We start from the raw sequence: 226,972 nt of genomic DNA on the forward strand, positions 1-226,972 counted from the left end.
CTCCATGAGAGCATCACCGAGGTCACTGGCTCAAGTGAGACTCGAATCACTGGGCCATTGGACCAGCATGGCGCAGCTGGTCCAGCCGGGCGGAGTGCCAACGGCCCAGGTCGGACGGCATGGGCGAAGGGCGGCCCGCTGAGCCATTGGTACAGTCGTCCATCATGGCCGTGGACGAACTCGACACCCGCATCCTGCGACTGCTCCTGGAACAGCCGCGCACCAGCGTGCGCGAGTACGCCCGTATCCTCGGTGTCGCCCGCGGCACGCTCCAGGCCCGGCTGGACCGACTGGAGCGGGATGGTGTGATCACCGGCACCGGGCCCTCCCTGTCCCCCGCCGCCCTGGGCCATCCGGTGCTGGCGTTCGTGCACATCGAGGTCACCCAGGGCCACCTGGACGACGTCGGGGACGCGCTGGCCGCCGTACCGGAGATCGTGGAGGCGTTCTCGATCACGGGCGGCGGCGATCTGCTCGCCCGGGTGGTGGGCCGGGACAACGCCCATCTGGAGGACGTCATCCAGAAGCTGATCAGCCTGCCGGGCGTGGTGCGCACGCGGACCGAGGTGGCGCTGCGCGAGCGCGTCCCGCACCGGCTGCTGCCCCTGGTGGAGTCGATCGGGCGGGCGGCACGCACCTGACGCCGGGCATGCTGGAGCGCATGAGCGATCTCGGCGCCCTCTCGGTCATCTTCGATCTCGACGGAACGCTGGTGGACAGCGAGCCGAACTACTACGAGGCGAGCCGGCAGACCCTGGCCGGGCACGGCGTCCCGGACTACACCTGGGCGGACAACGAGGCCTACGTCGGCATCGGCAACCACGACGCGACACGGCTCTGGAAGGAGCGCTACGGCCTCAGCGCGCCGGCCGAGGACCTGCTCGCCGAGCTGAACCGGCGCTACCTGGAGATCGCCCGTACCCGTACGCCGGTGTACCCGGAGATGCGCAAGTTCGTGGAGCTCCTGGCCGCCGACGGCGTACCGATGGCCGTCGCGTCGGGGTCCTCCCCGGAGGCGATCGAGGCGATCCTCACGGGCACGGGCCTGGGCGCCTACCTGCGCACGGTGGTGTCCGCCGAGGAGGTGCCGCGCGGCAAGCCCGCCCCCGACGTGTTGCTGGAGGCGGCCCGGCGGCTCGGCGCGGACCCCGGTGACTGCGTGGTCCTGGAGGACGCGGCACCGGGCGCGGCCGCCGCCCACGCGGCCGGCATGCGCTGCATCGCCGTCCCGTACGTGGCCGCCCAGGCCGGCATGCCCGAATTCGCCACGGCGGCCCTTCTGCTGCGCGGCGGGCAGACGGAGTTCACGGCCCAGTCGGCGTACGCATGGCTGCGGACCACGGCCCGGTCCCACTGAGCGGCACCGGCACCCGTCGGTCCGTCCTTCTTTGAGCGTTCCCGCCGTGCGCGGGAGCCGGTGGCTGCCTAGCGTGATCCCATGACCACAGACCGGGGCGTACCGGCCCCGCACGACCGACGGTGGAAGGCGCTCGCCGTCTGTCTGACCGCCGCCTTCATGACCTTGCTGGACACCTCGATCGTGAACGTGGCACTGCCCTCGGTGGAACGCGGACTGGGCGCCAGCACGGCCGAGCTGTCGTGGGTGATGTCCGGCTACGCCCTCACCCTCGGTCTGGCCCTGGTCCCGGCAGGGCGGCTCGGTGACATGCGCGGGCGACGCCAGACCTTCCTGACCGGGCTCGCGCTGTTCACGCTCGCCTCGGCGGCCTGCGGGCTGTCCACCGGTGCCGCCTGGCTGGTGCTGTTCCGGCTGGTCCAGGGTGCGTCGGCGGGCCTGATCGCGCCGCAGACCTCCGCGCTGATCCAGCAGATGTTCCAGGGCGCGGAGCGGGCCCGTGCGTTCGGCATGATGGGCAGCACCATCGGCATTTCCACGGCGGTCGGCCCGCTCGCGGGCGGCGTGCTGATCCAGGCGGCCGGCGGACCCGACGGCTGGCGCTGGGTGTTCTACGTCAACCTGCCCATCGGCGTGGCCGTCTTCTGTGCTGCGCTGCGGCTGCTGCCCCACTCCCCCGGCGCACCGGGCAAGCGCGAGTGCTTCGACGTGCCGGGCGTCCTTCTCCTCGGCTCCGGTGTGCTCGCCCTGATGCTGCCCCTGGTGCAGGAACAGCAGTGGCAGGGACGGCTGAAGTGGACTCTGCTCCCGGTGGGCGCCGGGCTGCTGGCCGCGTTCTGGGCGTGGGAGCGGCGTCAGGCGCGGCGGGACCGGGCACCCCTGGTCGACCTGCGGCTCTTCTCGCTGCGCTCGTTCACGCTGGGCGCGCTGCTGAGTCTGGTGTACTTCGCCGGCTTCACGACGTTGTTCTTCGTCTACACGCTGTTCCTGCAGAACGGCATGGGCTACGGCGCGCTGGCGGCGGGCCTGTCGTCCATGCCGTTCGCGGCGGGGTCGGCGGCCGGTGCCGCCGCGGGAGGCCGCCTGGTGGTGCGCTTCGGACGCAAGCTGGTCATCGCCGGGCTGTGCACGGTGACGGCGGGAATGCTCGGGGTCGTCGCGGCCGTGCACTGGGTACCGGGGCGGGGCGTGGCCTGGGCCGCCGCGCTCCCGCTGCTCGTCGCCGGCTTCGGCTCCGGCCTGACCATCTCGCCCAACACCACGCTCACCCTGTCCCTCGTGCCCGTCCGGCGGGGCGGGGCAGCGGGCGGCGTACTCCAGACCGCGCAGCGCATCGGCGCGGCGGCCGGTGTGGCCGTGGTGGGCTCGGTGTACTTCGCCCACCTGGCCAACCACGCCAACCCCGCCACCGCGCTCCAGTACGGCCTGCTCACCTCGGTCGCCATCATCCTGCTGGCCCTCTGCCTCGCTTACGCCGACCTGCGGGAACGCCGGGTCCATGCCCAGCCGGAGCAGAGGAGGGAAGCGGCGCGGCAGGAGGCGTAGCGGCGGCCGGGACCCGGCCCTCACGACCTCCGGCGTGGCTTGCCCCGCTTGGGGGCCGGCTTGCCCCCCGCCGTGCGAGCGCGCGGGGTGCGGCCCGTCGGCTTCGGCGCGGGCTCCTGTCGGGTGCCGGCCGGCTCGGGCCGCACGGCACAGGCGGTGTGGCCAGGTTGCAGCGCAGCGCCGGACGTGAGGCATGAGGCAGATCTCCGGCGCGTTCGCGGCCGCCGCCCGGGACCCGGCCCTTAGACGTCATCTCATTTGGCCGCCTGGGTAGGCTGTCGGTCGTGGTGGGGATCGTTGAGCGGCTGGTGCCGGACGAGTTGTGGGAGCTGTTCCAGCGGGTGGTGCCGGAGGCGCCGGTGCGGCCTCAGGGTGGTGGCCGGCGTCGGCATGGTGACAGGGAGGTGCTGGCCGCGATCGTGTTCGTGGCCACGTCGGGTTGCACGTGGCAGCAGTTGCCGTCGGCGTCGTTCGGGCCGTCGGGCGCGACAGCCCATCGACGCTTCGCCGAGTGGACGAAGGCCAGGGTGTGGGCCAAGCTCCATCGCCTGGTCCTGGACGAACTCGGCTCCCGCGGCGAGCTCGACTGGTCCCGCTGTGCGATCGACTCGGTGAACATGCGGGCCCTGAAAAGGGGGACCTGACAGGCCCGAATCCTGTAGACCGGGGCAAGTACGGCTCGAAGATCCACTTGATCACCGAGCGGACCGGTCTGCCCTTGTCCGTCGGGATCTCGGGAGCGAACCTGCACGACAGCCAGGCCCTGATTCCTCTGGTGAAAGGCATACCGCCGATCCGCTCCCGCCGCGGCCGACGACGGCGCAAGCCGGGCAAGCTCCACGCCGACAAGGGATACGACTATGACCACCTGCGGCGATGGTTACGGCAGCGCGGGATCACTCACCGCATCGCCCGTAAGGGGATCGAGTCCTCGCAGCGTCTGGGCCGCCACCGGTGGACCATCGAACGCACCATGTCCTGGCTCGCCGGCTCCCGCCGCCTACACCGCCGCTACGAGCGCAAAGCCGAGCACTTCCTGGCCTTCGCCAGCATCGCCTGCACCCTCATCTGCTATCGCAGACTGACCAAATGAGATGACGTCTTACGACCTCCGGCGTGGCTTGCCCCGCTTGGGGGCCGGCTTGCCCCCCGCCGTGCGAGCGCGCGGGGTGCGGCCCGTCGGCTTCGGCGCGGGCTTCTGTCGGGTGCCGGCCGGCTCGGAGCGCTTGCGTTGCTGCTCGGCCGGAGGCTTCGTACGGCCCCGGGTGCTGTTGACGGTACGGCCGCGGACGATGCCGATGAAGTCCTCCACCAGGTCGGTGGTGGCCTCCTCCGGCCAGGACAGGGCGACGCTCGACTGGGGGGCGTCGGTGACCGGGCGGTAGGTGAGGTCCTTGCGGTGGTGGAGGCGGGCCAGGGACTGCGGGACGATCAGAAGGCCGATGTTCGCGGCCACCAGCTCGATCGCGTCCTCCGTCGTCGCGGGGCGCTCGAAGGCGGGTTCGCCGGGCGGAGCGTCCCAGTCGAAGACGTCGTCCAGGGGGTGGAGGAGCACCTCGTCGGCGAGGTCCGCCAGGGTCACCTCGTCCGCGGCCGTGATCAGGTGGTCCTTGGGGACGACGACCACGGTGGTCTCGGTGTAGAGGGGGATCGCGCTGAAGAACGCACGGTCCACGGGGAGCCGTACGAAGCCCGCGTCGGCCTCGCCCGCGCGCAGCACCTCGGGCGCCTCGGCGGCGGGGACCTGGACGAGGGTGAGCGGGATGTCCGGCAGGCGCTCGTTCCAGATCCTCACCCATTTGGCGGGCGTCACTCCGGGTACGTACGCGAGCCGGAACGACGGTGATTCCTCCGAGCCTGTCACCAGGCCAGGCTACCGGCCCTGGCCCGCGCTCCGTCACCGGCCGTGGTCGGCCCACCGTCACCGGGCGTGGTCGGCGGCCCGGCAGGCGGCCGATACCCTTGACCTCATGAGTTCGCAGCAGAGCACCCAGACGATGAAGCCCGCGACCGCGGCGAAGAAGCTGGGTGTGTACCTCCCCGCCACCCCCGCCTCGTTCCAGGAGGGCGTCGTCACGCGCGCCGAGCTGAACGAGCTGCAGGCGAACCCGCCGGAGTGGCTGAGCGAACTGCGGCGCACCGGTCCCCACCCGCGTCCGGTGGTCGCGGCGAAGCTCGGCGTGTCCATCGCCGGCCTCGCGCGCGGCGGCGTCACCGAGCCGCTGACCACCGAGCAGATCGAGGCGCTCAAGCAGGAGCGGCCCGAGTGGCTGGAGAAGGAGCGCGCCACCCAGGCCGAGGTCCGCAAGGAGGCCGCGCGGATCAAGCAGTTGAAGAAGGAGAAGCAGGAGCGCGGCGCCGGGCGCTGAGCCTTCTCCGCCTCTCCGGAGCGGCTTTTCCGGAGTCGCTTTCACGGCACCGTTTGACGGCACCGTGCTTCCAGAACCGTTTCTCCACAACGCCCTCCGACTCCCGGAGGGCGTTGTCAGTGGCCTGCCCTACAGTTCCCGACACTTGATCAACACGGGTGCGGGAGGCACGTATGGGGTGGGTGTCGGCAGGTGACTACGAAGTCGCCCTCGACGGCGGGAAGGTGGTGTGCCGCAACGCGTCCGGGCGGCGGCTGAAGTCGGTGCCGCCGAAGATCGCCGACGATCCCGCGGTCGTGGGCCTCAGGCAGCTCGTCGAGTGGCTGGAGCGGCACGAACGGCAGTGCCTGGCCACGGCCGAGCGGTGGATGGTCCGCTCGCTGCCGGTGCCGCTCGCCGTCGTCTCGCGTGTGTGGCCCGACCCGGCGTGGCGGGCGGCGCTGCGCGATCTCGTGGTCACCGGTGCCGACGGACAGGTCGCCGGATTCCTGCGGGACGCGGATCCCGAGCGCGGCCTCGGCCTGGTCGACCTCGACGGCGACACCGTCCGCATCGCGCCCGACCTCGTCCGCATCCCGCACCCGGTCCTCCTCGAAGACCTGGAGGAGCTGCGGGAGTTCGCCGTCGAGCTGGGTGTCGAGCAGGGCGCGCAGCAGCTCTTCCGGGAGGTCTGGCACCGCCCGGCGGCGCTGGACGCGGAGGGGACCCAGGTCGAGGAGTACGCCGGCGGCTCGTTCAAGGAGTTGCGCTTCCTGCACGGCCGGGCCGCCCAGCTCGGCTACCGGGTGCGCGGCGGGTACGCAGTCTGTCCCGTCCTGGAGGACGGCCGGGCCGTCGAGGCCCGGGTGTGGGTCGGCGACTACGACGGCTACCTGGAGACCGAGACCGGCCCGCTGGTCTGGTCCGACCCCGCCGGGCGGGTGCTGAGGCTCGGTCAGGTGGGGCCGGTCGCCTGGTCGGAGGGCATGCGCATGGCGGCCGCGCTGTATGCGGGGCGGGACATCGAGGACGAGGAGCGGGCGGCATGACGTACGACGAGACCACGGTGGCCGCGCTGCTGGACGCCGGCGCCGTCCTGCCCCCGGGCAGCACCGTGCGCGAGGACGCCGACAGCCTCACCGTCCGCACCTACACGCACCCCGCCCTCGACGGCCGGCAGGTGGTCCGGCTGGTGCCGGGCACGCTGGGCGAGGCGGAGGATCTGGCGCTGGAGTTCCTGGGCCTCGCCCGTGAGCCCGAGGCGCCCGAGGTGGGGCAGGTGCGCCGGGAGACGCTGGGCTTCCCGGCCTGGGCACTGGTCAACGACCCGGCCAACGGGCACCACGCGCTCGCACTGGTCAAGGACGTCGAGCGGCTGGCGAGGCAGGCCAAGTCCCGCCCGGGCGCGGCCAAGGAGGGTTTCGAGGCGCTCGGCGAGCGGCTGGGCCGGGCCGTGCCGCACTTCCTGCCGACGTTCTACGAGCAGGCCGCGCGGGTCTTCCTGGAGCATGAGAACACCACGTATGCCGCCGCGTTCTTCGGCAAGGCCCGCGAGGCCGAGCGGGTGCACGCGCTCGCGGTGGACGAGGAGCGGCAGCGCGCGGTCTTCCTGGAGTTCGCCTTCGCCGGGGCGCTGACCGTGAAGGCCCTCAAGGAGCATGTGCGGGACCTCGCCGGGCGGCTCGAACCGGCCGCGGCCTGGGCGCAGTTCCGCCAGCTGATCGTGGAGCGCTGTGCGGCCGGGATGCCGCCGTACGCCTCGCTGCCGCAGGACGCGCGGGGGCTGATCAAGGCGGCAGGCCTGAGCCGGGTCACCGAGGAGTGCGCGCTGGTCGCCGACCTGATCGCCTCCCCCGCCGCGGTCCGCGCGCCGCGCTCCTTCTGGACCGCCTACCGCGCCGTGCTGCCGGTCCTCGCGGAGGAACGGCCGGAGATCCGGCTGCGGTTGCTGGAGATCATGCCCGAAGGTCTGGGCCGGGACGCCGAGGACGAGGAGTTCTGGCTGACCCTGCTCGCGGAGACCGGGGCCGACCGGCTGCTGACGGACGAGTCGGCGGCGGCCGGGCACGGCGCCGATCCGGCGGACTGGCTGACCCGCTGGGCCTCTTTCCGTAAGCACGGCGGCTCGTACTCCCGCCGCTGCCCGGCCACGCTCGCGCTGGTGGAGCGCATGGCTCCGCTGCTGCGGGCCGCCGGCCGTCCGGTGGACCTGTGCACCGGACGCTGGCACGCGGGCGCCGACCTCGACCTGCTGGACCTGTGCGCGGCCGAACGCGTCCCGATGACGCTGCCGGGCGCCGACGTCCCCGTGTATCTGCCGCTGCCCGAGTGGCTGCTGGACACCCGCGCCGGCCGGCGTGACCTGGCCGCCGTCGCGGCCGACCCGCGGCTGCGGCGGCTGCTGCACCAGGCCGTGGACAAGGTCGGCGGCCATCAGCGCAGCGAGGGGATGCTGAAGACGATCGCCGCCCATGCGGTCCTGTCCGAGGTGCTGCGGGAGTGGCTGGAGGAGGCCGTCGGCGACTTCACGCGCGCGGCGGGCCTGCCGGGCGCCCGTGCGGCGCTGGACCGGCTGCGCCCCTTCCGGGTGATCGCCTCCGAGGCCGCACCGGACGCGGTGGCCCGGGTGGCCGGCCGCGAGGTGGCCCCGCTGCTCGGCCGTACCGTGCGGGCGGGCATCCTCGACGAGCTGGGCTGGCCCGCCCTCGACGAGGCGCTGACGCTGCTCGACGGCGAGAGCAGGAAGGGCGAGGACAACTCGCTCACCGTGCACGAGGCCTGGCCCGCGCTGATCCTCTGCCTCGGTCGGAAGGCGGTCGTCGTCGGCCCGGAGCGGATCCTGCTCGACCACGACCTGCGGCTGCCCCATGACCTGGACCGCTGGCAGCGCCCCCGCTTCCGGTACGTGGACGGGGAGCTGCTCGTGATGTGGCGGCACGGAGGCAGGCAGTACGGCTACTGGTCGGCCCGGCCCGCCGACGTGTTCCAGCTCGGCGGCGAGCAGCTGCCCACCTGGTGGTCCGGCCAGGAGGCCGTCGTGCCGTCGGTCCCGCTGGCCGGCGGCGGACGTGCCACCGGTGGCCGCACCCTGCACGCGGGGGACACGGAGCTGCCGCCGTGCCGCGCGATCATCGGCGACGGCACCACCCTGTGGCGCCAGGGCCGGCAGGGCAGGCGGACGGTGTGGCTGGAGTACGACCCGGTGACCGGCACACACGGCCGCGCGTCACTTCCCGCATTGCTGCGCTCGGCCGTCCGCGAGGACGCCGAACTGCTGCCCGGCGTGTGCGAGGTCCTTCCGCTGCAACCAGGGCTGGAGCACAGCCCGTTCGGTACGGACGGCATGGTGCTGGGGCGCTGGGTGCGCAAGGAGGGCGAGGGCGCCGAGGGGCGCCGTACGGCCGGGACGCCGGACGGGCGGACCGTGTCGGTCGCGGTGGACCACGAGGGCCGGGTGGGTGTTCCCCTCGGTGCGCTGCGGCTGCCCGGGGGGGCCGAGCCGGTCGTCGCCCAACTGGGCGGCTACCGGGCCCAGTTGACCGGCATGATCGGGCTGTATGCGGGCGACGACACCGCGCACACCGGTCTGCTGGGCCGGCTGACGCCGAACGACCGCGGCGGTGAGTACGCCGCCGGCACCCGGTTCGTGCCCCCACTGCCCTTCTGGCACGCACTGCGTCCGCGCGACGAACAGGGCTCGGCGGTGCTGCGCGCCCTGTCCGACGAGCAGGCCGCGGAGCTGCTGCGGCTCACGGCAGAGGCGCTGAAGCTCCGCCAGGAGGCGCTGAAGGCGGCCGGTTCGGACGAGACGGCCAAGGCCGCCGTGCCGACCGCGGACGCCGTGGCCCTGAAGGCCGTCGAGCACGTCCTGCCGGCCCTGACGGACGAACGGCTGCGCATCGGCGTCGCCACGCTCGTCAGGTCGGCGCTGCGCATCGCCGACTCGGCCATCACCTTCGCGACTCCGCCGAAGGAACGGCCGGTGCAGGCGCGCAACCGGACCGAGGGCATGTTCGCCGACTACAGCCCCGTGCACGGTGATGACCGCTCCTTGTACTCCGCCGTGTCCGGAGTCGTCGGGCTGCGCGGCGGATGGTACGGCGAGCGGTGGAGCATCCTCCGCCAGATCCGCGCGGTGAACCACGTGCTCTCCGGCAGGCCCGCCGACGGCAAGCCGCTGCCCGGCCTGGCCCGCATCGGCGCCCTCACGGACGGCTGGACCAGCGAGGAGCACACCGTCCCGGCGGTCGGCATGGTGTGGCCGCCGGTCCTGGGCGCCCTGCGGGCGCTGCTGTACCGTGCCGCCTCGCCCGTACTGACCGACGCGCAGCGGGAACCGCTGCTGTTGCTGGCCGAGGCCCTGGCCGAGGGTCCGCTCGTCGAGGCGGGCGCCACACTGCGGGAGGTCGTGCTCAGCGAACCGCAGGAGGAGCAGCAGCAGCGCTCCGGGCAGGTGCTGCGCCGGGCCGGCCGCACGGTGGTGATCCTCGGCTCCCACGGTGTCGACATGCAGCGGGAACGGGTCAAGTGGCTGGCGCTGGACCACGATCCGTCCGGGGCGTTCGGCGCGGTCGCGCACTTCACGCTGGAGCAGGAGACGCGATACGCGCCGACGATCTCGGCGGAGGACCTGACCGCCGTCACCCGCCTGATCCGCGACAAGGGCGCCGCGCCCTGGCAGCCCGCGGCGCCCGAGACGCTGGAGGCGGCTACCGGCGGCGCGCTGGGCCCGCTGCAGTCCAGCGTGCTGCTCGCCGGGCTGCCGCAGCAGCCCTCTGCCGAGGGCCTCGCCACCATGGGGCTGAAGCCCCGGCAGCGGGAGTTCGGCGCCGCGCTGCTGCACGGGCTGGGCATGGAACGGCGCTCGGCGCTGATGGGCGCGCTGCTGCCGGACGACCCCGCCGCCCTGTGGACGACCGGCCCGGACACCCAGGCCGCGGGAGGGATGTGGGCCGACCGGTTCGGTTCGCTGGTCCGGTTGCCGGAGGACCTCAGCGCCGAGCTGGCCGGCATGGGCGCCGGAGGCGCCGGGGACGTGCTCAACCCGTCCCTCACACCGTGGCTGAGCCGCAGCACGGTCCTGCGTCCCGACAAGGACGGCACGCTCGTCCCGGAGGACCCAGAGGCGATGCCGAACGCCTACGCCCTGACGGGTGCCGTCGGCGCGCTGTCCGCGCTGGCGTACGTCCTGCCGTACGGCCATCCGTTGCGTGCCGCCCTGCCGGAAGGCCTTGCCGCGGTGCGGCGCCGGATGTCCGACCCGGAGCTGATGCTCGGCCTGGACGTGGAGTTCACGGAGAAGGGCGGCTCCACCGCCGTGGAGCTGCGCAAGGTGTACGGACTGCCCGCGACCGGCGGGGCGGACGCCCACGGCACCACCCGGATCGGCGAGGCGCTCGCCCTGCGCCCCTCGTACCGCGACACCGAGACCGTCCTTATCCGCCCGGCCGGACTGACCGGACCCGACGACGCGGTGTTCGGGCTGCTGGAAGGCCTGGTGGGTGCACAGCGCGGCCACGGCCTGCGCACGCTCCGCACGCTTCTCGGCGAGGAACTGGGTCGCGCCGTCGCGGCGGGCACCGAGGGCTCCACGGGTTACGCCCAGGACCCGACGGTCAGCGTGCCCGCGCTCGTCACCGAGGTGGCCGCCACGCACGGGCTGGGCGAGGACGCGGCCGCTCTCTACCTCCAGTTGCTGGCCCTGCCCGATCCGACGGACCGCAACTGCGCCCGCTGGACCGGCTGGAAGCCCGCGCGTCTGAAGAAGGCCCGTGCCGAACTGGCCGCGACGGACCTGGTGGTGGAGGCCAAGCGGCCGCGCGCCGGGCGGACCCTGTTCCTGCCGGGCGGCTGGCGCGATCTGAAGTCGCCCGCGCTGCCGGTGGAGACCTGGAAGGAGGGGCTCTACCCGATTCCGGGCCACCAGCGCGCGATACCGCTGGTCCCGGTGCCGGAGCTGTTCACACGCGCCTGGACCCGCGTCCGCGCGGGCGACGCCCCGGCGTACGAACAGCTGACCACCCGTGCGAACGGACGGGGGCGGCGGCGATGACATCCAGCGCGATGGGCTCCGCCGTGGCGGGCTCGGCCGTGTCGGGCTCCGCCTTGATGGGCTCGGGCTTGATGGGCTCGGGCTTGTTGGGCTCGGCCCCGCTGGGCCACACCACACCCGGCTCGACCGCGCCGGTCCCCACCGGATCGGGGTCCGCCGCGCCGGCGTCCACCCGCCCGCTTGCTCCGGCCGCCGGGTGCCGCGTTCTCGCCGCGCCGTCCGGCCGCGTCCTCACACCCACCTCCTCCCGCAGCACCTCGAAGGAATCCCGCCGATGACCACCGCGCTCGTGCCCGACGCGACCCGTCAGATCGTCCCGCCCGAGGACCGCTACGCCGTCGAACTGGCCTTTCTCGCCGCACACGACTCCGGGCCGCGGCCGCCCGCCTGGCGGCTCACGCCCCGGGCCGTCGTCACCTTCGTCATGGGCAGCGGCGGCCGGGCGCTGCGGCTGCCCGAGGACGCGGAGGCGCCGGAGGGCGTCCCGCGCCGACTGGAGATCACCGGCAAGTTCGTCGGCGACCGCGCGCTGGTCGAGCGGTGTGTCGTCACGCTGGCCGGCGAGCGGGGCCTGCTGCTCGTCGGCGAGCCCGGCACCGCCAAGTCCATGCTGTCGGAGCTGCTGTCGGCCGCCGTGTGCGGCACCAGTGGGCTGGTGGTGCAGGGAACGGCCGGTACCACCGAGGACCAGCTCAAGTACGGCTGGAACTACGCCCTGTTGCTCGCGCAGGGGCCCAGCCGGCAGGCGCTCGTCCCGTCGCCGGTGCTCACCGCGATGACCCGGGGTGCGATCGCCCGGGTCGAGGAGGTCACCCGCTGTCTGCCGGAAGTACAGGACTCCCTGGTGTCGCTGCTGTCGGAGCGCCGGATCGCCATACCCGAACTGGCGGGCGGCCAGGACGCGTTGGCGCACGCGGCCCCGGGCTTCAACCTCATCGCCACCGCCAACCTGCGGGACAAGGGCGTCTCGGAGATGTCGGCCGCGCTCAAGCGCCGCTTCAACTTCGAGACCGTCGGCCCCATTGCGGACCTCGACGCCGAGACGGCACTGGTGCGCGGCCAGGCCCGGGCGTCGGTGGAACGGGCGGGTGCCCCGTTCCAGGTGGACGACGCCGTCCTGGAGGCCCTGGTCACCGTCTTCCGTGATCTGCGGGAGGGGCGGTCGGCGGAGGGCTGGGAGGTGGAGCGGCCGTCCACGGTGATGAGCACCGCGGAGGCGGTGTCCGTGGCGGGTGCGTTGGGGCTGGCCGCGGCGTACTTCCCGGGCGATCGGGACGTGCTCGGGCTGCTGCCCGGCCATCTCCTCGGTGTCGTGCGCAAGGACGACCCGGCGGACGCGGCGCGACTGCGCGGCTACTGGGACGGCCCGGTACGGCGCCGTGCCGAACAGGGTTCGGCCACCTGGCGCACGCTGTGGGACCTGCGCACGGTCCTGGAGGGCTGACGGCTGTGTCCCCAGTCTCTCCGATCGACGCGTCGGCCGTGGCCGACCCTGCTCCCGGCACAGGTTCCGGGGCTTTCGCCGACCCCGGCGCCGGCGCGGCGGCTTTCGCCGATCCGGAGGCCGCCGTAGCCGCCCTGACCGACCCGGCGGTGCCCTACCTGATCGGGGTACGGCACCACGCGCCCTCGCTCGCCGCGGCCGTGCCAGCGCTGCTGGACGCGGCCAGACCTGAGGTGCTGCTGGTCGAGCTCCCCGCCGAGATGCAGGACTGGCTGCCCTGGCTCGCCCACGAGGAGACCAGGGCTCCGGTCGCCCTCGCCGCCGTACCCGGGAACGGGGGCGGGGGCCCGGCGTTCTACCCCTTCGCCGACTTCTCACCGGAGCTGGCGGCCGTGCGTTGGGCGGCACGGCACGGGGTAGCGGTGATCGCGTGCGATCTGCCGCTGGCGGACCGGGCCTGGGCGGGGGCGCCAGGGCAGGGCCGGGTGGCGGAAGCGCGGGAGCTGGACGCGGAGGCAGGGTCGACGGGATCGCCTCAGGTCCCGGCACCCGAGGCCGACGGAGAGGCCACGGCACCCGGCGCCCTGAAGCCGGAGGCCGACGGGAATGCTGGGGCGCCCGGTGCCCCGGCCCCGGGCCCAGCCGAGGTGCCGGGAGCCCCCGGTGCCCCGGCGGCGAAGGTCCTCGGGACCGCCGCCGGTTCGGCCGCAGCCGGGCTCACCGCGGCCCTGCGTTCCCAGCTCACCGGCCGCCCCGGTGACGACCTGTGGGACCGGCTCGTCGAGGCCGCCGCTCCCGGTTCTGCGCCGGAGGCGCTGCGGCGGGCCGCGCTGCTGACGGGGTGGGCGCTGCGGCAGGAGGCGATGGCCTCGGGCGGGGTGCCGGAGCTGGACCTGCGGCGCGAGCGGTGGATGCGATCGTGTCTCGCCGCGGCCACGGCGAACGGCGAGCGCGCCGCCGTGCTCGTCGGCGCCTTCCACGCCCCGGCGCTGCTGGCCCCGCCCGGCGGCGCGGACGCCGTGGCGGCGGCACCGGCTCCCGCTGCCGAGAAGGCACAAGGCCCTGCCATGGCGTGGACGACCTCCCTCATCCCCTACAGCTACGCCCTGCTCGACGAACGTTCGGGCTATCCGGCCGGCATCCGTGACCCGGAGTGGCAGCACCTGGTGCTGGACGCGGCCGGCGATCCCGTCGCGCTGGAGGACGCGTTGACGCGGGCCGCCGTGCGGGTGTGCGCCGAGTTGCGGGCGCTGGGTCATCCGTCCGGGCCCGCCGACGCACGGGAGATCGCGCGGCTGGCCGGTGATCTCGCCCGGCTGCGGGGGCTGCCCTCGGCGGGCCGGGGCGAACTGGTCGAGGCGGTGCAGACGGTGCTGGCGCAGGGCGAGCCGTACGGGCGGGGGCGGGCCGTGGCCCGGGCCATGGAGAGGGTGCTCGTCGGGACGCGCACCGGCCGCCCGGCCCCGGACGCGCCGCGCTGCGGACTGGCACCGGCGGTCGAGGCGGAACTCGCCGAGCTGGGGCTGCCCGGCCCGGCGGACTCGGGCCGGGGTGCACGGGACCTGCGTCTGGACCCGCTGCGTTCGGAGCTGGACCGCCGCCGTGAGCTCCTGCTGCGGCGCCTGGCGGTGTGCGCGGTGCCGTACGGCGAGCCGAGGGCGGTCGTCGGTGCGGGCGGCGCCGACGCGCTGACCTCACGCTGGGAGGTGCGCTGGACACCGGCCACCGCGGCCATGCTGACGGCGGCCGGGCTGCGCGGAGTGACTCCGGCGCAGGCCGCCGAGGGTGTGCTGAGGGAAGACCGACGCCTTGAGCGGGACGAGGGCGGACCCACGGCGGCGCAGACCCTGCGGGGGCTGGAGCAGGCGGCGGAGTGCGGCCTGCCCGAGCTCGCGGACGAGCGGCTGGCCGACACCGCCGAAGTGCTGCCGGCCTCCGGGACGCTTCCCGAACTCCTGGCGGGGCTCGCGCTGTTGGACCGGTTGCGGGCGGGGCACATCGCCGGACTCGGCGGCGACGAGGACCGTACGGCGCGGGCGGCGGCCGTCGCCGACCTGCTGACCGCCGCCGCGGTGCGCCAGGTCGACGGGCTCACCGGCTCCGAGGACCCGGCCGACGCCCACGCTCTGCTGGAACTCGCGCACCGAGCCGACCCGTTGGGCGGCATCCGGCTCACGGACGCGCTGGCCCGGCTGGCGGCCGACGGTTCCCCGCTGATGCGGGGCGCCGCCGGAGCCGTACGCGTGCTGCTGGGACAGCAGGAGGCCCAGGTGTTCGGCGACCGGGTCGCCTCCTGGGTGGACGGTGCCTGCGACGCCGGGTCCCGTACGGCGCTCACCGCCCGCCTGACCGGTCTGCTGACCGCGGCGGGGCCGCTGCTGGAGTCGGCGGCGCCCGCGCTGGAACCGCTGCTGCGCCGGATCGTGGAGCTGCCCGACGGGGACTTCCTCGACCGGCTGCCGGCGCTGCGCGGCGGCTTCGACACACTCAGCCCGGCCGCCCGCGACCGACTGCTGGCCACCGTCGAGCAGCGTCTGGACGGAGAGCGTCCGGACGACACCGGCGGCGTCGATCCCGCGACCCTCGCCGTGTGGACCGGCGCCGACCTCGCGGCCCGCGAGACCCTGGCCGCCTTGGGACTCCTTCCGTCCCAGCGGCCCACCGCGGCCACCGCCACGACGAAGGCCGAGGATGCGGCGACGTCCGTCCCCCTGGGCGCCGCCGACGACGGCCACCGGCTCGCACCGGCCGACCGATGGCGCCTGGTACTGGGCCGCGGGAGCAGCCGGCTGTCCGGCCCGGCGCAGCGCCTGGCGACCGCTCTGGACGAGTTGTACGGCAGTGGACACGGCGAGGGCAGCCGTGGAGATCTCTCGGGCCGGGGCGGCGCCGGGCACGGTGGCGGGCGCGGGGCGCCGTACCCGGGGGTGCGGGAGTGGTCCGAGGAGCTGGCGGCGCTGTTCGGCCCGGGGATCCGGGAGGAGGTGCTGGCGGCGGCTGCCGCGGCCGGCCGCCAGGATGTGTTCGCGGAGCTGGATCCGGACAGCGTACGGCCCTCGGTCGACCTGCTGCGCTCGGTGCTGCGGCACGCCGGCGGCCTGCCGGAGGCCCGGCTGGCGGCGCTGCGTCCGCTGGTGCGGCGCCTGGTGGACGCCCTGACCCGGCAGTTGACGACCCGGCTGCGCCCCGCGCTGCACGGCACCGCCCTGCCCCGCCCCAGCCGGCGCCCCGGCGGCGGACTCGATCTGCCCCTCACGCTGCGGGCGAACCTGGCCACGGCCCGCCGAATGCCCGACGGCACGGTCCGGGTCGTTCCCGAGCGGCCCGTCTTTCGCAGTCGTGCCCGTAGGTCGGCCGACTGGCGGCTGATCCTGGTCACCGACGTGTCGGGGTCCATGGAGCCGTCCACGATCTGGGCGGCGCTCACCGCCTCGGTACTGGCCGGGGTGCCCACCCTGTCCACGCACTTCCTGGCCTTCTCCACCGAGGTGATCGATCTGACCGACCACGTCGAGGACCCGCTCTCCCTGCTCCTGGAGGTCAGGGTCGGCGGCGGCACCCATATCGCCGCGGGACTGCGGCACGCGCGGGAACTGGTCACCGTGCCCTCGCGCACGCTCGTCGTGGTCGTCAGCGACTTCGAGGAGGGCTACCCGGTCGGCGGGCTGCTCGCCGAGGTCCGCGCCCTGGTCGGCGCCGGCTGCCATGTGCTGGGCTGCGCGAGCCTCGACGACGCGGGCCGCCCCCGCTACTCCACCGGGGTGGCCGGGCAGTTGGTGTCCGCGGGCATGCCCGTGGCCGCTCTGAGTCCGCTCGAACTCGCCCGCTGGGTAGGGGAGAAGATCGCATGAGCCAGGGCATGAGGCAGGAACTGCCTCCGGTCGCCCCGTCCGTGACCGCCGAACTCGTCGCGGCGCTGTCGCCCCGGCTGCGCAAGCGCCTCGACGCGGGCATCGCCAAGCTGGCCGACCGGCCCGCGGTCCGGGACGGCGACACGGTCCGCATCGCTCTGGACGACGACACCGACCTCGAACTGCACGCCCCGGACGGCACGGTGACCGCAGCGGACGCCATCCGCTGCGGCTGTCTGCTGGCCCCGGACTGCCTGCACCGCGCGGCGGCCGCCTCGGCGGCTCCCGCCGCCGAGGAGACCAAGCCCGAAGCGGATGAGGGTGGTTCGGAGGAATCGACGGCCGCCGCCGATGAGGTGCCGGCCGAATCGGAGACGGCCGATGCCGGGCAGGTCGCCGCGGCCCGCGCGCTCCACGCCGCCGCGGCCGCCGTACTCGAAGCCGGTGCGGACGGTGCGGGCGCCGTGCTCCAGGCGGAGCTGCTGCGGGCCGCCCACACGGCGCGGCTCGCGGGCCTGCACCGGGCCGCCGCGTCGGCCGTCTCGGTGGTCACCGCGCTGCGCGCGGCCCGCGCGGCCGACCCCGCGTACCGGCTCGCGGACCTGGTCGGCGGCCTGCGTGACGTCCTTTCCGTGGCCCACCGCGTCCCGCACGCCGCCGGCGCCGAACTGGCCGCGCTGCGCGGCACCGCACGGCAGCCGTACCGCCCGGACGGCTCGCTGCGGCTGTACGGCCTGTTCTCCGAGCCGGTGCTCACCGCGAGCGGCTATGCCGGCGCGGTCACCTGGACCGCGGACGCCCAGGGCCGGCTGTACCAGGTGTCCGATGTCGCTCCGGGCGGTGCCGGGCGTGCGGTGGGCGCGGCCGACCGGGCGGTCCGGCTCGGTGACACGGCCCTGACCCACCGGGAGCTGTCCCGTGCGGGTCTCGCGGTGTCGGGGGCCACGGTCTCCCCCACCGGCCGGCTCGGGGCGGGCGCCGGCGTACGGGCGGTCGGGGCGTCCGGGGCCGGCTGGCGCGAGGAGCCGCTGGACCGGCTCTGGGCGGTCCCCGTGGCCGAGCAGCTCGCCCGCGCGCTGAACGGCGGCCATGACCTGCTGTTCCTGGAGGTCACCCTGCACGGCACGGCGGCGGAGGCGGCCGGTGACTGTCTGCTCGCCGGTAGCGGGGGCGTCGTACTGCGGCTGACCGCCGCCCACGACGACCCCGCGCTTCCGCACCGGGACAACCTGCGTCTGCTGGCCGCCGCCCGCGGCGCCACACTCCGGGTCGTCGCGCGGCTCACCCCGGCCCCGCACCCCCGGGCCCAGCTCCTCGCCACCGAGCATCCGGCGCGGTCCGGTACCCGGGTCGACGTGGGCCTGGACCGGCTGCAACGCGCGGACCTCCCCACCGCCCCCGCATCCCCGGTGCAGGCGGCGCCGAGCGGCGAGGAGGCTCCGGTCCATCTGCTGCGCCGCCGCGTCCAGCAGGCGGTCTCGGGCGGTCGGCGGGTGCTGTCCTTCCCGGGTGACACGGCCGCCGACGCCCGGCGGCTGAGCCGTTCCGGGCTGGCCACCGCGGGCGGTCTGCTGGAGGAGCTCCACGCGTCGGCCGCGGAGCGCTCCCGCGATGTGTTCGGCCGCCTCCTGCCGGCGGACCCGGGCCGCTTCGCCCGCGCCTGGCTGGCGGCGGCCCGCTACACCGAGGAGGTGGACCGCGCGCTCTGCGTCGCGGCCTGGGCGGGATAGCGCGAGAGAGTCCCGGTGGGAGTGCGGGGACTCGGAGTGAGGGGGCGAAGAGATACGGCACCGGACGGGCCGCCGTTCCCCCGTTCCGGCGGCCCGCCGGGCGTCCGCCCGCACAGGCCGGTGCCGCCGGGTTGCAGTGTGCGACAGCCGGGGGCCGCGGGGGTATGCGTACAAGTACGTACGCGGGGGTAGGACGCGCCGCGAGGCAGCGGGAGAGGATCAGGTGGGGCTGGACAAGGCCTACGAACGCATGACGGCGGTCGCCGTGGCGGCGCTGCACGAACGGGAGCCCGCGCGCCTGTGGCCGATGCTCGCCGGTGCCCTGGCGGACCTGTGCGGCGGCGAGGCGGTCGTCCACAAGCCCGACGACTGGAGCGCGCACGCGGGCACGATCGGTGCGGCACCCGACGACGCCGCCGCCGAGCTGCAGCGGCTCGGGCCTGCGGACCTGGCCCTGCTCCGGGCGGGCTATCCCTTCGCCCGCCACTACGCGAACAGGGCCGACCGGCTGCCCGTCACCGCCCGTCGGGCGGCGGGGCGGCGCTGGCCGGGCAGTCCCACGGCGCGTCTGCTCGGCGAGGCGCTCGACGTCGACCACGTGCTCGGCGTACCGCTGGCCGACAGCACCACCCCGGTCACCGGGTGCCTGGTCTATCGCGCCGGTACGGACTTCACCGACGACCATCTCGCCATGGCGGAGCGCGCGCAGCCGCTGCTGGCGGCCGTGGAGCGGCAGCGGCGGCTGCTGGAGGAGTGGCGGCGCGGGCTCGGCCCGGGCGGGGCACCGGACGAACGGGCGGCGGACTGCGCGCTGACGCCGCGCGAGACGACCGTCCTGCTGCTGCTCACCGACGCGCTCACCGCCGATGCCATCGGCCGTCGCCTCGGCATCTCCGTCCGCACGGTGCACAAGCACGTCGAGAACATCTACCGCAAGCTGGGCACCCGCGACCGTCTGGGCACCGTGCTGCGGGCCCAGCGACTCGGTCTGGTGCCATCGCCCGGCCCACTCTGAGCCTGGGCTCGGCCCGGCCTGTGCGATTCGTCACCGTGGAACGATCCGCCGAAGCAGGGCTCTCCTGAAGGGTTGTCAGCCGAGCCGGAAGCCGGCTGAGGGCTTCGTGCGTGTGCCCGCAGGCCCCTACGCCCATCGCCGGCGCACCTTCCCCACCGGGCGGACGCTCGTCGTCTCTCTGCCTGCCCTGCCCTGCCGTCGACTGACAGCAAGTCAGGTCGGACCTGAAGAGCCGCTCGTGGGGCCCCTGTTTCAGCGGTGTGTGCCGTGTCACGCACCCCAAGGCCGTCTAAGTTGTCTGCATCACAGCGGAAATGTCCCTTTAGCGTCCATGCTCGAAACGGACACCGACTCCCGAAGTGGAGCCTGTCGGCACCGTCTTGGGCACGAAGTTACAAAGTGACCCACGACACAGCATTCGCGACATTCCTGCTTGTTCCCCCCGGAAAGGTGCACCATCATGGCCGCTTACCTCTGCCCTCCTGCCGTGATACACGGCGAGCACACCGTGAAGACCAGCGAGATCGTGGCGGAGGTGCGTGACCGGCATCCGCATGCGGCGTGGGCGCCGCGGATCGACGGCATCGCGGCCAGCACGGGCATCGAGACCCGCGGCTGGATGCTGCCGCTGGAGACCGCCGTCGCGCCCGGCAACGGCGGCGCCCTGCAGGGTGTCGGCATCGGGTCGGCCCAAGAGGCGCTGGCGCGCGACGGGTTCAGCCAGCAGGACGTGGACCGCGTGATCGCCACACTTGAGTCGATACCCGGGCCGCAGACCGTCCAGGAGCGCACCGCGCCGGCCTGGGAGGCCGTGCAGTCCTACGGGGAGCGTGCGGCGCGCGGGGCTTTGCAGATCGCCGGACTGGACGTCGCAGACGTCGACTGCCTGATCACCAGTCACTCCACGACCCCGGCGCTGCCGGGTCTGGACGTCGCCCTGGCCAACAAGCTTGCGCTCCGCAACGACGTGATGATGCTGCCGGCCACGCAGTGGGCCTGTATCGCGGGGACCCGCTCCCTGGCGCTGGCGGCGGATCTCGTGGCCGCGGACCCCGACCGGGTGGTCCTGGTCGTGATCGCGGAGGCGCTGAGCACGACCTACCAGCCCGCGGACGACACGCTCGAGTCCCTGATCGTCCGGCTGCTGTTCGCGGACACGGCGGTCGCCACGGTGGTCACGGGCCGCCCGCGGCGCGAGTCGATGCTGCGGCTGGACTCCGCCTGGCACCACACCCTGCCCGGCACCCAGGACCTGCACCGCCTGGAGACCAGGGCGGACGGCACCCACTTCGTGATGGACCGGCGGGGGCCGCGCGCCGTCCAGGAGACGGTCAGCGCGATGTGGGAGTGGCTGCGCGTCCGCTACCAGGACGACCCCGACTCCTGGCACCCCGACGTGCTGCTGGCGCACCCCGGCGGGACCCGGGTGCTGGAGTACATGGAGCAGACGATGCCCGAGGCGTGGCCGTCGGGGCTGCTGGACTACAGCCGGGACAGCTACACCACCGGCAACCGCGGCGGCGCCGCCGTGTTCGACATCATGCGACGGGCGCACGACGCCGGGCAGAAGTCGGGCAGTCGCGCCGTCCTGTACGCGGCGGCACCGGGCCTCACCGCCACCGCCCTGGAAGGCGAGTGGCTGTAGGGCGAGCCCGCGCCACCCGTACCGGCAAACGGGTCGTCGGCATCACCGGTCACGCCACCGGTGCCGCCGAGTGCACCATGCATACAGTCGGTGACAGCGGGTGACGGGTAGGCCGCCCGCACCCTCGGCGCGCTCCCACTCCACGGCCGCGCCCCCGCCCCGCACCCGCGTCACCTCGCGACTTTCGCCCAGACGACCTTGCCGGTGTCCGTCCACCGCACCCCCCACCGGGTGGTGAGCCGGTGCACGATGTGCAGGCCGCGACCGCCGTCGTCCAGGAGGCCGCCCCGGCTCAGGAGCGGCCTGCCCTTGCCGGTGTCGCCCACCTCGCACAGCAGGCCGTGACCGGACCTGATCAGCCGTACCGTGATGGGACCGGTGGCGAAGCGCACCGCATTCGTGACCAGCTCGCTGACCAGCAACAGGACGTTGTCCCGGGTGTCGTCCCTGGTGCGCCACCGCCGCAGCAGCGCGGAGACCTGCGCGCGGGCACGGGCGGGGGCGTCGTCGCGGGCGGGCAGCCGCCAGGTCGCCGTGTCCCCTTTCCGGTAGCCGATCATCCGCGCGAGCAGCAGGGTCACGTCGTCGCGCTGGCGCGCGGGTGCCAGCGCGGAGACGACGTGCCGTGCGGCCTGCTGCAGGGAGTCCCAGGGGTGCACCGTGGACACGGCGTCCGCCAGCCTGCCGATGCCCTCGTCGATCGACACGGCCGGATCCTCCACCAGGCCGTCGGTGTAGAGGGCGAGCAGGGAGCCCGGGGGCGCACCGAACGTGTGCACGTCAAACGGCTCACGCAGTGCGAACTCGGCGCCCAGGCCGGGGTGAGGGCGGACCTCGAGCGTGCCCGCCTGCCCGTCCGGGGAGACCAGGACCGGGGGGAGATGGCCGGCGCTGGACAGCGCCACATGGTGGCTGACCGGGTCGTAGAGGGCGATGCAGCAGGTCGACCCAAGGGCGCTGTATCCGGCCGCCAGCCCGGCCTCCGAGTCGTCCAGCAGCGACACGGTCTCGTCCAGGTGCTCCAGTACCTCGTCGGGCGCGAGCCCCGCGGACAGCAGTGCGCGGGCCTCCATGCTCAGCTGGCCCATGGTCGCCGCGGCTCCCAGGCCGTGTCCGACGACGTCACCGACCACGAGCGCGGTACGGCCGTCCGGCAGCGGAAAGCTGTTCACCCAGTCGCCGCCGACGCCCGCGCTGTCGGGCGTGGCGGGCTGGTAGATGCTGGCGATCTCGATGGTGTCGCCGCCGCTCCGGGGCAGCAGCCGGCGCTGCAACGCCAGCACCTGCGTGTGCTCGCGCTGGTGCTGACGGGCCAGGTCGATGTGGTGGGCGGTCCTGGCCACCAGCTCCTGCAGGTCGAACAGCTCGCTGTCGCGGAAGGGGGCGTCCGCCCGCCGCCAGACCTCCGCCACGCCCAGCACGACGGGCGGCGTGCCGTCCAGGACCAGCGGTATGCACGCCACACCGGCCGACCGGTCGCCGGGTACCAGGGCGCGCATCACTTGCGGGCTGCCGAGGACGCGCTCCACGGCCTCCCGGTCGGGTATGACGATGGCCTGCGGGGAGTCGTTCCGCCGCACCGCCTGCGCCAGCAGTCGACTCGCGTCGCTGGGAAGATCGTCGCCCGGAGTCACGTAGCCGTCGGGCCACGCCCGGTCCGGCACCAGGGCCGCCCGCCGCAGCCGGATGCGCCCCTGTGCCTGCCCGGTCACTCCCTCGCCCGTCCACACGGCGAAGTCGAGGTCGACGGCGGCCACGTCTCCCCAGGCCAGCAGGGACTTCGCGAGCGACTGCGCGGTCTCGCCAATGTCCAGCGAGGTGCCGATCGCGGTCTCGGCGGCGTACAGGTGCAGCCTCCTGGCCATGGCGATCAGGGAGACGGTCAGCCCCTCCTGGGGCATGGCGGCGGGCAGGATGCTCATCGAGACCACCAGCTCCGACCCGTCGCCGCGCCGCAGGCGCTGGATCCGGGCGACGTGCGCCTCACCGGTCTCCAGGACCTGCCGCAACCGCCGTGTGACCGTCGGTACGTCCCCGGGGGGCAGGAGATCGACGAAGGGACTCCCGGCCGCGGCGTCCAGACCCTCGAACACGGGGGCTGTCAGATTGCAGCGGGTAATTCTCAGATCCCTGTCCAGGTTGACCACGCCGAGAATCTGCTCCTGACCGCCGTCTGCCGGGTCGGGAACAGCCTGGCGGGCGGCGGGCTCGCCCTGCGCGTCGGCAGGACCGGCGGCCGCCGCCGCTGCACCGCGCGGGATGTAACGCCCCAGGGCGCTGCTGACCAGGTCGAACGGCGAAGAGGACGAGGGGGAAGGGGTAGAGTCCATGCGGCTCTCTCAGCAATCCCCGGCGCAGCGCCGAGGCCGTACTCGGACCCGTGCGGCGGGCCCCGAGATCCCTGACCGCACACCTCATTGAATAACACCGGGGGTCGCTTCGCCCACATCAGCGGATCGCCCGGTGAACACGGACAGTGAGGGAATGCCGAGGCCGGTGGGGCGCTGCTCACCGTGCCGGGGAGCGTCGCCCCGCCAGGATGCGCCGACCGCCGCGGGGACCACTGGGCGCCCGCGGCACCGGCTCCGGTGAGGTACAGGCACGTGCCGCTGCGCGGGGTGATCGATGCCGTGACGCGCTGATCCACACCGGCGCATCCCCGGCCCCGCCTCCGACACGTCGGCCCGACGCCTTGAGCGGGACCGAGGGCAGAGCGAGACGACTGGAAGATCGTCGAGGGCGGCCGCCAAGCCCACGACGGCTTCACCGGCGGACGGCTCGCCGAAGCAGCGCTGCGACCGCACACCTGGTGCTCGACTCCGAAAATGGACCCTCGCTCTTGCGGCGACTCGCGGAAGGGAAAGCCGGCCGCCAGGACGCGGCCTTCGGCACCATGGCTGTCGCGGACGGCGACCTCCCACCGCAGGCAAGCGGCCAGATACTCGTCGTGGCACCAGCCCTCGACGCGGGCCCACTCGGCCGGCCACACGGCCCCGTCACGCGTAGGACACCTTCAGCTTCCTCGACCATCGGCAGCCCTTCGTTCGGGACGAAGGGGTCGCGCGTTGAAGCGTCACCACCCGACCGCGCAGAGTCCTGGTCCGCCACTCGCGTTTGAGTACACGACGACGGCCGCTTCAAGAAGGCGGGCACTTCTCAACGCTCCACGGGTCGTTTGGAGCGGCCGGGCCTGCCCATACAGTCCCACCGAAGCGAATCACTAGCCGAGAAAGCTCAGCCGAACCTCACGGTTGGCATTATCCCGATTCGTGTCCGCCAGCCTCCGGTAAAGACAACCTGCAGCATAGCCAGGAGTCTCCACGCTCAGTCCCGGTGGACGGCTCAGTACTGCGGTACGTGGGAACCGGTGGTGAGTTGTCGTGTGCGGGCTGCTGTGCCGGCCTGGAAAGCTGCTGGAGGTGGGCGACCTTCACTCGCAATTATGTAGATCGGAGGTGCTCAGTAGAAGCGCCATGGTGAGGATCTGCGGTGGCTTCGCTGAAATCAGCTGCTGCTGGTCGAGCAGCGCGAGACGCCTTTGGAGCCGTACATCGAGCTCGACAGCCTTGCGGCGGAGGCTCTCGGCCGACTCCTTGGGCTTCTCGCCTCTCCTTTCCTTCTCGGAGGCCGCCGCGGCGTCGAGAAGCAGCCGTTCACTCTCCGATGTCAGGCGCTTGGTCACCAATTCCCTGGTCCTGGCCAACTCGGCCAGACGACCTGACTGAACCTCGGCCAGGTACGCGGGAAGCCGGTTGGCGGTGATCCAGCTGGTCGCCTCGGACTCGGCGTCCGCGAGCCAGGACAGTCCGCGAGCTATATCGGTGGCCACGCCGTCGGGAGCAGCGGTGCATTCGAGGTAGGGCGCGGGGCCGGCCTGATGCACGGTGCCGCGGCTGTCGACGTACGCATACGAGAACCTTCGGGCCACCGACTCGCCGGTGCCGTCCGAGATCTCCTCAACGACCCCGACGAGGAGGTGCGGTTCGTCGAGGGCCGAGGAGACGAGAACGGTGCCCCGGTTGAGGGCGTCGCTGAAGTTCCGGATGGTTTCCGCCATAACGGCATCGTGCAGCGGATGGCCAGGGGCGAGCAGGTCGACGTGGGCGCGGTCGTCGGGCTGGACCTGGCCGAGGTCGAAGGTGACGTTGTCGTACTTGGTGGCGATGGGACCGTTGCCCGCCGATCGGATGTGCTGCGGCACGTACGTGATCTCATGACGGCCTTGTGCCCGCTTGACGATCCGGCCACCGAGCCTGGTGAAGGCGTCCTTGAAGGTCGATTCGATGTCGTGCGGCTCAAGACGCCGTGCGCGGGCATCGTCCATGGTGGAGTGCAGAACACGGAGATCGGCATCCGAAAGGTGCTCCGAAGCGAGCGCGCGTTCGTCCAGGAGACTCTTGAGGCCGTCTCCAACGCTGCTGTCGATGACCTCGTGCATCCTGCCCTTGACAGCCGGCTGCTCACCGTACTGGATCGCGTCGAGAAGCAGGTCTCGCAGCGGTGTCTCGGCGAATGCCTCTCCCAGAACGTCGAAGACCTTGCCGCCGTACGTCTCGCGCATCTGGTCGAGTTTCTCCAGCAGGCGTATGAAGACCTCGCCCTCGCGGGTGTTGGAAGCGACGAGGTTCCAGAGCCGACAGACCTCCTCCTGGCCGATGCGATGGATGCGGCCGAAGCGCTGCTCGATGCGGTTGGGGTTCCAGGGCAGGTCGTAGTTGATCACCAGGTGTGCGGCTTGCAGGTTGAGGCCCTCGCCAGCGGCGTCGGTCGCCAGCAGGAACTGAACATCGCGGTTCTTGGTGAACTCCTCGGTGATCTGCCGGCGTTCTGCCCGGCGTACACCGCCGTGAATGGCCTTGACGGCATCGGCCCTTCCCAGCAGCGAGCTAATCTTGGCCTGCAGATAGCGAAGGGTGTCGCGGTGCTCGGTGAAGACGATCAGTTTCCGCGGGTGCCCATCGGCGTTCGTCACCAGCCCTTGGTCGCGGAGAAGGGCGGACAGTTCCGTCCACTTGCGGTCCGTGCCTGCCTCGCGGACCTGCTGCGCCGTCCGCACCAATGTCCTCAGCTCGACGAGCTCGGCATCGAGCTCGTCGACCGTCCGTGCCGCCGTCGCGGCGTCGAGCAGTTCCTCCTCGATCTCCTCGATCTCCTGGGCGCCGAAGTCGTCGTGGTCGAAGGTAGCAAGGTCAACGGTGGGCATGCTCTCGCGAAAGGCGCCGGCGAGGATCTCCTGTTTCCTGCGCTCCAGGCGCTCGGTACGCCGCACAAGGCTCTTGTAGATCGCTTCGGGGCTGGAGGCCAGCCGTCGCTGCAGCACGGTGAGTGCAAAACCCACGGTGTTCTTGCGTGTGCCGCCGATGCGGTCGGCGCGGTTCATCCCCTCTCGAACGTAGTGGGTGACGTCCTCGTAGAGGTCGTACTCGAGCGCCGTGAGCTCGTAGGGGACGGTCTCCGCCAGTCGCTCGGGAAAGAGTTTCCTGCCCTCGAAGGTGAGCAGGTCTTCCTTGATCATGCGCCGCATGATCCCGCCGACGTCGGCACTGCTCTTCTGCCTGCCCTCGAACCGGTCACGGTCCAGCAGGGTGAGGAAGAGCTGGAAGTCCTCCTCCTTTCCCGAGTGCGGCGTCGCGGTCATGAGGAGCAGGTGGCGCGTGATCTCCCCGAGCATCTCGCCGAGCTGGAAACGCTTGGTCTTCTCCACTTTGCCACCGAAGTAGTGAGCACCCATGCGGTGGGCCTCGTCTACGACGATCAGGTCCCAGTCCGTCTCCCGGAGCTGTGCCTTCAGCTGCTCGTTGCGGGAGAGCTGGTCCATGCGGGCTATGAGAAGCGGGTGGGCCTCAAAGACATTGAGGTGAAGCTGCGAGTCGGCGAGCTGGTTCGTGAGCAGGTCGAAGCGGAGGCCGAATTTGAAGAAGAGCTCGTCCTGCCACTGGTCGACCAGGCCTCCTGGGGCCACCACGAGGCACCGTCTGACATCGTCGCGCAGCAGAAGCTCCTTGATGTAGAGCCCGGCCATGATCGTCTTTCCCGCACCCGGGTCGTCGGCGAGAAGGAAGCGCAGCGGCGTACGGGGCACGAGCTCGCCGTACACGGCGCGAATCTGGTGCGGAAGCGGCTGCACGTCGCTGGTCGCCACGGCCAGCATCGGGTCGAACAGGCCGGCCAGCGAGATCCGCTGAGCCTCAGCGACCAGCTTGAAGTCACGTACGTTCGCGTCGAAGGCGCGGCTGCCGCTGCGGGCGATGCTCAGCCTGCCCTCGTCCCTCCGGAAGACGATCTGCTGATCGAGAGCACCCCCGGCTGTCTTGAAGGTCAGCTCGACCGCGTCCCGACCGTGCGGCTGGGCGGCGATGAGCGTGACGACCTCCGCCGGTACCAGTCCGTCGATCCGCAGACCCGGCCTGAGCTCCTCGAGCAACACGTGCACAACCTCCGTTTGGCAGCCTGCGAACGCTACTCGGACGTCCCGGCGATGTCGTGATCCCGTCGACTTGATCGACCGGGGTCGCTAATGTTCCCAGAGGTCATGCGAGTCGGCGGGGGCAATGGAACGAGAAGCACGTCATCACCTGCGTGGTGTGGTGGACGAGGTCAGCGGTTGGCACCGGCTCGCGGCGGGGATCGCCGAGCGACGTGGGGCTGTCGAGTCAACAGCGGACGCCGCCGCCAGGCAGCTCCTCGACCGCGTGGTCCCCCTCGGGACCAAGACCACCACGTCATGGCGCGTCCTGTAGGTCTCGCCCTCTGATGCCGGCCTGGTGACCGCCCTGGCCCGGCGCCAAGCCCTTCCAGCGATCACCGCGGATACCCAGGCAAGCATCCGTCGACTGACCGACGACGCCGAGCGGGCGTTGACTGGTGTCCGTGCACTGTTCGGTGCCCGCCGGATCTTCTCGGGCAAGAGCCGCAAGGAAGATGCGGAGCAGGCTGCCGCCTACCTTCTGTCCCTCCATCAGGAGATCACGAGCACCCGACTCGTACCCACGATGGAAGGCCTGGCGGCGTGGGACGGGAAGGCGGTCCCGGCAGTCGGTCCCTCGGATATCCTCGACGAGAAGGTCGGCTTCGGCCGGCGCCTCGGCACCCGGGCCGAACTTGTCGGTCGGCATGAGCTGGATGCCGCCAAGACGGCGATCGCCGCGATCGACCGGGCTCTGCACCGCGAGAGCGAGTTCAGAAAGGCCGTCGACGCCGCAGGCAACACTGTCCGGCAAGCCGAGGTGCGCAAACTGGTCGCCGAGATGCCCGTCGAACGGCTCAAGGATGCGACCAGCGGCCAACTGCGTATCACGGCGCTGATCGATGCCGGAATCAGGAACGTGCAGCAGGTTCTCGACCAGCAATCACGTATCCGGTCGCTCCCGGGGGTCGGTGACACGACGGGCAACCGAATGGTCGGTGCCGCGCAGACCATCTGGCAGACCACGATGGACGAGATGCCGATCCGCATCGACATCAAGAACCGCTCACAGGCCACCACGAATCTCCTCGCGGCGATGCGGGCCTGGGACGCGGCGCGCTCGATCCGCAGTGCGACGGCGGACCTCGCCGCTGCCGACACGGTACGACCGCTCCTCGAGAACCTTGGTGCCCGGACCTCCCACGTGGTGCTCGTCCCCCAGACCCGGTCCGTCGCCGAGTTGCGTATCGCGCTGACCGCCGTCGAGCGACGCGGGGTGGTGCTCGACGGCGGGAAGGGCACCCCGGGCGGCGACCCCTGGGAGGACTTCGTCTCCCGGCCGGCCGACTACTACGCGATGCTCGCGGAGCTCGGATTCCTGGCCGACGACGCCGAGAAGAGCCAAGGCGACCTGCCGGCCGAGATCGTCGAGGCGGTCAGGGAACTCACCCTCGACACCACCCATCTGAAGGCATCCCTACGCGGATACCAGTCCTTCGGCGCGCGCTTCGCGATCGTGCAGCGGAAGGTCGTCATCGGCGACGAGATGGGCCTGGGGAAGACCGTCGAATCCCTCGCCGTGCTCGCCCACCTGCGGGCCAAAGGCTCCTCCCACTTCCTGGTCGTGTGCCCGGCCGCCGTCGTGACCAACTGGGTGCGCGAAGTCCAGGCCAAGTCCGCTCTCCGGGCATATCGCCTCCACGGACCTGCGCGCGACGACGCGCTGAAGTCCTGGATCCGAAGCGGCGGAGTCGCGGTTACCACCTACGACATCCTCGGATGGCTGGAAGGCCGGATTCCCGAACGCGCCCAACCGTCGTGCCTCGTGTTCGACGAAGCGCACTACATCAAGAATCCGCACGCCAAGCGAACTCAGCGCTCCACGGCCCTGATACAGCGCTCCGAGCGAGCGGTCTTCCTCACCGGCACTCCTCTGGAGAACCGCATTGAGGAATTCCGCAATCTCATCGGCTACCTCCGGCCGGACCTTCCGATCGATGCCTCGGAAATCTCTCCTCGTCAGTTCCGGAAGCAGGTGGCACCCGCCTACCTCCGCCGCAATCAGGAAGATGTCCTCACCGAGCTCCCGGAGCGGCTTGACATCGATGAGTGGCTGCCGATGTCCAGCGCCGATGAGCAGCATTATCGAGCGGCCGTCGTCGAGAGCAACTTCATGGCCATGCGCCAGGCCGCCCTGCGCGCTGGCGCCAAGTCCGAGAAGATGCAACGCCTCATCAACATAGTCGAGGAGGCAGAGGAGAACCAACGCAAGGTCTTGGTCTTCTCGTTCTTCCGTGACGTCCTCGACGAAGTGGCGTCGAATCTCCCTGGGAAGGTGTTCGGGCCACTGACCGGCTCCGTACCCGCCGCGATGCGACAGAGTATGGTCGATGAGTTCTCCCGGGCCGCCGATGGGGCCGTCCTCGTCGCACAGATCGTGGCGGGCGGCGTCGGCCTGAACATTCAGTCGGCATCGGTCGTCGTGATCTGTGAGCCTCAGCTGAAGCCGACGACGGAATGGCAAGCCATCGGCCGCGCTCACCGGATGGGGCAGTTGGAGTCAGTGCAAGTACACCGCCTGCTCTCCGAAGAGGGCGTGGACCAGCGCATCGTCGAGATCCTGGCACGCAAGAACCAACTGTTCGCAGATTTCGCCCGCGTCTCCGCGACGGCGGACAGCGCCCCGGAAGCGTTCGACATCACGGACGCCGAACTGGCACGGGAGATCGTGGCAGCGGAACGTGAGCGCCTCCTCTCGGCCGGCTGAGGGGGCGGCGAGACTCGGAGCCGACTGCAGTCGGCCCGATCCACGTTCCCTGTGTCACCCCGTAGCGGCCGCGTGGCAGAGGTGGCGATGCTACTCGTCCCCCCTGCCCGTCTCTCCATCGGCGCCGATTGATGTGTGGTCATCCCCTTCCAGGATGACCACAGCGACTGGAGTGCCGGCGAGGCGTGCGGAAGTCGGCCATGGCTGCTCCGCCTCGCTGACTTCACGACGCCGTTGCCAGACCCGATCAGGAGTCGTAGCGCTTGGTCACCGCCATCTTCGTACCTACGAGAACCATTCCCACTGGCGCCTCGGCCCACTCACCAAGCAGTAGTGGCTTCTCGTCCACGGACTTCAGCAAGTGGGCGATTTCGTCGGCGCTCGGCGCAACCGGAAGAGCACAGCCGACCATGGGGACGCCCGTCGCACTGGTGTGGTCGCCGTACTCTTCGTTGGGATCGTCCGGCTCCCGACGCCCGACCTCGATCTCCCAGAAAGCCTTGTCATCGCCGGGTTCTGACGCTTGGACCGTCATGTAGTAACCGTCAGAGTCATACGGCTCCGCGAAGATCACACTGCCGGCGTCATCCAGTGAAGCCCACATGCCGCCGGCCCTGGAGTGTGCGGTGAGCAGCACCCGGAGGGCAGCGACAGCCTTCTCCCGCTCCTCCGGCGTAAACCCTGCTTCGCGGCGATCGAGTTGCCCGCGCGTCTCGTCGCTCAGCGTCTCCATTCCGTCGTCGTACCGCACGAAAGGATGGCCGAACTCCCAGTGGCGTTCGATCGCCGGCTCATCCTCCGAGCAAGCTGCTCTCGTTCGCCGCCCGCTCCTATCGACGGTCCCTCGCCTTCGACGACGTACTGGCCGGCCACTCCGCCTCGCGACAGACACTGCTCGACCTCACGCGGCACCTGCGCAGGCGTTTGGGTGGCGGGCCCGAACTGCGGGGAAGGTCGACCGCGGGTCATGCTGGCCCGGCCCGAGTGCCCACCAGAGCTGCTCCGGCTGCTGCCTGCCCGGCCTGTGTCGAAGGCCCGTGGCCCACGCTACGACACCACTCATCCGGCAGTCGCCGCCTACGTCACCGAGGCGCTCGGAGACTGTGCCGCGGCGTGGCAGCGGTTCGCGGCAAGCCGCATGTCGCACCGGCCCGGGCACCTGGCATCGGCTCGGCGGCCTTCTCGACGCGCCAGTCGACGGGACAGCGTGGCCGACCCCGCCAGGATGGTGACAGCGCCCATATCGGTCCCTGCCTCGTGGGCATGACTCCCGGCACTAGGTGTGCCGGCCCACCTCGCGAGGTCCTTGAGACGGGCGGCAGCGCGGCCGACGATCCGCTGGCGGAAAGGGGCAAGCTCGATCTGGGGCTCGCAGAGTCGCGTCAGCGACGTTTGGCGTGGCCGGATTCCCGCCTACTGTCGGCACTGCTCGTCACCCGAGGAACGACAGCCGCACCTTGCGCTCGGAATTGTCCTTGTTGGTGTCGACCAGGCAGACCGACTGCCAGGTGCCCAGCTCCAGGCGGCCGCCGATCACCGGGAGCGTCGCGTGGGGCGGGACGATGGCGGGGAGGACGTGGTCGCGGCCGTGGCCGGGGCTGCCGTGGCGGTGCTGCCAGCGGTCGTCGGCCGGGAGCAGGGTGTGCAGGGCGGCGAGGAGGTCGTCGTCGCTGCCGGCGCCCGTCTCGATGATGGCGATTCCGGCCGTCGCGTGCGGGACGAAGATGCTGAGCAGGCCGTCGCGGCCGGCGGCCGCCTCGCGCAGGAACTCCTCGCAGTCGGCGGTGAGATCGACGACGCGTTCCCGGGAGCCGGTGAAGACGTGCAGCATGCGGGTGGTGAAGGCATCGGGCATGCCCCCATCCTGGCCCATGCGCGGGGCTTCGCGCCCTGTGGCACGGGCACAGACCGAGACGGCCGGTCCACAGGACGAGACACCGTTGACCGTGGCGCGGTCATCTGACTACGTTCTGCCGCATGTTGCGTTCAGCCCTGCTCACCACGCGCGGTCATATCGACCTGCTGCGGGTGGCCTCCGCCGCGTGTCGCCGCGGCCGCTGACGCTCTTTCCCGCTTCCCCTCTCCTCTCGGGCTCCACTGACGCCTGCACTGCCGAGTCCTGCCCGACCTGCGCTGCTGCGGTCTGCGCTTGAGGCAGGCATGACACGTCGGCGCAAGAGCCGAGTCCCCGTACCTCCATCCCCCGCCATTCCCCACCCCTGCCCTCCCCCTCCGAGGAGCAACCATGAGCGTCAGCCACGCCCCACCCAGCTCTCCCGGGCCGGATATTTCCGGCATATCCAAGTCCCATGGGCCCGGCACGTCGCATTCGGAACGCCGAACCGCCCCGGATCTCCAGCCCGTCGTCCCCGCCTCCTCCCGCCACCTCCGCGTCCCCCGCTGGCTGCGCCGTACGGCGGGCCCGCTCCTGCTGCTCGCCCTGTGGCAACTCCTCAGCGCCACCGGCGCGTTGACGGCCGATGTGCTCGCCTCGCCGGGCCGGATCGCCCAGGTCGGCTGGGACCTGGTCAGTGACGGCTCGCTGCCGTCGGCCATGGGGACCTCCCTCCGGCGTGTCGCGTTCGGGTTGCTGTCCGGGGCCGTGATCGGCACCGGACTCGCCCTGGTCTCGGGGCTGTTCCGGATCGGTGAGGACCTGGTGGACGCGCCGGTGCAGATGCTGCGCACGGTGCCGTTCGTCGGTCTCATCCCACTGTTCATCATCTGGTTCGGGATCGGCGAGACCCCGAAGATCGCGATCATCACGCTCGGAGTGACCTTCCCGCTCTATCTCAATGTGTACGCCGGGATCCGCGGCGTCGACTCCGCACTCATCGAGGCCGGTGAGTCATTGGGGCTCTCCCGGTGGGGACTGGTGCGCCATGTCGTGCTGCCGGGCGCGCTGCCCGGCGCACTCACCGGGCTGCGCTACTCGCTCGGCATCGCCTGGCTCGCGCTGGTCTTCGCCGAGCAGGTCAACGCCGACGCCGGCATCGGCTTCCTCATGGTGCAGGCGCGGGACTTCCTGCGGACCGACGTGATCGTGGTCTGCCTGATCGTCTACGCCTTCCTCGGCCTCCTCGCCGACTTCGTCGTCCGCTTTCTCGAAAGGCTGCTGCTGCAATGGCGACCGACGTTCACCGGCCGGTGACCGCCGAGCCGGCCCCGGCCGTGCACGTCGAGGGGCTGATCCGCTCCTTCGACGGACGGGCCGTCATCGACGACCTCCGACTCGACATCGCTCCCGGCGAGTTCGTCGCCCTGCTCGGCCGCAGCGGCTGCGGCAAGTCGACGCTGCTGCGCATCCTCGCGGGCCTCGACCGCGACATCCAGGGCACCGCGCTGGTCCCGCGCCGCAGAGCCGTCGCCTTCCAGGCGCCCCGGCTCATGCCCTGGAAGAGGGTCTGGCGCAACGTCCTGCTCGGCCTGCCCGGCAAGCCCGAACGCGCCGTGGCCGAGCGGGTGTTGGACGAGGTCGGCCTCGGCCACCGGATCGGCGCCTGGCCGAAGACGCTCTCCGGTGGAGAGGCGCAGCGCGCCGCCCTCGCCCGCGCCCTCGTACGCGAACCCGATCTGCTGCTGCTCGACGAGCCGTTCGGCGCGCTGGACGCGCTGACCCGGATCAAGGCGCAGCGTCTGGTCGGAGAGGTGTGGCAGCGCCGTGGCTGCGCCGTGCTGCTGGTCACGCACGACGTCGAGGAGGCGGTGCTGCTTGCCGACCGCGTGCTGGTGATGGACGGCGGCCAAATCGCCCACGAGCAGCGTATCGACCTCGACCGGCCGCGCGAGATCACCGATCCCCGTTTCGCCGAGCTCCGCGCCAGCCTGCTGCAGCGGCTCGGCGTCAGCACCGCCACCGAAGCCGCTTGAACACCCCTGAACGCCCGTGAACGTCCCTGAAAACCCCGCACATGAACGGAAGCGCCATGCGACAACGCCTCGTCCCCGCAGCACTGCTCCTCCCCTTCACCCTCCTGCTCACCGCTTGCGGCGGGAACTCGTCCGCGAGCACGGACGGCGACCTCGACGGCAAGGGCTCCTTCACGCTGAACGTCGGCGATCAGAAGGGCGGTTCGGAAGCCGTTCTGCGTGCTGCCGGGGAGCTGAAGAGCCTGAGCTACAAGATCAAGTGGTCGACGTTCAGCTCCGGCCCACCGCTGTTGGAGGCCGTCAACGCGGGTGCCGTCGACATCGGCGGCGTCGGCAACACCCCACCCGTCTTCGCGGCCGGCGCCGGCTCGAAGATCTCCGTCGTGGCCGCCTGGCACGGCACCTCCAGAGGCGACACCATCCTGGTGCCGGGCGACTCCGAGCTGACCAGGCCGGACCAGCTCAAGGGCAGGTCCGTGGCCGTGGCCCAGGGTTCGTCGGCGCACTACCAGCTGGTCGCCTCGCTGAAGGCGGCCGGGCTGAGCCTGTCCGACGTCCACGTCAAGTACCTCCAGCCGGCCGACGCGCTCGCCGCGTTCACCTCCGGCAAGGTCGACGCGTGGGCGGTCTGGGACCCGTACACCTCCCAGATCCTCCAGGCCCGGCAGGGCCGGGTGCTGACCACGGGTGAGGGCATCAGCAACGGGCTCAGCTTCCAGGTGGCCGCGCCGGCCGCTCTCAAGGACCCGGAGAAGGCCCGTGCCGTCAAGGACTACCTGACCCGGCTGCGGCGGGCGACGGCCTGGGTCCACGACCATCAGCAGGAGTGGGCCAAGGTGTGGGCCAAGGACACCGGGCTGCCGTACGACGTGGCGCTGGCCTCCGTGAAACGGACCAACTCCACGCGGGTCGCGGTCGCCGTCGACAAGCCGCTCGTCGCCTCCGAGCAGCAGATCGCCGACACCTTCGCCGAGTTGAAACTGATCCCGAAGAAGGTGGACTTCGGCGGCTTCGTGGACTCGCGGTTCAACGGCGACCTGCCGCCCTCGACCACCCCGGCCAAGGGCTGAGAACGGAGGACAGCGGACATGACCGTACGACTGCACTGGTTCCTTCCGACCGGCGGCGACGGCCGCACCCTGGTGGACCGGCACGCCTACGGCCCGAAGGACGCCCGTAAGGGGGCGGGGGTGCGGGCCCCGGACATCGCTTACCTGGCGCAGATCGCCAAGGCCGCCGAGCAGCTGGGCTTCGAGGCGGTGCTGACCCCGACCGGCACCTGGTGCGAGGACGCCTGGCTCACGACGGCCGCGCTCGCGCAGCACACCGAACGTCTGAAGTTCCTGGTGGCGTTCCGGCCGGGGCTGCTCTCACCGACGCTGGCCGCGCAGATGGCGGCCACCTATCAGCGGGTGACCCGTGGACGGCTGCTGCTCAACGTGGTCACCGGCGGCGACTCCGCCGAGCAGCGGCGCTTCGGCGACCATCTGGACCATGACCAGCGCTACGAGCGCACGGACGAGTTCCTGTCCGTCGTACGCGGGGTGTGGCGCGGGGAGCCGTACGACTTCGACGGAGCCCATTACCGGGTCGAGGGCGGGCTGACCGCACTGCCGCCGGACCCGGTGCCGCAGCTGTTCTTCGGCGGTTCCTCGGCGGCGGCCGGTCCGGTGGCTGCTCGGCACGCGGATGTGTATCTGACCTGGGGTGAACCACCGGCCCAGGTGCAGCGGAAGATCGACTGGATCCGTTCGCTGGCCGAGCGCGAGGGCCGTACGGTCCGCTTCGGGATCCGGCTGCACACGATCTCCCGGGACACCTCGGCCGAGGCCTGGGCGACGGCGGACCGGCTGCTCGACGACCTCGACGCCGGCACGATCGCCGCCGCGCAGGCCGCGCTCGGGCGCAGCGAGTCGGTGGGGCAGCGGCGGATGCTGGAGCTGCACGGTGGTTCCCGGGACCGGCTGGAGATCCATCCCAACCTGTGGGCGGGCGTCGGTCTGGTCCGGGGTGGCGCGGGCACCGCGCTGGTCGGCAGTCACGCCGAGGTCGCCGACCGCATCGAGGAGTACCACGCGCTCGGCGTCGAGCATTTCGTGCTCTCCGGATACCCGCATCTGGAGGAGGCGTACTGGTTCGGCGAGGGCGTCATCCCGGAGTTGTCGGCACGCGGTCTGCTGGACCGTACGGTGGCTCCGGTCGCCGGGGGCGGGGCGCCACTGCTGGTGTCCGGCGGGCGCTGAGCCGGGGGCGGGCGCCCTCGCCGGTGTCCGGCGGGTGGAGGGCCGAGGGCGGGCCGGGGGCGGGCCCGGCCCTGCCCGGCTTCGGGGAGCCCGCCGCCCGCTCTCGGGAAGATCTGCAGGCCCTCAATCGGAATGCCCCATTCCGGCGTGACGACCTGTGCTTCTCTGGGCTGTCTCATGCAGGGGACACGAGTTCTGTCTCACGATCTTGTCCCTTACAGCCGTCGCCGTTTCCCGCTTCCAGGCCACCCATGAAACACGCAAGGTAAGGAGATCCTCGACCAAGCCCGGGTAGCCGAGGTCGGGTACGCGGGTGCCGTTACCCCTAGGCAGCGAGTCTCAGCAGTCGGGCGTTCTTCGTCACCCGCTGCTCAGCTGGGAAGCCGGAAGATGTCGCGACTCAGTCCAGCCCCGCGGCTTGTACCGGACACCACCGCCGCCGCGGTCATCGGAGACGTCCAAGGCCACAACGTCAACGCCGCCGCGCTCATGGGCCGGGTGCACCCCGCCATCCGCTCCCACGCCGCCTCGGGGGCCACGCCGTCACAGGCCCTCGCGCAGGCCAACCGCCAGCTGGTCGCCATGGACCCGGGCCGCTTCGTCAGCTGCCTCTACGCCCATCTCGACCTCGCACACCGCCGAGCCGTCCTCGCCACCGCCGGCCATCCCCCGCCCGTGCTGCGTCACCCGGACGGGCACGCCGAGGTCCTTCCGCTCCGACCCGGCCTGCTGCTCGGCATCGACCCCGACGCGGACTATCCCCCCACCGAGATCCCGCTGACCCCCGGCACCGTCCTCGCCCTCTACACCGACGGCCTCGTCGAGACTCCCGGGGTCGACATGGACGACGCCATGTCCGGGCTCGCCACCCAGGTCGCCCGGGCCTCGACCCAGCCCATGGACCGGCTCGCCACGACCCTGATCGACCATGCACGGCAGACCGCGCCCCGGACGGACGACATCGCCCTGCTGCTCATCGGGCTCGCGACCGCCGGGTAGCGCGCGCCCCCGGCTGGGCTTCCACGGCAGGCACCGCGGCCGCACGGCATGCCTTGAAAGCGCAGGGACCGAGGGCAACGATGGGAACCATGGAAACTAATTGAGTTTCTTCAGTTTCCCCCAGTGACGAGCGGCGTGCGGACATGATCGTGGAGGCGGCCGACCGGCTGTTCCTCGGGTCGGGTTTCGCGCGGGTGAGCATGGACGATCTCGCTCGTGAGCTCGGGATGAGCAAGAAGACGATCTACCGTCATTTCCCGGACAGGCGCAGCCTGCCGGCCGCGGTGCTGGACCGCCAGTTCGCCACGGTGGAGCGCACGTTGGAGGCGGCCACCGAGGAGGCAGAAGGGCGGCCGTTCGGTGTGCGGGTGCAGCGGTTCCTGATCGCGGCGGGCAGTGAGCTCGGGCGGATCGGCGCGCCTCAGCTCGCGACGGGGCGGGGCGACGCGATGCTGCGCCAGTACGTGGAGCAGCGTGTGGACGCGGTGGTCTACCGGCGGCTCGACGAGCTGTTCCGGGAGGGACACCGGCAGGGCTTGCTGCCGGCGCCGCCCGAGCTGCTGAGTGAGATCACCCGCGGCGCGTTGGAGCGGCTGCTCATGTCGGAGTTGCCGCGCGATGTGGACTGGACCGCGGCCGATCTGCTGCGGGCGACCGTCGACACCGTGCTGTACGGCGCGATCCGCCCGACAGGCCGGGGCATCGACGACGAACAACCCCGGGCGGTCATCCCGACGGCCCGCGAGACGATCAGGAGGTGGGCCCATGACCGGGACGACCGGCAGGGTGGCATTGGTGACGGGGGCCAGCAGCGGAATCGGCGCGGCCACGGCGCGACTTCTGGCCGCGCGAGGAATGCGCGTGGTGGTCAACTACCTCCGCAACACCAAGGCGGCCGAGGAGGTCGTGGCCGACATCGAGGCCGCGGGCGGCCAGGCCATGGCCGTGCAGGCCGATGTGCGCGAGGAGGCGGCGGTCGAGAGCATGGTCGGACAGGTCCAGGCGGCTTGGGGCGGCATCGACGTGCTCGTGCACAACGCGCTCATCCCGTATGCGGTCAAGCCGTTCCGGGACATGACGTGGGAAGAACTGGGCGGCAAGATCGACGCCGAGATGCACGCGGCGTTCGCGGTCACCAAAGCCGTACTGCCCACGATGACCGAACGAGGGTGGGGACGCCTCATCTACATCGGCACCGGACTCAGCCGCCTGCCTCGGGCGGGCATGATCGCGCTGGGCGTTTCCAAGGCCGCACTCGAGCAGTTCGCCCGGTATCTCGCCCAGGAACTCGGCCCGCAGGGCATCACGGTCAACGTCGTCTCGCCCGGCCCGGTGGAGTCCCGCACCGCCGACGCCGTGCTCGACGACGCGACGAGGCAGCGGCAGGTGGCCGCCACCCCCTTGGGCCGCCTGGCCTACCCGGCCGATGTCGCCCAGGCGGTCGCCTTCTACGCCGCCGAGGACAACTCCTTCATGACCGGTACCACGGCCGCGGTCAACGGCGGCATGGCCATGTACTGACGCCCCGCTGACCTCCGCACACGCGGCCGAACCCTTAAACGATCAAGGAAAGACGTTCATGCACACGATCGACCTGGCCTACGTCGGACGAGGCCTGCACGAGGAGCTGGCCGCCTACATCGCCGACCAGCAGGACTACTACGCCGAGGAGGGTGTCCACGTCGCGCTGCGCGACGGCTGCACCTGGGACGTGGAACGGCTCCGCCATTGCGCCACCATCGGGCTCGGTCGCGCCCTGCTGTCACGACTGACCGACGGCATCCCGTGGGTCGCACTCAGTGTCAACACCCACCGCCCGCTGTTCTGGTTCCTCGCCCGCCCCGGCCTGACCTCCCTGGCCGACCTGGCCGGGCGACGGCTGGCGGTCCACGCCCCGCACACCCCGCCCGGCGCATTCGCCCGGATCGTGCTGCGAAAGGCCGGCCTCGACCCGGACCGTGACGTGAAGACCATCGTCCGCTCGCCCGGCGACTACGGCATGGATCTGCGCCGGCTCAGCGACGGCAGCATCGACGCCGCCTATGTCGGCAGCACCATGGCACCGGAGGCGGTGGCCGCCGAGCACGGCTGGCAGGTGCCGGCCTGGGTCGGCGACCACTTCCAGATCCCCACCGTGGGCGTGGCCGTCGACCCCACCTACATCGCACCGGACGACCCCGCGGTCCAGGCCGTCGTACGAGCCCACCGGCGCGCCCTTCAGGTGATCCACGACGACCCCGACACCACGGTGCGACACATGCAGACGTTCCTCGGCGGACAGACCGCGGAAGAGGCCCGAGCCCACTACGACACGTTCATCGCGCCGTACTTCACCACGGACGGCCAGGCCGACCTCGCTGTCGGCGACATGGCGATCACCGCGGTCGCCGCCGAACTCGGCGTCCCTCCCACCGTCACCGCGACCGAGTTCTACCGCACTGCGGCCACAGCCTAGGTATCAGGGGCGAGTGACCCACCTCACGACCGAACGGGACCTGAGGCAGGCACTTCGGGCCGGGAGCCTCCGCAGCGCCTGCACGTGCAAATCGGCTCGGTAGCTTCGACGTCAGCAGTCCCACCCGCACGGTCGGGGTGGAGCGTTCGCGTGGCCGCGACTCCGGCTCGGCCGACCGCAGTCGAGGCCCGTGTGGTGTGCGACAAGAACCTCGCAGCCCGCCGCCGTCATCCTTGAAGGAGTTCCGTCGATGAAGACCATCACCCACTGGATCGGGGGCAAGCCGTTCGGAGCCGCTTCAGGCGTCTACGGCACCTGGGGCCCCGTCACCGACCCCGCGACCGGGGAGGTCACCGCGCGGGTCGCCATGGCCGGCGCCGACGAGGTCGACGCCGCGGTCGCCGCGGCGAAGGAGGCGTACGCCACCTGGCGCACGTCCTCGCTCGCGCAGCGGACCGCGATCCTCTTCCGCTACCGCGAGCTGCTGAACGCGCGCCGCGACGACCTCGCCGCGCTGATCACCTCTGAGCAGGGCAAGGTCCATGCCGACGCACTGGCCGAGGTGGCCCGGGGCTTGGAGATCGTCGAACTGGCCTGCGGGCTCGGCACGGGGCTCAAGGGCGAGACGTCCACGGGGGTGTCGAGCCAGATCGACGTGGTGTCGGTCCGCCAGCCGCTCGGTGTGATCGTCGGCATCTCGCCGTTCAACTTCCCCGCAATGATCAGCATGTGGATGTTCCCTATGGCGATCGCCTGCGGGAACACCTTCGTACACAAGCCGAGCAGCAAGGCTCCGTCCGCGTCCATGCTCCTCGCGGAACTCGCGGCCGAAGCCGGCGTGCCCGACGGTGTGCTCAACATCGTGCACGGTGACGAGGTCTCGGTGAACGCTCTGCTCGACCACCCGGACGTGGCGGCTGTATCGTTCGTGGGCTCCACGCCTGTCGCCCGCCACGTGTACACCAGGGCGTCCGCCAGCGGCAAGCGTGTCCAGGCCCTCGGCGAAGCGAAGAACCACATGCTGGTACTGCCCGACGCCGACTTCGACGCGGCGGCCGACGCCGCCGTCACCGCCGCCTACGGCTCCGCGGGTCAGCGCTGCATGGCAGTCTCCGTGGTGGTCGCGGTCGGCTCGGCGGGCGACGCGGTGGTGTCCCGGATCGCCGAGCGGGCCAGGAAGATCAAGATCGGCCCGGGCAACGACCCCACGTCCGACATGGGCCCGCTCATCACCAAGGCGCACCGCGACGAGGTGGCGGACTACGTCGCGGGCGCGGCCGCCCAGGGAGCCGACGTGGTGCTCGACGGCAGGGGCTTCACCGTCGCGGGCCTGGAGAACGGGCACTGGATGGGCGTCTCGCTCCTCGACAAGGTCAGCACGGACTCGGACGCCTACCGCAACGAGATCTTCGGTCCCGTCCTGTGCGTGCTTCGTGCAGAGACCTACGAGGAGGCCATGGCCATCATCAACGGCTCCCCCTACGGCAACGCCAGCGCGATATTCACCCGCGACGGCGGCGCGGCCCGCCGGTTCCAGCTGGAGGTCGAAACCGGCATGGTCGGCGTGAACGTGCCGATGCCTGTGCCGGTGGGCTACCACTCCTTCGGCGGCTGGAAGGACTCCGCCTTCGGCGACCACCGCATGTACGGCAGCGAAGCCATGCACTTCTACACGCGCGGCAAGGTCATCACGAGCCGCTGGCCGGACCCGGCCGAGACGCCGGCCGGCCCGGACCTGGGCTTCCCCGCGTACCACTGACCGCCACAAGCCCGCACGCGCTGGTCGCGCCGATGACAGTGCCGAACCGCTCCATCACCAGCGATCCCCACGTCCTGGTCGTCCTTCGGGACGACCGAGGATCGCGTGGTCTTGCTCGTGCGGCGCCAACTACCGGCGCTGCAGCGTGACGGACGCCCTTCGAGGCGACCGAGAATCGAAACGGAATCGCGTTGCACCGGTTGGCTCTTGGTCAGGCCGCGGTAGCGGGATCCGCGCACGCCGCACCGCCCGACGGCTTGGGAGACGGTGCCTTCGACACTGCGCGGATCTTGTAACGCTCTTTCCACTCATCGATCTGCTGTTCAGCGCGGATACTGCGGACGGCGTCGTGCTCGGCCGATTGAGCTCTTGGGGGTTGGCCGAGCTGTCGTACGGGACGCGGACAGCAACCTGCCGGTTCGTCGCCCCTCGCGCTCTCCGGGGAGGGGAACGCCATGCCGAGCACGGCCGTGGCCTCCTCTACGTGGAGGCTCTTGCGGACATGTGAAACAGCTCCCCGAACGGCTGGACAAGACCATTTCGGTGGACGTGCCGCTCCCCGGCACCTGAGCCGCAGCGTGCCCGCTCCGAAGATGATGAGGAGCGAAGGCGGTGACGGAGCGGGCAGAACCAGGCGACGTCGAGGACACCCGGGCGAAAGCCTTCGGGGCTTGCCGGGACAGGGGGCGGCCGATTCCTTTGAGGGTCCGGTGGGCGTACTCGCCCGTGAGCTTCGTCCGTAGACCGCGCCGTCGCCGGTGGGCGTGTTGCGGAACGTCTTGTCAGGCGCAGGCGGCGCACGGCGGCAGCGGTGTTCAGTGTCCGGCGCTCTGACCGCCGTCGACATGCAGGATCTCGCCGGTGACGAAAGGGGCCTGCTCGAGATAGACGATCGCTTGGACGACGTCGTCGATCTCGCCCATGCGCCCGAGCGGGTGCATGCCGGCCAGGGCTTCGTGGGTTTCGACCGGGTGCATCGGGGTGCGGATGACACCGAGCGCCACGGTGTTGACGCGGATGCCCTGGGAGGCGTACTCGACGGCCAGGGACTTGGTCACCGCGTTGAGGCCGCCCTTGGTGAGGGAGGCGAGTGCCGAGGGCACCCGGGAGTCGGCGTGGTCGACCAGGGAGGTGGACACGTTCACGACGTGGCCGCCATGGCCGGCGGTGAGCATGACGGCGACGGCGCTGCGCGAGATGTCGAAGAACCCGCGTAGGTTGACTCCGGTCACGGCGTCGTAGTCGGCGTCGGTGTAGTCGGTGAACGGCTTGCCGATGAAGATCCCGGCATTGTTGACCAGCGTGTCGACGCGGCCGAACCGGGCCAGTGCCTGATCCACGACCTGGGCGCCGGTGCCGGGCCGAGCGAGGTCGCCGGGCACGGTGAGCATCTCGGGATCCTCGGAGGGACGGATGGAGCGAGCGGTGGCGACAACGCCGTAGCCGAGCTTGCGGTACGCGGCGACCGCGGCTGCTCCGATGCCCTGGGAAGCGCCGGTGACGATGGCGATCTTCTTCGCGGAAGCCATGCCTGGTCCTCGCTCTCGATGATGTTTCGCATTACGGACCGCGGCGGGTGGCGCATGATTTCCACTGTCGGGGCGCTGGGGCGGCCGATCATCGGGCAAAATCACTGGCCGCCCCTCGGCCGGAGACTTCTCCGGGCGCAAGTCCGGCCGTCGAGCGGGACAGTGGTGCCAGCGGACTGCGAGACGTCGAGCGCCACACGAGGAGGACCCGTCCACGTCCATCCACTTAAGCACGGTCTGCATGAAGTTTCCCGAGGACAACGCGCGTCTTGATCTCACAGACCTCGACGTCGACCCGGCTCCCGGGGAACCGGGCAGGACGCTGCCGATCACCGAGAACCCGTTCACGACGGAATGAGCGCCACACCGCCGTTCCCGAGGACATCCGACCTCCGTCCCAACGTAGTCGACCGGATCACCATCGAGACCGGTGACGATGCCCATCGGTCGGAAGTGGCGGCGACGCTCTCTTCCAGGACACCTGGGTCGGCCGTGGCGGCGCCGCGCGGCGGGCCAGGCAGGAGAGGCCGATGCACGGATTCCACAGGAGGACCAGAACGCTGGCAGGAACAGCCAGCGCTTGGCCCCGGACGTGCCAGACAGCATGCTCGGCCGCGATCCGGTGATCGGCATGTGTGTGAGACTCGGACCGCGGAGAAGGAGCCGCTGGCACGCTTCCGCAGTGGGAGAGGGCGTCGCTGACAGCGCAGGTGCGCCACACCGGTCACCCCGCTCAGGGGTAAGGTGCGGCGCAACTCGGGTGCGAAGCGCCCGTTGAGCGGGCGTCAACATGCGCCAGAGACGAGGTCGGTTGATCTGGCCGAACAGGCTAATCCAGGCGGGATACCTGATAGTGGCCGATGGACCAGTCGTCCCCTGTGCGGACAACGAGGACGGAGAGTTTCACGTCCAGCGGGGGCCGGTCCGTGAACGAGAACTCGACGGCGAGGTAGCCGAGGACGAGGTCGTCGGCGTGCCGCCTGGTCTCGAGGATCCGGTATGCCGCCTTCATGCCGAGGGGCTGGGAGTCGTAGTAGTCGGCGACGCCCTGGCGTCCGACGCTGTAGGGGTGCAGCCCCTGGAAGACGGCGTCCTCGGTGAAGAGGGCGGCGACGCGGTCGGGCTGGTGGGCGTCGACCGCGGCTTTCCACTGGTCGAGCACTCCGCTCAGGATCTCCGCGTCGTCGGTCGTGGCGGTCATGTCCACTCCTTGGTCCAAGACTCGGCGTACGGTCAGTGTCCGGCGCTCATACCGCCGTCGACGTGCAGGATCTCGCCGGTGACGAAGGGTGCCGTCTCCAGGAAGAGCACTCCGTCGACGATGTCGCTCACTTCACCCATCCGGCCGACCGGGTGCAGGGCGGCGAGGAACTCGTGGGTCTCCTCGGGGTGCATGGGGGTCTTGATGGTGCCGGGCGACACGGCGTTGACGCGGATGCCTCGGGTGGCGTACTCGATCGCCAAGGACTTGGTCGCGGACTGCAGGCCACCCTTGGTCAGCGAGGCGAGGACGGAGGGGACCCGGGCGTCCGGACTGTCCACCAGGCTGGTGGTGACGCTCACGATGTGCCCGCCGCCCTGGGCGAGCAGGTGCGGGAGGGCCTGCTGGGTGAGGTGGAAGAAGCCGGCGACGTTGATGCCGGTCACGCTGGCGTAGTCCTCGGCCGTGTAGTCGGTGAAGGACTTCGCGACGAAGATGCCCGCGTTGTTGACCACGGTGTCGATACGGCCGAACCGCTCGAGTGCTGCGGTGACGACCCGCTCGGCGGTCGCCGGCTCGGCGATGTCGCCCTGAACGGTCAGGACGTCGGCGTCGTCGGCGGGGACGATGGTGCGGGAGGTGGCGACGATGCCGTAGCCGAGCTTGCGGTAGCCCTGGACGAGGGCGGCGCCGATGCCCTGCGAGGCGCCGGTGATGATCGCTACCTTCTGGTGGTGTGTGCTCATGCTGACCTTTTCCAAAGAGGATGACCGGTCACTAGCCGACCGGTCGACTATTTGACCATAGGCCGGGCGGTTCGGCAGTGGAAGGACCGGCTTCCTACCACCTGGGAGGCACAGCCTCCCAGCGCACGTCAGGCCGGGATCGCGTACGGATCGTCGGCGGGCAACCAGGCATCCGGGGCATGGATCCCGAGGTCACTTACGCCGTCGCTCAGGGCGTCGACGGCGGCGAGGATTCCGGGGCGGTCCTCGCTCTCGCGCCAGACCAGGGGCCATGTCCAGTAGACCTTCGGCGCGACGATCTCGCGGCGGACCAGGTCGGGCGGGAGCGGAGCGGTCTGCCCCTTGGGCGAGTTGAGGACTGGGCGGGTGCAGCGGCGGACGTGGTCGAAGAAGGCGGGGCCGGTGATGGCACCATCGGAGATGCGCACCGGGCGGGCCCCGGCGACCTGCGTCAGTTCCTCGGCGTACACGTTCCAGGACGCCCAGGAGGTGATGTCATCGTCAATCAGTACATCGGTGTCGCGGGGCGCCATATCCGGTGGGTCGCTGGTGTCGCCGCCCTTCGCGACGGCGTAGAGGCGGTCGGCGCCGATCAGCCGGGCCCGCAGCCCGAGCCGCTCGAGGTCCTCGGCGCGCACCCAGCAGACGGCGAGGTCGAGGCTGCCGTCGAAATAACCGACCGGTCGGCTACTTTCAGCGAGCGAACCTCGGGCGGCCGTAGGACGCCGATGCAGGGAGAGGCTCTCGGCCCGGTCGGCGCGCGAACCGAAGCACAACGGTCTCGGTTCGTCCCCCCAATCACCCTCCTCCTGTCTGCCGACCTGGGCACTGGTCGCGTTCCGCACGAGGAACCGTTACGCGGATACGCCGTCTCGCGCGCGGAGGTCGATCGCATCCGCTGGCGGCCACGGTCCTGGGGCGAGTGCCGCACCGCAGACCTCTCAGCCGACGTGGCGCGGTCGACTCAGCGGCTTTCTGCCGGTTTGTCGCGCAGCAGCGCGGCCGCCTCGGCGGCCTCGGCCGTGACACGGGTGGCGGCGCGTGCGGCTCTCCCGGTCATGCGCCAGGCGATCATGCGGAGTGCCGTGGGCGGGGCCGGCGGAAAGACACCGAGCTGGCCGAGCATGGTGATGTCGTCGCGTACCGCCTCATGGCTCACCACCTTGCCGTCACGGAGGCCGAGTACATGGATCTGCTCGAAATCGATGTCATGACCGGTGGGGGGTATGGCTTGATCGGGTGCGCCGTCGCGGTAGCGGACGAAGGGCCCCGTGTGGCGGCCCCGCATGCGCAGCCGCACCCAGACCTGGTCGTCATTGCGTGCGATGCCGAGGACCGGGAAACGCAGATCACTGAAGGCGGAGCGCATCCACGCACCCGAGGCGAGGACCCCGGCCGGGCCGGGCAGAGCGCAGGCCGGGGGTGCCACGGCCGCCTCGCGGTTACAGAAGTCCCCATGCACCACGTCGGCGGCCAGCGTCGGGGCACCCGTCTCGAGGACGCGGAAGAGTCCGTGGGCCAGTTCTGTGGGGTCCATTCCCATGATGCGGCTGCCTCTCGTGGGCTGTGCGGTCGCGATGATCACGCGGGTCGGCCCGCGGGACCGGCGGCGTGGCCGCGCATTCGGTCCGAGTTCGACCGGCGCATTTGAGGTTATAGCACACCTAATGAATTCACGGCGATAGAATTGCGATCATGCCGTCCAAGCGCTCCTACGTCTCCCCGCTGCGCGAACAGGCGGCCGCGCAGACACGCGAGCTGATCCTGCGTCAGGCCACAGAACTGTTCGCCGAGCGCGGCTACGGGCGGGTGACCGTCGCCGACATCGCCGCGGCGGCGGGCGTGGCCTCGAAGACCGTCTTCGCGAGCGTCGGGAGCAAGAGTGACATCCTGAACCGGATCGTCGACGAAGGCGTGAACGCATCAGGTTACGAACGCGCGATGCAGACGCTGCTTGAGGAACGGACACCAGAGTCGGTGCTGCGAGCGTTGGCTCATGGCACGCGGATGGGCAACGAGAGTCAGTTCACCGTGCACGAGGCGATCCGCAAGGCGCTGCCCGTCCACGAGGACGGCGAGGCCCTGTGGGAGCGCGCCACCGCGGACTACCGTGACGCGCTGCACACGACCGCCCGCCATATGCACACCCTGACTCCACCGCCCTCCTACCCGGTGGAGGAGACAGCCGACCTGCTCTGGCACTGGTTCGGCCCCACCGGCTGGCGCACCCTGGTGGTCGAGAGCGGCTGGTCCTGGGACCGTGCCGAGGACGTCCTCTATCGCACGGCGGTCGCCGCACTGCGCTGACACCGCCTGCGGAGCGGCGGCAAGTCGGGGGCGACAGGTCGTCTGTCCGGCACCAGGTCGACATCCTCTGACATTGGCCGGGTGTCGGTTCCGCGCCGCCCGCGCTTCAACGGCGGAACTCATCAGAGAGGTGCGGCCGAGGCTCATGCAGTCCTGGACGCCGGCCCTGCGCGGTTTCGGTGCTCCGCGGGCCGACGGCCGCCATGGGTATCGAGGGTCTGCGTCCGGCGTGCGATCCACCACGGCTACGTGGCTGGTCAGCCGGCTCCTCACTCGCCTTGTCGGCCGATCACAGATCGAGGACGACCTCGGTGGTCGGCTTGCTGCAACAGACCAGGACGGTCCCGGGCTCGGGGAGTTCGAGGGGTGGGGTGGTGTAGGTGATGTCGCCTGCGACGAGGTGGGTGATGCAGGTGTGGCACACGCCGGTGCGGCAGGACCAGTGGGTGGGGACGTCGCAGGCTTCGGCAAGATCGAGGAGGGTCGCCTGAGCGGGTGACCATGGGGTGGAGATGCCGCTACGGGCGAAGGTGATGAGGGGCTCGGTTGCGGTGGGACCGGGTGGCTGGTGCGGCCGGATCACGGCGGTGACGGTCACGCCTGGATTGATGGCGGGGAGAGCGGTGAACTGTTCCGTATGGATCTGCTGGGGGCGCAGACCCAGATCGCGCAGGAAGCCGGCGAGGTCGTCCATGAAGGCGGATGGGCCGCACAGGTAGGCGTTGGCCTCGGCGGGGATGCCCATGGCCATGAGGGATGCAGCGGTCGGGCGGCCGTGAGTGATGTGGGGCTCGTCGGAACGTGGGGTTTCGCCGGTGTAGTAGATGTACTCGCGGGCGCCTGAGAGTTGGGCCAGAAATCGACGTTCAGCCGCCGGACCATGCGGGAGCCCTGGACAGGACCCTTCCAGGCTCCGGTGTGCACGGTCCTTCCCTGCCAGGGCACATCCTTGGGCAGTCATACGTTGACGGACAACAGCGTCGTCATGGTGGACCTCCTGCGCGATGGTAGCCGGGACAGCGCCCTCATGACGCTGTGCCTCGCAGAGAAGCGCGCTCAGCCGCACATCGGTTCGCTGCGGCCAACGAGTTCGGCGGTCAGTGTCAGGTGCGGATCGCGTCCGAGGGGTACGGACGTGATCACCTCCGCCGGGACCCGCCTCGGCGCCGATGTGCGGGTCGATGATGTACGGGAGCCATGCGACGTCCTGCTGATCCCGGGGTCCGGAAGGGGAAACGCGGATCAAGGACGTCGCAGTCGATCTCGCCCGCTGTAGGCCACGCGCTGGATTCGCCGCAGAAGCCGCGCCCAGGTGCCGTCCGCCGTCCACAGCCGGTGGCGTGGAAAACGAGCAGATCAAGTGACGTCACACGATCGGCCGGACGGCTCCTGGGTGTCCAGCCCCGGACCGAGGTGCCGGCGCATCAGCGCCTGCGCGGTCGTCTCGGCGGCGGCGAACCTGGAGCGTCCTGCCTCGGTCAGGGTGGCCTCGACCGTCCTGCGGTCTCCGGCACGACGATGGCGATCAATCAGTCCGGCAGCCTGCAGACCCCTGAGGAGGTAGGACATCCGGTCCCCGGATTCCTGGAGGAACGCCGCCAGCTTGGCAACGGGCACAGATCCGCTCGCGGCCTCGGCGAGCGCGCCGAGAATGAGGTAGTCATGGAGTGACAGTCCGTGCCGCACCCGCAACTCACCGTGCACGAGACCCAAGGTCCGCAGGACCCCTGGAAACCGCCACCGCGTGGTGTCCGACCAATCGCAGTCGATCATATTCCTTCCCAGGGGTCGGTTCTCCGGCCGCAAGCCCGCGGCCGCAGCATCACAACCAGATTCCATACGACGTCGATCCCGGGACCGACGGACACGAAGCCCTCGGATCAGGACGGCGTCACCGCCCGCACTCCGAATATGCGACGACGGCAGGCAGCAGGCCGTCACCCGTCCGATGTCCTGATGTGAGGCCGTCGTGGCGCGCCCGGCCATCCGTCTCCGCACTCCCGGCGTCCTAGCGTCGTAAGTGCGACGCGGTCGAACGGGTCGGTCTCCGCAAAGGTTGCGAAGTCCTCGAACACCTGACACGCAGGCGGACGACCGCCGTAGCCGCGTCCGCCATCCCAAGGCTTCGCAGAGGAAAGAAGGCGTTCGCGCCATGGCGTCGCAATCAGACACCGCTCGAGCAGCGTCTCACGGGCTGGACTTCGGGCTCAACGAATGGGTCGTGGACGAGCAGCGGCGGCGTTACCTCCAGGACCCCGGCTCGGTCGACCAGACGTGGAGGGACTTCTTCGCCACTCTGATGTCCCCGGCTGCCGCGGCCTCCCTGACCGCCTCAGCCCAACACCACAAGGGCACCGACGAGGCGGCGCTCAAGGCGGTACGGGTCGCGGCGCTCATCCACGCGTATCGCGTGCGCGGGCATCTGATGGCCGGAACGGACCCGCTCATGGCCCGGCCCGCCGCAGCGCATCCGGAGCTCGACATCGCCGCGTTCGGACTTGACGACGCGGACCGGGCGGAGGACTTCGCCGTGGACGGGTTCGCCGGGCGCGCCACGATGACACTCGACGAAGTGCTGGGTGCATTGCGGGAGTTCTACTGCCGCACCGCCGGGTTCGAGTACATGCACATCCAGGACGCCGGGGAACGCCGCTGGATCCAGCAGCGCGTCGAGGGCCCGCAGCGCCGCCCGGACCGTGCCGGACAGCTGCGGATCCTGTACCGGTTGGGGGCCGCGGAGGCCTTCGAGACGTTCCTGCAGACCAAGTACGTGGGCCAGAAGCGGTACTCGCTCGAAGGCGGCGAGTCGGCCATCGTGCTGCTCGACGCCCTGTTGCTCCGCGCCATCGAAGACGGTGTCCGAGAAGCCGTCATCGGGATGGCGCACCGCGGCCGGCTCAACGTCCTGGCCAACATCATCGGCAAGTCCTACGGCCAGATCTTCGACGAGTTCGAGGACGCGGTGGACATCCGGTCGGTCCAGGGCTCGGGGGACGTGAAGTACCACCTCGGCGCGGAGGGCACGTACCGTGCCCTGGACGGCGGCACCATCGCCGTCTCGGTCGTGGCGAACCCCTCGCACCTGGAGATCGTGGGGCCGGTGGCCCAGGGCGTGGTGCGCGCCAAGCAGGACCTGGCCGGGGACCAGGGCGAGCCCTTCCCCGTACTGCCGGTCGTCCTCCACGGCGACGCGGCCTTCGCCGGCCAGGGCGTGGTCGCCGAGACCCTGAACATGTCGCAACTGCCGGGCTACCGCACGGGCGGGACGGTCCACGTGGTCGTCAACAACCAGGTCGGCTTCACCACCCTCCCCGCCAACGGCCGTTCGAGCACGTATGCCACCCATGTGGCACGGATGGTGGAGGCCCCGATCTTCCACGTCAACGGCGACGACCCGGAAGCCGTCGACCGCGTCGCACGGATGGCCTTCGACTACCGCCAGACGTTCCACAAGGACGTCGTGGTCGATCTGGTCTGCTACCGGCGCCACGGGCACAGCGAGGTCGACGACCCGTCCATCACGCAGCCGATGATGTACGAACGCATCGACGCCAAGGCTTCGGTGCGCACGCTGTACGCCGCGGCCCTCATACGCCGCGGGGACATCGGCGAGCGGCAGGTGGACAGTGCCCGCCGCAACTACCAGGATCACCTCGAACGGGCCTTCGCCGAGACCCGGGCGCTGCCCGCTCCCGCACCGGCCGAAGACCTTCCTTGCGCCGACGCCGGACAGGCGGCCACCCAGCGCACGGCGACCGCGATCGACGAGGCGACGGCCCGTCAGGTCATCGCATCGCAGACCGACCTGCCGCAGGGCTTCACCGTGCACCCGCGTGTCCTGCCGCAGCTCCACCGGCGCACGGCGACGCTCGACACGGGCACCGTCGACTGGGCCACCGCGGAGACACTGGCGATCGGTGCGCTGCTGCTGGAGGGCGTCCCGGTACGGTTGGCCGGACAGGACTCCCGGCGCGGCACCTTCGGCCAGCGCCACGCCGTACTGACCGACCGGCGCACCGGCGCGGAGCACACGCCGCTGAACTCCCTCAGCCCGCAGGCCGCCAGCTTCGCACCGTACGACTCGATGCTGTCCGAACTGGCGGCGCTGGCCTTCGAGTACGGCTATGCGCAGGCCCGTCCGGAAGCCCTGGTGCTGTGGGAGGCCCAGTTCGGTGACTTCGCCAACGGCGCGCAGACGGTCGTCGACGAGTACATCGCCTCGTCCGAGCAGAAGTGGGGCCAGCGCTCCGCAGTGACCATGCTGCTGCCCCACGGCCTGGAGGGCCAGGGCCCCGACCACTCCTCCGCCCGGATCGAACGCTTCCTGCAACTGTGCGCGCAGGACAACATGACCGTGGCCATGCCCTCCCTGCCGGGCAACTACTTCCATCTGCTCAGGCAGCAGGCGCTGGACGGCCGCAGGCCACTGGTGGTGTTCACCCCGAAGTCGATGCTGCGGTCGAAGGCGGCCGTCTCCGCCCTGGCCGAGTTCACCCAGGGCGGCTTCCGCCCGGTCCTGCCGGACGACACGACGGACCCGGCCCGTGTCGCGCGCGTGCTGCTGTGCTCGGGCAAGGTCTTCTACGACCTCGACGCCCACCGGCACGCCGCGGGCTCGACCGACACGGCGATCGTCCGCGTGGAGCGCCTCTACCCGTTCCCCGACGAGGAACTCGCGGCGGAACTCGCCCGCTTCCCCGCGGCCGCGGACGTGCGGTGGGTGCAGGAGGAGCCGGAGAACCAGGGTGCGTGGTCGTTCGTCGCGCCGCGTCTGTACCGGCTGACCCGGCGCGCTGTGGAGTGCGTGAGCCGGCCCGAGGCGCCCGCGCCCGCGGTCGGCTCGGCCCGCCGGCACGGCGTGGAGCAGAAGGCTCTCGTGACATCGGCCTTCCAGTGATCAGCGGCTCGCGCGGTGCGCATCGGCTGCCCACCGCGCGTATCCGTCGACACCACGGCAGCATCGAGGAGGAGCAGCGGCATGAGCCTGCTGGCGCGCATCAACCAGCCCGCGGACTTGAGGGGTCTGAGCCATCCAGAGCTGGTCCGGCTGGCCGGGGAGATCCGCGACTTCCTGGTTCGCCACGTCGCGGCCACGGGAGGCCATCTGGGGCCCAACCTCGGCGTCGTGGAACTGACCCTGGCACTGCACCGGGTCTTCGACTCCCCGCGCGACCGGCTGCTGTGGGACGTCGGGCACCAGGCGTACGTCCACAAGATCGTGACGGGGCGGGCCGGTGAGTTCTCCGGCCTGCGGCAGCGTGGCGGGCTTTCCGGATACCCGAGCCGGGAGGAGTCCACGCACGACCACATCGAGCACTCCCACGCATCGGTCGCCCTGTCGTACGCCGATGGCATGGCCAAGGCCGCACAGCTCGCAGGAGAGTCGGACCGGCACATCGTCGCCGTCGTCGGCGACGGAGCACTCACCGGAGGGCTGGCCTGGGAGGCCCTCAACAACATCGCGGCGGCACCGGACCGGCCGGTGGTGATCGTCGTCAACGACAACGGACGCTCGTACGCACCGACTGTGGGCGGACTCGCCCGGCACCTGGCGGCCCTGCGCACCCACGCCGGCTACGAGCGTCTGGCCGGCTGGGGCAGACAGGCGCTCGACGGTGCCGGAGCGCCGGGCCGGGCGCTGCACCGCACCCTGCACGCGGCCAAGGAAGGCATCAAGGAGGGCCTGAAAGCGGGCCTGGCAGGGGGCAGCGCGGAGGCCGTGATGCCGCACTCGCTCTTCTGCGAGCTGGGACTGCACTACCTCGGGCCCGTCGACGGCCACGACATCACCGCCCTGGAAGCAGCTCTGGAACGGGCCAAGGCCCATGGCGCGCCGGTCGTCGTCCACTGCATCACGCGCAAGGGGCTCGGATACGCGCCGGCCGAGCAGAACGAGGAGGACCACCTGCACGGCATCGGCATCATCGACCCGCAGACCGGGCACCCTGTGCGGCCCGCTGGTCTGACCTGGACGGCAGTGTTCGGCCGGGAACTGGTCGAACTGGCCGACGCGCACCCGGACGTCGTCGCGATCACCGCGGCCATGCCCGGCTCCGTCGGTCTCAACGACTTCGCCGCACGCTACCCGGCACGGTTCTTCGACGTCGGGATCGCCGAGCAGCATGCGGTCGCCTCGGCCGCCGGCATGGCCATGGCGGGCCTGCATCCGGTGATCGCCCTGTACGGCACGTTCCTGAACCGCGCCCTCGACCAGGTGCTGATGGACCTCGCGCTGCACCGGCTCGGTGCGACCCTGGTCCTCGACCGGTCCGGAGTCACCGGTGACGACGGCCCCAGCCACAACGGGCTGTGGGATCTTGCGATGCTCCAAGCTGTCCCCGGTCTGCGTATCGGGGCTCCCCGCGATGCGCGCACGCTGCGGCGGCAGTTGCGGGAGGCCGTGTCGATCGCCGACGCGCCGACGGTCCTGCGCTACCCGAGAGGCACGGTCGGCCCTGCGATCCCGGCGGTCGGCCGCGCCGGTGCGGTCGACGTCCTGCGCGAGGCCCCCGGCGGCGGCGTCCTGCTGGTCGCTGTCGGAACGACGGCCTCGGTCGCTCTGGAAGCGGCGGAGCTCTGCGCCGAGCAGGGGGTGGAGGTCACCGTAGTGGACCCACTGTGGGTCAAGCCGCTCCCCGGCGATCTGCCCGCGCTCGCCGCCGAGCACGCCCTGGTCGTCACGGTCGAGGACGGCCTGCGCGCCGGAGGAGTGGGCGCAGCGGTGGCCCAGGGCCTGCAGGAGGCCGGCATCCGCACCCCGGTACGTGCCGTGGGCGTGGCGGACGGGTTTCCCCGGCAGGCCACCCGGGCCGAGATCCTCGCGGAAGCAGGCCTGACCGCTCAGGCGATCGCGCACACCGTCACCCAGACCCTGGCCCGCGCGGCCGTCACCGCGGTACCCACCGGTCCCCGCACCATCCCCGCACCCAAAAGGCAATGAATTCGCATACGAGTGAAATGCTTCTACTGCGAAAGCGGCCGGAGGATGCGTCATGTCCGAGATCATCTGCCGCAGAATCGACGAGCAGACGCCAAGCGAGGACGGCGAGGTCGGCGAGCGCGCGCTGATGGGGTCTGGCCGGAAGGTCTGCGCCGGCAAGGCGCACCGCTCGACGAGTGGCCGCGGGGTCGCACCATCCATCGAGCTGCAGCGCTGGTACGGCCACCACCCCCAGCGGTTCGGTGCGTTCCGCCGCCGTTATCTCACCGAATTGGGCGATCAACGGCACAAATACGCGGCTGCCCGGCTTCGGGACCTGGCCCAACACCGCAGCCTCACCCTGCTGACCTGAACCCAGGACATGGACCACAGCCGTACCGCGGTCCTGGCCGAATGGCGCACCGAACCCGGCTCTCACGATGAGCGGCGCCCGGATGCCGCCCTTCCCGAGCACGGACGTACCGCTCCCGGGTCCCCGCCGCCTGGACACCGCGCGGCCGTCTCCGCCGCGGTGGCCAATCTCAACGCGGGCGCACTCGCGTTCGTGATGGGCACCGGCATCGTCTCCACGGCCCTGTACGTCAACCGCGCCGACACCGCGTCCGCCGTACTGCTGTGGGTGGCCCTGGCCGGTTACGCCGTACTGGTGCCCGCCTACGGCTGGCGGCTGCTGCGCCGGCGCGAGCGGTTCGCCGCGGATCTCCTCGGGCCGCGTGCCTTCGCGTTCCTCACCCTCGCGATCTCCTCGAACGTGCTGGCTGCTCGCTTTGTGCCGGCCGGACACACCGCGGTCGCCGGGGCGTTCCTGGCGTTCGGGACGCTGGGGTGGGTGGTGCTGGACTACGGCGTCCCGCTCACGCTCATCACCACGCTGAAGCGGGGCTCCTCGCTCGACCAGGTGAACGGCACCTGGTTCCTGTGGTCGGTGGGATCGGAGTCGGTGGCGGTCGCGGCGGCATCGCTGGCCCGGGTGACCCGGGGACACGCACTGGCCGTCCTGGCAGTGGTGTGCTGGGCCGTCGGCCTGATGCAGTACCTGCCGACCGCCGCGCTGGTCCTGGCCCGGCTGCTGGCCCGGCCGGTGCAGCCGGAAGGCCTCATGACGTCCGTATGGATCTTCATGGGGGCGGCGGCGATCGCCGCACTCGCCGGAGTCCGGCTGATCGCACTCCATCCAGGCACCACGATGTTGTCGCGCCCGCTCGTCATCGGGACGTCCGTCGTCCTGTGGGCGTTCTCGAGCTGGCTGATTCCGCTCCTGCTGGCTCTGGGCGTTTGGCGGCACGCGCTGCGCCGTGGCCCGCTGCGCTACGAGCTCGGCTGGTGGAACCTCGTCTTCCCGGTCGGCATGTATGCGGTCACCACGCATGAGCTGGGACGCGCGACCGCAACCTCGTGGAGGACGAGCCTGGGCCGCCGGGAGGTCCGGATCGCCGTGGTGTTCTGGGCTGTCGTGTCCGCCGCCATGGTGGCAGCCAGACTCCGGGCCCGCCCCACGACCGCGCACGGATCCGCCGGTGCGGGGCGGACGACCCGCCCGCAGAGCAAGGCCTCGACGGCAACCGGGGCGCTGCCATAGGCACGCGTTGCGGTGCGGCGCGAACCCGGCTGCCCGTCGGCAGACAGCCGGGTTCGCGCGACGCGTCCGTGTCATGCGGAGCGTTACACGGGCCTGTCAGCGGCGGGCGCGTTCACGCTGCCGGACAGCATGGCGCAGGGAGTGCCAGGCGACCACCGCCCAGGCGGCGACGAGCAGGGCGTACAGGACGACGGCGATCCAGACGAACAGCTGCGAGCCGGTACGAGCAGCGAGCGCGCTCGTGCCGGTGACGCACGCACCGAGGGGGAAGATGAAGGACCACCAGGTGGCTGCGAAGGGCAGCCCTCTGCGGATTTCCCGTACGGTCAGCGCCGTGGCCAGTACCAGCCACAGCAGGGCGAAGCCCCAGATCCCGAGCCCACCCAGGAGCGCTGCGACACCGCTCCCGCGCGCGTACGGGGCGGGCAGCGCGCTCGGCGACGCGGTGGCCAGCGTCCCCAGCGCCGTCACCGCCTGATCCAGCGCCCCCACGCCGATCCACATCGTGGGCACCACCGCACCGCCGGGCGCGTCATGATGCACCAGGCGGCTGTAGACCATGGCCAGCACCAGCAGGACCGCGACCAACCCGAGCCCGAGCATCGAGTAGCAGCACAGCAGCAGGGCCAGCCGCACCTGCCCGGCCGGCGCCCGCGGGATGAGCAGCGCGCCCGTCGCGGCGGAGACCAGCGGCGGCACCACCGGTAGCAGCCAGCCGCCGAACGCCGCGTCCGGCGTGAAACGGTGCCGCGTGACCATCAGATACGGCACCGTGCAAGCGGTGGCAAGACCCAGCACCGTACCGGCCGACCACAGCACCCAGTCCGCAGCCACCGCCGCACGCTCCCCGATCAGCCGCCGGCCGAGCAGCAGCGTCCCGGCCCCGACGGTGAGCAGAGCCATCGGCGGCGCCCCGAAGAACTGGGCCAGTACCGGATCACCGGCATGCACCCGCAGCGCCCGCTGCCCGGTATAGGTGACGGCAAGCACGATCAGCAGCAGCGCGGTCCCCGCCCAGACCACCGTGGCGGCGTCGCCGAGTCCGGGGAAACCGCGCGGCAGGGTGGCGGCCGCGACGGTGACGATCCCGCTGCCCATGACGGCGGCGAACCAACCGGGACCGAGCCGGCCACGCTCCCTGCCGTTCGCCTCGTCCGGCTGGTCACGTACAAGCACGGATGATCTCGGGGCCGGGCCGACCTGGGACGGGACCGCTCGGGTGGTACTGGGGTGGGGTGTCACGGCGCGGAGTGCCTTCTCTTGGGGTGTCGGATTCGTCACCGTCCACGACCAGCCACGGTGACGGGCCCGGCCGACTGGCCGGGCCACACCCAGCAGCTCAGGGACGCGGCCGAGACCGTCGGCCGCGTCCGCCCTCGACGCTATGGCGAAGCGCGGCTCCCGCCACAGAACAGCACGCGCCATGACGCCCTCACACCAGGACATCGAGCACCGTGCGGGCCGGTTGCCGGGTGCCGGCCCGATGCCCCGATGTCCTTGTCCGAGCGTGTTGTGGCCACACCTGTGGCCATGACGAGACGGTAAGCGACCGCTGAACACGGGCGAGGCGCCGAAGCCCGATGCCTCGTTCCACACCACGGAAGGCAGCAGCATGCCGCAGGGACGCGGACGACAATCGGCACGGGAGCGGCACAGCATCGCCGGGCGGATGATGGTGTCCTCCGATGTGGGCCCCAGTCCGTCCGGGAGGCGCACGATGAAGGACAGGCCGTCAGGCAGGAAGCCGCTCCTGGTGACCGTGCTGGTCTTCCCCGGCGTACGGCTGCTCGACGTCACCGGCCCGATCGAGGTGTTCACGACAGCCAACGAATTCGGCGGCCGCTACCGCGTACGCACGGTCTCCCCTGACGGCGCCGACGTGGTCACCGCAGCCGGCACCGGACTGCGCGTCGACCTCGCTGCCGCGCAGGTACAGGCGGCCAGCGACGTGGTCGTCATCCCCGGCGGCCCGGAGTGGCCCTCCCTCATCAAGGACGACGCGCTGCTGGACGCCATGAGAGGGCTCGACGCACGCGGCTGCCGCACGGCGTCCATCTGCACCGGCGCCTTCCTCCTCGCCGCGGCCGGACTGCTCGACGGACGCAAGGCGACAACGCACTGGCGCTTCGCCGACCAGCTCGCCCTGCGCTACCCGAAGGTGACCGTGGAAGCGGACGCCCTGTTCGTCCGCGACGGCCACATCATGACCTCCGCAGGCGTCACCTCGGGCATCGATCTCTCGCTCGCCCTGGTCGAGGAGCACCTCGGCGCCGACGTCGCCCGCGCCGTGGCCAAGGACATGGTCGTGTTCATGCAGCGGCCGGGCGGCCAGTCCCAGTTCAGTGTCCGCACCCACACCCCGCGCGCGAGACAGGAGATGCTGCGCCGGGTCCTGGACGCGGTCGCCGAGGACCCGTCCGCCCCGCACACCCTTGCCGCCATGGCGCGCCGGGCAGGTGTGAGCACCCGCCACATGACACGCCTGTTCCACGACGAGATGCACACGACCCCGGCCCGCTACGTCGAGCAGGTCCGCATGGAGGCCGCCCAGGCGATGCTGGAAGACAGCGACGACCCCATGGCCACCGTGGCCCGGCGCACCGGCTTCGGGTCACCGGAGTCCCTGCGTCGGGCCTTCACGCGCAACCTGGGCATCACGCCGGGAGCCTACCGGGCACGCTTCCGCACCACGCACACCGGAGTCGACGGCAAGGGCGCCTGAGCCCTGGAGGTATCCGGCGAGCACGGACAATCGCCGAAATCCGACAGGCCGGCCGTGCCGGACGAGGCCGGTCAGGCCTCCTCGACAGTCTGTCCCAAGCACCGGCTCGGCGAGCGCGCCCGCCACGCGGGCGCGCCGAAAGGACCGGCGAAGTACTGCGTCTCGTGCACGACCTGCTGGTCGGCGAATTCCATGACGCTCGCCGAGTACGAAGGCGCACCGTCGTAGATGGTGACGCATTCGCTCACCCGTACATGCGCGTGGCCGGTGACGCGCAGGAGGGTGAATCGCCGGTCGGCCGGATGCCCGCCGCGTTTGTCTCGCGGCCCCGGAAACGTTCGCCCGACTGCTGATGGTCCGGCATCGCGTCCGCAGCCTGGATCGCGTGCTCCGCCTCGATGTCACCTCGTCCTGAAGCGTGTTCCTTCCTCCAACGGCCTGGTGGGCGTTCGGCTCGAAGGTCCGTATCCGGGTGCCTCACGGCAGTTTCTCGGGCCATGGGGCGACGCAAGGAGAGCGCTGGGACGGTGGGGGCGTCGGATCCGGCGTCCCGGAATCTCGACAGGAGGCAGCGGCTTGGCAGAGAACCGGACGGTCCCGGGCGTGGCCGGGACCGATCACGAGCAGTTGCGGGCGTTCGATGAGCCAGGGGCTGCGTCGGCAGGGCGGTCCGCCTTGCGCGAGCACTTCTTCGACCGGCCCGCCCTCGAGGTGGCTCCCGAACTCCTGGGGGCTCTCGTGGTCTCGCGCTCGCAGCGCGGCGTGACGGCGGTGCGTATCACCGAGGTGGAGGCGTACGAGGGGCCCGATGACCCGGCCTCGCACGCGTTCCGGGGCCCGAACCGGACCAATCGAGCGGAGTTCGGGGCCCCGGGGACCTTCTATGTGTACCGGACACACGCGGTGCATCGGTGCCTGAACGCCGTCTGCGGGCCCGGGCGGCGTCCCGCTTCGGTGCTGCTCCGCGCCGGCACCGTCGTGGAGGGAGCAGACGTCGCGCGAGAACGCCGGGGGCCTGGGGTACGGGCGCGCGATCTCGCGCGCGGCCCGGCCAACCTCGCGCGAGCGTTGGGCATCGCCGATCTGCATCATGACGGGCGGTCAGCATGCGACGCGGCGGCGGAGTTGTTCCTCGCGGAACCCGGGGGCGTCTCGTCCGCGCGGGTCGGTCGAGGGCCGCGGACGGGGGTGGGCGGTCCTGCTGCTTTGTACCCCTGGCGCTTCTGGATGCTGGGCGAGTCGAGCGTCAGCGCCTATCGGGCGCACCCGGGGTCCCGCCAACGGAGGCGGGCGAAGGGCTGACCCTCCCGCCGGCCTGGGACATCACGAGTGCCGGCGCCGCTCCCCGGAGGCGGCGGCACCCGGAGGTGCTTCAGCCTCGCTCCGGTACCGGCGCCGGGGTCTGCGACGAACCCGCAGCGAAGACCGAATGTGCGCCTTCGCTGTCCTTATCCGCGGCCACGCACACCTGGCGCCTGCGAGTTGAAAACCTCAGGAAACGTCCGTTGGGCCGGGCCCGCTTGCTGCCTCTCCTCCTGAGACGGCGTCCGCGGGGACGGCGGCGGCCCGACCGTATAGAAGGCGATCAGTGATGACTCCGATCAGTCCCACTCCCGAGCCGGATCCGCGCAGGTGGCGCGCGCTCGGGATCATCTGCCTCGTGCAGGTGATGCTGCTCCTCGATGTGACCGTGGTCAATGTCGCGCTTCCCCCCATCCAGCACGATCTCGGCTTCACGACCACGGGCCTGGCATGGGTCGTCAACGGCTACACCGTCACCTACGGTGGGCTGCTGATGCTTGGCGGACGCCTGGGTGATCTGCTCGGCCGCAGACGCCTCTTCCTGACCGGCTTGGCGATCTTCGCGCTGGCGTCGGCGAGCGCGGGAGTGGCCCAGCAAGCCGGTGTACTGATCGCCGGCCGCTTCGTACAGGGCGTCGGTGCGGCACTCGTCAGCCCGGCAGCCCTGTCCCTGGTGACGCTGCTGTTCACCCAGCGGCGGGAAAGGGCACGGGCCATGGCCATCTGGAGCGGCCTGGCCGGAGTTGGGGTAGCCCTGGGAGTCGTGCTCTCGGGCATCCTGACCACCATCGCCTCCTGGCGTTGGATATTCTTCATCAATCTGCCCATCGCCGCGTTCGCGTTTTTCGCCACTTTCAGGCTCGTCTCCGAAAGCCGGGCCACCAAGCGCGGTCGGCCCGACGTCCTCGGCGCCGTCACGGTCACCCTCGGTCTGCTCCTGGTCGTGTTCGGCCTCCTGGAGAAGGACAGTCACGTATGGTTCTCGTTCCCCGTCCTGGGTTGCGTCGGGATCGGTGTGCTCTGCCTGATCGGCTTCGTGCTGGTGGAGGCTCACGTGGCCCAGCCCCTGGTGCCCCTCGCATTCTTGCGCTCACGTAACCGGAGCATCGCCAACATCGTGCGCATCTGCTACTATGTCGGGTTCGCTACCCTCTTCTTCTCACTGAGCCTGTATGTCCAGCGCATACTGCACTTTTCCGCGCTGGCGACCGGATTCGCCTTTGTACCGTTCGGGTTGGTCATTCTCTTCAGCGCCACCGTGATGGCACCACGCCTCCTTCCCCGGTTCGGTCTGCGGGCCCTGAACGGAGGAGGGCTTGCGGTCACCACGGTCGGCTACGTTCTCCTTGCCGGCCTCAGCAGCCACGGCACCTATGTGGCCGACGTACTGCCCGGACTGATCCTCGTGCCGCTGGGAGGCGGCCTCGTCCTCGTCGGATCCACTGTCGCCGGAGTGGACGGCGCCACCGGTGAGGACGCGGGCATCGCCACCAGCATGAACAATGCGTCCATGCAGATCGGCAGCGCCATCGGCCTGGCTGCCCTGGTCTCACTGGGCACCGGCCACGCCGCCGTGCTGCGGCGTGCGGGCGCCGACCAGGTGACCGCCGCCGCGCACGGTTACGCCTTCAGCTTCACCATCGCCGCCGGCATGACGGCCTTCGGTGCGTTCCTCGGCTTCGCCGGAATCCACCCGACACCGGCCGAGACTCCGACGGTGAGGACCAACGCCAAGGAGCGCGTGGTCTGACGTGCCGCCGGCGGCGAAAGCGAGGGTCCGCGGCCGCGGCGGGCCTGGCGGAACGGTGCTGCCGCTGCGCGTCAGGGGACATAGTGGGCCTGCTCGAAGAGGCCGAGTGTGCACCAGCTGTTCGTGCGACGGCGGCATTGCCGGGTCTGAGCTTCCATCGGCCGCCTCCCCTGCCCCTCCCGTGGACGCCTCAGGACGGTCATCCGGCATGACCCCGTTCTTCTCGAACTCCGCTCCGCCATGGCCATCCCCCGGCTCCACCGCCCGGCAGGCGGGTCTCCACCAGAACACGCCGGGCGCGCACACGACCAGTACTGCTCACATCACAGCACAGGCAGGACCACAGACATGACCACAAACGACCATCTCGACTACTTCAAGCCGCAACTCGTCGTCATCCCGTGCGGCAGCCGCAAACTGGGCTCGCCCGCGCGCTCCGCAGACATGTACGTAGGCTCCTACCACCGGGCATGCCGCAAGGCGGCCGACGCACTGCAACCTGACCTGCTGCTCATTCTCTCCGCACGCCACGGGCTCCTCGACCTCGACGACGTCATCGAGCCGTACGACACACCTCATGGCGCAGCCGACGCGGTAACGAGCCAGGTCCTTCTGGAACAGGCAACCGTGCGTGACATCGTGGGCCTTGACCCGGTGGTGGCCCTCGGCGGTGCACGACACATCAGCCTCGTGCGCTCCGTCTGGCCGCACGTCCACACGCCGTTGGCCGGAGCACGCGGTATGGGTGAGCAAATGGCCCGGCTTGCAGCATTGCGCGAGGGACGGGGAATGCCTCTGACATGACGCTTCGTGCGGCGACCGCGAGGCCTCGCCGCCATGTGCCGAGGCGCATGGCACTACGGGGACTGGGAAGCGTTCCCGAAGTGACGGTCGTACATGGTGTGGTGGTACCACATCGCGACGTCGTGAAGCTGATGGTGGAGGCGGTGCCGACCTCTTGCTCCTCAGGGCATCCTAGGGTGTAAGCGGATCCCGGGGCCGGCGACCGTCGGCCCCGGGAAGGCGTGAAGCGGTGATGCAGGAGCGAGCGGTCATGCAGGCCGTCCGTCGACTACTACCAGGTCTGCTCGCTGGCTCGTACGAGGACCTCGTTGACGGCGACCCGGCGGTCCCGGGTGACGATGTAGGACACGGTGTCGGTGATGTCCTCGGGCGCAGCAGTTCCATGCCCTGAATCTGACGCTCGATGGCCTGCCGCACGGCATCGCGGAGATGGGTGCTCAGCTCGGTGTCCAGGGTGCCGGGCTCGACCACGCTCACTCGCAGGTGCTTCTCCATGACCTCCTGCCGCAGGGCCTCGGTGAATCCGTTGACGCCGAACTTCCTCAGGTTGTAAACAGCCGTGCCGGGCCGTGCGACCCGGCCGGCCGTGGAGCTGATGTTGACCAGATCCGCCACGCCTCGCGGCGAGTCCTCCGCAGCGCGCAGGAGATGCGGCCACGCGGCATGAGCAATGTAGAGCAGGCCCTGGACGTTGACCTCGAGCATCTGCTCCCACTCTCCGAGCGGCGAGTCCCCTATCTGCCCGACACCCATGAAGCCGGCGTTGTTGACGACGGTGTCCAGGCGGCCGAGTTGGGCCACCACAGTGCCCACCGCGGCGGCGGCCTGCCGCTGATCGGTGATGTCTGCCTCCACCACGAGAGCCGTGCCTCCATCGATCCGGATCTTGTCGGCGAGCTGCTCAAGCCGCTCACGCCGCCGTCCGAGGACGGCGGCCGCACCCTCGGCGGCGAGGCTGCGGGCGGTCGCCTCTCCGATCCCACTGCTCGCGCCGGTCACGAGCGCCACGGTGTTGCTGGGTCGTGTGGTGGCTTGACCTCGACGACCAGCGGCACGTACCCGTCACGCCGAACAAGGAAGGCCGGGTCGTGATCCCGCACTGTGGAGGACCAATACGTGCCCGAGTAGTGCTTCTGCTCGCGCCGCCAGCGAAACGTCCGCCAAGGCCTCGACGGCCCGAGGTCATCGACGCCCGTCGAAGGCCAAGGCCGGTCCTCCTCGATCGTCCCGTCCGTACGACGCAGACTCACGGAGACTTCGTCGACGACGCGCGACACGCCCCACCCCCGAGCAACAAGGGCGCGATATCAGAGCCGGCCTCAATCAGCTGAGCTGCCCCAGGGTCACACCGGAGCACACCGCCTTCACAGCCGAAAGTACGATCCGCACTACTGCGAGTGAACCATCAAACGCGCATTCGTCTTACCGTGCTGTCCTTTGGGTCGGACATGGGCCAAGCCTCATGAGAAAAGGACAAGCGAAATGAGAACCTACAAGATCCACGCCCGGGAAGATCCACGCCCCCATCCCGGTTGGTAGAAGCGTGAACGAATCGCGTGAGGTCGAGGTCGTCGTCATCGGCGCTGGTCAGGCCGGGCTGTCCAGCGCCTACCATCTGCGGCGCACCGGTTTCGAGCCCGACCGCGACTTCGTGGTCCTCGACCACTCCCCCGCGCCGGGCGGCGCCTGGCAGTTCCGGTGGCCCTCACTGACGTACGGCAAGGTGCACGGGATGCACGCGCTGCCCGGCATGGAGCTGACGGACGCCGATCCCGCGCGGCCCTCGGCGGAGGTGATCGGTGAGTACTTCGACCGGTACGAGCGCACCTTCGACCTGCGCGTCCGACGGCCCGTCGACGTGCGGGCGGTACGGGAAGGCGACGGGGGGCGGCTGCTCGTCGAGACCTCGGACGGCACTTGGTCGACGCGTGCCCTGATCAATGCGACCGGCACATGGGACCGGCCGTTCTTGCCGCGCTATCCCGGTCAGGAGACTTTCCGCGGGCGGCAGTTGCACACCGCGCAGTACGCCGGACCCGAGGAGTTCGCCGGACAGCGCGTCGTGGTCGTGGGCGGCGGCGCCTCGGGCACCCAGCACCTGCTGGAGCTGGCCCCGTACGCGGCCGCGACCACCTGGGTCACCCGGCGCCCTCCGGTGTTCCGCGAGGGGCCGTTCAACGAGGAGGCGGGCCGCTCGGCCGTCGCGCTGGTGGAGGAGCGGGTACGTCAGGGGCTGCCCCCGCGCAGTGTGGTCTCGGTCACCGGGCTTCCCCTCAACGACGCCGTCCGGCAGGGGCTCGCGGACGGAGTCCTGGACCGGCAGCCGATGTTCGACCGGATCACCCCGGACGGCGTGGAGTGGGCCGATGGACGGCACGTCAGCGCGGATGTGATCCTCTGGGCGACCGGGTTCCGCGCCGCGCTGGACCATCTCCGTCCGCTGCGGCTGCGCGAGCCGGGCGGCGGGATCCGGGTCGAGGGCACCCGGGCGGTGGCCGATCCACGCGTCCATCTCGTCGGCTACGGCCCGTCGGCCAGCACCATCGGCGCGAACCGGGCGGGCCGCGCGGCCGTCCGGGACATCAGGCGACTGCTCGGCGAGGACCAGCCGGTCGCCGCATGACGTCCCGCCGGGTCAGTTGACCGAGGGCCGCGGGGAGGCCGGGGTCCGGCTCGGGCTGTGCGACTCGCCCGCGCCCTGGTGGAGGGAGTTGAACTCCGCCACGTTGCGCATGTGCGTCCTGTAGTCGGAGGTGAAGCGGGTGTCTCCCGGCTTGACCGTGACGAAGTACAGCCAGTCGCCCGGCGCCGGGTTGAGCGTGGCCTGCATCGCGTCCTCGCCGGGGTTGCCGATCGGTGTGGGCGGCAGACCCATGCGCTGGTAGGAGTTGTAGGGGCTCTCGATGCGTGTGTCGTCCTGACTGGTGTCGAGGGTGCTGCGGCGCAGCGCGTAGTTGATCGTCGAGTCCATCTGCAGCGGCATCCCGCGCTTGAGCCGGTTGAAGACGACCCGGGCGACCTTTCTCATGTCCGCCTTCGTCGCGGCCTCGGCCTGGACGATGCTGGCGATGGTGACGGTCTGGTAGACGTTCATCGTGTTGCGCTGCGCCCCGGCCGCGATCGGCGCCGCGTTGAACTTGCTGTCGGCGGTGTCGACCATGAAGCGCAGCACGGACTCGGGCGTCGCCCCCTTGTACAGGGGATACGTCGCCGGGAAGAGATAGCCCTCCGGGTTGCCCGCGGCGTCGCTCGGCAGCTTCAGACCGGCCTTCCCCACGGACTTGCGCGTGCTTCCTGGAGGCAGCCGGAGGGCTTTGTCGATCGCGTCGTACACCTGGCTCGCGCGCCAGCCCTCCGGGACGACCAGTGCCGCGGTCAGCGTCTGTTCGGGTCCGTTGTCCAGCGTCAGCAGCGGCACCGCCACGGCGGCGCCGACCACGGCGGCGCCGGCCACGACGAGGGCGAGTTTCCCCCGGCGTGTCAGTCGACTCGTGCCTCGTGGCGGAATCTTCGTCTGCATGCGGGTACGGTAATACGCATATCGCCCCAATCCCGACATATGGTCAGCCTGTCGGTTCGCAGCGTCAGCGCGTCGGTCACGGCGCGTTCGGCTCGGCCGCGTTCAGCTCGTCGGTTCCAGCTGCGCGTCCCGGCGCACCAGTGCGGCGTACCGCCCGTCCCGTTCCAGCAGTTCCTCGTGGGTGCCTCGTTCGGCGACCCGTCCGGAGTCGAGGACCACGATCTGGTCGGCGCCGCGGATCGTGGACAGGCGGTGGGCGATGGTGATCGTCGTCCGGTCGGCCGACAGGGCGTCGATCGCCTCCTGGACGGCGGCCTCCGTACGGGTGTCGAGAGCGCTGGTCGCCTCGTCCAGGATGAGGACGGGCGGATCGCGCAGGATGGTGCGGGCGATCGCGAGGCGCTGTTTCTCACCGCCGGAGAAGCGGTGGCCGCGCTCGCCGACGACCGTGTCGTAACCGTCGGGCAGCGCGGCTATGTGGTCGTGGATCTGCGCCGCTCCGGCCGCCGCCCGGAGTTCCTCGTCCGTGGCGTCCGGTTTGGCGAAGCGGAGGTTGTCGGCGACCGAGGCGTGGAAGAGGTACGTCTCCTGCGAGACGACGCCGACCGCGCGGGCGAGGGTGTCGAAGTCCAGGTCCCGGACGTCGACGCCGTCGATGGTCACGCGCCCCCCGGTCACGTCGTAGAGGCGGGGCACCAGATAGCCGAGCGTGGACTTTCCGGCACCGGTCGGGCCGACGACCGCGAGGCTGCCGCCCGCGGGCACGGTGACGTCGACGCCGTCGAGGACGGGGCGGGACCTGTCGTCGCTGTCGTAGCGGAACTCGACGTCCTCGAAGCGGACTTCGCCCTTGACCTGGTCGAGGTGGACGGGCCGCTCGCGCTCGGTGATGTCGATGGGCAGGTCAAGGTACTCGAAGATGCGCTGGAAGAGGGCGAAGGAGGTCTGGATCTGGACACCCGTGGCGAGCAGGCTCACGGCGGGCCGGAACAGTCCCTGCTGGAGCGAGACGAAGGCGACGATGGTGCCGAGCGAGACCTTGGGGCCGCCGAACTGCAGGGCCAGGCCCGCCGTCCAGTAGATGACGGCCGGCATCGCGGCCATGACGATCGTGATCACGGCCATGCGCCAGCGCCCGGCCATGTTCGACTTCACTTCGAGGTCGACCAGGCGCTCGGACTCCTCGGCGAAGGACGCGGTGAGCGAGTCGGAGCGGCCCATCGTGCGGCCGAGCAGGATGCCGCTGACCGAGAGCGACTCGGTGACGGTGGCGGCCATCGCGGCCATCTGCTTCTGCCGCTGCGTGGTGATCCTCTTGCGTTCGTTGCCGACGCGGCGGCTGATCCACACGAACACCGGCAGCAGGAGCAGCGAGACGATGGTGAGCCGCCAGTCGAGGGCGATCATCGCGACGATCGTGGCGACCACGCTGGTGACGTTGGAGACCAGGGAGGTGGCGGTCGAGGTGACGGTGGCCTGCATGCCGCCGATGTCATTGGCGATCCGGGACTGCACCTCGCCGGTACGCGTGCGCGTGAAGAAGGCGAGCGACATGCGCTGCAGCCGGCCGTAGACGGCGGTGCGCAGGTCGTGCATGACGCGCTGGCCGACGGTCGTCGAGATCAGCGTCTGGAGCACGCCGAAGACGCTGGAGAGGACGGCACTGAGGATCATGCCGAGCGCGAGCAGGCTGAGCAGGCCGGTGCGGCCCTCGGGGATCGCGACGTCCAGCGTCTCCTTGAGCAGGAACGGCGTGGCCACCGAGACCAGCGAGGCGGCGCCGACCAGCAGGCCGACGACCGCGAGCCGGCCGCGGTAGGGACGGAAGAGCTTCAAGATGCGGCGCACCTGCCGGGGCTGTTCCTTGGCGTCGGCAGGCGGGGTCCAGGACGGTTCTCGATCGGGATGCATGGGCTCCTACGGAGGTGTACGGGCGCCGGTCGGGGTCGGCCGGCGATGACGAACGGATCGTAGCTCATTGTTACCTATACTCACAATGAACGGCATCCTGATATTGTTCCCGCATGACCACCCCCGATCCCGACGGCCTGCTCGCCGAGCAGTTGCTGCGGCTGACCCGCCGGGTGCACCGCATCCAGAAACGCCATCTGGAACGGCACGACCTGGGCGTCACCCCGGCCCAGTCCCGGCTGCTGCGCACCCTCGCGCACTACGCCTCGCCCCCGCGCATGGCCGACCTCGCCGAGCGCCTGGAGGTGGTGCCGCGCGCGGTGACGACGCTGGTCGACGGGCTGGAGGCAAGCGGGAAGGTACGGCGGGTGCCGGATCCGGCGAACCGGCGGGTGACCCGGATCGAGCTGACGGACGACGGGCGTACGACCCTGCGCGAGCTGCGCGGCGCACGCCGCTCGGCGGCCGAGGAGATCCTCGCTCCGCTGACGGAGAAGGAACGCCAGGTGCTCGGCGTGCTGCTGGACACACTCATCGACGGGGACGGCGGCCAGCGCTGCTGAATCCGGCGCACCGGGCACGGCGCACGGCACGGCGGGCCGCACACCACCCTCGGTGACGGCCCGCCGGTATGTGCTCAGCAGCGTTCGCGATCCTCCGTCAGCACTCCCTGGACCGTGGTCAGCGAACGGTCGTAGCAGCCGTCGGAGCCGTACAGCCGGTAGCGCTCGGTCGACGTGCCGACGGCGTGCCGCTGGTCGCGCGGAACGTTGATCGTGTACGCCGCGTCGCCGCTGTAGGTGTCGTCGAGCCGCGACCACGCGGTGCGACGGCCGTCCCGCAGTTCCACGACCGACGCGCGGTCGCCGAGCGTCAGCACGGTGCGCAGCCGGTCGTCCGCGCCGATGGTCGTCGTGCCGTTCATGGTGTACGTCCGGTCGGTGTGCGTCGTCCGCGCGGGACCGTGCCCGCCGACGGTGACCGTCTGGTCGTCGGACCAGGTCGCGTCCAGCCCGTCCGTGTTCTCCCCGTCGGTCCAGCGGTGGACGGAGGTGTTGGCGAGTATCCGGGTGACGGTGGTGGTCACGCGGCCGTGCGAGGTGTCGAGGTATCCGGACACGGTGAGCCGGTGTCCCGCCTCGGTGTTGACGCGGTTCTCCGAACCGGGGGTGTAGGTGGAGGAGTTGGCGATGTCCGTCGCCCTGTTCCCGGTGAGCGCCCCCGTGACGTGGGCGCGGTGCGCGTCCTGCCAGACCAGGACGTTCACCGGCGCGCTCCAGCCCGACTGCCCCGCGGGCACGCCGACGACGGAGACCTCGACACGGTGCGCACGCCCGTCGTTGAGCAGGCCCGCGAAAGGTGTGAGGTCGTATTCGATCGGCCGGACGTCGAAGGCACCCGGCGCCGGAACGACGTACCACAGGAAGGGGTTGGACCAGCCGCCGGTCCACACGTTCGGGAACGGCGCGGCGATTCCGGCGAGTTGACCGTCGACCTTGATCTGCACCTCGCGGTAGGGGCCGTGATCGGCCTTGCAGGAGTACGACGCCGGGTCGGCCACGGTCAGGTACCAGAACTCCTCGCAGCCGCCGCCCGAACCGGTCGCGTAGACCTCGGCGACGATCCGCTCGCTGTTGCGCGGGGTGGTAAGGGTCGTACCGTCGGGTGTGTCGGCGAGGGTGAGCACGCGGTCGGGGGTCTGCCGCGGGGGATGGCCCGCGTAGAAGGTCAGAGTGACGTGCACGTCGATGACGCCGGTGTAGGTGTCGTTCACGACGTTGCCGATCAGCATCTCGACGTCCTGCGGGCTGCGGAAGGTGTCGCTGTAGCGGGTGACGTCCTTCTCGACGTGCCATTCGATGCCGTCGGGCGAGGGCTCCGGGGTGGAGGTGCGCAGGATCTCCACCCCACCGACGTGCAGATAGCCGAGACGGTCGTACTGACGGCCCTTCACCTTGCCGTCGAGCCGCAGCACCACCTTGCTCCAGTGGTCGCCGCAGCCCTGGGGCGGGGTGTACGCGCCCCGGTACGGCGTGAAGTCGCGGAACTGGGCGTCGGCCAGCGTAACCTGGCACGACGTGGTGTGCGGCCGCTCGACGGGCGGCGCCGCGGTGACCGGGTCGTGCCAGTCGGTGCCGAACTCGGCCGGGACGTCGGCCGCTTGGGCGGCAGCGGCGCCGGTGCTGAAGAGCGCGCTCGCCAGGAGGGTCGCTCCGGCAAGCATGGACATGACTATCCGTCTTCTCATGGCCGGTGTTCTACGGCCGGTCGGGGCCGGCCCGCAATGACGCCTCAGGGGAACGGCGCGATCGGGCGCCGGGCGCATCGGCGCCGGGCCGCCCTTCACGCATGCGGCTGCCCGGATCGCGCTAGGCCCCTTCTGGCTGCCGGACGGCGTCCGCGCCGGTCCGTCAGGCGCGCAGTGCCGCCCGGTCGCCCATCACCATGACCGGATGCTGTGCCGGGTCGAGCGTGCGCAGCAGGAACTCCATGGCGTCCTTGGACACGCTGACGCACGCGGACGTGCCGTCGCCGTGGTCGAGATGCAGCCAGATGCCGCCGCCCTTGTCGTCACCCTGGGGGCGCGTGCCGTCGTGCGGCGGGGTGCCCGGGAGACGGTTGTAGTCGATGGCGATGACGTAGTCGAAGTCGTGCTGGTGCGCCTCACCCCAGTCGGCCGGCGGCGCGTAGGCGACCGCGTCCTGGTCGTACGGCAGGAGGGTGCCCGGGTCGTCGAGCACACCTCCCGCGTCGGAGAGACCGAACACGCCGACGGGGCTGCGCTCGTCGCCCATGTGGTGGTCCGTGGTCCAGCCGTTCCGGCCGTTGTGCGCCGGCCAGTCGGCCACCGGCCGCCACTCCGGGCCCTCCCGGGTGTAGAGCACGACCGTGGAGTCGGGCGAGTCCTCGCCCTCGCCGTACACCGCGACGACCTGACTGGAGTCAGGGGGGATCTGCCGGCCCAGCCGGTCACCGACGCCAGGGATCCGGGTCGCGTCGGTCGTGGGGGCGGCCGACACCGGGGCCGACGCCGCGGTCGACGCCGCGGTCGACGCCGCGCTCGACGCCGCGCTCGACGCCGCGCTCGACACAGTCGGGCTCGGCCCGGCCTGGCCGCGGGAGCCCGTCGCCCCGCCGGCGCGGGCCGGGCCGGAGGCATCGGTGCCGCACGCCGACAGAGTCGCCAGGAGAGTCCCAAAAGCCGTCACCGCGACCGTCATTCGCCGCACACTGTGGATCCACACGCGACCATCGTGGCACCACGTAACGGCCCATTGCGCGATCTTCCGGACATTCGGGTGACGGCCGAACGCACGCGCTCGACCGGCCGGCCACCTGTCCGGCGAACGCCGTCCACCACGACCCCGACCGGGTCCGGTCCCGGTGTCAGCGGCCGGAAGCCGGTGGACTTCGCCGTTCCACCGGGAAAACCGTTTGAAATTCACCACCGAGCGACGCGAACCTTTCACGGCTTGTCACCGCTCTTCGCCGCCTCCCCACTTCACCCCATCCCCTCGTCCCCCTCGTCATCCTTTCCCTCCTGACACGAGCCACTGGATCGTCATGCAGATTCAAGACCTTCCGTACTCCGATCCGGGCGTCCCGGACGCACGTTCGGGCCCCCGATTCCTGTGGTGGCTCGGGCGGAACCAACTGGGCGGGCAGCTGAAGGCGCTCGCCTGGGGCCTGCTGCACTTCGTCTCCGTCTCTGCCCTGCCCTTCTGCGTCGGCCTGGCCGTCCAGGCGGTCGTCGACCGCTCCGGCGTCCGGCTCGCCCTGACGGGCGGTCTGATGCTGCTGTGCGGCACGGGCATCGCCCTCGGCGACACCTTCCTGCACCGGACCGCCGTCACCAACTGGATCACGGCCGCCGCCCGCGTCCAGCAACTGCTGGCGCGCAAGGCGGCCCAGCTCGGCTCCGCCCTGACCCGGCGGGTCGCCGCCGGCGAGGTGGTGGCGGTCTCCACCGGCGACGTCGAGAAGATCGGCTGGTTCGTCGAGGCGGTCTCCCGGTTCACCGCGGCCGCCCTGACGGTCGTGGTGGTCTGTGTCGGCCTCCTCGTCTACCAGCCCGCCCTGGGCGTGATCGTCGCCGTCGGACTGCCGGTCGTGGCGCTCGCGGTGCTGCCGCTGCTGCCCCGGGCGACGCGCCGCGCCGATGTGCAGCGCGAGAAGGCGGGCCGGGCCACCGAGCTCGCCTCGGACACGGTCGCCGGGCTGCGGGTGCTGCGCGGCATCGGCGGTGAGGAGCTCTTCCTCGACCGCTACCGCCGTGCCTCGCAGGAGGTACGGCACGCCGCGGTGCGCAGCGCCCGGATGTGGTCGCTGATCTCCTCCGTCCAGGTGCTGTTGCCCGGCCTGCTGCTCATCGCCGTCGTCTGGCACGGCATCCACCTGGCCCGCCAGGGCCGGATCACCGTCGGCGAACTCGTCACCGTCTACAGCGCGGTGATGATCCTGAACTATCCGCTGCGCCATTTCGAAGAGATCGCGATGGCCTACTCCTTCTCCCGCCCCTCGGCCAAACGGGCGGCCCGCGTGCTGTCACTGGAGCGGTCCACGGCCACCGAAGGCACCCTCGAGGCGGAAGTGCCGGGCGGCGACCTGTACGACCCCGGCACCGGTCTGCTCGCTCCCGCCGGCCGCCTGACCGCCGTGGTCTGCGGCGACCCGGACGCGGCGGGCAGGCTCGCGGAGCGGCTCGGCGGCCATCCGACCGAGCCGGGCCGCTCGGTGCTGCTCGGCGGGGTCGCCCTGGACGACCTTCCCCTGGACAGCGCGCGCACCGCCGTCCTCGTCCAGGACAAGGATCCGGTGCTGCTGTCCGGCACGCTGCGCGAACTGCTCGACGTGCCCGCCTCGGGAGCCGTACAGGCAGCGGACGCGCTGGCCGCGGCGCAGTGCGACGACGTCCTCGACGCGCTCGTCCAGGGATCCCTGGACGCCGCCGACCCGATGGACGCCCGCATCACCGAGCGCGGACGGTCCCTGTCGGGCGGCCAGCGCCAGCGGCTCGCCCTCGCCCGGTCGCTGATCACCGACCCCGAGGTGCTGGTGCTCGACGAGCCGACCTCCGCGGTCGACTCACACACCGAGGCACGGATCGCGGACGGACTGCGCCGGCTGCGCTCGGGACGCACGACCGTGGTGTTCACCTCCTCACCGCTGATGCTGGACCGCGCGGACCGGGTCGTCCTGGTCCACGACGGCGAGGTCGCGGCGGTCGGCGTGCACCGCGAACTGGTCGACAGCGAGCCGCGATACCGGGCCGTGGTCACCCGGGAGACGGACGACGAACTGGCCGAAACCGACGAGGCCGCCCTGGTGGGCGCCCGCCCGGAGCTGGAAGAGATCGAGGAGAGCGCATGATCGGCATTGCGCCACCGGCGTACGACCCGGCGGCCCCGACGACCGCCACCACCCTGCCCGTCGGCGCGGCCGCGACCGTGCGCGCCTATGTCGCCGAGCTGTTCCGCCGGCACCGCCGGGCGTTCCTGCTGCTCATCGGCGTCAACACGGTGGCCGTGATCGCCTCCATGGTGGGTCCGTACCTGCTCGGCGACCTGGTCGAGCGGGTGTCCGACCGGTCCCGTGAGCTTCATCTGGGCCTGACCGCCGGGCTGTTCGTGATCGCGCTGCTGGTGCAGGCCGTCTTCACCCGTCAGGTGCGGCTGCGGGGGGCGATGCTCGGCGAGCGGATGCTGGCCGACCTGCGCGAGGACTTCCTCGTCCGGTCGGTCGGGCTGCCGCCGGGCGTGCTGGAACGGGCGGGGACGGGCGATCTGCTCTCCCGCATCACCACCGACATCGACCGCCTGGCCAACGCGATGCGCGAGGCCGTGCCGCAGCTCGCGATCGGTGTCGTGTGGGCCCTGCTGCTGCTCGGCGGGCTCGTCGTGACGGCTCCGCCACTGGCTGCCGCGGTGCTGCTCGCCGTGCCGGTGCTGGTGGCCGGGTGCCGCTGGTACTTCAGACGGGCGCCCTCCGGCTACCGCTCCGAAGCCGCCGGATACGCGGCCGTCGCCGCCGCGCTCGCCGAGACGGTGGACGCGGGCCACACCATCGAGGCGCACCGGCTCGGCGCCCGCCGCGTCGCCCTGTCGGAGCGGCGGATCAAGGAGTGGACCGCCTGGGAGCGGTACACGCTGTGGCTGCGGTCCGTGCTCTTCCCGGTCATCAACGCCGTGCACGTCATCGTGCTCGGCTCGGTGCTGATGGTCGGCGGGGCGTTCGTCCTGAACGGCTGGATCGGTGTGGGGCAGCTGACCACCGGCGCCCTCATCGCGCAGATGCTCGTCGACCCGGTGAACCTGATCCTGCGCTGGTACGACGAGGTGCAGGTCGCCCAGGTGTCGCTGGGCCGCCTGGTCGGTGTGCGGGACATCGAGCCGGACGCCGGGGACGCCTCGCTGGCGCCGGACGGGCGGGACGTGCGGGCCGACCAGGTGCACTTCGGCTACCGCGAGGGCGTCGACGTGCTGCGCCAGGTGTCCCTGGAGGTCGCCCCGGGCACCCGGCTGGCCCTGGTGGGCCCCTCGGGCGCGGGCAAGTCCACCCTGGGCAGGCTGCTCGCCGGGATCTACGCACCCCGCGACGGTCGGATCACCCTGGGCGACGCGGAGCTGTCCCGGATGCCCGCGGAACGCGTCCGGTCGCACGTCGCCCTGGTCAATCAGGAACACCACGTGTTCGTCGGCTCCCTGCGCGACAACCTCCTGCTGGCCCGCACCGATGCGACAGACGCCGAGCTGTGGGAGGCGCTGGGCGCGGTTGACGCGGACGGCTGGGCACGGGCACTGGACGACGGCCTGGACACCGAGGTCGGCTCCGGCGGTCTTGCGCTGACCCCGGCGCAGGCCCAGCAGATCGCGCTGGCCCGGCTGGTGCTCGCCGATCCGCACACGCTGGTCCTGGACGAGGCGACCTCGCTGCTGGACCCGCGCGCCGCCCGGCATCTGGAGCGCTCCCTGGCCCGGGTCCTCGACGGCCGCACCGTGGTCGCCATCGCCCACCGTCTGCACACCGCCCATGACGCCGACGTGATCGCCGTCGTGGAGGACGGCCGCATCAGCGAGCTGGGCAGCCATCACGAGCTGGTCGAGGCGGACGGCGCGTACGCGGCGCTGTGGCGGTCCTGGCACGGCTGACGCTCCGGCGAGCACGCGGGCGACCGGTACCGAGGCGCAGCAACTGCGGTCAAGGCCGGTCCCCGCGCTCGCGGCGCCGCTCCCGGCGGTGACCGGTTGCGCACCGCCGGGTGCGGTGACCGCGACTGCCGGATCTTCGGACGACCTGTGTGCGGCGGGCGGGCGCGCGGCGAGGGCCGCCGCCGGCGCTCGGCCCCGCCGGGTCGGGCCGGACAGGTCGGCAGCCGCGCCTTCCGGCACTTCGGGCAGCCGGTCCATCGCGAGCGGGCGCCCGGTAGGACCCGCCGGCACTGCACCGAGCCAGGTCACGGCGGGCAGGTGCGCCGCCGCCTCTGCCGGCACCTCGGGCAGCCGGGCCACGGCGAGCGGGCCCGCTGTGGGGTATGACCGGTGCCGGATCTCCGGCGTGGGCAGTGACCGGCGCCCGTGCCGTTGCGCGGTCCCGAGCAGGGGTGGAAGTCTGGAGAACGGCACCGGTGTGGGGAACGCCCTCGAACCATCCGGTTCGCGACGCGTGAACCTCGCGCCACGCGTGCCGGCGGCCCGCTCCCCATAGCGGTGGCACATGGCCGTCCTCACCACCTGGAGGTACTCGTGGACAGCGTCGACGGCTGGGGGGACGACGTCTACCAGCCCGATCCCTCGGAGATCCGGGAGGACTCGGGGGTGCTCGACGTCGAGGACACACTGGATTTCGACGGCGTCTCGGACCCGCTCGACCGTGGCTGGTCCCCGCCCGAGCGACCCTGGGCGGTGGAGCACACAGGGGTGACGGCGGCCGAACGCCAGGCGGGCGAGACCCTCGACCAGCGGCTCGCCGAGGAGCAGCCCGACCTCGTCGCCCGCGACGGCGACGACATCGGTGACCGCGACACCGACGGGGAACTCCTCGACAACGAGGTCGGCAACCTCCGCTCCGGTCGGCTGGTGGCCCCGGACGAGGGGGCGCACGAGGACGAGGAGGCCGCCCTCGTCGCCAATGACGTCGGCATCGACGGCGCCGCCGCCTCCGCCGAGGAGGCCGCGATGCACATCGTCGACGAGGACTCCCTGCCCGGCTGACCCGCTGGCTCCGGTCGACCCGCCCGCGCCCTGCCCGACCGCCTCGCAGGAGGAGCAGCCATGCAGCAGGACAAGCACCCCGACTACCACCCCGTGGTCTTCCGTGACCGGGCCGCCGGCTACGCGTTCCTGACCCGCTCGACCGCACAGAGCGAGCAGACCATCGAGTGGGACGACGGCCAGACCTACCCCGTGATCGACGTGGAGATCTCCTCGGAGAGCCACCCCTTCTACACGGGCAAGGCCCGCACGGTCGACACCGAGGGCCGTGTCGCCCGCTTCGAGCGCCGGTACGGCGGGGCGGAGGCCGGCGAGGCGACCTGATCCCCAGGGGCACCTCGGGCAGGGGTACCTCCGGCCGGGTGCCGGGCGCCTCGGATGCACGGCGTGCCTCGCATCCGAGGGGTGCCTCAGATGACGTTGAGGGCCGCCGCGCAGCCCACGCCGCCGAGGAGCATGAACACGGGCATCAGCACCTTCAGCTCCACCCAGCTCCCGGCCCGGAACCGCATCACCTTCGGCGGCCCCACGGGGTACCAGCGCTTGCGGCCCAGGGGGATCGGCCACAGGATCGGGCAGCCGGACACCGTCAGCGCGTCCCCGATGTCGTGCACCAGCGCGCCGAGCACGATCGGCAGCCCCAGCCACAGGTACTGCTGGCCCGGTGCCGTGAACAGCCAGTCGGAGCCGTTGCCCGGCTTGTCCAGGACGCCCGCGAGAATCCACGCGGTGGTCGCCGCCAGCAGCCAGACCAGGACATCGCTGCTGGAGCCGCGTGCCGCCCGCCACAGCAGCCCCTCGATCGCCAGCACCATGTGCACGAACAGGATCGCCAGCACGGCCCAGCGGCCCCCCGCGATCGCCGCCGCCGAGCAGCCCGCGCCGATCAGCACCGCCCACAGCCAGGTGTGCGTCAGCGTTCGGTGACCTCCGGAACGGCGCGGGTCGCCCTTCATCCGGGTCGCCTTGTAGACGGCGTACGACAGCTTGTCCACGATCTCGCAGATCCAGCGTGAGATCGGCCCGAAGGCCCTGGAGATCGTGGCCGCCTTGTGATCGAGGTCCGGGGCGAGCGCGGCGCCGGCGCAGATCAGCGCGCCGCAGAGGAGGACCGGCCAGGGCATCGGGTGACCTGCCGCGGCGGCTGCCGCTCCGACGCCGAGCCAGGCCGCGGCCCCCGACAGTGAGTGTGCTGGTCCCATCATGGCCGCTTCCCGCCCCATTCCTCGTGTGCCGCTGTCCAGTTGACCTGGTGCGCTGACCTGTCGTCGGCGCCACAGCGTAGCGGCCGTGATCTTCCCGCCCGCAGCCGATTCCCCTCTCGGGGTAGAGGCCAGGCAAGATGGGTGCGTGACCCTCATCGATCAGCTGCCGCCGACCGCCGACCCCGACGCCCTGTACGAAGCCTTCGAGTCGTGGGCGCAGGAGCGCGGCCTCACCCTCTACCCCCACCAGGAGGAGGCGCTGATCGAGGTGGTCTCCGGGGCGAACGTGATCGTCTCGACGCCGACCGGCTCGGGCAAGAGCATGATCGCCGCGGGCGCCCACTTCGCCGCGCTGGCCAGGGACGAGGTCACCTTCTACACGGCCCCGATCAAGGCCCTGGTGTCGGAGAAGTTCTTCGAACTGTGCAAGCTGTTCGGCACCGAGAACGTCGGCATGCTGACCGGCGACGCCTCCGTGAACGCCGACGCCCCCGTGATCTGCTGCACCGCCGAGGTGCTGGCGTCGATCGCGCTGCGCGACGGCAAGGACGCGGACGTCGGCCAGGTCGTCATGGACGAGTTCCACTTCTACGCCGAGGGCGACCGCGGTTGGGCCTGGCAGATTCCGCTGCTGGAACTCCCACAGGCGCAGTTCATCCTGATGTCGGCCACTTTGGGCGATATGTCGTTCTTCGAGAAGGATCTCACCCGCCGCACCGGCCGCCCCACGTCGGTGGTCCGCTCGGCGACCCGCCCGGTGCCGCTCTCCTACGACTACAAGCTCACCCCGCTCACCGAGACGCTCACCGACCTGCTGGAGTCCAGGCAGGCCCCGGTGTACATCGTGCACTTCACCCAAGCGCAGGCCGTGGAGCGGGCCCAGGCGCTGATGAGCATCAACATGTGCTCGCGCGAGGAGAAGGACCAGATCGCCGAGTTGATCGGCAACTTCCGCTTCACCACCAAGTTCGGCCGCAACCTCTCCCGTTACGTACGGCACGGGATCGGCGTCCATCACGCCGGCATGCTGCCCAAGTACCGCCGTCTGGTGGAGAAGCTCGCCCAGGCGGGCCTGCTGAAGGTCATCTGCGGCACGGACACGCTCGGTGTCGGCGTCAACGTGCCCATCCGCACGGTGCTGTTCACCGCCCTCACCAAGTACGACGGCAGCCGCGTACGCACGCTGCGCGCCCGGGAGTTCCACCAGATCGCGGGCCGGGCCGGCCGGGCCGGGTTCGACACGGCGGGGCTCGTCGTGGCGCAGGCGCCGGAGCACGTCATCGAGAACGAGAAGGCGCTGGCGAAGGCGGGCGACGACCCGAAGAAGCGGCGCAAGGTGGTGCGCAAGAAGGCGCCGGAGGGCTTTGTCGGCTGGACGGAGAACACCTTCCAGAAGCTGATCGAGTCGGAACCGGAACCGCTGACCTCGCGTTTCCGGGTGACGCACACGATGCTGCTGTCGGTGATCGCCCGCCCGGGCAACGCGTTCGGCGCGATGCGCCACCTCCTGGAGGACAACCACGAGCCGCGCAGGCAGCAGCTCCGGCACATCCGCCGGGCCATCGCGATCTACCGGTCGCTGCTCGACGGCGGGATCGTGGAGAAGCTCGACAAGCCCGACGCCGAGGGCCGTATCGTCCGCCTCACGGTCGACCTGCAGCAGGACTTCGCGCTCAACCAGCCGCTGTCCACGTTCGCGCTCGCCGCGTTCGAACTCCTCGACCCCGAGTCGCCGTCCTACGCCCTCGACATGGTCTCCGTCGTCGAGTCCACCCTGGACGACCCGCGGCAGATCCTCGTCGCCCAGCAGAACAAGGCGCGCGGCGAGGCCGTCGCCGCGATGAAGGCGGACGGTGTCGAGTACGAGGAGCGCATGGAGCGCCTCCAGGACATCACGTACCCGAAGCCCCTGGAGGAGCTGCTCTTCCACGCGTACAACACCTACCGCAAGAGCCACCCCTGGGTCGGCGACCATCCGCTGTCGCCGAAGTCGGTCATCCGGGACATGTACGAACGGGCGCTGTCCTTCACGGAGTTGGTGTCCTTCTACGAGCTGGCCCGCACCGAGGGCATCGTGCTGCGCTACCTGGCCAGCGCCTACAAGACCCTCGACCACACCATCCCGGACGACCTCAAGTCCGAGGACCTGCAGGATCTGATCGAGTGGCTCGGCGAGATGGTGCGGCAGGTGGACTCCAGCCTGCTGGACGAGTGGGAGCAGCTCGCGAACCCGGAGGAGATGACCGCCGAAGAGGCCCAGGAGAAGGCCGACGAGGTCAAGCCGGTCACCACCAACGCGCGCGCCTTCCGGGTCCTGGTCCGCAACGCCATGTTCCGCCGCGTGGAACTGGCCGCCCTCGACCAGGTCGAGGAACTCGGCGAGATGGACGCCGACTCCGGCTGGGACGCCGACGCCTGGGGCGAGGCGATGGACAAGTACTGGGACGAGTACGACGACCTCGGCACCGGCCCCGACGCCCGCGGCCCCAAGCTGCTGGTCATCAACGAGGAGCCGGAGAACGGCATCTGGCGCGTCCGCCAGATCTTCGACGACCCGAACGACGACCATGACTGGGGCATCAGCGCAGAGGTCGACCTCGCTGCCTCGGACGCCGAGGGCCGTGCGGTCGTGCGCGTCACCGACGTCGGTCAGCTGTGAACCCTTGTCGACCAGTTGTGAGCCCAGGAGAATCCCACCGATGACGACGAATCCGGCCGAGCGACTGGTCGATCTGCTCGACCTGGAGCAGATCGAGGTCAACATCTTCCGTGGCCGAAGCCCGCAGGAGTCGCTGCAGCGGGTCTTCGGCGGCCAGGTGGCGGGCCAGGCACTGGTCGCCGCCGGCCGCACCACGGACGGCGACCGCCCGGTGCACTCCCTGCACGCGTACTTCCTGCGCCCGGGCCGCCCCGGCGTACCCATCGTGTACCAGGTGGAGCGGGTCCGCGACGGCCGGTCGTTCACCACGCGCCGGGTCACGGCCGTACAGCAAGGCCGTACGATCTTCAATCTGACCGCCTCCTTTCACAAGCCTGAGGAAGGACCGTTCGAGCACCAGCTGACGCCGGCCCGTGAGGTGCCGGACCCGGAGTCGCTGCCGACGGTCTCCGAGGAGATCCGCAAGCACCTGGGCGCGCTGCCGGAGCAGTTGGAGCGGATGGCGCGCCGCCAGCCCTTCGACATCCGCTATGTCGACCGGCTGCGCTGGAACGCCGAGGACATCAAGGGGGCCGAGCCGCGCAGTGCCGTGTGGATGCGCGCGGTCGGACCGCTCGGTGACGACCCGCTGGTGCACACGTGCGCGCTGACCTACGCCAGTGACATGACCCTCCTGGACGCCGTCCGCATCCCGGTCGAACCGCTGTGGGGGCCGCGGAACTTCGACATGGCCTCGCTGGATCACGCCATGTGGTTCCACCGGCCCTTCCGCGCGGACGAGTGGTTCCTGTACGACCAGGAGTCGCCGATCGCCACCGGTGGCCGGGGCCTGGCCCGCGGACGCATCTACGACCTGCAGGGGCGTCTGCTCGTCTCGGTTGTCCAGGAGGGCCTGTTCAGGTCCCTGTAGCGGGCCGGGGGCCGGCCTGAGGCACGGTGGGTCAGATCCGCGCGGGCCGCGGGCTTCTGCGCCGCAGCCACGCGCGCAGACCGCGGTTGGTGCGCGGCCCGGCCTGCTCGGGCCGGCGGTGTCCTTGGTGGGCCGACGACGGCGCGGCCGCCGGCAACGCCGGGGTGCCGTGCCACGCGAAGGCTCGCACCACGGGCTCGTCCTCCGGCTCAGGCGCCCCCGGCAACGGTTCGCCATTCGCCCCGGACACCACCGTCACCGGCCCGGGCGGTCCGAGCAGCGGCCGCTCGGGGGCCCGGGCCACGGTCGGTTCCTCCCCGGGCTCCGACGGCGCCGGCACCGTCGGCTCCATGGGTCCTGTGACCGTGCGGGCCATGGGCGGGATGGGCCGCGCGACAGCTCGCATGGTCGGCGCGGTGCGACGGGCGGCCGGGCGCGGGGCCGGTGAGAGGGCGCGCGCCTCCGCGAGCACATGGGCCAGTTCGCTGCGGAGCCACTCGATCTCGTCCGCGTCCTGCGCGATCGTGATCCGCTCGGCGAGGTGCGCGGCAGGCGATCCCGGTGTGCCCTGACCGGGTGGCGCGGGCCGGAACCGGTTCAGACAGGCACGCTCGTACGGATCCCTGACGAGGTCGGCGATCTCGACGGGCGAGAGGAATGCTGCCACGGCGCCGGCCCGAACCCACGGCTCTTCTGCCTGCCTCAGCAGAAACCCGAGGCGGCGTCCCCGCCAGTTGCGGGCGCGCAGGTCCACCCCGGTCTCCAGCTGGCCTCGCAGGTTCTCGGGCGTACGCCCCTTGAGCAGGTGGGCGTTCTTGGCGTCCGAGGTGAAGTCCCGCAGGTCTTCGGCCAGATACAGCCAGACCACGGCTCGGTAGCGGTTGAGGTACCACTTCACCGGCACGAGCAGGCCCAGGCGGGCGAGGCGGGTGAACCGCCCGGCCGGGATCTCCATGAGCGCGGCGCCCTCGGCGGTGCCCACCACCCGCACGCGCTCATGCAGAGTGTCCGGGTAGCCCTCCTGTGCGCGAACGCGGTCGATCTCCGCGCGTTCCACCCTGCGACCTCCTCCCCCGCCCTCGTCGGGCACGGTGCGAATGTGGCCGAGGTGTACGGCGAGGTCGAACTCGCCTCGCTTGAGACCCAGTTCCCGGGCGGCGTGGCTCGGGGCGCAGGTGGCGGGCCGGGGCGGGCTGAAAGTGATTGCCGACATGGTCGTACTCCCCCGTGGAGTCGCTGGCTCACGCCTTGTGCGTTCGCCGTGCACACACCGTAGCCAATTCGGTCCAGGGCTTGTCGGCCCTGTGGACAACTCCGCGACGCGAGGAGAAATTACAGGTCAGGCGTCTGTGACGGGGGTGCGCTCCGGTTGCCTGGCGTCGACGCCGAGGTGTTCGCCGACGCGATTGACGAGCAGGGCCATCTCGTAGGCGATCTGGCCGATGTCGGCCTCAGCGCCGCTGAGCACGCACAGGCAGCTGCCGGTGCCGGCCGCGGTCACGAACAGCACCGCGTCGTCGTACTCGATCATGGTCTGGCGTACCCTGCCGGCGCCGAAGTGGCGTCCCGATCCCTTGGCCAGGCTGTGCAGCCCGGACGCAACGGCGGCCAGATGCTCGGCGTCCTCACGGCGTAGGCCCGTGCTCGCGCCCGTGACCAATCCGTCGTTCGACAGGACCAGCGCGTGCCGCACGTCGTCCACTCGCCCGGTCAGATCGTCCAGGAGCCAGCCGAGTCCCTGGTTCTGCGCCATCTCCGTCTCCCCGTGTGATGTCTCCCCCTGGCTGGAGGAACTCCCCGCCAGCCTTCCCCACGTCCGGCGTCCGGGCAAGCAGGATGGGCGCATGGCACAGAAGATGACCGACGAGGAATGGCGGGCGTTCGTCTCGCACGGCACCCGGACCGGCAAGCTGTCCACCGTTCGCGCCGATGGGAGCCCTCATGTGGCCCCGATCTGGTTTCTCCTGGACGGGGACGAACTGGTCTTCAACACGGGTAAGGACACGGTGAAGGGGCGCAATCTAGCCCGGGACGGACGGGTCGCCCTGTGTGTGGACGACGATCGGCCGCCGTTCCACTTCGTGGTGCTGAACGGCCGGGCGCGGTTGTCCGAGGACCTGGACGAGCTGCGGCATTGGGCCACCCGGATCGCCGCCCGGTACATGGGCGAAGATCGCGCCGAGGAGTACGGCGCCCGCAACGGCGTTCCGGGTGAGCTGCTGGTCAGGGTCCCGGTCGACCAGGTGGTGGCCGTGAGGGATCTGGCGGCCTGAGCGGCGGGGTCAGCCGACCGAGTCCAGGAGCCGGGCGGTGTGCATCCGCCCGGCGTACTCGACGAGCCGGATCAGGACTTCCTTGCCGGAGTCCCGGTCACGGGCGTCACACAGCACCACGGGGGTGCCGCGGTCCAGGTCGAGGGCACGTGAGACGTCGTGAGCGCCGTAGGTGCGGGCGCCCGGAAAGCAGTTGACGGCCACCACGAACGGGATGTGCCGGTGCTCGAAGTAGTCGACCGCGGGGAAGCAGTCCTCCAGGCGCCGGGTGTCCGCGAGGACGACGGCGCCGAGGGCGCCCTGGGACAACTCGTCCCAGAGGAACCAGAAGCGGTCCTGTCCCGGTGTGCCGAAGAGGTAGAGGGACAGGCCGGAGCGGATGGTGATGCGACCGAAGTCCATGGCGACGGTGGTGGTGACCTTCTGGTCCACGCCGTCGGTGTCGTCCACCAACTGCCCTGCCTCGCTGAGGAGTTCCTCGGTGCGCAACGGCCGGATCTCGCTGACGGCCCCGACCAGGGTCGTCTTGCCGACGCCGAATCCACCGGCGACCAGTATCTTCAGCGCCAGGGCGGCGTTGTCGCCGACGGCTTCGGAGTGCTCGGTGACCATGATCACTTCTCTCGGGAGGGCCGGCTGCGGTGGGCGTCCGTCTGCTGCGGGCGCGAAGGCAGCATCATGACAACGGAGCGGCACCACCGGGCTGTTGGACCGGAATGCACCTGATGTGACTGACTTGCGTCCGGTCGGGGGCGGAACGCGTACGGATCGGGACGCTGCGCGGTGTACGGCGGCTTCGGAACGTTCATCTACAGTGCTCGCAGTCCCGCGATGACCTCGCGGAGAATCCGCTCGTCGGGCAGGTGGGCCGGCGGCACGGGGCGGCTGATGACCACGCAGCCGAGTTCCAGGAGATCGCCGAGGAGCACCCGTACGACGCCGACGGGGAGGTCGGCGTCCGCCGCGAGTTCGGCGACGGACTGTGTCTCCGTGCGGCACAGTTCGATCAGGGTCCGGTGCTCGGGGCCGAGCGCGGCGTCCTCGAGCGCCGGTGCCGCGGGGTCGAGGGTGACGAGGGCGATCAGGTCGAAGCGCACCCCGGTGGGGCCCGGCTGGGTACGCCCACCCGTCATCGCGTACGGGCGCACGAGTGGTCCGGCCTCGCCGTCGTACCACTGGCTGCCCGGCTCCCACGGACCGGCGCTCTGGTTGTCGGTCATCTGTGCCGCCTGTTCCGGGTCATCCGGCTGCGGGCGGCTGCGCGGCGACCCGCGGCGGCGTGTACAGGTGCTCGCCGACCTGTTTGACCAGGCGGGCCATCTCGTAGGCGACCAACCCGATGTCGGCGGTGACGGCGGTGAGCAGGGCGAGGCAGGAACCGTCACCGGCGGCGGCCACGAAGAGGAACGCGTCGTCCATCTCGACCATGGTCTGCCGCACGCCGCCCGCTCCGAAGTGCCGTCCGGCGCCCTTGGCGAGGCTGTTGAACCCGGAGGCCACGGCGGCGAGGTGCTCGGCGTCCTCCCGCGCGAGGGCGGTGGAGGCGCCGACGGCGAGTCCGTCGTTGGAGAGCACGACGGCGTGCCGTACCTCGCTCACGCGCATCACCAGGTCGTCGAGCAACCAGTCCAGTTCGCCGGAGCGCTGGCCGGCACTCGTGTTCGGGTCCTGGATCATGCCGGGTCTCCTTCGCTGCTGTCACTGCCCGTTTCGGGTTCCGGGGCGGCACCGCGCCCGGGCTGTCTGCCGCCGCCGCGAGCCCAGCCGTCGCGGTAGGCGGCCATGCGGTCCCGTACCAGTTCGGGGGTGCGTCGTTCGTCGCTGTGCCGTGCGGTCTCGGGCGCGGGCGCTTCGGGACGCTGCCGGCGGAGCTGGGGTGCGAGGCTGGCCTGGCGCACACGGCGTGGCAGGTCGTCGCTGCTCTCGGAGTCGCTCGGCGGTCGGTGCAGCCTCAAGGTGGTGACTCCGGGAGGTGGTGTTTCGTCGCCGGTTCCGTTTGGGTCCGGCTCGTCGGCGGCACCGTGCGGGGCGGGAACGGTGGCCGCGAGGGCGGGCCGGTCCGAGCGTGCGGCCACGGCCTCCTGAATTGAACTGTCGGGGACGCGCGCGTACTCGCGTTCCGGCTCCTGCCGGGCTTGCTCACCTTGCTGGGAGGAACGTTCCACTGGGCCGCCGTGCAGCAGGGCGGTGGGCAGCAGGACGACCGCGGTGGTGCCTCCGTACGGTGAGGTCCGCAGATGTACCTTGACGTCGTGCCGGGAGGCGAGCCGGCTGACGACGAAGAGTCCGAGCCGGTCGCTGTCGAACAGGTCGAGGGCCTCGGACTGTTCGATGCGGCGATTGGCCTTCGCGAGGGTCTCGGCGCCCATGCCGAGTCCCCGGTCCTCGATCTCCAGGGCGTAGCCGTTGCCCACGGGTTCCCCGGTGACGCGTACGCGCGTGTGGGGCGGGGAGAACTGGGCGGCGTTCTCGACGAGTTCGGCGAGCAGATGGGTGAGGTCGGCGACGGCGGTGCCGATGACGTGGGCCTCGGGGAGCTGACGCACCTCCACGCGCGCGTAGTCCTCGACTTCCGACACGGCGGCCCGTACGACGTTGGTCAGGGACACCGGCATGCGCCAGGCCCGGCCGGGTGCGGCGCCGGAGAGGATGATCAGGCTCTCGGCGTGCCGCCGCATGCGCGTGGTGAGGTGGTCCAGGCGGAACAGGTCGCTCAGCTCGTTGGGGTCGTCCGAGCGGCGCTCCATGCTGTCCAGGAGGCTGAGCTGGCGGTGGACCAGGACCTGGCTGCGGCGGGCCAGGTTGACGAAGACGCCGGAGATGCCGCTGGCGAGTTCGGCGCGTTCGACGGCGGCGCGCAGGGCGGCGCGGTGGACGGTGGTCAGCGCTTCCGAGACCTGCCCCGTCTCGTCCTCGGCAGGTGGTCCGGCGGGCGCCTCCGCCTGGATGTCGATCTCCTCGCCCGCGCGCAGTCGGCGCATGGCTTCGGGGAGTTTGCGGCGGGCGATCTCCAGGGCGTCGTTGCGCAGGCTCACGAGCTCGACCACGAGACCGCGTCCGATGCGGACCGAGATGACGAGGGAGGCGGCGACGGCGGCCAGGCCGAGGAGCACGGCGGCGCCCGCGGGGCTGAGCAGGCCGCGGGTGAACGGGTCGGCCCGGCCCGCGACGGCCCGGCCCGTGTCCGCCGCGATGCCCTGCATGCCGTCCTGCACGCGCGCGTGGGCGGCGTTCCAGGCGGTCTGCGGCGCCGCGTCGGCCGGCTTGCCGCCGGGCCCGGCAGCGATGATCTTGTCCTCGGCGGCTCCGAGAGCGGTGTAGGTGTCGCTGCCGGCCAGTTCCTGCCAGGCGGCGCGCTGGGCGTCGGGCAGATCGGCGACCGCGGACTCGGTGAGGGTACGGCGCGCGGCGACGGCGGCGCCGAACAGCCGTAGCCGCTCGCCCTGCAGTTGACCGGCGCTCCGCACGCTGCCGAGCAGGGTGTCCTCCTGGGCCAGCGCCTCGGCGGCCCGGCTGAATTCGAGCAGCACGCGCGCGTCCGAGCCGACGTCGTCCCGCTGGATGCCGGTGAGGGCGCCGTCCACGGTGAAGGCCGCGCCGATCGTCTTCGTGTACCGGGCGTACACCGTGTCCCAGGCGGCCTTGCGGTCGAGCACGGCCGTGCGCAGGGTGCGCAGGTGCTCGGCACCGGTGACGAAGGTGCCGAGGCGCTCGGAGACACCGGCGGGCAGTTCCTGGCTGTCGGCGACGGTGTTGTCGCCGCCGAGCCGCAGCTTGGCCACCGCCCTGTCGGTGCGGGCGGCCAGGCTTCGCAGATCGGTGCCGTCGCCCGTGCCGGCCGTGGCGTAGCGCACGGCTGCGGTGCGCTCGGCCTGGAGGGCGGTGACCGCCGCGGCCACCGGGGTGCGCAGTTCGGCGTCGACCCGCTGGGACTGCCGCAGCCGGGCCACGTCCTGGGCGGTGGTGACGGTGGCGTACGCCCACAGGGCGAGCAGGGAGACGACCGGCACCATCAGCAGGCTGACCACCTTGGCGCGCACGGTGCGGGGGCGCAGATACCGGCGGTTGCCACGCGCGCGTGCCTTGGCCGGCGTGCCGAGCGGGCGGTTGGCCTCCTCGGCGGCGGGTGGTCCGGCGTGTGCGCGGCGGCCGCGCGGCGGATGCGCGGGAGTGCCGGCTTTCGGGGTGGTACGGGGTGGGCGCATGGCCTCCTCGCTCGGAACGTGGGTCGGGGCGCTCGGGCCGGGCTCCCGCTAGCGGGCGATGCTCTCGACGGGCCGCTGGGCGGAGGCGGACGCCTTTCGCTCGTCGGCCGTGGGCGAGAGGGCGACGAAGGCCGAGGTGATGAACAGGTAGGACCCGAGGCCGACGGCGAGGGGGAAGATGAACTGCATCGCCGTGGCCCCGGGCAGGGTCTCGCCGGACGGGTTCACATGCACCTTCACCGCGAACATCCCGGTGTAGTGCATGCTGCTGACGGCCGCTCCCATGACCAGGGAGGCGACGGTGACCGCGAGGGGCGACTTGATGTTGAGCCCGGCCCACAGGGCCGCGGTCGCCGCCACGACGGCGATCAGCACCGACACTCCGACGAGGCCGGGGTCGTACTTGACGCCGCCATGCAGCCGGACCGCCGCCATGCCCAGGTAGTGCATGCTCGCGACGCCCAGCCCGGTGGTGAGGCCGCCGACGAGGAGCGCCCGGGTGCGGTCGCGGCTGTAGCCGACGGCGAAGACGCCGGCGCAGACGACGACCATGGCGACGAGGAGGCTGAGGATGGTCAGCGGCACGTTGTAGCGGATGTCGGTGCCGCTGACGCGGAAGCCGAGCATGGCCACGAAATGCATGGTCCAGATGCCCGTCCCGATCGCGGAGGCCGCGGTGATGAGCCAATTGCGGCGCGAGCGGCCGGTGGTGCCGAGCGCGCGAACGGTGCAGCGCAGTCCGAGTGCGGCGCCTATGCAGGCCATGACGTACGACAGTACGGGGGTCAGCCAGCCGAAGGCGGCGTGGTCCAGGTGTCCCATGGCCAAGGGACGCTAGGGGGGCACGGTCGCACAAAGGGGGCGCATTTCGAAAGGTGTTGGAATATGACAGGCAGATGCGACGGAACGATCGGGTCCGGCCCGAACATGTGCGCCTATGTATCCCCCGCGACGGTGAGGAATCATGCGGAACATGAGCGACGACCACACACACGTGCAGGAGTTCTTCACCGCCCGCGCGGCCGACTGGGACAGCCGGTTCCCGGACGACGGTCCCGCCTACGCCGCGGCGGTAGCCGATCTCGGACTGCGGCCGGGCGACCGTGTGCTCGACGCGGGCTGCGGCACGGGGCGTGCCCTGCCGCCGCTGCGGGCCGCCGTGGGCGCGTCCGGGGTGGTGCTGGGGGCCGATCTGACGTCTGCGATGCTCCAGGCCGCGGTGCGGGCAGGCCGTGATCGGAACGCGCGCCTGCTGCGGGCGGACGTCGCCGCGCTGCCGCTGCGCTCCGGCTCGCTGGACGCCGTGTTCGCGGCCGGCCTGATCGCCCATCTGCCGCACCCGGAGCAGAACTTGCGGGAGCTGGTCCGAGTGGTGCGGCCCGGAGGCATGCTCGCGCTGTTCCATCCCATCGGTCGTGCGGCTCTGGCGGCACGTCAGGGCCGGCAGATCACCCCCGACGACCTACGCGCCGAGACCAACCTCGGTCCGCTGCTGCACCGCTCTGGATGGAACATGACGTCGTACGTCGACGAGGACGCCCGTTTCCTCGCGCTCGCGGTGCGCCGGCGCGAGGACTGAACGTCGCATCATCGAGAGCCGGGCGGGTCAGTCCGTTCCGGCGACGGCCGCCGCGAAGGCGTCGGGGTTGTCGAACATGACGTTGTGCCCGGCGCCCGGCACCGTCACCACGCGCACTCCCGCGGCTTCCAGGCTCTCCCGGCCCTCCAGTTCGCCGCTCAGCTCGCCCTGGAGATAGACCCGCTCGACGGGCAGCTTTTCCAGGATCGTACGCATCACCGGCTCCGAGCCCCGGCGGAGGCCGACGGCGCTGCGGTGCAGGGCGCGCGGGTCGGCCAGCCGCATGGTGGCCGCCCACAGCGGACCGACGGTCTGCAGCACGCGCGCGTGCTGCTCGTCGACGAAGTCGTCCTCTTCATAGGCGGCGATTCCGCTGCTGGCGGCCGTGAGCGGCGGGAAGGCGTCCAGGTTGGCCTCGGTGAGGATCAGCCGCGAGGCCAGGTCGGGCCGCCGGTGGGCCAGCACGATGGCCACGGCACCGCCCATGCTGTGCGCGATCAACTCGGCGCCGCGGACACCGGCCTGGTCGAGCGCGACCGCCACCGCGTCGGCGTGCTCCTCCAGCGTGTAGCCGAACGTCCCGGGCCGGTCGCTGAGGCCGTGTCCCGGCAGGTCCACGAACAGGCTGCGCCGGCCCGCGAGTTCGGCGCGGGCGGCGATGTGCGCGTGATAGACGGCGGACATCGACCCGAGCCCGTGCAGATACACCCGCGCGGGTTCCGTCCCCGGCGCCTCGGTCCAGCGGATCCGGCTGTCCTCACTGTCGAACACGGCCTGCTTCACGTTGCCCTCCCTGGTGTCCTCCGACGCTTCCAATATACCTCGACGTCGATGTATAACCGCATGGAAGTATCGGGTTGGCGAGGTACAGCGCCCCGGGCGAGAATGCGACCGTGCTCGAACTCGCCATCCTCGGTTTCCTCTACGACGCCCCGCTGCACGGTTACATCCTGCGCCGGCACATCGCGGCCCTCACCGGCCATGTGCGGCCCATCGCCGAGAGCACGCTGTACCCGGCGATCAAGCGGCTGGAGAAAGCGGGTCTGCTGGTCCGGGCCACCGAGCCGGGCGCCGTGGCCGCACCGCGCCACGTACTGAGGCTGACCGAGGAGGGCAGGCGTGAGCTCAGGCGCCGGCTCGCCGAGCCCGCGCAGCGCGAGATCACCGACGAGAACCAGTGGTTCACGCTGCTCGCGTTCCTGCGGCACCTGGAGGATCCCGCCGCCCAGGCGGCGGTACTGCGACGCCGGCTGGCCTTTCTGGAGGAGCCGGCGAGCTTCTTCTACGACGGCGACCGGCCGCTGCGCGCCGAGGAGCTGGACGACCCGTTCCGGCGCGGTGTCCTCACCATCGCGCGTGCCACGAGCCGCGCCGAGCTGGCCTGGCTGCGCGACACCCTCGCCTCACTCGACGACATCGGGCGCTGAGCCGTCCCGGCTCCGCACCGGGCAGCCGCGCAGCCCGGGCACCGGGCGGGTGCCCAGGTCCGCCACCCGGTAGCCGTCCGGATAGCCCTTGATCTCCCAGTTCTGCCGTGCGAAGTGCGGGGCACGGCGCGGCGGCAGCAGCCGGACGAGCCGGCCACGCGTGCGTACGGCCCGACGCACGAGAGCCGAGGTGGCCGCGCCGGGCGGGGTGTAACGGAAGGCGCGCAGCAGCGGCTCGTCGAGCAGAGCGAGCGTCGCGGTGCGCAGCAACGGTGCCAGAGGACGCGGGTACCAGGACGCCATCAGGTCGAGGGTGGCGTCCGAGACCCGCCGGGACTGCTCGTCCCAGCCGAAGTGTTCCTCCTCGTACGCGTCGAGGAGCGCCTCGAACTCCTCGTACGTCTCGGGGACAGCGGGAATTCCCAGGTGCCGGCCGAGGGTGCGGTAGTACTCGGTGGTGGCGACGATCTCGTGCCGCGACAGCCGCCGCCAGCCGTAGGCGTCGATCCAGCGCCTCGGCATCACGACGAACGTGCTCAGCACATACCGCATGTCGTCGTCGCTGATGTCGTAGCTGCGGTGCATCTGGTTGATGCGGCGGATCGCGGTACGGCCCTCCTCGGAGGCGAAACCGTGCTCGACGACGGTGTCGAGGAGCAGCGCGGTGTCGTCGTACCGCTTCTGGGTGCGCTCGGTCAGCTCCGCCGTCCGCGCGAGCAGCCGCCCGATGCTGGGCACGGCGTACGTGCGGTACAGGGCCAGCTCCAGGGCGCGGGTGTAGTCCCAGGGGAACTCGAACGCCACACTGAGCCGGTAGATCTCCAGGGCATCCGCCACGGGGTCCAGCCGCCGGATCTGCTCGAGCCGCTCGAAGCGCTTCACGACGTCGTCCCCCTTCTGCCGCGGAAAGTACAACTCTACGTTGAAGGACAGCAGATGAACGATCGACGACGACCCCGTTCGGGGGGAGGGTGGTCCGCGTGTTCGGCCAGATACGCAAGTACGCCGCCAGACTCCGCGCCTCCACGCACGCGCAGCCGGTGAGCACTCGGGAGAGACGTGCGCACAACTTGTTCGAAGCGGCGGCCACTTATGTCGTGGCGCGAGCGGAGGACGACCAGGACCGGATCGAGGAGGCGGCGGCCTGGGTGTCGCCGGAGGCACTGTCCTTCGGGGTGAGCGAACTCGCCTGCCGGGCCGTCGTCGCATTGGCCCGGGAGCGCGACGAGTCGCCCGCGGCGGTGGCCCGTGATCTCCTCGGGCTGCCCACGAGCTGAGCGGAAGCTCTCGGTCCGCCGTGGTCGTTTCGCCCCCGTCCAGGCGGAAACCTGCAGCTCCGCGTGGTGTGAGCAGTCGTGACAAGCGGCTTCCGCTCGCACTAGGGTGCGCGCCGATGGACCAACCACTGGGAGGCAGGGATGGCCGGGACCGACGATGAGGCCGTCGCCGCCGCGGACGATGCGCTGTACGTACTGACGGCGCTGCTGTTGACGCCGGCACAGTTTCCGAGCGTGCTGGGCGACGACTACCCGGAGGCGTGTGCGGCGCTGGGACTCGCGCCGCTCGCCGACGGGTACGGGCTGGTGCTGGGCCAGGACGGCGACGGTGCGCGCTGGACGGTCGTGATCGACGACGTCTCGCTGGTCGCCGTGGCGATCGCGTCCTGGGACTGCGGCATGGAGTACGAGCTGTCCCCGGACGAGCGCGCGGTCGTGGCCGCCCTGCCGGGCTGGCCGCTGGCCGTCGCCGTCGCGGCTCCCGGTGTCCCCGCGCCGCACGACCCCGATCCCGAGGTGGCGGACCGGCCCGCGCTGAGCCCGCCGGACACCAGCTCCTGGGGACCGGCCCAGCGCCGCCTGGGCGCCGACGAGATAGCCCTGCAGTGGGCCACATGGCGGGAGCAGCTCAAGGACGAGGAATTCGCCGCGCCGGGCGGGCAGGCGGAGCCGGAGGCCGAGGAGAAACCGGGCGAGCCAGAGACGGCCGAGCAGTCGTCGCCGGAGGGCGGGCAGGGCGTGCCGCGCCACCAGGGGATCAGGCGGGTGCTCGCGGAGGCACGCGCCTACGTCGAGTCACCGCCGCCGCTCGGCCGGGTCCGCTCGTCGTTCGCCCCCGGTGACGCCCGTACGTTGCGCGCCGACGGCCCTGGCTGGTCGATCGTGGCCCGCACCGACGACATCGCCTTCGTCCTGCTCGACGAGGAGCCCGGCGAGGTCCTTCCGGTGCGCCGGGGCCCCGAGCTGCCGGGCCTGCTGGAGGCACTCGACAAGATGGCCGTACGGCCCATCTGAGGCAGGGAGACGGGGCCGGCATGCGAGGCGGGGCGCCGCTCGGGCCCACCGCCTGACGCCAGGCCCCCACCGCCGCCTGCCCGCTGTTGCCGGACGCGCGTACGGTCGCCGGGGGCAAGCGGCGGCAATCTCGCCATCGTGGCCGGACGACTGCAAGCCGCCGCCACCAAGGCCAGACGGCGACCGCACCGCCTGTCCAGGAACCGGGGCCGAACTGCGACCGCGGCGCCCACCCGGAAACCCGAGGCCCAACTACGACCGCACCGCCCACGCGAGGACTCGGCGCGGCCGGAGCCGCCGCCCAGCCCGCCATGCTCAGCGACGGCCCTGCGGCCGGCGCTGAGCCCTGGTGGCCCCGCGCGGTGCGAGTGCGAGACCTCAGGGCAAGCCCCCAGCCCTGCCGCGAGCGGGCCCTGGTGCCGCCCAGAGGCCCCTCCGCCCCCGCAGTCACCTCCGCGCGCTTCCCGGCTGCGGACGCCGCCGGGAAGCGCGCGGCTCTCACGTCTCAGTAGCCGGATCCATCCGCGACGCCGGCGGTCCGGTCAGCGGCCGAGTTCCTTGCGCGTGACCCGGCGGAGCCTGCGCCGCTGTGAGGGGTCCAGCGCCAGATACGCGGCGACCGGAACCCCGACCACGATCAGGAACGCCACCCACCAGGGCAGCCAGATCAGCAGGATCAGCCCGACCGCCACACCCCCGACGGCGATCTTCGCATTGTTGGACATGAGCGTCGCCTCCTTCGCGGCCACTGCCGCTCTCTGCTCTGAGAACGGCCCCCCGCTCCCCGCGGTTCCAGAGCTCGCCCCTGAGACATCCCTGAGCCCCACCCCCTAGTGGATGAGGCTCGCCGCCCGTGCGCATCGACGCGCGGCCTCATCCGCGCCGGACGACGCCGCACCGGCACTCCACGTCCCATCCTGCTCCTGGGCGGGAGAGTTCCCCAGCATGCCGTGCCCGCGAGTGCCACGACCGTTGGCCACCACTCGAACAGATTGTGAAATGCCCGGGATCACGACGCCACTATGCCGGGGCTTCCTTCGGCGTGCTGTACCCTCGGCGACTCCAACCCCAGGTAGTCAAATTTGAGGAGTGCGCCAGAGCCGTGCAGACCATTCCCGCGGCACCACCCTCCGAGCTCTCCGAACTGGCCCACTGCTGTGCGGTGTTCCTGCCCTCCGATCCGGCCCGCGCCGGCCGGATCGCCTTCTGGCGACCGGACGGCGAGGCCCCTCCCGCCCTAACCGATCCCGGCGGCACCGACGGCTCCCCGGCGGAACTGGACATCGTGCTGCCCACGGCGGACGGGGGTGTCGAACCGGTCCGTACGCCCGCGCTCCTGCTGCCCGTGCAGCGCGCCCTGCCGCTGCTCACACGCGCGCGTGAACTGCGCCAAGGGCATCGCTCGGCCGGCTTCTGGGGCGCCGCCTGCCACCTGGCCCTGCATTTCCTGGCGCGCGGCCTGCTGCTGCCGGGGCTCTCCCCCGGCGATCACGACGCCTGGCGGGTGGGCCCGCTGTCCGCGCGGGACGCGGAGCTGGTGCGCGAACTCGCCGCCGCCATGCCCCCGGAGGCCCATGCGGTGCCGCTCGCGGTGCAGGGGCAGCCCCGCCTCCCGAATCCGGAGCGGCTGCTGCGCGCCTTCCTGGACGCGGTCGCCGACGTGCTGCCGCGCTCGCCCGCGGCCGAGGCGGTGACCGGTGGCCCCGCGTACGCGGCGCCCGAGCCGCAGCGGCTGCCCGCACTGCGGGCGTGGGCCGACGAGATCGCCGCCGGTCATGACGCGGGCGTGCGGCTGTCGCTGCGCGTTCAGGCCCCCGGGCTCGACGACGCGCAGCAGGACGAGGCGTTCGTCCGGTTCCGTGCGGTGCTGCAGGTGCACGGCGTGAGCGGAGCGGCGGACGTCCTCGATGCCGCCGCCCTGTGGACCGGCACGGGAGACGTGCACGAATCGGTCGGTCCACGCGCGCGTGCCGACGCGCTGCTGGCGCTGCGCCGCGCCGCCCACGCCTGGCCGCCGCTGACCCCGCTGCTCTCCGCCGCCGTACCCGACGCCGTGGACCTCGATGACGACGAGATCGCCGAGCTGCTGGGCGAGGGCGCACGATCCCTGGCCGCGGTGGGAATGGACGTGCACTGGCCCAAGGAGTTGGCGCACGACCTCACGATGCACGCGACCGTCGGCCCGCCGGACGACGGTACGGCCGGCCCGCGGGATGCGGCGGCACCGGCGTCTCTGCTCTCGTCGGACGCCAAGGTCTCCCTCAGCTGGTGGTTCGCGCTGGGCGGGCGGGAGCTGTCCCGGGAGGAGCTCGACCGGCTCGCGGAGGCCAAGCGCCCCCTGGTACGGCTGCACGACGGATGGGTCCTGGTCGACCCGCGGCAGGCGCACCGCGCCCGCACCCGGAAGGACCGCTCCCTAGCCCCCGTCGAGGCGCTGGCGACCGCCCTGACGGGCTCGGCGGAGGTCGACGGCCACCCGGTGGACGTGCGGCCCTCCGGATGGCTGGACCGGCTCCGGGAACGGCTCACCGACACCGGTACGACAGGTACCGTCGGGCAGCCACCCGGACTGGCCGCCACGCTGCGCGACTACCAACTCCGGGGACTCGACTGGCTGGCCGGCATGACGTCTCTGGGCCTGGGCGGCTGTCTGGCCGACGACATGGGCCTCGGCAAGACCGTCACGCTGATCGCTCTGCACCTGCACCGGCAGACGGACGCCTCGGCCGCCGGTCCCACCCTCGTCGTCTGCCCGGCCTCCCTGCTCGGCAACTGGCAGCGCGAGATCGAGCGGTTCGCTCCCGGTGTGCCGATGCGCAGGTACCACGGTCCCGGACGCGCTCTCGCAGCCGTAGCGGACGGGGAGTTCGTCCTGACGACGTACGGCACGATGCGCCTGGACGCCGAACGGCTCGCCGCACGTCCCTGGGGCATGGTGGTGGCCGACGAGGCGCAGCATGTGAAGAACCCCTGTTCGGCGACCGCGCGGGCGCTGCGTTCCATCGGGGCACACGCGCGCGTGGCACTCACCGGCACCCCGGTGGAGAACAACCTCACCGAGCTGTGGGCCATCCTGGACTGGACGACTCCCGGCCTGCTCGGACGCCTCGGCACGTTCCGCACGCGCTATGCGCAGCCGGTCGAGGGCGGTCTCGACCCGGCCTCCGCACAGCGGCTCGCGCGGCTCGTCCGTCCGTTCCTACTGCGCAGGCGCAAGTCGGACCCCGGTATCGCCCCGGAGCTTCCGCCCAAGACCGAGAGCGATCACCCGGTGGCCCTCACCACCGAACAGGCGGGACTGTACGAGGCGTTGGTCCGCGCGACGCTGGCGCGGATCGCGGCGGCCGACGCCATGGCCCGCCGCGGCCTGATCGTGCAGTTGCTGACGGGCCTGAAGCAGATCTGCAATCACCCGGCGCAGTTCCTCAAGGAGGACGAACCCCGGCTCGCAGGGCGCTCGGGGAAGCTGGAGCTGCTCGACGAACTGCTCGGCGCCATTCTCGCGGAGGGTTCGGGTGTACTCGTCTTCACCCAGTACGTGCGCATGGCCCGGCTGCTCGAACGGCATCTGGCGGCCCGCGGGATGCCGTCGCTGCTCCTGCACGGCGGCACTCCGGTCGCCGCGCGCGAGGAGCTGGTGCGGCGTTTTCAGGACGGCGAGGTACCGGTGTTCCTGCTGTCGTTGAAGGCCGCCGGGACCGGCCTGAACCTCACCCGGGCCGAGCATGTCGTGCACTACGACCGCTGGTGGAATCCGGCGGTCGAGGCCCAGGCCACGGACCGCGCGTACCGCATCGGGCAGACCCGCCCGGTGCAGGTCCACCGGCTGATCGCCGAGGGAACCCTGGAGGACCGCATCGCGGATCTGCTCGGCCGCAAGCGGGAGTTGGCGGACGCGGTGCTCGGAACGGGCGAGGCGCCACTGACGGAACTGAGCGACGCGGAACTGGCCGCACTGGTGGAGCTGCGCGGGGAGGCACGATGAGCCGCTACGACGACGAGCAGGGGCAGGAGAACAAGGCGGGGCGCACGTTCGCCGCACTGCCGCCCGCACGCGCGCGGGAGTTCGCACAGAGCTGGTGGGGCCGCGCATGGCTGCGGGCCCTGGAGGACGCCGCACTGGACGCGTCGGCGGTCAAGGCGGGCCGCCGGCTCGCCCGGGCGGGCGGAGTGGGCGCGGTGACCGTGCGGCCGGGCCGGGTCACCGCCGTCGTACGCGACCGCGGAGGCGCGGCCCACCGGGCCGACGTCCTGGTGCCGCAACTGTCGGACGAGGAGTGGGGGCGGTTCCTGGACCTGGCCGTGGAGCAGGCCGGGCACCTGGCCGCGCTCCTCGACGGCGAGCTGCCGCCGCACCTGATCGAGGACGCCGCGGCCGGCGGGATCGAGCTTCTGCCTGGCCTGGGCGATCTGGAGCCCGAGTGCGACTGCGGGACATGGGACCACTGCGGGCACACGGCCGCGCTGTGTCACCAGGTGGCGCGCCTGCTGGACGAGGATCCGTTTCTGCTTCTGCTGCTGCGCGGACGCGCGAAGCAGGCGTTCCTGACGGACCTGCATGTGCGCAGTACGGCGCCCCGCTCGGAACCCTCCACGTCCGCCGTCGGCGGCGTGGACGCGGCGGAGGCGTGGGCGGCCCGGGACATCCTGCCTCCGCTGCCCGAGCTGCCGGGTCTTCCGCAGACGCCGGGCACGCCGCCGTCCCTCGCCGCCGGGACGGCACCGACGCCCGGTATCGACCCGCTGACGCTGGAGCACCTCGCGGGCCGCACCGCAGTGGAGGCGTACCGGCTCCTTGCGGAGACCCTCCGCTCGGATCCTTGGGACAGCACTGCTCTGACGCCCGCCCAGGACGCCGTGCGGCTCGCGTGCGGCGCGCCCTCCGGCGCCGTCACCGAGCGGCTCGCGCAGCGGTCGGGCCTTGGCCGCGAGGAGCTGGCCACGGCTGTCCGCGCCTGGCGCGCCGGTGGCGTGGCGGCGCTGACGGTGCTCGACGAGAAGTGGCAGGTGGAAGGCGTGTCGCTCGCACGCGCGTGTGCGGCGCTCGAAGCGGCCTGGGGGGAGGATGAGCGGCCGCCGTTCCACACGAGCGGCAATCGGTGGACGGTTCCAGACGAAGGGGTCCAGCTGCGCCTCGGCCGGGACGGCCACTGGTGGCCCTATCGCGACGAAGCAGGCCGGTGGATTCCTGCGGGCGGTCCGGACCGTGATCCGGCGACGGCACTCGCGACGGCACGGCTCGTCACCGAGCCGAAGACAATGACGCTTTCTGACGACTGGTCATCCCCGAAACCACCGCGATTCCGATGAACGGCTGATGCCGGCTGTTCACGCCGCGGTCGCACGGCGTTCCTCACGGGGCCCAAATCTGGCCGCTGTCAACGAACTTGTCCTTTTCAGGAGGCCCGATGTCCCCGCACGACGCAGGCCGGCGCCGCGTCCACCGTTCCGTCGCCACGGGCCTGCCCCTGGCCCTGGCGGCCGCCTGCGTGGCCGCGGGAACGGCCACGGCGGCGCCGTACCGGGACGCCCGCGTCATCCGCACGGCGACGCTCGGCGAGATCCCGCTCGGCACGTTCAGCAACGCGCTGCTGCCCGGCAGCGTCGACGACGACCACGGGGTGAAGCTCGGCGGCATCGGCAGTGACATCTACCCGGCGGGCCGCAAGGGCGAGTACTGGACGGTGACCGACCGCGGCCCCAACGGGCAGATCAAGGTGGACGGCAAGAAGCGCCGCACCTTCCCCGTGCCGGGATTCGACCCCGCGATCGTGAAGATCCGGGTTTGCGGAGACGCGGTCCAGGTCATCGACGCGATCCCGCTCACCACCTCCTCCGGGAGGGCCGTCACCGGGCTGCCCGACCAGCAGAGCCGCGACGAGGCGCCGTACACCTACGACGCGAAGACGCCGCTCTCGTTCGACCCGAACGGCCTCGACACCGAGGGCATCGTGCGCGCCGCCGACGGTACGTTCTGGCTCGTCGACGAGTACGGCCCCTCGCTGATCCACGTCTCGGCGCACGGGAAGGTGCTCACCCGGTACGTGCCCAAGGGGCTCGGTCTGACGGGCGCGGACTACCCGGTGGTCGAGGCGCTGCCGTCGGTCTTCCTGCACCGCAAGATGAACCGGGGTTTCGAGGGGCTGGCGCAGCTTCCCGACGGCGACCTGGTGATGGCCCTGCAGAGCCCGCTGCCGCTGCCGGACGCGGACGCCGGGGATGCCTCGCTCACGACCCGGCTGCTGCGTTTCTCGCCGCGCGAGAAGGCCGTCACCGCCGAGTACGCCTACCGGTTCGACCCGGTGAACGTGGTCGACCCGAGCGAGGACGACACGTCCGAACTGAAGATCTCCTCGGTGGTGGCCGTGGGCGGCGACCGGCTGCTGGTCGAGGAGCGCACGGACAAGGCGGCCCGGCTGCAACTGGTCCAGCTGGGGCGCAGGTCGAGCATTCTGGGCGGCCCCTGGGACGACGACACGACCTCGCCGTCCCTGGAGCAGCTCGACGATCCCGGGACCGCCGGCGTGCCGGTGCTGGCCAAGCGGCTCGTGGTCGACCTGAACAAGGTCGACGGCGTGCAGCAGAAGATCGAGGGCATCGCGCGCGTGGATCACGACACGCTCGCCTTGATCAACGACAACGACTTCGGGATGACCGACGGCGCGGGCGCGTTCGACGCACAGGGCCGGCTGGTCGACAGCGGGATCAAGACGACCGTCGTGTACGTCCGGCTGCCCGAGGGACTGTGAGGTTCCTCGACCGGGCAGTCCGGAACGTGGACTGACGGAGGGCCGGGATCGCGCGTGCCGCGCCCCGGCCCTCCGTGCGTTCAGCCGCGCGCGCCCAGCAGGTGGTCCATGGCGAGCTGGTCGAGACGCTCGAACGCCATGCCACGCGCGGCGGCGGCCTCGACGTCGAACTCCTCGAAGGCCGAACCGTCCTCGAGCAGCGCCTGCAGGCCGTCCGCCGCGGTCGGCTGGGCCAGCTGGTCGAGGCGCGAGGCACGCAGCGCCTCCTGGACCTCCGGGTCGGCGCGGAAGGCCGCGGCGCGCTCCTTGAGGATGAGGTAGTTGCGCATGCAGCCGGCCGCCGAGGCCCACACGCCGTCGAGGTCCTCGGTCCGCGGCGGCTTGAAGTCGAAGTGGCGCGGGCCGTCGTAGCCGGCGGTCTCCAGCAGGTCGACCAGCCAGAACGCCGCTCGCAGGTCACCGGCGCCGAACCGCAGGTCCTGGTCGTACTTGATGCCGGACTGGCCGTTGAGGTCGATGTGGAACAGCTTGCCCGCCCACAGGGCCTGGGCGATGCCGTGCGGGAAGTTCAGGCCGGCCATCTGCTCGTGGCCCACCTCGGGATTGACGCCGTACAGCTCGGGGCGCTCCAGGCGCTCGATGAAGGCCAGCGCGTGGCCGACGGTGGGCAGCAGGATGTCACCGCGCGGCTCGTTCGGCTTGGGCTCGATGGCGAAGCGGAGGTCGTAGCCCTGGGTGGTGACGTACTCGCCGAGCAGGTCGAAGGCCTCCTTCATGCGGTCCAGGGCGGCGCGTACGTCCTTGGCGGCGCCGGACTCCGCTCCCTCGCGGCCACCCCAGGCGACGTACGTCTTCGCGCCCAGTTCGACGGCGAGGTCGATGTTGCGGATGGTCTTGCGCAGCGCGTAGCGGCGCACGTCGCGGTCGTTGGCGGTGAACGCGCCGTCCTTGAAGACCGGATGGGTGAACAGGTTGGTGGTGGCCATCGGCACGGTCATGCCGGTGGCGTCCAGTGCCTGGCGGAACCGCTTGATGTGCGACTCGCGCTCGGTCTCCGACGACCCGAACGGGATCAGGTCGTCGTCGTGGAAGGTCACCCCGTGGGCGCCGAGCTCGGCCAGGCGCTGCACCGTCTCGACCGGGTCGAGGGCACGGCGGGTGGCGTCGCCGAACGGGTCCCTTCCCTGCCAGCCGACGGTCCACAGGCCGAAGGTGAACCTGTCCTCGGGGGTGGGCTGGTAGCTCATGCCGCGGCTCCTTGCTGCGTTGCGACTATTTCGTCATGGCGGTTTACAAATTAGTATGCGCTCACGTCTCTGGGAAGAGACAAGATGTCTTTGTCCCACAGAGTCACTGAAAGTCACGGAAATCGCGGAACGTCGCGGAAAAGGGAGAGCCCGATGTCAGCAGCCGAGGGTCCGCTCGTCGTCGGCGTGGACACATCCACCCAGTCCACGAAGGCACTGGTCGTCGACGCGGCCACCGGCCGGGTGGTGGCGAGCGGCCAGGCGCCGCACACGGTGTCCACCGGCGCGGGCCGTGAGAGCGACCCGCGTCAGTGGTGGGACGCGCTGTGCGAGGCGCTCAGCCAGTGCGGTGACGCGGCCCACGAGGCGGCCGCGGTGTCGATCGGCGGCCAGCAGCACGGACTGGTCACCCTGGACGAGCGGGGCGAGCCGGTGCGTCCGGCGCTGCTGTGGAACGACGTCCGCTCCGCACCGCAGGCCCGCCGGCTGGTGGAGGAACTGGGCGGGCCCAAGGCCTGGGCGGAGCGCACGGGCAGCGTGCCCGGCGCGTCCTTCACGGTCACGAAGTGGGCATGGCTGGCCGAGCACGAGCCGGAGTCGGTCCGTGCGACCAAGGCGGTACGGCTCCCCCACGACTACCTCACCGAGCGCCTGACCGGTCAGGGCACCACCGACCGCGGCGACGCGTCCGGCACCGGCTGGTGGGCGTCCGGCACGGAGGCGTACGACGCGGAGACCCTGGCGCACGTCGGTCTCGACCCGGCGCTGCTGCCCCGGGTGGTGCGGCCGGGAGAGGTGGCCGGCACCGTGCGCGACAGCCACGACCTGCCGTTCTCCAAGGGCACGCTGGTCGCCTCCGGCACCGGCGACAACGCGGCGGCGGCGCTCGGTCTCGGCCTGCGGCCGGGCACCCCGGTGCTCAGCCTCGGCACCTCTGGCACGGTGTACGCCGTCTCCAGGCACCGTCCGGCCGATCCGACCGGCACGGTGGCGGGGTTCGCAGACGCGCACGGGGACTGGCTGCCGCTGGCCTGCACGCTGAACTGCACGCTCGCCGTGGACCGCGTCGCGGCGCTGGTGGGTCTGGACCGCGAGGCGGTGGAGTCCGGCGGCGCCGTGACCCTGCTGCCGTATCTGGACGGCGAGCGCACCCCGAACCTGCCGAACGCCTCCGGGCTGCTGCACGGCCTGCGCCACGACACGACCGCGGGGCAGCTGCTGCAGGCCGCGTACGACGGTGCCGTGCACGCGCTGCTGGGCGCGCTCGACCTGGTCCTGGACGAGGATGCGGACCGCAGCACCCCGCTGCTGCTGATCGGCGGCGGGGCCCGGGGGACGGCCTGGCAGCAGACGGTACGGCGGCTGTCCGGGCGGCCGGTCCAGGTCCCCGAGGCCCGGGAACTGGTCGCGCTCGGAGCCGCGGCTCAGGCCGCGGGCCTGCTCACCGGCGAGGACCCGGCCGCGGTGGCCCGCCGCTGGAACACGGCCGCGGGGCCGGTGCTGGACGCCGTGGAACGGGACCAGGAGACGCTGGAGCGGATCAGCGGGGTACTCTCCGACGCGGCCCCGCTGCTGGAGCGGGGCACGCAGACCACGCCGCGCGCATGAGCCGGGCCGCAGACACCGAGGACTGAATTCAGGCATGACCGCACCCCTGCACGAGGCCCGTCCGCCGGGCGCCGGCCGCGTCCTGCCGGACACCCAGCAGGGCATGCGCCGGCGCAACCTGGCCCGCGTGCTGCACGCGGTCAGTGCGGAGGGTCCGCTGTCGCGGGCCGCGGTCGCCTCGCGCATCGGGCTGACGCGGGCGGCCGTGTCGACGCTGGTGGACGAGCTGATCCGGTGGGGTCTGCTGGAGGAACTGGGCCCGGAGCGGCCGGGCCGGGTGGGCCGGCCCGGGTCGGCGCTCGCGGTGAGCGGCCGCGGTCCGGCCGGGATCGGTGCGGAGATCGGCGTCGATCACCTCGCGGTGTGCGCGGTCGATCTGCGCGGCGTGGTCCGGGCGCGGGCGGTGCGGCACGGAGCGAACCGGGGCCGGGCGCCCGGACCGGTGGTCGAGGAACTGACCGAGCTGGTCCGCCGGGTCGTCGCGGAGGCGGAGCAGGAGGCGCTGTGGCCCGCCGGGCTCGCGGTCGCCGTGCCCGGACTCGTGGCGCGGGACGGCCATACCGTCGTGCGCGCCCCGAACCTCGACTGGCAGGACACCGACCTCGGCGCACTGCTGCCCGGCGACTGGCAGCTGACCGTGGACAACGAGGCCAACTTCGGCGCGCTCGCCGAGCTGTGGCTCGGTGACGGCACCCCGCGGGACTTCCTGCACGTGTCGGCCGAGATCGGCATCGGCGCCGCGGTCGTCGTGGACGGCGGACTGCTGCGCGGCACCCGCGGCTTCGCGGGCGAGCTCGGTCACGTACCGGTGCGGCCGGACGGACCCCCCTGTCCGTGCGGCAGCCGGGGCTGCCTGGAGCAGTACGCGGGCGAGGAAGCGGTGCTGCGCGCGGCGGGTCTGGAGCCGGGCGAGGACCTGGTGGGCCTGCTCGCGGGGCGCGCCGAGCAGGGCGACGAGGACGTACGCGCAGCCCTGCGGGACGCCGGTACGGCGCTCGGCATCGCCCTCACCGGGGCGGTGAACCTCCTCGACCCAGACACGGTGGTCCTCGGCGGTGCCCTGGCCGGCCTCTCGCCCTGGCTGCTGCCGTCCCTGGAGACGGAGCTGACGAGCCGCACGGCGGGCCCGCCCTGCCCTGTGACGGTGTCCCGGCTGGGCTCCCAGGGCCCCCTGCTGGGCGCGGCGCACTCGGTCGTCCGGGCTGTGCTGGACGATCCGGCGGTGGTGGCGGAACGTTCCTGACGACCCTGATCGAGTCGTCAGGGGCTCCCGCGCCGCCCGGAACCGGGGCGGTCGGGGCCGCCGGTGTTCACCTGATCGGGTGGCCGGGTTTTCCACAAGTGGAGGCTTCTCCACGGATGCGGTCTGCGGTCTTCTGCCCAACCCGCCCGCGCCGTACCGTGATTCACGCGAGGCACGCCCGACGAGTCGTCAAGGTCGTCGGGGTGCCGAACGGTTCACGGTATTTCACACGCGTTCGGGTGGCAGTGGGCTGACGGCATCGGGGGACACACATGCACGAGGAGAGGACCGGGACACTGCGGCGCGACGCCGTCGGGCTGCGCGAGGTGCTGTTCCAGAGCGTCACGGCGATGGCGCCGGCGGCCGCCGTGGCCGCGTCGATCCCGGCCGGTGCCGCCTTCGCGGGCGGCAGCCTGCCGCTGGCGGTGCTGATCGCCCTGGTGGCCTGTCTGTTCACCGCGTCGTGCGTGGCCGAGCTGGCCCGGGAGCTGCCGGCCGCGGGCTCGGTGGCTACGTATGCGGCGCGGGGGCTGCACCCCGCCGTCGGGTTCCTCGTCGGCTGGGGTTACGTCTTCGTGGAGATGCTCGTCCCACCGCTGCTGCTCCTGCAGCTGGGCTTCACGGCGGCGGGCACGCTGCACGAGGAGTGGTCCTCGTATCCGGCGGACCTGTGGTGGCCGTGGTCCCTGGCGGGCGCCGGCATCATCGCGGTCGCCGGTTACCTGGGCGTCCGCACATCGGCCCGCTTCGGCACCGTCCTCGGCGTCTTCGAGATCCTCGTCTTCCTGGTGTTCGCGGTCCTGCTCATCGGCAAGGCGGGCGACGCCAACTCCCTGTCGGTGTTCGGCACTTCGCACACCGCCGACGGATACGCCGGGATCAGCGGTGTGTTCGCCGGGTCGGTGTACACGGTGCTGGCGTTCGCGGGGTTCGAGGCCGCGGCGCCGCTCGCCGAGGAGACACGCGACCCCCGGCGGACCATGCACCGCGCGGTCCTCGGAGCTGCCCTGGGCATCGGCCTGTTCTATGTGATCACGACGTATGCGATGACCGTCTACTTCGGCCCGGACCGCTTCGCGAAGTTCGGTGCCTCGGGCGCGGCGTCCTGGGACGGTGTCGCCCGGGCCTCCTTCGGCCTCTTCTGGGTGCTGGTCTTCCTCGCGGTGATCAACTCCACGATCGCCAACGCCAACGCGTGTGCCAACGTCTCAACCCGTACGGCCTTCGCCCTGGCCCGTATCCGGGTCCTGCCCCGTCTGCTCGCCACGCTCCACCCGCGGCACCGCTCGCCCGTGGCCGGTATCGCCCTGCAGACCATCGTGGCGGTCGGGGCGGTCCTGGGACTCGGTTTCGGCTACGACCCCATAACCGCGTTCCTGCTGCTCGCCACGGTGATCGTGACGGTCGTCGTCGGCGTCTACATCGTCGTGAACCTCGCCTGCGCCGGGTACTTCCTGCGGGCCGGCCGGGCCGCCGTCAAGCCGGTACGGCATCTGCTGTTCCCGGTCCTCGGCATCGCGGCCTTCATCCCCGCCCTGCTGACGGCCGCCGGCCTGCCGGTCTTCGACTTCGTCACCGAACTGACGGCCCCGGTGTCCTACGCCGGTCCGATCGTCGGCGTCTGGATGGCGGCCGGTGTGGCGGTCCTGCTCCTGCTGATACGGCGGCACCCCGAGCGCATAGCCGAGACCGCTCGGGTGCACCTCGACGCCTGCGAGCCGGCCGGTCCCCGGCAGGACGGGGCCGTGCCCCGCTGATCCGCCGGCACCGTGCGGAGAGCTTTCCGCCGACCTCGGCACGACCCCTTCCCACGACCGCTCCCGTCAGAAGGGACCATCCCGACGATGACCGACCCCCGGATCCTCACCGTGCGCCCGGAACCGGACAGCTATGCCTGGACGTTCGGCGGCGCGCCGCCCGTGGCCCGGATCGCGCCCGGCACGGTGCTCGATCTGTACACGGAGGACTGCTTCGGCGGCCGGGTGCGCTCCGAGAAGGACCTCGTCTCCGAGGTCTGCGAGTTCCCGTTCCTGAATCCGCAGACCGGCCCCTTCCACATCGAGGGCGCCGAACCGGGCGACACCGTGGCCGTGCACTTCGTGTCGATCGAACCGGCCCGCGACTGGGCGGCGTCGACGACGGTCCCCCTCTTCGGCGCACTCACCTCGACGCACACCACGGCCACCCTGCAGCCCCCGTTGCCGGAGCGCGTCTGGATCTGGCAGCTGGACCGCGCGCGGCGCACCGCCCTCTTCCAGGCGCAGGACAGCGACATCGAGGTGGAGCTGCCCATGGACCCGATGCACGGCACGGTGGGCGTGGCCCCCGCCAATCTCGAGGTGCGCTCGGCCCTGGTGCCGGACGCGCACGGCGGGAACATGGACACACCCGAGATGCGGGCCGGCGTCACCTGCTACCTGGGCGTCAACGTCGAGGGCGCTCTGCTCAGCCTCGGTGACGGGCACGCCCGCCAGGGCGAGGGCGAGACCTGCGGCGTGGCCGTGGAGTGCGCGATGAACACCGTGGTGGTCGTGGAACTCCTCAAAGACGTCGCCACGCCGTGGCCCCGGCTGGAGTCGGACACCCACATCATCTCGACCGGCTCGGCCCGTCCGCTGGAGGACGCGTTCCGGATATCGCAGCTGGACCTGGTGCAGTGGCTGGCGCGCGACTACGGGTTCAGTGAGCCGGACGCGTACCAATTCGCAACCCAGGCGGTCGAATCGCCGTTGGCCAACGTGTGCGACACGAACTACACGTGCGTGGCCAAGCTCCGCAAGGAGTGGCTGCCGGCACGAGAGACATACCGGGGTGTGCACGCGCGGCTGCGGGAAACCGCGCGGGCCCTGCGGGGCTGACAGCGGCCACGTCCCCGTGGACGGACCGCCGGCTCGTGACGCCCCGCCCACACCTCCGCAACTCCTGACACCCGTCACGCCCTCACAACTCCTGACACCCCCCACACCCTCGAAAGGCACCCGCCGATGGACACGGACATCGACATGGACCCGGCCGGACCCGCGCGGCGAAGAGAGCCGGTGCGGCCGGCGAGCCAGGGCAGGCCGCGCCTGAGCAGACGACGGCTGCTGAAAGGTGCGGCGCTCGCCGCCGTGCCCTACGCGCTGCTCCCCTACCCACGCGCCGCTGCGCAGTCCGAGAGCGTCGACTACCCGCCCGCCGAGTGGCAGCCGGCCAGCTCCTCCAACTACACCGCGTCCGGCCGCCCCGGCAGCTACCTCATCGACCGCGTGATCATCCACGTCACGCAGGAGACGTACGCCAACACACTGGCGATCTTCGGCAACCCGCAGAAGAAGGTGTCCGCGCACTATCTGGTGCGCTCGGCGGACGGGCACGTCGCACAGTGCGTGCGCGAGGCCGACATCGCCTGGCACGCGGGCAACTGGGACTACAACACCCGCAGCATCGGCATCGAGCACGAAGGATGGGTGGACCAGCCGTCCTACTTCACCAACGCACTCTACGAACAGTCGGCGCAGCTCACGGCGGCGATCTGCGACAAGTACGGCATTCCGAAGGACAGGGAGCACATCATCGGCCACTACCAGGTGCCCGGCACCGACCACACCGATCCCGGCCCGAACTGGGACTGGGTCCGCTACCTGAGGCTGGTCAACTTCGCCTAGCCGGAAGACGATGGTCAGGGGGCCGATGTCGCTGTTTCACCGTCCGGGGAGGCCGATGTGACCGATCCGTGGGTGGCCCTGGAACCGGGGGCCGATCCCGCCGAGCGGGTCCGTGTGCTGCGCCGGGCGCACGAGACGTTCACCACGGCGGGCACGGTGCCGCGCCCGGTGCGGTCGGTGGTGGCGGAGTCGTGGCGGCGCAGCGCGCGGGCCGGTGTCGGGCCGGACGGCACCGCCAGCGTGGAGCTGAGCGACGGCGACCTCGGCACGTACCGGGCCGAGCACCCGCTGGCGAGGGTGATGCCGCTGTTCCGGGAGCTGCTCGGCACGTTCGCCGCCGACGGCGAGCATCTGCTGGCGGTGTGCGACGCGCACGGCAGGCTGCTGTGGGTCGAGGGGCACCCGGCGACCCGGCGCCGGGCGGACGGGATGAACTTCGTACCCGGAGCACGCTGGTCGGAGAGCGCGGTCGGCACGAACGCGCCGGGCACCGCGGTCGCCGTGGACCGGCCGGTGCAGGTCTTCGCCGCCGAGCACTTCATACGGCGGGTCCAGCCGTGGACGTGTGCGGCGGCACCGGTGCACGATCCGCGCACCGGCCGGGTCCTGGGCGCCGTGGACATCACCGGCGGGGACGGGCTGGCGCATCCGCACAGCCTCGGGTTCGTGCAGGCGGTGGCCCGGGCCGCGGAGGCGCAGCTCGCGCTGCTCGATCCACCGGGGAGCGCGGTGGACACGCCGCTGCTCGGCGCGCTGGGCCGGGACGAGGCCGAGTTCGTGCTGGACGGCAGGCGGATCCGGCTCAGCCGTCGGCACAGCGAGATCCTCGTGCTGCTGGCCCGGCACCCCGAGGGGCTGAGCGGTGACGAGCTGCTGTGCGCGCTGTATGCGGACGAGTCCGTGACACCGGTGACCCTCCGGGCCGAACTGGCCCGGCTGCGCAGGCTGTTGGGCCCCGGCCTGCTCGCCTCGCGGCCGTACCGGCTGACGGCCGCGGTCGAGTCGGACGTCACGGTGGTGGAGCGGCGGCTCAGGGCGGGCGCGGTCATGGCGGCGGCGGAGGCGTACACCGGCCCGTTGCTGCCGGGTTCACAGGCGCCGGCGATCGTACGGCTGCGGGACCGTCTTGCCGCCGAGCTGCGGACGGCACTCGTCGCGCACCGCGACCCGGACCTGCTGGCGGACTGGGCGCACGCGCCGTGGGGCGAGGACGACCTGGAGGTGTGGCGGGCGCTGGCCGCGGTGCGGCCCACGGCGCCGGTGCGGTCGCGGCTCGCCGCGCTGGAGGCCGAGCTGGCGGCGCCGGCCGGCCAGGCGCCGGGGCGGGCCCGTGGCGCAACGTGGTTGCAACGTCCGCCCGCCTAGCCTCGCCCCCGAGAGCTGCCCAACGGCGGGCAGCGCTGCACCGGGAGGCAGACCAGCATGACTCGTTACGCGGCGCCGGGCACCGAAGGCGCGATCGTCTCCTACCAGGCGCGCTACGACCACTTCATCGGCGGGGAATACGTGCCGCCGCTGCGCGGGCAGTACTTCGAGAATCCGTCGCCGGTCAACGGACAGCCGTTCACCGAGATCGCGCGCGGGACCGCGGAGGACGTCGAGCGGGCGCTGGACGCGGCGCACGAGGCCGCGCCGGCGTGGGGCCGTACGCCGGTGGCGGAGCGCAGCGACATCCTGCTGAAGATCGCCGACCGCATGGCGGCCAACCTCGAAGCCCTCGCGGTCGCGGAGAGCTGGGAGAACGGCAAGCCGGTCCGCGAGACGCTGGCGGCGGACATCCCGCTGGCGATCGACCACTTCCGTTACTTCGCGGGTGCGATCCGGGCACAGGAGGGGTCGCTCGGCGAGATCGACGACGACACGGTGGCCTACCACTTCCACGAGCCGCTCGGGGTCGTCGCGCAGATCATCCCGTGGAACTTCCCGATCCTCATGGCGGCGTGGAAGCTTGCGCCGGCGCTCGCCGCGGGCAACGCGGTCGTCCTGAAGCCAGCCGAGCAGACGCCGGCCTCCATCCACTACTGGGTCAGCCTGATCGCGGACCTGCTGCCACCCGGGGTGCTGAACATCGTCAACGGCTTCGGCGTGGAGGCGGGCAAGCCGCTGGCGTCCAGTCCGCGGGTGGCGAAGGTGGCCTTCACCGGGGAGACCACGACCGGGCGGCTGATCATGCAGTACGCCTCGGAGAACATCAAGCCGGTCACGCTCGAACTCGGGGGCAAGTCGCCGAACATCTTCTTCGACGACGTGTGGGCGCACGACGACGACTTCCGTGACAAGGCGCTCGAGGGCTTCACCATGTTCGCGCTCAACCAGGGCGAGGTGTGCACCTGCCCGTCGCGGGCGCTGATCCAGCGCGGCCACTACGCGGAGTTCCTGCAGGCGGCCGTGGAACGCACCCGGCAGATCAAGCCGGGCCACCCGCTCGACACCGACACGATGATCGGCGCCCAGGCCTCCAACGACCAGCTGGAGAAGATCCTCTCCTACCTGGACATCGGCCGGCAGGAGGGCGCGAAGGTCCTCACCGGCGGCGAGCGCATCGAGTACGACGGCGAGCTCAAGGGCGGCTACTACGTCCAGCCGACCATCTTCGAGGGCGACAACCGCATGCGGATCTTCCAGGAGGAGATCTTCGGCCCGGTCGTCTCGGTGGCCTCCTTCGACGACTTCGACGACGCCATAAAGATCGCCAACGACACGCTGTACGGCCTCGGCGCGGGCGTGTGGACCCGGGACGCCAACACCGCCTACCGCGCGGGCCGCGCGATCCAGGCCGGCCGGGTATGGACCAACTGCTACCACGCCTACCCCGCGCACGCGGCGTTCGGCGGCTACAAGCAGTCCGGCATCGGCCGCGAGACGCACAAGATGATGCTGGAGCACTACCAGCAGACGAAGAACCTTCTGGTGTCGTACTCGCCGAAGAAGCTGGGCTTCTTCTAGACACAGAAAAGGGGTGCCTGATCAGGGGCGCCCGAACGTCGGCCCCAGGGAACGGGGAGATACGGATCCCGGGCGAGGTCGGCCTCGCCTACTCCGCCCCGTTCCCATGGGCCCCGGAAAACACCGAACGCCTGCTGGAGCAGAGGGAGGCGATCCTCAGCCACCGGATGTGGCACATCACGCTGCTGGGTGCGCGCGCAGTGATCGTGCCGAGCTGGGTGCTGCGAGTGCCACGGCGTCGCCACCCAGGGTGACCACCGCGGCAGGTCGAGGCTCGACATGCTGACGAATGTCCAGAGCGTCTGAGCCAGCCGACCACAGGAGACCGGTGTGGGGCAGGCGCTTCACGTGGGGCCGGGCCCGCACGGGTACGACGCCGGGGCGGGCGTTTTCGCGGCTGCCGGGCGATGCTGGTGAGCGAGCAGCCCTGCGAGCAGGCCGGGAGGCGCGGCCAGGTGATAGCCGTCAATCCGATGAACAGCGCCTCGGTGCTGGCCGCCTTCGGCGCGATCGGCGTCCTGGTGGTGATCTTCGCGGAGTCCGGTCTGCTGGTCGTCGGCTTCTTCCTGCCCGGTGACACCCTGCTGTTCCCGGCCGGTGTGCTGTGCGCCGGCAGTGCGGATCAGCCGCCCCGGCTGGCGCTCTGGCAGGTGCTGCTGTGCGCGGCGGTCGGGGCGGTGGTGGGCGGGCAGGTCGGCTATCTGATCGGGCGGCACGGCGGACGGGCGCTGCTGGCCCGCACCTCCAGCCGGCGCGTGAAGGCGGCGGCCACCCGGGCCGAGGACCTGCTGGCCCGGTACGGCTATGGGAAGGCGCTGGTCATCGGCCGGTTCGTGCCGTTGCTGCGGACGGTGCTGCACCCCGTGGCCGGTGTGCTCGGGGTGCCCGTGCGGCCCTTCACGCTCTGGCAGACCGTGGGCGGAGTGGTGTGGTCGCAGCTGCTCGTCCTCGCCGGTTACACCCTCGGCACGTCCGTCCCTCACATCGAGGACTATCTGCTGCCGCTGGTCGCCGTCGTGGTGGTCCTGTCGATGCTGCCCCTCCTGCTCGAGGCGCGCCGCACACGCCGCGAAGGGCGCGCCCGCCGCTGAAGGCCTCGTTGTGAGTGCCCGCGGGTGACGTCGTCCGTCTGCGGCGGCGTTGCGGCTGGTCGTGCCCATCGGCGACAGCCGCACATCGGACCTGATCCCGCACCCCTTCGGGCGCTGCCCCACCGCGGCCAATTCACCCGCCCTTCTCAGCCCGCCGCCCCCTGGTACGTGACCCGGCCCCCGACGACCGTGAGCACCACCGGCAGCTCCGCGAGATCGGTGTCGGGAACCTTCAGCGGATCGTCGGCCAGGACCGTCAGGTCGGCGCGGTGACCGACGGCCAGCCGACCGGCCCGGTCCTCCTCCCCCGCGGCCCACGCAGGAAGGACGGTCATGCCCTGGAGTGCCTGCAGGGCGGTCAGGGCCTGGTCGGGGCCGTGGGGCGGCAGGGAGAGGTCGGCGGGGCGGCGGTGCCGGGCGCCGGCCATCACCGTCAGCGGCGGGTACGGCGCGATGGGCCAGTCGGAGCCGAGCACGACCCGGGCCCCGGCCTCCCACAGGTCCCGGCAGCGGAACGCACGCCCGGCCCGCTCCTCGCCGAGCCGACGCGACCAGTTGTCGGTGTGGTCGGCACGGGTGAACTCGCAGCAGTGCGTGGGCTGCATGGAGGCGGCCACGCCGAGCGGCCCGAACCGCCGTACGGTGTCGTCCGGCATGGTCTCGATGTGTTCGACGCGATGGCGTACGACGCCCGGGCTCTCCGCCTGCGCCTTCTCCACCGAGTCGAGCACATGGCGCACCGCCGCGTCGCCGATCGCGTGGGTGGCCGTGGGCACGCCGGCCCGGTGGAGGGCGGCGATGACGTCGGTGTAGCGCTGCGGGTCGGGCCAGTAGGCGTGCGCGGAGTCGCCGTGGCAGTCGGGGGTCTCCAGCCAGGCGGTGCCGTTGTCGATGGTGCCGTCCATGAAGAGCTTCACGCCCGCCACCCGCCACAGCGCACCGCCGGTGCCCTGGAGCCGGATGAGCTCGGCCACGGCGTCGTCGTCCGTCTCGGGCCGGCACCAGGGGGCGATCCGCAGCCGCAACGGCAGCGCGTTCTCGGCCTCCAGGGCGGTGTAGACGGCGAGGCTGTCGCCGTTCGCGTCCATGGCGTGGCCGCCGGTGAGGCCGGAGGCGGCCATGGCGCGCAGCACCTCGGCGGTCCGGGCCCGCACCTCGGCCTCGGTGGGCCGGGGGGCGACGGCCTCGACGAGTTCGCAGGCGGCGTCCTCCAGCAGCAGACCGGTGGGCCGGCCGTCGGCGTCGCAGACGATCTCGGAACCCTGCTCGAACCGGCGCGGGCCGTCGACGCCGGCGCGTTGCAGCGCGCGCTCGCTGGCGAGCGCCGAGTGGGCGTCGAACAGGTCGATGAGGGCGGGTACGCCGTCGAGGACCGGTCCGAGGGCCACGCTGCCGACCGGGGCCGCACCGAAGGCGTTGGGGTCCAGGCCCCAGCCGCGCAGCCAGGCGCCCGGCCTCAGCTGCCGTACCGCCGCGGCCAGCGCGGTGCGTACGGCGTCCAGGTCGCGGCAGCCGGACAGGTCGACGCCCATGGCGCGCTCGGCGCCGGACACCGGGTGCAGATGCCCGTCGGTGAGGCCCGCGGTCACCACCGCTCCGCGCAGGTCCACGACCGTGCTGCCGGGACCGGCGAGGGTGCGGGCGTCCCGGTCGTCGCCGAGGAAGACGATCCGCCCGTCCCGCGCGGCGAGCGCGGTGTGCGGCAGCAGCTCGCCGGTGCCGGGGTCGAGCAGCCGGGCGGAGAGCAGGACGAGATCGGCGGGCACGGGAGCTCCTCTGCGGAAAGGCGGTGGGGCAGGACGGGTCAGTCGGTGTGGTTCAGGGCGCCGGGCGGCAGGCCCAGTTCCCGTTCCGCGGTCGTCAGGGGCATGCGCAGCACCGCGGCCGGCCGCTCGGGGGTCACGGTGTTGGCGTGGGCGCCGAGGCCGTCGAGGACGACGAGGATCTGGATGGTCGCGGCCGGCGGGTCGTCCGTACGGAACTCGCCGGCGGCGACCCCGTCCCGGATCAGGTCTTCGAGCCGGCCGCGCCAGGCGGCCTCCTGTCCGGCGACCCGGTCGCGCAGGACCGGCCGGTAGCGGCTGAGGTGGCGGGCGTTGATCCACAGCCGGCTGACGGCGTCGTACGCCTCTCCCGAGGTGTGGGCGAGGAAGCGGGCGAGGTGCCCGGTGGGGCTGCCCGTGGAGCGCTCGGCGGGGAGCAGACGGTCGAGTTCGGCGCTCGCGGCGCTGCCGAACGCCTCGGCGACCAGGTCCTCGGCCGAGGGGAAGTAGTGGCTGATCAGCCCCGGGCGCACCGCGAGTTCCTCGCCGATGCGGCGCAGGGTGATGCATTCCAGGCCCTCGCCGAGGGCGATGGCGGCGGCCGCGTCGACGATCTCCGCCCGCCGGGCGGCCGGGTCCTTGCGAATCCGTTTGCGCTGAACGCTTGACGACATACCGGCGATGCTATTGAGTAACCGACCAATAAGCAACTGGTCAGGTGCCCAATAAGCGCCCGGACCGAACCCACCGCTCCCGGAGGGCCCCATGGCGTCCACGCTCCCCGACCCGATTCCCGACGCACATGCGCACCGCACGGCGGCGGACGGGAAGAACACCGACATGACCGGGGCTCCGGAGCGGGCCGGCGGCATCGAGGCGCACGGCATCGACCACATCCCCGACTCCGAGCGGCGCGGGCGTCCCCGCGAGCTGTTCTCGGTGTGGGCCGCCGCCAACGTGAACTACCTCAGCCTGGTCGTCGGCGGCGCGCTGGTGCTGATGGGCCTGAGCCTGTGGCAGGCGATGACGGTGATCGTCGTCGGCAACCTGTTCTGGCTGCTCACCGGGCTGCTCGCGATCCCGGGACCCGCGGCGGGCGCGCCGAGCGAGGTCATCACCCGGGCCATGTACGGCGTACTCGGCAACCGGGTCAACAACGCGGTCACCGGCTGGATGATCTCCGTCTGCTACTTCGCCCTGAACCTGGCCGCGGCGGCGACCGCGGCCTTCTCGCTGGTCGTCCGGACCGGCCTGCCGGTGAACACCGGCGTGAAGGCCCTCGTCGTGGTGCTCGTCGCCGCGGTCACCCTCGCCATCAGCGTCTGGGGCCACGCCGCGATCATCCGGCTCTATGTGCCGATCACCCTCGCCCTGACCGCCGTCTTCGCCGTGGTCGGCTTCGTGGTGGTGCGGCATACCGACTTCGGTTACGTCCCGGACCGTCCGCTGACCGGCACCGCCCTGTGGGCGACGCTGTCGGCCGGTGTCGCCCTCATCGCCTCGGGGCCGCTGTCGTACACCACCAGCGCGGACTTCTCCCGTTACCTGCCGCGCACCGCGTCCGCCACGGCGGTGGCCGGCTGGACGGCGTTCGGCGGCTTCCTGTCCAGCGTCCTGGTCTGCGGCATCGGCGCGTTCGCCGCGACCGCCGTCGACATGAACGACCCGGAGTCCTCGCTGCAGCTGCTGCTCCCCGGCTGGTTCCGCCCGCTGTTCCTGCTCGCGCTGGTCCTCGGCACCGTCGCCCTCAACGCGCTGACCGCCTACAGCGCCGGTCTCGCCCTCCAGGCCGTCGGCCTGCGCATCCGGCGCTCCCGCAGCGTCCTCGTCGACGGCACCGTCTCCGTCGCCCTGACCCTGTACGCGCTGCTCGTCTCGGACTTCCTCGACACGGTCGGCAACGTGCTGCAGCTGACCGTGGTCCTGCTCGGCCCGAGCACGGCCGTCTACGCCACCGACATCCTGCTGCGCCGCAACCGCTACGACGGCCTCGCCCTCGGCGACGAGTCCCGCACCGGCCCCTTCTGGTACGCGGGCGGGTTCAACCCGGCCGGGGCGCTGGCCCTCGGGGCGGGCGTGGCCGCCTCCGCGGTGTGCGTCGACACCGCCTACACCGGACCCGTGGCCGCCGCCCTGGGCGGTGTCGACCTGGCCCTGCCGGCGGGCCTGATCGTGTCCTCGGCGGTGTACGCGCTGCTGATGCGCAGGCGCCGCGTCTGCGGGTGAGACACCGCCCGCGGGCTCACACCTCGCCGAGGAAGCCGGGGTCGGCCGGACCGAGCTGCCGGGCGAAGTCGGCGGCGACGCCGAGGACTTCCCGCATCGGCACCGCCCGCCGACTGGTCGCGGCGAGATCCCGGTGCGCCTCCTCGGTCCACAGGAACGGGAAGACGGTGATGCCCTGCCCGAGGTCGAGGGCCGCGGCCTCCTCGCGCCAGCCCGGCCGGCGCAGCCCGTCGTAGAACGTCTCCAGCCGGCCGGACAGCAGCCACCACACCCAGGCGGAATGCCCCATGTCCAGCGCCTCCCACTCCAGGGTGTCGGGCGCGAAGTACGTCATCTGTCCGGGCGCGCCCGGGCGGCCGGCGCGGGCCGGGTCGTGGCCGTTGAGGCAGAACACCCCGCCGAGCACGTCATGGCCGACGACGAGCCCGTCCGCCGGGTACCAGCCGGGGTCGGGTTCCGCGGGGAAGGCGTTGACCCGGCCGAGGCTCGGCAGCCCGCTCGCGGCCGACCCCGCGCCGTACACCCGCACCCAGCCGTCGTCCAGGACGACCCCGCCGCAGTGCAGGGTCAGCGCCCCGAGCACCGAGCGCGCGGTGACCTGGAGCTGCAGCAGACAGCGGGGGCCCTCGTCGGGGTCGGCGGGCAGGACCCGCACGGGTACGGCGCTCGCCGCGAAGGCCTGCCGAAGTTCCGGCCACGCGGGATCGTCCACCCGGACCAGTTCGTCGATCTCTCGCACCCGAGGATGATCGCAGGCCGGCTCCGGCGGCCCGGCACCGGGCACATCAGCGCGGCTCGCGGCGCTTGCGGTTCGGGCGGCGGGGGCGGTGAATCGTGTCCATCTCCCCTGCACCAGCGGGTACATGGGCCGGGTCGCCCGGTCGGGCATCCCCGGCACACCACCAGGACGCGCGTCCGGCGTCCCCGGTCAGGTGCGTAGCCGTCCGCGAACGCGACGTAAACCCGTTCGTCCTCGTCGTCCTCGTCGTTCTCCTCGAAGCCCGGGCACGCCACGAGGCATGGGCCCATCCTCTCAGCCGGCCGCAGGGCTACTCTGGCGTCTCCCGCACGCCGACCGACCAGTGGAGCCGCGAGATGCATGTACGCCGTGTCGTGCCCAACCTCCAGTCGACCGCGCTGCCGCAGACCGCCGAGTTCTACGGGGTGCTGGGGTTGGAGGAGGTCATGAACCTCGGCTGGATCACGACACTGGCCTCCGCCGGGAACCCCGTCGTACAGCTCAGCCTGATGACCGAGGACCGCACCGCGCCCGTCGTACCCGACCTGAGCATCGAGGTCGAGGACGTGGACGCGGCGTACGCGGCGATGCGGGAACGCGGCGCGGAGATCGTGCATCCGCTCACCGACGAGGAGTGGGGCGTACGGCGGTTCTTCGTGCGGGACCCGGGCGGCCGGGTGGTGAACGTGCTCAGCCATCGCCGACCCCCGCCGGGCCGGGCCGACGAGGCGACCTGGACGGGTCCCTGACGATCCGTGAGACTGGGGCGGGTCCGACGACCAACGCCCGGTTGTTCAGGAGGGTGACCCATGGATGAGGAAGTCCCGCGCGTCGAACTCACCCCCGAGGCCGCGGACCTGGTGCGACGGCTGCACGCCGAGCACGGTCCGCTGATGTTCCACCAGTCCGGCGGCTGCTGCGACGGCAGCGCGCCCATGTGCTACCCGGACGGCGAGTTCCGCACGGGCGGCTCGGACGTGCTGCTGGCCGAGTTGACGGTGGACGGTGTGGCCGAGCCCGTCACCTTCTGGATGTCCAAGAGCCAGTACCAGGCCTGGACCCACACCCGGCTGATCGTGGACGTGGTCCCCGGACGGGGCAGCGGATTCTCGCTGGAGGCACCCGAGGGGGTGCGTTTTCTCACTCGTTCTCGCGTAGTCGACGCCTAGTCGGCCCGGCGGTCGCCGCCCTCTGGTCCACTGCCCCGTACAACCCGTACGACGACCCGTACGGCAGGGACAGTTGACGAGGCATCAGGGGGCACGGTGATCAGACGTCACAGGCGTTCGGCAGCGGGCAGAGCGGTTCTCACGGTCGTCACGGCGTTCGGTGTGCTGGCCGGTGCGGCCCTGGCGGGGGCGGCGCCGGCCGGCGCCGTACCGGCCGGCAGACACATCGCACCGGGTGTCACCTACCGGCAGTTCGACGTCGACGCGGCCGCGGGCCCGGCACACGCCCATCTGCTCACGGTCGACCTGGCCAACCCGCACGTCCGCGTGGACCTGCTGTACCCGGGCGCGGTGGCGGCCCGGGCCACCGTCTCCTGGATGGCGGACTCCGCCGGGGCGGTCGCGGGGGTCAACGGTGACTTCTTCAACATCACCGAGACCCAGCATCCGGGTGTGGAGGCCACCGGCGCGAGCGTCGGACCGGCGATCGCGGACGGGCAGGTGCTCAAGGCGGCGGTGCCGAACGGCCAGCGGTTCGGGCCCGCCCTGCCGCCGGGTACGAGCACACGGGACGTCTTCGGCGTGGGCACCGACCGGCGGGCCCGCCTGGACCGCCTCTCCCTCTCCGGCAGCGTGCACACGCCGGACGGCACGTTCCCGCTCGAGGGCCTCAACCAGTACGCGCTCGCGGAGAACTCCGTCGGCGCCTTCACCGCACGCTGGGGCAGCGCCTCCCGGATGCGTGCCGTGTGCGGCACCGACACCCAGCGGTCGGCGCCGTGCAGCACCGACACCTACGAGGTGAAGGTCCAGGGCGGCCATGTGGTCTCCGCCTCCGACACCCCGGGCAGCGGCCCCGTCCCGGCGGGCACCACGGTCCTCGTGGGCCGCGAGGAGGGGGCGCGGCGGCTGCGCAAGCTCTCCGTCGGGGACGCGGTGAGCGTGACGCACGGCCTGGTGGCGGCCTCGTCCGGGGTGCCGTACGCCTTCGCGATCGGCGGCTTCCCGGTCCTCAAGGACGGCGCGGCGCTGTCCGGCCTGGACAACGGCACCTCGGCGGTGCGCACGGTCGTGGGCTTCAAGGGCGGCGGACGGCAGCTGCTGATCCTGGCGCTGGACGGGGCCGCCGAGTACCGGGCCGGCCTGACGGTCGCGGAGGAGGCCGACACCATGCGCTCGCTGGGCGCGTCCGACGCGTTCAACCTCGACGGCGGCGGCTCGACGGAGCTGGTCACCCGTGACGCCGGGGCGAGCACCGTGACGGTCCGCAACCATCCGAGCGGCGCCGCCGAGCGCCCCGTCGCGAACGGCATCGGGGTGTTCTCGGCCGGCTGACCTCAGGGCCGCAGGCCGCTCACCAGGTCGGCGGTCGTCATGAGCCCGCTGTGGATGGTGGGCGCCATGCTCGTGCCGGCCAGGAAGAAGCCGAGCAGCAGGCAGACCAGGGCGTGGGAGATCTTCAGCGAGCAGTTGCGAATGAAGATCACGGCCAGGATCAGGAGCAGCAGGACCGCAGAGACGGGAATGACCACCAGGAACCTCCTCCGCCACGCCCCTTGAGTGGCGTTCCGGCCGCAAGTGTGGCGTAGCGGAGGGTTCGTCCGGGCGGCTGACGTGTCCCCCAAACGTGTGGTGTTACGCGATGGGGTGGGCGTCGAGGAAGTTCTCCAGGCCGGCCAGGTCGTCGGTGTTGAGGTAGTCGACACCGGCGGCGAGGAGTTCCGTCCACAGGGCGTCGCGGGCCGGGCCCGCGGCGTCCGGGGTGGCCCAGAACCGCACCTGCTGCCCGCGCGCGTGGGCGGCGGCGGTGATGTTCCGCAGCTTCTGCCGCTCGGCGTCGGGGAACGCGCCCTCGCCCGACCAGGTGAAGTTCTGCGTCCAGTTGTCGCTGATCAGCGAGATGAAGGAGGCCGGGGCGGTGCTGCCGAGGTCGGTGAGCCGGCCGTCGTAGAAGGCGCGCCGCTCGTCCTGCGCCTCCATGGGGATGCGGGCCGCGCGGTCGCCGGAGACGACGGCGGTGACCGGTCCGGAGTACACGCGGCCGTGCGCGTACCGGGTGAACAGGTGCGGGTAGCGGCGCAGGTGGCGGTCGAGTTCGAGGTACGTCGACGAGCCCTCGGTCTTGATGTCGATCAGGAGCTGCAGCGGCCTGCGCCAACCCCCGTACACCGAACCGTGGTCGGCCCGGACCCGGGCGGCGAGCGGGTCGAGGTAGAGGGATTCCAGGGTGCGGGAGGGGTCCAGCTCGGAGCTGTCGTGCCCGATGAGGAGTTGGTCGCCGACGAGGAAGATGTCGGCCTCGACGCTGTTGAAGCGGTGGTCGAGTGCGTCGAACAGCGGCCGGGGGTGCTCGTAGTCGTTGTGGGCGTGCGCGTTCCACAGCGGGTGCGGGCCGCGCTGTGAGGGGATCGCCCAGGCCTGCGACGCGGGCAGGACGACCGCGCCGGCGAGGGCGGCGCCGAGGGTGGTGAGGGCTCTGCGTCGGGTGGTGAGGGCCATGCTCTGCCTCCCTTGAGGTGCCGGATGGGACCGAAGGGAGTATGCGTGGCCTCAGCACCGAAGAGGCCTGGTCTCGCGGGGAGTTGGCGCGTTGTTCACTTCTGCGGGGCATGCACACGAAAAAGCCCGCCCCAGGTGGGGCGGGCTTCACGTGGGTTGTGTCAGGGTGCCTGGAGGTCGACCAGTTCGGCCAGCGCCGCCCGGTGGGCTCCGGCCGTGCCGTAGGCGATCGAGTCCGCCTTGGCCCGCTTCAGACAGAGGTGGATCGGGTGTTCCCAGGTCATCCCGATGCCGGCGTGCAACTGCAGCGCCTCCTCGGCGGCGTGGACGGCGACCGGTGCGGCGTAGGCCTGGGCCACGGCGACCGATACGTCCGTGTCCGCGCCGGAGGCCAGCGCGTCGGCCGCGGCACGGGCGGCCGCCCGCAGGTTGACGACCTCCAGCCACAGCTGCGCGAGCCGGTGCTTGAGCGCCTGGAAGCCACCGACCGGCCGGTTGAACTGCCTGCGCTCCTTCAGGTAGCGGACCGTCTCGGTCAACGCCCAGTCGGCGACGCCGAGTTGTTCGGAGGCGAGCAGTCCGGCGGCGGCGCGCAGGGCGCGTCGTACGGCGGGTTCGGCATCGCCGACGCGACGGCCGGGAGCGCCGTCCAGCCGTACCGTCGCCAGCGGCCGGGTCAGGTCCAGGGAGGTCTGCGGGATGACGGTCGCGGCACCCGCGGCCACGGCGTACAGGCCGCCGTCGTCCGCCGGGACGAGCAGGACGTCGGCCACGGCCGCGTCGGCGATGCCGGTCAGCTCCCCGTGCAGGAGGCCGTCCTCCAGCCGTACGGACTTGAACGCGGCGCCCGGGGCCGCGTGCAGTCCGACCGCGAGGGCGCCGATGGTGCGCCCGGAGGCCAGTTGTCCCAGCAGTTCCTCGTCACCGCAGGCCAGCAGGGCCTCGGTGGCCACGACCGCGCTGGTGAGATACGGCACCGGAGCGACCGCGCGTCCCAGCTCCTCCAGCACGACGGCGACTTCGCGGGCGGAGGCACCCTGGCCGCCCTGCTCCTCGGGCACCAGGAGCCCGGCCAGGCCCATGCCCTCGGCGAGGGACTTCCACAGGGCGAGGTCGTGCGGGGCGTCCGACTCGACGCGGGCGATGACGTCCGCTGGCGGGCAGTGGTCCGTGAGGAGGTCGCGGACGGCGGCGCGCAGCGCCTCTTCCTCCTCCGAGTACAGCAGGTCCGGCGCTTTTGTCATCGGGCCAGGTCCTTCCAGGCGACGTCCTTGTCGGTGCGCGGCTCGGCGGGCAGGCCGAGGACCCGCTCGGCGACGATGTTGAGCAGGACCTCGGTGGTCCCGCCCTCGATGCTGTTGCCCTTGGAGCGGAGGTAGCGGTAGCCGGCGTCGCGGCCGGTGAAGTCCACCAGCTCCGGGCGGCGCATGGTCCAGTCGTCGTACAACAGGCCCTCTTCGCCGCGGAGTTCGACCTCCAGGCCGCTGATCTCCTGGTTGAGCCGGGCGAAGGCGAGCTTCATGCCGGCGCCCTCGGGGCCGGGCTGGCCGGCGACGAGCTGCTGGCGCAGGCGTTCTGCGGTGAGACGGGAGACCTCGGACTCGACCCACAGCTTCAGCAGGCGCTGGTGCAGGTCGTGGGTGCGCAGCTCGGGCCGCTCGCGCCAGGTCTTCGACACCGGGCCGATCATGCCGCCCTCGCGGGGCAGCCGCATACCGCCGATGGCCACGCGTTCGTTGTTGAGCGTGGTCTGGGCGACCCGCCAGCCGTCGCCGATCTCGCCGAGGCGGCAGGAGTCGGGGATGCGGACGTCGGTGAGGAAGACCTCGTTGAACTCGGCCTCGCCGGTGATCTGGCGCAGCGGCCGCACCTCGACGCCGGGGTCGGTCATGTCACAGAGGAAGTAGGTGATGCCGGCGTGCTTGGGCACGCTCGGGTCGGTGCGGGCGATGAGGATGGCCCAGCGGGCGTTGTGCGCACCGGACGTCCACACCTTCTGGCCGTTGACGACCCAGGTGTCGCCTTCCCGCACGGCCCGGGTGCCGAGCGCGGCCAGGTCGGAGCCGGCGCCGGGCTCGCTGAACAGCTGGCACCAGACCTCCTCCCCCGTCCACAGCGGCTGCAGATAGCGCTGCTTCTGCTCCGGGGTGCCGTACTTCAGGATGGTCGGCGCGGCCATGCCGAGGCCGATGCCGTTGCGGCGCGAGTCGTTGTCGGGGGCGCCGGCGGCCTCCAGTTCGGCGTCCACGACGGCCTGGAGGTGGCGGGGCGCGCCCAGTCCGCCGAGGCCCTCCGGGTAGTGCACCCAGGCAAGGCCGGCGTCGAAGCGGGCGCGCAGGAAGTCGAGGCGGTCGGTATCCGCGGGCGGATGTGCCGCCAGCAACTCCCTCGTACGGCGGCGCAGTTCGTCGGCGTCGGTCATGCTGCCTCCTCCATCACCACGGCGATCCGGCCGGTGGACCGGCCGTCCGCCACCTTCTGCACCGCCAAGGCGGCCTCGCCCAGCGGCACCCGCTCGCTCACCAGCGGCTTGATCGCGCCCCGGGCGGCCAGTTCGGTCAGTTCCTCGTGACAGCGCTGGACCAGCTCGGGGTTCTTGGTGTTGTACAGGCCCCAGTGCAGACCGAGGATCGAGTAGTTCTTCACCAGCGCGTGGTTGAGGGCCGGGCTGGGGATCGTGCCGCTCGCGAAGCCGACCACGACGATCCGGCCCTCGAAGGCCACGAGCTTGGCGGACTGGGCGTAGGCCTCACCGCCCACGGGGTCGTAGATCACGTCCGCGCCCCGGCCGCCGGTGGCCTCCTTCACGGCCGTGACCACATCCTCGGAGCGGCGGTCGACCACCACGTCGCAGCCCAGCTCGCGGGCCACGGCGGCCTTGTCCGCGCCGCCGACGACACCGATCACCTTGGCTCCGGCCGCCTTGCCGAGCTGGACGGCGGCGCTGCCGACACCTCCGGCGGCGGCATGCACCAGCAGGGTCTCGCCCGCCTCCAGGCGGGCCCGGCGGTGCAGGCCGAACCAGCCGGTCTGGTAGCCGATGTGCAGGGCGGCGGCCTCGGCGTCGTCCAGCGCCTCGGGCGCGGGCAGCAGGGCGCGGGCGTCGGCGAGGGCGTACTCGGCGAAACCGCCGTACGGCAGAGCGGGGTTGGCGATCACCCGGCGGCCGTCCTCGGTCTCGCCGCAGATCTCCACGCCGGGTGTGAACGGCAGCGGCGGGCGTACCTGGTACTGGCCCCGGCACAGCAGCGCGTCCGGGAAGTTGATGTTGGCGGCGCGCACGCGCAAGCGCACCTGGCCGTCGCCCGGCGTGGGCGGCTCCACCTCCGCCAGGCGCATCACCTCGCTCGGCTCGCCGTTCTCGTGCACTTGCCATGCCTGCATGCGGGGCCTCCACGGGACTGCTTCGTCTGACCGGGTCCACTCGCATACTAAGCGGTCGCTTGCCGATCAGGGAACAGTCGTCCGCGTCACTTCCGCCTGGGCCGTGCCCGCACATGCATCCGCTCGCCCTGCGGCCCGAACAGACTGAGGAACTCCACCGGCCCCTCCCCCGTCGAGCCGAACCAGTGCGGCACGCGCGTGTCGAACTCGGCGGCCTCCCCCGCCGACAGCACCACGTCGTGCTCGCCGAGGACCAGCCGCAGCCGCCCCGAGAGCACATAGAGCCACTCGTACCCCTCGTGGGTGCGCGGATCCGGCTCCTGCTTCCGCTGCGGTTCCAGCACCTTGAACGCCTGGAGGCCGCCGGGCTGCCGGGTCAGCGGCCAGTGGGTGCGCCCGCCCCGCACGATCGGCTCGGACCGCACCCGCGGATCCCCCACCGGCGGCGCGCCGACCAGTTCGTCCAGCGGCACCTGGTGGGCCTGGGCGATCGGCAGCAGCAGTTCGAGACTGGGTTTGCGCAGGCCGGACTCCAGCCGGGAGAGGGTGCTGACGGAGATGCCGGTGGCCTCGGACAGCGCGGCCAGGGTCACCTCCCGCTCCTTGCGGATGCGGCGCAGCCGGGCGCCCACTTCGGCCAGTACGTCGTCTGTGCTCATGGCGACCATTGCAGGAACGGCAAATATGTTTGTCAATCCCGCGGGCGCCGGGCCACCGTCGCCACATGACCCAGAACACCGAGAACAACAGGTACGAAGCAGTCGTCGTCGGTGGCGGGGCCGCCGGGCTGTCCGCCGCGCTGGTGCTCGGCCGTGCCCGGCGCCGGACGCTGGTCGTGGACGCGGGCGAGCCCCGCAACGCACCGTCCGCGCACATGCAGGGTTACCTCTCCCGGGACGGCATGTCCCCGGCCGAGTTCCTCGCGATCGGGCGCGAGGAGATCGCCCGGTACGGGGTGGAACTGGTCCCGGACCGAGTCGTGGACGCGGCGAAGGACGAGGACTTCACCGTGGTGCTCGCGAGCGGAGGGGCGGTCCGGGCCCGGCAGTTGGTGATCGCCACGGGCCTGAAGGACGAGCTGCCGGAGGTCCCGGGGCTCGCCGAGCGGTTCGGCCGGGACGTGGTGCACTGCCCGTACTGCCACGGCTGGGAGGCCCGCGACCTGCCGACCGGGGTGCTCGCGACCTCGCCGCTGAGCGTGCACCAGGCGCTCATGGTCACCCAGTGGTCCAAGGACGTGCGGTTGTTCCTGCACGAGGTGGACGAGCCGGAGCTGACGGACGACGACCTGCGCCGGCTGGCCGCCGCCGGGGTCGCGGTCGTACCCGGCAAGGTCGCGGGACTCCTCGTCGCCGAGGACCGGCTCACCGGGATCCGGCTCGAAGACGGCACGGTCCACGACCGCGAGGTCCTGTACGCAGCGCCGCGCGCCGTACCGAACAACGAGCTGCTGGTGCGGCTGGGCGCCGAGCTGCGCGAGACGCCGTTCGGCGCCTACCCGGTGATCGACGAGCGGGGTCTGACGAGCGTGCCCGGCCTGTGGGCGGCCGGCAACGCGAGCGGCTTCGCCGAGCAGGTGATCAACGCGGCGAGCCGGGGATACCGGGCCGGGGCGGCGATCAACGGGGAGCTGCTGATGGCCGACCTCGACTCCGTCCGGGTGTAACCGCCGCTTCCACGGTGCACGATGACTGCATGCTGCTGACCCGGCTCGCCCAGGTGTCCCGGGAGGTCGCCGCGACGGCGGCCCGGTCCCGCAAGACGGCGCTGCTCGCCGAGCTGTTCCGGGAGGCGGAGGCGGACGACGTGCCGATCGTCATCCCGTATCTGGCCGGGCGGCTGCCGCAGGGCCGGCTCGGCGTCGGCTGGAAGGTGCTGAGCCGCCCGGTGCCGCCGGCCGGCGAGCCCACGCTCACGGTCCGGGAGGTCGACGCCCTGCTCGGCGAGCTGGGCAAGGTGTCGGGGCCGGGCTCGCAGGCGGAGCGGGGCCGGCTCGTCGGCGAGCTGATGGGCGCGGCCACCGAGGAGGAGCAGCGTTTCCTGCTCGGTCTGCTCACCGGCGAGGTGCGGCAGGGCGCGCTGGACGCGGTCGCCGTGGAGGGGCTCGCGCAGGCGACCGGCGCCGACCCGGCCGCCGTACGCCGGGCGGTGATGCTCGCCGGGTCGCTGCAGACGGTCGCCCAGGCCCTGCTCGGCGAGGGGACCGGCGCGCTCGACCGGTTCCGGCTCACCGTGGGCCGCCCGGTGCTGCCGATGCTGGCGCACAGCGCGTCCTCGGTGGCGGAGGCGGTGGAGAAGCTGGGCGCGTGCGCGGTGGAGGAGAAGCTGGACGGCATCCGGGTGCAGGTCCACCGGGACGGCGACACGGTCCGGGTGCACACCCGCACCCTGGACGACATCACCGACCGGCTGCCGGAAGTGACCGCCGCCGCACGGGAATTGCGGGGCGAGCGGTTCATCCTGGACGGCGAGGTGATCTCCTTCGACGCGGCCGGGCGGCCCCGGTCCTTCCAGGAGACGGCGGGCCGGGTCGGCTCCCGGACGGACGTGGCCAAGGCGGCCGGCCAGGTCCCGGTCTCCCCCGTCTTCTTCGACGTCCTGTCGGTCGACGGCACCGAGCTGCTGGACCTGCCGTTCGCCGAGCGGCACGCGGAGCTGGCCCGGCTGGTGCCCGAGCCGATGCGGGTGCGCCGGACGGTCGCCTCCGGGCCGGCGGACATCGCGGAGGCGGAACGCTTCCTCGCCGAGACCCTGGCCCGCGGCCACGAGGGCGTGGTGGTCAAGGCGCTGGACGCGCCCTACAGCGCGGGCCGGCGCGGCGCCGCCTGGCTGAAGGTCAAGCCCGTACACACCCTGGACCTGGTGGTGCTGGCCGCCGAGTGGGGCCACGGCCGCCGCACGGGCAAGCTCTCCAACCTCCACCTGGGTGCCCGCAACCCCGACGGCAGCTTCGCCATGCTGGGCAAGACCTTCAAGGGCATGACCGACGCGATGCTCGCCTGGCAGACCGAACGGCTGCAGGAGCTGGCGGTCGAGGACAACGGCTGGGTGGTCCGGGTCCGCCCCGAACTCGTCGTGGAGATCGCCTACGACGGCCTCCAGCGCTCCTCCCGCTACCCGGCCGGCGTCACCCTCCGCTTCGCCCGCGTGGTCCGCTACCGCGAGGACAAACGCCCCGAGGAGGCCGATACCGTGGAGGCCCTGCTGGCGGCCCATCCGGAGGTCGAGCCGTGACGGTGCGTGCGACGAAGCGCAGCGCGGGACTGTTGTTGTACCGGCATACCGATGAGGGACTGGAGGTATTGCTCGGCCATATGGGTGGTCCGCTGTGGGCGAAGAAGGACGCCGGAGCGTGGACCGTCCCCAAGGGCGAGTACGACCCCGACGAGCCCGCCTGGGAGGCCGCCCGGCGCGAGTTCCGGGAGGAACTGGGACTGGCGCCGCCCGAGGGGACGGCCGTACCGCTGGGCGAGGTGGCGCAGAAGAACGGCAAGATCGTCACCGCCTGGGCCGTCGAGGCGGACCCGGACCTGAGCGGCTTCAGCCCCGGCACCTTCCCCCTGGAGTGGCCGCCGCGGTCCGGGCGGATGCGGGAGTTCCCGGAGCTGGACCGCGTGGAGTGGCTCGGCCTGGACCGGGCCCGTGAGCTGATCATCGCGGCGCAGACCGCGTTTCTCGACCGGCTGGCGGAGCACTCGGCCTGAAGGGACCCTACGCGTTGCGGACGGCCGTACCGCGCGCGAAGGTCTAAACAGGCCCGCTCCCAGGGAGGTCAGCCATGCCCATCGCGACGGTGAACCCGGCGAACGGCGAGACGCTCAAGACGTACGAGCCGATGGGTGAGGAAGAGCTGGAACGCCGGCTCCAGCTCGCGGAGGCCACGTTCCGCACCTACCGGACGATGTCGTTCGTCGACCGGGGCCGGCTGCTGCTGAGGGCCGCCGATCTGCTGGACGAGGATCAGCAGGAGGTTGCCAGGGTCATGACCACCGAGATGGGCAAGCCGATCAAGCAGGCCCGCGCGGAGGCCGCGAAGTGCGCCAAGGCGATGCGCTGGTACGCCGAACGCGCCGAGGGGCTGCTGGCCGACGAGGAGCCCGCCGAGTCCGATGTGAAGGACTCCGGCGCCTCCCGGGTCCGGGTGCGGTACCGGCCGCTGGGGCCCGTCCTCGCGGTGATGCCCTGGAACTTCCCGCTCTGGCAGGTGATCCGGTTCGCCGCGCCCGCGCTGATGGCGGGCAACGTGGGCCTGCTCAAGCATGCCTCCAACGTCCCCCAGACGGCCCTGTACCTGGAGGACCTCTTCCACCGGGCGGGCTTCACGGAGGGCTGTTTCCAGACCCTGCTGATCGGCTCGGGCGCGGTGGACGACATCCTGCGGGACGAGCGGGTGAAGGCCGCGACGCTCACCGGCAGCGAGCCCGCGGGCCGGGCGGTGGCCTCCACCTGCGGGGAGATGATCAAGAAGACGGTGCTGGAGCTGGGCGGCAGCGATCCGTACGTCGTGCTGCCCTCCGCCGACCTGGACCGGGCCGCCGCGGTGGCGGTCACCGCGCGCGTGCAGAACAACGGACAGTCCTGCATCGCCGCCAAGCGGTTCATCGTGCACACCGACGTCTACGACGCCTTCGCCGAGAAGTTCGTCGCGGGCATGAAGGCACTCAAGGTCGGCGACCCGCTGGAGGAGGACACCGAGGTCGGGCCGCTCTCCAGCGAGCAGGGGCGGAAGGATCTGGAGGAACTGGTCGACGACGCCCGGCGCGGCGGCGCCGAGGTGCTGTGCGGCGGCGAACGGCCGGACGGGCCCGGCTGGTACTACCCGCCGACCGTGCTGGCCGGGATCACCCGGGAGATGCGCATCCACCGGGAGGAGGCGTTCGGGCCGGTCGCCACGCTGTACCGGGCCGGCGACCTGGACGAGGCGCTGCTGATCGCCAACGACTCGCTGTTCGGACTGAGTTCCAATGTGTGGACGCGGGACGAGAGGGAGGTGGAGCGGTTCGCGCGCGCCCTGGAGGCCGGATCCGTCTTCGTCAACGGGATGACCGCCTCCCATCCGGCGTTCCCGTTCGGCGGGGTCAAGCGGTCCGGGTACGGGCGTGAGCTGTCCGGGCACGGAATCCGCGAGTTCTGCAACATCACCACGGTTTGGCAGGGTGCGTGAGTGCTGCGCGGCTACCATCCACTTTTGTGAACCGCGAAGTGACCCTGCCTCTGATCGTCGACGACCGCGGTACCTTGCAGGTGGCAGCGGCCGACGTGAGTAAGTTGCTGCGGACCGTGGGCGGGCGGTGGCTGCGGCTGGTCGAGGCCGGGGAACCGGGGTTGGACGAGGACACGGTCGCCGCGTTGACCATCGAACTGGCCAAGCTCGCGGATCGCATCGACGTGGCGTGCATCGCGCACAGCAGTGGGGCGCCGTAGCCCAAGAAGACCACAACGCTCCCTCGTACGCCTGAAGAAGGCGTCCGTAGGTGTGCGTGCTGTTTGTGTTCGGGGGGCCGGCGTCCAGGGCCGTCCGTACCGCTGCCGTCGCCTGGTCGCCCAGGGACGACGTCTGCCGGGGAGGCGTCGAGGGCCGGACGGCCGCACGTCCGAGGACGTGCCTCGCCGCGTTCCGCAGGGGGGACGAAGGGGTGGGCGACCGGGGCCGGGGCGAGTGCCCTGGTGGTCGTTTCCAGCAGGTCATGGCCGATCGGGCCATGGTGTTCTCCCTCCCGCGAACGTGCGGTTTCCTGTCCGGCCTCGACTCCGGTGTCCCCGGTCTGGAGTAGTCCGGCGCGAGATCGTCGCCAGGTCGAGTGATCGTGGGTGAACCACCTCCTGAGGTGAACGACCCTCTGACCGGCGGGCGCAGGCCTTCCGGAAGGCTGAAAGCAGGCACGGTTCATGGCGACTTTGTGCAGACCCACGGTGTCGGTGCCGGAGCACGTGATCACGATGGAGGAGACGCTGGAACTGGCGCGGTCCCGGCACGCCGACCACCCCCAACTGCCGCTCGCGCTGCGGCTGATCGAGAACACGGGTGTCAAGACCCGGCACATAGTGCAGCCCATCGAGGAGACCCTGAAGCATCCCGGCTTCGAGGAGCGCAACAAGCTCTACGAAGCCGAGGCCAAGGCCCGGGTCCCCGCGGTGATCCAGCGGGCGCTCGACGACGCCGAGCTCCTCACCTCCGACATCGACGTGATCGTCTACGTCTCGTGCACGGGCTTCATGATGCCCTCGCTCACGGCGTGGCTGATCAACGAGATGGACTTCGACCCCACCACCCGACAGCTCCCCATCGCCCAGCTGGGCTGTGCGGCAGGCGGCGCCGCGATCAACCGCGCGCACGACTTCTGCACGGCCTACCCCGACGCCAACGCGCTGATCGTGGCCTGCGAGTTCTGCTCGCTGTGCTACCAGCCCACCGACCTGGGCGTCGGCTCGCTGCTCTCCAACGGCCTGTTCGGTGACGGCATAGCCGCCGCCGTGGTCCGTGGCAAGGGCGGCACCGGCATCGAGCTGGAGCGCAACGGCTCGTACCTGATCCCCAAGACGGAGGAGTGGATCATGTACGACGTCCGGGCGACCGGATTCCACTTCCTGCTCGACAAGCGGGTGCCGACCACCATGGAGCCGCTGGCCCCGGCGCTGCAGGACCTCGCCGGGATGCATGGCTGGGACGCGTCCGACCTGGACTTCTACATCGTCCACGCCGGCGGGCCCCGCATCCTCGACGACCTCAGCAAGTTCCTCCAGGTCGACCCGCACGCGTTCCGGTTCAGCCGGGCCACCCTCACCGAGTACGGCAACATCGCCTCCGGCGTCGTGCTGGACGCGCTGCGCCGGATGTTCGACGAGGGCGGCGCCGAGCCCCGGGCGCGCGGGCTCCTCGCCGGGTTCGGGCCCGGCATCACCGCGGAAATGGCGCTGGGCCGCTGGCGCACCGACCGAGAGACGGCATGAGTACGGCATGACCGAAGAGACGCTCACCGAGACCCTGCCCCCGATCCGGCACTGGCCGGCGCTCGACCTGACCGGGACGGACTTCGACCCGGTGCTGGAAGAGCTGATGCGCGAAGGTCCGGTCACCCGCATCCAGCTGCCCAACGGCGAGGGCTGGGCGTGGCTGGTGACCCGGATGGACGACGTGCGCATGGTGACCAACGACCCCCGTTTCAGCCGCGAGGAGGTCATGAAGAAGCCGGTGACCCGGCTGGCCCCGCACTTCATCCCCGATCCGGGCGCGGTCGGCTTCCTCGACCCGCCCGACCACACCCGGCTGCGCCGCTCGGTGGCGGCCGCGTTCACCGCGAAGGGCGTGGAGCGGGTACGGGAGAAGGCGCGCGCCATGCTGGAGGAGCTGGTCGACGAACTCCTCCAGGACGGGCCGCCCGCCGATCTCACGGCGACGATCCTCAGCCCGTTCCCGATCGCGGTGATCTGCGAAATGATGGGTGTCCCGGCCGCCGACCGGCACACCATGCACACCTGGACCCAGCTCATCCTGTCCTCCTCCAACGGCAAGGAGGTCAGCGAGAAGGCCAAGCGGGAGATGGCCGCCTACTTCTCCGACCTGATCGGGCTGCGCGAGAACAGCACCGGCCAGGACGTCACCTCACTGCTCGGCGCCGCGGTGGGCCGGGGCGAGGTGACGCTCGAGGAGGCCGTCGGGCTCGCCGGCCTGCTGCAGATCGGCGGCGAGGCGGTCACCAACAACAGCGGGCAGATGTTCTATCTGCTGCTGACCCGCCCCGACCTGATGCAGCGGCTGCGTGCGGAACCGGAGATCCGCCCCCGGGCGATCGACGAGCTCCTGCGCTGGATCCCGCACCGCAACGCGGTCGGCCTGTCCCGGATCGCCCTGGAGGACGTGGAGATCCGGGGTGTGCGGATCCGCGCGGGCGACGCGGTCTACAACTCCTACCTGGCCGCCAACCGCGACCCGGAGGTCTTCCCCGACCCGGAGACCATCGACTTCTCCCGCAGCCCGAACCCGCACGTCTCGTTCGGCTTCGGCCCGCACTTCTGCCCCGGGAACATGCTGGCCCGGCTGGAGGAGGAACTCATGGTGGATGCCCTGCTGGACCGGATCCCGGGCCTGCGGCTGGCTGTGGCCCCGGAGAAGGTGCCCTTCAAGAAGGGCGCGCTGATCCGGGGTCCCGAGGCCCTTCCGGTGACCTGGTGAGTGACCGATGACGGAGACCGAGGGACTGTACGTACCGCCGGGCCACGGCCGTGTCGTCGAGACACCGGCCCAGCGGGTGACGTTCAAGGTCACCGGCACCCACTCGCGGATGGCCTCCACCTTCGAGGTGGAGGTCCCGCCGGGCTTCGACGTGGGCGCGCATGTGCACACGCGCAGCGAGGAGCTGTTCTACGTCCTGGAGGGTGAACTGGACGTCCTGGCCTTCGAGCCGCGCATCCGCACTCCCGACAACTGGCAGAAGTGGGAGTCGGGTTCGGGCAGCCGGGTGGTGCGGGCGACGCCGGGCACGGTCATCGTCGTACCACCGGGGTGCCCGCACGCGTTCGCCAATCCGACGGACACGCCCGCGAAGATGTTCTTCCAGGCGAGTCCGCCACCGGATCACGAGCGCTACTTCGAGGAACTGCTGGAGATCCTGGGGAGCGGGGGTCCGCCGGACCAGGAGGCGATCGAGGCCTTGCGGGCCAAGTACGACATCGAGCAGCTGACGCCGCTCAGGCACCGTTAACGGATGGGCATGCCCGAGAGGGTGCGGGCGATCACCAGGCGCTGGATCTCGCTCGTGCCCTCGAAGATCGTGTAGATGGCGCTGTCCCGGTGCATCCGCTCCACCGGGTATTCACGGGTGTAGCCGTTGCCGCCGAGGATCTGGACGGCCTGGGCGGTCACCTTCTTCGCGGTCTCACTCGCGAACAGCTTGGACATCGACCCCTCGGCCGCGGTGAACGGCTTGCCGTTGACCGCCATCCAGGACGCACGCCAGACCAGCAGCCGCGCCGCGTCGATCTGCGTCCGCATGTCCGCGAGCTGGAAGGCCACGCCCTGGTTGTCGATGATCGGCCGGCCGAACTGCTCCCGGGTCTTCGCGTAGTCGAGGGCGACCTCGTACGCGGCCCGGGCGGTGCCGACCGCCATGGCGCCGACGGCCGGGCGGGACGCCTCGAACGTGGCCATCGCCGCGTTCTTCACACGCTCACCGCCCTTGGCGGCCCTCTCGCGGGCCCGGGCCAGCCGCTCGTCCAGCTTCTCCTTGCCGCCGAGCAGGCAGGAGCCGGGGACGCGGACGTTGTCGAGGACGACCTCGGCGGTGTGCGAGGCGCGGATGCCGTGCTTCTTGAACTTCTGGCCCTGGGCCAGGCCCGGCGTACCCGGCGGGACGATGAAGGAGGCGTGGCCCTTGGAGCCCAGCTCCGGGTCGACGCTGGCGACGACGACGTGGACGTTGGCTATGCCGCCGTTGGTCGCCCAGGTCTTCGTGCCGTTGATCACCCACTCGTCCTTGGCCTCGTCGTACACGGCGCGCGTGCGCATGGAGGCGACGTCGGAGCCGGCGTCGGGCTCGGAGGAGCAGAACGCGGCGACCTTGACGTCATGGACGTCGCCGTACATCTGCGGGATCCAGGTGCCGATCTGTTCCTCGGTTCCGTTGGCGAGAACGCCCACGGCGGCCAGGCCCGTGCCCACAATGGACAGGGCGATGCCCGCGTCGCCCCAGAACAGCTCCTCCATGGCCATCGGGATGCCGAGGCCGGTGGGGTCGAAGTACTGCTGCGCGTAGAAGTCGAGGGAGTAGATGCCGACCTTCGCGGCCTCCTGGATGACCGGCCAGGGAGTCTCCTCGCGCTCGTCCCACTCGGCGGCCGCGGGGCGGATCACGTCGGCGGCGAAGCCATGGAGCCAGTCCCGGACTTCCTTCTGTTCGTCGTTCAGCTCCATGGTGAACTCGGCCATGTCCCCTCCAGCGGCGGTGGTGCGATGTTACTAGCGGTAACCCGAGTCTGTTACCGACCGGTAGGAAAAGTCAACCGGTGATGACCCCCGGCATCCCGTTCGATGTCAGGGGCACGGTCAGTGTTAGTTTGCGCAGGCGTCACCGAATCACCACGGGTGGGGAGAGCACATGGACACCACACAGCGGACCGATCAGCAGCGATCCGCCGACCGCCGACGGCGCGAGCTGCTCGAGGCCGCGGACCGGGTGGTGCTGCGCGACGGCCCGCAGGCGTCGATGAACGCGATCGCCGCGGAAGCCGGCATCACGAAGCCGATCCTCTACCGGCACTTCGGCGACAAGGGCGGCCTTTACGCCGCTCTGGCCAAGCGGCACACGGATGCGCTGCTCGATTCACTGCGGGCGGCACTGGACGCTCCGGCCGATCGGCGGGAGCGGGTCGAGTCGACGCTGGACACGTATCTCGCCGCAATCGAGGCACGGCCTCAGGTGTACCGGTTCCTGATGCATCCGGCGGAGGCGAGCGCGGGGGGCGACCAGGGGTTCGATGTCGGCAAGCACTCCGCGCCGTTGCTCCGCAGGATGGGCGAGGAGCTGGCTCAGGTCATCGAGGAGCGCGTGGATCTCGGGCCGGAGAGCCAGCAGCTGGCTCGGGTGTGGGGGCACGGGATCGTCGGGATGATGCACGCGGCCGGGGACTGGTGGCTCGGTGAACGTCCCTGTTCCCGGGCCGAGTTGGTGCGGTCTTTGGCCGATCTGCTGTGGGGACGGCTTGCGGCCGCGGGGGACAAGATGGGAGGTCCGGGGTTCTGACGGGCGGTTTCCCCGTGCGGGTGCGCGGGGTTCGCCCGTGCGGATCCCCTCACCGGCGCCACGCGGCTCGCTCGATCTGCCTCGCCAGTCTGCGCTTGCGCCATCCCGTCACGTGATCCGCGTACACCCGGCCCTCCACGTGGTCGCACTCATGCTGCAGGCACCGCGCGAAGAACCCCGTGCCGTGCACGGTGACCGGCTCCCCGGTCACCGTGCAGCCCTCGACCACCGCATGGTCGTAGCGCTCGGTCCCCGCCTCCAGACCCGGCAGGGACAGGCAGCCCTCCGGGCCCCGGATCACCACCCCGTCCGCCTCCACCAGACGCGGGTTCACCACATGTCCCAGATGCCGGACATCGTCGTCGTCCGGGCAGTCGTACACGAACACCCGCAGCGGCACCCCTACCTGATTCGCCGCCAGACCGACCCCCTGCGCCGCGTACATCGTGGCGAACAGGTCCTCCACGAGGGCCGCCAGCTCGGGGCCGAATTCGGTGACTTCCCGGCATTGTTCGCGCAGCGGCGCGTCGCCGAGCAGGGTGAGGGGCCGGACGCGCCCGTGGGCGCCCGGAATGGAACCGTGTCGCATGGCGGCAAGGGTACGGTTCGTTCAGCCCATGCCCGCCGCTCAAGGCGTGGGCCGGGATTCGGGTGTGGATACGGATCTCGATAGGCTGAGGTCACACCACGCTGCCGGATGGCCCCAGGCGCGGCGCGTACGCAAGGAGGATCGAGAACTGATGGCAGGCAACTCGGACCCGCTCACGCCGCGGGCCAAGCTGGCCGTGACCGCGGGCAAGGCGGTCGCTGCGGCATCGCGCGCCGCGGGACGCGGCAGCGGGTCGGTGATCGGTGGCCGGGTCGCACTGAGACTCGACCCCGACCTGCTCGCCCGGCTCGCGCAGAACCTGGACGTCGTCCTGGTGTCGGCGACCAACGGCAAGACGACGACCACCCGGCTCATCGCCGAGGCGCTGCGCGCCGCGGGCCCGGTCGTGTCGAACGCGCTGGGCGCCAACATGCCGGCCGGTATCACCTCCGCGCTCGCGGGCGGCTCGGACGCGAAGTTCGGTGTCATAGAGGTCGACGAGAAGTACCTGGCCGGTGTGGCCCGGGACACCGACCCGAAGTGCATCGCCTTGCTGAACCTCTCCCGCGACCAGCTCGACCGTGCCGCCGAGACCCGGATGCTCGCCGAGAACTGGCGCGAGGGTCTGGCCGGGTCCAAGGCCGTGGTCGTCGCCAACTGCGACGATCCGCTGGTGGTGTGGGCCGCCTCCTCGTCCCCGAATGTGATCTGGGTCGCGGCCGGGCAGATGTGGAAGGACGACGCCTGGTCCTGCCCGTCCTGCGGTGGCGTGATGCAGCGCCCGGGCGACGACTGGTTCTGCGGTGAGTGCGGGTTCCGGCGGCCGACGCCGACCTGGGCGCTGTCCGGGGACCACGTGCTGGATCCGCACGGGTCCGCCTGGCCCATTCACCTGCAGCTTCCGGGCCGCGCCAACAAGGCGAACGCCGCCTCCTCCGCGGCCGTCGCCGCCGTCTTCGGGGTGCCGCCGCAGGTCGCCCTGGAGCGGATGTACCAGGTGCAGGCCGTCGCCGGACGCTATGACGTCGTGCAGTTCCAGAACCGCGATCTGCGGCTGCTGCTGGCCAAGAACCCGGCCGGCTGGCTGGAGACCTTCTCCCTGATCGACCCCCCGCCCGCCCCGGTGATCCTGTCCGTGAACGCCCGCTCCGCCGACGGCACCGACACCTCGTGGCTGTGGGACGTCGACTACACGCGGCTGACCGGCCACCCGATCTTCGTCATCGGCGACCGGAAGCTGGACCTCGCGGTCCGTCTGGAGGTGGCCAACCAGCACTTCCAGGTCTGCGAGAACCTCGACCAGGCCGTGCAGATGTGCCCGCCGGGCCGGATCGAGGTCATCGCGAACTACACCGCGTTCCAGGACCTGCGCCGCCGCGTCGGCAACTGATCTTCTGATCTCGAAGGGCGATCACCTCATGAGCGACAACCAACTGCGGCTGGTGTGGATCTACCCGGACCTGCTGAGCACCTACGGCGACCAGGGCAACGCCCTCGTCGTGGAGCGCCGGGCCCGGCAGCGCGGCCTGGACGTGGCCCGGCTCGACGTGCGCAGCGACCAGCCGATCCCGACCTCCGGCGACATCTACCTGATCGGCGGCGGCGAGGACCGTCCGCAGCGGCTGGCGGCCGAGCGGCTGCGCCGTGACGGGCATCTGCACCGGGCCGTGGAGAACGGCGCGATCGTCTTCTCGGTGTGCGCCGGCTACCAGATCCTCGGCCACGAGTTCATCAACGACCTCGGCCAGCGCGAGCCGGGCCTCGGCCTGCTCGACGTGGTGTCGGTGCGCGGCGAGGGCGAGCGGTGCGTCGGCGACGTGCTCGCCGACATCGACCCGCAGCTCGGCCTGCCGCAGCTGACCGGCTTCGAGAACCACCAGGGCGTCACCCACCTCGGCCCCACCGCCCGCCCCTTCGCACGGGTGAAGATCGGCAAGGGCAACGGCACCGGGGACGGCACGGAGGGCGCGTACAACGGGACCGTCTTCGGCACGTACATGCACGGCCCGGTCCTCGCCCGCAACCCGCAGATCGCCGACCTGCTGCTGAAGCTGGCGCTCGACGTCAACGCGCTGCCGCCGACCGACGACCGCTGGTACGAGGCGCTGCGCAACGAGCGCATCACGGCGGCGCAGCAGCCCGCGTAAGCGGCTCGACGGCACGATCCCAGCACCGTCTCAGCGCGCTCCGGCAGCCTCGTGGTAGGCCCGCCTGACGGCCCGTCCGCTCACATGTGCGGGCCCGTCCAGCAGGCGGACGCCCGCTACGGAGCCACCCCCTCACGCCGGTAGGGTGGCCGGGAATCCGCCGGACAACGTGGTCCGGTTACCCGGCCCACGTTGAGAAGGTATTTCGGGCTATGCGCATTGGTGTCCTCACGTCCGGCGGCGACTGCCCCGGCCTGAACGCCGTCATCCGGTCCGTCGTGCACCGTGCCGTCGCCGACCACGGCGACGAGGTCATCGGTTTCCGGGACGGCTGGAAGGGCCTCCTGGAGTGCGACTATCTCAAGCTCGACCTCGATGCCGTGGGCGGCATCCTGGCGCGCGGCGGCACCATCCTCGGCTCCTCCCGGGTCCGTCCCGAGCATCTGCGGGACGGGGTCGAGCGGGCCCGGGGCCATGTCGCGGAACTCGGCCTGGACGCGATCATCCCGATCGGCGGCGAGGGCACGCTGAAGGCGGCCCGGCTGCTGTCGGACAACGGGCTGCCGATCGTGGGCGTGCCCAAGACCATCGACAACGACATCGCCGTCACGGACGTCACCTTCGGCTTCGACACCGCCGTCACGGTGGCGACGGAGGCGCTGGACCGGCTGAAGACCACCGCCGAGTCCCACCAGCGGGTGCTGATCGTGGAGGTCATGGGCCGGCACACCGGCTGGATCGCGCTGCACTCGGGTATGGCGGCCGGCGCCCACGCCATCGTCGTCCCGGAACGGCCCTTCGACATCGAGGAGTTGGCGGCGAGGGTCGGCGAGCGCTTCGATGCGGGCAAGCGGTTCGCCATCGTCGTCGCGGCGGAGGGCGCCAAGCCCGAGCCCGGCACCATGGACTTCGACGAGGGCGGCAAGGACGTCTACGGCCACGAGCGCTTCGCCGGCATCGCCCGGCAGCTGTCGGTCGAGCTGGAGCAGCGGCTCGGCAAGGAGGCGCGGCCGGTGATCCTGGGCCATGTGCAGCGGGGTGGCACGCCGACGGCATACGACCGCGTGCTGGCGACCCGTTTCGGCTGGCACGCGGTGGAGGCGGTGCACCGGGGCGAGTTCGGGCGGATGACGGCTCTGCGCGGCACCGACATCGTGATGGTCTCGCTGGCGGAGGCCGTGGAGACCCTGAAGACCGTCCCGGTGGAGCGGTACGACGAGGCGGAGTGCGTCCTGTAGTGCGGCCGCGGACAAGCCGCCCCCGGTCACGGTCGTGACCGGGGGCGGTTCTACTCTTGGGGCGGACAACTTGCACAACCCCCACGAATCAGGAGCCGCCGGATGGATCACAGCGGGCACGGCATGACGATGGATCTGCCGCCGTTCACGCTGGGACGGGGGCTGGAGTGGTCCGCCGACCCGTTCTTCCTCGTCGCCTGCCTGCTCGGTCTCGCCCTGTACGGCTGGGGTGTCGTGCGGCTGCGGCGGCGCGGGGACGCCTGGCCGGTCGGCCGTACCGTGTCGTACGCCGTCGGTGTGCTGACCGTCGCCCTGGTGATGTGCACCAAGCTGAACGACTACGGCATGGTGATGTTCAGCGTGCACATGGTGCAGCACATGGTGATCAGCATGCTGTCGCCGATCCTGATCCTGCTCGGCGCCCCGGTCACGCTGGCGCTGCGCGCGCTGCCGACCGCCGGCCGGGGCCGCAAGGGCCCGCGCGAGCTGCTGCTGGCGCTGCTGCACAGCCGCTACATGCGGATCGTCACGCACCCGGCGTTCACGATCCCGATGTTCATCGCGAGCCTGTACGTCCTGTACTTCACCCCGCTGTTCGACTTCCTCATGGGGTCGAAGACCGGGCACATCGCGATGATGGTGCACTTCTTCGCCGTGGGCATGGTGTTCTTCTGGCCGATCATGGGCGTCGACCCGGGTCCGCACCGCCCGGGATATGTGATGCGGATGCTGGAGCTGTTCGCCGGCATGCCGTTCCACGCGTTCTTCGGCATCGCGTTGATGATGGCGTCGGCGCCGATGGTGAGCACCTTCGAGCACCCGCCCGCCTCGCTCGGCATCGACGCGCTGTCCGACCAGAACGCGGCCGGCGGGATCGCGTGGGCGTTCAGCGAGATCCCGTCCGTGCTGGTGCTGATCGCCCTGCTGTTCCAGTGGTACGGCTCCGAGCAGCGGCAGGCCAGGCGCAAGGACCGGGCCGCGGACCGGGACGGCGACAAGGAGCTGGAGGCGTACAACGCCTATCTGGCCTCGCTGAACGCACGCGAGAGCTAGCCGGAGCCGTCCCCTCCGGGCGGGAACCGGGGCACCATGGTCGAGGACGGACCATGAGGAGGGTGTCGCGATGCCCGGTTCCACGAACGGTTCCACCAAGGCGATGGGGGCTCTCACGGTCGGCGGGCTCGTCGTCGTGACCGCCTACACGGTCGCGCTCGGCAGCAACGGCTGGCTGTGGTTCGGATGGGTGGTGCTGGGGCTGCTGACGCTGGCCATGGTCGTCACCCAGTCGTGAGGCCGGCTGCCCGGCGGGGCTGACTACAGTGCCCGCATGAACAGCAGGACGCCCTCGTTCGACGACCTCGACCGCAAGATCATCACCGCGCTGATGGCGAACGCCCGGACCAGCTTCGCCGAGATCGGCGCGGGCATCGGGCTGTCCGCCACCGCGGTCAAGCGGCGCGTGGACCGGCTCCGGGAGACCGGGGTGATCACCGGGTTCACGGCGACGGTGAAACCCTCGGCGCTCGGCTGGCGCACCGAGGCGTACGTCGAGGTCTACTGCGAGGGCGCGGCCCCGCCCCGGCGGCTGGCGGAGGTCGTGCGCAACCATCCGGAGATCACCGCGGCCATGACGGTGACCGGCGGCGCCGACGCGCTGCTGCACGTGCGGGCGCGGGACGTGGAGCACTTCGAGGAGGTGCTGGAGCGGATCCGGGTCGAGCCGTTCATCCGGAAGACGATCAGCGTGATGGTGCTGTCCCACCTGCTCCCGGAAAGCCCCGAAGCGGGCGCGACCCACGCCGCACCGGAATGAGCCGAGGCATGCGCAGGAGTCGTGCGTCTGCGCCTTGAAAGACGCAGCGATGCTGCGCATCTAAGCAGCTTTCTTTGCTTGTCGGCCGTCCGCCTCCCTTTCTACCGTGGTGTACACCCCCAGTGACACACAGCAAAGCGGAGGAAACCCTCTGTGTCCGAAAGCCGTGTACAGCGCCCTCGGCGCTTTCTCGTCTGCGAACCCAGACACTTCGCCGTGCAGTACGCGATCAATCCCTGGATGAACCCCGACAAGCCGGTCGACGTGGACCTCGCCCGGGAGCAGTGGCAGACGCTGATCAGCGCCTACCGCGCCCACGGTCACACCGTCGAGTCGGTCGAGCCGGTCCCCGGGCTGCCCGACATGGTCTTCGCCGCCAACGCGGCGTTCGTGGTCGGCGGCCGGGTCTTCGGCTCCCTGTTCCACGCCCCGGAGCGGCGCCCGGAGTCGCTGCACTACGACACCTGGTTCAAGGCCGCGGGCTACGACGTGTACCGCCCGGAGTCGGTGACCGAGGGCGAGGGCGACCTGGTGTGGACGGGCCGCTACGTGCTCGCCGGCACCGGGTTCCGCACCACCCGTGAGGCGCACCGCGAGGCGCAGGAGTTCCTCGGCCACCCGGTGATCGGCCTGACCCTGGTGGACCCGTACTTCTACCACCTGGACACGGCGCTGTTCGTGCTGGACGACGACAACATCTGCTACTACCCCGAGGCGTTCTCGGCGGGCAGCCGGGAGGTGTTGCGCCGGCTGTACCCGGAGGCGGTGCTCGCCACCCGCGAGGACGCGATGGCGTTCGGCCTGAACTCCGTCTCCGACGGCCACAACGTCTTCATCGCCCCCCAGGCCGAGGCGCTCGCCGAGCGCCTGGCCGGCCACGGTTACGCCCCCGTCCCCGTCGACCTGTCCGAGTTCCACAAGGCCGGCGGCGGCATCAAGTGCTGCACCCAGGAGATCCGCTGATGACCGCACCCGCGCGCACGCGTACGTCCGACGACCTGATCCGTGCGGAGGAGCCGGTCCTCGCGCACAACTACCATCCGCTGCCCGTGGTGGTCGCCCGCGCCGAGGGCACCTGGGTGGAGGACGTCGAGGGCCGCCGCTACCTCGACATGCTCGCCGGCTACTCGGCCCTGAACTTCGGTCATCGGCACCCCGCGCTGATCGAGGCCGCGCACCGCCAGCTCGACCAGCTGACGCTGACCTCCCGTGCCTTCCACAACGACCGGCTCGCCGAGTTCGCCGAGCAGCTCGCGGAGCTGACCGGCCTGGACATGGTGCTGCCGATGAACACCGGCGCCGAGGCGGTGGAGAGCGGCATCAAGGTGGCCCGCAAGTGGGCGTACGACGTGAAGGGCGTGCCCGCCGACCGGGCGACGATCGTGGTCGCGGCGGAGAACTTCCACGGCCGTACGACGACCATCGTCAGCTTCTCCACCGACGAGACGGCCCGGGCCGGTTTCGGCCCGTTCACGCCCGGTTTCAAGATCGTGCCGTACGACGATCTGGCCGCGATGGAGGAGGCCGTCGACGAGACCACGGCGGCCGTGCTGATCGAGCCCATCCAGGGCGAGGCGGGCGTGCTCATCCCGAGCGAGGGCTATCTCGCCGGGGTGCGGGAGCTGACCCGCCGCAAGGGCTGCCTGTTCATCGCCGACGAGATCCAGTCGGGCCTCGGCCGCACCGGCCGCACCCTCGCCGTCGAGCACGAGGACGTCGTCCCGGACGTGCTGCTGCTCGGCAAGGCGCTGGGCGGCGGGATCGTGCCGGTGTCGGCGGTGGTGGCCCGGCGCGAGGTGCTGGGTGTCCTGCGCCCCGGCGAGCACGGCTCCACATTCGGCGGCAACCCGCTCGCGGCGGCGGTCGGCACGGCCGTGGTCGAGCTGCTCAGGACCGGTGAGTTCCAGCGCCGGGCCGCCGAGCTGGGCGCGGTCCTGCGGGACGGGCTGACCGAGCTGGCCGGCCGGGGTGTGCTCGGCTTCCGCTCCCGCGGCCTGTGGGCGGGCGTCGACATCGACCCGGCGGTCGGCACCGGCCGGGAGATCAGCGAGCGGCTGATGCGGGAGGGGATCCTGGTGAAGGACACCCACGGCTCCACGATCCGGCTGGCACCGCCGCTGACCATCACGGCGGAGGAGCTGCGGTCCGCACTGGCGGCCCTGGAGAAGGTGCTGGGTTCGTGACGCCGGTGTGGGGCGGCCGAGGCCGCCCCACACCGATCGCTCGCCTGCCCGAAGGGTGAAGATTGAGCCATGAGGGGGTAGACCACTCTCAGCTACAGAGAGGTCGGCCGTGAGCACTCACGAGGAGCAGGACGTGGCCGGGCGGCGGTTCGACGTGGCCGACGCCGCGCCCCTGCTGCTCGACGCCCAGGGCGTGGTGACGAGCTGGACGCGGGGCGCCCAGCGCCTGCTGGAGTACACGGCCACCGAGGTGGTGGGCACCAGGGTGACAGGCCTGCTGTCCGCCGAGGACGCCGCGCGGGTGCCCGAACTCGCCGAGCGGTGCCGCAGGGACGGCGGCTGGGTGGGGCTGCTGACCGCACGGCGCAAGGACGGCCGGCCGATACGGGTGATGGTGCGGATCACCCCGGCGATGGAACCCGGCGGGGCGCCGCACTGGCTGGTTCTCGTCTCCGACGTGGCCGGGGAACGCGGCTGGGACATGAGCCGCGGGGTGCTGGAGCAGATGGTGACCGACTCCGCCGTCGGGATGGCCATCGTGGACACCGATCTGCGGTGCGTGTGGTCGAACGAGGCCCTGGAGCGGTACGGCGGCGGCTCCCCGATCGAGCGGCTGGGCCGGCGGCTGGCGGAGATCCAGCCGGGCATCGACTCCGCCGACATCGAGACGCAGATGCGGCGTGTGCTGGACACCGGCCTGCCGGTGGTCGGGTACGAGCATGTCGGCCATGTGCGGTCCGCGCCGCACCGGGAGACGGCGCACATGATGTCGTTCACCCGCCTCGACGACGACCGGGGTCACCCGATGGGCGTGTACTACACGGTCGTCGACATCACCGACCGGCACCGCGCCCGGCAGCGACTGGCCCTGCTCGACCGGGCCGGCGAGCAGATCGGCCGGACCCTGGACATCGTGCGGACGGCACAGGAACTGGCCGACGTGGCCGTGCAGGACTTCGCCGACTTCGTCAGTGTGGACCTGCTGGAGTCCGTGCTGCGGGGTGCGGAGCCCGAGCCGCCGAGCGACAGGGACCAGGTGCCGCTGCGGCGGGCCGGGCACCAGTCGGTGAACCCCGGGGTCCCGGAGGCCGTCGTCGAGATCGGCGCGGTGGCCACCTACCTCGCCGGTTCGCCTCCGATCCGCAGTCTGACCACGGGCCGGTCCTGGCGTGAGGAACGGCTGGACCCGCTGGCCAAGGAATGGGCGACGGACATCCCGGGCGGCCGGATGGCGACCTTCCTGGAGCTCGGTGTGCACAGCGTGATGATCGTGCCCATCCGCGCGCGGGGCGTCACGATGGGCGTCACCACCTTCTTCCGCCGCCGCCGTCAGGAGCCGTTCGACGAGGACGACCTGAGTCTCGCCGAGGACCTGGTGTCCCGGGCGGCGGTCTGTGTGGACAACGCCCGCCGCTACACCCGCGAGCGGGACGCGGCCCTGGTCCTGCAGCGCAGTCTGCTGCCGCGCCGGCTGCCCGAGCAGGACGCGGTGGAGGTGGCCGCCTGCTACCGGCCGGCCGACGAGCTGACCGGGCTCGGCGGCGACTGGTACGACATCATCCCGCTGTCCGGTGCGCGCGTGGCCCTGATCGTGGGCGAGGTGCCGGGGCACGGGATCGACGCCGCGGCGGCCATGGGGCGGCTGCGCACCGCCGTACACACCCTCGCGGCGCTCGATCTGCCGCCCGAGGAGGTCCTCGCGCACCTCGACGACCTGGTGGGGCGGATGGCCCGGGAAGAGGGCATCCGGCCCGAGGACCCGGAGGCCGCCGGTATCCAGGCGGTGGGGGCGGGGTGCGTGTACGTCATCTACGACCCCGTCAACGCGCGCTGCACGATGGCCGCCGCGGGCCATCCCGCGCCCGCCGTCGTCCTGCCCGACGGCACCGTCAGCTTCGTCGAACTGCCGCAGGGGCCGCCGTTCGGGGCCGGCGGTCCGCCCTTCGAGGCGGTCGAGCTGACCCTGGCCGAGGGCAGCACGCTGGCCCTGCACACCGACGGTCTGCTGGTCCACGCCGACGACGCGGACGGCGCGGACGACGCCGGGGCCGATGCCGTGGACCACGACCGGCTGCGCCGCGCCCTGGAACGAAGCGCCCCCACGCTGGACATGCGCTGCCGGGCCGTGGTCGACGCGCTGGTCCCGGACCGGCCGCACGACGACGTGGCCCTGCTGATGGCCCGCACCCGGTTGCTCGACGCCGACCGGGTCGCCGACTGGGACCTGGCCGCCGACCCGGCCGTGGTCGCCGACGCCCGCAAGGAGGCCGCCCGGCAGCTGAGCGAATGGGGGCTGGAGGATCTGGTGTTCACCACGGAACTGGTCGTGAGCGAGCTGGTCACCAACGCCATCCGGCACGCGGAGGGCCCCGTCCGGCTCCGGCTGATCAGGGACCGGACCGCCCTGATCTGCGAGGTCTCCGACGGCAGCGCCACCGCACCCCATCTGCGCCATCCGCGCGCCACGGACGAGGGCGGCCGCGGACTGCTGCTGGTCTCCCAGTTCGCCGAGCGGTGGGGAACCCGGTACGCCCCCGGGGGGAAGATCATCTGGGCCGAGCAGTCCACGACGGACCCGCCCGCCTGACCCACACGGAACGTGCGTATGTCGCACGACGATGGGAAAACGGCGTCACTTCGCGGACGGGCGGTAGCCATGAACGACGAGGCCATCGACTATGCGGGGGTGTTCCAGGCCCTGCCGGGCATGGTGGCGCTGCTGAGGCCCGATCTGATCTTCGCGGACGCCAACGAGGAGTTCCTGCGGGCGGCCGGGCGCACCCGCGAGCAGGTGCTGGGGCGCTACCTCTTCGACGTCTTCCCGGACAACCCGAACGACCCCGGCGCATCGGGCATGCGCAACCTGGCCGCCTCGCTGACCCGGGTCGTGGCCACCGGCGAGCGCGACACCATGGCCCTGCAGCGGTACGACGTCGAGCACCCGGACCGGCCCGGGGAGTGGGAGGAGCGCTACTGGAGCCCGGTCAACGCGCCGGTGTTCGGCCCGGACGGGAGGGTGGTGCTGGTGGTGCACCGGGTCGAGGAGGTCACCGAGCTGATCCGGGCCCGCGGCCGCCCCGGCGGCGGCCGGGCCCGTGTCCTCGAGGCCGAGCTGTACACGCGCGCCCGCGAACTGCAGGAAGTGAACGAACGGCTACGCCAGGCCCACGCCCGCGAGCGCGAGGTGGCCCTCGTCCTGCAGAAGGCCATGCTTCCGGCCCACCGGCACGTCGGCCACCACCGCGCCGCGGTGCGCTACCGGCCCGCGGTCGGCGCGCTGAACGTGTGCGGGGACTGGTACGACCTCGTCGACCTGGTGGGCGGCAACCGCTTCGGCGTGGCCGTGGGGGACGTGGTCGGGCACGGCCTGGAGGCCGCCGGGGTGATGGGCCAGCTGCGCAGCGCGCTGAGCGCCGCCTCCCGGGTCGCCGCGGGGCCGGCGGAGGCCCTGAGCGTCCTGGGGCGGTATGCCCACGTCGTCGACGGCGCCGAATCGGCCACCGCCGTCACGACGTTCATCGACTGCGACCGCCGCACGATCACCTACAGCAGCGCCGGCCATCCGCCGCCCGTGCTCGTCCACCCCGACGGCCGCACGGAGTTCCTCGACCAGGCCACAGATCCGCCGCTCGACGCCCGCCCCGACCCGGCCCCGAGACCCGAGGCGGGCACGACCTACGACGAGGGCGCCACTCTCGTCCTCTACACCGACGGCCTGGTGGAGCGCCGCAGCGAGGACATCGACACCGGTCTGGCCCGCCTCGCCGACTCCCTCGCACGACATCGCGAGGAGGACCCCGAGAGCCTCGCGGACGCCGTCCTGCTGGAACTGCTGCCACCCGGGGGCGCGACCGACGACACGGCGCTGGTCATCGTGCGGCTGTGACCCAAGGCGGGGCCGGGAGCGTCATGGACGGCCCGGTGCCGTCGCCGAGGCCATGAAGACCGGCAGGGCCACGAAGAGGCGGTCGGACGCGGCGCGGGCTCGCTGTTCGGCGAGCCATGCCTGCGCGCGATCCGGCGGCACCTGGCTCTCCCCGTGCACCCCGGCGCCCTCCACCAGCCCGGCGGGCAGAGCGAGGCCGAGCGCGTCGGTGAAGACGACGGTGCGGACCTCGACCGCCACCTCGGTGAAGCCGGCGTCGAGCAGGAGGGAGCGATAGCGGCGGGCGGACCGGGGCGCGGTGACCCGGTCGGCGCGGGCGTGGACGAGGGTGCGGGTCAGCGCGGGGTCGTCGGAGTCGATGACGACGGTGTCCCAGTCCGGGCCGAGGAGCACGATTCGGCCGCCGGGGGCGAGCACCCGGCGCGCCTCCCCCAACGCCCGTTCCGGCTCGGCCAGTTCGTGGAACACCTTGTCCGCCCGGTATCCGTCCATCGAACCGTCGGCCAGCGGCAGCGCGCAGGCGTCCGCCTTCCGCAGATCCGCGTCGGGCCACCGCCGGCGGGCGATCGCGAGCATCGGCTCGGCGGGGTCGATCCCGACCGCCCGCGCACCCCGCGCGGCCAGCTCCGCCACGGCCCGTCCGGTGCCGCAGCCGACGTCCACGACCGGCGCGCCGGGGCGCAGGCGCAGCAGGTCGTAGGAGTGGCGGCGGAGTTGCCCGGCGGCGGGGCGCCGTTCCATCGAGTCGAGTACGGCGGCGAGTTCCGCACCGGAGCGCGGCTGTTGCTCTGTCGGCCTGGTCATGCCGGCCAGAGTGCGACTTAATGTCGGCATGAGGTCAACCGGCGGCTCACCGCCCCTGAGCATCGGCGCGCTGGCGGAGCGTTTCCGACTGGCCCCGCATGTGCTGCGGCACTGGGAGGCCACGGGCCTCCTCACCCCCGCGCGCGACCCGGCGGGACGGCGGCGCTACGGCCCCGCCGACGTCACCCGCGTCGCCGTGATCCTGCTGGCCAAGGAGGCCGGCCTGTCCCTGGACGTCATCCGCTCGCTCACCGCGACGGCGGATCCGGCGGCCAGGCGGGCCGTGGTGGAGGGCGAGGCCGCGCAGCTGCGCCGGCGGATCGCGGCGGCGCAGGCCTCACTCGGTCTGCTCGAGTGCGCGCTCGGCTGCGCTCACGAGGACATCACCGCCTGTCCGCACTACCGTCAGGCTGTGGAGAGCCTCATCACCGGCGAGGAACTCGACGAAGGGCATGAGCATGGACAGTTGCGGTTACAGATGACGACAGGCGCACGTGGTTTGGGCTGGACGAGGTAAGGGGCGAGCCGTGTTCTACTACCTGCTCAAGTACGTGCTGCTGGGCCCTCTGCTCAGACTGGTCTTCCGGCCCCGGATCGAGGGCCTGGAGAACGTGCCGGAGTCCGGCCCCGCGATCGTCGCCGGGAACCATCTGTCCTTCTCCGACCACTTCCTGATGCCGGCGATGCTCAGGCGCCGGATCACCTTCCTCGCCAAGGCGGAGTACTTCACCGGCCCCGGGCTCAAGGGTCGGCTCACCGCGTTCTTCTTCCGCAGCGCCGGGCAGATCCCGGTGGACCGCTCGGGCAAGGACGCCGGGCAGGCGGCGATCCGCGAGGGCCTGAAGGTGCTGGGCAGGGGCGAGCTGCTCGGCATCTATCCGGAGGGCACCCGGTCGCACGACGGCAGGCTCTACAAGGGCAAGGTCGGCGTCGCGGTGATGGCGCTGAAGGCCGGCGTGCCGGTCGTGCCGTGCGCGATGATCGGCACCTTCGAGGCCCAGCCGCCCGGGAAGGTCATCCCGAACGTCCACCCCGTCACCATCCGCTTCGGCAAGCCGCTCGACTTCTCCCGCTACGCCGGCATGGAGCAGGAGAAGGCGATCCTGCGGGCCGTCACCGACGAGATCATGTACGCCATCCTGGTGCTGTCCGAACAGGAGTACGTCGACGAGTACGCGGCCGTCGTCAAGGAACGGTCGGCCGCTGAGCAGGGCACCAGGGAACGCAGGTTCCCCCGGGCGCCGCTGAGCTGAACGCCTCTGCCGACGGCAGAAGGTCCAGCGCCCCGGCGGCCCGTGTCCCTAGGCTCGCCCCATGAGGACAGCTGTGGTGATCGGGGCGAGCGGACAGATCGGCCGTCCGGCGGTGGCGGCGCTGGTACGGGACGGCTGGGAGGTGACGGCGGCCTCGCGGGGCGGCGGCCGGGACCGGACGTGGGGCGACGGGGTACGGACGGTCCGGCTGGACCGTTCCGACGACGCCGCCCTGGCCGCGGTGGTCGGCGACGGCTGCGACCTCGTCGTCGACATGGTCGCCTACGACGCCGCGCACGCACGGCAGTTGACGTCCCTGGCGGGCCGTGTCGGCTCGGCGGTCGTGATCTCCAGCGTGTCCGTGTACGACGACGGCAGGGGCCGGAACTTCGACACGCTGCACGAGCCGGACGGATTTCCCGACTACCCGGTGCCGGTCCCCGAGACCCAGCCGACGGTGGCTCCGGGCGAGGCGTCGTACAGCACCCGCAAGGCCGCGCTGGAACGCGAACTCCTCGCGGCCGCCGACCGGTTGCCGGTGACCGTGCTGCGGCCGGGCGCGGTGCACGGGCCGTACAGCCCGCTGCCCCGTGAGCTGTACTTCGTCAAGCGGAATCTGGACGGCAGGCGCAGGCGGGTGCTGTCGTACAAGGGCGAGAGCCGGTTCCATCCGTCGAGTGCCCGGAACATCGCCGAGCTGGTCCGGCTGGCCGCGGCCCGGCCCGGTGCGCGAGTGCTCAACGCCTGTGACGGCGAGGCGCCGACGGTGGCCGAGATCGGCTCGGCGGTCGACGCGGTGATGGGCGTGGAGACGGAGACGACCCTCCTCGACGGCCCTCCCGACGGCTCCGTCGGCCGGACCCCCTGGTCGGTTCCGCTGCCGGTCGTCTTCGACATGTCCGCCGCCGAGCGGGAGTTGGACTACCGGCCGGTGGTCTCGTACGCCGAGAGCCTGCCGGAGACGGTCGGGTGGCTGACGGACGCGCTCTCCGGCCGGGACTGGCGGGAGTGCTTCCCGCTCCTCACCCAGGTGTATCCGGACCTGTTCGACTACGCGGCCGAGGACGCCCGGTTCGCCGAGTGAGCGCGCGAGAGCGAAGGCATGAGCGAGGGGCGGCCGGAGAGCCCGGCCGCCCCTCGTCGCCGACGATCCCGGTTACGGCTTGGGCGTGGCGTGCGGGTCGCAGGTCACGTCCGCGCCGTCCAGCTTGCCGTCGATCAGGTAGGAGTCGACGCGCTGGTTGATGCAGGGGTTGACCAGGCCGGTCACACCGTGCGAGCCCGCGTCCTTCTCGGTGATCAGACGGGAGCCCTGGAAGCGCTTGTGCAGTTCGACGGCGCCCTCGTACGGAGTGGCGGCGTCCCGGGTCGACTGCACGATCAGCACCTGCGGCAGGCCCTTGTGGGTCCGCACGTCGACCGGGGTCTGCTGCTTGACCGGCCAGGTGGCGCAGGGCAGGTTCATCCAGGCGTTGGCCCAGGTCATGAACGGGTAGCTCTTGTTGAGCTCGGTGTTGTCCTTGTCCCACTTCTTCCAGCTGGTGGGCCACTTGGCGTCGGTGCACTCGACGGCCGTGTAGACGGCGTTGCCGTTCTCGGCCGAGATGTTGCCGGCCGTGTCGGACATGTCGGGTGCGGCGGCGTCGACCAGCGCCTGGGTGTCACCGGCGACGTACTTGGCGAACACCGTGGCGACCGGCACCCACGAGGAGTCGTAGTACGGCGCGCTCTGGAAGAAGGCGATCAGCTCGGCCGGACCGACGACCCCGCCGATGGGGCTCTTCTTGGCGGTGGCGCGCAGCTGGAGCCACTTGGCCTGGACGGCGTCACGGGTGGTGCCGAGGTGGAAGGTGGCGTCGTTCGCGGCGACCCAGTCCTCCCAGTCCTTCCAGCGGCCCTCGAAGGCGATGTCCTGGCCCAGGTTGGCCTGGTACCAGATGTTCTCGCGGGCCGGGTTGACCACGCTGTCCACGATCATGCGGCGCAGGTGGCCCGGGAAGAGGGTGCCGTAGACGGCGCCGAGGTAGGTGCCGTAGGAGACACCGAGGTAGTTGAGCTTCTTCTCGCCCAGGGCGGCGCGGACGACGTCCAGGTCGCGGGCGGTGTTCGGCGTGGTCATCTGCTGGAGCATCGCCTGGCCGGTGCGCTCCAGGCAGCCGTCCGCGTACTCACGGGCCAGCTTGCGCTGGGCCGTCTTGTCCGCCTCGGTGTCCGGCACCGGGTCCATCTTCGGCGCCTTCACGAACTCCTGCGGGTCCGCGCAGGAGATGGGCGCGGAGTGGCCGACGCCGCGCGGGTCGAAGCCGACGAAGTCGTAGGCCTTGGAGACGTTCGCCCAGACGGGGTTCTTGGTGGTGACCCGGCGTGGGAAGCGCAGGCCGGAGCCACCGGGACCGCCCGGGTTGTAGACGAGGGCGCCCTGGCGCTCCTCCTTGGTCCCCGTGTTGCCGATGCGGTCGACGGCGAGCTGGATCTGCTTGCCGTACGGGTGCGCGTAGTCGAGCGGCACGCTCACCCAGCCGCACTGGATGGGCTTCTCCAGCCCCCAGTCGGCCGGACAGTCCTTCCAGTCGATGCCGGCCTTGGCGGCGCGGGCGGCGGCGATCTCGGCGCCCTTGGCCTCCCGGTCCGGGCCGGGCCGGCCGGCGGCGCTGGCCGCGGGCGCCGAGACGGCACCGGCGATCAGGGTGGCGGTGACGAGCGCTCCGGCCGAACCGAGCGCCAGCAGGCGGCTCTTCGGTCTGTTGTCCCTCAAGTGGGCCCCTCCCCCTACGTCAGGATCACTGCGAGTGGTTCGGAGGATCCTCTCCGCTGTGTGCCGTCTGAGAACAGGGGGTGTTTGCCATCTTTACCAATCCGATAAACGGATGGTCATGTTCGCGCCGGGGGTTCCAGTCGCCGTCGCATGCTCTGCGGGGTGCAGCGGCTGAATCCCCCTCAGTCTCCGTCGGCGCTACTGCGGTTGAGTGACAAGAAGCGTGGATCCACGGACGCTCACGATCTGACGAGCTGATTTCTTTTACCTTCTACCGGGATTCGGATGTGTCGCCCAGCAGGCGGCCGCCTGCTGGGCGGCCCCCATGGAGGTCATCGCATGAATCTTCGTGCCTGGGTTGCAGCGCCACTGGCGGCTGCGGCTGTCGCCGTCATGCCTCCGTCGCCCTGTGTCGCTGCCCAGGCGTCCGCACGGCACGCGTCCACATCCCTGCGGCTGCACGAAGACGACGACGGGCCCCACGGCCCCTGGCGTCCCTGCCACAGTCCCCGAGGTGTCGTGCTCATCGACAAGACCCTGAGGGCGATTCTGACCAATGGCCGGCGTGGGCCGGAGGCCGTCGTCCTCGAAGGGGACCCGGGATCGTCCTCGTCACCGGCGGCACCCTGGACCAGCTTTTCCGTCACGACGTATCTGGACGCCACCTACCCCGTCAACTCCTCCGGCCAGTACCAGTTCGAGATCCGTGACTTCTTCAGGGTGCACCCGCTCTTCGTGGTGAAGGCCTTCGACGACCACCGGCGGGTCTTTCCCTTCCCGGCCACCCACTGCAACGGCGGCAAGGACGGCGGAGGCCGCGAGGACCGCGCTCGTCCGCACGGCGGTACACCTCGAGAAGGGAGCCCGTCCGGCTCTCCACTCCCCCGGACGGGCGCCCCTTCCCCTCTTCCGCGTCTCAGCACGGCCGCCGACCGGAGCGCCAACCTTCTGAGCGGGCAGAACATCGCGATCGCGGCCGGCGGTTTGCTGATGGTTTCGGGAACGCTGGCTGTGGCCTGGCTTCGCCGACGTCGTTCTGCCGACTGATGCTCGACCGGAAGAGGAACCGGCGGCAGTCTTTCCGGCATGTGACACCAAGTCAGGAACCCGACACGGCGAAGACTCGGCCTGGACCGGCCTGGTTCAGCCGTCCTCGTCCTCCACCTGGCCGGCAACGACCGGCTCGCGGTCCGGTACCGGCCGGCCGGCCCCGGTGTGGCGATCGGGGCGAGAGCCGAGCACGTCTTCCACCGACGGCATCCCCTGCGGTTCGACCGCCACCGACGGGTGCGCAGCGTCGCTGCCACTGGTCGCCGGAGGTCTCTCCGAGGAACCGGTTGGGAGGAAAGGCTGTATCGGGTGGTCACTGGCATCACCCAGGTGGCTGGGTGTGGCCGTGACGCTGGGCCGGGCTGTGGGGCTGGGCTTGGCCGAGTGGTGAGGCTTGGCCGAGTAGTGAGGCTTGGCCGAGTAGTGAGGCTTGGCCGAGTGGCGGGGTTTCGCCAAACGGCTGAGCGTGACCGAGGAATCATTGCTTCCCTCGTTGGTTCCCGCGTTGCCTCCCGAGGAGGCCGAGGTGCCGGATGGGCTGAGGGAGTCCGAGGCGCTCGGGAGCGGGTCGTGGGGACAGGGCCAGTCGGGGTTCTTGAACCCGAAGCTCAGGCCAAACTCCTCGTCGCAGCCGCCCCAGTATGTTCTCACCCAGCCGCAGTAAGGGCCGCCGTAGCTCCAGCAGGGAAGCGCTGACTGCTGCGGGACCGGTTCCGTAGAGGGTGACTGGGACGATTCCGCTTCGCCCCGCGAGAGGCCGGAGGCGCTGACCATGCGAACCTGCGTGGCATCGGCACTCCGGGGCATCCAGTCCGCGAAGAAGGCCAGGCCGACGGCTGAGGTGGAAGCCGCCACCGTTGCAGCGGCGAGAACGCCGCGGATCAGGTGCATGACTGTTCCTCCCGGCTTTGCGGTCTGTGGCGGGGCGGACGAAGGTCTGTGCACGGGTGCCCCCGCCGTGAACGCTCGAGCCGAACGTATGCTTTGAAGATCCTCCCAACAACGAGCGAACCGGTGGTCAGGTCGCCTTGCTCCGGTTTTTCACTCGAAGAGTCGCGCCTACCCCTCACGGTGGCGGGACGTCCGGCAGCCGCCCGGCCATCGGCTGGTCGGCCTCCGACTCCGCGCCCGTCGTGGGGCGCTTCAGCTGAGCCTTCCCAGTGCCTCGTCCAGGAGTCGTCGTAGCCTGAGCGCGTCCGACGCCACCGCGGTCACCAGTGCTGCGGGGCCGGCCAGCGGCGTCAGGGCGGCGCACTCGTCCAGCATCTGGGGCTCGACCGGTCGGACCGCGTACTCGGGCCGCACCACGAGGAGTTGTCCCACCGCCCGGCGCCCCGCCAACACCGCCGGTCCGTCCCAGCCTCCCGGAGCCCCGGGACCGCAGGCCAGCTGCTGGTCCAGTACCGTCCGGCCCGCGACCCGTACGGTCAGTCGGCTGGTGAGCCGTCCGGGTTCCTCCCCCGTCCGCCCGAGAACCTGTTCCTCACGCAGTACGAGCCGGGCTCCGGCCGCGAGTTCGGCCCGGGTGGTGACACGCAGGTCACTGCCGCGGGCCGAGATCAGCTGCTCGGGCAGCCAGTGCAGTTCGGCCTCGTCGGCCACGTCGAGCCGTACGTCGTAGCGGGCCTCGCCCTTGGCCTGGCCGGGCAGGGCGAGGGTGGCGGCGGCCGAGCCCACGTGCAGCCGGGCGCCCTCCGCCACGCTCGCCGTGAGCGAGAACCGGTCGCCGCCGAGCGGGCCGCTCATCGCGCCGACGACCATGACCCTCGCCTCCCGGCCGGCGGACCGGGTGCGGCGCAGGGCCAGCGGGCCGTCGCCGTCCAGTACGGGCAGCGCGGTGCCGCCCCGGCCGTCGGCGCGGGCCACGATCCGCGCGTCGGCCCGCACCCCGGTGCCGGTCACGCCGTCCACGCGGCGAGCCGCTCGCGTACCCAGGCGGCCACGTCGGCGACGCCCCTCTCGCTACGCAACGACTGGAAGACCACCGGGAGTTCGGCGCGCTGCGCCTTGGCGTCGGCGGCCATCCGGGCGAGGTCGGAGCCGACGTGGGGCGCGAGGTCGGTCTTGTTGACGACGAGCAGGTCGGCCGTGGTGACCCCGGGGCCGCCCTTGCGTGGGATGTCGTCGCCGCCCGCCACGTCGATCACGAAGATCTGCGCGTCCACCAGCCCCTTGGAGAAGGTGGCGGTGAGGTTGTCGCCGCCGGACTCGACGAGGATCAGGTCCAGCGGGCCGACCGCGTCCTCCAGGTCCTCCACGGCTTCGAGGTTGGCGGAGATGTCGTCGCGGATCGCGGTGTGCGGGCAGGCGCCCGTCTCCACGGCCGTGATCCGCTCGGGCGGCAGCACGGCCTCCCGGAGCAGGAACTCGGCGTCCTCACGGGTGTAGATGTCGTTGGTGACGACGGCCAGCGACAGCTCGTCGCGCAGGGCCCGGCAGAGCGCGGCGACGGTCGCGGTCTTCCCGGACCCTACGGGGCCGCCGAGCCCGATGCGCAGGGCGCGCCGCGATCCGTCGGGCCGGTGCGCGTCCGCGCTGAGGGCGGCGGGGCCGGAGTGGGTGTGGTCGAGGTGCATGTACGGCTCCAATGTCTGACACGTCGTGTGGGGTCGGGTGCCGGGCTCAGGAGGCGAACAGCCGCACGGGCCAGCCCGCATGCCACTGCGCACCGACCTCCAGCAAGGGTCCAGACGCGGCCGGCAGCGCGTCGACTCCCTCGTCGGGCACCCTCCGCGCCGCCTCCACCGCCGCATCCGCGACGCGGTCCAGCTCCGGCGCGAGCCGGGCCAGCACGCCGGTCGCGTCGAACGGGTCGAGGCTCAGGAGTCGTACCGTGGCCGTCGCCGGCCCGCTCACGCTCTCGTACATCGCGCAGTAGGCCGCGTCGTCCGGCCCCAGCCCGGCCGACCGCGCGGCAAGACCGAGGACCACCGGCTGGTGCGCGCCCTTCGGGAACTGCCGGGCCAGCGCGTCGAGTTCGGCCGACGGCCAGCTCGCCCGGGCGGCCCGCAGCAGTTGCCGCCCGAGCCTGCGCGCGGCGGTCCGCAGCGCGGGCGACGGCGTACGGGCGTCCGCCGCCGCGTCCAGCTCCCCTGGATCCACGCCGAGTACGGCGGCGGCCGCCAGCGCGCCCGCGACCAGTCCGGCCGTGTGCAGCCGGCCCCGGCAGAAGACCTCCAGGCTCGCGGCGGAGGTGATCCGGCCCGCCTTGACGGCGGCCTCCGCCCCGCCGGAGTGCGCGTGGCCTCCGGCGGGGAAGCGGCCGTCGGCCAGGACGAGAAGTGCTGCCCTGCCCATCAGAACAGGAAGTAACGCTGGGCCATGGGCAGTTCGGCCGCCGCGGTCGCCTCCACCAGCTCGCCGTCGATGTGCACGGCGAAGCTGTCGGGGTCGATCCGGACGTCGGGCCGGGCGTCGTTCTCGCGCATGTCGGCCTTGGTCACCGCGCGCGTGGACGCGATCGCCACGAACCGCTTGCCGAGCCCGAGCCGCTCCGGCAGCCCGTCCTCGATCGCCAACGGGGCCACGAAGTTGACCGAGTTGGCGGCCGGGGCCCGGCCGATCGCGCCGTACATGGGGCGGGGCAGGATCGGCTGCGGGGTGGGGATGGAGGCGTTGGCGTCGCCCATCTGCGCGTAGGCGATCTGCCCGCCCTTGACCACGAGGTGCGGCTTGACCCCGAAGAACGCCGGCTCCCACAGCACGAGGTCGGCGAGCTTGCCGGTCTCGACCGAGCCGATCTCGGCGGCGAGGCCCTGGGCGAGCGCCGGGTTGATCGTGTACTTGGCGACATATCGACGTACACGGTGGTTGTCCGCACGCCCGTCACCGGGCAGCGCCCCGCGCCTGCGCTTCATCACATGGGCCGTCTGCCAGGTGCGCAGGACGACCTCGCCGACGCGGCCCATGGCCTGGGAGTCGGAGGAGATGATCGAGATCGCGCCGAGGTCGTGCAGGACGTCCTCCGCGCCGATGGTGGACGGCCGGATCCGGGACTCGGCGAACGCCAGGTCCTCGGGGACCGCCGGGTTGAGGTGGTGACACACCATCAGCATGTCGAGGTGTTCCTCGGCGGTGTTGACGGTGTAGGGCCGGGTCGGATTCGTGGAGCTGGGCAGCACGTTGGGCTGCGAGACGACGGTCATGATGTCCGGCGCGTGCCCGCCGCCGGCGCCCTCGGTGTGGTACGAGTGGATGCCCCGGCCCGCGATGGCGGCGAGCGTGTCGCCGACGAAACCGGCCTCGTTCAGGGTGTCCGTGTGGATGGCGACCTGGATGCCGGTGCGGTCCGCGACGGTCAGCGCGGCGTCGATGACGGCCGGGGTCGAGCCCCAGTCCTCGTGCAGCTTCAGGCCGGCCGCGCCGCCCCGGATCTGGGAGAGCATCGCCTCGTGCGAGACGGTGTTGCCCTTGCCGAGGAAGCCGACGTTGACCGGGTAGGCCTCCATCGCCTCGAACATCCGGGCGAGATGCCAGGGGCCGGGCGTGACGGTGGTCGCCTTGGAGCCCTCGGCGGGGCCGGTGCCGCCGCCGACCAGGGTGGTGATGCCGGAGGCCAGCGCCTCGTCGGCGATCTGGGGGCAGATGAAGTGGACGTGCGCGTCGATGGCGCCGGCGGTGAGGATCCGCCCGTTGCCCGCGATGACCTCGGTCTCGGGGCCGATGACCAGGTCGGGGTGGACGCCGTCCATGGTGTCGGGGTTGCCGGCCTTGCCGATCGCGGCGATCCGGCCGTCGCGGATGCCGACGTCGGCCTTGACGATCCCCCAGTGGTCGACGATCACGGCACCGGTGATCACGGTGTCGGGGGTGCCGTCGGCGCGGGTGGCACGGGACTGGCCCATGGACTCGCGGATGACCTTGCCGCCGCCGAACACCGCCTCGTCGCCGGAGATACCGGGTCCGCCGGAGCGGTCCTCCTCGATCTCGATCAGCAGGTCGGTGTCGGCGAGCCGGATGCGGTCACCGGTGGTGGGTCCGAACAGGTCGGCGTAGGCGCCGCGGACGATCTCAGGCATCGAGGGCACCTCCGGTCTCCCCGCGCAGCCCCGGCACGATCCGGGCGCCGGCGAGGGGCACGAGCTCGACGTCGACGGGGATGCCGGGCTCGAAACGCACGGCGGTGCCGGCGGCGACGTTCAACCGCTTTCCGCGGGCCGCGGCACGGTCGAACTCCAGGCCGGGGTTGGCCTCGGCGAAGTGGTAGTGGGAGCCGACCTGGACCGGCCGGTCGGCGGCGTTGAGGACGGTGAGACGAGTGACCTCACGGCCCTCGTTGAAGACGACCGGGTCGTCCGCGAACAGGATCTCTCCGGGAATCATCGCGGCCCCCTCAGATGATCGGCTCGTGGACGGTGACGAGCTTGGTGCCGTCCGGGAAGGTGGCCTCGACCTGGACGTCGTGGATCATCTCGGGGACCCCCTCCATGACGTCGTCCCTGGTGAGGAGCTTGCGGCCGGAGGACATGAGTTCGGCGACCGTACGGCCGTCACGCGCGCCTTCGAGGATGTGCGACGTGATGAGGGCGACCGCTTCCGGGTGGTTGAGCTTGAGCCCGCGGGCCCTGCGCTTCTCGGCCACGTCGGCCGCCACGTGGATCAGCAGCCTCTCTTGCTCGTGCGGGGTCAGTTGCACGTCCCACCTCACAGTCCTTGCTCCGGACCGTGCGGGGTCCGGTTGCCGCAGCCATCGCGACGGGGATAGGTGTAAAACTCAGACAAATCCCCGGATCGTCTCAATCCGGGCAGAAAAACCCCTGATGGCGTGGATCGGCAGGCTAGAACGCCGGAGTTTCAGCGACGTTAACCAGACCTTGATCCACGCCTGACCGCGCGAGGGGACCCCCGATACCCGCGCGGGTCAGGACACGCCCGGGCCGCGATGCTCGGCGGCGATCCCGAACCGCTGCTGTTCGCGCGTGGCGGAACCGGCCTCGCGGACGCCCGAGACCGAGCTGACGACCTGCTCCTCGGCCGCCTCCTCCAGCGCGTCCAGCCGCTCCAGATCGGCGGCCGACACCAGCGCGACCAGCGGCTTGCCATGCCGCGTGACGACGACGCGCTCACCGCCGTACACCACGCGGTTGATCAGCTCGGCGAGCTCAGCCCTGGCTTGCGTCACCGGAATCTCGTAGGCCATACCCCAACCTTACGTCATGTACGTCCTGTACATTTTTTACAGAGCCGGGCCCGCCGGAGGCCCGTGCCATGAGAAGGGGTGTGTCCATGTCCCGAACGTTCGCCCGTCATGTCCTGCCCGAGTTCACCGAGCGCACCAGCAGCGGAGTGCGCACGCTCGACCCCTACGGCAAGCTGTTCGAGGACCGGATCGTCTTCCTGGGGACCGCGCTGGACGACGCGGCCGCGAACGACGTGATGGCGCAGTTCATGTACCTCGAACACGCGGCCCCGGAGCGGGACATCACGCTGTACGTCAACTCCCCCGGCGGCTCGTTCAGCGCGCTGACGGCGGTCTACGACACGATGCGCTACGTCAGTTGCGACGTGGCGACCTACTGCCTGGGCCAGGCCGCCTCGCACGCCGCCCTGCTGCTCACGGCCGGCACGCCGGGCAAGCGGTTCACCCTGCCCGGCGCACGCATGGTCCTCTCCCAGCCCCGGCTCGCCGAGCCGACGGAGGGCCAGCCCAGCGATCTGCTCATCCAGGCCGAGGAGTTGGCCCGGGTCCGCGCGCTCACGGAGGAGATGCTGGTACGGCACACCGGGCGCACGGCCGAACAGGTGCACCTCGACCTGGAGCGGGACTTGGTCCTGGACGCTCCTGGGGCGGTCGCCTACGGCCTGGTGGACACCGTCGTGCCCAGCAGGCGCAGCACTCCCGGCGCACCGGACGCGAGGTGAGCCGCCGATGCTGCCGGACCTGCCGCCGCTGCCTGCACTGACACATGCCGAGGGCGACCTGATCGACCGTTACCTGGAGGCCGCCGACCTGCTGGGCCGCGTCAACCCCGCGCACGGCGGGGACACCTATCGCGGGCTGCGCGCCGCCCAGGCCCTGGTGCGCAAGGCCGCAGAGCTGCGCGACGCCCTCGCGTTGATGCACCAGCGAGGCGAGACGGAGCTGCACGGGCACACGCTGGCACGGGCCTTGCGGGTCCTGGACGGTGAACGCCGTACCGCGCGCGTCGCGCTCCCGCCCGACGGCGTCGGCTGATCCGGACGCCGGACCAGCCGGCCGGGGCCCGGTCGTCGACCGCTACCGCTCGGCCGGGACTTGAAACGACCCGAATGACGTACCGCTGTCCGGTGTATATCCGGATCGTTCTGCGAGCCTGCCGACTTGCGCTCCAGACCGGCGCGTCGTTCGCGGGAGAGCGCGTCGCCCCAGGTCCGGGGCTACGCACGGAGTGTGACGATGTCTCGAACAGCACCCGCTCCACCCGAACGGGCGAGTGGTGAGTAACACCACAAATCCCCGGATGCATTGGGATTTTCGCACCGGTGTGGGCGAAGATCCCGTCCGACGACAAGCCCCCGCCGCCGCGGCGGGGCGGTCCGGGCGGACGCCGAGTCCTGCCGCCGCCCGGATGACCGGTCGACAGGAGTGGATCGGCAGGAGTGGAGGACCCAGGCAAGACGGGTCGCGGGAACGGATGTTCGTCTGCTCGTCGCAGACGGCCTGAGGTTCCGCGCAGCCCTTGGGGTGAAGCCGCGGCAACGCGGCCGGGCACCTTCGCCAGCCCGAATCCGACAGGTCATCCTTCACAGGCGGCTGACGAAGGGTTGCGCATGACTGCGCTCAATCGTGTCCCGTCTCTCATGGCCCGGGCCGGTACGGCCTCGGCCCTCACCCTCGCCGCCGTCGGCGGCTCGATCGTGGTCCCCGGCCTCGCCCCCGATGCCTCGGCCGCGACGCTCGCCACAAAGGCACTGAAGGTCGCGGCCGCCAAGAAGGGTGCGCCGTACCGGTGGGGGGCCACCGGGCCGCGCAGTTTCGACTGCTCGGGGCTGACCCTCTACTCGTTCAAGAAGGCGGGCAAGATCCTGCCCCGTACCGCCGCTGCGCAGTACAACAAGACGCACCACATCTCCGCCAGCCGTCGCCGGGCCGGTGACCTGGTGTTCTTCCACTATGGCTCCTACGTCTACCACGTCGGCATCTACGCCGGCCACGGGAAGATCTGGCACGCGCCGAGGACCGGGGACGTGGTGCGGCTCCAGAAGATCTGGACGAGGAGCGTCTGGTACGGCCGGATCAACTGACCCGGTCCTCCACGGCGGGGTCGACTGACCCCATGTCAGAGCGGGAGCGGCTCCAGCAGCGGGGCCGCTCCGAGCGCCCTCAGCGCCACCCCGGTGTCCGCCTGGAGCCCGCGGGCGGGCCGGGGTCGGCGCGGCGGCGCCCCTGTCCGCCGCGGAGCACTTCGGGCGGCGCTGCGAGGAGCCTGCGACGGACCGGTGCGGCCCTCGGCGACTGAAGCACTCCCCAACGTCGTCTCGGCCACGACATGCAGCGCCGGGCGCACCGACAGACCTGCCGGGCGCCGACGAGGCGCTCCGATCGCGGCGCCTTTCCCGTCGCCTGCCGCGCGGTGGTCCGGCGGCCCGGTCTTTTCGTCCAAGTCCCGCCACACCGCGGATCGGCCCGCGACGTCCGTTACCCGAAGCGGACGGAACCACACCGGCCGCCCGGGCCGTCCGAGAGCCGCCCCGAGACCGCGTCGTCGGGACCGTGCGATCACGGAAGCCAAGCCCCCACCCCCGGCAGACATCCTGGCTCCGCACCGGAGAGAACGGGCACGGCCACCACCTCCCAGCCCGCCGTCCTCGGCACCTCACGCACCGGCCACTCGCACCCGCACCGACGTCCCCGAGCCCCTGGTCACTGCGTGCCCGACGTGACCCTTCCACCAGCCCGCCCCGCCCGGAGGGCTACGGTTCCTGTTGGCCCGCCGCCGGGACCGGCTCCACCGGGACGATCCAGGGGAGTTCGATCGAGACCGTCTTGCCGCCCTCGCGGGTGGGACGGACGCGGAGCTTGCCGCCGCACTCCGCGGTGAGCCAGCGAATGATGACCATGCCGCGGCCGTTGTCCTGTTGGACGGCGGCGGGCAGTCTCTTCGGAAAGCGTGGATGACTGTCGGTGACGCCGATGCGGAGGTGTTCGTCGCGGTCCAGGGCGATGTCGACGGTGAAGGTGGGTGACTGACCGAAGGTGTGCTGTACGGCGTTGGTGGCGAGTTCGGAGACGATGAGCCGCACGGTGTCGGCCACGTCGGTGTCGGACGGCAGGCCCCACTCCGCGAGCGTGCCCACGACGTACGTGCGGGCCGCGGAGACCGAGGCGGGATCGCTCGGCAGAGTGACGGATGCTTCCAGATGGTCTGCCATGGCGACGTCGTCCCTTTCCCACGGGACCGCGGTCCGACACAGAGCCGGATGGTTCGAGTACGGTCCCGGACTGGTGCTTGCTCGTCAGCCTGCCATCACGGGGCCGGTCACGGGGAGCGATCCACCAAGATATGCATATATCTGTCGCCCGAAGCGGTGAACTCTACGACGCGAGACCGTTTTTGGGCGGCCCGTAAGGAGTAAGGAGGAGCCCATGCAGAACGGGCCGGCCGTGCGCCGCCGCAAACTGGGCGCCGAACTGCGCACGCTGCGTACCGATGCTGGGCTCACGAGCGGTGAGGCAGCCCGGCTGGTCGGCTGGCACCAGTCGAAGGTCAGCCGTATCGAGACCGGTGCCAGCGGCGTCAAACCAGCCGATGTGCGGTTACTTCTCGACGCCTACGAGGTGCGGGACGGGCAACTGCGCGAGTTGCTGATGATGCTCGCGGGCTCCGAGGACACGGGCGACCGGCACCGCTGGTGGCACGCCTACCGCGGGGTGCTGCCGCCCACGTACCGGGACTTCATCAGCCTGGAGTCGCAGGCCAGCACGATGCGCACCCTGGAGACCACGGTCGTACCCGGCCTGCTGCAGACGCCCGAGTACGCCCGCGCCGTGACCCGGGCGGTCGTCGCGGACCTGGACGAGGAAGGCCTGGACGCGCTGGTGGAGGTGCGGCTGGCCAGGCAGGACGTGCTCCGCGCCGACCCGCCGCTGAAGCTGAGCGCGGTGCTGGACGAGTCGGTGCTGCGGCGCGAGGTCGGAGGCCCCGGGGTGATGGCCCGGCAGCTGGAGCGGCTGATGGAGGCGGCCCGCCTGCCCCAAGTCAGGCTCCAGATATTGCCGTTCGGTGCCGGGGCTCATGTCGGCCTCACCGGAGCTTTCGTTATTTTCTCATTTCCGAGCACTTCTGATCTGGACGTCGTTGTTCTCGACCAGTTGACGAGTAGCCTCTACCTGGAGCGGAAAGAAGACCTCATGGCCTACGCGGAGGCCTTCGACACCCTTCGGCTGCACGCCCTTTCACCCGAGGACACGTTGGACTACATCGCCGGGATAGGCGACGGCGCGTAAGGAGGCACCATGTCAGCTCTGCCTCGGAACGTCCCTGCCAGTACCGACCTGCACGACGTGCGCTGGCTGCGCAGCAGCTACAGCACGGGAGCCAACAACTGCGTGGAGACGGCCCGGCCGCGCTCCGGCCCCGGGGCCGGACGGCTCGCCGTGCGCGACTCCAAGAACCCGGCCGGACCCGCGCTGCTCTTCTCCGCGGGGAGCTGGGCCGGTTTCCTCACCGCCCTCTGACCCGAAGACCCCCACCGACCACAGACGACCACGCGCGAAGCACGGCCGTGTCACGCCGACTCATGGTCGCGTTTCGCCGATCACCCGTACAGCGCGTTCGATCTCGGCCCCGGACAGGTCCGCGCGGGCGGTCAGCCGCAGCCGTGAGATGCCGTCGGGCACGGAAGGAGGACGGAAACAGCCCACGGCCAGCCCCGCGCTACGGCAGTCGGCCGCCCAGCGCACCGCCTGTTCCGGGGACGGAGCCCGCACGGAGACCACCGCGGCGTCCGGACGCACCGCTTCCAGACCCGCGGCGGTCAGCCGCGCGTGCAGGTCCGCGGCCACCGCCCGGGCGCGCGCCGCGCGCTCGGGTTCGCGGACCAGCAGCCGCAGCGCGGCGAGCGCCGCGCCGGCCGCCGCCGGGGCCAGGCCCGTGTCGAAGATGAAGGTCCGCGCCGCGTTGACCAGATGGTCGATCACCCTGGCCGGGCCGAGCACCACACCGCCCTGGCTGCCGAGCGACTTGGACAGGGTGGCCGTGACCACCACGTCCGAGGCGCCCGCGAGGCCGGCCGCGTACGGCGCGCCCCGGCCGCCGTCGCCCAGGACCCCGAGCCCGTGCGCGTCGTCCACGACCAGTCCCGCGCCGTGCTCCCGGCACGCCTCGGCGAGGCCGGCCAGCGGCGCCCGGTCGCCGTCCACCGAGAACACGGTGTCGGACACGACGATCGCCGGCCCCCGATGGGTGGCCAGCGCCTTGCGCACCGCCTCGGGGTCGGCGTGCCCGACGACCTGCCTCTCGCCCCGGGCGAGCCGGCAGCCGTCGATGAGGGAGGCGTGGTTGCCGGCGTCGGAGACGATCAGCGAGCCGTGCGGCCCGAGCGCGGTGACCGCGGCCAGGTTGGCGGCGTAACCGGAGGAGAAGACCAGCGCCGCCTCGAAGCCGCAGAAGGCGGCCAGTTCGCGCTCCAGCTCGGTGTGCAGCTCCGTGGTGCCGGTGACGAGCCGGGAGCCGGTGGACCCGCCGCCCCAGGTCCGGGCGGCCCGGGCGGCCCCCTCGGTGACCTCGGGGTGGTGGGCGAGGCCCAGGTAGTCGTTGCTCGCCAGGTCCAGCAGGGCCGAGTCGGCGGGGCGCGGGCGCAGGGTGCGTACGAGTCCGGCGCGGCGGCGCGCCTCGGCCTGCTCGTCGATCCAGCCGAACGCCATGGGTCCTCCGGGGCTTTTGTAGGTAGCGGACAGACCCTAGCGGCACGACCAGCCGCCCAGGGTGTGGCAATACCCACACGGTGAACCGTCTCCGTTGTGCAAACTCTCCTTGGCCCGGGGCGGTCCCGTAGGACAGGATCAGGCCTCATGGACCTGCTGAACACGCTGGTGGACAAGGGGCTTCGGCGCGAGCTGCCGACCCGCGAGGAAGCGCTCGCCGTTCTGGCCACCTCCGACGACGACGTACTCGATGTGGTGGCCGCGGCCGGGAAGGTGCGCCGGCACTGGTTCGGGCGACGGGTGAAACTCAACTATCTGGTGAACCTCAAGTCGGGCCTGTGCCCGGAGGACTGCTCCTACTGTTCCCAGCGGCTCGGTTCGAAGGCCGACATCCTGAAGTACACCTGGCTCAAGCCCGACGAGGCCTCCAAGGCCGCCGCCGCGGGCCTCGCGGGAGGCGCCAAGCGGGTCTGTCTGGTGGCCAGCGGGCGCGGCCCGACGGACCGGGACGTGGACCGGGTCTCGGAGACCATCAGGACCATCAAGGAGCAGAACGAGCAGGTCGAGGTGTGCGCCTGCCTCGGTCTGCTCTCCGACGGCCAGGCCGAGCGGCTGCGCGAGGCGGGCGCGGACGCCTACAACCACAACCTCAACACGTCCGAGGGGACGTACGCGGACATCACGACCACGCACACGTACGCCGATCGGGTGGACACGGTGCAGAAGGCGCACGCGGCCGGTCTGTCCGCCTGCTCCGGTCTGATCGCGGGGATGGGCGAGAGCGACGAGGACCTGGTCGACGTGGTCTTCAGCTTGCGCGAACTGGACCCGGACTCGGTGCCGGTGAACTTCCTCATCCCGTTCGAGGGCACCCCGCTGGCCAAGGAGTGGAACCTCACCCCACAGCGCTGTCTGCGGATCCTCGCGATGGTCCGGTTCGTCTGTCCGGACGTGGAGGTCCGTATCGCGGGCGGCCGCGAGGTCCATCTGCGCACGATGCAGCCGCTCGCGCTGCACCTGGCCAACTCCATCTTCCTCGGCGACTACCTGACCAGCGAGGGCCAGGCCGGCAAGGCCGACCTGGAGATGATCGCGGACGCCGGGTTCGAGGTGGAGGGCGCCGGCGAGGTGACGCTCCCGGAGCACCGGGTCGAGGCCGCGGCCGGCTGCGGATCGGTCTGCGGCTCGCACGAGGGCTGCGGCTCGCACGAGGGCGCGGACGCGTGCGGTCACGAAGGCCGGGACGCGTGCGGTACGACGGCCGCGCAGGAGGCGCGCACCGATCTCGTCGCCGTACGCCGCCGGGGCGCCGGGACGGACCTCGCGCCCAATGCCTGAGCTGCCCGGCCTGACCGTGCCCGAGCTGCTGGAGCTGGACCGACGGCACGTGTGGCACCCGTACGGCCCCATGCCCGGACGTACCGAACCGCTCGTCGTGGAGTCGGCGAGCGGGGTCCGGCTGCGCCTCGCCGACGGCTCGGGCGAGCTGGTGGACGGCATGTCCTCGTGGTGGTCGGCGATCCACGGCTACAACCACCCGGTCCTCAACGAGGCGGCGCACGCGCAGCTCGGGCGGATGAGCCATGTGATGTTCGGCGGGCTCACGCACGAGCCCGCCGTCCGGCTCGCGAAGCACCTTGTCGACATGTCACCAAAGGGCCTGGAGCACGTCTTCCTGGCCGACTCCGGTTCGGTGTCGGTCGAGGTCGCGGTGAAGATGTGCCTGCAGTACTGGCGCTCGCTCGGCCGGCCCGGCAAGCAGCGGCTGCTGACCTGGCGGGGCGGCTACCACGGCGACACCTGGAACCCGATGTCGGTGTGCGACCCCGAGGGCGGGATGCACGCGCTGTGGTCCGGCGTCCTGCCGCGCCAGGTGTTCGCGGACGTGCCGCCGACGGAGTACGAGGAGTCGTACGCCGACCACCTGGGCGAGCTGATCGCCCGTCACGCCGACGAGCTGGCCGCGGTGATCGTGGAGCCGGTCGTGCAGGGCGCGGGCGGGATGCGCTTCCACTCCCCCGCGTATCTCCGGGTGCTGCGCGAGGCCTGCGACGCGCACGACGTGCTGCTCGTCTTCGACGAGATCGCCACCGGCTTCGGCCGCACCGGCGCGCTGTTCGCGGCGGAGCACGCGGGCGTCACCCCGGATGTGATGTGCGTGGGCAAGGCGCTGACCGGCGGCTACCTGACGCTGGCGGCCACGCTGTGCACGGCGCGGGTCGCCGAGGGCATCTCGCGCGGCGAGGTTCCGGTGCTCGCGCACGGACCGACGTTCATGGGCAACCCGCTGGCGGCGGCCGTGGCCTGCGCCTCCGTCGAACTGCTGCTGGGACAGGACTGGCGGGCGGAGGTCAAGCGGATCGAGGCCGGCCTCTCGGAGGGCCTGTCGCCGGCCCGCGAGCTGCCCGGTGTTCGGGACGTCCGCGTCCTCGGGGCGATCGGCGTCGTCCAGCTCGACCACGAGGTGGACATGGCGGCGGCCACCGCGGCGGCCGTGCGGGAGGGCGTGTGGCTGCGCCCCTTCCGCGACCTGATCTACACGATGCCGCCGTACATCACCTCGGACGAGGACCTGGCGAGGATCGCGCGCGCGGTGTGCGCCGCGGCGCGGGAGGGATGACATGCCGGTACTGGTGATCACGGGCACGGGCACGGAGGTCGGCAAGACCGTCACCACCGCAGCCGTCGCCGCCGCGGCGCTCGCGGCCGGGCGCTCGGTGGCCGTGCTGAAGGCCGCGCAGACGGGCGTACGGCCGGACGAGCGCGGGGACGCCGACGAGGTCGCGCGGCTGGCGGGCCCGGTCACGGCCGCCGAACTGGCCCGTTACCCCGAGCCGTTGGCGCCGGGCACGGCGGCCCGGCGGGCGGGCATGGCTCCGGTCCACCCGCACGAGGTGGCCGACCGGGCGGCCAAGCTGGCCGTCGAGCACGATCTGGTGCTGGTCGAGGGGGCGGGCGGGCTGCTGGTCCGGTTCGACGCGGCCGGCGGCACCCTGGCCGACGCGGCCGGTCTGCTCGGCGCGCCGGTGCTGGTCGTCGCCCAGGCAGGCCTGGGCACCCTCAACACCACCGAGCTGACGGCGCTCGAACTACGGCGACGGGGGCTGGAGTTGGCCGGCGTGGTGATCGGCAGCTGGCCCGGCTCCCCCGACCTCGCCACCCGCTGCAACGTGACGGACCTGCCGGAGGTTGCGGGAGCCCCGCTGCTCGGCGCGATCCCCTGTGGGGCGGGAGCCCTGCCACCGGCCGACTTCCGCAGGACGGCCCCGGCGTGGCTCGCACCCAGCCTGGACGGCACATGGGACGCGGAGGCGTTCCGGGTACGGATGGCACCGCAGCCGGGGTGACGCAGGGGGGTGAGTCGGGCAGGTGCCGCAGCCGGGGTGCCGCGTGGACCCGGTCCGGCAGGTGCCGCAGCCGGGCCGATGTGAGAGCCCGGGTCCGAGAAGCACCGCAACCAGGCCGACGTACGAGCCCGGGTCCGAGAAGCACCGCAACCAGGCCGACGTACGAGCCCGGCTCCGGCAAGTGCCGCGTCAGGCCGACCGCACGAGCGAGCCGTCCGGCGGCCCGAGCCAGCACCCTCCCGGACCGAGTCCCCCGCCCCTCCGGCCAACCAGCTGCCGCCGGTCCGGTCTCGTCCAGCTGCCGGCCGAGCGAGTCGAATGACAAACCCGCTCTCCGGCCGACCGAGTCGGATGGCGGGTGGGCGAGGTCGGGGTCCAGGGGCGGAGCGCCTGGCGGGGGCCGGGGCGGAGGCCAGTGGCGGCCGGGCGCCGACGCCGAGGGTGCGACGGCCCCGCGCTGGGGAGACTCCTCCTAGTCCGTCCTGTTCCTGGAGGTTCCCATGCGGCTGCTGTCCGGCCCCGGCAAGGTGCCGCCGAGTCCCGTCCACCACCCGTTGTTCGCCCGCTACTACGCCCGCTTCAGCGTGAGCGCCGAGACCCGGATGGGCATGGCCGGGATACGGGAGCGGCTGCTCGCCGGGCTGTCCGGGCGGGTGATCGAGATCGGCGCGGGCAACGGGCTGAACTTCGCGCACTATCCGGGCACCGTCGCGGAGGTCGTCGCGATCGAACCGGAGCCGCTGCTCAGGCAGTTGGCACTGGAGTCGGCCCTGCGGTCGCAGGTCCCGGTCGACGTGGTGCCCGGCGCGGCGGAGGCGCTGCCGGTCAAGAGCGAGGCCTTCGACGCGGTCGTGCTGTGCCTGGTGCTGTGCAGCGTGCGCGACGTGCAAAGGGCGCTGGGCGAGGTCCGGCGGGTGCTCAAACCGGGCGGGCAGGTGCGGTTCTTCGAGCACGGCCAGGGCGGCGGCCCGGCGATGCGGCTGACCCAGCGCACGCTGGACCGAACCCTGTGGCCCGCCCTGACCGGCGGGTGCCATCTGGCCCGGCAGCCGGTGGCCGCTCTGCGCGAGGCCGGGTTCACGCTCGGCCCGCAGCGTGAGGTGATGATGCCGGAGAAAGGTCCGGCACTGCCGTCCTCGTACTGCGCGCTCGGGGTCGCCTGGCGGCCGGACGAGCCGGACGCGCGCTGATCACGGCCCCCTGCGCGGCGGCTCCGGTGACGGGCCCCGGCGCGACGACCGGCCTCACAGACTCCAGCGGCGCAGCTCGCGCGCGATGTCGTCGACGCCTGCCGCGCCCTCCTTCACCAGCCGGGCGAGGTCCCGCACCTGCTCGGGTGAGGTGACCACCTTCACACCGCTGGTGACCAGGTAGGCATAGGCGACCGCCGAGGCGAACAGCGCGTTGGAGCGCTCCAGCGCCGGCAGGTGGATCAGCAACTGGAGCAGGGAGGCGGCGCGGGTGTGCGGGTCGTCGTAGACGGGCACGCCGAATATCTCGGCGCGGTGCCGGGCGACGGCGGCGATGAGCGCGCCCCAGTCGGTGACCTGTGGGTCACCCGGGGTTCTCTGTTCGGCGAGCATGAGGAGCCAGGCGAGGTCGATGCTGAGCTCGTTCAAGGGATCAGCGGCCGCCCTCGACGCCGGTGCCGGTGCCGCGGGTCTCGGTGAACTCCTCGGCGAACACGGACTGGTACTGCTTCATGAAGTCGGCGGCGGCCTCGACGAACGTACGGCCGGCCTCACCGGTGTCCTGTCTGACCAGCTCTTCGATATAGCGGTTGACGCTGATACCGCGGGCCAGGGCGCGTTCGCGGGCCGCGCGGGCGGTGCCCTCGTCCACGCGCACGTTCAGCTGGGTCTTCGCCATGCTTCGAAGCTAGCGCCGACGTGCTAGCAAAGCAAGGGCGCGCGGCACCGGTGCGCCGGGGCGGCTCGTCGCCTACGCTCGCCCGGTACGGGCGGTTCGGCGACCGGGAGGCGGTCTTGTCCACACCTGCTGCGCAGCACGCGCCGGGCGGCGCCGTCGCGGCCCGCGCCCGCGGACTGACCAAGGCGTACGGCTCCGGCGAGACGGCCGTCATCGCCCTGGACTCGGTGGACGTGGACATCGCGCGCGGCCGTTTCACCGCCGTGATGGGGCCCTCGGGGTCCGGGAAGTCCACGCTGATGCACTGTCTGGCGGGACTCGACACCGTGTCGGCGGGCCAGGTGTGGCTGGGCGACACCGAGATCACCGGCCTGCGGGAACGGGACCTGACCCGGCTCAGGCGGGACCGGATCGGGTTCATGTTCCAGTCGTTCAACCTCATCCCGACGCTGACCGCCGCCGAGAACATCACCCTGCCCATGGACATCGCGGGCCGGAAGCCCGACCCGCTGTGGCTGGAGCAGGTCATCGACACGCTAGGCCTGCGTGACCGCCTCACGCACCGGCCCGCCCAGCTCTCCGGCGGTCAGCAGCAGCGGGTCGCGTGTGCGCGGGCGCTGGCCTCGCGGCCGGAGCTGATCTTCGCCGACGAGCCGACCGGCAACCTCGACTCGCGGGCCGGCCTGGAGGTGCTGGGGATTCTGCGCGGCGCGGTGGACGATCTCGGGCAGACGGTCGTCATGGTCACCCACGACCCCGGCGCCGCCGCCCATTCCGACCTGGTGCTCTTCCTGGCCGACGGGCGCATCGTGGACGGCATGGAACGGCCGACGGCGGACGCCGTACTGGAACGGATGAAGCGGTTCGACGTGGTCCGCGGCCGGCTCGGCGACGACGACACCGTCCGAGAGGACTGACCGGGTGCTCAAGGCGACCCTGAGGAGTTTCCTCGCGCACAAGGGGCGGCTCGCGCTGTCCGCGCTGGCCGTGATCCTGTCCGTGGCGTTCGTCGCGGGCAGTCTGATCTTCTCCGACACCGTCACGCGTACCTTCGACCGGCTGTTCGCCTCCACCGCCGCCGATGTGACGGTCCAGCCGAAACAGCTGGACCTGAGGTCGGCCCGGGTGAGCGGTTCGGTGCAGACGGTGCCGGCCGCGCTGCGGGACCGCGTGGCGAGGGTCGACGGCGTCGCGGCGGCCCGCGCCGAGGTGTCGGTGCAGAACGCCGTCGTGGTCGACGGCCACAACAGGTCCGTCGGCCCGACCACCGGCGCCCCGACCATCGCGATGGCCTGGTACGTCACCCACCGCAGCCCGGTGAAGCTCACCTCCGGCCACGCCCCGCACGGCGCCGGGGAGGCGCTGCTGGACGCCGACACGGCCGGCAAGAAGCACGTACGGATCGGTGACACGCTGACCGTGCAGGCGCAGCCGGGCACGTTCCGGGTGCGGGTCGTCGGCATCGCCACCTTCACCACCACCAACCCCGGCGCGGCCCTGGTCTTCCTGGACCCGGCGGTGGCGGGCCGTGAACTGCTCGGGTCCGCCGCCCGAGCGACCAGCATCGCGGTGGACGCGGCCGAGGGAGTGTCCGACGCGGAGCTCAAACTGCGCGTAGGCCGGGCGATCGGCACCGGCACCTACGACCTGAAGACCGCGAACGAGCAGGCCAAGTCGGCGGCCGCCAGCCTCGGCACGTTCCTGGACGTGATCAAGTACGTGATGCTGGGCTTCGCCGGTGTCGCCCTCCTCGTCGGCGTGTTCCTCATCGTCAACACCTTCTCCATGCTGATCGCCCAGCGCACCCGCGAGCTGGGTCTGCTGCGGGCCCTCGGCGCGGACCGGCGGCAGGTGCGGCGCTCGGTTCTCGCGGAGGCGCTGCTGCTCGGGCTGGTCGGTTCCACGCTCGGCCTCGCGGCCGGGATCGGGCTGGCGCTGGGGCTGATCCGGCTGATGAGCGCGTTCGGGATGAACCTGAAGGCCACGGAGATGGTCATCGGCTGGGGCACGCCCGTCGCGGCGTACGTCGTCGGTCTCGGCGTCACGTTCGTGGCCGCCTATCTGCCCGCACGGCGCGCGGCGGCCGTCTCGCCGATGGCGGCGCTGGTGGACGCCGAAGTCGCCGGTGTGGGCAAGCCGTTGCGGACACGGGCGATCGTCGGTGCGGTCATCGGGGCGGTCGGCGCGGCGGCGCTGGCCGGGTGCGCGGCGGCCACGAAGACCGCCCAGGCGGCCTCGCTGCTCGGTCTCGGCGTGGCCCTGACCCTGATCGCGACCGTCGTCGCCGGTCCGCTGCTGGTGCGGCCGGTGATCCGGGTGCTGGGCGCGGCCTTCCCCGCGCTGTTCGGCCCGGTCGGCCTGATGAGCCAGCGCAACGCCCTGCGCAACCCGCGCCGTACGGGCGCCACCGCGGCCGCGCTCATGGTGGGTCTGGCCCTGGTCGGCGGGATGTCGGTGGCGAGCGCCTCGATGTCCGCGTCGTTCGACCGGCAGATCGACAAGACGCTCGGCGCCGACTTCATCGTCCAGAACACCAACTTCACGCCGTTCACCAGGGAAGTGCGGGACACCGTGGCCCGCACCCGCGGCGTCGGGCTCGTCGTGCAGCAGCGGCTCACCCAGGTCGCCGTACGGCTGCCGAACGGCGGCCGGGTCACGACGGCAGCCGCCGCGTACGGCCCCCGGCTCGACGACGTCGCGCACATCACCTACGCGCAGGGCGGTTCACGGGCCGCTCTGGCGGACGGGCACCTCGCCATGGACGCCGACTACGCCAGGGACCACGGCGTGCGTGTCGGCAGCGTCCTCCCGGTCGACTTCCCCGGCGGAGGGCACACCGAGCTGACCGTCGCCGCGCTCACCAAGCAGGAGGCGGCCGAGGGCTTCGGCGCGCAGGGCGGCCTCTTCCTCGGCCTCGGCACGCTCGAGAAGTACGCGCCGGCCGCCCAGGACTCCGCGCTCTACGTCAACGCGGCCGGCGGCACGAAACCGCAGGACCTGCGGCCCCGCCTGGAGCGGTCGCTCAGGCCGTTCCCGCAGGTCCAGGTGCGCAACCAGACCGACTACAAGCAGCTCGTCCACGACCAGATCGCCGTCCTGCTCTACCTGGTGTACGCGCTGCTCGGACTGGCGATCGTCATCGCCGTGCTCGGGGTGGTCAACACCCTCGCCCTGTCGGTGGTGGAGCGCACCCGGGAGATCGGGCTGCTGCGCGCGATCGGGCTGGGGCGCCGCCAGTTGCGCCGGATGATCCGGCTGGAGTCGGTGGTGATCGCTGTGTTCGGCGCGGTCCTCGGGCTGGCGCTGGGGCTGGTGTGGGGCGTGTGCATGCAGCAGGTGCTGGCCCTGCGCGGGCTGACGGCGCTGGCGTTCCCCTGGAGCACGATCGTCGCCGTGGTGATCGGCGCGGCGGTGGTGGGCGTGGTGGCGGCCCTGCTGCCCGCGCTGCGGGCGTCGCGGCTGAACGTGCTGGCGGCGATCGCGCACGAGTGATGGAATCGCAGCGGTAGGCCAAGCCGCTTGTCCACGGGGAGAGTTGATGTCACGTCCGTTCCGCTTCGGGGTCAACCTGCTCACGCCCGCGCCCGCGGAGGAATGGCGCGCGAAGTGCCGGCGCGCCGAGGAACTGGGCTACGACGTCATCCTCGTCCCCGATCACCTCGGGATGCCCGCTCCGTTCCCGGCACTGGTCGCGGCGGCCGAGGCGACCCGCAGGCCCCGGCTCGGCACGTTCGTGCTCAACGCGGGGTTCTACAACCCGGCCCTGCTGGCCCGTGAGGTGGCGACCACGGACGCGCTCACCGGCGGGCGCCTCGAACTCGGACTGGGCACCGGGTACGTGCCGGCCGAGCACGAGAGCGCGGGCCTGCCGTACGGCTCGCCGGGTGAGCGCGTGGACCACCTGCGGCACACGGTGGCGGAACTCGGCCGGCTGCTCGGCTCCGGCGAACTCCCCCGCTCTCGGGTGCCGCTGCTGATCGGCGCCAACGGCGACCGGATGCTGCGGCTGACCGCCGAGCACGCGGACATCGCGGCCTTCACCGGAGCCCGGCCGGGCTCCGCCCCGGGATCGCTGGAGCCGCTCACCGCCGAGGAGCTGGACGAGCGGGTGGCGCGCTACCGGGGACTGGCGGCGGACCGGGCGCAGCCGACGGAGCTGAACCTGCTCGTCCAGCTCGTGGCGGTCACCGACGATCCGGAGCCCGTGCTCAAGCCGCTGCTGGAACGGCAGGCCCAGCTGACCCTGGACACCGCGCTGGCCCTGCCCATCGTGCTGGCCGGTCCGCTGGAGGAGCTCGTGGCGCGGGTGCGGGCGCAGCGCGAGCGGTTCGGTTTCTCCTATCTGACCGTGCTGGAGCCGTACATGGAGGCCTTCGCGCCGGTGATGGAGCGGTTGCGCGAGGAGTCCGCATGATGGAAATCCCTGCCCCGGACCCGGCTCCCGTGATGCGATCCTCACATGACCGACCTGCGGATACGCCCCGCTCTTCATGACGACCTCGATGCCGTGCTCGCCTTCTGGAAGACGGCCGCCGAGGGCACCAGCATCAGCGACGACCGGGACGGGGTGGAGCGGCTGGTGGCCCGCGACCCCGAAGCGCTGATTCTTGCCGAGCGAGACGGCGAACTGGTGGGCACGGTGATCGCCGGCTTCGACGGCTGGCGCTGCCATCTGTACCGGCTCGCGGTGCATCCGGGGCGGCGCCGGCAGGGCATCGCCTCGGCGCTGCTGGCCGCCGCCGAGGAGCGGTTCGTACGGCTCGGCGGGCGGCGCGTGGACGCGATGGTGCTGGTCCGCAACGAGACCGCGCACCACGCCTGGGGCGCCGCCGGTTACGGCCCGCAGGAGCACTGGCGGCGCTGGGTGAAGCCGCTCACCGACTGAGAAACCCACCCATCTTTGCCGATCCTTTACCATAGAGGGAGCACTCGGCCCTCTATGAAAGGTTGTGAGCGTCCGCCGATGGGCGAGCCTCCCAGTCCGCGCCACCGCGCGTCCCGTCGCGCCCTGTCCGATCATGGGACGGGGGTGACCCGATGACCGAAGTGCTGCTTCTTCTGGTGGCCATCCTGCTGTCCCTGGCCTGCGGCGCCTTCGTGGCGGCGGAGTTCTCGCTGACCACGGTGGAGCGCGGCGAGCTGGAGCGGGCCGCCGAACGCGGCGAGCGCGGCGCCGCGGGTGCCCTGAAGGCCGTGCGGAACCTGACCTTCCAGCTCTCCGGCGCCCAGCTCGGCATCACCGTGACCAACCTGGTCGTCGGTATGCTCGCCGAACCGTCGATCGCCAAGCTGCTCGCCGGCCCGTTCCGGGCGATGGGACTGTCCGGACCGACCGCGAGCTCGGCCGCCCTGGTGCTCGGTACGGCCCTGTCGACGGTGTTCCTGATGGTCGTCGGCGAGCTGGTGCCGAAGAACTGGGCGATCTCCGCGCCGCTGGCGATGGCCAAGCGGGTCGGTAATCCGCAGCGGTGGTTCAGCGCGGTCTTCCGGCCCTTCATCACGCACCTGAACAACATGGCCAACCGTGTCGTGCGCCGGTTCGGCATCGAGCCCGCCGAGGAGCTGGCCTCGGCACGCGGTCCGCAGGAGCTGGCGGCGCTCGCCCGGCACTCCGCCAAGGAGGGCGCCCTGGAGCCGGACACCGCCGAACTGTTCGTGCGGACGCTGAACCTGGCCGACCTGACGGCGGAGAACGTGATGACCCCGCGCGTGCAGGTCATCGCCCTCGAAGCCCAGGCGACCTGCGCGGACGTGGCGAACGCGACCCGGGCCACCGGTCTGTCCCGGTTCCCGGTCTACCAGGGCAGCCTGGACTCGGTCGTCGGCGTCGCCCACATCAAGGACGTCCTGGCCGTGCCGGCCGAGCAGCGCCGCCACCGCCGCGTCTCCCAGGTGATGCGCGAGCCGCTGCTGGTCCCCGAGTCCCTGACCGTCGACCGGCTGCTGGACCGGCTCGGCGGCAAGCGCACCATGGCCGTCGTCATCGACGAGTACGGCGGTACGGCCGGGGTGGCGACCCTGGAGGACATCGTCGAGGAGGTCGTCGGCGAGGTGCGGGACGAGCACGACCCGCACGAGACGCCCGACCTCGCCCCCGCCGGAGCGGACGAGCAGGGCCGGGCCCTGTACTCGGCCGACGGCTACGCCCGCACCGACCAGCTCGCGCGTGTGGGACTGCGGATGCCCGAGGGGCCGTACGAGACCCTGGCGGGCCTGGTCGCGACCCTGCTGGGCCGGATACCGGTGACCGGGGACACGGTCGAGGTCGCGGGCTGGCGGCTGGACGTGGTGGACGCCACGGGCCGCCGGGCGTCACGGGTGCTGCTGCACGCGCCTCTGGACGACGAGCGGGCCGACGAGACCGCGGAGGGGGCGCGATGACCGCCGTACAGCTGCTGATCGGTCTGGCGACCCTCGTCGTCAACGCCTTCTTCGTCGGCGCCGAGTTCGCGCTGATCTCCGTACGCCGCTCGCAGGTCGAGCCGCTGGCCCAGGAGGGCGACCGGCGCGCGAGGAGCGTGCTGTGGGGCCTGCAGCACGTCTCCGCGCTGCTGGCCGCCGCCCAGCTCGGCATCACGCTGTGCACGCTGGTCCTGGGTGTCGTGGCCGAGCCGGCGATCGCGCATCTGCTGGAGCCGGTGTTCCACGCCCTCGGTGTGCCCCTGAGCGCGGGTCACGCCGTGTCCTTCGTGATCGCGCTGACCCTGGCGACCTATCTGCACATGCTGCTGGGCGAGATGGTCCCGAAGAACATCGCGCTGGCGGAGCCGGTGCGCAGCGTGCTGCTGCTCGGACCGCCCCTGGTCGCACTGTCCCGGACCCTGCGCCCGGTGATCTTCACGATCAACGCCTTCGCGAACGGCCTGCTGAAGCTGCTCAGGGTCGAGGCGAAGGACGAGGTCGCGGCCACCTTCACGGACGCCGAACTCGCCGAGATCGTCAAGGACGCCAGCCAGGCGGGTCTGATCGACGACCGGGCGCAGGAACGGCTGCACGACGCCCTGGAGCTGGGCAGCCGGCCGGTGCGGGATGTCGTGGTGCCGCTGAAGCGGGTGGTGTACGCGCACATGGGCGTCACCCCGGAGCAGCTGGAGCGGCTGTCGGCCGACTCGGGCTTCTCGCGGTTCCCGGTGGTCGACGTGGGCCGCCGGATCGTGGGCTATCTGCACGTCAAGGACGCGCTGGACGCCTCACCGCGGGACGTGCCGTTCCGGCTGCGGGACATGCGGCCCATCGCGCGCGTACGGGAGCGGACCCCGCTGGACGACGTGCTCACCGCGATGCGCGGCAGCCGTACGCATCTCGCCGCGGTCCTCGGCGACGACGGCCGGCTGGCCGGCCTGGTGACCATGGAGGACGTACTGCGGGAGCTGTTCGGCCAGCCCGCGTGAGCCTCCGGCGGCTCCGACCGGGCCGCCCGGCCGGGGTCCGGTCGGGCGGCCCGGTCGGGCCCGGTCCTGTGGTGAGGCCGGGCGCTCCCGGGGAACGGCCGCGAGCCGGTTCCAGGGGTTTCCGGGGTGACCGACCGGCGGGTATGGAGGCGGGATACCATCGCTCACGCCATGCAGACGAATCCCACACCTCCCCCTTACAGCAGCCTGGTCGCGGTCGGTGACTCCTTCACCGAAGGCATGTCGGACCTGCTGCCCGACGGCTCCTACCGGGGCTGGGCCGACCTGCTCGCCGCGCGGATGGCCGCCCGTACGCCGGGCTTCCGGTACGCCAACCTGGCCGTGCGCGGGAAGCTGATCGGACAGATCGTCGACGAGCAGGTCGACGTGGCGGCGGCCATGAACGCCGATGTCATCACGCTGGTCGGCGGGCTCAACGACACCCTGCGGCCCAAGTGCGACATGGGTCGGGTGAAGGGCCTGCTGACCGAGGCCGTGGAGCGGCTGGCCCCCGCCTGCAAGCAGCTGGTGCTGATGCGCAGCCCCGGCCGCCAGGGCCCGGTGCTGGAGCGGTTCCGGCCGCGCATGGAGGAGCTGTTCGCCTGCGTCGAGGAGCTGGCCGGCCGGCACGGCGCGGTCGTCGTCGACCTGTACGGGGCGCCCGCCCTCGGCGACCCCCGGCTGTGGGACGTGGACCGGCTGCATCTGACGGCGGAGGGGCACCGCAGGGTCGCCGAGGCCGTGTGGCAGACGCTCGGGTACGACCCGGAGGACACCGACTGGCATGTGCCGATGCCTGCCACGATGCCGCCGAACTGGGTGACGCGCCGGGTGGCGGACGCGCGGTTCGCCCGTGAGCACCTGCTCCCCTGGATAGGCCGGCGCCTGACCGGCCGCTCCTCCGGGGACGGCCGCCCGCCGAAGCGTCCGGAGCTGCTGCCGTACGAGGCCCAGGCGTAGCCTCACGCTCATGACCACCCGTGTGATCAACGTCCGGGGCCGGATCCACGAGTTCGGTCCCCGGCTGGAACACGCACCCGCGGATGTCGTGTACGTCGGCCGCCGCTGGACCATGGGCGGCTGGGATCTGCCCCGGCACCGGCTGTACAACCCCTTCGCGTACGACACCCCGAAGAAGAAGCGGGACGGCACCCGGGCCGAGGTCATGGCCATGTACCGGGCCTATCTGCTGGAGCGCCCGGAGCTGCTGGAGTCGGTCGAAGAGCTGCGGGGAAAGACGCTGGCGTGCTGGTGCGCGCCGGAGCTCTGCCACGCGGACGTGCTGGCGGAGCTGGCCGACGCCGAGGACCCCGCGGAGTCGGCCGGCAGCGACAGGTGACGCGGCTCTCGTAGCTTCCGCCGAACAGGGGCGTGGCGCTGGCCTGCACGAATCGCCAGTAGAATCTGGTCACGTGACTTCTGCCGCGCCCGCCAAGCCCCGCATCCCGAACGTCCTCGCCGGACGCTACGCCTCCGCCGAGCTCGCCACGCTCTGGTCCCCCGAGCAGAAGGTGAAGCTGGAGCGGCAGCTCTGGCTCGCCGTGCTCCGCGCCCAGAAGGACCTGGGCATCGAGGTGCCGGACGAGGCGATCGCCGACTACGAGCGTGTCCTCGGCACCGTCGACCTGGCCTCGATCGCCGAGCGCGAGAAGGTCACCCGCCACGATGTGAAGGCGCGGATCGAGGAGTTCAACGACCTCGCCGGGCACGAGCACGTGCACAAGGGCATGACCTCCCGCGACCTCACCGAGAACGTCGAGCAGCTGCAGATCCGGCTCTCGCTGGAGCTGATGCGCGACCGCACCGTGGCCGTGCTGGCGCGCCTCGGCAAGCTGGCCGGCGAGTACGCCGAGCTGGTCATGGCCGGCCGCTCGCACAACGTGGCCGCGCAGGCCACGACGCTGGGCAAGCGTTTCGCCACGGCGGCCGACGAGCTGCTCGTGGCGTACGGCAGGGTCGAGGAGCTCCTCGGCCGCTACCCGCTGCGCGGCATCAAGGGCCCGGTCGGCACCGCGCAGGACATGCTGGACCTGCTCGGCGGTGACGCGGCGAAGCTGGCCGAGCTGGAGAACCGGATCGCACGGCACCTCGGCTTCTCGCAGGCGTTCACCTCGGTCGGCCAGGTCTACCCGCGCTCGCTGGACTACGAGGTCGTCACCGCCCTGGTGCAGCTGGCGGCGGCGCCGTCCTCGCTGGCCAAGACGATCCGGCTGATGGCCGGGCACGAGCTGGTCACCGAGGGCTTCAAGCCGGGCCAGGTCGGTTCCTCCGCCATGCCGCACAAGATGAACACCCGCTCCTGCGAGCGCGTCAACGGCCTCATGGTCATCCTGCGCGGCTACGCCTCGATGACCGGCGAGCTGGCCGGCGACCAGTGGAACGAGGGCGACGTGTCCTGCTCGGTGGTGCGCCGGGTGGCCCTGCCGGACGCCTTCTTCGCCCTCGACGGCCTGCTGGAGACCTTCCTGACCGTGCTGGACGAGTTCGGCGCCTTCCCGGCGGTCGTCGCCCGCGAGCTGGACCGCTACCTGCCGTTCCTGGCCACCACCAAGGTGCTCATGGGCGCCGTCCGCGCCGGCGTGGGCCGTGAGGTCGCGCACGAGGCGATCAAGGAGAACGCCGTCGCCACCGCGCTCGCGATGCGCGAGCAGGGCGCCGAGCGCAACGACCTGCTCGACAAGCTCACCGCCGACGACCGCCTGCCCCTCGACCGCGACCAGCTGGCCGCGCTGATGGCCGACAAGCTGTCCTTCACGGGCGCCGCGGCCGATCAGGTCGGCGTGGTCGTCGGCCGGATCGAGGAGATCGTCAAGCAGCACCCGGAGGCCGCTGGGTACACCCCCGGAGCGATCCTCTGACCACCTCTGCCCCCTCTCCCCGTTCGCCCCGCTTCACCCAGGCGGAACTGGAGGCCGCCCGCGACCGTCTCGTACCGGACGTCGTCGCGGACGGCCTCCGGGTGCTCTTCTGCGGGCTGAATCCCTGAGAAATACCAACACTCCGCTCCGTGATCCAGGCACGTGAAAGACCCCGCCCTATCCGCCGGTGGAGGGTTGGCGGACGGGCGGAGTCCTGCAGCGCGTTTGCCCCTGGGACATCGCTTACGTGGTCGGTGGGGCCGTATCCCGGCGGCTCCCCGTGCGCCCGCCCTGGCTGTTCTGACTGGACAGGGCGCGCCTCCCGTCGCCGTCGGGTCGCTCAACCTGTGCGAAGACGTCCACTACGGCCTGTCCAAGGGCCTCGCGCGCGTAATCGGTAAACCTCTTGCGAGCAAGAGCAAGAGCCTCCATAGCCCGTTGATGCTCCTCGCGCATCTCCGAAGTCCAGCGTTCGCCGACGGCCCACGCGACGACGCGCTGCCAGCCATTCCTCGCCGGCCGCGAGGCAGTGCTGGTACCGACGAGGTCCATGCACTTGCCGACGACATCATTGGCAAGCCGCACACCCTCCTGATCGCACCGGGTCCACAGTTGCGACAGGGCCGCGTGCAACGGCTGAAGATCCTGTGCTACCCAGTCATGCAGTTCTAGAGGATCTACGGGCTTCCGAAGGCGCACGGCGACATCTAGCCCCTCCGAGAGCCCCGACCGCAGTCTCATCGTTTCACCCATTGCCTGCGCCCGCGTCGCCACGGCTAGGGACCTCGTCAGTAGCTCCAGGACCGCTGCATGCAGTGCGTCTCGGTCGCTCGCCTTGCCACGCAGCCGCTCCTGAAACCACACAACACCCCACGACCCCATAGCGGTAAGGAACGAGGCGCCTAGGGCCGCGGTAAGTGCTACTTGGGCATCAGTCACAGGCGCCACAGTACGACGAAGAAAGCACCGCTCGTCCGCCGGTGGGGGAGGCGGACGAGCGGGGCCGAGTGGACCCGCTCGGTCAGACGGCTCGGGGCTGCTGACCGGAGCGGGCGTTCTTGGGCCTGGAGTTCCAGGGATGATGCGGGCAGGTGCAGCGGTGGACGAGCAAGATGCCACCGCCATGTGGAAGAGGGATGTCCTGGGTCTGACGGCAGTCGCTGTGCAGACCCTTATAGCCCGGCCGCTGAGCCAGCGCGCACTCGGCAGACATGCCCGAGGTGTCGATGGCGGTCTCGCTCACGGGAAGATCCACCCGCTGCTCACCGAGTTCATCACGCGGGTTCGCTCGCGCATCGCCTCCAGCCGCTCCTCATCCGTGGCGAGGCGGACGCGAGCAGGGTCGGCGTCCCACTCGCGCCCGCCGGCCACTGGCCGCAGCTGAACGGCCGGGCCCACGTGGCCCATGACGTACCCGAGCTTGTTGCTCTGGGTGTCGACGACCAGGGTGCCGTCCGGGTGCTCCTCTTGTCGTTCTGCCATCACTCGCAGCCCCCTCGCCGAAGTGCCTCCGCCAGCTGCACGGCCACATCGGCGCGGACCCGGCCCAGCTCGACGAGCTTCAGGTCTGGTGACGCGAGTTCGACGCCGAGGGAGGGGAGGACGATCCCGACTTCGGTCAGGGCTGTCCGGAGCGTCTCTACCGCCGTGTACGGGTCGACGTCCAACTTCTTCTTCGTGGCCATGAACGGGACGGTAGGAAGGGGGCGTTGCCTGTCGCGAGAGAGATTTCTCATTCTTTCTCCCAACTTCCCTTGTCTGTCTAGAAATTTCTCGCGAAGCTGGCAGTGCGGTGTAGTCCCGGGCGGCTGCGCCTGGCGATGCTTAGTGGATCAATCCCCCAACGAAGGGAACCACCATGGCCCGACGGCTGCGCTTCAACGGCACGGGCAGCGGCGAGGGAGGCTGTCCGGCGATCCACGAGGATCTCGACACCGGCGAGGTCATCGTGCAGGGGCGCCCCCTTACCGATCCTGCCGACCTGAGCCAGCTTCAGTACTTTGACTCCGAGCGGGAGGTGGCCGTCGTCGTGCCGCGCAACACGCTCGTCGACTTCGGTCCTCGCGACGAGACGCCGAGGTCCATCGACCTCACCGCCTTCGGCAAGCTGTTCGAGAACTTCAAGCACACCGCGCGTCGGATCGAGACCCGGCGCCGTTACGCCTCGGACGAGAGCACCGAGACGTACGGCCAGTTCACCCGCGGCGAGACTCCCACGTGGGACATGGACACTCCCTGGTGCCACACGATCCGCCGCAAGGTGGCCCAGGGCGCACGCGTCGAGCGCGTTCGTATCGTCGACCGCCCGGCAACCGACGGGCAGCGCTACCTGCTGGCGCATGCAGAAAAGAACACCGCGCTCGGCGAGAAGATCCATAACCTGTGGCGCGAGGACGCGGAACGCCTGCACCTGCCGGAAGAGGACTTCTGGGTCTTCGACTCGCGTCTGGTGGCCCGGCTCGTCTTTGACGAGGAAGACAACCTGATCGGTGCTGAGCTGATCACCGAGCCCGCGGCCGTCAACCGCTACCTCCAGGTCTGGGACGCGGCATGGCACTATGCGATCCCGTACGAGCAGTTCGCGGCCCTGGTGGCGGCGGAGGATTAGGCAGGCACAACCGTTGAGCACCGACTACCAGCAGGCGCGCGAGGGCCTGGGACTGCGACTGCGAGAGCTGCGGCTCACCGCGCCTGACGGTCGGCTCACCGGAGCACAGCTCGCCGAACGCCTGGGCTGGCCCGCCTCGAAGGTCTCCAAGCTAGAGCTGGGGAAGCAGACGGCCACCCCTGAGGATCTGCGCCAGTTCGCTGACGCGGTCGGCCAGCCCGGGGCGTACGAGGAACTCCTCTCAAGATTGCGCGGGTTTGAGTCCCAGATACGTTCCTGGCGGCGTCAGCTGGCCGCAGGCCACCGCCCCGTGCAGGCGGCCCATAACCACGCGCAGGCCAAAGCCAAGGTGCTGCGCGCATGGGAATCATCCTGGGTCGTGGGCATCCTCCAGACTCCCGGCTATGCCCGCGCCATCCTGCGCCACTTCGCGCAGCTGCACGGTTCGCGGCTCGACGACCTTGAGGACGCCGTCGCCGCCCGTATGGAGCGTCAGCGGCTGCTGTACGAGCCGGGGCGCAAGTACCACATCATCCTGTCGGAGTCGGTGCTGCGGCACCTGGTATGCCCGCCGGCCGACCTGGCCGCCCAGCTCTCTTACCTGTCCGGCGTCATCGGTCTGAAGACCGTCGAACTGGGCATCGTACCGTTCAGCGCCTCGATGAAGCTGCCGCCCGGCGCAGGCTTCTGGGTCTACGACGACCGCCAGGTGGTAACCGAGACTTGGCACGCTGAGCTGTGGATGGATGACGAGGCCACCGTGGCGACCTACCTCAGGGCATGGAAGACCTTGCAGCAGTCAGCGGTGTACGGAGTTGACGCTCAGAACACCATCAACGTGGCGCTACGAGCGCTCAATTCACGCTGAGTGGCTAGCTCTACTCCTGAATGAGCTAGCACGCCACCGCGGCAGTCTCGCCGTCCATCAGAGCCCACGAGGTGAGCTGTCAGAACAGGCTGCTCGCTGACGTAGCACCTGGGATCCCGAGGTCCCTCAGGAAGCTGAGGCGGGCGTTTATGGCTGCGGCAAAGTGGCGCCAGTCGAGGCCTTCGACCGGTTCAAACGGGTACGGCTCATCGGCCGAGGAAGTGACGTAGCAGACGGCGTCGTAGAGCCGTTCGTCCATGAGCCGCTGACAGAAGATTCCGAAGCGGTCCTGGTACAACGTACCGAACCAAATCGGGTCGACGGGCAAGGCTCCCCTAGCGGCAGACGCAGCAGCGGCCATCGGGGTCCTGCGGGACGCAGCGCGGGTCGAAGTGGCCGCACTCCGCGCAGTCATCGACGACGCAGCGGCCGGCCTCACGGCACCGAGCACATGCCATGCTCCGCCTCCTGTGCGTGACTTCAGGGACTGGATGCCCACCGCGCCGTGGGGGCGGTGGGAGGAGGTGTCGATGACCCAGCCGTTCCCGGCGTAGATGCCCACGTGGTCGGCGTAGGACGAGTGGTAGCCGAAGGCGATGATGTCGCCGACCCTCAGGTGGCTCATCGACACCCGCGGCAGGTGGTGCCACATCTCATCGGTGGTGCGCGGCAGCGTCACACCCGCGTGCCGCCAGGCGGCGTACACGAGCCCCGAGCAGTCGAACACGTTCGGGCCGGTCGCGCCCCAGCGGTAGTGAGAACCGATCTTCGAGCGGGCATACGCAACCGCGACGGCCCCGCGCGTCGTCTGCGAGGTCGACGACTTCGCCTCCGCCGTGTGAGAGACGGCGGAGGCGGAGCCAGACCGACCGCGCACGACGGCCGTGCGGTGACCGACCCTCAGCACCATGCCGGGGCAGATGAGATCGGGGTTCGAACCGACGACCTGGCGGTTGTCGGCGTACAGCTGTTGCCAGCTCTCCCCGAACCGCGGCGCGATCTTGGAGAGCCAGTCGCCCTGCCGGACGGTGTAATGGACGGCGCTATCACTAGCGATCATGAGCGTTCCAAACGCTCGGGCAGCGGCGCCACTTGGCGCCCGGCGGCATGCTGCAAGACAGGGGCCGCCTCCCCCGATGGCGCGCTAACCTCGGCGCCGGAGGTGGCACCGCATGGCTGCGCGAGCGAAATGTACCTGGGGACTGACCGCGGCAGCGGTCAACGCCGCGGCGGCGATCGTCGCGGTGGTGGTGACGAAGGCGGGCGGCGGCACGAGTACTTCGCGGCCGAGCACGCCTCTGTGGAAGACGCCGGCCGCCTCCCCCTCGGCGAGCGCGCCGAAGTCACCCAGCCCCAGCTTCAAGGCCGGAACCTGGTGCGCCTCTCATCCCACGTCGCAGTGGTGCCAGAGCCCGCTGCCCACCCACGTCACCGAGCCCGTCCCGTCCGGGCCTGAGATCAGCGCGGCGGCGAGTTCTGCGTTCGCCTCGTGCTTCCAGAGCCCTGACAGCTGCTTCGGCAGCGGGAAGCCGTAACCCTCCTGAGTCTGCGAAAAGGTCCACGAGTCATAACCGCCGTGCGGCGGTTGACGGTTCAACCTATCCACCTGCTGTCTACCGCTTGACAGCCCCTCACACCGGCCCTGAACTGCGTGAATCGGCGAGGGGCCAGCATCCGGAATCAACGCCTCGTGAGGCGATTCAGCCAATCCCCATGTTGCGCTGTATGGTCCCTCTTACTCCTTTCGGGGAACCGAGCCGCACCTTCGTTTCGGGGGCGCGGATTCGCGTCCTCGCCGGTGCGGGCATCGCCCGCTTCTGCGGCTTCGGCCGGAAAGGAGTGCGGACCTTGAAGGAGACCGACAGCAACGAGGAGGTCGACTCGACCGAAGAGGTCGAGCCCGACAAGGTCCGGTCTCGTCGGAAGCGCGTGCGTGTGACTCCGGAGCACGTTCGCACGGCCTACTGGATCATCCGCGTGGCCGTGTGGCTCTGGAAGAACAACCCGTGGTTCTGACGACGTAGGCCCCAGCTGAGCAATCAGCCAGGGCCTACGATCCCGGATGCCATGGGCCTCGTCCTCGCAGTCCGTCGGGTGGTGACCGACGGGAGGGCGGGGCCCCTGGTCTTTGACGCACGGTTTAGTTAAACCACGGCGCAGAGGCACTGTAGTACAGGAAATCTCGAGTCGTGAATCCACGTGGATAGAACCGCTGCAACGAAGACTGCTGACACACAGACCCAATAGACGCTGATGGCAACGCCGATGGAGTTCGCCGATACGTCTGAGGAAAACTCGTCGGCGGACCCTAACAGCCTGGACGGCGACGCCCTAGTACGTCAGCCGGTACACGGCGCGCCGGCCCTCGCGGCCCCGGACGACGGCCCCGAGCCGCTCCATGTCCTGGAGCGTGTAGTGCACGCTGCTCCTGCTCCTGGGCCCGACGGCCTCGCCGATCCGCGCCATGGTCGGGTACTCCCCCTCGTCCGCGACGTAGGCGCGGATGAACCTGATGATCTTCTCGTGGCGGTCGGTGAGGTGGTCGTTCTTGCGACGGGACATGCTTCGGATTCAGGCACGTGTGGACCGGTCACCACTTCGCCCGCCCCGGCAACCGCTTCTGGCCGGTGCTGCACCTGTCGGGCTTCACCCCGAGGCTGCTGAAGCCGGCCGAGCAGCGGGATCTGCTGTCGTACGGACTGGGCATCACGAACGTCGTGGCGCGGGCGACCGCGCGGGCCGACGAACTGACCGCCGAGGAGTACGTCGAGGGCGGGCGGCTGCTGACCGAGAAGGTGACGGCGCTCGCGCCGAGGTGGCTGGCCGTGGTCGGGGTGACCGCGTACCGGGCCGCGTTCGGCGAACGCACCGCGCAGGTCGGACCACAGGAGCGGACGATCGGGGACAGCCGGGTGTGGGTGCTGCCCAATCCCAGCGGGCTGAACGCGCACTGGACGGCGGCGAGCATGGCGGAGGAGTTCGCCCGGCTCCGGGTCGCCGCGCAGGCCTAGCGGCCACGGACGGTGGTCACGGCGGAGGTATCTCCGTGACCACCGCCAGGAGCCGTATCTCGTCCGCGCGGTCCCGGTCGGCGACGCCGAGGGCGACCCAGCGGCCCGCCCCCGCCACCTGCCACACATCCAGCTCGTCGGTGAGCAGGCTGAGGGTGGCCCAGGGTTCCGGTATCTGCTCTCCCCGGCTCAGGCGCAGGCGCACCGTGAGCTGGCCACACGGCGGCTGACGGCCCCAGCGGTCGTGCAGCCGCTCCGCTATGGCCTCCCGGTACGCCTGGAAATCCGTGACGGTCCGCTCCCGCACCCAGGCGTGGCCCACTCGCATGCCGTGGCTCGTCTCTAACGGCACGGTGGCGTAACCGGGTCCTGCCGTGCCCGACTCGGACCGGCAGGGCTCCGCCGGGAACTCCTGGGCGCACAGCCGGTCGATCACAGCGAGGTGGGTCGCGATGTCCATGTGATCCAGTAAAGCGGGCGCCACTGACAATTGGCGGTCTGTCAGGCGTCCCGGCGGTCGAGGTTCCACGCGCCCGCGACCAGGGCGGCCGCCGACCACAGCGCGGTCACCGCGAGTCCGCTCCACGGGCCGAGCGGGCCGTCCCAGGCGCTGTGCAGGGCGACTTGGCCGGCCCGGTCGGGCAGGAAGTCGGCGACGCCTGCGGACAGGTCGCCGATGACGAAGGAGACGATCAGCAGGAACGGGATCAGCACGGACAGGGTCGCCACACCGCTGCGCAGTACAGCGGCGAGTCCGGCGGCGAACAGCGCCATCAGCGTCAGGTGCAGTGCGCAGCCGACGGCGCCGCGCAGGCCTTCGCTCCAGGCCGGGCCGGAGGTGCCGAGGAGCGACTTGCCGACGAGCAGGGTGACCAGCCCGGTGAGGAGGCCGACGGCCAGCACGGGCAGGGCGATCGCGGTGGCCTTGGCGGCGAACCAGTGCCGTCGGTTGGGCACGGCCGACAGCGTCAGCCGCAGCGCGCCGCCCCGGAACTCGGCGGAGACGGCCGTCGTACCGAAGGCGATCGCGGCGATCTGGCCGAGGCTCACGCCGAAGAACACCGAGTAGAGCGGGTCCGAGCGGTCGGCGTCCGCGGCCGCGAGCGCCGAGAACGCGGTGGTGGTGAGGAGGATCGCGGCCAGACCGCCGACGAGTGAGCGCAGCGTACGGATCTTGATCCACTCGGCGCGAAGAACGGGTGCGAACGGCATGGTCAGGCCTCCTGGGACAGTGCGGTGAACTCGGCCTCGGCCGCGGTCAGATCGAGGTAGGCCTCCTCCAGGGTGGCTTCGTGCGCGGCGAGTTCCAGGACGGGGACGCCGGCCTCGGCCATGAGCCGGCCGATGTCGTCCACGCGCGCGTGCCGCACGGTGCGGGCCCCGTCCGCAGCCGGTGCGGCGTCGAGGCCGTGGCGGGCGAGCAGGTCGTCCAGCGCCGCGGGCTCGGTGGTGCGGATCCTGACGTGCGGCCGTACGCGCGCGTGGATGAACTCCCGGACCGGGGTGTCGGCCAGCAGGCGCCCCCGGCCCAGGATCACGAGGTGGTCGGCGAAGGCGGCGGTCTCGCCCATCAGATGGCTGGAGACCAGGACCGTACGGCCCTCCTCGGCGAGCCGGCGCAGCAGCGTGCGGATCCACACGATCCCTTCCGGGTCGAGTCCGTTGGCGGGTTCGTCGAGCAGGATCACCTCGGGGTCCCCGAGGAGGGCGGCGGCGATGCCGAGACGCTGCCGCATGCCGAGGGAGTACGTCCGTACCCGGCGCCGGGCCACCCGGGCGAGCCCGGTCTCCTCCAGGACGGCGTCGACCCGGCGGTCCGGGATGCGGTTGCTCGCGGCGAGGGCGCGCAGATGGTCGCGGGCGGTGCGGGAGCCGTGCGCGGCCCGGGCGTCGAGCAACGCGCCGACCTGGCGCAGAGGTTCACGCAGCTCCGCATAGGCCTGGCCGCCGATGGTGGCCGTGCCGGAGGTGGGCCGGTCGAGGCCGAGGACGAGGCGCATGGTGGTGGACTTGCCGGCGCCGTTGGGGCCGAGGAAGCCGGTGACGCGGCCGGGGCGCACGCTGAAGGTGAGCTGGTCCACGGCCCGCCGTCCGCCGTACTCCTTGCCGAGGTCGCGTACGTCGATGCTGGTCATGGCCACCAGCCTGGCTACGGCGGGAGCCCGGGTCCTCCCCCGCCGGTGGAGAGCCGCTCCCCCGCGCGGGGGAGGTCCGTTGTCGGTGCCGCCTGCGACGATGGCGCCATGGCCCGGATGCTCCGCTTCCTGCGCCCGCTGTCGCGCGGGACGACGTACACACGCCTGTTGCATCTGTGGGTGCCGATGCTGGTGGTCAGCGTCTGGCTCTTCATCGACATGTCGACTCCGTGGGTGCCCGCGCTGGTGCTCGTCCCGCTCGGTCTGGTGCCCGCGGTGCGCCGGGGCGAGGGCGTGCAGGCGCGGCTGCTGCTCACGCCCGGTGAGGCGGAGCCGGGCATCTCCGAGTCCCCGTCGGCGACTTGGCGGGACCGATGGCGCACGGTGCTGTGGCTTCAGCTGCGGATGGCCCTCGGCGCGGCGGCCGTGTTCGCCACGGTGTGGCTGCTCGGCACCGCCTTCGAACTGGCCCGCTGCGCCTGGGGGCGGGCGCCTGCCGGGATACCGCTGCTGGACCGGTTGCCGCCGCACCGCGGGTGGGCCCTGCTGACGCCGCTCCCGCTGCTCGCCCTGTACGGAGCGGTCGTCGGGCTGGGCGAGCTGGTCACGGTCTGCGCGCGCCGGCTGCTCGGCCCGTCGGCCGCCGAGCGGCTGGCCGCCCTGGAGGAGCGCACCGAGCAGCTGCTGGAACGCACCCGTATCGCGCGGGAGTTGCACGACTCGATCGGGCACGCGCTGACGGTGGCCGTGGTGCAGGCCGGCGCGGCCCGGGCGGCAGGCGACCCGGAGTTCAGCGACCGCGCCCTGAATGCCATCGAGGAGACCGGCCGGGCGGCCCTGGAGGACCTGGAGCGGGTGCTGGGCGTGCTGCGGGAGGCCGGTCGTCCGGTGAGCGCCCGGCCCACCCTGGCCGACGCCGGCCGGCTCCTGGAGTCGGCGCGGGCCTCCGGCGCGAAGGTCGACGCCGAGGTGACGGGCCCGGTCGCGGACGTGCCCGGGCCGGTGTCCCGCGAGGGCTACCGGATCCTGCAGGAGGCGCTGACCAATGTGCTGCGGCACGCCGGAGCCGTGCCGGTGCGGGTCCGGGTCGTGGTCACCGGCAATGTGCTCGCCCTGGAGGTCCGCAATCCGCTCCCCGGGCCGATACCGGGCGCGGGCCGGGGCAGCGGCCTGCGAGGCATACGGGAGCGCGCCGCACTGCTCGGGGGCAGTGCCCGAACCGGTCCGGACGAGGGCGACTGGCAGGTGCGCGCGGAGCTGCCGATGAGTTGATCTAGTCTGGCCGGATGCCGGTCACCGTACTCCTCGTCGACGACGAACCCCTGGTCCGCGCGGGTCTGCGGGCGGTGCTGGAGGCGCAGCCGGACATCGAGGTGGTGGGTGAGGCCGCCGACGGGGCCGCGGTCGTCCCGCTGGTGCGGCAACTGCGGCCGGACGTCGTCGCCATGGACGTCCGCATGCCGTTGCTGGACGGCATCGAGGCCACGCGCGTGGTGCTGCGCTCGGTGGCCGAGCCGCCGAAGATCCTCGTGGTGACGACCTTCGAGGACGACGAGTACGTGTACGAGGCGCTGCGCGCGGGCGCCGACGGCTTCCTGTTGAAGCGGGCCCGGCCGGCCGAGATCGTGCACGCGGTCCGGCTGGTCGCGGAGGGCGAGTCGCTGCTGTTCCCGGCTTCCGTGCGACGCCTCGCCGCCCGGTACGGGGACGGCGACCGGCCGGCGCGTGCGGCACTGGAGCGGGCCAGACTGACGGAGCGGGAGGCGGAGGTGCTGCGGCTCATGGCGCGCGGGCTGTCGAACGCGGAGATCGCGGCTCGGCTGGTCGTGGGCACGGAGACGGTCAAGTCGCACGTGAGCGCCGTGCTGGCCAAGCTCGGCGCGCGCGACCGCACCCAGGCGGTGATCGCGGCGTACGAGTCGGGGTTCGTCGAGCCGGAGTGAACCGGGCCGGCCGTGGTGAAGCCGGCACTCGCCGGGGCGCGCCAGGCCGAGTACGATCCGCCCAACACGCCCGCGAGCTGGAAGGACGGACGGTGGGGCAGCTGACCGGCGGCGATCCCTCGCTGCTGCGAAGGATCAATTCCGCGGTGGTGCTGCACGCGCTGCGTGCCACGGACTGCGCGACGCTCACCGAGATCACCCGGGTCACCGGACTGTCCCGGCCGACCGTCGAGGGTGTGGTCGAAGGGCTCATCGAGGGCGGGCTCGTCGTGGAGACCGCGGCCGACGAGGGCACCGCGCGCCGTCAGGGGCGGCCCGCGCGCCGGTTCCGGTTCCGGGCCGAGGCGGGGCATCTGCTGGGCCTGGAGATCGGCCCGCACCGGGTCGCCGCGCTGCTGTCCGACCTGGACGGGCGGGTGCTGGGCGCGCAGGCCAAGGAGGTCGACGAGACGGCGCCGGCGGACGAGCGGCTGGAGCGGCTGCGCGGCGCGGTCGCCGAACTGCTGCGCCGGGCCGGGGTCGCGCGCGGCTCGCTGCGGGCCGTGGGTGTGGGCACGCCGGGGATCGTGGAGGCCGACGGCACGGTACGGCTGAGCACGGCTCTGCCGCAGTGGACCGGCCTGAACCTGGGTGAGCGGCTCAGCCGCTCCTTCAAGTGCCCGGTGCTGGTGGAGAACGACGCCAACGCGGCGGCCGTCGCCGAGCACTGGAAGGGCGCGGCCACCGAGTCGGACGACCTGGTGTTCGTGCTGGCCGGGCTGAGCCCGGGTGCGGGTTCGCTGATCGGCGGGCGGCTGCACCGCGGCTACGGCGGGGCGGCCGGGGAGATCGGCGCGCTGCATCTGCTGGGCCGGGAGGCCACTCCGGAGACTCTGCTGTCCACCACCGACCAGCCGCTGCATCCGCTGGACGAGCAGGCGGTCGCGGAGGTGTTCGCGCTGGCCCGGGAGGGCGACCAGCGGGCGATGGCGGCCGTGGAGCGGTTCATCCAGCGGCTGGTGCACGACGTGGCCGCGCTGGTGCTGGCGCTGGATCCCGAACTGGTGGTGATCGGCGGGTGGGCTGCGGGCCTGGACGGCGTCCTGGAACCGCTGCGGCGCGAACTGGCCCGCTACTGCCTGCGTCCGCCCGAGGTGACGCTGTCTCTGCTGGGCGAGGCGGCGGTGGCCACGGGGGCGCTGCGCTTGGCTCTGGACCACGTCGAGGAGCAGTTGTTCACGGTGGACGGGTCGGCGACGGGGCGACGCTGAGCGGCGGGCGCCGGTCGCCTTGCCCCTGCGGCACCGCCGTGGCCGGCCGCGCAGTTCCCCGCGCCCCTCATGCGGTTCGCCCCGGCCGGCGTCGCGGGGCCACCGGAGACACGGGAAGCTGCCCACGTGGTACCAGAAGCGGTCGTCTCGCACCTGCGGCAGCGCCCATGGCCGGCCGCGCCGATACCCGCGCCCCTCATGCGGTTCGCCCCGGCCCGCGTCGTGGGGCCACCGGAGACACGGGAAGCTGCCCACGTGGTACCGGAAGCGGTCGTCTCGCCCCTGCGGCACCGCCCCTGGCCGGCCGCGCAGATACCCGCGCCCCTCATGCGGTTCGCCCCGGCCGGCGTCGCGGGGCTACCGGAGACGCGGGAAGCTGCGCACGTGGTGCCGGGAGCGGTCGTCTCGCCCCTGCGGCAGCGCCGTGACTGGTCGCGCAGTTCCCCGCGCCCCTTGGGCCCGGGAGGTCAGGAGGCCTGGCGTTCCGGGTCGTGGTGTATTTCCACGTCCGGGGAGTCGCCGAAGGTCAGCCGGCAGGTGTCGGCACGGTAGGTGGCGACGGACAGGGCGGCGGTGCGGCCCGCGGCGAAGAAGCGGGTGGTGACGACGAGGACCGGGGAGCCGGGGAGCCGGTCGAGGTCCTTGGCGTCGTCGGCGCGGGCCGAGCCCAGTTCGACGGCGCGGTCCTGCCCCTCGAGCGTCAGGTGCTGGAGCTCGCGCAGCACCGCACGCGCGCGTGCCGGGCCGGACGGGGCGTCGATCGCGGTAAGGTCGGGGACCGAGGCCGCCGGGACGTAGAGGAGTTCGGTGGCGACCCGCTGGCCGTGGGACATCCGGGAGCGCCGCACGGTGTGCACGGGCTCGTCCGCGCCGGTCTCCAGGGCCGCGGCGACGGCGGCGGGCGGCACCGCCTGGTCACAGTCGACGGGCTGCCAGGCGTCTGCGGCGGCGCCCGGCCAGACGTGCTGCTCGGTGCCGACGGCCACGCCGACACGCGGGGGCGCGACGGTCGTACCGACACCGCGGCGGCGCTGCAGCCGGCCTTCCAGCTCGAGCTGTTCGAGGGCCTGCCGGAGCGTGGCGCGGGCCACGCCGAAGCGGGCGGCGAGGTCGCGTTCGTTGGGCAGGATCTCGCCGACCGAGAACTCGGAGTCCAGTGCCTCGCTGAGCACGGTCTTGAGATGCCAGTACTTCGGTTCCGGCACCGATTCCAGCTGCGTGGTCCCCACCCTGTCCTCCGCAAGAGCCGTGGTCCGGCGGTTTTTAGCGCCCTTGTTTATTAAAGGTTGTTGCACTTCTCTGCGACCATAGGGCGGCCTTCACCCTTGGTCAAGACCAATCCTCGATCTCTGGGCCACGCACGGCCGACCCGCCGCGGAGCGTTCATGAGGCGTTCGCGGGCGCCGGTGTGTGTGACATCGCGGCAAAGCCCCCGTCACAGGACGGGGGCTCGCGGCGCGCGTGCGGTGGCGGGGTGGGGGTTCAGCGGTCGGCGAGGTGCCCCAGCTTGTCCGGGTTGCGAACGATGTACACGGTCGCGACGCGGCCGTCGGCGACGTCCACCTGGACCAGGCTCTCGGGCTTGCCGTCGAGCAGGACCAGCAACGCCGGGCCGCCGTTGGCCTCCACGAAGCGGTAGGACAGGGCCGGCGCGGACTGCTGAGCGACGGCGACGAGGAACCGGCCGACCTTGTCGGCGGTGTGCAGGACCCGCAGGGGCGCCTTGGCCTTGCCGCCGCTGTCGCCGACCAGGCGGACGTCCGGGGCGAGCAGGGACATGAGCCCGTCCAGGTCACCGTCGGCCGCGGCGGCGAGGAATCGCTCGGTCAGCTCGCGTCGCTGGGCGGGGTCGACCTCGTAGCGCGGCCGCCGCTCGTCGACGTGCCGACGCGCCCGCCCGGCCAGTTGCCGTACCGCCGCCTCGCCGCGGTCGAGCAGGCCGGCGATCTCGGCGTACGGGTAGCCGAACGCCTCCCGGAGCACGAAGACGGCCCGCTCCAGTGGCGACAGCGACTCCAGGACGACCAGCAGGGCGAGGGAAACACTGTCGGCGAGCACGGCGCGTTCCGCCGCGTCCGGGGCGGCGTCACCGAACTCGGTGAGGTACGGCTCCGGCAGCCACGGCCCGACGTACACCTCGCCGCGTGTCCGCACCTGGCGCAGCCGGTCGATGGCCAGTCGGGTGGTGATGCGCACCAGGTAGGCGCGCGGTGCGCGGACCTCCGCCCGGTCGGCGTGGGACCAGCGCAGCCAGGCGTCCTGGACGACGTCCTCGGCGTCGGCCACGCGGCCGAGCATGCGATAGGCGACACCCATGAGGAGGGGGCGGTGCTCTTCGAAGACGTCGATCTCGGTCTCGGTGGTCACCGCTCCATCCCAGCCGACACGCGCCGCGGCTGTCCACCCGGAATGGGCCCGTCCGACGCCGGTCCGGCCCACAATGACCGCGGACCGCCGGAAGCCGGCGGCCGCAACGGGAGGTGGCCGATGCGATACGCGGTGCTGGGCACGGGCGAGGTGGGCCGCACGCTGGGAGGCAGACTGCTCGAGCTGGGGCACGAGGTGACCCTGGGATCGCGCGTCAAGGACAACCCGGTGGCGCTGGAGTGGGCCACGGCCTCGGCGGAGCGGGCCCGCGCGAGCACGTTCGCGGAGGCGGCCGCCTCGGCCGAGGTGGTCATCAACGCGGTGGGCGGCCGGGTGGCGCTCGACGCCCTGCGGGCGGCCGGCGCGGAGCACCTCGACGGCAAGGTGGTGGTGGACGTGTGCAATCCGCTGGCCTTCGAGGACGGCCAACCGCGGCTGGACCCGGTGGAGTCGGACAGCGTGGGCGAACAGATCCAGCGGGCCTTTCCGCACGCGCGCGTGGTGAAGACGCTGAACACGGTCAACTGTCAGGTGATGGTGGATCCGGGCCGGGTGCCCGGTGCGCACCACCTGTTCGTCTGCGGTGAGGACGCCGGGGCCAAGGAGCAGGTGACGGCGCTGCTCGGGGAGTTCGGATGGCCGGCCGAGCGGGTGCTGGACCTGGGCGGGATCCAGGCGGCGCGGGCGACGGAGATGTACCTGCCGCTGTGGCTCGCCATGATGCGGCAGTTGGGGACGGCGGACTTCAACATCGAGGTGCGCCGGGCGGACTGACCACCGCAGGGGCGGGCACGTACGGCCACCGGGGGCTACCGGCCGGTAGTAATTGCTGACAAACTGTCTACGGCGTCGTCAGCATCCAGCCGAGGAGCACCCCCATGTCCGCCACCGTCTCCTTCAAGGTCCCCACCCCGCACGGCCCGAAGGACGTGACCGTGTCCTACGCGCGCGTGGGACGCGGCGAACCGCTGGTCCTGCTGCACGGGATCGGCCATCACCGGCAGGCCTGGGACCCGGTCGTGGACATCCTGGCCACCGAGCGCGACGTGATCACCGTCGACCTGCCGGGCTTCGGAGCCTCCCCCGGCCTGCCGGACGGCCTCGCCTACGACCTGCCCACCACCAACTCCGTGCTCGGCTCCCTGTTCGAGGCGCTGGAGCTGGACCGGCCGCACATCGCGGGCAACTCGCTGGGCGGCCTGCTCGCCCTGGAGCTCGGCCGGGAGAAGCTCGTACGGTCCGTCACGGCCCTCTCCCCGGCCGGGTTCTGGACGGAGGCCGAGCGCCGGTACGCCTTCACGGTGCTGCTCGCCATGCGGGGCATCGCCCAGCGGCTTCCGCTGCCGCTGGTGGAGCGGCTGTCGCGCACCGCGGCCGGCCGTACCGCGCTGACGAGCACCATCTACGCGCGACCCGCGCGCCGCGCTCCGGAGGCCGTGGTCGCCGAGACGCTCGCGCTGGTGGGGGCCACCGGGTTCGAGGCGACGCTGCGGGCGGGCACCACCGTCCGGTTCACCGACGCCCTGCCGGGTCTGCCGGTCACGGTGGCCTGGGGCAGCAGGGACCGGCTCCTCGTCCGCCGGCAGGGCGTGCGCGCCAAGCAACTGATCCCGCACGCCCGCCTGGTACGGCTGCCCGGCTGCGGCCACTGCCCGATGAACGACGATCCGGCGCTGGTCGCGCGGGTCATTCTGGACGGCAGCCACTGAACGGGCCGACGTCGGCGGCACGGGCGGCGGGCCGGCCGGGTCGGGCTCGCCGCGATGGACGGGCCGAGCGCCGAAGTCGCCCTCGCGCGTAGCGCGGAGCCGGCCCTCGGTACCGGCTCGCTGAAGGGGTCGCGCCCGGCCACCGACGCGCCCCGGTGACGGCGCCGGGCCGGTTGCCGGGCGTGCCGCTTCACCGCAAACGCCGGGCCCGAAGCCGCTCGCGCCCCGCCGAAGGGCCCGGCCCGGCCGCCGGGTGCGGGCCCTTCCCGAAGCGACCTGCCCCGGCCGTGGGCATCGCGCCGCACGCGCGCGTGGGCAGGAAACCACCGCCCGGCCGGTCAGGCGAGCCGCCAGGCTCCGGCCCGCGTCGGCCTCGGCACGCCAGTACGCGCGAGTACGTGCGCGTAGAGGCGCGTAGGCGCGGATTCGGGTGGCGGCGCTCGGGACCGTCCTGCCCCGGCCGTGGGCATCGCGCCGCACGCGCGCGTGGGCAGGAAACCACCGCCCGGCCGGTCAGGCGAGCCGCCAGGCTCCGGCCCGCGTCGGCCTCGGCACGCCAGTACGCGCGAGTACGTACGCGTAGGCGCGGATTCGGGTGGCGGCGCTCGGGACCGCACCGCCGCACGACAAACCATGCACGACCACGGCGGCCCCGGTCGGCGGCGCCTTCCCAAGGCCCGTTGTTCACTTCGGGTTTCCGCGCGCGCCGCAGCGTCCCAGTAGGTGTGGCTCTGCACACTGGCCGGATCCCGCTCCTGGAGGCACAGCCATGTCAGACCGTCCGTTCCCCGGCCGCCGCAGCGTTCTGCGCGGCTCCCTGGTCGCGTCGGCGGCCCTCACCCTGCCCGTCGGCCTCGGCGCGGCCCCGGCGTTCGCCCGCTCCGGGCGCCCCCAGGCGAGCTGGGGCGTACAGGCCGGCGATGTGACCACCGACTCCGGCCTGGTGTGGGTGCGTTCGGACCGGCCCGCCCGGATGATCGTGGAGACCTCGGCCACCGAGTCGTTCCGCAACCCGCGCAGATGGCAGGGTCCGCTGCTGGGCTCCGGCACGGACTTCACCGGCACCACCCGGCTGCACGGCCTGCCGTCGGGCGAGCAGATCCACTACCGCGTGCTGCTCGCCGACCCGGACGACCCGCGCCGCACGAGCGAGCCGGTGACCGGCACCTTCCGTACCGCGCCCGCCCGGCGCCGCCAGGGCGTGCGGTTCGTGTGGTCCGGCGACCTGGCCGGACAGGGCTGGGGCATCAACGAGTCCATCGGCGGCTACCGCATCTTCGACGCGATGGCGAAGGTCGACCCCGACTTCTTCCTGTGCAGCGGCGACAACATCTACGCCGACGGCCCGATCGCGGCGACCGCCACCCTCCCCGACGGCAGCGTCTACCGCAACGTCACCACCGAGGAGAAGTCGCACGTCGCGACCACCCTGGACGACTACCGGGGCAACTTCCGCTACAACCTGCTGGACTCGGCACTGCGCCGGTTCAACGCCCAGGTGCCCAACATCATCCAGTGGGACGACCACGAGGTCCGCAACAACTGGTACCCGGGCGAGGTCATCGGCACCGGCACCCCCTACCCGGCCGGCACCCGGCTCGACGACCTGGCGCTGCGCTCCCGGCAGGCGTTCTCCGAGTACTTCCCGATCTCGACCCTCAGCGAGCGCCCGGACGGCCGGATCTACCGGGTCGTCCACCACGGTCCGCTGCTCGACGTGTTCGTGCTCGACATGCGCACCTACCGCAACGCGAACTCCCCCGACAACCAGACCACGGACCCGGTGGGCATCCTCGGCCGTGAGCAGCTGGAGTGGCTCAAGCGGGAGCTCGCCAGGTCCCGCGCGGTGTGGAAGGTGATCGCCAACGACATGCCGCTCGGGCTGGTCGTGCCCGACCCGGTCGAGGGCAAGCCGAACTTCGAGGCCGTCGCACAGGGCGACCCGGGCGCTCCGCTCGGCCGCGAGCTGCAGATCGCCGAGCTGCTGCGCTTCATCAAGCACCGGCGGATCACCGGCACGGTGTGGCTGACCGCCGATGTGCACCACACCTCCGCCCAGCACTACGACCCCTCGCGGGCCGCGTTCAAGGACTTCGAGCCGTTCTGGGAGTTCGTCTCCGGCCCGCTCAACGCGGGCGCCTTCCCGGCCAGCGCACTGGACGGCACGTTCGGTCCCGACCGGGTGTTCGTCAAGGCGCCCACCGCGTCCAATGTGTCTCCGGCCCAGGGCTACCAGTTCTTCGGCGAGGTCGACATCGACGGCGACAGCGGTGAGCTGACGGTACGGCTGCGCGAGTACGACGGCACCGTGCTGTTCACGCAGAAGCTCCAGCCGGGCCGCGTCGGCCAGTAGACGCGGGCGGGCCGGCCGGTCCCGTACCCTTCATCCGTGCCGCGCACCGGCGTCATCCCACGGCGCGCGGCACGGTCAACTCCTGCGTTCCACGGCCCTTCTCGCTGGTCGGGCCGATTGTCAGTGGCCGCCTCTACCGTTTTCGTATGACGCGAGCACTCGATGACGACAACGCCACGATCTGGGGTCGGGCCGTGCGGGGCCAGGCAGCCCTAGAAAATGCAACAAAACGGACGGAGCATGCTTTACCCATCGGTCACAATCAGTTCGTGATCACGCAACACCGTTCCTTCACAGTGGCTGCATGACTGCAGAAATGTCTGATGTGACCCGAGCGAAGCACGGACGTCCCGTGCACCACTGGCGACGGGACGTCGTCGAGCTCGCCGCACTGTTCACGGCCGTCGCCGTGGCCGACGGAGTGGCGAACCTGATCGGGCACGGCCCCGACGGTCCCGCCCTACTGGTGATCTCGGCGCTCGTGCTGGCCGGGACGGCCGGTTTCCACACCTGGTGGGCACGGCGCCACGGACATGCACCGCCGGCCGGTGATACCGGCGCCCGGCCGACCGCCGAGAGGCGGTCGGCCGGGCTTTGCGGGCAGCCGGGCGACGACACGGACGACGTGACCGACACCGGTGCCCTGTGGCGGATGCGGACCACCGTGAAGGACGAGCCCGGTTCGCTGGCGGCGCTGTGCACGGCACTGGCCGAGCGGCGCGTCGACATCCTGAGCCTCCAGACGCACCCGCTCGCCGACGGCACGGTGGACGAGTTCCTGCTGCGGGCGCCGGGCGTGCTCCAGGCGACCGAGATCACCCGGGCGGTCTCGCAGGCCGGCGGGGAGTCCACCTGGATCGAGCGGGCCGACGCGCACGACCTGGTCGACGCCCCCACCCGCGTGCTCGGGCTGGCCGCGCGCACCGCGCTGGACGCCGCCGAACTGCCGCTGGCGCTACGGCAGTTGCTGGGCCGGTGCACGATCCGCTCGCTGCCCGGGACACCGGCCGGCGGCGGCCACGGGCCCGAGCCGGTGCCGGTCGAGGGCGTGCTGGAGGACACCGTGATGCGACTGCCGGCGCCGGAGGGCGGGGTGCTCACCGTGGAGCGGCCGTACCTGCCGTTCACGCCCACCGAGTTCGCCCGGGCCCGGGCGCTGGTGGACCTCGACAACCGGCTCGGTCCGCGGATCCCGCGCGGCAAGGACGTACTGACCCTGCCCGAGGGCAACGACATCACCGTCCGCCGGGCGGACACCGGAGACCTGGCCGCGGCGAAGGCGATGCACGAGCGGTGCTCGCCGCGCACCCTCGGCATGCGCTACCACGGCCCGGTCGGCGACGCGGACCGCTATCTGAACCATCTGCTCAGCCCCCGTTTCGGCCGGACGCTTGCCGCGCAGACCACCTCAGGCCGCATCGTCGGACTCGGCCACCTGCTGTGGGACGGCGACGAGACCGAGGTCGCGCTGCTGATCGAGGACGAATGGCAGCAGCGCGGCATCGGTGGTGAACTGCTCGGCCGGCTGGTGGCGATGGCCGTGGAGGCCGGCTGCGAGAGCGTGTACGCCGTGACCCAGGCGTCCAACACCGGCATGGTCGCCGCGATGCGCCGCCTCGGCCTGCCGCTGGACTACCAGATCGAGGAGGGCACGCTCGTCATCACCGCCCGCCTGGACGCCGCACCGACCCCCGCCCCGCGCCCGTACGACACCGCCCTGCGCCACCTCGGCGCTCCGGCCCACCGCGACTGACCCGCGACCACGCTTCCACGCGCCCGGGGGCCGGCGGTCGGTCCCCGGGCGCCCTTGGCAAGACGGCCGCGCCATGAACCCGCCGTAAGGGCGCCCAGCCACCACGGCGGTTTCGGGCGGCCCCCGCTCACCCGCACTCACCACCGGGCCGCCGCCACTCAGCGCACCACTTCCCGCAGCGGCACCGGGGTGCGGGTGGCGGGTTCGCCCAGCGCCTGGTCGAGGTCCGCCCACAGGTCGTCGACGTCCTCCAGCCCCACCGACAACCGCAGCAGGCGGTCGCTCACCCCCGCGCCGCGCCGGTCGTCGGCGTCGACGATGCGGTGGCTGATGGAGGCGGGGTGCTGGATGAGCGTGTCGACGCTGCCGAGGCTCACCGCCGGGGTGACGAGCCGGACCCGGGAGATGACCTCGTGCGGATCGCCGTGCACTTCGAAGGCGATCATCGCGCCGCCGATGCGCGGATAGTGGACGCGGGCCACGCGCGGGTCGGCGGCGAGCCGGCCGGCCAGTTCGGCGGCGTTCGCGGAGGCGGCCCGCACCCGCACCGGAAGCGTGGACAGTCCCCTCAGCAGCAGATAGCCCGCCAGCGGATGCAGCACCCCACCGGTGGCGAACCGTATCTGCCGCAGCCGGCCAGCGAACTCCTCGTCGCAGGCGACCACACCGGCGAGCACATCGCCGTGGCCGCCGAGGTACTTGGTGGCGCTGTGCAGCACCAGACGGGCGCCGTGCTCGGCCGGGCGCTGCAGCACGGGCGTGGCAAAGGTGTTGTCGGCGAGCAGCGGGACCGAGCCGCAGGCGTGCGCGACGGCCCGCAGGTCGAGCTCGGCAAGGGTCGGGTTGGCCGGCGACTCCACCATCACCAGGCCGGTGTCCGGGCGCAGCGCGTCGCCGATGCCGGCCGGGTCGGTCCAGGTGACCTCGGTGCCGAGCAGCCCGGCGGTCAGCAGATGGTCGCTGCAGCCGTACAGGGGCCGTACCGCGACGACATGGCGCAGGCCCATGGCGATGGGGGTCCCCCCGCTCGAGCGAAGCCGAGAGTGGGGGAGGGCGAGGAGGACCGCACTGAGCGCCGCCATCCCGCTGGCGAAGGCGACCGCGGACTCGGTGCCCTCCAGGCGGGCCAGGGCGGTCTCGAAGCGGGCGACGGTCGGGTTGCCGAGCCGGCCGTAGACGGGCGGCCCGGCCGGGTCGGCGCCGTCGGTGGCGAAGGCGTCGATACGGGCGGCCTCACCGCGACTGTCGTACGAGGGGTAGGTGGTCGACAGATCGATCGGCGGGGCGTGCAGGCCCTGGCGGGCCAGATCGTCGCGACCGGCGTGCACGGCTTCCGTGGCCAGGGCTCTCGATGCGGTGCGTACGCCGTCGTAGGCACCGGTGCTCGTTGCGTCCATGCGCGGAAGGGTGAACAGCGAGCGGTTCTCCGGAGGCGAACACCGTGCTACGTTCGGCCCATGGCCGAATCTGTCGCACTGGATCCGGTGGACCTTCATCTGCTGCGGCTGCTGCAGAACGACGCCCGGACCACCTACCGCGATCTGGCCGCGCAGGTGGGCGTGGCGCCGTCGACCTGTCTGGACCGGGTGACCCGGCTGCGCCGCTCCGGCGTGATCCTCGGCCACCAGCTGCGACTGGATCCGGCCAAGCTGGGGCGCGGGCTCCAGGCGCTGCTGTCGGTGCAGGTGCGGCCCCACCGGCGCGAGCTCGTCGGGCCGTTCGTGGAGCGGATCCGGGCACTGCCGGAGACCCTGACCGTGTTCCACCTGACCGGGCCGGACGACTATCTGGTGCATGTGGCCGTCGCGGACATGGCCGATCTGCAGCGGCTGGTGCTCGACGAGTTCACCGCCCGGCGCGAGGTGGCCCGGGTGGAGACCCGGTTGATCTTCCAGCAGTGGGACTGCGGGCCGCTGCTGCCGCCCGGCCACGCCCAGAGCTGAATCCCCCCGTACGTGGGTGACGCGGTGATCCTTCTCGTACGAGGATGGGCCCATGTCTGAGACCAAGAGCCCGCTGCCCCGCCAGGTGGCAGACGCGTACGTGGACGACCTCATCGCCCTCGACCCGGTCACCGGTACCTACCTCGGTGTGAAGGAGAGTTCGAGCCGGCTGCCCGACTACTCGCCCGCGGGCCAGGCGGCCCTCGCGCAGCTGGCGCGGACCACGCTCGCGAAGCTGGACGAGGCCGAGCGGCAGCCGGGGGCGGACAGTGACGCGGAGCGGCGCTGCGGGCGGCTGCTGCGGGAGCGGCTGACCGCCGAACTCGCCGTGCACGAGGCGGACGAGCACCTGCGCGCGGTCGGCAACATGGCCACGCCGGGCCACTCGGTGCGGGACATCTTCACCGTCACGCCGGCGCAGACGGACGAGGACTGGGCTGCGATCGCCGAGCGGCTGCGCGCGGTGCCGGGCGCGCTCGCCGGCTACCGTGAGTCGCTGCAACTCGGCCTGGACCGCAAGCTGTTCGCGGCGCCGCGGCCGACGGCGACGTACATCGGCCAGCTCACCGAGTGGACGGACACGGACGGCAAGGGCCGTGGCTGGTACGAGGACTTCGCCGCCGCCGGTCCTCAGGCGCTGCGTGCGGAGCTGGACGAGGCGGCCCGCGCGGCCACCGCGGCCCTGGTGGAGCTGCGGGACTGGCTGCGGGACGTGTACGCGCCGGGGATCGAGGGAGCCCCGAACACGGTGGGCCGCGAGCGGTACGCACGCTGGTCCCGCTACTTCAACGGCACCGATCTGGACCTGGACGAGGCGTACGCGTACGGCTGGGCGGAGTTCCACCGGATCCTCGGCGAGATGAAGCAGGAGGCCGAGAAGATCCTGCCCGGCGCCGAGACCCCCTGGGTGGCGCTGGCACACCTCGACGAGCACGGCCGGCACATCGAGGGTGTGGAGGAGGTGCGGGAGTGGCTGCAGGGCCTGATGGACAAGGCCATCGAGGACCTGGACGGCACGCACTTCGAACTCGCCGAGCGAGTGCGGAAGGTGGAGTCGCGCATCGCCCCGCCGGGCGGCGCCGCCGCCCCCTACTACACGCCGCCGTCGGAGGACTTCTCCCGCCCCGGCCGCACCTGGCTGCCCACCATGGGACAGACCCGCTTCCCGGTCTACGACCTGGTCTCGACCTGGTACCACGAGGGCGTGCCCGGGCATCACCTCCAGCTCGCGCAGTGGGCGCACGTGGCGGAGAACCTCTCCCGCTACCAGGCCACGATCGGCGGGGTCAGCGCCAACGCCGAGGGCTGGGCGCTGTACGCGGAGCGGCTGATGGACGAGCTGGGCTACCTCACCAATCCCGAGGAGCGGCTCGGCTACCTGGACGCGCAGATGATGCGGGCGGCCCGGGTGATCGTGGACATCGGCATGCACCTGGAGCTGGAGATCCCCGCCGACTCGCCGTTCCACCCCGGTGAGCGGTGGACGCCGGAGCTGGCACAGGAGTTCTTCGGTGCGCACAGCAGCCGGCCGGCGGACTTCGTGGAGAGCGAGCTGACCCGGTATCTGACGATTCCGGGCCAGGCGATCGGCTACAAGCTCGGTGAGCGGGCGTGGCTGCTGGGCCGGGAGAAGGCGCGCGAGCGGCACGGCGACGCGTTCGACCTGAAGGCCTGGCACATGGCGGCGCTGTCGCAGGGTTCGCTGGGCCTGGACGACCTGGTGGACGAGCTGGCCCGGCTCTGACCGCTTGGCGTCAGCGCCGGAAGCCGCCTTCCGAGTTGATGACCTCCCCGGTGATCCAGCCGGCCTCGTCGGTGGCCAGCCACGCGATGAGGCGCGCCGGGTCGTCGGGGAGGCCCCAGCGGCCGCCGGGGAAGCGGGCGGCCACGGCGGCATGGGCCTCGCCGGTGGCGTAACCGGTGTCCACGGGGCCCGGGTTGACGGCGTTCACCGTGATGCCGTGCCCGGCCAGCGTGCCCGCCAGGGAGCGGGTGATCGAGGCGAGGGCGCCCTTCTGGAGGGCGTAGGCGATCTCGCCGGGCATGCCGCCGCCGAGGTCCTGCCCGGAGGTCATCAGCACCACCCGCCCGCCGGGAGTGCTCTCGGGCAGCCGGGCGCGCGAGCGGGCGTAGGCCTGGACGAGCAGCAGCACCGAGCGGGTGTCCACCGCCCAGTGCGCGTCGAGCATCGCGGCGTCGATCTCGTCGAGGGTGCCGTCCGAGCCGCTGAGGGCGTGGTTGGCGACGAGGATGTCCAGCCGGCCGAACTCACCGACGACCGTGTCGATCAGCCGGGCCGGTTCCGCCGGGTCGGCGAGGTCGCCGGGTCCGCGGACCACGCGGGCCGCGGGGTCGCCGAGCACGGCACGCACGGAGGCGACGACGGCCTCGGGGCTGTCGGCGCCCCACGGCATCGCGGCGTCGTGCGGCACATGATGATGCAGATACACACTCGCTCCGTACGCCGCCAGCCGCCGGGCCACGGCATGCCCGATCCCGGCCCGCCGACTCGCCCCGGTGACAAGGGCGGTACGGCCGCGCAGGGGCAACGGGTCGCGGCGCAGCTCTTCCGGGGCGGGGAGCTTGTTCGCAGGCATGACGGATCACCCTAGGGGGCCCGGGCAGCGGGGCGCGAGCGAATTCGTGGCGGGTGCTGCCAGTAGGCGGCGTAGGTCCCCGGCGTCTTCCCGTCGTACCGCACGTCGATCGGCCGTCCGGCCGTCCCCGGTGGCGTGGGCGGCCGGGTGGGGGGCTAGCTGGTGCCGGAGGCGAGGCGGAGGAGGCGGGCCGGCATGCAGCAGAAGGGGTCGGCGCAGCAGGCGCTGCAGACGCCACGGGCCGCCGGGCTGGCCGGAGTCGTGTTCGCGCTGTTGCTGGCGGCGACGATCGTCCTGGTCCGGCTGGGGATGCCCGAGGGAGCCGACGCGGTCACCGCCCAGGGGTTCACCGACTCCTCGCGGCGCGGCGCACTGCAGACGGCCCTCGCGCTCGTGCCGTTCGCCGGCATCTTCTTCCTGTGGTTCATGGGCACGATCCGGGCGCATGTCGGTGCGGTCGAGGACAGGTTTCTGGCCACCGTGCTCCTGGGCAGCGGCCTGGTCTTCACGGCCACCTTGTTCGGCGCCGCAGCGGCGGCCGGTGCCGTGCTCTCGGTCGCGCACCCGGCCGGCACCACGCCCGCGCCCGCGTCGTGGGACTTCGGCCGCCACTTCGCGTACACGATGATGACGGGGTACGCGATGCGGATGGCGGCCGTCTTCGTGTCGGTCGTGTCGGTGATCGGCCACCGTCTCGGGGTGCTGCCCCGCAGGCTCACCGCCCTGGGCTTCCTCACCGCCCTGACCCTGCTCTTCGTCTCGAGCAACGTGCCCTGGTCGGAGCTGGTCTTCCCGGGCTGGTCGCTGGTGCTCAGCGTCCACATCCTGCTGGCGAGCGGTCGCCCCCGGGTGCCTCCCGCGCCCCGTGCGTGACGGATCGGAGAGGTGCGCCACGGCCTGGCCGCCGCCCCGGACGGGTTCCCCGACGGGCGATCTCGCCGCACCGGACTCATGCTGACAAGGGGACATGACCGCCGTCCGGGAATGCCGCGCGAAGCGGCCGGCGCTCGCCGGACCTGGCCACCGGAAGGGCTGAGCGTCGATGCGGCTCGTCGTCGATCTCAACAAATGTCAGGGATACGCGCAGTGCGCGTTCCTCGCGCCCGACGTCTTCGCCCTGCACGGCGAAGAGGCGCTGATCTACAACCCGCACGCCCCCGAGGAACAGCGGGAACGGCTGGCCCGTGCCGTCGCCGCCTGCCCGGTGCAGGCGATCACCGCGGACGGGCTGGACGACATGGCAGACGGCCAGGAGGCGTCCGATGGCCGCTGACTACGTCGAGTGGCTACGGCGCGAGGGCCGGATCGTCGTCGTCGGCGCCTCGCTGGCGGGTCTGCGGGCCGCCGAGACGCTGCGCGCCGAGGGCTTCACCGGTGAGCTGACCCTGATCGGTGACGAGCCGTACGAACCGTACGACCGGCCGCCGCTGTCCAAGTCCGTCCTGCTGGGCCGGGCGTCCCCGCACCGCACCGAGCTGCCGCACCGCCGGGAGATCGACGCCAAGTGGCGGCTCGGTGTCCCGGCGACCGGCCTGGACCTGGCGGCCAAGCGGGTCCGGCTGGCCGACGGCGACGAGGTGGAGTACGACCGGCTGCTCATCGCGACCGGCGTCCGCGCCCGGCCCTGGCCGAAGGAGGAGGAGGCCAGGCTGGACGGCGTCTGCCTGCTGCGGACGCGGGACGACGCGGCCGATCTGTACCAGCGGCTGAAGGCAGGGCCGCGCCGGGTCTTCGTCATCGGCGCGGGTTTCGCCGGTTCGGAGGTCGCCTCGGCCTGCCGGGAGATGGGCCTGTCCGTCACCGTGGCGGAGCGGGCGGGTGCGCCGCTGGTGGGCGCGCTCGGCGGAGTGATCGGCGCGGTCGCCGCCGACCTGCAGACCGAGAACGGCGTCGATCTGCGCACGCGGGTCACGGTGACGGGGCTGGAGGGCGACTCGGCCGGCCGGGTGCGGGCAGTCCATCTGTCCGACGAGACCAGCGTCGAGGCGGATGTCGTGCTCGTGTCGCTGGGGTCGGTGCGTAACACCGACTGGCTGTCCGGGTCGGGGCTCGGCGCGGGGCCCCGGGGCATCGCCTGTGACGCGGGGTGCCGGGCCTTCGACTTCCGGGGCATCGTCACCGACGACGTCTTCGTCGCGGGCGACGTGGCGCGGTCCCCGCACGCCCTGTTCGGCTACCAGTTCCTGTCGTTGGAGCACTGGGGCAACGCCGTGGCGCAGGCGGAGACGGCGGCGCACAACATGATCTGCCACGGCGCCGACCGGCGCCCGCACCTGTGGATGCCCGCCTTCTGGTCCTCGATGTTCGGGGTGAACATCAAGTCGGTCGGCGTGCCGCCCATGGGCGAGCAGCTCATGATCACGCAGGGTTCGCTGGCGGAGCGCAGGTTCGTCGGTGTCTACGGCCATCAGGGCCGCATCGTCGCCGCGGTGAGCTTCGACAACACGCGGTGGCTGGAGTTCTACCAGCGGCAGATCGAGCGGGGCGCGCCCTTCCCCGTGGAGTTCCCGACGGTGGACCGGCGTCCCGAGGGCCGGCAGCCGGTGGACGCCGACTTCCCCGACCCGTCCCTGCCGACGCACGGCCCCATGGTGACCCTCAGCGGCTACTCGCCCTCCGACCAGCAGCTGCTCTTCCATCCCGCCCGCCACTGACCGCCGCCCGGCTCCGACGCTTCAAGGACCTGTCATGCCGTCGATGTTGCGCCAGATCACCGACTTCGCGAACCGCGCCAACCCGTACCCGATCTACGAGGAACTCCGCAGGACGCCGGTGCTCCACGAGGAGGACGGCCCCTACGTCATCAGCACGTACTACGACATCGAGGCCCTGCTCCACGACCCGCGGATCAGCTCCGACGCCGTCAACGTGACCGCCGGCGGCGACGACGAGCTGTCCGGGCAGGAGGCCACGGGGCTGCCCCCGAGCTTCATCCGGCTCGATCCGCCGGAGCACGACCGGTTGCGGCGGATCGCCAACAGCTCCTTCGGGCCACCGCACCGGCCGCGGCGGATCGAGAACCTGCGGGGCGATCTGGGGGAGATCGTCACCGGGCTGATCGACGGCTTCGGGGACGCGCGGCAGGTCGACCTGGTCGACCAGTTCGCCTACCCCTTCCCGGTGACCGTGATCTGCCGGCTGCTCGGCGTGCCCCGCGAGGACGAGCCCCGCTTCCGTGCCTGGGTGGACCCGATCGTCGCCGGCCTGGACCCCGACTCGCGCACCAGCGCCGACTCCGAGCGGACCGCGCAGGAGGCACGGCTGCAGCTCGGCATGTACCTCAACGGGCTGGTGGAGCAGCGTGCCAAGGAGCCTCGCGACGACATGCTGTCCGACCTGGTGGACAGCAAGGGTCCGGTCGGCGCCATGACGACGATGGAAGTGCTCAGCACGGCGGTGCTGCTGCTCATCGCCGGTCACGAGACCACCGTCAACCTCATCACCAACGGCATGCTCACGCTGCTGCGTCACCCGGAGGTCCTGGAGCGGCTGCGCGACGACCCCGGCCTGTCGGTCAGGATCGTGGAGGAACTGCTGCGCTACGAGCCGCCGGTGCAGCTCCTGCCGCAGCGCACCTGCATCACCGACATCGAGGTGCACGGGGTGACCATTCCCAAGGGCTCACGCATCTGGCTCGTCCTGGCCGCGGGCAACCGCGACCCGGAGCGGTTCAAGGACCCCGACCGCTTCGACCCGGACCGTCAGGACATCCAGCATCTGGGGTTCGGCAGCGGGATCCACAGCTGCTTCGGCGCGCCGCTGGCCCGGCTGGAGGCCCAGATCGCCCTGTCCGAACTGGCCCGGCGGCTGGAGAATCCCCGTCTGGTCGAGGACCCCCCGCCGTACCGGCAGAACGCGGTGCTGCGCGGCCCCCGGCACCTCGACATCGCTTTCGACGGCCTGCGTTGACCCCGGTCAGTGCGCGAGCCGGCTGAGCCGTACCAGCCCGACCCAGGTCTCCGGCCCCGGCTGCACGTACGCGGCCCGCACCGCGTACGTGCCCGCCTCCAGCGGCACCCGGAGGTGCTCGTTGCGGCCGGCCGCCTGCCCCGGCCAAGCCGAGTCGAACAGCAGCACCGGGCCGGGCACCCGCCAGTGCACCTCGCTCTCCCACACCGCCGCGTCCAGGGCGGCGGGGACACCGGCGAGGAGTTCCGCCTCGGAGTTCGCGGCGGACCACCGTACGAAGGTGGCGTGGTCCGGCAGGTACGAGGTGGCGGCGGGTTCGTCGCCGAACACCAGGGCCGCGCTGTCGCCGACGGGCAGCAGGCCGACGTAGCCGTCGACCTCGCACGCCCGGTCGTAGTCCGTGTCGAGTTCCTCGCTGTCGGCGCCCGTCCAGAACGGCAGCACCGTCTCCGGGACGGCAATCAGCGGGCCGCCGCCCGATTCCACCCACTCCAGCGCGCCTGGATCCGCGTATCGAGCCATGGGCAGAGAACCTACACGGGCGACGATCAGCAGCCGCACTCGCCTTCGACGGGCGCGGTCAGAGGATCGGCGGCGCGCTGTGCGGGCCCCTGCCAGGTCTCGTAGGCGAAGCCCTCGCGCGCCCAGTACTCGAAGCCGCCGAGCATCTCCTTGACCTGGTAGCCGAGTTCGGCGAGGGCGAGGGCGGCACGGGTGGCGCCGTTGCAGCCCGGTCCCCAGCAGTACGTCACCACCGGCACGGACTTGTCCAGGAGCTGCTCGGCCTGCTCGGGGATGAGCGCGGTGGGCAGGTGGACGGCGCCGGGGATGTGGCCCTGGTCCCAGGACTCGGTCGAGCGGGAGTCCACGACGACGAAGCCGGGGTCGCCGCCGGCCGCGAGCGCCGCGGCCACGTCGGAGACGTCGGCGTGGAAGGCCAGGCTCGCCCGGAAGTAGGCCGCGGCCTCGGCGGGGGCGGCGGGGGCGACGCGCAGGACGGGGTTCACGGAAGACTTTGTGATCATGGCGGTAAATCTACGACCGCGAATGTGCTGCCTGAAGGGAGAATCCACGGCCTTGCCGTTGCTCGGGCCGGGATTCCCCTGCTATCCATCCGGGATGACCGTGTATTCCCCGGACGCCACCGACTGGCGCATTCTCGAGGTCCTCCAGCGGGAGGGACGGGCCAGCTACGCCGAGCTGGCGCGGGCCGTCTCCATGTCGCCGAGCGCCGTCACCGAACGGGTCCGGCGGCTGGAGGAGGCGGGTGTGATCCAGGGGTACGCGGCGGTCGTGGACCCCGAGCGGCTCGGGCTGCCGATCCTGGCGTTCGTACGGCTGCGCTATCCGAACGGCAACTACAAGCCGTTCCACGACCTGGTGGCCGCGACGCCCGAGATGCTGGAGGCGCACCATGTGACGGGCGACGACTGCTTCGTCATCAAGGTCGCCGCCCGGTCCATGGCGCACCTGGAGGAGATCTCCGGGAAGATCGGCGCGCTGGGCTCGGTGACCACCAGCGTGGTGTACTCCTCCCCTCTGCCCCGGCGCGCGCTGGGCCGCTGACCCGGTACCCGGTCAGACTCCCCGCTGCCGCAGCGCCGAGCCCGCTCTGCCCTTGACGACCTCCAGCTGGGCGTGGATCCGGCGGCGCAGGTCGGGGACGTGGCTGACGATGCCGACGCTGCGGTCCCGCTCCCGGAGTGAGTCGAGGACGTCGAGGACCTCGTCGAGGGTCTGGTCGTCGAGGCTGCCGAAGCCCTCGTCGATGAAGAGGGTGTCGAGGCGGATGCCGCCGGCCTCGTCGGTGACGACGTCCGCGAGGCCGAGGGCGAGGGCGAGGGAGGCGAAGAAGGTCTCGCCGCCGGACAGGGTGGCGGTGTCGCGTTCGCGTCCGGTCCAGGCGTCGACCACATGGAGCCCGAGCCCGCTGCGGCCGCGGCCGGTGCGGTCGTCGGAGTGCACGAGGGTGTAGCGGCCCGAGGACATGCGCTGCAGCCGCGCGGTCGCGGCGGCGGCGACCTGCTCCAGACGGGCCGCGAGCACGTACGACTCCAGGCGCATCTTGCGTTCGTTGTCGGCGGAGGTGCCCGCGGTGAGGGCGGCGAGGCGGGCGACCCGGTCGTACTCCTCGCGGAGCGGGGCGAGCCGGCGTACGGCCTGGCCGGCGCGCGCGGAAAGGCGGTCCAGTTCGGCGCAGCAGCGGGCCGCCGCGTCGCGCGCGGACGCCGCCTCACGCAGCCGGTGTTCGGCCGTGGCGGCCGCGTGCTCGGCCGTGGCCGGGTCGGCGGGCGGGCGCTGGGCGGCGGCCGCGGTGTCGGCCTCGGCCAGCACCGCGCGTACGGCGGCCTCCTCGGCCTGCCAGGCGTCGAGGCGGTGCTGCAGCTCGCGGTGGGCGGCGGCGTCGAGGAGGGCGGCGGCCGCGTCCTGCGGGGTGTCGAAACCGGCCCGGTAGGCGGCGTCGGCGAGGCGGGCGTCGGCGTCCTTCAGGCGCTGCGCGGCATCCTCGGCGGCGCGTACGGCGTCGGCGGCGTCGGTGAGCAGCACCGCCTGCCGCTCCAGCTGTGCGGCGCGTGCGGCCACGCTGCCGGAGGCGCCGCGCGCCTTGGTCAACTCGGTTTCCAGCTGGGCCTGTTCACGCTCCAGGGTCTCGCGCCGGGTGAGCCGGGAGGCGGCCCGTACGGCCGCCTGCTGGCGGTCGGCGAGGCGCTGCTCGCGCTCGTGCTCGGCGCGCCGCAGCTCCTCGTGCGCGGCGTGCAGCGCGGAGGCGTCACGGCGGGCGCGGGCGTACTCGTGCTCCAACTCAGCGGCCGCCTCTTCGAGTTGGGCGGTGGGCGTGTCGCCGGCCTCGGCGGTGGCGGCGGCCAGGGCCTCGCGGACGACGCCGAGCCGCCGCTGGTCCTCCGTCTGCTGCTCCTCGGCGCGCTGGTAGGCGGCGAGGGCCCGGTCCTCGGTCTCGCGGTCGACGTGTCCGGCGACCTTGCGGGCCGGCGCCGGGTGTTCGGTCGCTCCGCAGACGGCGCAGGGCTCGCCGTCGGTGAGGTGGGCGGCCAGTTCGGCGGCGATGCCGTTCAGGCGCTGTTCCTTGAGGTCCAGCCAGTGGGCGCGGGCGTCGAGGGCGCGCTGCTCGGAGGTGAGCGCCCGGCGCTGGGCGTCCTGGAGGTCCGCGGCCAGCTGGTCCCGGGTGCGGGCCGCGTCGAGGCGCCCGCGCATCGGCTCCCGCTGGACGGCGAGCTGTTCGGCCCGGGTGGCGGCCTCCTGTGCGGAGTCGACGCGGGACTGCAGCGCCGCGCGGGTGGCGTCCCACTCCGCGAGCCAGGCCTCGGCGTCGCGGAGCACGTCCTCGTCGGCGCGCTCCTGGCGGTCGAGTCCGGACCGCTCCTCTGCCAGTTCGGCGAGCCGCTGCTCGGCGCGGCGGGCCGCCTCCAGCCCGCCCAGTTCCTCGGCGGTCCGGCGGGCGGCGGCCGCCAGTCCGGCGGCGCCCGCGTCGGCGTAGGAGTCGGGGAGCATGCCACGCGTGCGTGCCTCGGCCGCGGCCGCCCTGCGGTGCTCCTCCTCGGCGGCCTCGCGCAGCTCCAGCGCGGGCGCGACCGCCTCCGCCTTGCGGGAGCGCTCCATGCGCCGCTGGGCCTCGTGGTGGGCGCCGGCCCGCTCCTGGAGCCGCTCGGCGCGCTGCCGGGCCTCGGCGAACCGGCTCTGCAGCCGGGCGAGTTCGCGTACCTCGTCCAGGGCGCGCCGGGTCGCGGCGTGGGCGGACTCGGCGGCGGCGAGCCGGCAGTGGGCGACGGTGAGGCGTTCCCGGGCGGTGGCGCGGGCGACGGCGGCGGCGCCGAGCACGGCGTCGGCCAGGCCGGGATCGCCGGGGGCCAGCTCGGGCAGCTCCATGGCGTCGCCGGCCTCCTGCTGCATGCGGTGGGCGTCGGCGAGCAGCGCCGCGTCGCCCTCACGCACGCGTGCCTCGGTGGCGCGGCGACGCTCGGCGAGGCGCTTTTCGACGTCGGCGAAGCGCTGGGTGTCGAAGAGACGGCCCAGCAGCCGGCCGCGGGCCTCGGCGTCGGCGCGCAGGAAGCGGGCGAAGTCGCCCTGGGGCAGCAGCACGACCTGGCAGAACTGCTCGCGGCTCATGCCGAGCAGCTGGGCGATCTCCTCGCCGATCTCCTGGTGGGAGCGGCTGCGGTCCTTCCAGGCGCCGGCCGCGCTGTCGTACTCGCGCAGCCAGGTCTGGGCCTTGTCGACGGTGGTGCCGGTGCCGCGCAGTTTGGGCCGCTCCCAGGGCGGCTGCCGGGTGATCTCCAGGCGGCGGCCGGCGACGGTGAGGTCGAGGCGAACCTCGGTGCGGGTGCGCGGCTCGGCGTGGTCGCTGCGCAGGTGCATGCCCTGGCCGCTCTGCCGGGCGCCGGGGACGGAGCCGTACAGGGCGTAGCAGACGGCGTCCAGGACGGAGGTCTTGCCGGCGCCGGTGGGGCCGTGCAGCAGGAAGAGCCCGGCGGCGGACAGGGCGTCGAAGTCGACGCTCTGGGAGCCGCCGAAGGGCCCGAAGGCGGTGACGTCGAGCCGGTGCAGCCTCACCGGGCCACCTCCCGCACGGCGGCGTCGGCGCGCACGGCGTCGAAGGCCTCGCGCAGCACGGCCGCCTCCCGCTCGTCGGGCCCCGCGCCGCGCACATGGGCGACGAAGTCCTCGGCGACCTGCTGGTCGCTGCGGCCCGCGAGGCGCCGGGCGTACGACACCTGGGGGTCGTCCGGGGCGCGCTCCGGGGCGAAGACGAGGCTGAGGATGTGCGGGAAGCGCTCGGTGAGCCGGGCCATGGGGTCGGCGGGGCGGACCGCGTCGGTGACGGTGGCCTCGACCCAGGCGTCCTCGTGGCGGGCCAGCGCGGGATCGGCGAGGAGGTCGTCCAACGCGCCCTTGACGCGGGCCAGCGGGCGCGGCACCGGGCAGTCCACGCGCTCGGCGCGGACGGAGCCGTCGCCGCCGAGGTCCACCAGCCACATGCTCTTGCGGTGGTCGGTTTCCGAGAAGGAGTACGCGAGCGGGGAGCCCGAGTAGCGCACGCGCTCGGTGATGGTCTGGCAGCCGTGCAGATGGCCGAGCGCCACGTAGTCGACGCCGTCGAAGACCCCGGCCGGTACGGCGGCGACCCCGCCCACGGTGATGTCCCGCTCGCTGTCGCTGGCCTGGCCGCCGGTGACGAAGGCGTGGGCGAGGACGACCGAGCGGGTGCCGGGCGCGCGCGTGGCGAGGTCGGCGCGGACGCGGTCCATGGCGGCGCCGAGCACGGCCTCGTGACCGGCCTTGTCCACCGCGAACTCGTCCTTCACCAGGGCGGGTTCGAGGTACGGCAGCCCGTAGAACGCGACGTCCCCGTGCGCGTCGGTCAGCACGACGGGGGTGCCGGCGGCCGATGGCTGGGTACGCAGGTGGATGCCCGCGCGGCCGATGAGCCCGGCGCCGACGCCGAGTCGACGGGCCGAGTCGTGGTTGCCGGAGATCATCACCGTGGGCACGCCGAGGTCCGCGAGGCGGTGCAGGGCGTCGTCGAACAGCTCGACGGCGGCGAGCGGCGGCACCGCGCGGTCGTACACATCGCCCGACACGACCACCGCGTCCACCTCGCGCTCGCGCACGGTGGTGACGAGGTGACCGATGAACTCGGCCTGGGCCCCGAGCATGTTCACCCGGTGGAAGGCCCGGCCGAGATGCCAGTCGGACGTGTGCAGGAGTCTCATGATCCCCGAGACTAACGGCCGGGTCTGACATCACGGGCGGTTACTCCCGTATCGACCCGGCACAACCGGTCAACTTTGGCATTGTTTGCCCGAATTAGAACGGTGTGTCAGGCATCTCCGTAGGCCTCACCACCCAGTTCGAACCCCGCCGTGCCCGCCGTCACGTCGGCGAGCCAGGCGCGGAAGGCGTCCACGTCCGCGTCCGGCAGGCCGATCTCGATGGTGACCGCCTCCGCGTAGCGGACGTCCCGCACCTCACGGCCGGTGGCGCGCAGGTCGTTCTGGACCTTCCCGGCGCGCTGGTGGTCGACGGTCACCGTGGCCAGCCGGAAGCGGCGCCGGGTGATCGTTCCGAGGGTGTCGAGGCCCTCGCCGACCGCGCCGCCGTAGGCGCGGATGAGTCCGCCGGCGCCGAGCTTGACTCCTCCGTAGTAGCGGGTGACGACCGCGACGACGTAGCGCATCTCACGGCGCAGCAGCATCTGCAGCATGGGGACGCCGGCGGTGCCGCCCGGCTCGCCGTCGTCGCTGGCCTTCTGCACGGAGGCGTCGGCGCCGATGACGTACGCCCAGCAGTTGTGGGTGGCGTCGGCGTGCTCCTTGCGCACGGAGGCGATGAAGTCCTGCGCCTCCTGCTCGGTGGCGGCCGGGGCGAGGGCGCACAGGAAGCGGGAGCGGTTGATCTCGGTCTCGTGCACGCCCGCGCGGGCGACTGTGCGGTACTCGTCCTGCATCCCGCAAGCCTATGTGGTGACGCGGAGTGGGCGGCGACGGGCGCATACCGGTGGTGGGACCACGAGCAGCCGGGCACGCGCGCGTACCGGTCGTCATGGCTCGGGCACGCGCGCGTGGGCCTACTTCTTCTTCCCGGGCTTCCCGTTCTTCTTTCCGCTCTTCTTTCCGCGGGCCACGATCAGCGAGGTCAGGAGGGCCACTCCGGGCCCGAGGGCGGGCCAGCCGTTGCCGTACCAGGACAGGACCGCGATCGCGGACGTCGGGAACTTCGTCCGCGCGCGCTCCAGTGTGTCCTCGAGACCGTCCCGCGCCAGCTCCAGGACCAGCTCCTCAAGACCGGGGTTGTGCCCCACCACCAGCAGCGTCTCGACCTCGGGCGGCGCCTCGCGGACCACCTCCAGCAGCTCCGGCACGCCGGCCGCGTACAACCGCCGGTCGTACCGCACCGGCGGCGGGGTGCCCCACTCGGCGGAGGCCAGCTCCCAGGTGCGGCGGGCGCGCACCGCCGGGGAGCACAGGGCGAGGTCGGGCAGGCAGTCGGCCTCGGCGAGGGCGCGTCCGGCGGCCGGGGCGTCGCGCAGGCCGCGCGGCGCGAGCGGTCTGCGGTGGTCCTCGACGCCCTCGGGCCAGGCGGACTTGGCGTGCCGCAGGACCACCAGCCGGCGCAGCGGGCCCGTACCCGCCCGCCCGGTCACGCCCGGCTCCCGAGGTCGCGGGCGAGGTCGAGGGCCAGCAGGCGGTCGGCGTAGACGTAGGTCTCGAAGCGGGCTCCGTCGGGCAGCTCGGGTGCGCTCTCCACGTCCCGCAGCACCTGCAGCACTCCGGGGAGGTCGAGGTCGTCCTCCCACGCGGAACGCAGCCGGGCCCGCACCTCGTCGGGCACGGGCCGCGAGGGCTGCCGCGCCCATCCGGACACGGCCCGCCGCCACCGGGCCAGCCGCCCGGCGGCCTCCTCCAGCACGCCGGAGTCCAGCCGCACGGGCTCGCCACGCGGGACGGAGAGCAGAGCGAGCCGCAGGGCAGCGGGGTCGGAGAGGAGGACCAGGAGCGCGGGGTGGGCAGGGGGCCGGGCGGTGGGCTCGGGGGCGCGGTCGGGAGCGGACTCGGAGGCGGGGCTCAGAGTGGACTCGGGGGCATGGCCTGCAGAATCCGCTCCCTGTCCGCCCGTCACCTCCCCCGTCCACTCCACCGGCGCGACCCACACCACCGGCCCCCCACCGGAGGCGTCCGGGGTTTCGGACGTCACGTGGAGCGTCTGCCGCTCGCCCAGGCCCGGTGTGACGTCGTGGGCGTCCTCGAAGGGACGGATGGACAGGGTGGTCGCGGCGGTGCGGAGGCCGGCGGGGTCGTGGGGTGCGGCGAGGGTCGCCCAGACCGGTGTGCCGCCCAGTTCCAGGGCGCGGACCAGGAGGTCGGCGGTGAGCAGCACGCGCAGGGCCGTCGGGTCGGCGCCACAGGCGCGGGCCTCGACGCGGGTCAGGCCGCGGCGGGCGGGCGCGGCGGGGACGGGCTCACCGGTTCGGGCGTCGAGGATGCGCAGCACGGGCTGAGCGTAGGCGGCTGAACGGTCGTACGCAGGCATCTGGTGTCCATTCCGGACATGGTGGCGGGGGCGGGCCGGGAATCCGTACCCGCCGGGGTGCTGTTGCCCAGGGGAACAGTTTCCCGCAGCCCCGAGGAGGCCGCCGTGTACGGCGACGAAGCGACGATCCGCAGGATCCTGACCGAGCTGGGCGACACCTGGGCGGTGGTCGGCCTGTCCACCAACCGGAGCAGGGCCGCGTACGGGGTGGCGCAGGTGCTCCAGCGGTTCGGCAAGCGGATCGTGCCCGTGCATCCGAAGGCGGAGACCGTGCACGGCGAGCGGGGGTACGCCTCCCTCGCGGACATCCCCTTCGAGGTCGACGTGGTCGACGTCTTCGTCAACGGCGAGCTGGCCGGCGCGGTGGCCGACGAGGCCGTGACCAAGGGTGCACGGGCTGTGTGGTTCCAGCTCGGTGTCGTGGACGAAGCCGCCTTCGAGCGGACCCGGGCGGCCGGGCTTGACATGGTCATGGACCGGTGTCCGGCGATCGAAATTCCCCGTCTGGGCTAGTGAATCTCTCCTTCTACTCACAATTGTCGGTTGAATATTGACATTCCGGCCAGGCACCTGACCTGTGACAACCCGGTGACCGAGTGTGCGCCCAAGACACCGGAGATCCCAGGTCAAATTTTGGTTAACACTCTTTTGCTGACTCGGAAAGCATCTCTAGCCTGTGGCCTCCTTGCTCGTTAACGCTGCGTATAGATCTGAGAGGCCACTAGACATGGCGAAAGTCGACCAGGCTGCTACGCCGGTAGCCACAAGCGACACCGGCGGCGGCCTGCGCCGAGATGTGGGACTCATCGGCCTGATGTGGGCGTCGGTGGGTTCCATCATCGGCTCCGGCTGGCTCTTCGGTGCCGAGAAGGCCGTCGTCGCGGCCGGCCCCGCTGCGATCATCTCGTGGGTGATCGGCGCGGTGGCGATCGTGCTGCTCGCCCTCGTGCACGCCGAGCTCGGCGGCATGTTCCCGGTGGCGGGCGGCACCGCCCGTTACCCGCACTACGCCTTCGGCGGCCTGGCCGGCATGTCCTTCGGCTGGTTCTCCTGGCTGCAGGCCGCGACGGTGGCCCCGATCGAGGTCGAGGCCATGATCGGCTATGCCAAGCACTGGCACTTCGCCGACGGACTGCAGAACGCCAACGGCACGCTGACCACCAGCGGCATCGTCGTCGCGGTGCTCCTCATGGCCCTGTTCGTCGCGGTCAACTTCCTCGGCGTCCGTGTCCTGGCGCACACCAACAGCGCCGCCACCTGGTGGAAGATCGCGGTCCCGCTCGCGGCGATCTTCGTCATCGCGATCGGCAACTTCCACCCGGGCAACTTCACCTCCGAGGGCTTCGCGCCGTTCGGCGCCAAGGGCGTCCTCACCGCGATCAGCTCCAGCGGCATCATCTTCGCGCTGCTCGGCTTCGAGCAGGCGATCCAGCTGGCCGGCGAGAGCCGCAACCCCAAGCGTGACCTGCCGCGCGCGACGCTCGGCTCGGTCGCGATCGGCGCCGTGATCTACGTCCTGCTCCAGGTCGTGTTCATCGCCGCCCTGCCGCACGCCACCTTCGCCAAGGGCTGGGCGAACCTGGCCTACGCCGGCATCAGCGGCCCCTGGGCGGGTCTCGCCTCGCTGGTCGGTCTGGGCTGGCTGGCCTGGGTCCTGTACGCCGACGCGATCATCTCCCCCGGCGGCACCGGCCTGATCTACACCACCGCCACCTCCCGCATCTCCTACGGCCTGGCCAAGAACGGCTACGCGCCGAAGGTCTTCGCCAAGACGGACAAGCGCGGTGTGCCGTGGTTCGGCCTCGCGATCTCGTTCGTGACGGGTGTGATCTGCTTCCTGCCGTTCCCGAGCTGGCAGACCCTGGTCAGCTTCATCACCTCGGCGAGCGTGCTGATGTACGCCGGCGCCCCGCTGGCCTACGGCGTCTTCAAGGACCGGCTGCCGAACCACGAGCGTCCGTACAAGCTGCCCGGCGGCAAGTTCATCTCGCCGCTGTCCTTCGTGGTCGCCAACCTGATCATCTTCTGGTCCGGCTGGGACACCCTGTGGCGCCTGGGCTGCGCGATCCTGATCGGCTACGTGCTGCTCGGCTCCTACGCCTGGTACGCGATCCGCAAGGACCTGCCGAACGCGCCGCGACTGGACTTCAAGGCCGCGCAGTGGCTGCTCCCCTACCTGGCGGGCATCGGCGTGCTCTCCTACCTCAGCACCTTCGGCGGTAACGGTGACCTGCCGCTGTGGTGGGACATCCTGGTCGTCGCCGCCTTCTCGCTCGGCATCTACTACTGGGCCAAGGCGACCGCCTCGGCGCCCGAGCAGATCGAGCGCGACATCGAGGAGGTCGTGGTCACCGACGCCCCGGCGCACTGACCCCGCCTCTCCCCTGGTGTCCCGTCAGCCGGATCCGGCTGACGGGACACCGTCATAATGCGGGGATGATCTCCCCTTCCCCCCACCTGGGCTCCGCGCCCGGGGAACGCCGTACGGTCGTCGTCGTGGGCGCCGGGCCGGCCGGGCTCACCGTCGGCAGCATCCTGCGGGCCGCCTCCATCGACTGTGTCGTCCTGGAGACCGAGAGCAGGCAGTTCATCGAGACCCGGCCGCGCGCCGGTGTCATCGAGGAATGGGCGGTGCGCGAACTCGGCCGGCGCGGACTGTCCGAACGGCTCCTGGAGCGGGCCGAGTCGCACAGCGCCTGCGAGTTCCGCTTCGACGGCGAGCGGTACCGCTTCCCGTACGCCGACCTGACCGGCAGCCATCACTACGTCTACCCGCAGCCGTTGCTGGTGACGGACCTGGTGCGGGAGTACGCCGACGTACGCGGCGGCGACATCCGCTTCGGCGTGCGCGACGTCACGCTGCACGACCTGGACTCGGACCGGCCAGCGGTGTCGTACCGGTGCCCGGAGACGGGTGAACGGCGGCTGCTGCACTGCGACTTCGTGGCGGGCTGCGACGGGGCGCGCGGGGTGACGCGGGACGCGATACCCGCCGAGCGTAGGCGGATCGCGCGGCAGGACGACGGCATCGGCTGGCTGGCGCTGCTCGCGGAGGTCCCGCCGTCGACGGACTGCGTCCTGTTCGGCGTCCATCCGCGCGGTTTCGCCGGTCAGATGCCGCGCAGCCCGGAGCTGACCCGGTTCTACCTCCAGTGCCCGCCGGGCGACGATCCCGCCAACTGGCCGCACGACAGGGTCTGGACCGAGCTGCGCGAGCGGCTCGGCGCGGCCGGAGCGCCCCCGCTCACCGAGGGCCGGCTGATCGAGAAGCGCGTCCTGGACATGCACCACTACGTCGTCGAACCCCTCGCCCACGGACGGCTGTTCCTCGCCGGGGACGCCGGTCATCTGGTCGCACCCATCGCCGCGAAGGGCATGAACCTCGCCCTGCACGACGCCTTCCTCCTCGGCGACGCGCTCGCGGCACACGTGACGAGGGGCGACGGCAGCGGCCTGGACGGCTACTCGGCGGCGTGTCTGCGCCGGGTGTGGGACTACCAGGAGTTCTCGCAGTGGCTGTCGGACATCTACCACGGCGTCGCGTCCGGCGACCCGTTCCGCGCCGGCACCACACTGGCCCGGCTGCGCCGCCTGTTCACCTCACCGACCGCGGCGGCGGCCTTCGCCGAACAGTACCTCGGCACGGCGACCGCCTACTGAACGCGTACCGCAGGGTGAGCCACCCGCAACCGGCCTCGGACCCGCACCCGGCACCCGGCACCCGGCACCCGGCACCCGGCAGTCAGCGATGTGATCGGCATGTCTGTTCCAGCCGCGGCGTCCCCTGCCGGGTCCGACCTGAGGATCTCTCCAGGGACCGTGGAACAGACCTGCCGATCGCCGGGCTCAGGCGACCCCGAGACCTTCCAGCACCTCGGCGCCTGGGAGGTCGGCGAGGGCCTTGCCGGGGATCAGCAGCTTGCCGCGTCGGCGGCCGCTGCCGACGAGGACGTAGGGCAGGTCGACCACGGCCGAGTCGATCAGCAGCGGCCAGTCGGCGGGCAGTCCGACCGGGGTGATGCCGCCGTACTCCATGCCGGTCTCGCCGGTCGCCGTCTCCATCGAGGCGAAGGAGGCCTTGCGGGCACCGAGCCGGCGGCGGACGACGCCGTTGACGTCGAGCCGGGTCGTGGAGAGGACCACGCACGCGGCGAGGGTGGTCTCGCCGCCCCGCTTGCCCGCGACGACCACGCAGTTCGCCGACTGCTCCAGCAGCTCGCGGCCGTAGTGCTCCACGAAGACGGCCGTGTCGGCCCAGCGCGGGTCCGTCTCGACGTAGAGGACGCGGTCGGCGGGGACCGTCCCCTGCCAGGTGCGTACGGCGTCGGCGACCGGGGCGGTCAGCTCCTGGAGGCAGTCCGGGACGGGGATGGCGGTGTCGAACTCTCCGATGGGTGCGCGCATGGCCGCACGCTAACAGCCCGCCGGGGCGCGGTTCAGCGCACGGGCGGCACGGAGACGGCCATCACCATCTCCATCGGTACGTCGCCCTCGTTGCCGTAGGTGTGCGAGGTGCTCGCCTCGAACGTGGCGCTCGCGCCGGTCGGCACCAGGTGCTTCACGCCGTCCACGGTGAGGGTCAGCTCGCCGGCGGTGACATGGACGAGTTCCACCGTGCCCACCGGGTGCGGTTCGGAGGGGCTCTGTTCACCGGGCATCAGCCGCCAGTCCCACATCTCCAGCGGACCGGGTGCCTCCGTGCCGGCGAGGAGGCGGTTGTAGCTGCCGGCGTCCGTGTGCCACAGCCGTACGGCCTGCTCGGCGGGGACGATGCGGACGGTGGGGCCCTGTTCGTAGTCGAGCAGGGTGGTGATGCTGATGCCGAGCGCGTCGCCGATCTTGACGACGGTGCCGATGCTCGGGTTCGTCCGGGCCTGCTCGATCTGGATGAGCATGCCGCGGCTGACGCCCGCGCGGGCGGCGAGCGCGTCCAGCGTGAAGCCGCGCTCGGTGCGCCAGCGCTTGACGTTGCGCGCCAGGGACTGGGTCAGCAGGTCGAGGTCCGACACATCACGTCCATCGATGAGGGTTCAATATACGGGATGACAGAGTTCACTTGACTGAACTACGGTGGGGTGTACCCGCTCGTTCATCGAACTGTACTGCGAGGCCGGCCGTGACAGCATTCTTCGCCCTGACCACCAGCCTTCTGTGGGGTCTGGCCGACTTCGGCGGCGGACTGCTGACCCGGCGTACGCCGGCGCTGACGGTCGTGGTCGTCTCGCAGGCCATCGCGGCGACGGTCCTCGGCGCGATCGTCGTCGCGACCGGCGGATGGAGCGAGGCCGGGCCGCGCCTGTGGTTCGCGTTCGCCGCGGGGCTGGCCGGACCGATCGCCCTGCTCTCCTTCTACAAGGCCCTGGCGCTCGGCCCCATGGGGGTCGTCTCGCCGCTCGCCACGCTGAGTGTGGCCGTTCCGGTCGGCGTCGGCCTGTTCCTCGGCGAGCGGCCCGGACTGATCCAGTTCGCGGGCATCGCGGTCGCCGTCGCCGGGGTGGTCCTCGCGGGCGGTCCGCAGCTGCGCGGCGCGCCGGTACAGCGGCGGACGATCCTGCTCACGCTGGTCGCGGCGCTGGGCTTCGGCACGGTCTTCGCCCTGATCACGGAGGCCTCGACCACCGTCACGGGCCTGTTCCTCGCCCTGTTCGTCCAGCGGCTGACGAGCGTCGCGGTCGGCGGGGCCGCGCTCGCCGTCTCCGTCCGGCGAGGCGGCCGGGCCGTGCCGGAGGGCGGCTTTCCTTGGGCCTCGCTGCCCGCGCTGGCCTTCGTCGGGCTCGCCGACGTGGCCGCCAACGGCACCTACGCGGTGGCCGCCCAGCACGGCCCGGTCACCGTGGCGGCCGTCCTCGCCTCGCTGTATCCGGTGGTGACCGCGCTGGCCGCGCGAGGCTTCCTCAGCGAGCGGCTGCGGGCGATCCAGGCGGCGGGCGCGGGACTGGCGCTACTCGGCACACTCCTGCTGGCGACAGGCTGAGCCGACCTGCAGTTCCGGTCCCGGCGGAACCAGCCGACGGTTTCCGGCCCCGACCGACCCGACCTGCGACTTCCAGCCCCGGCCAAGCCGGCCTGCGGTTGGCGGTCCCAGACCGACCCGACCTGCGAATTCCAGTTCCGCCGGAATCAGCCCAGGGCGTCCAGCCCCGGCCGAGCCGACCCCGGCTTCCGGTCCCAAGCAACCCCGGGCTTCCGGTCCCGGGCCGAGCCGGCCTACGACTCCCCCGGCGGAATCAGCCCACGGATTCCAACCCCGACCGACCCGACCTCCGGCTCCCGGTCTCGGGCCAACCCGACCTACGACTCCCGCTTCCGGCGGAATCAGCCCAGGGCGTCCAGCCCCGGCCGAGCCGACCTCGGGTCCGGTCCCGAGCCGACCCGACCTGCGACTCCCAGTCCCGCCGGAATCAGCCCAGGGCGTCCAGCCCCGGCCGAGCCGACCCCGGCTTCCGGTCCCAAGCAACCCCGGGCTTCCGGTCCCGGGCCGAGCCGGCCTGCGGCTCCCAACCCTGACCGACCCGACCCCCGGCTCCCGGCCGACCCGACCTACGACTCCCAGGCCCGCCGGAATCAGCCCACGGTTCCCAGCCCCGACCGACCGAACTCCGGCTTCCACTCCCGGCCCAGCCGACCCCGACCTCCGGCTCCGAGCGACCTCCGGCTTCCAACCCCGACCGAGCCGACCCCGGGCTTCCAGCCCCGACCGATCCAACCCCCGGCTCCCGGCCCCAGGCCGACCCGACCTACGACTCCCAGTCCCGCCGGAATCAGCCCAGGGCGGCCAGCCCCGGCCCAGCCGACCCCGACCTCCGGCTCCGAGCGACCTCCGGCTTCCAACCCCGACCGACCCGACCTACGGTCACCCGGTCCCAGGCCGACGCAACCTACGACTCCCAGACCCGCCGGAATCAGCCCACGGAATCCAGCCCCGACCGACCCGCCCCTGCCTCCCCGTCCCGCCCGGCTCAGCCCTCGGTTTCCAGTTCCGCGAGACGGGCCACCCCGGCGTCGTCCAGTTCCGCCAGTGCCCGCAGTTGTTCCGGCGTCGTCCCTGCCGGGAAGGGCACCGGGGCCGGTGTCCTGAGCGGTGGCTGCCAGCCCTGCTCGGCCGTCCAGCGCCGGACGACCCGGGCGGGCGCCCCCGCCACCACAGCGTGGTCCGGCACCGTGCCGCGTACGACCGCGCCGGCCGCGACGACCACGTTCCGGCCGATGCGCGCGCCCGGCAGGATCACCGCGCCGGTGCCGATCCAGCAGCCCGGGCCGATCTCCACCGGCTCCATGCGCGGCCACTGCCTGCCGATGGGCTGGTGCGGGTCGTCGTAGGAGTGGTTGGTGGAGGTGACGTAGACGTACGGCCCGAAGTAGCAGTCGCTGCCGATGGTGACCGTCGTGTCCGCGATGACATGGCTGCCGCGGCCGAGGACCACGCCGTCGCCGATGCGCAGGATCGGGTCGGGTCCCAGGTCCAGGTCCGGCATGAGGCCGGCGGTCAGGGTGACCTGTTCGCCGATGATGCAGTGGGAGCCGAGGTGGATCCAGGGCTCGCCGAAGACGGTGCCGAGCGGGAAGGCGAGCCGGGTGGCCTCGCCGATCGCGCCGAAGCGCAGGCGGCCGGGACGGTCGGCGGTGACGGAACCCGTGCGCTGAGCCCAGGCCCAGGCCGCGTGCACCGCGCGTTGGGCGAGGCGGCGGCGCCAGGACGAGAACGTGTTCTTGGGCTTCGGCACGGGCTTACGTTACTCAGCGGTTGCCTTCGGCGAGAGGGTGGGCTGCTGTGATCTTTGCCCCACGCGGTGTCGTACCGTGCGGGTACTTACGGATGCGAGGAGACGGTGATGACACAGCAGGCGCTGATCGTGGGCATCGGGGGCAAGGAGCCCCAGGTCGATCCCGAGGCGTTCGTGGCGCCCACGGCTTCCCTGATCGGGGACGTTTCGCTCGGGTCCGGGGCCAGTGTCTGGTACGGCGCGGTGATTCGGGGCGATGTCGAGAGGATCACCGTGGGAGCGCAGGCGAATGTGCAGGACAACGTCACCCTGCACGCCGATCCCGGGTTTCCGGTCTCGGTCGGGGAGCGGGTCTCCATCGGGCACAACGCGGTGGTGCACGGGGCGACCGTCGAGGACGACTGTCTGATCGGTATGGGGGCGACCGTGCTGAACGGGGCGGTGATCGGCGCCGGGTCGCTGGTGGCCGCTCAGGCGCTGGTGCCGCAGGGGATGGTGGTACCGCCCGGGTCGCTGGTGGCCGGGGTGCCGGCCAAGGTGAGGCGTGAGCTCACGAAGGAGGAGCGGCAGGGGGTCACCCTCAATGGCACGGTGTACGCCGAGTTGGCCAAGGCGCACAAGGACGTGCATCAGTAGAAGCGTTCGCGGGGAGCGGGAGCGGGTGCGTGCGCCCCTGTCGGGGCGCCTTACTCCCCGGCGCTCACCGGCTCTGCCTCTCGGTCCGCCTGCTGCTGGGCCTTCTTCGCCTTGCGCTTGATGATCAGCATGGTGGCGAGGCCGAGCACCACCGCCGCCCCCAGGCCCACGTAGGAGAACTTCTTCAGCCAGCCCTCGGCGACCACGCCGACGTAGTAGACGGCGGCCGTGGTGCCGCCCGCCCAGCAGATGCCGCCGAGGACGTTGGCGATCAGGAACTTCCAGTACGGCATGTGGAGGACGCCCGCGAGCGGGCCGGCGAAGATGCGCAGGAGGGCGATGAAGCGGCCGAAGAAGACCGCCCACATGCCCCACTTCTCGAACGACCGCTCGGCGGTGGCGACATGGCCCTCGCCGAAGTGCCTCGGGAACTTCCCGCCCAGCCAGGCCAGCAGCTGGCGGCCGCCCTTGCGGCCGATCGCGTAGCCGATGGAGTCTCCGATCACGGCGCCCGCGGTCGCGCACGCGCCGAGGACGACCGGGTTGACGCCCGAGTGCTGGGAGGACATCAGCGCCGCCGAGACCAGGATGATCTCTCCGGGAAGCGGGATGCCCAGGCTCTCCAGTCCGATCACCAGGGCCACCACGGCGTAGACGGCGGCCGCGGGCACCGTGTCGAGCCATTCCTGGACGTGCACCGCGGGATCCTCCCCTGTCGCTGTCCTTGCCTTCCGGGCCGCCGCATGTAAAGCGCGTCCCAAGGGAAGGCTACCTGGTCGGCGGTGAACGGCGGCTTGCGCGCACCCGCCCGGCGGCACCGTCCCGCCCTCGCGCCTTCGGTTTCCGGACATCCCCGTGTCACGCGGGAGGGGAAGGCTCCCCGCGGTATCGCCCGACCCGCCTCCCCCAGGTCCCCGCCGCGGGACCCGCTGCGGAAGGACGACGTCCCCGTGTCCTCACTGTCCCCGTCCCCCTCGCTCCCGTCCCCCTCTCTTCCCTCCCCGCCGTGTCCCCGGACGGCGGATCCGCTCCCCGCCGGCTCCGGTGTCCCTGCGGACACCGGTCCCGATTCCGCTCCCCGGCCCGCGTCTCCCCTCGCGGCCCGGCACATACGGCTGGCCCTGTGCCTGGCTCCCCTGCTGCTCGCCGCCGGCTGGGCCGTCGCCAACCGGCCGGTGATGTACGAGGGGGTCCGGCGGCTGGTCGCGGCCGACCCGGGGTGGCTGCTGGCCGGGGCCGGTTTCACCTGCCTGAACTGTGTGGCGGCCACCTGCGTCCGGCAGGGCGCCCTGCCCGACCGGGTGCCCCCCGGGCTGCTGCTGGCCTCGCAGTTCGCCGCGGGTGCCGCCAACCACGCGCTGCCGGGCGGGCTCGGCGCCCATGCCGTCACCCTGCGCTTCCTGCGGGGCCAGGGGGTGCCGTCGGCCCGGGCCACCGCGTCGATCGGGCTGTACTCGCTGGCCAAGTCCGGCGCGAAGACGCTGGTGCTGCTGGCGTTCCTCGCCGCCTCGCCGGCCTGGCGGCGTCTTGGGGATCTGGTCCCGGACGGGCGGCTGGTGGTTCCGGTCGCCGTCGTCGTGGGCGGGGCCGTCGCGGTGGCGGGGGTGCTGCTGACGGTCGTACGGCCGTTGCGGCGGCCGGTGACCGGGCTGCTGCGCACCGCCCTCGCCGATGCGCGGGAGGTGCACACGCGGCCCTCCCGGGTGGTCGCGCTGTGGGGCGGGGCGGTGGCGATGCCGCTGGTGCAGGGAACCACCCTGGCCTGTGTCGGTGCCTCGCTCGGTCTGGGGCTGCCCTGGGAGCACGTGGTGCTCGCCTATCTCGCGGCGGGCACGGCCGTCGGGGCGGTTCCGGCGCCGGGCGGGTTCGCGGTCGACGCGGCGCTGGTGTGGACGCTGATCACCTTCGGTGCCGCGCCGGCGGCGGCCACGGCGACGGTCATCGGCTACCGGGTGCTGACCGACTGGGTGCCACTCTTGCCGGGCACCCTGACGCTGTCCGCGCTGATCCGCGCCAAGGTGCTGTGAGCCGGTTCCGGCTGACCGGTGGTGATCAGGTGCCCGTGAAGGTACCCATGAAGGCGCCCGTGCCGGGCCGTGCCGGGATCACTCACGGCGGGCCACCAGGCGGTAGGCGTTGGCCAGGCCGAGGCGGTGGGACAGGGGGCGTATCGCGAACCGGTCGAGGAGCGTCGCCGTGATGAGCGCGGGCACCCCCGCGAGGAGGAGCGCGGTGCGCACGGTACGCCGCAGGGCGCCGGGCGGCTCGGGCAGCCAGGGGGCGTCCTCCCGTGGGGCGGCGTGGTCGAGGGCCAGCCAGACCGCGGCGAGCAGGTCGACCGGGTCGTGCGCCGCGGCGTGCTGCTCGGCGACCACCGTGAAGCCCAGCTCGGTCAGCCGGCGCCGGAGGTTCGCGACCGGCATGAAATGCAGGTGCTGCGGCTGGAGCCAGGGCAGCCACCAGCGGCCGAGCAGCCGGGCGTAGCGGCTCTCCGGGTCCGGCACCTCGACGAGGAGGTGGCCGCCGGGGCGTACGGCCTGGTGCGCGGCGCGGAGTTCGCGGTCCGGGTCGGTGCTGTGCTCCAGGTAGTGGAACATGCTCACCACGTCGTAACGGCCGGCGAGTTCGGGGGCGAGATCGGGGAAGGCGCCGCGGTGGGCGTGGTCCACGCGGCCCTCGCGGGCGGCGAGTTCGACGCCGTCGGTGAAGTCGAGCCCGTCGAAGGCGGTGCCGGGCAGGACGGCCCGGGCGCTCGCGCAGAAGTGGCCGTGGCCGGTGCCGACGTCCAGCCAGGTCTTGGGCGCGGGGTCGTGCGGGAGCATCGCCTCGGCACGGGCCCGGTACATGGCGCCACGGCCGCCGAAGGTGCCGCTCATGCGCTGTTCGCCGAGACCGTCGTAGAAGTCCCGGTAGTAGAACTCCAGGCCTTCTCCGGTGAGTCGGGGGTTCTGGAAGAGGTGACCGCAGTCGGCGCAGCGGTCGAGGGTGAAGCGGCCGGGCTTGTGCTGGAGCAGGTCGGTGGTGCGCAGGCGGGTGGTGAGGCGGTCCGAGCCGCACCAGGGGCAGTGGGTGCGCCTGGGCGCGAGGAAGCGGTCCGTGCCGGCGGCCAGGTCCTCCTGATAGGCGGGGCGCAGGGCGGCGATGCGCGCCGCCCTGCCGCTCTTGTCGTTCGTGGCCTTCTTGCTGTTCTTGGCGCTGTTGGCCTTCGTGGCGCCGTGGTCGCTCATCGGCCCTCCGCTGCGAGTCGTTCGAGATGGGCCGCCGCGGCCCGGGCGCCACCCGCCGCGCGGAACGCCGTGCGGATCCGGGCGGCGGCGGCCCGGTGGGCGGGATCGGTGAGGACGGTGTCGAGGGCCGCACCCAGCTGGTCGGCGCGGACCCGGCCGAAGCGGACCCGGACGCCGGCGCCGGCGTCCACGACCTGTCCGGCCACCACGGGCTGATCGTCGCGAATGGGCGCGACGACGAGCGGGACGCCATGCCACA

Annotated in this window: 205 protein-coding genes and 2 pseudogenes (1 of these 207 only partly in view); 125 read left to right on the plus strand and 82 right to left on the minus strand. The window is 71.8% G+C overall.

Annotated features, from left to right (window positions below; genetic code table 11):
- Window positions 1–164: 164 nt before the first annotated feature.
- The 4 genes from ACQPXS_RS09260 (at window position 165) to ACQPXS_RS09275 (ending at window position 3,995) form a co-directional block, all read left to right on the plus strand.
- Entirely contained in the window at window positions 165–641 is a 477-nt protein-coding gene (locus ACQPXS_RS09260) for an Lrp/AsnC family transcriptional regulator (RefSeq protein ID WP_351620170.1), read from the plus strand.
- Between the two features lie 20 nt (window positions 642–661).
- Complete coding sequence (locus ACQPXS_RS09265) at window positions 662–1,357, plus strand: HAD family hydrolase (RefSeq protein WP_433448710.1); 696 nt, start codon at window positions 662–664, stop codon at window positions 1,355–1,357.
- Between the two features lie 81 nt (window positions 1,358–1,438).
- Window positions 1,439–2,902 (plus strand): MFS transporter, encoded by a 1,464-nt coding sequence (locus ACQPXS_RS09270; protein WP_433448712.1) that lies wholly within the window; start codon window positions 1,439–1,441, stop codon window positions 2,900–2,902.
- Window positions 2,903–3,195: 293 nt separating this feature from the next.
- Window positions 3,196–3,995, plus strand: a protein-coding gene (locus tag ACQPXS_RS09275) for an IS5 family transposase (protein ID WP_433455772.1) whose coding sequence is annotated in 2 segments (ribosomal slippage) — window positions 3,196–3,531 and window positions 3,534–3,995 — 798 coding nt in all. Because the reading frame shifts where the segments join, the coding sequence is not laid out codon by codon here.
- A 9-nt stretch (window positions 3,996–4,004) separates the two neighbouring features.
- Here ACQPXS_RS09275 and ACQPXS_RS09280 read toward each other — a convergent pair.
- Window positions 4,005–4,766, minus strand: a complete 762-nt coding sequence (locus ACQPXS_RS09280; protein ID WP_433448714.1) for a LysR family substrate-binding domain-containing protein — start codon at window positions 4,764–4,766, stop codon at window positions 4,005–4,007.
- A gap of 106 nt (window positions 4,767–4,872) precedes the next feature.
- Between ACQPXS_RS09280 and ACQPXS_RS09285 the strand changes: the two genes are divergently transcribed.
- From ACQPXS_RS09285 to ACQPXS_RS09320, 8 genes are all read left to right on the plus strand, one after another.
- A complete protein-coding gene (locus ACQPXS_RS09285; RefSeq protein WP_433448716.1) occupies window positions 4,873–5,271 on the plus strand; it encodes a DUF5997 family protein in 399 nt (132 codons plus the stop codon).
- A gap of 173 nt (window positions 5,272–5,444) precedes the next feature.
- Window positions 5,445–6,299 carry a DUF4132 domain-containing protein gene (locus ACQPXS_RS09290; RefSeq protein ID WP_433448718.1) on the plus strand — a complete coding sequence of 285 codons (855 nt, stop codon included), beginning with the start codon at window positions 5,445–5,447 and terminating at the stop codon, window positions 6,297–6,299.
- On the plus strand, window positions 6,296–11,302 hold the full coding sequence (locus tag ACQPXS_RS09295; RefSeq protein WP_433448720.1) for a hypothetical protein: 5,007 nt from the start codon (window positions 6,296–6,298) through the stop codon (window positions 11,300–11,302). Before ACQPXS_RS09290 ends, ACQPXS_RS09295 begins: the two co-directional genes overlap by 4 nt.
- A gap of 274 nt (window positions 11,303–11,576) precedes the next feature.
- Entirely contained in the window at window positions 11,577–12,746 is a 1,170-nt protein-coding gene (locus ACQPXS_RS09300) for an AAA family ATPase (protein ID WP_433448722.1), read from the plus strand.
- Window positions 12,747–12,751: 5 nt separating this feature from the next.
- Window positions 12,752–16,597, plus strand: a complete 3,846-nt coding sequence (locus ACQPXS_RS09305) for a vWA domain-containing protein (RefSeq protein ID WP_433448724.1) — start codon at window positions 12,752–12,754, stop codon at window positions 16,595–16,597.
- Between the two features lie 8 nt (window positions 16,598–16,605).
- Window positions 16,606–18,327: a hypothetical protein gene (locus ACQPXS_RS09310; protein WP_433455774.1), complete on the plus strand. Its 1,722-nt coding sequence runs from the start codon at window positions 16,606–16,608 to the stop codon at window positions 18,325–18,327.
- Between the two features lie 223 nt (window positions 18,328–18,550).
- Complete coding sequence (locus ACQPXS_RS09315) at window positions 18,551–19,342, plus strand: LuxR C-terminal-related transcriptional regulator (RefSeq protein WP_433448726.1); 792 nt, start codon at window positions 18,551–18,553, stop codon at window positions 19,340–19,342.
- Window positions 19,343–19,802: 460 nt separating this feature from the next.
- Window positions 19,803–20,987, plus strand: a complete 1,185-nt coding sequence (locus ACQPXS_RS09320) for a type III polyketide synthase (protein ID WP_433448728.1) — start codon at window positions 19,803–19,805, stop codon at window positions 20,985–20,987.
- 170 nt (window positions 20,988–21,157) lie between these two features.
- On the opposite strand, the gene ACQPXS_RS09325 is transcribed toward ACQPXS_RS09320, so the two are convergent.
- Together ACQPXS_RS09325 and ACQPXS_RS09330 are read right to left on the minus strand one after the other, a co-directional pair.
- Window positions 21,158–23,317 (minus strand): SpoIIE family protein phosphatase, encoded by a 2,160-nt coding sequence (locus tag ACQPXS_RS09325; protein ID WP_433448730.1) that lies wholly within the window; start codon window positions 23,315–23,317, stop codon window positions 21,158–21,160.
- A gap of 1,100 nt (window positions 23,318–24,417) precedes the next feature.
- Window positions 24,418–27,138, minus strand: coding sequence for a DEAD/DEAH box helicase (locus ACQPXS_RS09330; RefSeq protein ID WP_433448732.1), 2,721 nt, complete (start codon window positions 27,136–27,138; stop codon window positions 24,418–24,420).
- Here ACQPXS_RS09330 and ACQPXS_RS09335 point away from each other — a divergent pair.
- The gene (locus ACQPXS_RS09335; protein ID WP_433448734.1) at window positions 27,097–27,474 is read left to right on the plus strand and encodes a hypothetical protein; all 378 of its coding nucleotides are present in this window, start codon (window positions 27,097–27,099) and stop codon (window positions 27,472–27,474) included. The genes ACQPXS_RS09330 and ACQPXS_RS09335 overlap by 42 nt on opposite strands.
- A 277-nt stretch (window positions 27,475–27,751) precedes the next feature.
- Entirely contained in the window at window positions 27,752–30,160 is a 2,409-nt protein-coding gene (locus ACQPXS_RS09340; protein WP_433448736.1) for a DEAD/DEAH box helicase, read from the plus strand.
- 247 nt (window positions 30,161–30,407) lie between these two features.
- On the opposite strand, the gene ACQPXS_RS09345 is transcribed toward ACQPXS_RS09340, so the two are convergent.
- Together ACQPXS_RS09345 and ACQPXS_RS09350 are read right to left on the minus strand one after the other, a co-directional pair.
- The gene (locus ACQPXS_RS09345; RefSeq protein WP_433448738.1) at window positions 30,408–30,911 is read right to left on the minus strand and encodes a hypothetical protein; all 504 of its coding nucleotides are present in this window, start codon (window positions 30,909–30,911) and stop codon (window positions 30,408–30,410) included.
- Between the two features lie 681 nt (window positions 30,912–31,592).
- On the minus strand, window positions 31,593–32,015 hold the full coding sequence (locus tag ACQPXS_RS09350; RefSeq protein ID WP_433448740.1) for a secondary thiamine-phosphate synthase enzyme YjbQ: 423 nt from the start codon (window positions 32,013–32,015) through the stop codon (window positions 31,593–31,595).
- A 122-nt stretch (window positions 32,016–32,137) separates the two neighbouring features.
- Here ACQPXS_RS09350 and ACQPXS_RS09355 point away from each other — a divergent pair, with 122 nt between their 5' ends.
- The 9 genes from ACQPXS_RS09355 (at window position 32,138) to ACQPXS_RS09395 (ending at window position 41,486) form a co-directional block, all read left to right on the plus strand.
- On the plus strand, window positions 32,138–32,221 hold the full coding sequence (locus tag ACQPXS_RS09355) for a putative leader peptide (protein ID WP_313884353.1): 84 nt from the start codon (window positions 32,138–32,140) through the stop codon (window positions 32,219–32,221).
- A gap of 184 nt (window positions 32,222–32,405) precedes the next feature.
- Window positions 32,406–33,311, plus strand: coding sequence for an ABC transporter permease (locus ACQPXS_RS09360; protein ID WP_433448742.1), 906 nt, complete (start codon window positions 32,406–32,408; stop codon window positions 33,309–33,311).
- Window positions 33,284–34,030 carry an ABC transporter ATP-binding protein gene (locus ACQPXS_RS09365; protein WP_433448744.1) on the plus strand — a complete coding sequence of 249 codons (747 nt, stop codon included), beginning with the start codon at window positions 33,284–33,286 and terminating at the stop codon, window positions 34,028–34,030. The genes ACQPXS_RS09360 and ACQPXS_RS09365 overlap by 28 nt, the downstream gene beginning before the upstream one ends.
- A 56-nt stretch (window positions 34,031–34,086) precedes the next feature.
- On the plus strand, window positions 34,087–35,100 hold the full coding sequence (locus ACQPXS_RS09370; protein WP_433448746.1) for an ABC transporter substrate-binding protein: 1,014 nt from the start codon (window positions 34,087–34,089) through the stop codon (window positions 35,098–35,100).
- An 18-nt stretch (window positions 35,101–35,118) separates the two neighbouring features.
- The gene (locus ACQPXS_RS09375) at window positions 35,119–36,273 is read left to right on the plus strand and encodes an LLM class flavin-dependent oxidoreductase (protein ID WP_433448748.1); all 1,155 of its coding nucleotides are present in this window, start codon (window positions 35,119–35,121) and stop codon (window positions 36,271–36,273) included.
- Window positions 36,274–36,663: 390 nt separating this feature from the next.
- A complete protein-coding gene (locus tag ACQPXS_RS09380; RefSeq protein WP_433448750.1) occupies window positions 36,664–37,272 on the plus strand; it encodes a PP2C family protein-serine/threonine phosphatase in 609 nt (202 codons plus the stop codon).
- A gap of 765 nt (window positions 37,273–38,037) precedes the next feature.
- A complete protein-coding gene (locus tag ACQPXS_RS09385; RefSeq protein ID WP_433448752.1) occupies window positions 38,038–38,793 on the plus strand; it encodes an SDR family NAD(P)-dependent oxidoreductase in 756 nt (251 codons plus the stop codon).
- A 58-nt stretch (window positions 38,794–38,851) separates the two neighbouring features.
- Window positions 38,852–39,727 carry an ABC transporter substrate-binding protein gene (locus ACQPXS_RS09390; RefSeq protein ID WP_433448754.1) on the plus strand — a complete coding sequence of 292 codons (876 nt, stop codon included), beginning with the start codon at window positions 38,852–38,854 and terminating at the stop codon, window positions 39,725–39,727.
- Window positions 39,728–39,977: 250 nt separating this feature from the next.
- Window positions 39,978–41,486 (plus strand): CoA-acylating methylmalonate-semialdehyde dehydrogenase, encoded by a 1,509-nt coding sequence (locus tag ACQPXS_RS09395; RefSeq protein ID WP_433448756.1) that lies wholly within the window; start codon window positions 39,978–39,980, stop codon window positions 41,484–41,486.
- Between the two features lie 815 nt (window positions 41,487–42,301).
- On the opposite strand, the gene ACQPXS_RS09400 is transcribed toward ACQPXS_RS09395, so the two are convergent.
- The 5 genes and pseudogenes from ACQPXS_RS09400 to ACQPXS_RS09420 form a co-directional block, all read right to left on the minus strand.
- Window positions 42,302–43,015: an SDR family NAD(P)-dependent oxidoreductase gene (locus tag ACQPXS_RS09400; protein WP_433448758.1), complete on the minus strand. Its 714-nt coding sequence runs from the start codon at window positions 43,013–43,015 to the stop codon at window positions 42,302–42,304.
- An 829-nt stretch (window positions 43,016–43,844) separates the two neighbouring features.
- On the minus strand, window positions 43,845–44,216 hold the full coding sequence (locus ACQPXS_RS09405; RefSeq protein WP_030651808.1) for a nuclear transport factor 2 family protein: 372 nt from the start codon (window positions 44,214–44,216) through the stop codon (window positions 43,845–43,847).
- Between the two features lie 32 nt (window positions 44,217–44,248).
- Window positions 44,249–44,962: an SDR family NAD(P)-dependent oxidoreductase gene (locus tag ACQPXS_RS09410; RefSeq protein ID WP_433448760.1), complete on the minus strand. Its 714-nt coding sequence runs from the start codon at window positions 44,960–44,962 to the stop codon at window positions 44,249–44,251.
- Between the two features lie 128 nt (window positions 44,963–45,090).
- Window positions 45,091–45,630, minus strand: a pseudogene (locus ACQPXS_RS09415) (LysR family transcriptional regulator); the annotation flags it as partial.
- Window positions 45,631–45,926: 296 nt separating this feature from the next.
- Window positions 45,927–46,499, minus strand: coding sequence for an ester cyclase (locus tag ACQPXS_RS09420; RefSeq protein ID WP_433448762.1), 573 nt, complete (start codon window positions 46,497–46,499; stop codon window positions 45,927–45,929).
- A 158-nt stretch (window positions 46,500–46,657) separates the two neighbouring features.
- On the opposite strand from ACQPXS_RS09420, the gene ACQPXS_RS09425 reads away from it, so the two are divergent.
- Window positions 46,658–47,269 (plus strand): TetR/AcrR family transcriptional regulator, encoded by a 612-nt coding sequence (locus ACQPXS_RS09425; protein WP_399183212.1) that lies wholly within the window; start codon window positions 46,658–46,660, stop codon window positions 47,267–47,269.
- Window positions 47,270–47,558: 289 nt separating this feature from the next.
- Here ACQPXS_RS09425 and ACQPXS_RS09430 read toward each other — a convergent pair whose 3' ends face one another.
- Complete coding sequence (locus ACQPXS_RS09430) at window positions 47,559–48,014, minus strand: flavin reductase family protein (RefSeq protein WP_433448764.1); 456 nt, start codon at window positions 48,012–48,014, stop codon at window positions 47,559–47,561.
- Window positions 48,015–48,625: 611 nt separating this feature from the next.
- Window positions 48,626–48,973 carry a MarR family winged helix-turn-helix transcriptional regulator gene (locus ACQPXS_RS09435; protein ID WP_433448766.1) on the minus strand — a complete coding sequence of 116 codons (348 nt, stop codon included), beginning with the start codon at window positions 48,971–48,973 and terminating at the stop codon, window positions 48,626–48,628.
- A gap of 448 nt (window positions 48,974–49,421) precedes the next feature.
- Here ACQPXS_RS09435 and ACQPXS_RS09440 point away from each other — a divergent pair, with 448 nt between their 5' ends.
- The 4 genes from ACQPXS_RS09440 (at window position 49,422) to ACQPXS_RS09455 (ending at window position 55,788) form a co-directional block, all read left to right on the plus strand.
- Window positions 49,422–52,166, plus strand: coding sequence for a multifunctional oxoglutarate decarboxylase/oxoglutarate dehydrogenase thiamine pyrophosphate-binding subunit/dihydrolipoyllysine-residue succinyltransferase subunit (locus ACQPXS_RS09440; protein ID WP_433448768.1), 2,745 nt, complete (start codon window positions 49,422–49,424; stop codon window positions 52,164–52,166).
- Between the two features lie 81 nt (window positions 52,167–52,247).
- Window positions 52,248–54,209: a 1-deoxy-D-xylulose-5-phosphate synthase gene (gene dxs / locus ACQPXS_RS09445; RefSeq protein WP_433448770.1), complete on the plus strand. Its 1,962-nt coding sequence runs from the start codon at window positions 52,248–52,250 to the stop codon at window positions 54,207–54,209.
- A gap of 52 nt (window positions 54,210–54,261) precedes the next feature.
- The gene (locus ACQPXS_RS09450; RefSeq protein ID WP_433448772.1) at window positions 54,262–54,561 is read left to right on the plus strand and encodes a DUF488 family protein, N3 subclade; all 300 of its coding nucleotides are present in this window, start codon (window positions 54,262–54,264) and stop codon (window positions 54,559–54,561) included.
- A 9-nt stretch (window positions 54,562–54,570) separates the two neighbouring features.
- Window positions 54,571–55,788 carry a tellurite resistance/C4-dicarboxylate transporter family protein gene (locus ACQPXS_RS09455; RefSeq protein WP_433448774.1) on the plus strand — a complete coding sequence of 406 codons (1,218 nt, stop codon included), beginning with the start codon at window positions 54,571–54,573 and terminating at the stop codon, window positions 55,786–55,788.
- A 96-nt stretch (window positions 55,789–55,884) separates the two neighbouring features.
- On the opposite strand, the gene ACQPXS_RS09460 is transcribed toward ACQPXS_RS09455, so the two are convergent.
- Complete coding sequence (locus tag ACQPXS_RS09460; RefSeq protein WP_433448776.1) at window positions 55,885–56,964, minus strand: TDT family transporter; 1,080 nt, start codon at window positions 56,962–56,964, stop codon at window positions 55,885–55,887.
- A gap of 541 nt (window positions 56,965–57,505) precedes the next feature.
- Here ACQPXS_RS09460 and ACQPXS_RS09465 point away from each other — a divergent pair.
- Window positions 57,506–58,510 (plus strand): GlxA family transcriptional regulator, encoded by a 1,005-nt coding sequence (locus ACQPXS_RS09465; RefSeq protein WP_107100545.1) that lies wholly within the window; start codon window positions 57,506–57,508, stop codon window positions 58,508–58,510.
- 71 nt (window positions 58,511–58,581) lie between these two features.
- Here the strand turns inward: ACQPXS_RS09465 and ACQPXS_RS09470 are convergent, their stop codons facing one another.
- Window positions 58,582–58,758 carry a hypothetical protein gene (locus ACQPXS_RS09470; RefSeq protein WP_433456271.1) on the minus strand — a complete coding sequence of 59 codons (177 nt, stop codon included), beginning with the start codon at window positions 58,756–58,758 and terminating at the stop codon, window positions 58,582–58,584.
- Between ACQPXS_RS09470 and ACQPXS_RS09475 the strand changes: the two genes are divergently transcribed.
- The 3 genes from ACQPXS_RS09475 (at window position 58,739) to ACQPXS_RS09485 (ending at window position 62,366) form a co-directional block, all read left to right on the plus strand.
- On the plus strand, window positions 58,739–59,812 hold the full coding sequence (locus ACQPXS_RS09475) for a DNA-3-methyladenine glycosylase (RefSeq protein ID WP_433448778.1): 1,074 nt from the start codon (window positions 58,739–58,741) through the stop codon (window positions 59,810–59,812). The two genes, ACQPXS_RS09470 and ACQPXS_RS09475, sit on opposite strands and share 20 nt — an antisense overlap.
- A 358-nt stretch (window positions 59,813–60,170) precedes the next feature.
- Window positions 60,171–61,562, plus strand: a complete 1,392-nt coding sequence (locus tag ACQPXS_RS09480; RefSeq protein ID WP_433448780.1) for an MFS transporter — start codon at window positions 60,171–60,173, stop codon at window positions 61,560–61,562.
- Window positions 61,563–61,910: 348 nt separating this feature from the next.
- Complete coding sequence (locus ACQPXS_RS09485; RefSeq protein ID WP_399183227.1) at window positions 61,911–62,366, plus strand: DUF6884 domain-containing protein; 456 nt, start codon at window positions 61,911–61,913, stop codon at window positions 62,364–62,366.
- Window positions 62,367–62,537: 171 nt separating this feature from the next.
- On the opposite strand, the gene ACQPXS_RS09490 is transcribed toward ACQPXS_RS09485, so the two are convergent.
- Window positions 62,538–63,365 (minus strand): SDR family NAD(P)-dependent oxidoreductase, encoded by an 828-nt coding sequence (locus ACQPXS_RS09490; RefSeq protein WP_433448782.1) that lies wholly within the window; start codon window positions 63,363–63,365, stop codon window positions 62,538–62,540.
- 544 nt (window positions 63,366–63,909) lie between these two features.
- Here ACQPXS_RS09490 and ACQPXS_RS09495 point away from each other — a divergent pair.
- Complete coding sequence (locus ACQPXS_RS09495) at window positions 63,910–64,989, plus strand: NAD(P)-binding domain-containing protein (protein WP_433448784.1); 1,080 nt, start codon at window positions 63,910–63,912, stop codon at window positions 64,987–64,989.
- 12 nt (window positions 64,990–65,001) lie between these two features.
- Here the strand turns inward: ACQPXS_RS09495 and mltG are convergent, their stop codons facing one another.
- Both mltG and ACQPXS_RS09505 read right to left on the minus strand, forming a co-directional pair.
- Window positions 65,002–65,886, minus strand: coding sequence for an endolytic transglycosylase MltG (gene mltG, locus ACQPXS_RS09500; RefSeq protein WP_433448786.1), 885 nt, complete (start codon window positions 65,884–65,886; stop codon window positions 65,002–65,004).
- A gap of 102 nt (window positions 65,887–65,988) precedes the next feature.
- The gene (locus ACQPXS_RS09505) at window positions 65,989–67,797 is read right to left on the minus strand and encodes an ABC transporter ATP-binding protein (RefSeq protein ID WP_433448788.1); all 1,809 of its coding nucleotides are present in this window, start codon (window positions 67,795–67,797) and stop codon (window positions 65,989–65,991) included.
- Between the two features lie 113 nt (window positions 67,798–67,910).
- Between ACQPXS_RS09505 and ACQPXS_RS09510 the strand changes: the two genes are divergently transcribed.
- On the plus strand, window positions 67,911–68,360 hold the full coding sequence (locus tag ACQPXS_RS09510) for a MarR family winged helix-turn-helix transcriptional regulator (protein WP_365327041.1): 450 nt from the start codon (window positions 67,911–67,913) through the stop codon (window positions 68,358–68,360).
- 74 nt (window positions 68,361–68,434) lie between these two features.
- On the opposite strand, the gene ACQPXS_RS09515 is transcribed toward ACQPXS_RS09510, so the two are convergent.
- Window positions 68,435–70,045, minus strand: a complete 1,611-nt coding sequence (locus ACQPXS_RS09515) for a peptide-N4-asparagine amidase (RefSeq protein WP_433448791.1) — start codon at window positions 70,043–70,045, stop codon at window positions 68,435–68,437.
- Between the two features lie 163 nt (window positions 70,046–70,208).
- On the minus strand, window positions 70,209–71,018 hold the full coding sequence (locus ACQPXS_RS09520; protein WP_433448793.1) for a L,D-transpeptidase family protein: 810 nt from the start codon (window positions 71,016–71,018) through the stop codon (window positions 70,209–70,211).
- Window positions 71,019–71,361: 343 nt separating this feature from the next.
- Between ACQPXS_RS09520 and ACQPXS_RS09525 the strand changes: the two genes are divergently transcribed.
- The 4 genes from ACQPXS_RS09525 to ACQPXS_RS09540 all read left to right on the plus strand — a co-directional run bounded on the left by ACQPXS_RS09525 (window position 71,362) and on the right by ACQPXS_RS09540 (window position 76,331).
- On the plus strand, window positions 71,362–73,167 hold the full coding sequence (locus tag ACQPXS_RS09525) for an ABC transporter transmembrane domain-containing protein (protein ID WP_433448795.1): 1,806 nt from the start codon (window positions 71,362–71,364) through the stop codon (window positions 73,165–73,167).
- On the plus strand, window positions 73,164–74,945 hold the full coding sequence (locus ACQPXS_RS09530) for an ABC transporter ATP-binding protein (RefSeq protein ID WP_433448797.1): 1,782 nt from the start codon (window positions 73,164–73,166) through the stop codon (window positions 74,943–74,945). Before ACQPXS_RS09525 ends, ACQPXS_RS09530 begins: the two co-directional genes overlap by 4 nt.
- Window positions 74,946–75,539: 594 nt before the next feature.
- Window positions 75,540–76,007, plus strand: coding sequence for a DUF5709 domain-containing protein (locus tag ACQPXS_RS09535; protein WP_351804538.1), 468 nt, complete (start codon window positions 75,540–75,542; stop codon window positions 76,005–76,007).
- Window positions 76,008–76,067: 60 nt separating this feature from the next.
- Window positions 76,068–76,331: a type B 50S ribosomal protein L31 gene (locus tag ACQPXS_RS09540; RefSeq protein ID WP_351804536.1), complete on the plus strand. Its 264-nt coding sequence runs from the start codon at window positions 76,068–76,070 to the stop codon at window positions 76,329–76,331.
- A gap of 86 nt (window positions 76,332–76,417) precedes the next feature.
- On the opposite strand, the gene ACQPXS_RS09545 is transcribed toward ACQPXS_RS09540, so the two are convergent.
- Window positions 76,418–77,212, minus strand: a complete 795-nt coding sequence (locus ACQPXS_RS09545) for a metal-dependent hydrolase (RefSeq protein WP_351804534.1) — start codon at window positions 77,210–77,212, stop codon at window positions 76,418–76,420.
- 145 nt (window positions 77,213–77,357) lie between these two features.
- On the opposite strand from ACQPXS_RS09545, the gene ACQPXS_RS09550 reads away from it, so the two are divergent.
- Window positions 77,358–79,871: a DEAD/DEAH box helicase gene (locus ACQPXS_RS09550; protein WP_433448800.1), complete on the plus strand. Its 2,514-nt coding sequence runs from the start codon at window positions 77,358–77,360 to the stop codon at window positions 79,869–79,871.
- Between the two features lie 40 nt (window positions 79,872–79,911).
- The gene (locus ACQPXS_RS09555) at window positions 79,912–80,781 is read left to right on the plus strand and encodes an acyl-CoA thioesterase (protein WP_433448802.1); all 870 of its coding nucleotides are present in this window, start codon (window positions 79,912–79,914) and stop codon (window positions 80,779–80,781) included.
- A 376-nt stretch (window positions 80,782–81,157) separates the two neighbouring features.
- Here the strand turns inward: ACQPXS_RS09555 and ACQPXS_RS09560 are convergent.
- Window positions 81,158–81,994: pseudogene (locus tag ACQPXS_RS09560) on the minus strand (DUF6397 family protein); the annotation flags it as partial.
- A 126-nt stretch (window positions 81,995–82,120) separates the two neighbouring features.
- Window positions 82,121–82,534, minus strand: coding sequence for a roadblock/LC7 domain-containing protein (locus ACQPXS_RS09565; protein WP_433448804.1), 414 nt, complete (start codon window positions 82,532–82,534; stop codon window positions 82,121–82,123).
- Between the two features lie 91 nt (window positions 82,535–82,625).
- Here ACQPXS_RS09565 and ACQPXS_RS09570 point away from each other — a divergent pair, with 91 nt between their 5' ends.
- On the plus strand, window positions 82,626–83,054 hold the full coding sequence (locus ACQPXS_RS09570; protein ID WP_356305721.1) for a PPOX class F420-dependent oxidoreductase: 429 nt from the start codon (window positions 82,626–82,628) through the stop codon (window positions 83,052–83,054).
- A gap of 9 nt (window positions 83,055–83,063) precedes the next feature.
- Here the strand turns inward: ACQPXS_RS09570 and ACQPXS_RS09575 are convergent, their stop codons facing one another.
- The 5 genes from ACQPXS_RS09575 to ACQPXS_RS09595 form a co-directional block, all read right to left on the minus strand.
- A complete protein-coding gene (locus ACQPXS_RS09575) occupies window positions 83,064–83,666 on the minus strand; it encodes a GTP-binding protein (RefSeq protein ID WP_356305719.1) in 603 nt (200 codons plus the stop codon).
- A gap of 197 nt (window positions 83,667–83,863) precedes the next feature.
- Window positions 83,864–84,274: a DUF742 domain-containing protein gene (locus ACQPXS_RS09580; protein ID WP_433448806.1), complete on the minus strand. Its 411-nt coding sequence runs from the start codon at window positions 84,272–84,274 to the stop codon at window positions 83,864–83,866.
- A 19-nt stretch (window positions 84,275–84,293) separates the two neighbouring features.
- The gene (locus ACQPXS_RS09585; RefSeq protein WP_351804522.1) at window positions 84,294–84,731 is read right to left on the minus strand and encodes a roadblock/LC7 domain-containing protein; all 438 of its coding nucleotides are present in this window, start codon (window positions 84,729–84,731) and stop codon (window positions 84,294–84,296) included.
- Window positions 84,728–87,259: a sensor histidine kinase gene (locus ACQPXS_RS09590; protein WP_433448808.1), complete on the minus strand. Its 2,532-nt coding sequence runs from the start codon at window positions 87,257–87,259 to the stop codon at window positions 84,728–84,730. Before ACQPXS_RS09590 ends, ACQPXS_RS09585 begins: the two co-directional genes overlap by 4 nt.
- Before the next feature lie 48 nt (window positions 87,260–87,307).
- Window positions 87,308–88,081, minus strand: coding sequence for an MHYT domain-containing protein (locus ACQPXS_RS09595; protein ID WP_433448810.1), 774 nt, complete (start codon window positions 88,079–88,081; stop codon window positions 87,308–87,310).
- 151 nt (window positions 88,082–88,232) lie between these two features.
- On the opposite strand from ACQPXS_RS09595, the gene ACQPXS_RS09600 reads away from it, so the two are divergent.
- Entirely contained in the window at window positions 88,233–88,838 is a 606-nt protein-coding gene (locus tag ACQPXS_RS09600; RefSeq protein WP_433448812.1) for a class I SAM-dependent methyltransferase, read from the plus strand.
- A 27-nt stretch (window positions 88,839–88,865) separates the two neighbouring features.
- Here the strand turns inward: ACQPXS_RS09600 and ACQPXS_RS09605 are convergent, their stop codons facing one another.
- The gene (locus tag ACQPXS_RS09605) at window positions 88,866–89,621 is read right to left on the minus strand and encodes an alpha/beta fold hydrolase (RefSeq protein ID WP_433448814.1); all 756 of its coding nucleotides are present in this window, start codon (window positions 89,619–89,621) and stop codon (window positions 88,866–88,868) included.
- Window positions 89,622–89,731: 110 nt separating this feature from the next.
- Between ACQPXS_RS09605 and ACQPXS_RS09610 the strand changes: the two genes are divergently transcribed.
- Window positions 89,732–90,265 carry a PadR family transcriptional regulator gene (locus ACQPXS_RS09610; RefSeq protein ID WP_433448816.1) on the plus strand — a complete coding sequence of 178 codons (534 nt, stop codon included), beginning with the start codon at window positions 89,732–89,734 and terminating at the stop codon, window positions 90,263–90,265.
- Here the strand turns inward: ACQPXS_RS09610 and ACQPXS_RS09615 are convergent.
- Entirely contained in the window at window positions 90,242–91,147 is a 906-nt protein-coding gene (locus ACQPXS_RS09615) for an oxygenase MpaB family protein (RefSeq protein ID WP_433448818.1), read from the minus strand. The genes ACQPXS_RS09610 and ACQPXS_RS09615 overlap by 24 nt on opposite strands.
- 98 nt (window positions 91,148–91,245) lie before the next feature.
- Between ACQPXS_RS09615 and ACQPXS_RS09620 the strand changes: the two genes are divergently transcribed.
- Together ACQPXS_RS09620 and ACQPXS_RS09625 are read left to right on the plus strand one after the other, a co-directional pair.
- Window positions 91,246–91,542 (plus strand): hypothetical protein, encoded by a 297-nt coding sequence (locus tag ACQPXS_RS09620; protein WP_433448820.1) that lies wholly within the window; start codon window positions 91,246–91,248, stop codon window positions 91,540–91,542.
- A 141-nt stretch (window positions 91,543–91,683) separates the two neighbouring features.
- Window positions 91,684–92,556, plus strand: coding sequence for a hypothetical protein (locus ACQPXS_RS09625; RefSeq protein ID WP_433448822.1), 873 nt, complete (start codon window positions 91,684–91,686; stop codon window positions 92,554–92,556).
- Window positions 92,557–93,098: 542 nt separating this feature from the next.
- Here ACQPXS_RS09625 and ACQPXS_RS09630 read toward each other — a convergent pair.
- A complete protein-coding gene (locus ACQPXS_RS09630) occupies window positions 93,099–93,281 on the minus strand; it encodes a hypothetical protein (RefSeq protein ID WP_031226809.1) in 183 nt (60 codons plus the stop codon).
- Between the two features lie 377 nt (window positions 93,282–93,658).
- On the opposite strand from ACQPXS_RS09630, the gene ACQPXS_RS09635 reads away from it, so the two are divergent.
- The 3 genes from ACQPXS_RS09635 (at window position 93,659) to ACQPXS_RS09645 (ending at window position 99,305) form a co-directional block, all read left to right on the plus strand.
- Window positions 93,659–96,541: a DEAD/DEAH box helicase gene (locus tag ACQPXS_RS09635; RefSeq protein ID WP_433448824.1), complete on the plus strand. Its 2,883-nt coding sequence runs from the start codon at window positions 93,659–93,661 to the stop codon at window positions 96,539–96,541.
- Complete coding sequence (locus ACQPXS_RS09640) at window positions 96,538–97,866, plus strand: SWF or SNF family helicase (RefSeq protein ID WP_433448826.1); 1,329 nt, start codon at window positions 96,538–96,540, stop codon at window positions 97,864–97,866. Before ACQPXS_RS09635 ends, ACQPXS_RS09640 begins: the two co-directional genes overlap by 4 nt.
- Before the next feature lie 98 nt (window positions 97,867–97,964).
- Window positions 97,965–99,305, plus strand: a complete 1,341-nt coding sequence (locus ACQPXS_RS09645; protein ID WP_433448828.1) for an esterase-like activity of phytase family protein — start codon at window positions 97,965–97,967, stop codon at window positions 99,303–99,305.
- A gap of 80 nt (window positions 99,306–99,385) precedes the next feature.
- Here ACQPXS_RS09645 and xylA read toward each other — a convergent pair whose 3' ends face one another.
- Window positions 99,386–100,552 carry a xylose isomerase gene (gene xylA, locus ACQPXS_RS09650; RefSeq protein WP_433448830.1) on the minus strand — a complete coding sequence of 389 codons (1,167 nt, stop codon included), beginning with the start codon at window positions 100,550–100,552 and terminating at the stop codon, window positions 99,386–99,388.
- Window positions 100,553–100,705: 153 nt separating this feature from the next.
- On the opposite strand from xylA, the gene xylB reads away from it, so the two are divergent.
- The 8 genes from xylB (at window position 100,706) to ACQPXS_RS09690 (ending at window position 111,087) form a co-directional block, all read left to right on the plus strand.
- Window positions 100,706–102,160, plus strand: a complete 1,455-nt coding sequence (gene xylB, locus ACQPXS_RS09655; protein WP_433448832.1) for a xylulokinase — start codon at window positions 100,706–100,708, stop codon at window positions 102,158–102,160.
- 34 nt (window positions 102,161–102,194) lie between these two features.
- On the plus strand, window positions 102,195–103,403 hold the full coding sequence (locus tag ACQPXS_RS09660) for an ROK family protein (protein WP_433448834.1): 1,209 nt from the start codon (window positions 102,195–102,197) through the stop codon (window positions 103,401–103,403).
- 272 nt (window positions 103,404–103,675) lie between these two features.
- Window positions 103,676–105,160 carry an APC family permease gene (locus ACQPXS_RS09665; protein WP_433448836.1) on the plus strand — a complete coding sequence of 495 codons (1,485 nt, stop codon included), beginning with the start codon at window positions 103,676–103,678 and terminating at the stop codon, window positions 105,158–105,160.
- An 87-nt stretch (window positions 105,161–105,247) separates the two neighbouring features.
- The gene (locus tag ACQPXS_RS09670; RefSeq protein ID WP_433448838.1) at window positions 105,248–106,261 is read left to right on the plus strand and encodes an acetamidase/formamidase family protein; all 1,014 of its coding nucleotides are present in this window, start codon (window positions 105,248–105,250) and stop codon (window positions 106,259–106,261) included.
- Between the two features lie 144 nt (window positions 106,262–106,405).
- Window positions 106,406–107,050 (plus strand): N-acetylmuramoyl-L-alanine amidase, encoded by a 645-nt coding sequence (locus tag ACQPXS_RS09675; protein ID WP_433455776.1) that lies wholly within the window; start codon window positions 106,406–106,408, stop codon window positions 107,048–107,050.
- Window positions 107,051–107,107: 57 nt separating this feature from the next.
- On the plus strand, window positions 107,108–108,415 hold the full coding sequence (locus tag ACQPXS_RS09680; RefSeq protein WP_433448840.1) for a GAF domain-containing protein: 1,308 nt from the start codon (window positions 107,108–107,110) through the stop codon (window positions 108,413–108,415).
- 57 nt (window positions 108,416–108,472) lie between these two features.
- A complete protein-coding gene (adh, locus tag ACQPXS_RS09685; RefSeq protein ID WP_351811669.1) occupies window positions 108,473–109,996 on the plus strand; it encodes an aldehyde dehydrogenase in 1,524 nt (507 codons plus the stop codon).
- 455 nt (window positions 109,997–110,451) lie between these two features.
- On the plus strand, window positions 110,452–111,087 hold the full coding sequence (locus tag ACQPXS_RS09690) for a DedA family protein (RefSeq protein WP_433455778.1): 636 nt from the start codon (window positions 110,452–110,454) through the stop codon (window positions 111,085–111,087).
- 146 nt (window positions 111,088–111,233) lie between these two features.
- On the opposite strand, the gene ACQPXS_RS09695 is transcribed toward ACQPXS_RS09690, so the two are convergent.
- Both ACQPXS_RS09695 and ACQPXS_RS09700 read right to left on the minus strand, forming a co-directional pair.
- Window positions 111,234–112,853 (minus strand): amidohydrolase, encoded by a 1,620-nt coding sequence (locus tag ACQPXS_RS09695; RefSeq protein ID WP_433448842.1) that lies wholly within the window; start codon window positions 112,851–112,853, stop codon window positions 111,234–111,236.
- Between the two features lie 38 nt (window positions 112,854–112,891).
- Window positions 112,892–113,524, minus strand: coding sequence for a TetR/AcrR family transcriptional regulator (locus ACQPXS_RS09700; RefSeq protein WP_433448844.1), 633 nt, complete (start codon window positions 113,522–113,524; stop codon window positions 112,892–112,894).
- A 91-nt stretch (window positions 113,525–113,615) separates the two neighbouring features.
- Here ACQPXS_RS09700 and ACQPXS_RS09705 point away from each other — a divergent pair, with 91 nt between their 5' ends.
- Entirely contained in the window at window positions 113,616–115,076 is a 1,461-nt protein-coding gene (locus ACQPXS_RS09705; RefSeq protein WP_433448846.1) for a purine-cytosine permease family protein, read from the plus strand.
- 16 nt (window positions 115,077–115,092) lie between these two features.
- On the opposite strand, the gene ACQPXS_RS09710 is transcribed toward ACQPXS_RS09705, so the two are convergent.
- A complete protein-coding gene (locus ACQPXS_RS09710; protein ID WP_433448848.1) occupies window positions 115,093–115,815 on the minus strand; it encodes a DUF2625 domain-containing protein in 723 nt (240 codons plus the stop codon).
- Window positions 115,816–116,171: 356 nt separating this feature from the next.
- On the opposite strand from ACQPXS_RS09710, the gene ACQPXS_RS09715 reads away from it, so the two are divergent.
- The 3 genes from ACQPXS_RS09715 (at window position 116,172) to ACQPXS_RS09725 (ending at window position 118,319) form a co-directional block, all read left to right on the plus strand.
- Entirely contained in the window at window positions 116,172–116,564 is a 393-nt protein-coding gene (locus ACQPXS_RS09715) for a VOC family protein (protein WP_433448850.1), read from the plus strand.
- Between the two features lie 60 nt (window positions 116,565–116,624).
- Window positions 116,625–116,984: a DUF779 domain-containing protein gene (locus ACQPXS_RS09720; RefSeq protein WP_433448852.1), complete on the plus strand. Its 360-nt coding sequence runs from the start codon at window positions 116,625–116,627 to the stop codon at window positions 116,982–116,984.
- A 96-nt stretch (window positions 116,985–117,080) separates the two neighbouring features.
- Window positions 117,081–118,319 carry a phosphodiester glycosidase family protein gene (locus tag ACQPXS_RS09725; protein WP_433448854.1) on the plus strand — a complete coding sequence of 413 codons (1,239 nt, stop codon included), beginning with the start codon at window positions 117,081–117,083 and terminating at the stop codon, window positions 118,317–118,319.
- 2 nt (window positions 118,320–118,321) lie between these two features.
- Here the strand turns inward: ACQPXS_RS09725 and ACQPXS_RS09730 are convergent, their stop codons facing one another.
- The 6 genes from ACQPXS_RS09730 to ACQPXS_RS09755 all read right to left on the minus strand — a co-directional run bounded on the left by ACQPXS_RS09730 (window position 118,322) and on the right by ACQPXS_RS09755 (window position 123,526).
- Window positions 118,322–118,516, minus strand: coding sequence for a hypothetical protein (locus ACQPXS_RS09730; protein WP_323376250.1), 195 nt, complete (start codon window positions 118,514–118,516; stop codon window positions 118,322–118,324).
- Between the two features lie 103 nt (window positions 118,517–118,619).
- A complete protein-coding gene (locus ACQPXS_RS09735) occupies window positions 118,620–119,483 on the minus strand; it encodes a phosphatidylinositol-specific phospholipase C/glycerophosphodiester phosphodiesterase family protein (protein WP_433448856.1) in 864 nt (287 codons plus the stop codon).
- A gap of 161 nt (window positions 119,484–119,644) precedes the next feature.
- Window positions 119,645–120,727, minus strand: a complete 1,083-nt coding sequence (locus tag ACQPXS_RS09740) for an acyl-CoA dehydrogenase family protein (RefSeq protein WP_433448858.1) — start codon at window positions 120,725–120,727, stop codon at window positions 119,645–119,647.
- On the minus strand, window positions 120,724–121,905 hold the full coding sequence (locus tag ACQPXS_RS09745; protein WP_433448860.1) for an acyl-CoA dehydrogenase family protein: 1,182 nt from the start codon (window positions 121,903–121,905) through the stop codon (window positions 120,724–120,726). Before ACQPXS_RS09745 ends, ACQPXS_RS09740 begins: the two co-directional genes overlap by 4 nt.
- A complete protein-coding gene (locus tag ACQPXS_RS09750; protein WP_433448862.1) occupies window positions 121,902–122,867 on the minus strand; it encodes an NADPH:quinone oxidoreductase family protein in 966 nt (321 codons plus the stop codon). The genes ACQPXS_RS09745 and ACQPXS_RS09750 overlap by 4 nt, the downstream gene beginning before the upstream one ends.
- Before the next feature lie 86 nt (window positions 122,868–122,953).
- On the minus strand, window positions 122,954–123,526 hold the full coding sequence (locus tag ACQPXS_RS09755; RefSeq protein WP_351811623.1) for a helix-turn-helix domain-containing protein: 573 nt from the start codon (window positions 123,524–123,526) through the stop codon (window positions 122,954–122,956).
- Window positions 123,527–123,591: 65 nt separating this feature from the next.
- Here ACQPXS_RS09755 and ACQPXS_RS09760 point away from each other — a divergent pair, with 65 nt between their 5' ends.
- The 8 genes from ACQPXS_RS09760 (at window position 123,592) to ACQPXS_RS09795 (ending at window position 131,569) form a co-directional block, all read left to right on the plus strand.
- Window positions 123,592–124,533, plus strand: coding sequence for an NAD(P)/FAD-dependent oxidoreductase (locus ACQPXS_RS09760; protein ID WP_433448865.1), 942 nt, complete (start codon window positions 123,592–123,594; stop codon window positions 124,531–124,533).
- A gap of 29 nt (window positions 124,534–124,562) precedes the next feature.
- On the plus strand, window positions 124,563–126,101 hold the full coding sequence (locus ACQPXS_RS09765; RefSeq protein WP_433448867.1) for an ATP-dependent DNA ligase: 1,539 nt from the start codon (window positions 124,563–124,565) through the stop codon (window positions 126,099–126,101).
- Entirely contained in the window at window positions 126,098–126,571 is a 474-nt protein-coding gene (locus tag ACQPXS_RS09770) for an NUDIX domain-containing protein (protein WP_433448869.1), read from the plus strand. Before ACQPXS_RS09765 ends, ACQPXS_RS09770 begins: the two co-directional genes overlap by 4 nt.
- Before the next feature lie 74 nt (window positions 126,572–126,645).
- Entirely contained in the window at window positions 126,646–128,031 is a 1,386-nt protein-coding gene (locus ACQPXS_RS09775) for an NADP-dependent succinic semialdehyde dehydrogenase (protein WP_433448871.1), read from the plus strand.
- Window positions 128,032–128,057: 26 nt separating this feature from the next.
- Window positions 128,058–128,291, plus strand: coding sequence for a DUF6213 family protein (locus ACQPXS_RS09780; protein ID WP_351811608.1), 234 nt, complete (start codon window positions 128,058–128,060; stop codon window positions 128,289–128,291).
- 465 nt (window positions 128,292–128,756) lie between these two features.
- On the plus strand, window positions 128,757–129,818 hold the full coding sequence (locus ACQPXS_RS09785) for a type III polyketide synthase (RefSeq protein WP_399180013.1): 1,062 nt from the start codon (window positions 128,757–128,759) through the stop codon (window positions 129,816–129,818).
- Window positions 129,819–129,825: 7 nt separating this feature from the next.
- On the plus strand, window positions 129,826–131,040 hold the full coding sequence (locus ACQPXS_RS09790) for a cytochrome P450 (protein WP_433448874.1): 1,215 nt from the start codon (window positions 129,826–129,828) through the stop codon (window positions 131,038–131,040).
- A 7-nt stretch (window positions 131,041–131,047) separates the two neighbouring features.
- Window positions 131,048–131,569 (plus strand): cupin domain-containing protein, encoded by a 522-nt coding sequence (locus ACQPXS_RS09795; protein ID WP_356305643.1) that lies wholly within the window; start codon window positions 131,048–131,050, stop codon window positions 131,567–131,569.
- Here ACQPXS_RS09795 and ACQPXS_RS09800 read toward each other — a convergent pair.
- Window positions 131,566–132,792, minus strand: a complete 1,227-nt coding sequence (locus tag ACQPXS_RS09800) for an acyl-CoA dehydrogenase family protein (protein WP_351811596.1) — start codon at window positions 132,790–132,792, stop codon at window positions 131,566–131,568. The two genes, ACQPXS_RS09795 and ACQPXS_RS09800, sit on opposite strands and share 4 nt — an antisense overlap.
- Window positions 132,793–132,961: 169 nt before the next feature.
- On the opposite strand from ACQPXS_RS09800, the gene ACQPXS_RS09805 reads away from it, so the two are divergent.
- Window positions 132,962–133,606, plus strand: a complete 645-nt coding sequence (locus ACQPXS_RS09805; protein ID WP_351811593.1) for a TetR family transcriptional regulator — start codon at window positions 132,962–132,964, stop codon at window positions 133,604–133,606.
- 49 nt (window positions 133,607–133,655) lie between these two features.
- Here the strand turns inward: ACQPXS_RS09805 and def are convergent, their stop codons facing one another.
- The gene (gene def, locus ACQPXS_RS09810; protein WP_433448877.1) at window positions 133,656–134,195 is read right to left on the minus strand and encodes a peptide deformylase; all 540 of its coding nucleotides are present in this window, start codon (window positions 134,193–134,195) and stop codon (window positions 133,656–133,658) included.
- Between the two features lie 151 nt (window positions 134,196–134,346).
- On the opposite strand from def, the gene ACQPXS_RS09815 reads away from it, so the two are divergent.
- The 10 genes from ACQPXS_RS09815 to ACQPXS_RS09860 all read left to right on the plus strand — a co-directional run bounded on the left by ACQPXS_RS09815 (window position 134,347) and on the right by ACQPXS_RS09860 (window position 145,462).
- Window positions 134,347–135,585 (plus strand): MurT ligase domain-containing protein, encoded by a 1,239-nt coding sequence (locus ACQPXS_RS09815; RefSeq protein ID WP_351811588.1) that lies wholly within the window; start codon window positions 134,347–134,349, stop codon window positions 135,583–135,585.
- Between the two features lie 28 nt (window positions 135,586–135,613).
- Window positions 135,614–136,342, plus strand: coding sequence for a type 1 glutamine amidotransferase (locus ACQPXS_RS09820; RefSeq protein ID WP_351811585.1), 729 nt, complete (start codon window positions 135,614–135,616; stop codon window positions 136,340–136,342).
- Between the two features lie 212 nt (window positions 136,343–136,554).
- Window positions 136,555–137,580, plus strand: coding sequence for a 6-phosphofructokinase (locus tag ACQPXS_RS09825; RefSeq protein ID WP_365326957.1), 1,026 nt, complete (start codon window positions 136,555–136,557; stop codon window positions 137,578–137,580).
- Window positions 137,581–137,682: 102 nt separating this feature from the next.
- Window positions 137,683–138,633, plus strand: a complete 951-nt coding sequence (locus ACQPXS_RS09830) for a cytochrome c oxidase assembly protein (RefSeq protein ID WP_365326955.1) — start codon at window positions 137,683–137,685, stop codon at window positions 138,631–138,633.
- Between the two features lie 70 nt (window positions 138,634–138,703).
- The gene (locus ACQPXS_RS09835; RefSeq protein ID WP_107093214.1) at window positions 138,704–138,871 is read left to right on the plus strand and encodes a hypothetical protein; all 168 of its coding nucleotides are present in this window, start codon (window positions 138,704–138,706) and stop codon (window positions 138,869–138,871) included.
- Between the two features lie 36 nt (window positions 138,872–138,907).
- Window positions 138,908–139,393, plus strand: coding sequence for an Lrp/AsnC family transcriptional regulator (locus tag ACQPXS_RS09840; protein WP_351811575.1), 486 nt, complete (start codon window positions 138,908–138,910; stop codon window positions 139,391–139,393).
- 153 nt (window positions 139,394–139,546) lie between these two features.
- Window positions 139,547–140,356 (plus strand): dimethylargininase, encoded by an 810-nt coding sequence (ddaH, locus tag ACQPXS_RS09845; protein WP_356305632.1) that lies wholly within the window; start codon window positions 139,547–139,549, stop codon window positions 140,354–140,356.
- On the plus strand, window positions 140,356–141,576 hold the full coding sequence (rocD, locus tag ACQPXS_RS09850; RefSeq protein ID WP_433448882.1) for an ornithine--oxo-acid transaminase: 1,221 nt from the start codon (window positions 140,356–140,358) through the stop codon (window positions 141,574–141,576). The genes ddaH and rocD overlap by 1 nt, the downstream gene beginning before the upstream one ends.
- Before the next feature lie 109 nt (window positions 141,577–141,685).
- A complete protein-coding gene (locus ACQPXS_RS09855) occupies window positions 141,686–144,163 on the plus strand; it encodes a SpoIIE family protein phosphatase (protein WP_433448884.1) in 2,478 nt (825 codons plus the stop codon).
- A gap of 69 nt (window positions 144,164–144,232) precedes the next feature.
- On the plus strand, window positions 144,233–145,462 hold the full coding sequence (locus ACQPXS_RS09860) for a PP2C family protein-serine/threonine phosphatase (RefSeq protein ID WP_433448886.1): 1,230 nt from the start codon (window positions 144,233–144,235) through the stop codon (window positions 145,460–145,462).
- Window positions 145,463–145,483: 21 nt separating this feature from the next.
- Here the strand turns inward: ACQPXS_RS09860 and ACQPXS_RS09865 are convergent, their stop codons facing one another.
- Window positions 145,484–146,266 (minus strand): methyltransferase domain-containing protein, encoded by a 783-nt coding sequence (locus ACQPXS_RS09865; RefSeq protein WP_433448888.1) that lies wholly within the window; start codon window positions 146,264–146,266, stop codon window positions 145,484–145,486.
- Between the two features lie 28 nt (window positions 146,267–146,294).
- On the opposite strand from ACQPXS_RS09865, the gene ACQPXS_RS09870 reads away from it, so the two are divergent.
- The 3 genes from ACQPXS_RS09870 (at window position 146,295) to ACQPXS_RS09880 (ending at window position 148,603) form a co-directional block, all read left to right on the plus strand.
- The gene (locus ACQPXS_RS09870) at window positions 146,295–146,783 is read left to right on the plus strand and encodes a MerR family transcriptional regulator (protein WP_433448890.1); all 489 of its coding nucleotides are present in this window, start codon (window positions 146,295–146,297) and stop codon (window positions 146,781–146,783) included.
- Window positions 146,784–146,793: 10 nt separating this feature from the next.
- Window positions 146,794–147,519, plus strand: coding sequence for a lysophospholipid acyltransferase family protein (locus ACQPXS_RS09875; protein ID WP_356305620.1), 726 nt, complete (start codon window positions 146,794–146,796; stop codon window positions 147,517–147,519).
- 61 nt (window positions 147,520–147,580) lie between these two features.
- Entirely contained in the window at window positions 147,581–148,603 is a 1,023-nt protein-coding gene (locus tag ACQPXS_RS09880; RefSeq protein ID WP_433448892.1) for an NAD-dependent epimerase/dehydratase family protein, read from the plus strand.
- A gap of 72 nt (window positions 148,604–148,675) precedes the next feature.
- Here ACQPXS_RS09880 and ACQPXS_RS09885 read toward each other — a convergent pair whose 3' ends face one another.
- The gene (locus ACQPXS_RS09885) at window positions 148,676–150,274 is read right to left on the minus strand and encodes an alpha/beta hydrolase (RefSeq protein WP_433448894.1); all 1,599 of its coding nucleotides are present in this window, start codon (window positions 150,272–150,274) and stop codon (window positions 148,676–148,678) included.
- Between the two features lie 519 nt (window positions 150,275–150,793).
- Between ACQPXS_RS09885 and ACQPXS_RS09890 the strand changes: the two genes are divergently transcribed.
- The gene (locus ACQPXS_RS09890; RefSeq protein WP_433448896.1) at window positions 150,794–151,321 is read left to right on the plus strand and encodes a hypothetical protein; all 528 of its coding nucleotides are present in this window, start codon (window positions 150,794–150,796) and stop codon (window positions 151,319–151,321) included.
- A gap of 96 nt (window positions 151,322–151,417) precedes the next feature.
- On the opposite strand, the gene ACQPXS_RS09895 is transcribed toward ACQPXS_RS09890, so the two are convergent.
- The 8 genes from ACQPXS_RS09895 to ACQPXS_RS09930 all read right to left on the minus strand — a co-directional run bounded on the left by ACQPXS_RS09895 (window position 151,418) and on the right by ACQPXS_RS09930 (window position 157,463).
- The gene (locus tag ACQPXS_RS09895; protein ID WP_433448898.1) at window positions 151,418–152,215 is read right to left on the minus strand and encodes a hypothetical protein; all 798 of its coding nucleotides are present in this window, start codon (window positions 152,213–152,215) and stop codon (window positions 151,418–151,420) included.
- 252 nt (window positions 152,216–152,467) lie between these two features.
- On the minus strand, window positions 152,468–153,235 hold the full coding sequence (locus tag ACQPXS_RS09900) for an urease accessory protein UreD (RefSeq protein ID WP_433448900.1): 768 nt from the start codon (window positions 153,233–153,235) through the stop codon (window positions 152,468–152,470).
- On the minus strand, window positions 153,223–153,900 hold the full coding sequence (gene ureG, locus ACQPXS_RS09905) for an urease accessory protein UreG (RefSeq protein ID WP_390683158.1): 678 nt from the start codon (window positions 153,898–153,900) through the stop codon (window positions 153,223–153,225). The genes ACQPXS_RS09900 and ureG overlap by 13 nt, the downstream gene beginning before the upstream one ends.
- A 46-nt stretch (window positions 153,901–153,946) precedes the next feature.
- On the minus strand, window positions 153,947–154,621 hold the full coding sequence (locus ACQPXS_RS09910) for an urease accessory protein UreF (RefSeq protein WP_433448902.1): 675 nt from the start codon (window positions 154,619–154,621) through the stop codon (window positions 153,947–153,949).
- Complete coding sequence (locus ACQPXS_RS09915; protein WP_356305606.1) at window positions 154,621–156,342, minus strand: urease subunit alpha; 1,722 nt, start codon at window positions 156,340–156,342, stop codon at window positions 154,621–154,623. The genes ACQPXS_RS09910 and ACQPXS_RS09915 overlap by 1 nt, the downstream gene beginning before the upstream one ends.
- Complete coding sequence (locus ACQPXS_RS09920) at window positions 156,335–156,646, minus strand: urease subunit beta (RefSeq protein ID WP_351807854.1); 312 nt, start codon at window positions 156,644–156,646, stop codon at window positions 156,335–156,337. Before ACQPXS_RS09920 ends, ACQPXS_RS09915 begins: the two co-directional genes overlap by 8 nt.
- A 10-nt stretch (window positions 156,647–156,656) precedes the next feature.
- Window positions 156,657–156,959 carry an urease subunit gamma gene (locus tag ACQPXS_RS09925; protein WP_208902165.1) on the minus strand — a complete coding sequence of 101 codons (303 nt, stop codon included), beginning with the start codon at window positions 156,957–156,959 and terminating at the stop codon, window positions 156,657–156,659.
- A 225-nt stretch (window positions 156,960–157,184) separates the two neighbouring features.
- The gene (locus ACQPXS_RS09930; RefSeq protein ID WP_433448905.1) at window positions 157,185–157,463 is read right to left on the minus strand and encodes a type II toxin-antitoxin system Phd/YefM family antitoxin; all 279 of its coding nucleotides are present in this window, start codon (window positions 157,461–157,463) and stop codon (window positions 157,185–157,187) included.
- A gap of 86 nt (window positions 157,464–157,549) precedes the next feature.
- Between ACQPXS_RS09930 and ACQPXS_RS09935 the strand changes: the two genes are divergently transcribed.
- The 3 genes from ACQPXS_RS09935 (at window position 157,550) to ACQPXS_RS09945 (ending at window position 159,547) form a co-directional block, all read left to right on the plus strand.
- Window positions 157,550–158,185: an ATP-dependent Clp protease proteolytic subunit gene (locus tag ACQPXS_RS09935; protein ID WP_433448907.1), complete on the plus strand. Its 636-nt coding sequence runs from the start codon at window positions 157,550–157,552 to the stop codon at window positions 158,183–158,185.
- A 7-nt stretch (window positions 158,186–158,192) separates the two neighbouring features.
- Complete coding sequence (locus tag ACQPXS_RS09940) at window positions 158,193–158,498, plus strand: hypothetical protein (protein ID WP_351807857.1); 306 nt, start codon at window positions 158,193–158,195, stop codon at window positions 158,496–158,498.
- A 575-nt stretch (window positions 158,499–159,073) separates the two neighbouring features.
- Window positions 159,074–159,547, plus strand: coding sequence for a C40 family peptidase (locus tag ACQPXS_RS09945; protein WP_351807858.1), 474 nt, complete (start codon window positions 159,074–159,076; stop codon window positions 159,545–159,547).
- A gap of 669 nt (window positions 159,548–160,216) precedes the next feature.
- Here the strand turns inward: ACQPXS_RS09945 and ACQPXS_RS09950 are convergent.
- On the minus strand, window positions 160,217–160,675 hold the full coding sequence (locus tag ACQPXS_RS09950; protein ID WP_351807859.1) for an ATP-binding protein: 459 nt from the start codon (window positions 160,673–160,675) through the stop codon (window positions 160,217–160,219).
- A gap of 214 nt (window positions 160,676–160,889) precedes the next feature.
- Between ACQPXS_RS09950 and ACQPXS_RS09955 the strand changes: the two genes are divergently transcribed.
- The gene (locus ACQPXS_RS09955) at window positions 160,890–161,750 is read left to right on the plus strand and encodes a helix-turn-helix domain-containing protein (protein ID WP_433448910.1); all 861 of its coding nucleotides are present in this window, start codon (window positions 160,890–160,892) and stop codon (window positions 161,748–161,750) included.
- A 9-nt stretch (window positions 161,751–161,759) separates the two neighbouring features.
- Window positions 161,760–161,981: a DUF397 domain-containing protein gene (locus ACQPXS_RS09960; protein ID WP_433448912.1), complete on the plus strand. Its 222-nt coding sequence runs from the start codon at window positions 161,760–161,762 to the stop codon at window positions 161,979–161,981.
- Between the two features lie 60 nt (window positions 161,982–162,041).
- Here ACQPXS_RS09960 and ACQPXS_RS09965 read toward each other — a convergent pair whose 3' ends face one another.
- Window positions 162,042–163,169 (minus strand): 8-amino-7-oxononanoate synthase, encoded by a 1,128-nt coding sequence (locus ACQPXS_RS09965; RefSeq protein ID WP_433448914.1) that lies wholly within the window; start codon window positions 163,167–163,169, stop codon window positions 162,042–162,044.
- A gap of 147 nt (window positions 163,170–163,316) precedes the next feature.
- On the opposite strand from ACQPXS_RS09965, the gene bioB reads away from it, so the two are divergent.
- From bioB to ACQPXS_RS09985, 4 genes are all read left to right on the plus strand, one after another.
- Window positions 163,317–164,507: a biotin synthase BioB gene (gene bioB / locus ACQPXS_RS09970; protein ID WP_433448916.1), complete on the plus strand. Its 1,191-nt coding sequence runs from the start codon at window positions 163,317–163,319 to the stop codon at window positions 164,505–164,507.
- Complete coding sequence (locus ACQPXS_RS09975) at window positions 164,500–165,789, plus strand: adenosylmethionine--8-amino-7-oxononanoate transaminase (RefSeq protein WP_433448918.1); 1,290 nt, start codon at window positions 164,500–164,502, stop codon at window positions 165,787–165,789. The genes bioB and ACQPXS_RS09975 overlap by 8 nt, the downstream gene beginning before the upstream one ends.
- Window position 165,790: 1 nt before the next feature.
- The gene (gene bioD / locus ACQPXS_RS09980) at window positions 165,791–166,516 is read left to right on the plus strand and encodes a dethiobiotin synthase (RefSeq protein WP_433448920.1); all 726 of its coding nucleotides are present in this window, start codon (window positions 165,791–165,793) and stop codon (window positions 166,514–166,516) included.
- A 500-nt stretch (window positions 166,517–167,016) separates the two neighbouring features.
- Entirely contained in the window at window positions 167,017–167,706 is a 690-nt protein-coding gene (locus ACQPXS_RS09985) for a class I SAM-dependent methyltransferase (RefSeq protein ID WP_356305583.1), read from the plus strand.
- 54 nt (window positions 167,707–167,760) lie between these two features.
- On the opposite strand, the gene ACQPXS_RS09990 is transcribed toward ACQPXS_RS09985, so the two are convergent.
- A complete protein-coding gene (locus ACQPXS_RS09990; RefSeq protein WP_351807867.1) occupies window positions 167,761–168,135 on the minus strand; it encodes a fic family toxin-antitoxin system, toxin component in 375 nt (124 codons plus the stop codon).
- Between the two features lie 4 nt (window positions 168,136–168,139).
- Entirely contained in the window at window positions 168,140–168,385 is a 246-nt protein-coding gene (locus tag ACQPXS_RS09995) for a toxin-antitoxin system HicB family antitoxin (RefSeq protein WP_433448923.1), read from the minus strand.
- Window positions 168,386–168,501: 116 nt separating this feature from the next.
- Here ACQPXS_RS09995 and ACQPXS_RS10000 point away from each other — a divergent pair, with 116 nt between their 5' ends.
- The 9 genes from ACQPXS_RS10000 to purB all read left to right on the plus strand — a co-directional run bounded on the left by ACQPXS_RS10000 (window position 168,502) and on the right by purB (window position 178,634).
- A complete protein-coding gene (locus ACQPXS_RS10000; protein WP_433448925.1) occupies window positions 168,502–169,302 on the plus strand; it encodes an ABC transporter ATP-binding protein in 801 nt (266 codons plus the stop codon).
- A 4-nt stretch (window positions 169,303–169,306) separates the two neighbouring features.
- Window positions 169,307–171,877: an ABC transporter permease gene (locus ACQPXS_RS10005; protein WP_433448927.1), complete on the plus strand. Its 2,571-nt coding sequence runs from the start codon at window positions 169,307–169,309 to the stop codon at window positions 171,875–171,877.
- 46 nt (window positions 171,878–171,923) lie between these two features.
- Window positions 171,924–172,799 carry an LLM class F420-dependent oxidoreductase gene (locus ACQPXS_RS10010; protein ID WP_433448929.1) on the plus strand — a complete coding sequence of 292 codons (876 nt, stop codon included), beginning with the start codon at window positions 171,924–171,926 and terminating at the stop codon, window positions 172,797–172,799.
- 45 nt (window positions 172,800–172,844) lie between these two features.
- A complete protein-coding gene (locus ACQPXS_RS10015; RefSeq protein ID WP_433448931.1) occupies window positions 172,845–173,270 on the plus strand; it encodes a GNAT family N-acetyltransferase in 426 nt (141 codons plus the stop codon).
- A gap of 152 nt (window positions 173,271–173,422) precedes the next feature.
- Complete coding sequence (locus tag ACQPXS_RS10020; RefSeq protein WP_356305573.1) at window positions 173,423–174,766, plus strand: hemolysin family protein; 1,344 nt, start codon at window positions 173,423–173,425, stop codon at window positions 174,764–174,766.
- The gene (locus tag ACQPXS_RS10025) at window positions 174,763–175,776 is read left to right on the plus strand and encodes a hemolysin family protein (RefSeq protein ID WP_433448933.1); all 1,014 of its coding nucleotides are present in this window, start codon (window positions 174,763–174,765) and stop codon (window positions 175,774–175,776) included. Before ACQPXS_RS10020 ends, ACQPXS_RS10025 begins: the two co-directional genes overlap by 4 nt.
- Before the next feature lie 171 nt (window positions 175,777–175,947).
- Complete coding sequence (locus tag ACQPXS_RS10030) at window positions 175,948–176,736, plus strand: SGNH/GDSL hydrolase family protein (protein ID WP_351807875.1); 789 nt, start codon at window positions 175,948–175,950, stop codon at window positions 176,734–176,736.
- A gap of 10 nt (window positions 176,737–176,746) precedes the next feature.
- Window positions 176,747–177,115 carry a DUF4326 domain-containing protein gene (locus ACQPXS_RS10035; protein ID WP_433448935.1) on the plus strand — a complete coding sequence of 123 codons (369 nt, stop codon included), beginning with the start codon at window positions 176,747–176,749 and terminating at the stop codon, window positions 177,113–177,115.
- Window positions 177,116–177,188: 73 nt separating this feature from the next.
- The gene (gene purB / locus ACQPXS_RS10040; RefSeq protein ID WP_433448937.1) at window positions 177,189–178,634 is read left to right on the plus strand and encodes an adenylosuccinate lyase; all 1,446 of its coding nucleotides are present in this window, start codon (window positions 177,189–177,191) and stop codon (window positions 178,632–178,634) included.
- A gap of 243 nt (window positions 178,635–178,877) precedes the next feature.
- Here the strand turns inward: purB and ACQPXS_RS10045 are convergent, their stop codons facing one another.
- From ACQPXS_RS10045 to ACQPXS_RS10055, 3 genes are all read right to left on the minus strand, one after another.
- Window positions 178,878–179,573, minus strand: coding sequence for a hypothetical protein (locus tag ACQPXS_RS10045; protein ID WP_433448939.1), 696 nt, complete (start codon window positions 179,571–179,573; stop codon window positions 178,878–178,880).
- 300 nt (window positions 179,574–179,873) lie between these two features.
- Window positions 179,874–180,116 (minus strand): hypothetical protein, encoded by a 243-nt coding sequence (locus ACQPXS_RS10050; RefSeq protein ID WP_433448941.1) that lies wholly within the window; start codon window positions 180,114–180,116, stop codon window positions 179,874–179,876.
- The gene (locus ACQPXS_RS10055) at window positions 180,116–180,319 is read right to left on the minus strand and encodes a hypothetical protein (protein WP_433448943.1); all 204 of its coding nucleotides are present in this window, start codon (window positions 180,317–180,319) and stop codon (window positions 180,116–180,118) included. Before ACQPXS_RS10055 ends, ACQPXS_RS10050 begins: the two co-directional genes overlap by 1 nt.
- Window positions 180,320–180,492: 173 nt before the next feature.
- On the opposite strand from ACQPXS_RS10055, the gene ACQPXS_RS10060 reads away from it, so the two are divergent.
- Both ACQPXS_RS10060 and ACQPXS_RS10065 read left to right on the plus strand, forming a co-directional pair.
- Window positions 180,493–181,242: a DUF6879 family protein gene (locus ACQPXS_RS10060; RefSeq protein ID WP_433448945.1), complete on the plus strand. Its 750-nt coding sequence runs from the start codon at window positions 180,493–180,495 to the stop codon at window positions 181,240–181,242.
- A 13-nt stretch (window positions 181,243–181,255) separates the two neighbouring features.
- Window positions 181,256–182,110: a helix-turn-helix domain-containing protein gene (locus tag ACQPXS_RS10065; RefSeq protein ID WP_433448947.1), complete on the plus strand. Its 855-nt coding sequence runs from the start codon at window positions 181,256–181,258 to the stop codon at window positions 182,108–182,110.
- A 79-nt stretch (window positions 182,111–182,189) separates the two neighbouring features.
- Here ACQPXS_RS10065 and ACQPXS_RS10070 read toward each other — a convergent pair whose 3' ends face one another.
- On the minus strand, window positions 182,190–183,170 hold the full coding sequence (locus tag ACQPXS_RS10070; protein WP_433448949.1) for an NlpC/P60 family protein: 981 nt from the start codon (window positions 183,168–183,170) through the stop codon (window positions 182,190–182,192).
- Window positions 183,171–183,254: 84 nt separating this feature from the next.
- Window positions 183,255–183,473, minus strand: coding sequence for a hypothetical protein (locus ACQPXS_RS10075; RefSeq protein ID WP_433448951.1), 219 nt, complete (start codon window positions 183,471–183,473; stop codon window positions 183,255–183,257).
- A 485-nt stretch (window positions 183,474–183,958) separates the two neighbouring features.
- Between ACQPXS_RS10075 and ACQPXS_RS10080 the strand changes: the two genes are divergently transcribed.
- Entirely contained in the window at window positions 183,959–184,126 is a 168-nt protein-coding gene (locus ACQPXS_RS10080) for a hypothetical protein (protein WP_433448953.1), read from the plus strand.
- A gap of 315 nt (window positions 184,127–184,441) precedes the next feature.
- Here the strand turns inward: ACQPXS_RS10080 and ACQPXS_RS10085 are convergent, their stop codons facing one another.
- Window positions 184,442–184,672: a LexA family protein gene (locus ACQPXS_RS10085; RefSeq protein WP_433448955.1), complete on the minus strand. Its 231-nt coding sequence runs from the start codon at window positions 184,670–184,672 to the stop codon at window positions 184,442–184,444.
- A gap of 17 nt (window positions 184,673–184,689) precedes the next feature.
- On the opposite strand from ACQPXS_RS10085, the gene mug reads away from it, so the two are divergent.
- Window positions 184,690–185,121, plus strand: coding sequence for a G/U mismatch-specific DNA glycosylase (mug, locus tag ACQPXS_RS10090; protein WP_433448957.1), 432 nt, complete (start codon window positions 184,690–184,692; stop codon window positions 185,119–185,121).
- A gap of 16 nt (window positions 185,122–185,137) precedes the next feature.
- On the opposite strand, the gene ACQPXS_RS10095 is transcribed toward mug, so the two are convergent.
- Genes ACQPXS_RS10095 through ACQPXS_RS10105 form a run of 3 tightly spaced genes read right to left on the minus strand, consistent with a single transcriptional unit; the run spans window position 185,138 to window position 187,256 of the window.
- Window positions 185,138–185,581 (minus strand): hypothetical protein, encoded by a 444-nt coding sequence (locus ACQPXS_RS10095; protein WP_433448959.1) that lies wholly within the window; start codon window positions 185,579–185,581, stop codon window positions 185,138–185,140.
- A gap of 41 nt (window positions 185,582–185,622) precedes the next feature.
- Window positions 185,623–186,333: an ABC transporter permease gene (locus ACQPXS_RS10100; RefSeq protein ID WP_433448961.1), complete on the minus strand. Its 711-nt coding sequence runs from the start codon at window positions 186,331–186,333 to the stop codon at window positions 185,623–185,625.
- Window positions 186,334–186,335: 2 nt separating this feature from the next.
- Window positions 186,336–187,256 (minus strand): ATP-binding cassette domain-containing protein, encoded by a 921-nt coding sequence (locus ACQPXS_RS10105; protein WP_433448963.1) that lies wholly within the window; start codon window positions 187,254–187,256, stop codon window positions 186,336–186,338.
- A 117-nt stretch (window positions 187,257–187,373) separates the two neighbouring features.
- On the opposite strand from ACQPXS_RS10105, the gene ACQPXS_RS10110 reads away from it, so the two are divergent.
- From ACQPXS_RS10110 to ACQPXS_RS10120, 3 genes are all read left to right on the plus strand, one after another.
- Window positions 187,374–188,528, plus strand: a complete 1,155-nt coding sequence (locus ACQPXS_RS10110; protein ID WP_433455780.1) for a sensor histidine kinase — start codon at window positions 187,374–187,376, stop codon at window positions 188,526–188,528.
- Between the two features lie 14 nt (window positions 188,529–188,542).
- Window positions 188,543–189,199, plus strand: a complete 657-nt coding sequence (locus ACQPXS_RS10115) for a response regulator (RefSeq protein ID WP_433448965.1) — start codon at window positions 188,543–188,545, stop codon at window positions 189,197–189,199.
- A 92-nt stretch (window positions 189,200–189,291) separates the two neighbouring features.
- A complete protein-coding gene (locus ACQPXS_RS10120; RefSeq protein ID WP_433448967.1) occupies window positions 189,292–190,449 on the plus strand; it encodes an ROK family transcriptional regulator in 1,158 nt (385 codons plus the stop codon).
- Window positions 190,450–190,916: 467 nt separating this feature from the next.
- On the opposite strand, the gene ACQPXS_RS10125 is transcribed toward ACQPXS_RS10120, so the two are convergent.
- Together ACQPXS_RS10125 and ACQPXS_RS10130 are read right to left on the minus strand one after the other, a co-directional pair.
- The gene (locus tag ACQPXS_RS10125; RefSeq protein WP_351807913.1) at window positions 190,917–191,678 is read right to left on the minus strand and encodes a GntR family transcriptional regulator; all 762 of its coding nucleotides are present in this window, start codon (window positions 191,676–191,678) and stop codon (window positions 190,917–190,919) included.
- Window positions 191,679–191,931: 253 nt separating this feature from the next.
- Window positions 191,932–192,816: an RNA polymerase sigma-70 factor gene (locus ACQPXS_RS10130; RefSeq protein ID WP_433448968.1), complete on the minus strand. Its 885-nt coding sequence runs from the start codon at window positions 192,814–192,816 to the stop codon at window positions 191,932–191,934.
- 120 nt (window positions 192,817–192,936) lie between these two features.
- Between ACQPXS_RS10130 and ACQPXS_RS10135 the strand changes: the two genes are divergently transcribed.
- From ACQPXS_RS10135 to ACQPXS_RS10150, 4 genes are all read left to right on the plus strand, one after another.
- Complete coding sequence (locus ACQPXS_RS10135; RefSeq protein ID WP_351807915.1) at window positions 192,937–193,590, plus strand: NADPH-dependent F420 reductase; 654 nt, start codon at window positions 192,937–192,939, stop codon at window positions 193,588–193,590.
- A gap of 104 nt (window positions 193,591–193,694) precedes the next feature.
- The gene (locus ACQPXS_RS10140; RefSeq protein WP_433448969.1) at window positions 193,695–194,525 is read left to right on the plus strand and encodes an alpha/beta fold hydrolase; all 831 of its coding nucleotides are present in this window, start codon (window positions 193,695–193,697) and stop codon (window positions 194,523–194,525) included.
- Between the two features lie 769 nt (window positions 194,526–195,294).
- Entirely contained in the window at window positions 195,295–196,878 is a 1,584-nt protein-coding gene (locus ACQPXS_RS10145) for an alkaline phosphatase D family protein (RefSeq protein WP_433448970.1), read from the plus strand.
- A 304-nt stretch (window positions 196,879–197,182) separates the two neighbouring features.
- On the plus strand, window positions 197,183–198,631 hold the full coding sequence (locus tag ACQPXS_RS10150) for a GNAT family N-acetyltransferase (protein WP_433448971.1): 1,449 nt from the start codon (window positions 197,183–197,185) through the stop codon (window positions 198,629–198,631).
- A gap of 158 nt (window positions 198,632–198,789) precedes the next feature.
- Here ACQPXS_RS10150 and ACQPXS_RS10155 read toward each other — a convergent pair whose 3' ends face one another.
- Window positions 198,790–200,028 carry a trans-sulfuration enzyme family protein gene (locus ACQPXS_RS10155; protein WP_433448972.1) on the minus strand — a complete coding sequence of 413 codons (1,239 nt, stop codon included), beginning with the start codon at window positions 200,026–200,028 and terminating at the stop codon, window positions 198,790–198,792.
- Window positions 200,029–200,088: 60 nt separating this feature from the next.
- Here ACQPXS_RS10155 and ACQPXS_RS10160 point away from each other — a divergent pair, with 60 nt between their 5' ends.
- Both ACQPXS_RS10160 and ACQPXS_RS10165 read left to right on the plus strand, forming a co-directional pair.
- Complete coding sequence (locus ACQPXS_RS10160; RefSeq protein WP_433448973.1) at window positions 200,089–200,574, plus strand: Lrp/AsnC family transcriptional regulator; 486 nt, start codon at window positions 200,089–200,091, stop codon at window positions 200,572–200,574.
- A gap of 52 nt (window positions 200,575–200,626) precedes the next feature.
- Window positions 200,627–202,318 (plus strand): DUF885 domain-containing protein, encoded by a 1,692-nt coding sequence (locus ACQPXS_RS10165; RefSeq protein WP_390683137.1) that lies wholly within the window; start codon window positions 200,627–200,629, stop codon window positions 202,316–202,318.
- A 10-nt stretch (window positions 202,319–202,328) separates the two neighbouring features.
- On the opposite strand, the gene ACQPXS_RS10170 is transcribed toward ACQPXS_RS10165, so the two are convergent.
- Window positions 202,329–203,171: an SDR family oxidoreductase gene (locus tag ACQPXS_RS10170; protein ID WP_433448974.1), complete on the minus strand. Its 843-nt coding sequence runs from the start codon at window positions 203,169–203,171 to the stop codon at window positions 202,329–202,331.
- 195 nt (window positions 203,172–203,366) lie between these two features.
- Here ACQPXS_RS10170 and ACQPXS_RS10175 point away from each other — a divergent pair, with 195 nt between their 5' ends.
- The 4 genes from ACQPXS_RS10175 (at window position 203,367) to ACQPXS_RS10190 (ending at window position 207,080) form a co-directional block, all read left to right on the plus strand.
- On the plus strand, window positions 203,367–204,044 hold the full coding sequence (locus ACQPXS_RS10175; RefSeq protein WP_433448975.1) for a hypothetical protein: 678 nt from the start codon (window positions 203,367–203,369) through the stop codon (window positions 204,042–204,044).
- 169 nt (window positions 204,045–204,213) lie between these two features.
- Window positions 204,214–204,444: a ferredoxin gene (locus ACQPXS_RS10180; protein WP_351807924.1), complete on the plus strand. Its 231-nt coding sequence runs from the start codon at window positions 204,214–204,216 to the stop codon at window positions 204,442–204,444.
- Window positions 204,434–205,825: an NAD(P)/FAD-dependent oxidoreductase gene (locus tag ACQPXS_RS10185; RefSeq protein WP_433448976.1), complete on the plus strand. Its 1,392-nt coding sequence runs from the start codon at window positions 204,434–204,436 to the stop codon at window positions 205,823–205,825. Before ACQPXS_RS10180 ends, ACQPXS_RS10185 begins: the two co-directional genes overlap by 11 nt.
- A 34-nt stretch (window positions 205,826–205,859) precedes the next feature.
- Window positions 205,860–207,080: a cytochrome P450 gene (locus ACQPXS_RS10190; RefSeq protein WP_433448977.1), complete on the plus strand. Its 1,221-nt coding sequence runs from the start codon at window positions 205,860–205,862 to the stop codon at window positions 207,078–207,080.
- A 6-nt stretch (window positions 207,081–207,086) separates the two neighbouring features.
- On the opposite strand, the gene ACQPXS_RS10195 is transcribed toward ACQPXS_RS10190, so the two are convergent.
- Window positions 207,087–207,602, minus strand: a complete 516-nt coding sequence (locus ACQPXS_RS10195) for an immunity 21 family protein (protein WP_433448978.1) — start codon at window positions 207,600–207,602, stop codon at window positions 207,087–207,089.
- Window positions 207,603–207,628: 26 nt separating this feature from the next.
- A complete protein-coding gene (locus ACQPXS_RS10200) occupies window positions 207,629–208,105 on the minus strand; it encodes a rhodanese-like domain-containing protein (RefSeq protein WP_433448979.1) in 477 nt (158 codons plus the stop codon).
- Window positions 208,106–208,199: 94 nt separating this feature from the next.
- On the opposite strand from ACQPXS_RS10200, the gene ACQPXS_RS10205 reads away from it, so the two are divergent.
- Window positions 208,200–208,646: an Lrp/AsnC family transcriptional regulator gene (locus ACQPXS_RS10205; protein ID WP_351807929.1), complete on the plus strand. Its 447-nt coding sequence runs from the start codon at window positions 208,200–208,202 to the stop codon at window positions 208,644–208,646.
- A 12-nt stretch (window positions 208,647–208,658) separates the two neighbouring features.
- On the opposite strand, the gene ACQPXS_RS10210 is transcribed toward ACQPXS_RS10205, so the two are convergent.
- The 5 genes from ACQPXS_RS10210 to ACQPXS_RS10230 form a co-directional block, all read right to left on the minus strand.
- Complete coding sequence (locus tag ACQPXS_RS10210; protein ID WP_433448980.1) at window positions 208,659–211,649, minus strand: AAA family ATPase; 2,991 nt, start codon at window positions 211,647–211,649, stop codon at window positions 208,659–208,661.
- Complete coding sequence (locus ACQPXS_RS10215) at window positions 211,646–212,809, minus strand: exonuclease SbcCD subunit D (RefSeq protein WP_433448981.1); 1,164 nt, start codon at window positions 212,807–212,809, stop codon at window positions 211,646–211,648. The genes ACQPXS_RS10210 and ACQPXS_RS10215 overlap by 4 nt, the downstream gene beginning before the upstream one ends.
- 107 nt (window positions 212,810–212,916) lie before the next feature.
- Entirely contained in the window at window positions 212,917–213,543 is a 627-nt protein-coding gene (locus tag ACQPXS_RS10220; protein ID WP_433448982.1) for a YigZ family protein, read from the minus strand.
- A 120-nt stretch (window positions 213,544–213,663) separates the two neighbouring features.
- Window positions 213,664–214,239 (minus strand): SixA phosphatase family protein, encoded by a 576-nt coding sequence (locus tag ACQPXS_RS10225; protein ID WP_433448983.1) that lies wholly within the window; start codon window positions 214,237–214,239, stop codon window positions 213,664–213,666.
- Window positions 214,236–215,126, minus strand: a complete 891-nt coding sequence (locus tag ACQPXS_RS10230; protein ID WP_433448984.1) for a hypothetical protein — start codon at window positions 215,124–215,126, stop codon at window positions 214,236–214,238. Before ACQPXS_RS10230 ends, ACQPXS_RS10225 begins: the two co-directional genes overlap by 4 nt.
- Window positions 215,127–215,231: 105 nt before the next feature.
- Between ACQPXS_RS10230 and ACQPXS_RS10235 the strand changes: the two genes are divergently transcribed.
- From ACQPXS_RS10235 to ACQPXS_RS10245, 3 genes are all read left to right on the plus strand, one after another.
- Window positions 215,232–215,639 (plus strand): CoA-binding protein, encoded by a 408-nt coding sequence (locus tag ACQPXS_RS10235; protein WP_365327131.1) that lies wholly within the window; start codon window positions 215,232–215,234, stop codon window positions 215,637–215,639.
- Window positions 215,640–215,853: 214 nt separating this feature from the next.
- A complete protein-coding gene (locus ACQPXS_RS10240; protein WP_433448985.1) occupies window positions 215,854–217,497 on the plus strand; it encodes an APC family permease in 1,644 nt (547 codons plus the stop codon).
- Between the two features lie 65 nt (window positions 217,498–217,562).
- Entirely contained in the window at window positions 217,563–218,786 is a 1,224-nt protein-coding gene (locus ACQPXS_RS10245) for a 4-hydroxybenzoate 3-monooxygenase (RefSeq protein ID WP_433448986.1), read from the plus strand.
- A gap of 186 nt (window positions 218,787–218,972) precedes the next feature.
- Here ACQPXS_RS10245 and ACQPXS_RS10250 read toward each other — a convergent pair whose 3' ends face one another.
- Together ACQPXS_RS10250 and ACQPXS_RS10255 are read right to left on the minus strand one after the other, a co-directional pair.
- Window positions 218,973–219,530, minus strand: a complete 558-nt coding sequence (locus tag ACQPXS_RS10250; protein ID WP_433448987.1) for a YbaK/EbsC family protein — start codon at window positions 219,528–219,530, stop codon at window positions 218,973–218,975.
- A gap of 32 nt (window positions 219,531–219,562) precedes the next feature.
- On the minus strand, window positions 219,563–220,135 hold the full coding sequence (locus ACQPXS_RS10255; RefSeq protein WP_351807939.1) for an XRE family transcriptional regulator: 573 nt from the start codon (window positions 220,133–220,135) through the stop codon (window positions 219,563–219,565).
- A 107-nt stretch (window positions 220,136–220,242) separates the two neighbouring features.
- On the opposite strand from ACQPXS_RS10255, the gene ACQPXS_RS10260 reads away from it, so the two are divergent.
- Entirely contained in the window at window positions 220,243–221,100 is an 858-nt protein-coding gene (locus ACQPXS_RS10260) for an EamA family transporter (protein WP_433448988.1), read from the plus strand.
- A 985-nt stretch (window positions 221,101–222,085) separates the two neighbouring features.
- Here ACQPXS_RS10260 and ACQPXS_RS10265 read toward each other — a convergent pair.
- Window positions 222,086–222,850: an acyltransferase gene (locus ACQPXS_RS10265; RefSeq protein WP_433448989.1), complete on the minus strand. Its 765-nt coding sequence runs from the start codon at window positions 222,848–222,850 to the stop codon at window positions 222,086–222,088.
- Between the two features lie 108 nt (window positions 222,851–222,958).
- Here ACQPXS_RS10265 and ACQPXS_RS10270 point away from each other — a divergent pair, with 108 nt between their 5' ends.
- On the plus strand, window positions 222,959–223,486 hold the full coding sequence (locus ACQPXS_RS10270) for a gamma carbonic anhydrase family protein (protein WP_433448990.1): 528 nt from the start codon (window positions 222,959–222,961) through the stop codon (window positions 223,484–223,486).
- A 50-nt stretch (window positions 223,487–223,536) separates the two neighbouring features.
- On the opposite strand, the gene ACQPXS_RS10275 is transcribed toward ACQPXS_RS10270, so the two are convergent.
- Window positions 223,537–224,184: a DedA family protein gene (locus tag ACQPXS_RS10275; RefSeq protein WP_433448991.1), complete on the minus strand. Its 648-nt coding sequence runs from the start codon at window positions 224,182–224,184 to the stop codon at window positions 223,537–223,539.
- A 252-nt stretch (window positions 224,185–224,436) separates the two neighbouring features.
- On the opposite strand from ACQPXS_RS10275, the gene ACQPXS_RS10280 reads away from it, so the two are divergent.
- Window positions 224,437–225,513 (plus strand): lysylphosphatidylglycerol synthase transmembrane domain-containing protein, encoded by a 1,077-nt coding sequence (locus tag ACQPXS_RS10280; RefSeq protein WP_433448992.1) that lies wholly within the window; start codon window positions 224,437–224,439, stop codon window positions 225,511–225,513.
- A 78-nt stretch (window positions 225,514–225,591) separates the two neighbouring features.
- Here the strand turns inward: ACQPXS_RS10280 and ACQPXS_RS10285 are convergent, their stop codons facing one another.
- Window positions 225,592–226,629, minus strand: a complete 1,038-nt coding sequence (locus ACQPXS_RS10285) for a class I SAM-dependent methyltransferase (RefSeq protein ID WP_390683194.1) — start codon at window positions 226,627–226,629, stop codon at window positions 225,592–225,594.
- An 80-nt stretch (window positions 226,630–226,709) separates the two neighbouring features.
- Window positions 226,710–226,972: the 3' portion of a glycosyltransferase gene (locus ACQPXS_RS10290; RefSeq protein ID WP_433448993.1), read on the minus strand. The gene runs 919 nt beyond the window's last position; only the last 263 of its 1,182 coding nucleotides appear in the window; its start codon lies beyond the right edge, outside the window — the gene reads right to left on this strand; its stop codon occupies window positions 226,710–226,712.

Source organism: Streptomyces sp. CA-142005 (assembly GCF_050942335.1).
Taxonomy (GTDB): Bacteria; Actinomycetota; Actinomycetes; order Streptomycetales; family Streptomycetaceae; genus Streptomyces.

Coding starts and splice junctions, on each gene's coding strand:
- ACQPXS_RS09625 (WP_433448822.1), top strand. CDS start 91,684: ATGGCCGGGACCGACGATGAGGCCGTCGCCGCCGCGGACGATGCGCTG.
- dxs (WP_433448770.1), top strand. CDS start 52,248: ATGAGCCTGCTGGCGCGCATCAACCAGCCCGCGGACTTGAGGGGTCTG.
- ACQPXS_RS09930 (WP_433448905.1), bottom strand. CDS start 157,463: ATGGCCTACGAGATTCCGGTGACGCAAGCCAGGGCTGAGCTCGCCGAG.
- ACQPXS_RS09995 (WP_433448923.1), bottom strand. CDS start 168,385: ATGGCGAAGACCCAGCTGAACGTGCGCGTGGACGAGGGCACCGCCCGC.
- ACQPXS_RS09630 (WP_031226809.1), bottom strand. CDS start 93,281: ATGTCCAACAATGCGAAGATCGCCGTCGGGGGTGTGGCGGTCGGGCTG.
- ACQPXS_RS09455 (WP_433448774.1), top strand. CDS start 54,571: ATGGACCACAGCCGTACCGCGGTCCTGGCCGAATGGCGCACCGAACCC.
- ACQPXS_RS10010 (WP_433448929.1), top strand. CDS start 171,924: ATGTCACGTCCGTTCCGCTTCGGGGTCAACCTGCTCACGCCCGCGCCC.
- ACQPXS_RS09840 (WP_351811575.1), top strand. CDS start 138,908: ATGAACAGCAGGACGCCCTCGTTCGACGACCTCGACCGCAAGATCATC.
- xylA (WP_433448830.1), bottom strand. CDS start 100,552: ATGAGCTACCAGCCCACCCCCGAGGACAGGTTCACCTTCGGCCTGTGG.
- ACQPXS_RS09565 (WP_433448804.1), bottom strand. CDS start 82,534: ATGGCGCAGAACCAGGGACTCGGCTGGCTCCTGGACGATCTGACCGGG.
- ACQPXS_RS10105 (WP_433448963.1), bottom strand. CDS start 187,256: ATGACCAGCATCGACGTACGCGACCTCGGCAAGGAGTACGGCGGACGG.
- ACQPXS_RS09375 (WP_433448748.1), top strand. CDS start 35,119: ATGACCGTACGACTGCACTGGTTCCTTCCGACCGGCGGCGACGGCCGC.
- ACQPXS_RS09720 (WP_433448852.1), top strand. CDS start 116,625: ATGGATGAGGAAGTCCCGCGCGTCGAACTCACCCCCGAGGCCGCGGAC.
- ACQPXS_RS10135 (WP_351807915.1), top strand. CDS start 192,937: ATGCGATACGCGGTGCTGGGCACGGGCGAGGTGGGCCGCACGCTGGGA.
- ACQPXS_RS09555 (WP_433448802.1), top strand. CDS start 79,912: ATGACGACGAATCCGGCCGAGCGACTGGTCGATCTGCTCGACCTGGAG.
- ACQPXS_RS09510 (WP_365327041.1), top strand. CDS start 67,911: ATGACCACCCCCGATCCCGACGGCCTGCTCGCCGAGCAGTTGCTGCGG.
- ACQPXS_RS09700 (WP_433448844.1), bottom strand. CDS start 113,524: ATGTCGTCAAGCGTTCAGCGCAAACGGATTCGCAAGGACCCGGCCGCC.
- ACQPXS_RS09795 (WP_356305643.1), top strand. CDS start 131,048: ATGACGGAGACCGAGGGACTGTACGTACCGCCGGGCCACGGCCGTGTC.
- bioB (WP_433448916.1), top strand. CDS start 163,317: ATGGACCTGCTGAACACGCTGGTGGACAAGGGGCTTCGGCGCGAGCTG.
- ACQPXS_RS09955 (WP_433448910.1), top strand. CDS start 160,890: ATGCAGAACGGGCCGGCCGTGCGCCGCCGCAAACTGGGCGCCGAACTG.
- ACQPXS_RS09830 (WP_365326955.1), top strand. CDS start 137,683: ATGGATCACAGCGGGCACGGCATGACGATGGATCTGCCGCCGTTCACG.
- ACQPXS_RS09540 (WP_351804536.1), top strand. CDS start 76,068: ATGCAGCAGGACAAGCACCCCGACTACCACCCCGTGGTCTTCCGTGAC.
- ACQPXS_RS09330 (WP_433448732.1), bottom strand. CDS start 27,138: ATGCTGGCCGTGGCGACCAGCGACGTGCAGCCGCTTCCGCACCAGATT.
- ACQPXS_RS09825 (WP_365326957.1), top strand. CDS start 136,555: ATGCGCATTGGTGTCCTCACGTCCGGCGGCGACTGCCCCGGCCTGAAC.
- ACQPXS_RS10270 (WP_433448990.1), top strand. CDS start 222,959: ATGACACAGCAGGCGCTGATCGTGGGCATCGGGGGCAAGGAGCCCCAG.
- ACQPXS_RS09820 (WP_351811585.1), top strand. CDS start 135,614: ATGAGCGACAACCAACTGCGGCTGGTGTGGATCTACCCGGACCTGCTG.
- ACQPXS_RS10150 (WP_433448971.1), top strand. CDS start 197,183: ATGACTGCAGAAATGTCTGATGTGACCCGAGCGAAGCACGGACGTCCC.
- ACQPXS_RS09950 (WP_351807859.1), bottom strand. CDS start 160,675: ATGGCAGACCATCTGGAAGCATCCGTCACTCTGCCGAGCGATCCCGCC.
- ACQPXS_RS09750 (WP_433448862.1), bottom strand. CDS start 122,867: ATGCAGGCATGGCAAGTGCACGAGAACGGCGAGCCGAGCGAGGTGATG.
- ACQPXS_RS09485 (WP_399183227.1), top strand. CDS start 61,911: ATGACCACAAACGACCATCTCGACTACTTCAAGCCGCAACTCGTCGTC.
- ACQPXS_RS09300 (WP_433448722.1), top strand. CDS start 11,577: ATGACCACCGCGCTCGTGCCCGACGCGACCCGTCAGATCGTCCCGCCC.
- ACQPXS_RS09755 (WP_351811623.1), bottom strand. CDS start 123,526: ATGAGCACAGACGACGTACTGGCCGAAGTGGGCGCCCGGCTGCGCCGC.
- ACQPXS_RS09745 (WP_433448860.1), bottom strand. CDS start 121,905: ATGACCGACGCCGACGAACTGCGCCGCCGTACGAGGGAGTTGCTGGCG.
- ACQPXS_RS09945 (WP_351807858.1), top strand. CDS start 159,074: ATGACTGCGCTCAATCGTGTCCCGTCTCTCATGGCCCGGGCCGGTACG.
- ACQPXS_RS10165 (WP_390683137.1), top strand. CDS start 200,627: ATGTCTGAGACCAAGAGCCCGCTGCCCCGCCAGGTGGCAGACGCGTAC.
- ACQPXS_RS09760 (WP_433448865.1), top strand. CDS start 123,592: ATGACCCAGAACACCGAGAACAACAGGTACGAAGCAGTCGTCGTCGGT.
- ACQPXS_RS09385 (WP_433448752.1), top strand. CDS start 38,038: ATGACCGGGACGACCGGCAGGGTGGCATTGGTGACGGGGGCCAGCAGC.
- ACQPXS_RS09405 (WP_030651808.1), bottom strand. CDS start 44,216: ATGACCGCCACGACCGACGACGCGGAGATCCTGAGCGGAGTGCTCGAC.
- ACQPXS_RS09910 (WP_433448902.1), bottom strand. CDS start 154,621: ATGGGCAGGGCAGCACTTCTCGTCCTGGCCGACGGCCGCTTCCCCGCC.
- ACQPXS_RS09595 (WP_433448810.1), bottom strand. CDS start 88,081: ATGGGACACCTGGACCACGCCGCCTTCGGCTGGCTGACCCCCGTACTG.
- ACQPXS_RS09380 (WP_433448750.1), top strand. CDS start 36,664: ATGTCGCGACTCAGTCCAGCCCCGCGGCTTGTACCGGACACCACCGCC.
- ACQPXS_RS09430 (WP_433448764.1), bottom strand. CDS start 48,014: ATGGGCATCCCCGCCGAGGCCAACGCCTACCTGTGCGGCCCATCCGCC.
- ACQPXS_RS09715 (WP_433448850.1), top strand. CDS start 116,172: ATGCATGTACGCCGTGTCGTGCCCAACCTCCAGTCGACCGCGCTGCCG.
- ACQPXS_RS09360 (WP_433448742.1), top strand. CDS start 32,406: ATGAGCGTCAGCCACGCCCCACCCAGCTCTCCCGGGCCGGATATTTCC.
- ACQPXS_RS09705 (WP_433448846.1), top strand. CDS start 113,616: ATGGCGTCCACGCTCCCCGACCCGATTCCCGACGCACATGCGCACCGC.
- ACQPXS_RS09420 (WP_433448762.1), bottom strand. CDS start 46,499: ATGGACCCCACAGAACTGGCCCACGGACTCTTCCGCGTCCTCGAGACG.
- ureG (WP_390683158.1), bottom strand. CDS start 153,900: ATGCACCTCGACCACACCCACTCCGGCCCCGCCGCCCTCAGCGCGGAC.
- ACQPXS_RS09285 (WP_433448716.1), top strand. CDS start 4,873: ATGAGTTCGCAGCAGAGCACCCAGACGATGAAGCCCGCGACCGCGGCG.
- ACQPXS_RS10240 (WP_433448985.1), top strand. CDS start 215,854: ATGGCGAAAGTCGACCAGGCTGCTACGCCGGTAGCCACAAGCGACACC.
- ACQPXS_RS10025 (WP_433448933.1), top strand. CDS start 174,763: ATGACCGCCGTACAGCTGCTGATCGGTCTGGCGACCCTCGTCGTCAAC.
- ACQPXS_RS10230 (WP_433448984.1), bottom strand. CDS start 215,126: ATGCCTGCGTACGACCGTTCAGCCGCCTACGCTCAGCCCGTGCTGCGC.
- ACQPXS_RS09295 (WP_433448720.1), top strand. CDS start 6,296: ATGACGTACGACGAGACCACGGTGGCCGCGCTGCTGGACGCCGGCGCC.
- ACQPXS_RS09805 (WP_351811593.1), top strand. CDS start 132,962: ATGGACACCACACAGCGGACCGATCAGCAGCGATCCGCCGACCGCCGA.
- ACQPXS_RS09960 (WP_433448912.1), top strand. CDS start 161,760: ATGTCAGCTCTGCCTCGGAACGTCCCTGCCAGTACCGACCTGCACGAC.
- ACQPXS_RS09260 (WP_351620170.1), top strand. CDS start 165: ATGGCCGTGGACGAACTCGACACCCGCATCCTGCGACTGCTCCTGGAA.
- ACQPXS_RS10155 (WP_433448972.1), bottom strand. CDS start 200,028: ATGGACGCAACGAGCACCGGTGCCTACGACGGCGTACGCACCGCATCG.
- ACQPXS_RS10250 (WP_433448987.1), bottom strand. CDS start 219,530: ATGCGCGCACCCATCGGAGAGTTCGACACCGCCATCCCCGTCCCGGAC.
- ACQPXS_RS09600 (WP_433448812.1), top strand. CDS start 88,233: ATGAGCGACGACCACACACACGTGCAGGAGTTCTTCACCGCCCGCGCG.
- ACQPXS_RS09765 (WP_433448867.1), top strand. CDS start 124,563: ATGCTGCTGACCCGGCTCGCCCAGGTGTCCCGGGAGGTCGCCGCGACG.
- ACQPXS_RS10095 (WP_433448959.1), bottom strand. CDS start 185,581: ATGGACATCGCGACCCACCTCGCTGTGATCGACCGGCTGTGCGCCCAG.
- ACQPXS_RS09965 (WP_433448914.1), bottom strand. CDS start 163,169: ATGGCGTTCGGCTGGATCGACGAGCAGGCCGAGGCGCGCCGCCGCGCC.
- ACQPXS_RS09365 (WP_433448744.1), top strand. CDS start 33,284: ATGGCGACCGACGTTCACCGGCCGGTGACCGCCGAGCCGGCCCCGGCC.
- ACQPXS_RS09835 (WP_107093214.1), top strand. CDS start 138,704: ATGCCCGGTTCCACGAACGGTTCCACCAAGGCGATGGGGGCTCTCACG.
- ACQPXS_RS09515 (WP_433448791.1), bottom strand. CDS start 70,045: ATGAGAAGACGGATAGTCATGTCCATGCTTGCCGGAGCGACCCTCCTG.
- ACQPXS_RS09530 (WP_433448797.1), top strand. CDS start 73,164: ATGATCGGCATTGCGCCACCGGCGTACGACCCGGCGGCCCCGACGACC.
- ACQPXS_RS10115 (WP_433448965.1), top strand. CDS start 188,543: ATGCCGGTCACCGTACTCCTCGTCGACGACGAACCCCTGGTCCGCGCG.
- ACQPXS_RS10055 (WP_433448943.1), bottom strand. CDS start 180,319: ATGGCCACGAAGAAGAAGTTGGACGTCGACCCGTACACGGCGGTAGAG.
- ACQPXS_RS09985 (WP_356305583.1), top strand. CDS start 167,017: ATGCGGCTGCTGTCCGGCCCCGGCAAGGTGCCGCCGAGTCCCGTCCAC.
- ACQPXS_RS10035 (WP_433448935.1), top strand. CDS start 176,747: ATGACCACCCGTGTGATCAACGTCCGGGGCCGGATCCACGAGTTCGGT.
- ACQPXS_RS09580 (WP_433448806.1), bottom strand. CDS start 84,274: ATGACCGACAACCAGAGCGCCGGTCCGTGGGAGCCGGGCAGCCAGTGG.
- ACQPXS_RS09860 (WP_433448886.1), top strand. CDS start 144,233: ATGAACGACGAGGCCATCGACTATGCGGGGGTGTTCCAGGCCCTGCCG.
- ACQPXS_RS09975 (WP_433448918.1), top strand. CDS start 164,500: ATGCCTGAGCTGCCCGGCCTGACCGTGCCCGAGCTGCTGGAGCTGGAC.
- ACQPXS_RS09395 (WP_433448756.1), top strand. CDS start 39,978: ATGAAGACCATCACCCACTGGATCGGGGGCAAGCCGTTCGGAGCCGCT.
- ACQPXS_RS10085 (WP_433448955.1), bottom strand. CDS start 184,672: ATGTCCCGTCGCAAGAACGACCACCTCACCGACCGCCACGAGAAGATC.
- ACQPXS_RS10160 (WP_433448973.1), top strand. CDS start 200,089: ATGGCCGAATCTGTCGCACTGGATCCGGTGGACCTTCATCTGCTGCGG.
- ACQPXS_RS09665 (WP_433448836.1), top strand. CDS start 103,676: ATGCACGAGGAGAGGACCGGGACACTGCGGCGCGACGCCGTCGGGCTG.
- ACQPXS_RS10015 (WP_433448931.1), top strand. CDS start 172,845: ATGACCGACCTGCGGATACGCCCCGCTCTTCATGACGACCTCGATGCC.
- ACQPXS_RS09450 (WP_433448772.1), top strand. CDS start 54,262: ATGTCCGAGATCATCTGCCGCAGAATCGACGAGCAGACGCCAAGCGAG.
- ACQPXS_RS09895 (WP_433448898.1), bottom strand. CDS start 152,215: ATGCACCTGATCCGCGGCGTTCTCGCCGCTGCAACGGTGGCGGCTTCC.
- ACQPXS_RS09740 (WP_433448858.1), bottom strand. CDS start 120,727: ATGACAAAAGCGCCGGACCTGCTGTACTCGGAGGAGGAAGAGGCGCTG.
- ACQPXS_RS09325 (WP_433448730.1), bottom strand. CDS start 23,317: ATGGACTCTACCCCTTCCCCCTCGTCCTCTTCGCCGTTCGACCTGGTC.
- ACQPXS_RS10145 (WP_433448970.1), top strand. CDS start 195,295: ATGTCAGACCGTCCGTTCCCCGGCCGCCGCAGCGTTCTGCGCGGCTCC.
- ACQPXS_RS09935 (WP_433448907.1), top strand. CDS start 157,550: ATGTCCCGAACGTTCGCCCGTCATGTCCTGCCCGAGTTCACCGAGCGC.
- ACQPXS_RS10110 (WP_433455780.1), top strand. CDS start 187,374: ATGCTCCGCTTCCTGCGCCCGCTGTCGCGCGGGACGACGTACACACGC.
- ACQPXS_RS09775 (WP_433448871.1), top strand. CDS start 126,646: ATGCCCATCGCGACGGTGAACCCGGCGAACGGCGAGACGCTCAAGACG.
- ACQPXS_RS09640 (WP_433448826.1), top strand. CDS start 96,538: ATGAGCCGCTACGACGACGAGCAGGGGCAGGAGAACAAGGCGGGGCGC.
- ACQPXS_RS09675 (WP_433455776.1), top strand. CDS start 106,406: ATGGACCCGGCCGGACCCGCGCGGCGAAGAGAGCCGGTGCGGCCGGCG.
- ACQPXS_RS10215 (WP_433448981.1), bottom strand. CDS start 212,809: ATGAGACTCCTGCACACGTCCGACTGGCATCTCGGCCGGGCCTTCCAC.
- ACQPXS_RS09350 (WP_433448740.1), bottom strand. CDS start 32,015: ATGCCCGATGCCTTCACCACCCGCATGCTGCACGTCTTCACCGGCTCC.
- ACQPXS_RS09870 (WP_433448890.1), top strand. CDS start 146,295: ATGAGGTCAACCGGCGGCTCACCGCCCCTGAGCATCGGCGCGCTGGCG.
- ACQPXS_RS10100 (WP_433448961.1), bottom strand. CDS start 186,333: ATGCCGTTCGCACCCGTTCTTCGCGCCGAGTGGATCAAGATCCGTACG.
- ACQPXS_RS10020 (WP_356305573.1), top strand. CDS start 173,423: ATGACCGAAGTGCTGCTTCTTCTGGTGGCCATCCTGCTGTCCCTGGCC.
- ACQPXS_RS09660 (WP_433448834.1), top strand. CDS start 102,195: ATGACCGCACCCCTGCACGAGGCCCGTCCGCCGGGCGCCGGCCGCGTC.
- ACQPXS_RS10185 (WP_433448976.1), top strand. CDS start 204,434: ATGGCCGCTGACTACGTCGAGTGGCTACGGCGCGAGGGCCGGATCGTC.
- ACQPXS_RS09465 (WP_107100545.1), top strand. CDS start 57,506: ATGAAGGACAGGCCGTCAGGCAGGAAGCCGCTCCTGGTGACCGTGCTG.
- ACQPXS_RS09575 (WP_356305719.1), bottom strand. CDS start 83,666: ATGGTCACCGAGCACTCCGAAGCCGTCGGCGACAACGCCGCCCTGGCG.
- ACQPXS_RS09400 (WP_433448758.1), bottom strand. CDS start 43,015: ATGGCTTCCGCGAAGAAGATCGCCATCGTCACCGGCGCTTCCCAGGGC.
- ACQPXS_RS09410 (WP_433448760.1), bottom strand. CDS start 44,962: ATGAGCACACACCACCAGAAGGTAGCGATCATCACCGGCGCCTCGCAG.
- ACQPXS_RS09525 (WP_433448795.1), top strand. CDS start 71,362: ATGCAGATTCAAGACCTTCCGTACTCCGATCCGGGCGTCCCGGACGCA.
- ACQPXS_RS09815 (WP_351811588.1), top strand. CDS start 134,347: ATGGCAGGCAACTCGGACCCGCTCACGCCGCGGGCCAAGCTGGCCGTG.
- ACQPXS_RS10175 (WP_433448975.1), top strand. CDS start 203,367: ATGCAGCAGAAGGGGTCGGCGCAGCAGGCGCTGCAGACGCCACGGGCC.
- ACQPXS_RS10190 (WP_433448977.1), top strand. CDS start 205,860: ATGCCGTCGATGTTGCGCCAGATCACCGACTTCGCGAACCGCGCCAAC.
- ACQPXS_RS09475 (WP_433448778.1), top strand. CDS start 58,739: ATGGTGACGCATTCGCTCACCCGTACATGCGCGTGGCCGGTGACGCGC.
- ACQPXS_RS10195 (WP_433448978.1), bottom strand. CDS start 207,602: ATGGCTCGATACGCGGATCCAGGCGCGCTGGAGTGGGTGGAATCGGGC.
- ACQPXS_RS10180 (WP_351807924.1), top strand. CDS start 204,214: ATGCGGCTCGTCGTCGATCTCAACAAATGTCAGGGATACGCGCAGTGC.
- ACQPXS_RS09270 (WP_433448712.1), top strand. CDS start 1,439: ATGACCACAGACCGGGGCGTACCGGCCCCGCACGACCGACGGTGGAAG.
- ACQPXS_RS09545 (WP_351804534.1), bottom strand. CDS start 77,212: ATGATGGGACCAGCACACTCACTGTCGGGGGCCGCGGCCTGGCTCGGC.
- ACQPXS_RS09310 (WP_433455774.1), top strand. CDS start 16,606: ATGAGGCAGGAACTGCCTCCGGTCGCCCCGTCCGTGACCGCCGAACTC.
- ACQPXS_RS10030 (WP_351807875.1), top strand. CDS start 175,948: ATGCAGACGAATCCCACACCTCCCCCTTACAGCAGCCTGGTCGCGGTC.
- ACQPXS_RS09645 (WP_433448828.1), top strand. CDS start 97,965: ATGTCCCCGCACGACGCAGGCCGGCGCCGCGTCCACCGTTCCGTCGCC.
- ACQPXS_RS09440 (WP_433448768.1), top strand. CDS start 49,422: ATGGCGTCGCAATCAGACACCGCTCGAGCAGCGTCTCACGGGCTGGAC.
- ACQPXS_RS09290 (WP_433448718.1), top strand. CDS start 5,445: ATGGGGTGGGTGTCGGCAGGTGACTACGAAGTCGCCCTCGACGGCGGG.
- ACQPXS_RS09265 (WP_433448710.1), top strand. CDS start 662: ATGAGCGATCTCGGCGCCCTCTCGGTCATCTTCGATCTCGACGGAACG.
- bioD (WP_433448920.1), top strand. CDS start 165,791: ATGCCGGTACTGGTGATCACGGGCACGGGCACGGAGGTCGGCAAGACC.
- ACQPXS_RS10170 (WP_433448974.1), bottom strand. CDS start 203,171: ATGCCTGCGAACAAGCTCCCCGCCCCGGAAGAGCTGCGCCGCGACCCG.
- ACQPXS_RS09920 (WP_351807854.1), bottom strand. CDS start 156,646: ATGATTCCCGGAGAGATCCTGTTCGCGGACGACCCGGTCGTCTTCAAC.
- ACQPXS_RS10070 (WP_433448949.1), bottom strand. CDS start 183,170: ATGATCGCTAGTGATAGCGCCGTCCATTACACCGTCCGGCAGGGCGAC.
- ACQPXS_RS09425 (WP_399183212.1), top strand. CDS start 46,658: ATGCCGTCCAAGCGCTCCTACGTCTCCCCGCTGCGCGAACAGGCGGCC.
- ACQPXS_RS09790 (WP_433448874.1), top strand. CDS start 129,826: ATGACCGAAGAGACGCTCACCGAGACCCTGCCCCCGATCCGGCACTGG.
- ACQPXS_RS09670 (WP_433448838.1), top strand. CDS start 105,248: ATGACCGACCCCCGGATCCTCACCGTGCGCCCGGAACCGGACAGCTAT.
- ACQPXS_RS09785 (WP_399180013.1), top strand. CDS start 128,757: ATGGCGACTTTGTGCAGACCCACGGTGTCGGTGCCGGAGCACGTGATC.
- ACQPXS_RS10140 (WP_433448969.1), top strand. CDS start 193,695: ATGTCCGCCACCGTCTCCTTCAAGGTCCCCACCCCGCACGGCCCGAAG.
- ACQPXS_RS10245 (WP_433448986.1), top strand. CDS start 217,563: ATGATCTCCCCTTCCCCCCACCTGGGCTCCGCGCCCGGGGAACGCCGT.
- ACQPXS_RS10060 (WP_433448945.1), top strand. CDS start 180,493: ATGGCCCGACGGCTGCGCTTCAACGGCACGGGCAGCGGCGAGGGAGGC.
- mltG (WP_433448786.1), bottom strand. CDS start 65,886: ATGCAGACGAAGATTCCGCCACGAGGCACGAGTCGACTGACACGCCGG.
- ACQPXS_RS10220 (WP_433448982.1), bottom strand. CDS start 213,543: ATGCAGGACGAGTACCGCACAGTCGCCCGCGCGGGCGTGCACGAGACC.
- ACQPXS_RS09735 (WP_433448856.1), bottom strand. CDS start 119,483: ATGGCCCTCACCACCCGACGCAGAGCCCTCACCACCCTCGGCGCCGCC.
- ACQPXS_RS10200 (WP_433448979.1), bottom strand. CDS start 208,105: ATGATCACAAAGTCTTCCGTGAACCCCGTCCTGCGCGTCGCCCCCGCC.
- ACQPXS_RS09520 (WP_433448793.1), bottom strand. CDS start 71,018: ATGACGGTCGCGGTGACGGCTTTTGGGACTCTCCTGGCGACTCTGTCG.
- ACQPXS_RS09590 (WP_433448808.1), bottom strand. CDS start 87,259: ATGCGCCCACCCCGTACCACCCCGAAAGCCGGCACTCCCGCGCATCCG.
- xylB (WP_433448832.1), top strand. CDS start 100,706: ATGTCAGCAGCCGAGGGTCCGCTCGTCGTCGGCGTGGACACATCCACC.
- ACQPXS_RS09800 (WP_351811596.1), bottom strand. CDS start 132,792: ATGGCCGAGTTCACCATGGAGCTGAACGACGAACAGAAGGAAGTCCGG.
- ACQPXS_RS09570 (WP_356305721.1), top strand. CDS start 82,626: ATGGCACAGAAGATGACCGACGAGGAATGGCGGGCGTTCGTCTCGCAC.
- rocD (WP_433448882.1), top strand. CDS start 140,356: ATGACCGCACCCGCGCGCACGCGTACGTCCGACGACCTGATCCGTGCG.
- ACQPXS_RS10205 (WP_351807929.1), top strand. CDS start 208,200: ATGACCGTGTATTCCCCGGACGCCACCGACTGGCGCATTCTCGAGGTC.
- ACQPXS_RS09320 (WP_433448728.1), top strand. CDS start 19,803: ATGGCCGCTTACCTCTGCCCTCCTGCCGTGATACACGGCGAGCACACC.
- ACQPXS_RS09880 (WP_433448892.1), top strand. CDS start 147,581: ATGAGGACAGCTGTGGTGATCGGGGCGAGCGGACAGATCGGCCGTCCG.
- ACQPXS_RS09370 (WP_433448746.1), top strand. CDS start 34,087: ATGCGACAACGCCTCGTCCCCGCAGCACTGCTCCTCCCCTTCACCCTC.
- ACQPXS_RS09390 (WP_433448754.1), top strand. CDS start 38,852: ATGCACACGATCGACCTGGCCTACGTCGGACGAGGCCTGCACGAGGAG.
- ACQPXS_RS10050 (WP_433448941.1), bottom strand. CDS start 180,116: ATGGCAGAACGACAAGAGGAGCACCCGGACGGCACCCTGGTCGTCGAC.
- ACQPXS_RS09505 (WP_433448788.1), bottom strand. CDS start 67,797: ATGCATCCCGATCGAGAACCGTCCTGGACCCCGCCTGCCGACGCCAAG.
- ACQPXS_RS09915 (WP_356305606.1), bottom strand. CDS start 156,342: ATGCCTGAGATCGTCCGCGGCGCCTACGCCGACCTGTTCGGACCCACC.
- adh (WP_351811669.1), top strand. CDS start 108,473: ATGACTCGTTACGCGGCGCCGGGCACCGAAGGCGCGATCGTCTCCTAC.
- ACQPXS_RS09865 (WP_433448888.1), bottom strand. CDS start 146,266: ATGACCAGGCCGACAGAGCAACAGCCGCGCTCCGGTGCGGAACTCGCC.
- def (WP_433448877.1), bottom strand. CDS start 134,195: ATGCGACACGGTTCCATTCCGGGCGCCCACGGGCGCGTCCGGCCCCTC.
- ACQPXS_RS09585 (WP_351804522.1), bottom strand. CDS start 84,731: ATGATCCAGGACCCGAACACGAGTGCCGGCCAGCGCTCCGGCGAACTG.
- ACQPXS_RS09355 (WP_313884353.1), top strand. CDS start 32,138: ATGTTGCGTTCAGCCCTGCTCACCACGCGCGGTCATATCGACCTGCTG.
- ACQPXS_RS09940 (WP_351807857.1), top strand. CDS start 158,193: ATGCTGCCGGACCTGCCGCCGCTGCCTGCACTGACACATGCCGAGGGC.